Here is a 228,835-nt window from a genome sequence, read left to right as displayed (position 1 = left end):
GTGAACAACCTGCGGACGAAGACCTCCGCATCGGTGAGCGCTTCACGGGCCCAGGCGCCTGGCACGGGACCGTAGCCCTCGACCATGGCCGGCTGGTCGCTGTCGTTGGTGAGGGCGTCGGCGGTCATCACGATCTTGACCTCGATCCGAGGCTTCGCGTCGGCTGCGGTGCGGCCGGTGACGCGGTCGACGAGGGTGTCGGCCATGACCTGGCCGCGGGTCCGCTCGTCTCCGGCCGCCTGGGCGGCCTTGGCTGCCTGGTCCAGCGCAGCGAATACGGCGACGCCGTCCTTGACCGGCAACAAGGCACCGAGCCAGGTCATGGTGTCCGGTGCCGGCCGGACGCTGACCCGGCGGTCCTTCTCGGCGTTCGCGGCACGAGCGACGACGGATTCTTGGTCGAGGGTGATGGCAAGCTTCTTGGCGGCGTTCTCGAGCTGTCGCAGTCCCATGGTCACCACCGCAGGCGGCTCACCGTCCGAACCGGGCGAGCAGAGCTGATAGTCGATGACCCGGCGGTCCTCCATCGAGAGGCAGGCGGTCTCGCGGGCGAGGATGGTGGCCTGCCACTGCGAGAACAGGCCCGTTTTCATCAAGGCGAAGGTGTGTGGCATCTCGGTGATCAGGATCTTCGCCAGGCCCAGCAGTTTGGCGCCTTTGGCGGGTGAGACCCGCCGCGCGAGCGCCACCTGCGAGGCGACGCCCTCGCCCAGCTTCCGGGCAGGGACCCGAGCCTCGGCCTGGCGTGCGCGGGTGGCTTCCTCGAGGCGTACCGCTGCTTCTGCCTGAACGGCCTCAGCCACACATTTGATCTCTTCGAGACGAGAGATCCAGTCGACCAACTCGCCCTCGGCCGCGCCCAGGGGCGGCCCGGCGAGGAGCTCGTCGACGGTCTCGTTCATACGCCTCATTATATGTGAAAGAGTCGTCCGTGGCTACCTGTTTGTGCTGGTCAGCCCCGATTTACACAGTCCGTAAACAAGTAACCTGATCCCCGCGCCACACCCTCGCCGCCGCCCCGATAATGGCGAAATCTTTCTCGATCAGGTGCCGAGTCAAGGACCGCGAAGCGGCCGGCGAAGCCGGCGGGCGAAGCCCGTCCTTGACGCGGCGGCTGATCGAGAAACACTCGAGGAAAGGGTCGGCGGCGAACCTGGAGACGAAGAAACAGTCGCTCAGCGAGGTTTCCCCGACGCGAACCGTGTTGGTCTCGACACGCCTCCGCCTAGCGGCTCCGGCGGCTCGACCAGCGGAGGCGACGGGTCTCGACGGGCTCGACCAGCGGCAGACAGGCCTCGACAACCTCGACCACCGAGCCGCACCAGACAGATCTGGCCCCATACGGCGAGCCCGATGTCGCGTTCGCACAGGGATTCGAGACAATGCCCCTTATGGCACGCGGCAAGGCAAAGCAGGATGTCCCCGACGACTTCGAGGAGCACATCCTCGACACCGACATCGGTGACGAGATGCGGTCCTCATTCCTGGAGTACTCCTACTCCGTCATCTACTCCCGGGCACTGCCCGACGCCCGCGACGGCCTCAAGCCCGTGCAGCGCCGGATCCTCTACACGATGAACGACATGGGCGTACGTCCAGACCGCGGCCACGTGAAGTGTGCCCGCATCGTCGGTGAGGTGATGGGAAAGCTGCACCCGCACGGCGACGGCGCGATCTACGACGCCCTGGTCCGGATGGCGCAGCCGTGGGCGATGCGGCTGCCGATGATCGACGGGCACGGCAACTTCGGCTCCCCCGGCGGTGACGACCCGGCTGCGGCGATGCGTTACACCGAGGCTCGGATGGGTCTGGCCGCGCAGGCGATGACCGATGACATCAAGGAAGACACGGTCGACTTCCGGCCCAACTACGACTCGCGGGAGATGGAGCCGAGCGTGCTCCCCGCCGCGATCCCCAACCTGCTGGTCAACGGCGCCACCGGCATCGCGGTCGGCATGGCCACCAACATGGCGCCGCACAACCTGATCGAGGTCGTCTCCGCCGCGCGTCACCTGATCAAGCACCCCGGTGCCGAGCTCGACACGCTGATGAAGTTCATCCCCGGCCCCGACCTCCCCACCGGCGGCAGCATCGTCGGCCTCGACGGGATCCGGGACGCGTACGAGACCGGTCGGGGTTCATTCAAGATCCGCGCCACCACGCGGATCGAGACGTTCGGTCGCCGCAAGGGCATCGTGATCACCGAGCTGCCGTTCAACATCGGCACCGAGAAGATCATCGAGCGCGTCAAGACGCTGGTGCAGTCCAAGAAGATCCAGGGCATCGCCGACCTCAAGGACCTCACCGACCGCGAGCACGGCACCCGCCTGGTGATCGAGGTCAAGAACGGGTTCGTGCCCGAGGCCGTCCTGGAGCAGCTCTACAAGATGACGCCCTTGGAAGACTCCTTCGGGATCAACAACGTCGCGCTCGTCGACGGCCAGCCGCGCACCCTCGGCCTCAAGGAGCTCCTCGAGGTCTTCCTGGGACACCGCTACGACGTCGTCCGCCGCCGCAGCCAGTTCCGCCGCGACCGGGCCGCCGACCGGCTCCACCTGGTCGACGGTCTGCTGATCGCGATCCTCGACATCGACGAGGTCATCCAGCTGATCCGCTCCTCCGACAACGCCGGGGAGGCCAAGGGGCGGCTCATGTCGGTCTTCGACCTGAGCCAGGTGCAGGCGGAGTACATCCTCGACATGGCGCTGCGCCGGCTGACGAAGTTCTCCAAGATCGAGCTGGAGAAGGAGCGCGAGGATCTGCTCGCCACCATCGAGTACCTCGACTCGATCCTCGGCGACGACGACATGCTCCGCAAGGTCGTCTCCGACGAGCTGGGCGAGGTGGCCAAGACGTTCGGCACCCCGCGCCGCACCGTCCTGCTCGCCTCGGCCGGCACCCCGGCGCTCGAGGCGATGAGCCTCGAGGTCGCCGACGACCCGTGCTTCGCGCTGCTCTCCTCGACCGGGCTCCTGGCCCGCTCCTCGGACGCCGAGCCCTTCTCGACCGGCTCTGCTGGTTCTGGGGGGAGCCGCGCCAACCACGACGTGATCGTCTCGGTCGTCCCGGCGACCGTCCGCGGCCAGATCGGCGTGCTCACCTCCCGCGGACGCCTCGTACGCCTCGGGGTGCTCGACCTGCCGGCGATGCCGCCGACCCACGGCGACCCGAACCTCTCCGGCGGTCTGCCGCTGTCCGCGCTGCTCTCGCTGGAGTCCGACGAGCGCGCGCTGGCGCTCACCACGCTCGCCACCGAGGGGCCGGGCATCGCGCTCGGCACCAAGCTCGGTGTCGTCAAGCGGGTCAACCCCGAGGTGCTGCTCAACAAGGACGAGTGGGAGGTGATCAAGCTCGCCGACGGCGACGAGGTGGCCGGCGCCGCCGAGCTGCGCACCGGCACCGAGGCGCTGGTCTTCGTCACCTCCGACGCCCAGCTCCTCCACTTCCCCGCGGATGTCGTCCGTCCCCAGGGCCGCAGCGCCGGCGGTATGGCCGGCGTCCGGATGGCCCACGGGTCGAAGGTCGTCTTCTTCGGCGTCGTCTCCGCCGACGCGCCCGAGGGTGCGGCGGTGGTCACCGTCGCCGGTTCGTCGAGCGCTCTGCCCGGCACCGAGACGGGGTCGGTGAAGACCACGCCGTTCAGCGAGTACCCCGCCAAGGGGCGGGCCACCGGCGGCGTACGCGCCCACCGTTATCTCAAGGGCGAGGACTCGATCGTCTTCGCCTGGGTCGGCGCCGCTCCCCCGATGGCGGCCGCGGCCTCCGGCGCGCCGATCGAGCTGCCCGAGATCGACCCGCGCCGCGACGGCTCCGGGGTGCCGCTGGAGCAGCCCATCGACGCCGTCGCCGGCCCGGTCGCCAACGCGTTCCCGGTATCCGCCGGGTAGGTGCCGTCTGCTCACCGAGGTAACTCGGTCGACGCGCACTTCCCTCGCGGAGTTCCACGAGGGAAGTGCAGCCAAACCGAGGTACCTCGGTGAGCATCCGCACCCTCAGCGCTTACCGGACCAGCCGAACCGGCGCCGCCCGACACGACCGAACGGACCTGAACACCCCATGGAGTTGCGGGGCGTGGCATTCTGACCCGCATGCTCAGCTCGCATCTGGGGCGGAACCTGCCGCGCCTCGCCTTCGCCCTCATCGCCCTCCTGGCCGCGCTCCTCGTGCTGACCGCCTGCGGCGGCGAGGACCCGGCCAAGGGCCGTACGCCGCAGCAGGTGCTCGCAGCCGCGCAGAATCACCTCGACGAGACCAGCGGGATCAACTTCTCGCTCGCCTCCGACGACCTGCCCGAAGGCATCACGACGCTGAAGGCCGCGACCGGGACGCTGACCCGCCAGCCCGCCTTCGAAGGCAGGCTGACCGTGCCGGTGATGGGTGCGGAGGCGCAGGTCGAGGTGGTGTCGGTCGACGGCGTCGTCTACGCGAAGCTGCCGTTCACGACCTCGTTCCAGGAGCTCGACCCGGCCAAGTACGGCGTGCCGGACCCGGCCGCGCTGATCGCTCCGCAGACCGGCATCTCCTCGCTGCTCCCGGCGACCGAGGACGTGAAGATCGGCAAGTCGGTGCGTGGCGGCGCCGACAACGACGAGATCCTCTCGACCTACACCGGCACGCTGCCGGCCACGGCGGTCCAGAAGATCCTCGCCGGCGCAGAAGGCGAGTTCGACGTCACCTACATCATCAACGACGCCGACGAGCTCACCGAGGCCACCATCACGGGCCACTTCAGCGGTGAGGGCGAGGCGGCGTACTCCTACACGCTCGACGTGACCGAGTACGGCGTCGAGAAGGAGATCGCCAAGCCGTGAGGGCCGTCCTGTGGCTGGCGGCCGTCGCAGTGGCGTTCGCCGCTGCGGACACCTACGTCGTCGTGCTGGCGCTGCCGGACATGATGGCGGGCGTCGGGCTCTCGATCGAGGAGCTGCAGCGGGCCGCACCGTTGATCTCGGGCTTCCTGCTGGGCTACGTCGCGGTGCTGCCGCTGATCGGACGGCTCGCCGACCTCCTCGGCCACCTGCCGGTGCTCGTCGCCGGGCTGGTGGTCTTCGCCTTCGGCTCCTTCCTCACGGCGCTCTCGTGGGACCTGACCGCGATGGTGGTCGGCCGGTTCTTCCAGGGTCTGGGCGGTGGCGCGCTGGTGCCGGCGACCCTCGCTCTGGTCGCGGCGCTCTATCCGGTCGAGCGCCGCGGCGTGCCGCTCGGGCTCGTCTCGGCGGTCCAGGAGCTGGGCTCCGTGCTCGGCCCGCTGGTCGGGGCAGTGGTGCTCGCGGTCGCGGACTGGCGGGCCATCTTCCTGCTCAACCTCGTGGTCGGCGCCGTCTTGGCGATCGCCATCAGCAGACTGGGCCGAAGCACCGACCCGCAATCCTCGCTGGTCGAGCCCGAAGAGCGCAGCGAGCCGAAGTCGAGACCAACACGGTCGCCTTCGAGCTCTGTTGGTCGCGACACGCCTCCGCCTAGCGGCTCCGGCGGCTCGACCGACGTAGCGGCTCTGCTGATGTTGCTGGTCGCCGGCGCCGCGTTCGTGCTGCTGGCGGTCGAGCCCACCGCGCTCGTACAGGACCTGACCTGGGGCGCGCTCTACGTGCCGGCCGCCGGGTCCTCGCGCTGGCTGACGCCACTGGGGCTGGTCACGATCGTCGCCACGCTCGGCCTCGTGGCCGCGTGGGTGGCCAAGCCGGGCGTACGCAGCGTGCTCCGCCGGATCACCGCCGAGGTGGATCTTCTCGGGGCGCTGCTGCTCTCGATCACCCTGGCGGGAGTGATCCTGGCCTTCGCGACCGCCGATCCCGAGGTGGCGGTCTTCTCCGACCAGGGCGCCTGGTATCTCGTCGCCGCCGGGCTGGCCCTGCTCGGCTTCGTCTTCCACCTGCGGCGGGCACAGGACCCGATCGTGCCGCGCGGTGCGTTCGCGCGGATGCCGGCATGGGGTTCGGTGCTCGTCTCGTTCTTCGTGGGCGCCGCGCTGGTGGCCGCGCTGATCGACGTCCCGCTCTTCGCCCGCACCACCATCTACGGCGACAGCCAGCTGAGCGCCGCCCTGGTGCTGCTGGAGTTCCTGATCGCGCTGCCGGTCGGTGCCGTCGTGGGCGGGTTCCTGACCCGGCGGCTGCCCGCGGGCGTGATCGCGGGCGGCGGGATGCTGCTCGCGGCGGTGGCTTTCGTGTTCATGGCCCGCTGGGACGCCGAGGCTCTCCGCTCGCTGTCGTCGACCGTCGTGCTCGTCGCCGGCGGCCTCGGCTTCGGTCTCGCGCTGGCGCCGGTCAACGCCGCGGTCCTGGCCACCACCGAGCAGTCGGTGCACGGGCTGACCACGTCCTTCACCGTCGTCGCCCGCATGGTCGGCATGCTCGTGGGCATCTCGGCGCTGACCACGATCGGCCTGCGCAGCTACTACGCTGCCCAGGCCGACCTGCCGTCGCTCTCCTCGGTCTGCACCGGCGACGGCATGTGCGAGGAGTATCAGGACCTGCTCATCGGCGCCGCCATCGCCCAGGAGCACACCGTCTTCGCCGGTGCCGCGGTCTGTGCGGCGATCGCCGCACTGCTGTCGGTCGTGCTGCTGCGGGGCGCGCCGACCCGAGCGCTCTCCCCCAGCGAGACGGTCACCGCGCTCTGACAGGTGCCGGGCCGGACCGGGCCTACCCGATCCGCAACCGTTGCCGAGCCGGAATCCGGGGGTAGGTGCTCCCCCGCTCCAGCACGCTCCACGAGGACGCCGCGAAGACCTCCACGGTCGCGGAGACCATCTCGATCGTCGCGGGCTCACCGGGACACCGGTGACCCTCTGCCGGGTCTCCCCCGCCCTGCGGGACCAGCTCGAACGGGTCGACCTGCCGGCCGAGGAACCGCTCGGGGGAGAACTCGTTCGGCGCCGGCCACGAGCTCGGATCCAGGTCGGTTCCGGGGACGTCGAGGACGATCCGCTGTCCCGGGGAGACGATATGACCGTCCCAGTCGACCTGCTGGCGAGAGATACCGGCGAGCGCGGGCACGAACGGAGCGGTGCGGCGAACCTCCTGGGAGAAGGCCTGCCGCCAAGAGGCGTGCTCGGCGAGGGTCGGCCAGAGCTGTCGATGATCGTCGAGGGCCTGGACGGCGAAGGCGCCGAGGTAGGCGACGGCGACGGCCGGGCGAAGGACGTTGAGCAGCTCGAGCGCGGCCACCGGGACGGGCAGCAGGACCCCGTGCCGGTCCCGCCAGCCCGCAACGGTCTCCACGGGCGTCGGGGCACCGGACGCCGGCGTCGCCGAGCGAGCCTCCCGAATCAACCCCCGCGCCCAGTGGTTGGCCCAGAGCCGAGCCGCCCACGCCGTCCCGGCGGACGGCCCGGACATCCCGAACCCGTCGACGATGGCCGCCAGCCGGCGCCCGACCCTGCCCGGGTCACGCACCGAGATGCCGGCCCAGTCGAGGACCGAACGGCCGTAGACCTCGGACAGGAGCGTGAACACGCTCACCGCCTCCCCATGGTTCTCGTGCAGGGACGAGAGCAGGTGGCAACGTACGTTGTCCTGAAGGTCCGCGGCGGCGGCGTCGTCGAGGAGCTCGAGGAAGAGCGCCTTGCGGTGCAGGTGCTCGGCGCCGTCGAGGCCGTGGATGGCGCCCCGGCCGAAGAGAAGCGCGGCCAGCGGCGCAGGCACCGCACCGGAACGCTGGATGAGCGAGGAGTCGTAGAAAAGACGTACGGAGCCCGGACCGCTCACGACCAGAGCGTCGTCTCCGAGGAGCTTGACGGGGCAGACCGGCGCATCGCCCGCCTCGCGGCGGGCATCGGGGATCGCGTGGTAGCCGTGCCGGAACAGATCCGTGGCGAGATCGCGGGTCATCCGGGTCAGCTGTCCGTCAGGAACCGCTGGTGACCCGGTCGCTCACACCGGTCACGCCCACCTCGGTGGCGCAGTGAGCGCAGCAGAACATGTGCTGCTCGTTCTGCACCCCGTGTCCGAGGATGCGGGTGCCACAGTTGACGCACGTCGGCGCGATCACCGGCGCCGCGCACTCGATCGAGTCGAAGACATGGTGTTCGCCCGATGCCGTCGTCACCTCGAAGGTCCCGTCGTAGTCGTTGCCACACGTGACGCACTTACCCATGATCGGTCCTTTCGCTCGCTGCACACCGGCTCTCACACCGGCCTTTCACACGGACGCCACGCGGCCCGGGGCCCGCTGGGGGCGCCGGGCCGCATGGTGTCTATGTGAAGATGCTTACCCCACCGGGGCCGACCAACAGGCCGACCACGATGAGGACTGCGCCCCACAGGATTTGGCCACGGATCAGCGACACGATGCCGCCGATCACCAGAGCTGCCGCGATCAGCCAGAGAATTAGTGCCATTCGGATCTCACCTCGGTGTGTAGTTGTTGCGGGGGATGCTCGGACCTTGTCGTCCGAGCGGCTACGGGCTACCGGTACCCACCCCGGCGTCCGGCAAACCCTTTCTGCCGGCAAACCCTCAGAAAGGCGCCAGCCTCTCCCACGAACGGTGCGCAGTGAGCAGATCGGGAAGCTCGGCGGCGACCTCGCCTGCCGACCCGTCGGTCTTGACCCCCGGTGCGGGCACCGAGATCCCCGCCGTCATCACGGCCTCGGCACCGTCGCCCCAGGCGAGCAACGCCTTGCCGTGCCGGAACACCTCCTGGACCAGGAGGAGCAGCTGCGGGTCCGAGGCCACAGCACCCGCGCCGTCGGCGAGCACCAGCGCGTCGTACTCGACCGATCGAGCGGTGGCGAACGTACGCTGCACAGCCAGCTCTCCGCCTACCGGCGCTCCCGTGGGCGCGATGAGCAGCGGCGTGATCCCCGAGTCGGAGAGCGCTTCGCGCACCCCGTCGATCTGTCCGGATGCACTGTCCGGGCCGACCACGATGCCGACCACCCGCCCGTCCGGCGGATAGGAGCCGTCGAGCATCGACAGCGCCGGGCTCGGCTCGGGGTCGGCGAGCTCGACGGTCGGGGACGGCGCCGGCAGCCCGAGAGCGATTGCGACGCCTTCGCACAGGTCGGCGTCGATGTTGGCCAGGCTCTGCAGCTGCCGCTCGCGGATCGCGGGCTCGTAGACCTTGGCCAGCTCGAAGCCGTACGCCGCGATGATGTGCTGCTTCTCGACCGGTGTCATCGAGAGCCAGAAGAGTCGCGCCTGACTGAAGTGGTCGTCGAAGGAGGCCGGCTGAGCGCGCTGCTTCACCGTCTCGGGCACCTTCACCGGGTTGTCCACGAAGGCTCCCTGCGGGTCGCCCGCCATGAACGGGCAGCCGGCGTCGAGCGAGTTGGGATGGTAGGGCGCCACCCCACGGTGCACCGCGTCCTGGTGGAACCCGTCGCGCAGCATGTCGTTGACCGGGGCGTGCGGGCGGTTGACCGGGATCTGGTTGAAGTTCGGTCCGCCGAGCCGGGTCAGCTGGGTGTCGACGTACGAGAACAGCCGCGCCTGCATCAGGGCGTCGTCGGTGACGTCGATGCCGGGCACGAGGTTGCCGACATGGAACGCGATCTGCTCGGTCTCGGCGAAGTAGTTGGACGGGTTGCGGTCGAGGACCAACCGGCCGACCTTCTGGACCGGCGCGATCTCCTCCGGAACGAGCTTGGTCGGATCGAGCAGGTCGATGCCCGCGTACGTCTGCTCGGGGGTGTCGGGGAAGACCTGGATGCCCAGCTCCCACTCGGGGTACGCACCGGTCTCGATCGCGTCGGCGAGATCGCGACGGTGGAAGTCGGGGTCGAAGCCGCCGAGCATCTGGGACTCCTCCCAGAGCAGGCCGTGCACACCGAGCTTCGGCTTCCAGTGGAACTTGGCGAGGCTCGTCTCGCCGGCGGCGTTGACGAGCCGGAAGGTGTGGACGCCGAAGCCCTCCATCATCCGGTAGGAACGCGGCAGTCCACGATCGGACATGTTCCACAGCGCGTGGTGCTGCGCCTCGGTGTGCAGGGAGACGAAGTCCCAGAAGGTGTCGTGCGCGGACTGGGCCTGCGGGATCTCGCGGTCGGGGTGCGGCTTGCCGGCGTGGATGACGTCGGGGAACTTGATGCCGTCCTGGATGAAGAAGACCGGCATGTTGTTGCCGACGAGGTCGAAGTTGCCCTCCTCGGTGTAGAACTTCGTCGCGAACCCTCGGGTGTCGCGCACCGTGTCGGCGCTGCCGCGCGAGCCGAGGACCGTCGAGAACCGCACGAAGACCGGTGTCTCCCTGCCTTCGGCAAGGAAGCCGGCGCTGGTGACGGACTCGGCGGCGCCGTAGGCCGTGAAGGTGCCGTGCGCACCGGCACCACGGGCATGGACCACTCGCTCCGGGATCCGCTCGTGGTCGAAGTGGGTGATCTTCTCGCGCAGGTGGTGGTCTTGGAGCAGGGTCGGGCCGCGCTCTCCCGCCTTGAGCGACTTGTCGGTCTCGCGCAGTCGCACGCCACCGGACGTGGTCAGCCACTCGCCCTGCTGGGCGTTGACCTCCTGGTCCTCGTGGGCTCGCACACCGGTCGGCGTCCGCATCTGCGGTCCGCTCTGGTCAGGTTTGGGGCCTGGCGTGGGTACCGGTTCGGTGGGCTCCTCCACCGGTGGCGACTGCGAGGAGGGGGCACCGGGGATCGGTATGTCGGACATGACGCTCCTTCGGTCGGGGACAGGCTCGTGCCTCCCGTACCCCTGGCCGGCGCAGGGCATGCCCGGCGCGACCCCGGCCCTGTTTCTCACCCGAAGGGGTGGTCGCGACAGTGAGGAGGCACACCCGCCCGGGTGAACTTCTCTTCGCAGCCGTTGGATGGCGGTCGATCGGGGCACTATCTGGACATGACGACGACGACTTTCGAGACAGACCTTCCCAGGGCCGAGCGACAGCGTCTGACCTCAGAGCTGTTGGCGAAGGCGCACAACGCCGATGGAGAAGAGCAGGAGCGACTCCTCGAGGAGGTCATCCTGCTCAATGCAGCGGTCGCGCGCTCGATCGCTCACCGCTACACCGGGCGCGGAATCCCCCGCGCCGATCTCGAACAGGTGGCGTACACCGCGTTGGTGCGAGCCGCGAAGAGCTTCCACCCGGACCGCGCCGACGATTTCCTCACCTACGCCGTGCCCACCATCCGTGGTGAGGTGAAGCGCTGGTTCCGCGACCACGGCTGGACCGTACGGCCGCCGCGGCCGATCCAGGAGCTGCAGAGCACGTTGCTGCGAATCGGCTCCGAGCGAGGCAACCTGCCCACCTCCGAGCTGGCCGAGATCGCCGACGTCCCGGAGCAGAAGGTGCGCGAGGCGCTCGACGCGCGTGGCTGCTTCACCCCCACCTCGCTGGATGCCCCGCTGCGGGCCGGCGACGGGCAGTCCTCGGGCGAGGCCACCATCGGTGACATGCTGCCCGGCATCGACGGAGGCTTGGCCGACTGTGAGACCCGACTCGCGCTGGAGCAGGCGATCAAGACGCTGAACAAGCGCGACCAGCTGGTGGTGCGGCTCCGCTACCTCGAGGACCGCAGTCAGGCCGAGATCGGCAAGACCATCGGCGTCACCCAGACGCAGGTCTCCCGGATCCTGACCCGGATCATCGACGAGCTGCGCGGCCAGCTCGAGGACGTAGGCATCGCCGCATGACCCACACCCACGACGGGTACGGGACGAAAGCCGACCCGACAACCAAGGAGACTGGCATGACGTACTCAACGATCACCGGCGAGCGCGACGACACCGCCCAGCGCTCATTGTGGAACGGCACCCCCAAGACCAAGTGGCAGGAGTCCTCTTGGGGCAAGCGGATCTCGGCCGTGGCCGCGTTCGCAGTGCCGATCGCGATAACTGTTGTCACCACCATGGTCCGCAAGAAGGGGACCGACGCCGTGCTGCGAAAGTTCAAGGGCGGAACGAAGAAGAAGTAAGGACGAAGCCCATGTGCCGGGCCATATGCGAATCGCATATAGCCCGGCACATGGGTTCGATCCAGGTCGTTGGTCCCGGTGAGCAGGCCGGCTGGTGCTGGTCTGCGAAGCAGTCAGCGGCCGACGGCCTCCTCGAGCTCAGCCTTGTTCATCTTCGAACGTCCCTCGATGTTCTTCTTCTTGGCCTCTTCGTACAACTGGGCCTTGGTGCGCCCGCCCGAGCCGCGGTGGCTGCGTAAGCCACCGCGGCGACTCGAGGAGATGTCCTTGGTCGAGGTGCGGCTGCTCTCGCGGGACTCGCCCTTGCGGGCGCGCTCCTTGTTCACCGTCCGAGCAGCGATCTCTTCGGCGGTGTCCTCGCTCTTGCCACTGTCGAGCGCACCTTCCTTGATGTGCTCGTACTGTCGCTCTCGCTTCTTGCTCCAGGCACGTTGCGGCATCTCAGCTCCTCCGTCTCGGCTGTTCGACGCGCTCCTCGTCGTCGGCGACATGCTTGTTCCGCTTGGCGTCGTAGAGCCAAGCGGCGACGCCCACCAGGACGACCATCACGCCTATCAGTATGAAGATGATTACTGGGGTGCTCATAGGTGTCCGGTACCCTTTTCCTGCCCCGGCTACGCGGCGAGGCCGACGCGCATCCGTCGAATGATCCGCGCCAGGGCGCGGGAGATCTGTGCTTGGGTGGCGCCGACCCGTTCGCCGATCTCGGCCTGGCTCAGGCCGTCCACAAACCGCAGCTGAAGGATCAACCGGTCGGTCTCATCCAGATCGCCGATCGCCTGCTCGACGACGACTCGTGCCTCCGCACGCTCGAAACCGGGGTCGGGATCCCCCATCTGCTCGAGCAGCTCGTCGTCGTCACCTCGAGGACGTGCGCAGCGGGCCTGCTCGCGGAAGCAATGACGGATCTCGCCGGTGGCCATCGGCACGGCATAGCTCAAGAACGCCCCCTGCTCGGGGTCATAGCGGCGAGCGGCCTTCACCAGCCCGACTCTTGCGGCCTGGCGAAGGTCCTCGACCTCGACGCCGCGGCCCGCGTAGCGGGCGGCGAGGGAACGGGCCACCGGGAGGTGACGTACGACCAGATCCTCCTGCGGCAGCGGAGCGTCTTGCTGAGCCGGAGCCGGAAGCGGCGAAGCCTGCGTCGTGTCCATGGTCCGAGTCTGCGCCGTAAACCCCTCGGATCCCCAGATCCACGTGGGATTTGGCCCTCAGGGGTGGGGTTGCCCCCACGGCCACCCACCCCTGAGGGTTAGTACCGCGACCCCGAGTCCGTGCCGGGGCCGCGGCCATCGGCGGCGAGACGTGGTGTCATCACTCCGGCGCTCGGGCACGGAGAGAGTCACCCAGACTGCTCCACCGATAGGTCTCCGGTAACCATCTGTGCCCCCACGGATGCGCCCGACTCCAACGAATCCGCATCGGGCGGCGCGAACCCGTGGGTGATCGCCCAGCTGACCGCCTGGCTGCGGGTCGCCACCTCGATCTTGCGGTAGGCCTGTCGGATGTGGCTCTTGAGCGTGTTGACGCTCACGACGAGCTTGTCGGCGATGTCCTTGTTGGACAGTCCTTGGGTGATCAGGGCGAGCACCTCGACCTCGCGGGTGGTGAGCCCGGCGACCGAGCCGAGCCGGTCCTCGTGCTCACCGATCGGCTCGCCGGCCGCGGTGGATTCGATGCTGCGTACGAGCTCACCGGCGTGCACGCTCATCGAGACCCACGCATGCGCGCCCAGCGAGTAGGCCCTGGCGCGCAGGTCCGGGCGCATGTCACGGCTGAAGATCAGCACCTTGGCGTCGGTCTCGCTCAGCAGATACCTGAGGTCGGTGCCATCGGTCAGGTGCAGCCCGAGGGTGTCGTAGAGGATCACATCGACGCCCGGCGCCTTGCTGCGTATGGCCGGAAGCGCTGTCACGACCAGTCGGTCCGGATAGTCCGCAAGCATCGTGGTGAGGCCGCGCATGACGACCTCCTGCGGGCTGACCACCGCGACCCGCAAAACCCCCGACCTCATCACTCCAGAACCCTCTCAGATCGGCGGTCGGCTGGACGGGTGTATGGAGAGAACACGCCGTGGGTACCAAGCCGACGTGCAAACATTACCCGAGTCAGGAGAAAATCTGTGTCCCACGTGACCGAAGCCCTCAAGAAGGCCTCGGAGCTTCCCGAGGGGGACGTGGTCCGGATCCTCCTGCAGCAGCACGCCGGCATTCGGCAGCTCTGCGCCACGGTGGGGAACTCGACCGGTCGGGCCAGACGCCAGGCGTTCGACGACCTCCGCGTCCTGCTCGCAGTGCACGAGACCGCCGAGGAGCTCGTCGTCCATCCGGTCGCCTCGGTCCATGGCGGCGAGACGCTCACCAAGGCGCTCGTCGCCGACGAGAAGGAGGCCACCGAGATGCTGGCCCAGCTCGAGGAGGTCGGCGTCGACAGCCCCGAGTTCGACGCGACCTTCCCGATCTTCCAGATCACCGTCGAGCAGCACGCCGAGGAGGAGGAGCGGGTCGAGTTCCCGCTGCTTCTCGCCGAGCTCGACGAGACCGCCCGCCAGGCGATGGGCAAGCGGCTGTCGGCGGCCGAACGGGTCGCACCGACCCGTCCCCACCCCGGCACTGCTGGCTCCGTGCCCAAGCAGCTGGCCACGATGCCGTTCCACTCCGTCGTGGACCGCGTCAGGGACGCGCTGAGCCGTTCCTGAGTGGCACAGTGGGTGCTGAGCGGCACCGACTACATCATCGAAGTCTTCAGATGGGAGCAGAACCATGGTCGAGAAGGAAAGCAAGGACCCCGTGACCGGCGCTGACGAGAGCACCGAGGCCCCGATCCCCTTCCCTACCCCGGAGCGGGTCGAGGAGGAGGGCGAGGAGCGCGATCCCCAGGACGAGGCCGCGGAGGAAACGTTCCCCGCCAGCGACCCGCAGTCCAGCTGGGCGGGCCCTGAGGACCCGCGCGACCGCTGAGCCCAGCGACAGCTGACCCTCAGGCCAGGCCCCGGCGCTCCAGCAGCGGAGCGATCGGGGCCGGCCTCCCCCGCCACTCCGCGTAGGACTCCAGCGGGTCCCGGGTGCCACCGATGCCGATCACGTAGCGGACGTACGCCTCGCCGTTCTCCCTAGTCAGGCCGCCGTTCTCCTTGAACCACGCCACCGTGTCGGCGTCGAGGAGCTCGGACCAGATGTAGGAGTAGTAGGCCGAAGCGTAGCCGCCGAAGATGTGCTTGAAGTACGCCGTGTAGTACCGCGCACGCACCGCCGGGTTGTCCAGGCCGACCGCCGAGAGCGTGGCCGCCTCGAACTCACCGACCGCCTCCGGCGAGGTCGGCACCTCGTCCGGAGCCAGCTCGTGCCAGGCCAGGTCGATGAGCGTGGCGGCGAGATACTCCGAGGTCGCGAACCCCTCGTTGAACGTGGCGGACGCCTCGAGCTTGCCGAGCACGTCGGCCGGGATCGGCTCCCCCGTCTCGTGATGCACCGCGTAGTTGGCCAGTACCTCGGGCCAGAGCATCCACATCTCGTTGACCTGGGACGGGTACTCGACGAAGTCGCGGTAGACCGACGTCGCCGCGAACCGCGGGTAGGTCGCCCGCGCCAGCAGCCCGTGGAGCGCATGCCCGAACTCGTGGAAGAGAGTGTTGACCTGGTCGAACGTCAGCAGCGTCGGCTCCCCCGGCGCCGGCTTGGGCACGTTGAGGTTGTTGGTCACGACCGCCGACGGCTCACTCAGCAGGGTGTTGGCGGTGACGTAGGAGTTCATCCAGGCACCGCCCTTCTTGGAGTCGCGCGTGTAGAGGTCGAGCAGGAAGAGCCCGATCGGCTCGCCGTCGCGGGAGACCTCGAAGACGCGCACCTCGGGGTGGTAGCCCTGCAGGTCGGGGCGCTCCTCGAAGCTCAGCCCGTAGAGCCGGGCGGCGGCGAAGAAGACGCCGTCGCGCAGCACCCGGTCCGCCTCGAACCACGGCCGCAGCACGGCCAGGTCGACGTCGTACTCCGAGGTCCTGACCTTCTCCGCGTAGTAGGGCCAGTCCCAGGCCGCGATCTTCCCACCTGCCGACGCCTCCAGGGCGGCCTGCTCGGCCCGGGCGTTGCGGGCCGCCGGGGCGGCGAGCCGCTCCAGCATGTCGCGGACAGCCTTCGGCGTACCGGCGGTGTTGTCGGCCGTCACCAGACCCGCGTAGCTGTCGAACCCGAGCAGCTGGGCTTTCTCGGCCCGCAGCCGCAGCGCGTCGAGCGCGATGGCGCGGGTGTCGTTTGCGTTGCCGCGCGAGCCGCGCGCGAGCTGCGCCTCGAACAGCCGCTGCCGCAGCTCCCGGTTCTCCAGCACGGACAGGTAGGGGTGGGCGGTGAACAGGGTCAGCGTGATCAGGAACTTGCCGGCGAGCCCGCGGCCTTCGGCGGCCGCCGCAGCCGCCGAGATCTCTCCCGGGGTCAGCCCGGCGAGCTCCTCGACGGTGTCGACGACCACGGCGAGGTCGTTGGAATCGGCCTGCGCGGCCTGCCCGAACGCCGCCTCCAGGCCCGAGATCTCCTGGTTGAGCTCGCGCAGCCGCGCCTTCTCCGTCGGGCCCAAGGCAGCGCCCGCGAGCACGAAGTCACGGTGATAGCGCTCGACCAGATAGCGGTGCTCACCTTCCAGCTCGGCCCGCTTCTCATAGACCGCGTTCACCCGGGCGAAGAGCGTGTCGTCGAGGAGCAGCGCGTCGTGGTGGGCCGCCAGCCGAGGAGCGTACGCAGCGTCGAGCTCGTCGAGGTCGTCGTCGGAGTCCGCGGAGAGCAGCGAGAAGAAGACCCGCAGGACCCGGTCCAGCCGCTCGCCGGACCGCTCCAGTGCGACGAGGGTGTTCTCGAAGGTCGGCTCCTCGGCGGACGAGGTGATCGCGGCCAGCGCCGCCAGCTGCTCGGCCATCCCCTGCTCGATCGCCGGGCCGTAGTCCTCGATCGAGATGTCCGCGAAGCGGGGCAGTCGGTGGGGCAGGTCGCTGGGCTCGAGTAGGGCGTCGATCACATCGCGCACGCTATCTGACACAGCGCGAGGTCGTCGCCGCGATATCGGCTACCTTGACACCATGTCTGACTTCGATGATCTGCTCGCCGCGAACCAGACCTACGCGGAGACTTTCGACGACGGTGGCTTCGACGGTGTCGCCCATGCCGGCGTCGCGATCGTGACCTGCATGGACTCTCGTATCGAGCCGCTCGCCATGCTGGGCCTGGGCCTGGGAGACGCCAAGATCTTCCGCAACCCCGGTGGCCGGGTCACCCCGCAGGCGATGGAGGCCCTGGTGCTCGGTGTGCACCTCCTCAACGTCAAGCGCATCCTGATCGTGCCCCACACCCGCTGCGCGGTCGCCTCCAACACCGAGGCCGCGCTGCGTGCCAAGATCGCCGAGTCCGCGGGCCAGGACGCGTCCTGGCTCGACCTGACCGTCGTCGTCGACGACCAGGCCCGCGCGCTCGCCGAGGACGTCGCCAAGGTCCGCTCGCACCCGTTCGTCCCCGAGGACGTCAAGGTCGGCGGGTTCATCTACGACGTCGACACCGGGCTGCTCAACCAGAAGGTCTGAGCCTACGACCCTGCGAGCGAAGCGAGCAGGGTCGTAACGCGAAGAGATCGAGCGTGACGACTGAGCGAGGTCGAACGGCGAGCTTGCTCGTCCGTTCGCGCCGAGCGAGGGAGTGAGGCGCCCGAAGGGCGCCAGCGCAGCGGGTGAGCCTGCGAACCCGCGAAGCGGGTCGAGATCTACGCCTCGAAATGACCTGCACCCCAACCATCGGTAGGTAAGAGTTGGGGCGTGAGCCTCACCGACCAGCCACCGCACGGCCCCGCACCGCGTGAGATCGCCGCGCAGGCGATCGACCTGCACAAGACCTACGGCAAGGATGCTGCGGAGGTGCGTGCGCTCGACGGCGTGAGCCTGGACCTCTACGCCGGCGAGTTCACCGCCATCATGGGGCCCTCAGGCTCGGGGAAGTCGACGCTGATGCACTGCCTGGCCGCGCTCGACAAGCCCACGACCGGCGAGGTGGTGGTCGGCGGTCGCAAGCTCGGCCGGCTGCGCGACCGCCGCCTCACCGAGCTGCGACGCGACAAGATCGGGTTCGTCTTCCAGGCGTTCAACCTGGTGCCGACGTTGACCGCGCAGGAGAACATCCTGCTGCCGCTCTCCCTGGCCCGGAAGAAGCCGGACCCGGGGTGGTTCGACCAGGTCATCGACACGGTCGGCCTGCGTCCGCGGCTCGACCACAAGCCGAGCGAGCTCTCCGGTGGGCAGCAGCAGCGGGTCGCCTGCGCCCGGGCGCTGGTCTCCAAGCCCGACATCGTCTTCGCCGACGAGCCCACCGGCAACCTCGACTCCACCTCGGCCGCCCAGGTGCTCGGCTTCCTGCGCCACAGCGTCGACGACCTCGGCCAGACCATCGTCATGGTCTCGCACGATCCGGTCGCGGCCTCCTACTGCGACCGGGTGATCTTCCTGGCCGACGGCCGCGTCGTCGACGAGCTGGCCAAGCCGAGCCGTGAGCAGATCCTGGCCCACATGGCCGACCTGCAGTCGCGGGCGATGGGACTGGCCCCGATCGGCGAGGGCGCCTGAGGGTGAACGAGCGTCAGCGAATGAACCAAACCATCGGCACCCCGCCACATCCGTACCCTGGCGCTTGCGCAACGGAGGCGGCGGCGTGAACGAGGGTGAGCGAGTGAACCAAACCATCGGCACGCCGCCACGTCCGTACCCTGGCGCTCGCGCAACGGAGGTGGCGGCGTGCTCCGGCTGACACTGCGCAACCTCGCCGCGCACAAGGTGCGCCTGCTCATGTCGACCCTCGCGATCGTGCTGGGCGTGGCGTTCCTGGCCGGCGTACTCACCTTCTCCCACGGGCTGGACCGCACCTTCTCCGGGATCATCAGCGGCTCCACGCCCGACGCTCAGGTACGCCCGGCCAACAGCGCCAGTGCCGCAGAGTCGGCCGCTCGTGCTGGCGGCGGCAGCGAGGCGATGCTGAAACCGGAGGCCATCGAGAGGCTCCGTACGCTGCCTGAAATCGCCCGCGCCGACGGCGTCGTCCAGGGCACCGGGCTCTATGTGCTCGACACCGAGGACAAGCTGGTCAGCAGCTCCGGTGCGCCGACGCTGGCCTTCAACCACACCGGCTCCCGCAACCTGCTCGGCGAGCCGATGCTCGAGCTCGAGGAAGGAAGCTGGCCGAAGACCGAGAAGGAGCTCGTCCTCGACGGAGCGACCGCGGAGAAGGCCGGCTACCGGGTGGGTGACGCGGTCACCCTCATCGCGCCCCAGGGCGAGACCCGTCGCAAGGTCACCCTTGCCGGCACCGCTGCCTTCAACGGCGGCGGCACCGCCGGCGCCCAGCTGCTCGTCTTCAGCACCGCGGGCGCGCAGAACCTGTTCACCGAGGGAAAGGACGTCTACGCCGCCGTCTCCCTGACCGCCGCCCCCGGCGTCAGCCAGAAGGAGCTCGTCGAGGCCGCGAGCACGGTCGTCCCGGACGGCTTCGAGGCCGTCACCGGCGACAAGGTGGTCGCGGAGTCCGAGGACGCCATCGGCGACTTCCTCGACGTGATCTCGGTCTTCCTGATCGTCTTCGCCGTGATCGCGGTCATCGTCGGTGCCTTCATCATCGTCAACACGTTCTCGATCCTGATCGCCCAGCGCTCGCGTCAGCTGGCGCTGCTGCGCGCCCTGGGTGCCTCGCGGCGCCAGGTCACCGCCTCGGTGCTCTTCGAGGCGCTGGTGATGTCGCTGATCGCAGCCACCATCGGCGTCCTCGCCGGCTGGGGGCTCGCCCACGGCCTGGCCGCCGCCTTCCGCCAGGCCGGGCTGGAGATCGCCTCCGACGTCCTCGTCCTCACCCCGCGCACCATCTGGATCTCCTACGCCGTGGGCGTCCTCGTCACGCTCTCCGCCGCCCTGCTCCCCTCCCGCCGGGCGGCGAAGGTCCCGCCGGTGGCGGCCATGCGCGAGGACACCCAGCCGCCGGCCAGATCCACCGTCCTGCGTACGTCGGCGGGGCTCGTCCTGCTGGCCGCCGGCCTCGGGCTCGCGGCGATGCCACGGATCGGGATCCCCGAGATCAGCCTGCCCGGCGGGTTCGAGGTGTCGACGAGCCCGGCACTGTGGGTCGGCGTCGGAGCCGGTGTCTCGATCCTCTCGGTCGCCTGGATCAGCGCGTTCTTGGGCCGTCCGGTGTTGGCTGCGCTTCGTACGCTGTCCGGTCTGGCCTTCGGGATGACCGGCAAGCTGGCCGGCCAGAACGCGATGCGCGACCCACGGCGCACCGGCGCCACCGCCTCCGCGCTGATGATCGGGCTCGCGCTGGTCTCCCTGATCGGGGTGCTCGCCGCCTCGATGAACGCCTCCGTCAGCGACGTCGTCGAGGAGGAGTTCAAGCCCGACCTGATCGTGCAGAGCCCGACCTACACCCCGTTCCCGGCCTCGATCGGCGACGAGATGGAGAAGGTGGAGGGCGTCGCCACCGTCTCCCGCGCCCAGGTGGCCCAGGCCGTCCTCGGCAAGGTGGATCTGCAGAACCCCAAGAAGAACGAGCCCGCGTTCCTCTTCGGCGTCGACGAGCACATGTCACGGATCTACGATCTGGACGCCCTCGAGGGCAGTGACGACGTCAAGCCCGGTCAGGTGCTGGTCACCGAGGAGACCGCGAAGGAGCACAAGTGGCAGCTCGGCGACCGTATCGACCTCACCTTCCGCAGCGGCCGCCAGCTGCAGCCGCAGATCAGCGGGATCATCGCCGAGACCCAGGTCACCGGAGACATCACCGTGCGCATCGAGGACCTCGTCGAGGCGAAGGTGCCGCGTGAGGACGCCTCGCTCAGCATCCTGCTCGCGCGCGGCGCCGACCCGGCCGTGGTCCACGAGCGTCTCGACAAGCTCGTCGCGGACCGTCCGGTGGTCGCGGTGCAGGACAAGGAGGAATTCGCCCAGTCGATCAAGGGGCAGGTCAACCAGCTGCTCTACATGATCTACGGCCTGCTCGCGCTGGCGATCGTGATCGCCGTGATCGGCATCGTCAACACCCTGGGCCTCAGCGTCATCGAGCGCACCCGGGAGATCGGGCTGCTGCGCGCCATCGGCCTCTCCCGCGGCCAGCTGCGCCGGATGATCACCCTGGAGTCGGTGACGATCGCGGTGCTCGGCGCGGTCCTCGGGCTCGCCCTCGGGGTGCTCTTCGGGGTGCTGCTGCGCGACGCTCTGCGTGACGACCTCACCAGCCTGTGGGTGCCGCTCGACCAGCTGGCCGTGTTCCTGGCGGTCGCCGTGGCCGTCGGCGTACTGGCCGCTCTCGTCCCGGCGATCCGGGCCGGGAGGCAAGACGTCCTCAAGGCCATCGCAACGGAGTAGCCTGCTGGGGTGAGCACCGAACGCCCCACCGACCTGCCCGAGCCCACCCTCCGCGTCAGCCCGCAGGAATCAGCCGCGGTCGGGATCTCGGGAGTGGTTCACTCGATGGAGTACGCCCTGCGCGAGATGGGCCCCAAGCGAAGCCTGCAGACGCTGCTGAAGGTCAACCAGGTCGGCGGCTTCGACTGTCCCTCGTGCGCCTGGCCGGACCCCGACCACCGCAAGGCGGCCGAGTTCTGCGAGAACGGCGCCAAGGCGGTGGCCTGGGAGGCCACCCGCAAGCGGGTCGACCGTTCCTTCTTCGCCGCCAACTCGGTCGCCTCGCTCACCGAGCGAGACGACCACTGGCTGGAGGCCCAGGGCCGGCTGACCGAGCCGATGTACATCGCCCCGGGCGGCACCCACTACTCCCCCATCACCTGGTCTGACGCGATCTCGCTGATCGCCGACCGGATGCACGCGACCGCCCCGGACCGCTCGGTCTTCTACACCTCCGGGCGGGCCTCCAACGAGGCCGCGTTCGCCTATCAGCTGCTCGCCCGCCAGCTCGGCACCAACAACCTGCCCGACTGCTCCAACATGTGCCACGAGTCCAGCGGCACCGCGCTCGGCGAGGTCATCGGCATCGGCAAGGGCACGGTCACCTACGACGACCTCGCAGAGCATTCCGACCTGATCTTCATCGTCGGCCAGAACCCCGGCACCAACCACCCGCGGATGCTGACCGCGCTCGAGTCCGCCAAGGAGAACGGCGCCAAGGTCGTCTCGGTCAATCCGCTTCGCGAGGCCGGTCTGGGGCGGTTCCGCAACCCACAGAACGTACGCGGCGTCACCGGTGTCGGCACCAAGCTCGCCGACGTCCACGTGCCCGTGCAGGTCAACGGCGATCTGGCGCTGTTCGCCGGGATCAACAAGCTGCTCGTCGAACGGGATGCCGTCGCCCACACGTTCCTGGAGGAGCACACCGACGGCTTCGAGGTCGCCGCGCAGGCGTGGGCGGCGATGGAGTGGGACGAGATCACCCGGCTCAGCGGCATCTCCCGCGAGGAGATCGAGTCGCTGACCGACCTGATCGAGAGCCGCGAGCGCATCATCGTCTGCTGGGCGATGGGCCTGACCCAGCACAAGAACTCGGTCGCCACGATCCGCGAGATCGCCTCGTTCCTGCTGCTGCGCGGCAACATCGGCAAGCCGGGTGCGGGCGCCTGCCCCGTCCGGGGGCACTCGAACGTGCAGGGCGACCGCACGATGGGGATCTGGGAGAAGCCGCCGGCGTGGTTCCTCGACGCCGTCCGCGACGAGTTCGGCATCACGCCGCCGCGGGAGGAGGGTTTCGACGTGGTCGCCGCGATCGAGGCGATGCGCGACGGCGCCGTCGACGTCTTCGTCGCCCTCGGCGGCAACTTCGCCGCGGCGACCCCCGACACCGCCGTCACCACCGCCGCGCTGGCCAACGTCGGGCTCACCGTGCAGATCTCGACCAAGCTCAACCGTAGCCATCTCCACCACGGCCGCGAGGCTCTGATCCTGCCCTGCCTGGGACGCACCGAGCGCGACGAGACCGGCGGCCGTGAGCAGTACGTCACCGTCGAGGACTCGATGGGCATGGTCCACGCCTCCTACGGCCGGCTGCTGCCCGGCTCGAAGGAGCTGCGCAGCGAGGTCGGCATCATCTGCGCCATCGGCGAGGCCGCGCTCGGCTCGTCCGAGGGCGTCGACTGGGCCGCGATGGGCAGCGACTACTCCAGGATCCGTCGGCACATCTCCGCGGTGATCCCCGGTTTCGAGGACTTCGAGACCCGGCTGAAGGCGCCCGGCGGCTTCGCCCTGCCCAACGGTCCGCGCGACTCCCGCACCTTCGACACCGCGACCGGGCGGGCCCGTGTCACCGCCAACCCGCTGACCGCGCTCACGGCTCCCCCCGGACACCTGCTGCTGCAGACGCTGCGCTCCCACGACCAGTTCAACACCACCGTCTACGGCTACGACGACCGCTACCGCGGCATCAAGGGCGGGCGCCACGTCGTCTTCGTGAACGCCGAGGATCTCCTCGAGCTCGGCATCGCCGACGGCGACACCGTCGACATCGTCTCGGTCTGGACCGACGGGGAGCGCCGCGCCGAGGGGTTCCGTGTCGTCGCCTACGCCACCCCTCGAGGCTCGGCCGCGGCGTACTTCCCGGAGACGAACGTCCTCATCCCGCTCGACTCCTACGCCGACGGCAGCCGCACCCCGACCTCGAAGTCGGTCGTGGTTCGCCTCGACCCTCGTCGAGTCGGCTCATCCTGACCTGAGATCCCGTCGAGTCGGCTCATCTGACCACAATCCCCGTCGAGTCGGCGCGTCATGACGCGCCGACTCGACGATGGGCCAGGTCAGCTTGCGCCGACTCGGCATGCGGCGGGGCACCCATCCCCGCGGTCCCGGGCTCTCGGGAATTACATTGCAGGGTCCGATGTTTGGACCTAACGTGATCAGCATGTTCCTCGTGGTTTCCGAGCACCACCTGTCAGGCAAGAGCCTGGCGGGCGCTCCCACGTGGGCACCGTCAGTCGATCGCACCGGCGCTCGAAGCTGACCCTCCTCCTGACCCGCAGGACCCGCGGAGGAGGGTGGCCCGCACCGGCCCCCTTCATCGCGGTGACAGCGCTGTGAGGGCTTGCCGGAGGGTCCTGGCTCACCCCGAAATCTTCTGACACACCTAGGATCTCTCATGGCCAAGAGCCAGTTCGTGCGGACCAAGCCGCACCTCAACATCGGGACGATGGGTCACGTCGACCACGGCAAGACGACGCTGACCGCCGCGATCACCAAGGTGCTCGCGGAGCGCGACCCGAGCGTGAACCGCTTCATCGCCTTCGACGGCATCGACCGTGCCCCGGAGGAGCTGCAGCGCGGGATCACGATCAACATCTCGCACGTCGAGTACGAGACCGCGACCCGCCACTACGCGCACGTCGACATGCCCGGGCACGCCGACTACGTGAAGAACATGATCACCGGCGCCGCCCAGGTGGACGCCGCGATCCTGGTCGTCTCCGCGCAGGACGGCGCCATGCCGCAGACGCGCGAGCACGTGCTGCTCGCGCGCCGGGTGGGGGTGCCGTACCTGGTCGTGGCCCTCAACAAGGCCGACATGGTCGACGACCCGGAGCTGCTCGACCTGGTCGAGCTGGAGGTCCGTGACCTCCTCTCCGAGTACGGGTTCCCGGGCGACGACGTACCTGTCGTGCGGGTCTCCGGGCTGAAGGCGCTGGAGGGCGACCCGGAGTGGACCGTCGCGATCGGCGACCTGCTGGACGCGGTCGACGCCTACGTGCCGGTGCCGGACCGCGCTCTCGGTGAGCCGTTCCTGATGCCGATCGAGAACGTCGTCACGATCACCGGCCGCGGCACCGTGGTCACCGGTGCTGTCGAGCGCGGGACGCTGAAGGTCGGCGACGCGGTCGAGATCGTGGGTCTCGGCCCGACGATCACCAGCACGGCGATCGGCATGGAGACGTTCGGCAAGTCGCTGGAGTCCGCTGACGCGGGCGACAACGCGGCCGTGCTGCTGCGTGGCATCAAGCGCGACGAGGTCCGCCGTGGCCAGGTCGTGGCTCTGCCGGGCAGCGTCCGTCCGCACCGGAGGTTCCGCGCGAACCTGCACGCGCTGTCCACCGCCGAGGGTGGTCGACACACTCCGTTCGCCGCCGACTACCGGCCGCAGTTCTTCTTCCGGACCACGGACGTGCCCGGCGGGATCGACCTGGGTGAGATCGCCCTGGTGATGCCCGGCGACACGATCGAGCTCGGGGTGGAGCTGGAGAAGCCGATCGCGATGGACGTCGGTCTCGGCTTCGCGGTCCGCGAGGGTGGTCACACCGTCGCCGCCGGCACCGTGACCGAGCTGCTCGACTAGAGAACGGGACGGCCCTCACCTGGTGGGGGCCGTTCCTCATCTCTCAGCTGCGGGGGCGCCACCGCTTCCACAGCGCCTCGCCCTCGGCGCGGACCTTCCCTTCCCACTCAAGCCTGACCAGCGCGGTGATCTGGTCCTCGCCGGCGTCCTTGGTGGAGGCGACCAGCGTGACCGGCTCCCGGAGCGGTGCCGGCCGCCGGTAGCGTACGTCGAGCCCGGCCGTGACATACGCCAGCGACTCCCCCTCGGCGGGCAGCCAGCCGTTGAGGAAGGCCTCCTGGTGCACCGCGGCGGCGCTGTGGCAGTCGAGCAACGTCGCGATGACCCCTCCGTTGAGGAATCCACCGCCGTTGTCGTGCTGCGGCCACGGCTGGAAGGTCGCCGTCACGCTCCCGTCCAGCTGCGGATAGCTCTTCAGCCGGAGCCCCTCGGCGTTGGCCGGCCCGCACCCGAAGCAGGTCATCGTCGGCCACCACTCGTCCTGCAACGCCATCATCTTCACCGCGCCACCATAACCATCTCCCCGGCCGGTCAGCCGATCCCGGTCTTGAAGCCCTCCCGCCAGCTGGCGTACGACGGCTTCCAGCCGAGCTCGCGCTTGGCCTTGGCGTTGGAGGAGCCGCGCACCGAGGTCATCAGCGCGACCCCGAACTCGCCGATCAGCGGCCGCGCGAGCCAGGCCGGGAGCCGCATCGGCTTCCGGCCACCGACCTGCTCGGCCAGGAACGGCATCCACTGGTTCACCGGAGCGGGCTCGTCGTCGACGATGTTGTAGATGCCCGGCGCCCCTCCCTCGACCGCCGCGACGGTCGCCGCACCGACGTCGTCGATGTGGACGAACGACCACACTCCGGTGCCACCGCCGACCACCGGCATCTTGCCCTTGCGCAGCATCTCCCCGATGGCGCCGTCGCGGGACGCCGCGTTGCCGGGACCGTAGAAGTTGCCGTAGCGAAGCACCAGCCCCTCGAGGTCGGATCCGCCGGGCGCCGGGCCTGTCGAGCGGCGTATCGAGCTTGTCGAGATGACCACGGCGTCCTCCAGGTGACGGATCGCCGCGAGGCTGCCGCGCGCCTCCTTGCCGGGGTCGCCGATGAACGGAGAGGTCTCGTCCTTGACCCAGCCGCCGGTGCGCTCATGGGTCCATCCGCCACCGAAGCTCTGCGCGACGAAGCGCCGCACCCCGGCTGCCCGGGCAGCCGCCAGCAGGTGGTCGGTGCCCTCGGTCCGCAGCCGGTTGGTCATCGCGAAGTCCTGGTCCCACCTCTTCAGGTTCCCGCCGATGCCGCTCAGGGCGGTGAGCTGGTGCACGACGACCTCGGGCTCGGCCTCGGCGACGGCGGCACGGACGCTCTGAGCGTCCAGCGGATCCATCAGGATCCCGGTCGCACCCATGTCCGCCAACGTGTCGCGGCCGGCGTCGTGGCGGGTCGAGCCGTAGACCTCGTGTCCGGCGGCCACCAGCAGCGGCACCATCCGGAGGCCGACCACGCCGGTTCCACCTGCGATGAAGATACGCATCTCGAGTTCCTCTCGTCGTTGTTGACCCCACCGACGAAACAACCTGCGCTCGCGTGACAGCTGGCGTAAGGTCCTGCACTCGTGGACCTCGCCAGCGCTCATGACGGGCTCCGCCCGCTGATGTTCTCGATCGCCTACCGGATGCTCGGCAGCGTCGCCGAGGCGGAGGACATCGTGCAGGAGGCGTTCCTGCGGATGCACCGCAGCACTCAGTACTCCGAGGGCGAGATCGACAACCTCGACGCGTACGCCACGACGGTCACCACCCGGATCGCCATCGACACCCTGCGCTCGGCCCGCCACCGCCGCGAGCAGTACGTCGGGCCGTGGCTGCCCGAGCCGATCCTGGTCTCCGACGAGGATCCGAGCCACCGGATCGAGCTTGACGAGACCGTCAGCACCGCGTTCCTGGTCCTGCTGGAGTCGCTCACGCCGGTCGAGCGCGCGGTGTTCGTGCTGCGCGAGGTGCTGGGCTACGACTACGAGGACATCGCCCCGGTCGTCGACAAGAGCGCCACCAACTGCCGCCAGATCTTCAACCGCGCCCGCAAGCGGATCGCCGACGGGACACCGCGGTTCGACCCTTCACGCGAGCGCCGCGACCAGCTCGCCTCTCAGTTCGTCGCCGCGCTGTCCGCGGGCGACGTCACCGGCCTGGAGCGACTGCTCGCCGAGGACGTCGTGTTCGTCGCCGACGGCGGCGGTCGTGCTCCCGCGATCCAGAGGCCGATGTCCGGCGCCGTCGCCGTCGCCCGCTTCCTGCTCGGGCTCATGCGTCAGGGCGATCGCCTGGGCGTACGTCTCGAGCTCTCGCACGCCAACGGGCAGCCGGCGATGCTCACGCGAGGAGCCGGCGGCGCCCTGCTGGGGGTCATCGCGCTCGATGTCGACGGCGGCCGGATCGTACGGATGCACAACGTGCTCAACCCCGACAAGCTCGGCCACCTGGGTGAGGTCGGCGACCTGTTCGCACTCCTGGCCGGGGACTAGCCGGTCGAGGCTCTACTCGTCCAAGGCTCTACTCGTCCAAGAGCGTACGCAGCGACTGATCGACCAACGGCCGCCCCAGCGCTCCCTCCGCCAGCGCTTCGCGCAGGGCGGCGACCGAGTCCAGATCGCCGACGAGACCGACGAGCTCGCCGACCTCCTCCCCCATCTCGGCCGGCGTGGTCGACGCGACCGGACGGTCGAGGAGCAGCGGGCAGTCGACCGGACCCCCCTCGGGCTCCGGGTGGTTCAGAGCGGCGACCCAGCACCCGATCTCGAAGCGCAGCGGCGCGCTCGGCCCGGCCGCCTGGGCGCGCAGGTCGATGTACCAGACGATGTCGTCGCGCTTGGGGTCACCGAGCCGGTGATGGCCCTTGCGCAGCGGCATGCCGCCGGCCTTGAACGCCTTCGTCGCCGCGGTCCGGGCTGCCTTCTGGTCCATCGGTGCTGTCCCGGTCCTAGAAGTCGAGGTCGGTCTCGGAGAGCTGACCGCCCCCGGCGACGATGAACTCCTTGCGCGGTGCCACCTCGGAGCCCATCAGCAGGTCGAAGACCGCCGCGGCCGCGTCGGCGTCGTCCAGCGTCAGCCGGCGAAGCGTACGGTGCCGTGGGTCCATCGTGGTCTCGGCCAGCTGGTCGGCATCCATCTCGCCCAGGCCCTTGTAGCGCTGCACCGGGTCCTTCCAGGAGACGTTCTTCTTCTTCAGCTCGGCGAGCTTCCGCTGCAGTTCCTGGTCGGAGTAGGTGTAGACGTACTTGTCCATCCCCTTCTTGGGGTTGGAGATCTCGATCCGGTGCAGCGGCGGCACCGCGGTGTAGACCTTGCCCGCCGCGATCAGCTCGGGCATGTACTTGAAGAACAGGGTCGCCAGCAGCGTACGGATGTGGGCGCCGTCGGAGTCGGCGTCGGCCATAAAGATGATCTTGCCGTAGCGCGCCGCGTCCAGGTCGAAGCCGCGGCCCGTGCCGGTCCCGACCACCTGGATGATCGAGGAGCACTCGGCGTTCTTCAGCATGTCGCCGACCGAGGCCTTCTGGACGTTGAGGATCTTGCCGCGGATCGGCAGAAGCGCCTGGAACTCGGAGTTGCGGGCCACCTTGGCGGTGCCGAGCGCGGAGTCACCCTCGACGATGAACAGCTCGGCGCGGTCGTCGGTGGTGCGGCAGTCGGCCAGCTTGGAGGGCAGCGCGGAGGACTCCAGCGCGTTCTTGCGCCGCTGGTTCTCCTTCTGCTGACGCAGCGAGAGGCGGGTCTTGGAGGCGGAGTACACCTTCTCCATCACCAGCTTGGCCTGCGCCTTCTGTGCGCCGCGCGACTCGGTGAGGAACTTCTTCATCTCCGCGGCCACGACCTTGCGCACCACGCTGCGAGCGGCCGGGGTGCCGAGGATCTCCTTGGTCTGCCCCTCGAACTGCGGCTCGGCCAGGCGCACCGTCACCACCGAGGTCAGCCCCTCGAGGACGTCCTCCTTGACGATGTCCTTGTCGTTGACCTTGAGCACCTTCGCGGCGCGCATGGCGTCGTTGAACGTCTTCGTCATCGCGTTCTCGAAGCCACTGACGTGGGTGCCGCCCTTCGGGGTGGCGATCACGTTGACGAAGGAGCGGACCTCGGTGTCGTAGCCGCTGCCCCACCGCACCGCGATGTCGACGCCGAGCTCGCGCTCGACGTCCTGCGGGGTCATGTGGCCGGCGTCGTCGAGCATCGGCACGGTCTCGGTGAAGGTGTCCGACCCCTGCAGCCGGAGTACGCCGCTGACCGGCTCGTCCTTGGCCAGGAAGTCGACGAACTCGGCGATGCCCCCGTCGTGACGGAACTTCTCCTCGAGCGGGCCCTCGTTGCCGGACCCGGACAGGTCGCGGATGACCAGCTCGAGGCCGGGAACGATGAAGCTGGTCTGCCGGGCGCGGCCGAGCAGCCCCTCGAGCTCGAAGCGCGCGTCCTTGGTGAAGATCTGCTTGTCCGGCCAGAACCGGATCCGGGTGCCGGTCCTGCCCTTCGCGACCCGCTTGCCCTTGCGAGTCAGACCGCTCTGCGGCGTGAAGCCGGCGGTCGGGCCGTCACCGTCGAACACGCCGGGCACGCCGCGGCGGAAGGACATCCCCTGCTGGGCCGGCGAGCGGTCCACGTCGATGTCCATCCGGCTGGAGAGCGCGTTGACGACCGAGAGACCGACGCCGTGCAGACCGCCGGTGGCGTTGTAGGAGCCGCCGCCGAACTTTCCGCCCGCGTGCAGCTTGGTCGCGACCACCTCGACGCCGGGGAGGCCGGTGCGGGGCTCCTTGTCGGTCGGGATGCCGCGGCCGTCGTCGAAGACCTCCACGGAGCCGTCGGGGTGCATCGTGACCTCGACGTGGTGGGCGAATCCGGCCAGCGCCTCGTCGACGCCGTTGTCGATGATCTCCCACAGGCAGTGCATGAGGCCCCGGGTGTCCGTCGAGCCGATGTACATACCGGGACGCTTGCGAACCGCCTCCAGGCCCTCGAGGACGAGGAGGTGCGCGGCGTTGTAGGTGTTGTCAGAGATGATCGGCTCCTGGCTGTACTGCATTACTGCGCTGTTTCTCGGTGCAGCTGCGTGGGGGTTGCTCAGATGAAATCTACCGTGCGACACGCCCGACTCTTACGCAGGCACGCGGCAACGGGCCGGTGCGCCGTCGAGCGGCACACCTGGGTCGTGATCGGTCCGTTACGCGGAACTTGCGGGTTTCGATGCACGAAATGGTCGGTCGACAGGTAAGAATGTCTCCACGGACAGCGATGTCCTGCGGGGTAGGTTCCGACCCGGATCCCCGACTTGGAGCGACAACTGCAAGGATTAGAGGTGCGACGGCGGTAAGAGTCCGCGAAGAGACGCTAGCGACCTAGGGAATCTTCCAAGGCTCACGTACGTTATCCCGGCGCAACCATGATTCAGAAATGAGGCCGATGTGACCACTGCCGTTGCCACCAGCTCGCCGCTCACGTCCGAGGACCGTTGCGACCGGTGCGGAGCGCAGGCCTACGTACGTGCGGAGCTCCACTCCGGCGGCGAACTCCTGTTCTGCGCTCATCACGCCCGCGAGCACGGTGAGAAGCTCAAGGAGATCGCGAGCTCCATCATCGACGAGACCCACAAGCTCACCGAGAAGAGCTGACCCGCCCACCTACTCCCCGAAGGCCCGGACCACTATGGTCCGGGCCTTCGGCGTACGTCCCGGATCACGGGGCTAGGGTTCGCTCCGTGAGTCTCGTCGAAGTCATCGTCGCGCTGGTCATCGCCTTCGGCATCGCCGGCATCATCGTCCCCGTCCTGCCAGGGGGTGCGCTGCTCGTCGCCGCCGCGATCCTCGGCTGGGCCATCTGGCTGGGAGAGTCCACCGGATGGGTGGTCTTCGGCATCTCCGCCGCCTTCATCGCCATCGGGCTGGTCACCAAGTACGCCATCCCCGGCAAGCACCTCAAGGACTCCGGGATGCCGCTGTCCACCCAGATCGTCGGCGCAGTCCTCGCCATCGTCGGCTTCTTCGTGATCCCGGTCGTCGGCGTCTTCGTGGGCTTCCCTGTCGGTGTCTTCCTGGCCGAGCTGCGCCGCCACGGCGGCAACGCGGGCGACGCCTGGGCCTCCACCTGGATCGCGCTGAAGGCCGTCGGCCTGTTCATCCTGATCGATGCCGTCGCCGCCACCCTGGCCACCATCACCTGGGTCGTGGGGTTGTTCCTCACCTAGGTTCGTCGGTCGAGCCGTGAGCGTCAGCGAGCGTGTCGAGACCAACACAGTAGGTGGCCGTGTTGGTCTCGACACGCCTCCGCCTAGCGGCTCCGGCGGCTCGACCAGCGGTGCTGGCGATCAGCCGTCGGTGACGGTCACATCGTCGGCCATGACGTATGCGATCCGGTGGTTGAACCAGATCTGGTAGTAGGTCGTGTCGCCGCTGATCACGATGCAGTCGGGGACACCGCCGACCGTGGCGCAGTTGAAGTTGTTCGCCTTGTAGTAGTCGGTCGGGACGTCGGCGTCGGCCAGGACGTACTTCTGACCAGCGGGGATGGTGTACTGCAGCGGCGCGATCGTCCGCGGCGTCACGCCTTCGGGGTAGTCACTGGCCTTCGTGGGGTAGGCGGTGCCGTAGATCTTGGCGGCGACGCCGGCCTTCGGGGTCACGACCTTGCCGTCGGAGGGCAGGAGTACGTCGTCGGGGTTCTGGATCCACCCCTGCTTGCCGCCGAACCAGATCCCCCACCAGTCCGAGCGGGTTCGGTCGTTGACGACGACCTTCTGACCGGCCGCGAGGCGAGGGCCCCAGTTGGACACCCTGGCGGAGCCGCCGACGACGGTGTCCGGCAGCAGCGGGGCCGCGGTGGACGGCGCGGAGTAGACGTTGACGAAGTTGGTGCCCCGGTCGCTCGGGCACGGGACGCCTGCCGCCGTGCAGCCGGTCATCACGTTGCCGGTGTTGGTGTCGAAGTCCTGGTTGACCGTCCAGATCTGGCTACGCGAGTGCCGGTCGGGCTTGATCGGCGAGCGGAGCAGGTCGAAGTAGTGGCTCCAGTCCCAGTAGGGGCCCGGGTCCCAGTGCATGCCGGCGACATTGGCCGGCGCGACGCCCTGGATCTGGTCGTGGCCGATGATGTGCGCCCGGTCCAGCGGGACGTCGTACTTGGCGGCCAGGTAGCCGACCAGAGAGGCCGAGGTCTGGTACATCGCCTCGGTGTACCACGCGCCGTTGGCCGCGTAGCCCTCGTGCTCGAGCCCGATCGAGTGGCTGTTGACGTACCAGTTTCCAGCATGCCAGCCGATGTTCTTGCCCGGGATGTGGTGGGCGACGTGGCCGTCGACCGAGCGCAGCGTGTAGTGCCAGCCGAGGTAGGTCGGGTCCTGGACCAGTCTCACGGTGCCGTTGTAGGAGGTCTCGGTGTCGTGGATGATGATGTAGTCGATCGAGCCTTCGTCGGGCCGGTTGGCGAGGTCGTGGTTGCCGTAGTCGCCGATCGTGTCGCCGGTCTGCGCGTACGGTGCCGGCAGCGACTCACAGCCGAGCGTCGTCGGACACTCCGGCTCCGCAGCGGTCGAGCCTGTCGAGGAGTCGGCGAGCTCGAGCCGTCCGATCGCCTCCTTGCTGACCGCGACCGGCTTGGCGGCCAAGGTGACCCGGTGGCCGTCGTTGGTCGTACGCGACTCCCCCGCGCTCAGGGTCGCGAAGACCTGGCGGGCGAACTGGAGCGCGGTCGCCTCGTCGGCGGCTCCGCTGTAGCGACCGACCGCAGCACTCCAGTCAGCCAGAGTCTCGGCCCCGCCCGCGGCCTCCTGGTAGTCGGCCAGCACCGCGGCGCCGCCGCAGATGTTGGCGACCGCGTCCTCGCGCAGGTCGGCGACCGGGATCCCGGTGATGTCGTTGGCCGTACGCAGCGTCTCGACCTCACCCAGCCTGATCGCCTCCTCACGCTGGTGCGGGGTGCGCTCCTGTTGGGAGCCGTCGCCCTTGCCGAGCGGGTCGGGATGGGCCTCGGTGTGCTCCGCCAGCGCAGGCAGGTCGGTCAGGTGCATCGGGCCGTAGCCACCAGATGTGCTCGGCGCCTCGCCATGGGCGTCCCAGCGCGACTCCATGTAGGAGACGGCCAGCAGCACCTCTGCGGGCACCCCGCTGGTCTCGGCTGCTCGGTCGAAGACGGCCTGCCGGTCGTCGGAGCCTTCCAGACAGGCCTTCCAGTCAGGCTCGGAGGCCGAGGCGACCGCGGTGATCGGCACCGCGGCGAGCAGGCCCGCGATCAGTGCTCCGGCCGCGGCCAGCGCGGGCCGGTGTGGACGTGAGAGACGCATAGGCACGAGAAACCTCCCAGGACAGGAAATCTGACGCGTGCAACCTAGCCGAGTCCGCAGTTGTTACGGGCGAGTCTGCGGAAATGGCGAACGCCCTCCCAGATATCCGGGAAGGCGTTCGGGGTGATCTTAGCCAGAATCAGTCGAGATAGTCGCGCAGAACCTGCGAACGCGACGGGTGTCGCAGCTTCGACATCGTCTTGGACTCGATCTGACGGATGCGCTCGCGGGTGACCCCGTAGACCTTGCCGATCTCGTCTAAAGTCTTCGGCTGGCCGTCGGTCAGGCCGAAGCGCATGCTCACGACGCCGGCCTCACGCTCGGAGAGCGTGTCGAGCACCGCGTGGAGCTGCTCCTGGAGCAGCGTGAACGAGACCGCGTCGGCCGGGACGATCGCCTCGGAGTCCTCGATCAGGTCACCGAACTCGGAGTCGCCGTCCTCACCCAGCGGGGTGTGCAGCGAGATCGGCTCGCGACCGTACTTCTGGACCTCGATGACCTTCTCCGGGGTCATGTCGAGCTCCTTGGCGAGCTCCTCCGGGGTGGGCTCGCGGCCCAGGTCCTGGAGCATCTGACGCTGGACGCGGGCCAGCTTGTTGATGACCTCGACCATGTGCACCGGGATACGGATGGTGCGGGCCTGGTCGGCCATCGCACGGGTGATGGCCTGACGGATCCACCACGTCGCGTAGGTCGAGAACTTGTAGCCCTTGGTGTAGTCGAACTTCTCGACCGCACGGATCAGACCGAGGTTGCCCTCCTGGATCAGGTCGAGGAAGAGCATGCCGCGGCCGGTGTAGCGCTTGGCCAGCGAGACGACCAGGCGCAGGTTGGCCTCGAGGAGGTGGTTCTTGGCGCGCTTGCCGTCCTCGGCGATCCACTCGAGCTCGTCGAGGATCTTCGGGGTGATCTTGCCGCCCTTGCCGAGCTTCTCCTCAGCGAAGAGGCCGGCCTCGATCCGCTTGGCGAGCTCGACCTCCATCTCCGCGTTGAGCAGCGGGACCTTACCGATCTGCTTGAGGTAGTCCTTGACCGGGTCGGCGGTCGCACCGGCGACCATGACGGTCTGCTCGGGCTCGTCGGTGTCGTCGGAGGTCGAGACGACGAAGCTCTGCTTCGAAGCCTCCTTCTCGTCCTCCTTGATCGTCGGATCGGCGACGACGTCCTTCTCGAACTGCTCGTCGGGGATGTCGGGCAGCACCTTCTTGCCGTCGGGGCCGACCGGGACGACGACCGGGGCGTCCGTCTCGGTCTCCGAGTCGTCGACCACGATGTCGTCGACGTCGACCTCGACGTCCTCGAGGATGATCTCCTCGCCGTCTTCGTCGATCTCGGTCGTCTTCTTGGGCTCAGGCGCGTCGGCCTTCTTCGCCACGGCCTTCTTGGCCGGCTTCTCGGCCTCGGCCTTCTTGGCGGCGGCCTTCTTCGCCGGCGCCTTGGCCGTGGTCGTCTTGCGGGTCGAGGTCGTCGCCGCCGCTGCACGGCTGGTCACTGCGGTGCCGAGGTCCACCGAGATACCGAGCGTGCTCAGGTGGCCGAGCAGCGCCTTGAGATGCCTGGGCTCGACCGCGGCGTCCTCGCTGGCCTGGCGGACCTGGTCTGGGCTCACCCGTCCAGTCGGCTTGGCCTGGTCGATCAGTGCCTTCACGGCAGGGTGGGCGAGTACCTCAGCGGGTATCTTGCGCGCGTTCGAGGACACGAACACCTCTCCGTCGAACTTGGTCGAGACTTATCAAAAACTCAGTTTGGGCGCGGCAGGGCCCGGGGTCGTCAAGAGCCGCAGATTCATTCTGCCACGGTGATGGTGAACAGTCCCCATCCGGGGCCCGTTTCCGTCACCGACTCATTCGGATGCTTTGGCTGCGGCCTTCTTCTGCTGTTTGTAGTCACGCACCTTCTGCAACGACTCGACGTCGATGACGTCAGCCACAGAACGGTAACCATCCAGCGAGTAGTCCCCGACGGCCTCTTCCCAGCCCTCGGGTCGCACTCCCAGCTGCTTGGCCAGCAGCGAGACGAAGATCTGCGCCTTCTGCTTCCCGAAACCCGGGAGCGCCTGGACCCGCTTGAGCAGATCCTTGCCACTGGTGGCCTCGGTCCACAGCCGGGTGACGTCGCCGCCGTACTCGTTGGTGACGATGGTCGCGATCCCCTGCACCTTCGCCGACATCGAGCCGGGGAACCGGTGGATCGCCGGCGGGGTCGAGGCGACCGTCTTGAACTCGTCGGGATCCATCTCGGCGATCTTGGCGGGATCCAGATGCCCCAAGCGGGTCACCAGCTTGTGACCTCCCTTGAACGCATCCTCCATCCGATACTGCTGATCGAGGGCCATGCCCAGCAGCAGCGCGAACGGATCCTCGGTGAGCAGCTTGTCAGCGGCCTCGTCGCCGGTGATTTGGAGCGAAGGCATGAGAGCCATCTTGCCTCATCCCGCAACTATCCATGAGGTCATGCCTGTGGATAGCGAGTCGCGCCGATCGGGCATCCGATGCACTCTGGGCCCATGGCCTCCACCTCTGTCATGTCCGCAGTGTCCGAGACGAGCGTCGAAGGGCTTCACGAGCCGCTCTCGCCGGTGCTCGAGAAACGACTGAGACGCGCGGTGCTCGACCACACCGCCAGCGAGCACCGACGCTCGTTCCTGGCGCTCGTGCATCTCGGCATCCCGGGCGGCAAGGAGGTCGTCCATGCCCATCGCGAGGACGAGCCCACGGATCAGTGGCTTCGTGCCGACATCATCCACAGCATGCGGCGCAGGGTCGGCGTACCCGACCCGATCGTATGGCTGACCCGCGCCGGCGACCTGGGCGTCGAGGACGTCGACCTCCGCTGGCTCGCCGCCGCCCGGCAGGCGTTCCGTGAGATCCAGGCACCCCTGACGTACGTCGTCGTGACCCGCAACGCGTGGGTCGATCCGCGCTCGGGGCTGGCCCGCCGGTGGAAGCGGCTGCGCTACCGCAACGACTAGGCGAGCTCTAGGCCGGGAGGTCCGAGGAACCCAGCGCCTCCTCCCAGGCGGCCGGCGCAACCGCCCCTTCGAGCATCTGCGCGACCAGCACCCCGAGACCGTGGTGACGCTCGCTCGCGAAGCAGCGGTCGAGAGCACACCAGGCGAGGGCGCCGTCGCCGCCCAGCCAGGCCGCGAAGGCCAGCACCGCTGCGGGATGGGCGACGTGGTCATCGGGACTGCGGCGTACGACATCGGTCCACAGGCGCACGTGGGCCTTGGCCTCCTCGCGGGTCATCCCACCCCAGGCGGCGTCGCGTCCCTGCGGGTCGCCCAGGGCAAGCAGCAGGGACGCGACCTGGCCGGCCGACAGCACCGTCCCGGCGACTGCGTCGTCGACCAGGCGGCCGACCTCGTAGAGCCTCATCGGCGGCGCCTCACCCAGCGCCGCTTCGGTCTCGGCGACGGCCGCGGGGACAGCGGCGATGGAGGCGGCCAGCTCGGTGCGGGAGCGGCGCACCAGGTGACCGTCGTAGACCGCCTGGGCGAGGATCGGATGCGCGTCGACATCGAAGGGCACGCCGTCGGCTGGGACGTCATGGAACCCGAGCGGGTCGAACCACCGCCCGCCCTGGACCCGCAGGCAGCCGATCAGGTCGATGTCACTCTCGGCGACCCTCTCGGCCAGACGGCGAGCGAGCTTCGCCCCGAAGCGCGGACCGCTGTCGTAGAGGACGAGCAGGACGCCGCGTACCCGATGGCGGACCGCGGGCAGGAGCAGACTGTCCAGACAGCTCTCGACCTCGTCGGGAGGCGGCAGGTCGATCCGGCCGTGGACCTGGTGGGCACCGCCGAACGTCAGCATGACGATCGACTTCTCGGGCTGGTAATACCCATTTAAAGAGCAGCCGTCCTAGTCACGTGACTAGGACGGCCACCGGCGTAAGTCAGTCGGATCTACGGGACTCGCGAATCTCGGCGCGAGCCATGGCCAGGACCTTGACGAGGACCGGGCCGAACGTCGGCAGTTCGCCGGTCGCAACCCAGCGCTCATATGCGTCAGGCGTGGCATCTTCGGCGCCGGGCAGGTGGACGACGTCACCCATGGGTCGGGCTCCCGTCGACGGTGTGGAGGAGTCCGCCCCGGCCGCCCCGAGTGCAGATCTGGTTACTGCCGAGGATGGCCGTATCGGACTCGCTGTCGACCCACCGACCATCCACGAGGAAGAGCGGACGACCGCACTTGTCACAGACCGGCTGAGCCGGGACCGGGATCAGGGCGATATCCCAGACCGTCGACGGGAACAGGCTCAGCGCCGTGTCGACATGGTCGGCACACGCATAGCGGATCCGGCGAGGGACGATCCCCCGGCGATGGGTGGCGACGACTCGCATAGTGGCCGGGCGACCACACCCATAGCGGCACTCTCGACCGACCACCTTCGGGCCGGTCACTTGCCCGGGCCCGTCTGGACCGGAGACTCTCGAATCTCGTCCCAACAGACCGTGGCGTCGTCGGCGCAGGTGGCGGGGATGGGCTTCTCGGGCTGGTCGTCGGACAGTTGGTCGCCGACGACGATTGCGACCCCGATGCAGAAGACGATGAAGAACGACATCGCGAAGGCGACGGCGCAGCGCTCCCAGAGCGGCACCCGGCGATGGCGGGCGATGATGATTGACATGGTGGTTCCCGTCCCCCTAGTCGCGTGACTAGGGCTTGTGTTCGGTGATGCCCACGACCGGCAAGTCGTGGTTGGTCAGAGAGACCGGGCGAAGTTGTGAGCGGCTACGGCGACGCGAGGGACCTCAGCGATTGCGTGAGCTCCGGCCTGTGAGGCGACGAACTTGTACTCGTCGGTGGGCCACCATCCGTCGATATCCAGGTCGCCGGTCGGGTCGAACGGCTCGGACTCGTAGACCATGACGGGCTCGACATCCTGGGGGGCCTCGCCGAACCACTGGGCGTGGTACATGGCGAAGAATCCGGTGAGACCGTAGTTGTCCCCGTTGGGGTCCGACTCGTGACGGTTGAAGTTGTCGTCCCCGCTGTTGCCGTAGACGCCGGTCACGACGATGGCGCCATCGTTGCCTGTCGGCCAGGCGACGACCATGCATCCGCCGCCGGTGTTGTCGAACGACGAACCGGGGAGCGCTGAGAGCAACTCGGCTACTGCCTTGCTCATGATGATGTCCTTTCAGACCTTGACACCGAGACGGCGTAGGGCCGCCCGGAGATTGCGAATGGATCGGTGGTCGGAGTACGTCCAGTGGGCGCCGACGGTCGACCGACCGTCCTTGCCGAGGATCCGCACGCCGCTATGGGTGGGTTGGCATCGGAAGCCTTGGTCGGTGGCGGCCTTGACGAGCGCTTCGACCTCTCGACGGCGGCTCACTTGACGACCTGGCCCCGATACCAAGCGGGGTTGATCCCGAACGACGATCGGGCCCGGCGTACGGCGGCCTCGAAACCGTCGGTGACTGGACAGTGACCGAGGTTGGACACGGCGGCCAGACGGCGAGTGATGTCGATCCAGCGGAGGGCCCATACATAGTGGTTGTTCTCGTCTTCCGAATCGAGCCGGAACGTTGCCCCGCATGAGCAGGTGACCTTTCGACCGTTCGGGATGGTCGGGCGCGGCGTGACTTCGATCGGTGGCAGGCTGAAGGGGTCAGACATGGTCGGTTCCTCTCCCCTAGTCACGTGACTAGGCGGTCTGTGTTCGGTGGGGATGCCCTCGGCAAAGGGCATTGACAGGACGACTCCCCCGGGCGGCCTAGTCACGTGACTAGGTCCCGGGATGGCGACAAATCACCCCTAGGCGACCCGGCCGGTTGGCCAGGTCGCCTCAGGTGGCGAGGGGTCGAGAGGTGAGGGTCAGGCGGCGAGCAACTCAGCGGCCTTGGACCGGAGACCGGCGACCATGGCGACAATCTCGCCGTTGGTCTTCCCGTCGGTCAGGTTGGCGGCCATCTCGTCACCGAACGTTCCGGCGAGCCACGCGGATGCATCCTTGGCAGCCTTGCCCGCCGCGCGGTCGGTGGCGTCGGCACGCGTGGTCTTGAAGATGGTTCCGGCGACGGCAGCGGCGGCCTTAGCACGCTCGACGATGGCGGGGTCGACACCCTCGGCGGCCAGGTCGGCGGCGAGAGTCTCAGCGGCCTTGGCGGCAGCCTCGGCACGCTCGACACCCTTTGCCGTGGCGGGGTAGGGCTTGCCGCTCTGGCGGTCGGCGTTGGTCTCCTCGACCTTGGTAACGGCAGCCTCGGCGTTGGCGGCAGCCTCGGCGCGTCGCTTGGTCTCGACCGTCTCACGGATGCCATCCACGCGGGCGGCCAGAGCCTCACCGGCGGCGATCAGGGCAGCGGACAGGGTCGCGACGTCGGCAGCCTCGACCGTGCCGTCGGCCAGAGCCTCGACCTTGGCCAGAGTCGACGCGAGAGACTTAGCCACGCTCGACCCCTTGGCCGCGCGGGTCGCGTTGTCGCCACGGCCGGACGTGGTCACGTACCCCGAGGAGGTAACGACCTGGTCGGCCTCGGCGGCAGCGGCCACGCGGGCAGACTCGGCGGCAGCCTCGGCAGCCTCGACCACCTCGGCGGCGTTGGTGTCGTGACCCTGGTCGGCAGCCTCGGCGATGACGGCAGCGGCGGCAGCCTCGGCGACCTGGTCGACGTGGTCAGACTTGGCCGCGCGGATGACTCGGTTAGCGGTCGACTGAGACAGGCTGAGAGCGTCGGCGACCATGACAGACGACAGGCGGCCACGCGTCCCGACCATGGCGGCGATTGCCTTACGGGTGTCCAGGTCGACCACCGACCAGTCACCGGCGGCCACGATGGCGTCATGGGCAGCGGTCGCGTAGTCCCGGAACGTGTGACCGTTGGACTCGGCGGCGGCGTGCATCTCGGCGAGGGCATCCCCGAGGTTGGCCGCCCGGGTCGCAAGGGTCTTTGCGGTCGAGAGGATCGACTTGGCCGCCTTGGTCACGGCGGCCGACTGGTCGGGGAGGATCGCGCCGAGGAGGGCAGTCGCGTTGTCGGTGGCGACCTGGTCGGCCTTGACGTCGGCGGCGTTGGTGTTCGTCATGATGTGTTCCTGTCGGTCGGCCTAGTCCGTTGACTAGGCGGTCTGTGTTCGGTGGTCGGCCATCGCCCGGCAAGGCGGTGGCACGGATCTAGAACAGCATGGGTGTCAAGTGGGGTACAGAACGCGCGCGCGTGAGAGCTTCTATGCGTTTCCCCAGGTCAGAGGCCTGTTTCATCCCATTCGCGTACTCTCAGTATGTCCTCTCATTCGTTACTGTTCTGTTGGTTTACTGTCACTATCTTGTGTCTCTCGGTCTCACTATCTAAGACTTTGTCACCATTCTGTGGTAGAGCTTGTTCTAGTCGACCTGGTCATTTGACATGCCATCTGGTCGACCTGGTCGGCGTCGATCACCTGGTCGACCTGGTCGTTTGCGCCTGCCGCGTCCCACTTACTTTCCTGCTCTCTTCATACCCCTACCCCAGGGGGGTACCCCTTGAAAGCCCAGGTCAGCCGGGACCGGTTGCATTAGCGCGGTCGATCCTGTCCACAAGCTAGGCCCATGGAACTTGCCTGTCCTGGATACACCAAAGCCCCGCCAGAGGGGGGGTCTGGCGGGGCTGATGGGTGCGTTTACACGCGGCGGACTGGGTATTCTAGTTGGTCTGTCAAGGGCGACTAGCGGATGCCCGTCCTCGCGACTCGGCGAAGCTTCTGGCGGACACTCCCGGCGAGTACCGGGAGGAGAGCCTCGACATGGGCGCACGAATCGACATCGCCGTGCATCTCGCACTGCCAGCCGGTGCGGGCCTCGTCGCGCGATGAGCGGAACCTGACTTGCACGCGCTCGACCGTCGCATTGACGTAGAAGTGTGGGCCCCGGGCATCGACGGCGAAGATGGCGACCTTCATGCCTGCCGCCCACTGGTCGACTTGAGGATCTTGGCCACGCGTTCACTCTCTCGCGGCGGGGTCTTGGACACGATGACAACGAGGTCATGGCCCGCCGGAATCGCCGAGGAGGTGAGCGGCCGAAGGTCTTCGGTGGCCGGGTCGAGCACAAAAGGAACGGGGCACTTGCTCCCGTCGATCTCGCCCCATGCGTGGATGCGGAACTGTTCCACCAGCTTGCCGGTCTGGTTGCGGACGACGGCCCAGGTGTTGGGGCCTGCGGGACCTGTAGGGATGGCTGACATGGCTTGCTCCTATTCGACTCCTCGACTCTGTGGGCGGCGCCGGGAGTCGAGGACCAGCGCCGCCATACGTAGGTGCTGATGCCGACCATCTGCTTCTGCCGGGCCGCGAGTTCAAACTCAGGGTGAGCCCGGCCGCGAGTCTGCACTCAGGCCCGGCCCGCACGACCATCTCGTGAAGGGCGAAGAGCGGCCCGCGAGTCTGAACTCAGCCCGGCCGCGAGTTCGAACTCAGGGTCGAGCCCGGCCTCTTCCGACCAACCATCCCGTGCAAGCGAAACCGGGTCCTGACCTGGGGAAAGGTCGCTAGGTGGTCCAGGTGGTCGAGGGTCCGGCAAACTTTCTCAACTCCTAGGCCGTTGATCCTTTCTCGCGCGCGCCTGCGTTAGGGATAGATAGGGCCCCTATATTGGGGGCCCTCCATAGAGTTGAAAAAGTTTCGCGGACCCTCGACCATCTGGACCACTTTGGCGCGTTTCCCCTGGTCAGACCGCGAATTCGCCTGCACGCACATGATGGTCGGATTCGGCCCCGCCGACCCCCCACTGGTCGGCCTCTGGCCGGATTCGTCCTGCTCGCAAATGTCGGTGGCCGATGTGAAATACTTGGTCCTGGAGGCAAGTTCTTCACTCCCCGGGCCTGGTTGTCTGGCTCCCGGCCCGGGGGCTCGCCTCTTCAAAGCCAGAGCGAGCAGCAGTGTTGAAGACCTGACAGCGACCCGGGAGGCGTCGCCGAGGGTGGAGAGCCGAACCTGAGAGAGCAGCCCCATGCTTGCCTCCTACCTCTGAGGAGAGGTCGCCGTAGCGATCGGACCTAGATCCGAACCCCGAGCCAGACACTCGTGGGAGCAAGCCGCACGGCACATCCAATGACCGTAGAGCACCCATGGGGCGAGGATGTCTCCCCCGTCGAGCACAAGACTGCCGAGGCTGCCTTCTTCGAGGGTACGAAGCCCCCGGAGACCCTCTCGGCCATCCCTCCCCGCGATCCCGAGATGCTCGCCGAACTCGAAGCCAAGTACGGCACCGGGGAGGCGGGCACCGGTTCAGGCCAGGCCGACGGCTATGTCACATCCAGCCTGGAGCACCTGATTGCCGACCTGGCCCACGACTTCTCGGGGAAGTGCCTCGGGATCGAGACGCTGTTCATCAACGGACTCGGCTGGCACAAGTGGGATGGTCGGCGCTATGCCGAGGTCCCGAAGCACGAGGTCGCCAAGATGCTCACCATCTGGGCGTCCGGGATCCTGAACGGGATCGACAAGGAGCTCGGCGCACTCCAGAAGTTGAAGCGGGAGATGGAGGAGCGGGACGAGAAGATCCCCGCACTGATGGAAGCCGCCGAGGCCAAGTTGAAGGCTCGCCAGGGTGCTTACCGTAGCGTCCTCAATACCTCCAGCGTGCAGAACAGTGCCCTCGACTTCGCTACCCAATGGGTGTCCTACCCGGCATCCAAGTTCGACGCCGAGCCGCACTTGCTCAACTGTCAGAATGGCGTGGTCGACCTTCGGACCGGCGCCCTGGAGAGCCATGGAGTCCCTCGCTTCATGACCAAGGTTGCGTCGGCCGACTACATCCCTGACGCCCGTCACGCGGACTGGGATAAGGCCCTGGAAGCGCTGCCTGACGAGGAGACTCGCGACTATCTTCAGGTCGCGCTCGGTCAGGCGATCACCGGCCATAAGCCCGACGACGACCGGGCCCGGTTCGCCACCGGTGGCGGCGCTAACGGTAAGTCGTCCATCTTCACGCCGGTGATGCGCACGGTGGGTGACTATGGGGTCCTGGCGACGGACAAGATCCTGCTGGGCACGGCGGCGGGCTCTACCGACATGGTCGACCTGCGGGCTGTCCGGGTCGCCCTCCTGGAGGAGCTCCCGGAGACCGGCGGCGGGAACCCGTTCCTGAATACGACGGCGCTGAAGAAGATGATCGGCACCGACCGGATCCGGGCCCGTCGCCTGTATCAGAACAATGTCGAGTTCGACGTCACGCATTCGATGTTCATCACGACCAACTTCGAGGACATCGCCGTCAAGGAGACCGACCACGGTTCGTGGCGTCGGCTTCTCCGGATCCCGTTCCCGTTGCAGTACGTCAACCGTGAGCCGAGCGAGGCCCACGAGAGGCGGGCGGACCCGGACCTCCGGGCGCGGCTGGAGCGCTCGCCGAGTGGCCAGCATGAGGCCGTCCTCGCCTGGCTGGTGGCTGGCGCCGTCCGCTGGTACGCCGGGCTGGGAGACGTCGACTACGGCAAGATGCCCGAGCCGCCTGCCCCGGTGCTGGAGTCCACGGAGGCCTGGCGGGCGAGCCAGGATGTCATCTTCCAGTTCCTCAAGCGTGGCGTGATCGAGTTCGTGAAGGACTCCTACGTCACTCAGGATGACCTGCACTGGAGCTTCACTCAGGCGCTCGATCGGACCGACATCGGGATCTCGGAGTTCCCGGAGAAGTTCGCTCGACACGGCATGATCCGGGACCAGCGCGCGGTGAAGTCCTCGAAGAAGCGGACCGGCAGCCTGAATATCTCGCGGCCGACTCGCGGCGACAGGCCCCTTCCGGAGCGCACGGTGGTCTGGTACGGAATCCGGTTCACTGACGAGTTCATCGCACGCGGCCAGGTCGACGGGTTCTTCGGAAACGTCTAGTGCCATAAGCGATCCCCGCCACTTCGATTGGTGGCGGGGATCGCTGTGTAAACCGTCGGACGCTCGCCGGCGATCGACCCACATTCCTAAGAATCCTGCGCATACAAAACTGTCGGTGAGATCCTGTATTATTTATGTCATGAAGAGGTGCTAGGTCACCTCGACAGTCCAATTGCTGCTAGGTCGGCGCGGATCTCATGTTCCCCGCAACCAACCGACCCAGGAGCATTCGTGTCAGCCACCATTTGGAATTCAGAAGCAGGCGGAACGTTCGCCGAGCTTCCCCCCGTCGTCCCCCTGGCCGTCGTCGCAAAGGGACTCGGCCGCTCGCTGCCCACCATCCACCGATGGGCGACCAACGGCACTATCCCCGCCGTGCATATCCCCGGCGAGAACAACCAGCGTGGCGTCCTCCTGGAGGACCTCATCGACTTCTGCACCCCGAAGCGGGTTCAGCCGATCAACCGGGGCGCCTGACATGGCACGCCTCACGTTCACTGATCCGGACGCCCTCGGCGCCCACCTCGGGGCACGCCTGGCCGCTCGGTACCTGCATGGCGAGATCACCCTGGAGGAGATCGAAGGCCAGATCCTGCTCGATATCCAGGACATCCACTCGTGTGAGTCCGGCAAGCCGATCGTGGTCGCCTCATGACCGCCGTCGTCGCCCTGGTCGCCCTCACGGCCTACTGCCGGGTCGTCCTTGGGTGGAGGTCGTCGTCGTGACGGGCGCTGACGCTATCCCGCCCCTCATGACCGCACCCGAGACCGCCGACGACTTCGCCGACATCAACCGGGCTCTGGCTGCCCTCAAGGGTGAGGAGGAGCCCGAGGCCATCACGCCGGACATCATCACCCCGTCCGGCCTGGGTCCGATGGGCGCCGCCTTCTATATCCAGGTGGCGCAGGCCTACACGCTCCGGCTGGATGACTTCCTGGTCCTGGAGGGCCTCTGCCGTCAGCTCGACCTCATCGAGGCTCTCCGCGCCGAATGGGAGAACCTCGGCAGCCCGCTCATGTCGACAGGGGTCGCCGGTCAGTTGGTCACCCATCCGCTGATCGACGCCCAGGATCGGGCACTCAAGACCGTGATGGCCGCCGCCCGTCAACTCAGGCTGCCGGACCTGGATACCGGCATCTCGCCGTTCTCGCACGCTGGTCGAGGCCAGGCCGGAGGCACCCAGCGAGCCATCAATGCCGGAGAGACCCTCTCGAACGGCGACAAGCGAACCAAGCATCGAGGGCGCCGAAAGCCCGCGACAGGAGGTAACTGAAATGGCATCTGTGCCCAGCATCCGCCGACCGAAGTCGGCCGCGCGCGTCGACGCCTACCCCTATGCGCTGCTCACTCTCCGGGGCTTCAACAGCCTCCAGGTGACGGCCGCCTACCGTGACGCCAAGCGCCAGGAGCCCCGTGCATCCAACACCGAGGTGGATGCGGCTCTGAAGGACTACATCTCGCAGGTGAAGCCCAAGCCCCGCGCCGCTGGCATGTCCCTGGAGATGCTCGTCGATCGCTTCGTCGTCAGGCGGCATCGGATCCCCTCCCTGGTCGACGCACGCGACATCGCCTGGATGGCTGAGGATGGCCGCACCACCGCCCCTGTCGTCCAGCGTGCCATCGAGGGTGGCCGCTGACATGGCGCGCGCAGCCACTACATGTCTCCCCGGCGACATCTACGGCGACTGGACCGTAGTCGGTGACTCCCCCGATCGAGGCAGCGACGGGAAGCGCCGAGTCCTCGTCCGCTGCGCCGCCGGGTGTGGAGAGACCGCCGTCGTACGCTCTGCTGAGCTCGGGCTTGGTCGTGCACGTCGCTGCGTCTGCCAGAGCGGGAAGCCGAAGCCGAAGCCCACGCCCAAGCCGAAGCAGGTCAAGCGGAATCCGGATGCATTCCACCCCACCCGGGATGCCCCGGTGGTCGAGGTCTTCCGTAGCGATTCCGTCCGAATGGTCCGCGTCGACTGTCCGTTCTGCCCGGGTGAGCACACCCACGCCGCGCCCGACGACTTGCTGCCGAGTGCGCCTATGGCGAGGTCATCGAAGTGCAAGGGCACCGGGACCGGCGGCATCTACCGAATCGTGGGCGTGCCCGGCGTCGGCGAGGAAGCCGCCTAGCCCGGAGGCGCAACAACAGCAGCGGCCAACAGCACCGACCTATAGCGAGAGGAGCAGTAATTGAGCGGGGCAATTCGCCCCGTGTCCAACTGAAGATTTTGTGAGGTACCAGCAGTGACGATCAACCATTCCGTGAACAACTCCGGCGACTACCAGGACGTCAACGACATCGACGTCACCGACTATGGAAAGACGGTCGAGGGCCTCGGCTCGACCATCGGCGATGTCAACGGCGGGGGCGCCGCCAATCCCAACGCGATGCGCTCGGAGTATGTCCCGCCGTCGGTCCGCCAGGCCCGCCGTCAGGCCCGCGCCCTCCCCTTCAAGGAGGAGAAGCTCCGCACCCTCTCCGAGCGGATCGGCAAGGCCCTTTCGTACGGCGGGATCCCGAAGCCGGTGCACGAGGCCGCCAACGAGGCCCGTGACGCCATCGCCGCCGCCCGGATGGCTCTGGAGCTCTGCCGCGATCCGGAGATGCCGTCGTACGCCAACGGCAACGCCGAGGACCGCTCCAACGCCCTGGCCGCCCTCGGCCGCACAGAGATGGCCGTGACGCGCGTGGAGCAGGTCGCCCGCGACAACTACGGGGAGATGAGGGATTCACTCGTGGCCGGTCTCGCCGAGCAGCAGGAGGCCGCCGCCGATGCGCTCAAGGCTGCGCTCGATGCCTACAGCGCGTGGCGCCGGAACATCGGCACTGCCGCCGCTCTCGGCGCCGAACTCGGCCTCCATGGTCCTGCTGGCTCGTGGGCGATCTCGAACGAGTCCAAGGAGACTGGCGACCCCATGCGGCTCATCAACGGCATTGCCGACGCGCTGAAGGTGGCGAAGTCGGACGACGAGGTGGTCAACGGCCAGTGGATGGTCGACGTCGCCGACTCCGAGGGCCTGCCCGAGTTCCTGATCGAGCACCTGCGGACTGTGGCCGATCGCGGCGACTCCGAGCGCTGGGATGTCCAGGTTGCTCGCCGCCTGCTCAGCCCTCACCGCGAGGACTACCCGGCCCGTGACTCGATCCGCGAGAAGGACCTCCGCATCGTCAACAGCCAGCCCGTCCCCGCTGGCATCTACGACATCAAGAAGGACCCCGCCGGGAACGTGGCCGGGATCCGCGATATGCGAGCCGAGACCGCACCGCGTACGCCGACGAAGACCCAGTACGAGTCGAGGCTCGTCGATGGCGTTTTCCAGTCCGTCAAGGTCGATCCGTCCGAGGCCTGATCTAGCGACAGAAGCCCGGCCATCTCTGAAGGCAGAGATGGCCGGGCTCGCATTTCGCCGGTGATCAGGACAACAGAAAACCCGGAGACCTGGCACGTAGGTCTCCGGGTTTCGCTGTCTAGACCCCGATTGGTCTATACCGCCTGGAGGAGCGGGCGCCTCGTCCTAGATAACGCTGGGAGGCTAAACCCATTCTAGCGCGATCGGCATTAGCGGACGGCAGAGATGAAATAATTGAAGCACCAACCCCGATCCCCAAGGAGCACCATGACCGTAACTATTCAGAGTCCAGTAATGGGCCTCGCTGTCGGCGATCCGTATACCGGCCCGGAAGAGGCTTGGCTCATCGTGAACGGATATGCGAAGGCCGCCGCCCCGTCCGCTTATGCCAACACCTTCACCGTCGCCCCTGGCAACGACAACCAGGTCGACTACACCGGCGACATCACGCCTGACGGCCTCCTCACCCTCGACGCTGGTGGTCAGGCTGCCGGTGTCCTCCCGGTCTCCGATCCGACGCTGGCGGCCAATCGTGAGGACGCTGGCGAGATCGACGGGCTTCCGTACGCCGCCCGGCTCGACGCCAACGCCGATGGCCTGGCTGTCTTCTCGGTCGAGCCCAACGAGGGCCCGGCTGCTGGTGGTACGCCCGTCACTGTCACCGGCTTCGGCTTCACCGGCGTGACCGGCGTGACCTTCGACGGCGCCGCCGGGACTGCCTTCTCTGTCGTGTCTGACACGGAGATCGCCGTCACGACTCCGGCTGGCATCGCTGGCCCGGCCGACATCGCGGCTACCGAGGGCGCCAGCACCGACACGCTGGTCGGCGGGTTCACCTACACCGCCTGATCCGTTCACAGAAGAGCCCCCGAGACCTTGGCAGTCTCGGGGGCTCTCTCATTTCCGCTCGGGAAGGTCCGGTTTAGGTGGCCGATCGTAGAAGGCTCGAACGATCTCCTGCCGCTCTTCAGGTGGTAGTTCCAAACAGGGAGGATGACTCCCGATGCCGCCCCATCTGAGCCCGCATGTCTCGCAGTTGGCCGAGTCCATCCCTGTATCCCGTCGCGTCGTTGGTCTGGCTCCCAGAGCGCCGACGCATCCTCACCCCTGTGTCGGCGCTCTGGGGTGCTTCTGATACTCCGGGGCGCTGAGTAGGCTGGGCAACAGATCTGGCACGCGAGGGTGTTTAGGCTGTTTAAACCACCGAGGGGCGAGGGCATGTCGACGCGGAACGAGACACTGGCCGACCTGATCAAGGAGTCCGGTTACACCTACGACGCCCTCGCTCGTGCCGTCGCCCGGGTCGCCGTCGAGAACGGGGATGGCGGACTACGAACCAACCGCAGCGCCGTCGCTCATTGGGTCCGTGGGGTCACGCCATCGGGGGCGACGCCCGCATACCTCGCCGAGGCGCTCTCTCGCAGGCTTGGCCGCCCGCTGTCGGCCGCTGACATCGGCTTCGGTGATGCTGGACGAATCCCGGCCGCCTTCGATCCTGACCCGATGTCGCTTGCGAACCTTGGACGGCTCGAACTGTCGACGCCGGTCGTTCGCCGCTCGGTCATGTTCTCGGCGGCCCTCCTACCGCTGGCCGCCGGATGGCTCGGTGAGGCCGAGGAGCGAGGCCGCAAGGCTCAGGGATCCGGCGCTGTGATGGTCGGCAAGGCTGAGGTGGCCGCCGTACGCCAGATCACGCAGGCCTTCCACAAGACCGACGAGACCCTAGGTGGCGGCCACGGTCGGGATGCCGTCGTTCAGTATCTGATCTCCGACGTCGCGGCCTACCTGCGAGGGAAGTTCCGCGACGAGCACACCCGCGCGGACATGTTCGGCGCCGCTGCGGAACTGGCCTACCTGGCTGGGTGGAAGGGCCACGACATGCAGATGGAAGGCCTCGCCCAGCGCTACTACACCCACTCGCTCCAACTCGCTCACGAGTCCGGCCGGAGCGACCACAGCGCATGGGTCCTGCGGATCCTCGCTCATCAGGCGCTCGACCTCGGCCGACCTCAAGAGTGTGTCGAGTTGTCCCAGAAGGCTTGGGGCATCGCTCGCGGGCGGGTCTCGCCGGGTGAGGAGTCGCTCTATGCCATCACGGCCGCACGGGCTCATGGCGCCGTCGGTGACGCCCGGCGAGCCGCTCAGACAGTCCACACCGCCGACCAGTTGGTCGAGGCTGGCAGCAGCGAACCTCTGTCGTCGTGGGCGGGGATGACCGGCCCCGCACCGGCGACCGTTGCCGCGCACACCGCCAAGACCTGGACCTCGCTAGGACGGCATGGCGACGCGGCCAAGGTCTACGCGTACGCGGCGAACCTCCGGGATCCGTCGGGGCACCGCCGAGTGCGAGCGCTCGAACTCGCCCAGACCGCCGAAGCTCAGGCCGCCCAGGGGCACGCCGAAGAGGCCTGCCAATCCTGGTCGTCGGCCTTCGAGGGCATGAGCGGCGTCAACTCGGCTCGCCATCGCGCGGCGGTTGGCCGGGCCCAGGGCTACCTACGTCAGTACGCCCATCGTCAGATCCCCGGCGCTGCGGCAGTCGACGCCCAATGTCGGGACCTGCTCGCCGCACCGGCCTAGACAGCAAAGAACCCCCGCCGCTGAGATAGCGACGGGGGTTCTTCTACGTCTACGACCGGCGGGATCAAAGGGTTGCCGCCCTCCCCCGCCGGTCTGTGCACCGAACACGGAACACGTGGACGAGTCTACTCACTCGTCGTTCAGTGTCGGCGCTGGCATCTCGACCTGCCAAGCGATCTCGATCCGGGATGTGTCGATCTCACCCTTAGCGATGGCGCCGCCCTGGCTGATGGCTGGGTGGATGACGATGGGGTACGCGGTCGCCTGGTGGATGATGTGCCACCTGTCTTCTCGCCCCGCCCGCCCCCACTCCTCGCCGAGCGTGTAGCCCTTGAGCGAGAGGGTTACCGAGACTTTCGATCCCTTGACGATAGCGTCCCAGCGCTCAACCTCGGCTTGCGCCGCTGCCAGGTCGGTAGCGATGGCCACGATGTCGGCGCCCGGCTTCCTGGTGGCCGCTGTGAGCGCGTCTCGGGCTTCATCGCGTGCGACGGTGGCCGCGCGTAGTTCGGCCTGGCCCGGCCATGTCGGGATCATCTGCATTGCCGGGAGCTCACCGTGGACGGCGAGATACTCCGAGCCGATGAAGGCGTCTGTCGGCTCGGCGGCGATGGTGACTCCCCCGCAGATCCCCTTCACGACGCCGGTGCAGTTGTAGCGAGGGTGGCCACGGGTGTAGGTGATGCTCAGAGTCGAACCGCAGCGACCACAGACGCCGCTCCCCCGCGCCAGAACCCACACGGGCGGCCTCCCGGTCCAGGAGACTCGTTTGGGGCTCTCAGATCGCGTTTCCTGGGTTGAGTCGAGACGGGCCTGGAGAGCGAGCCAGGTCGCCGGGTCGAGGATGTGGTCCCGGATACTGGTTGAGCGAAGGGTGCTCCTCAGCGAGCGCGGCGACCACGGGGCACCTCGGTTCGTCCGGACTCCCTCTGCATCCAGCCATCGGAGCACCTGATTCATTGGCTGGTTGGCGACCAGGCGCCGGGCGATCTCCTCCACGATCGGGCCGTTGACCGGGTCGGCCTCCAGGAACTTCCCGACGCCGCCGCCGGGCAATTCGCGCTTGACCACGCGACAGCCGAAGATGGCCCGTCCGCCGAGATGGCGTCCGGCCTCCTTGAGACGCCGCTTGCTGTTCTTGTTGCGCTCGATGATCCTCTCTCGCTCGGCTCGGCCTACCTCCCCGGCGACGACGAACCGCCAGCGGAAACCAGTCGGGTCCTTCTGGCTGTCGAGGTTGTCGACCGAGATCATCCGGACCGGTTCATGGACTACCCGGCCGGTGGTGGAGTCCTTCCCCTCAAGTCGGTCGAGGATCATCCCGATGACGTTGACCCCCTCGCGGCTCAGGCGGTCGACCGAGTGGACGACGGCGACCGACACGTGGTCGAGCGCCAGATCGGCGAGCCATGCCTGAAACCCTGGCCGGTCTCGGTAGCCACCGGACTTCTCGTCGACGTGGACATTCAGCAGGTGGATGCCCTCTCGATCTGCGAGGGCTCGAACCTCGTCGACCATCCCGGCAAGGCTCAGGTTGTCATCGCCCGCTTGGGCCGATAGACGTACGTAACCGGATCCGATCTCGGGCATGTCGGCATCCTCTCATGTTCGTTAACTAGGAAATTCCTGGGCTGGAACCCGAGCAGGACAGGGACTGCCGCCAAGACATCCTCGGGGCGCGCGATGGAGAGTTTCGTGGTCATACCGACCACACTCCCCGCGACCCACCGACAGTTTCGTCGCCAATAGCCGGGCCTGTGGACAACCGCGTCCCGAATCGCACATGTGGACGGTCAGCGGCCCGATACGGACTGTCCCCGCTGCCAGATAGGTTGCCACCATGAGAGCGCACGCGTCGGTGATGCACCTCGACCTCGACGCGTTCTACGCCTCCGTCGAGCAGCGCGACAAGCCGTCCCTGCGCGGCAAACCGGTGGTCGTCGGCGGCATCAGCGGCCGCGGTGTGGTCAGCACGGCCTCCTACGAGGCCAGGGTCTTCGGTGTCCGCTCGGCGATGTCGACGCGGGAGGCCCGGGCCCTGTGCGGACACGCCGCCTTCCTCTACCCACGCTTCCATGCGTACAAGAAGGTCAGTGAGCAGGTCTTCGGGATCCTGCGCGAACTGTCGCCGCTGGTCGAGCCGCTCTCCCTCGACGAGGCCTTCGTCGATCTCGCCGCCGCCGACCTCCCTGACCTGGAGGTCGACACCGTGACCGAGATCGCTGCCCGGATCCGCGCCGAGGTCGCCGAGGTAACCGGCGGCCTGAGCGCGAGCGTCGGTCTGGCCAGCTCGAAGTTCATCGCCAAGATCGCCAGCGACCTCGACAAGCCCGACGGTCTGGTCGTGGTGTCGCCCGGCACCGAGCTCGACCTGCTCCGCCCGATGAACGTCAAGGTGATCCCCGGCGTCGGTCCCGCCACCACCGAGCGCCTGCGCCGCGCGGGCATCCACACGGTGGCCGATCTGGAGCAGGTCAGCGTCGAGGAGCTCGTACGCCTGGTGGGCAGGTCCCACGGCACCAACCTTCACCAACTGGCCAGGGCACAGGACGACCGGCGCGTCGAGCCCGAGCGTGAGACCAAGTCGGTCAGCGTGGAGAGCACCTACGACACCGACCTGACCGACCGTCCGCTGATGGAGCAGATCCTCACCCGGCAGGCCACCGAGGTCGCCGCACGGCTGAAGAAGAACGGGCTCTCGGGCCGCACGATCACGATCAAGGTCAGGCTCTACGACTTCACCACGATCAACCGCTCGGCGACCCTCGCCGGGCCGACCGACCAGGCCGGCGCCATCGCCCGCCTGGCCAGGGCCCTGCTCGGCGAGCTGTTCACCGCCGGCGAGACGGCCGGCGGCGTACGCCTTCTCGGGGTGGGTGTCTCCGGCCTCGCCGACTGGATCCAGGAGGACCTCTTCGGCGACGACACCGACGAGGACACCGAGCCGGACCTGCCGCTGCCCGAGCCGGCACGGCGGCCGACCTGGGCGGCCGGGATGGACGTCGTCCACGCCGAGATGGGCCGAGGCTGGGTGTGGGGCTCAGGGCGCGGCGTCGTGACCGTGCGCTTCGAGACCGCCGAGACCCCCGCCGGTCCGGTGAGGTCCTACGCCGTCGACGATCCCGACCTGCAGCCCTTCACCGAGTCCTGAGGCGCCGCTCCCCTGCTTCGTGCTTCGCCGTTCCGGCCGGCCCGTGCGGTATCGCGGCGGCCGACCAGCATGTGCGATAGCGCCGGTTGCTAGAACATCGAGCTTGTATCACCCGGTTGACACAATCGGATTTGTATCGAATGCTTGACACAAATTGCCTGAAGGAGGCCCTGTGTTCGGCGTCGGAATGATCGAGCTGGCTCTTGTCGTTGTCGTGCTGCTCCTGGTCGTGATGGGGTGCTTCGCCCTGGCCGCCAGGAGCCGCAGCAGCGAGATCACGCCCACGAAGGAATGGAGACGGGTGCGGCAGCTCCGGCTGCTCGGCATCGCGCTGGGTCTGCTCATCGCCGGGCTGCTGATGGACCACGACGCGTTCGGGCCGCTCGGCGACGTCGTGGCGCTGCTGGTCCCCGGCTACGGGGTCGGCACGATGATCGCCCCTGCCGGATTCGGCCTCGGCGTACTCCTCGGCGTGGCCGCAGGCGAGACCATCGCCCGCGCTCCGCGGCCGAGCGGCCCCCGAACGGCGTCGTTGCAACCGAGATCGCTGACCGGCTACCTCCCCAGAGGGTCGTCGTACGCGGTCGGGACCGGCGTCGCCCTGCTGGCCGCGACGCTCCTCCTGGGCACGCTCACCGCGCAGGAGGACGGCTCCCTGGGCGGCATGCGGGCGATCGGGTGCCAGACGGAGGCCTTCACCCAGGCGCGCGGCCCCTACCCCGGTTCGTACTATGCGGTCCCGCTGGCGATCATGCTCGGCATCGTCCTGCTGACCGCCCTGGCGGCAGCCGCCGCCGTCGTACGCCGCCCCCGCGGCCTGGCCGCGACCGACGCCGGCGACGACGAGCTGCGCAGGCGGTCGATGACCGTGATCCTCGCCGCGGTCGGGGTCGCCGTCGGCGCCAGCCTGACCGGCATCGCCGGGACCGCGGCGACCGGGCTCCTCGGCCTGAGCGAGGACTGCGCTCCCGCGTGGATGCCCGTCGTCGGCTGGCTGCTGGTGCCCCTGGTGTTCCTCGGCTTCGGGCTCGCGGCCTGGAGCCTGGCGCGCCTGTTCGTCAACGACAGCCTCACCGGCGCGGACGGCACGGGCGGTCCGTCCGACCGGAGCGTCCGGGAGCGGGCATGAGGATCACCGTCGACCTCGACGACGCGACGCCGCCGTATGAACAGATCCGGCAGCACATCGACGACCTGATCACCACCGGAGCGCTCGAGCCCGGCCACCGGCTCCCGCCCGTGCGGCAGCTCGCCGGCGATCTCGGCCTCGCGGCCGGCACTGTCGCCCGCGCCTACCGCGAGCTCGAACAGGCAGGTCTGGTCCAGACCCGGCGAGGGGCGGGCACCCGGGTCATCGGCAGCGCGCGGCCGGCGGCCGATCCGCTGCTCGCCAAGGCCCGGACGTACGTCGCCTCCGCTCGTGCGCTCGGATGCAGCGACTCGCAGGTGAGGGACGCGCTGGAGCGGGCTCTCACCGACTCCTCACCCCACCGAAGATAGGGTCACGTTCATGTCTGAAGCCCTCCCGTCGACGCCCTGGCCGATCGCACCCAAGAAGCCCTCGTCCAAGCAGTTCCACGGCCTGACCCGGGCCGATGACTACGAGTGGCTTCGCGAGAAGGAGAGCCCCGAGGTCATCGCCTACATCGAGGCAGAGAACGACTACACCGAGCAGCAGACCGACCATCTCGCCGACCTGCGCACGCAGATCTTCGAGGAGATCAAGGCGCGCACCCTCGAGACCGACCTGAGCGTGCCGACCCGGTCGCGCGGCTACTGGTACTACGGCCGCAGCTTCGAGGGGAAGCAGTACGGCGCGAGCTGCCGGGTGAAGGCCGCCGACCCCGACGACTGGACTCCGCCGACCCCGGCCGACGTCACCCACGACCAGCCCGCGCTCCCCGACGAGGAGGTGCTGCTCGACCTCGACGCGCTCGCCGAGGGCCACGAGTTCTTCAGCCTCGGCGGCTCCAGCGTGAGCCCGAGCACCACCCTGCTCGCCTACGCGATCGACGTGGCCGGCGACGAGCGCTACACCGTACGAGTCAAGGACCTGACCACCGGCGAGCTGCTCACCGACGAGCTCACCAACGTCCACGGCGGCGCCACCTGGGACCGCGAGTCCTCGGCGCTCTACTACACGACCGCCGACGAGTCCTGGCGAGCCGACAAGATCTGGTGCCACCGCCTCGGCACCACCCAGGACCAGGACGAGCTCGTCTACCACGAGGCCGACGACCGGTTCTGGGTCGGTGTGGGGCGGACCAAGTCCGACCGGTTCATGTTCATCGGCACGGCCGCGAAGATCACCGCCGAGTACCGCTTCCTCGACCTCGACGACCCCGACGCCGGCTGGCAGGTCTTCGCCGCCCGCGAGGAGGGCGTCGAGTACTCCCTGGAGCACGCCACCGTCGCCGGCGAGGACGTCTTCCTGGTCACCCACAACGCCTCGGGCCCGGACTTCGAGATCGCGACCGCGCCGGTCGCACCGACCCCGCGCGACCAGTGGCGGCCGCTGATCCCCCACACCCAGGGCGTACGTCTGGAGGACGTCGACGCCTTCGCCGGCCACCTGGTCGTGCACCAGCGCAGCGAGGGCCTGACCCAGCTCCGCATCCTGGAGCTCGGTGAGGCCGGCGTGGCCGACGACTACCTGGTGAAGTTCGACGACGAGCTCTACACCATCGGCTCCGGCTCCAACCCGGCCTTCGAGACCCCGGTCGTGCGGCTCGGCTACACCACGATGCGCACCCCGGCCTCCGTCTACGACTACGACGTACGCACCCGCGCGCTGACCCTGCGCAAGCAGGCCCCGGTGCTCGGCGGCTACGACCGCGACGACTACGAGGAGCACCGCCTCTGGGCCACGGCCGAGGACGGCGTCCGGGTGCCGATCTCCATCGTGGCGAAGAAGGGGCTCCACGAGACGGGGCCGATCCCGGTGCTGCTCTACGCCTACGGGTCCTACGAGGCCAGCATGGACCCCTACTTCTCGATCGCCCGGCTGAGCCTGCTGGACCGTGGGATCGGGTTCGCGATCGCCCACATCCGCGGCGGCGGGGAGATGGGCCGGGCCTGGTACGACGACGGGAAGATGCTCAAGAAGCAGAACACCTTCTCCGACTACATCGCCTGTGCCCGCCACCTGGCCGAGTCCGGCTGGTCGACGCCCAGCCAGATCATCGCCGAGGGCGGCAGCGCCGGCGGCCTGCTGATGGGCGCCGTCGCCAACCAGGCGCCCGACGCCGTGGGCGCGATCGTGGCCGCGGTGCCCTTCGTGGACGCGCTGACCACGATGCTCGACGCGACGCTGCCGCTGACCGTCACCGAGTACGACGAGTGGGGCAACCCGGAGGCCGACCGGGAGACCTACGACTACATGGCCTCCTACGACCCCTACACCAACGTCACCGCCCAGCACTATCCGCCGATCCTGGCCGAGACCAGCATCAACGACACCCGGGTGCTCTACGTCGAGCCCGCGAAATGGGTCGCGAAGCTGCGGGCCGTGGCGGAGAATCCCGGTGACGTGCTCCTGAAGACGGAGATGGCGGCCGGACACGGAGGGGTCTCGGGGCGATACAAGGCGTGGGAGGACCGGGCGTTCAGCCTTGCCTGGATGATCGATCAGGTGACCCCCTCGTAAGGCATATCCGCAGGGTTCTCGGGGTACTCCATGAGAAACCCCTGAGATTCACCTCGCGATGCAACTTATCGCCCCTGGCGTACGTCGAACCGGACAAGAGATCGAAGTCGGATCGATGACAAGGCGCTCTACCAGGGAACACCTGGGAGGGGCGAAGCGTTGAAACACCGTGAGGCCACAAACCTCACCGTGAGGAGGTTCCCATGGCGACACGCACCGCAACCGCCACCCGTGAGATCGAAGGCCGCGACAGCGTCGGGCTGTATCTCGACGAGATCGCGCGCAACGAACTCTTGGATGCTGCCAAAGAGGTTGAGCTCTCCAAGACCATCGAGGCCGGCCTGATGGCCGAGCACCTCTTGGCCGAGGGCCGCGTCGGCCGCAAGAAGGCACCCGGCGGAGCCACTCGAGCCGAGCTGGAGTGGCTGGCCGAGGAGGGCCAGCGCGCCACTCGCGAGTTCATCAACGCCAACCTGCGACTCGTGGTGTCCATCGCGCGGAAGTACGGCCGCGCGCAGATGCCGATGCTCGACCTGATCCAGGAAGGCAACACCGGCCTGATCAGGGCCGTGGAGAAGTTCGACTACACCAAGGGCTACAAGTTCTCGACGTATGCGACGTGGTGGGTGCGCCAGGCGATCACCCGCGGCATCGCCCAGCAGGCGCGTGTGGTCCGGCTCCCGGTCCACGTCGTCGAGGAGCTCAACCAGGTCGGCGGCGCCCGCCGCACCCTGGAGCGCCAGCTCGGCCGCGACCCGGAGCCGGAGGAGATCGCCACCGAGCTCGGCATGGACATCGACCGGGTTCTCGACCTGCTCTCCTGGGGTCGTGACCACGTCTCGCTCGACACGCCCATCGACGAGGACGGCGACACCTCGCTCGGCGACCTGATGGCTCAGGAGTCGGCCCCCGGCCCTGACATGGACGTGATCGACGTCGAGTCGCGCGAGCGGCTCAACTCGCTGGTCGGCCAGCTCGACGAGCGATCCGCGGACATCGTCCGATCCCGCTACGGGCTCACCGACGGGCGCCAGCACAAGCTCGCCGACATCGGCGTCAAGCACGGCATCTCCGCCGAGCGCGTACGCCAGCTCGAGCGGGAGGCGCTGCAGAAGCTGCGTCGCTTCGCCGACCCAGACCTGGCGGCCTGACTCACCGATCGACTCGGCGTCCCTTCGGGGGCGCCGAGTCTTTCTGTGTCGAGGCGTCACCCCGGTCGGCCGAGATGGCACTCCCGTGCCATCTCGGCCGACGGGAGTGACGTCTCGGCGGTCAGTAGCCTCCGGGCGGTGGGGCCATCTCCAGGCGTACGCCGATCAGGCGGATCGGACGGTCCTTCTCGACCCGCTCGAGAAGCGCCTCGGCCTCGTCGGCGAGCCGGCCACCGTCGAGGGTGGGCTCGGGGAGCTTGTGGCCGCGGGTGACGGTGAAGAACGGTTTGAACCGCACCTTGATCTCGACCCTGGTCACCGGTCGGTCCTCCTTGACCACGTCGGCCAGGCACTCGGCACAGAGCCGCCGGGTCGCGGCGACGATGTCGAGCCACTCGACGAGATCCTGCTGGAAGGTCTCCTCGTGACCGTGGCCGCGGGCGACCCAGGGCGAGGGGTCGACGGGGCTGGTGTCGGCGCCCCGGCCCAGGCGGCGTAGCCAGGGGCCGGTGGTGGGCCCGATCTCGGCGGCCAGCCGCTCCGCCGGGGCTGCTCCCAGCTCGGCGACCGTCTCGATCCCGAGCCCGGCGAGCCGCTTCGCGGTCTTCGCCCCGATCCCCCACAGCGCGTCGGTCGGACGATGACCCATCTCGGCGTCCCAGGTCTCGTGCGTGATCCGGTAGACGCCGCTCCCCCGCAGCTGCCCGCCCGGACCGGGCTCGTGGCCGCCGGCCCCGGCCTCGCGCGCGAGGGCTCCATCGACCCGCTGCTTGGCGAACCCGGTGGCGAGCTTCGCCTGCAGCTTGTTGTCGCCGACACCGACGCCGCTGCGGAGCCGGGTGCGGGCGAGCACCACGTCGCGTACGTCCTGGGCGAAGACCGCCGGGTCGCCGAGCTCGCCATGTCCTGGGCCCGGGCCCAGGAACGCCTCGTCCCAGCCGAGGACCTCGACCAGGACCGGTACGCCGCCCCACTCCAGCGACCGCAGCGTGTCCATGACGCCGCCGGAGGCCTCGTCGTAGGCGACGTGATCGACCGGCAGCAGCACCGCATCGGGACACTTCCGCACCGCGAGGCGCAGCGGCATCCCCGAACCGACGCCGTACGCCCGGGCCTCATAGGACGCCGTCGAGACGACCGCTCGCTCGGCCGGGTCGCCGCGCCCGCCCACGATCACCGGCCTGCCGGCGAGCTCGGGACGTCGCAGCACCTCGACCGCCGCGATGAACTGGTCCAGGTCGACGTGAAGCACGACGCTCATGCCAACGCCTCCGCGCAGGAAGGCCAAGAATACGGAGGCGTCGGCATGAGGCTTATGGTCGCTCGCTGGCGCTCGCTCATGCCAACGCCTCCGCGCAGGAAGGCCAAGAATACGGAGGCGTCGGCATGAGGCTTATGGTCGCTCGCTGGCGCTCGCTCATGCCAACGCCTCCGTGCAGGAAGGCCAAGAATACGGAGGCGTCGGCATGAGGCTTATGGTCGCTCGCTGGCGCTCGCTCATGCACCGATGGTGCCACGAACGAGCCCGGTGTGGGTCAGCCTTCGGAGCCGGCCTCGGAGAGGGCCTCGGAGGCCTTCTCCGCCTGCTTGCGTACGTCACCGGGCACCGCGACCGCCTCGGCGGTGCGCTGCTGCCACATCTGCATGGCGACGACCTTCGCCGCCGCCTGCTCGACCCGTGCACGGTCGAGTCGACCGGAGCGGAGGGCCTTGACGACGCTGCGGTGGGCGGCGCGGGAGTCGGCCGGCATCAGCAGAAGGTCGGCGCCGGCTTCGAGCGCGACCACCGAGGGCTTCTTGGTGGTGGTCGTGACCGCGCCCATCCCCAGCGAGTCGGTGATCGCGATGCCGTCGAAGCCGAGGTCGTCGCGGAGCAGGTCGTAGATCGGGGCCGCCATGCTGGCCGGCTCCCCGGGAGCCACCGCCTTCACGTCGACGTGGCTGATCATGACGGCCGGAGCGCCGGCATCCACGGCCGCATCGAAGGGCACCAGGTCACGACGCTTCAGCTTCTTCATCCCGAAGTCGAGCTCCTGGAGCCCGAGATGGGTGTCTCCGGTGACCGCGCCGTGGCCCGGGAAGTGCTTGGTGGTGGAGACCAGACCGGCGGCGTTGTAGCCCTGCACGGCCGCGGATACGGCCGCTGCGGCGATCTTCTTGTCCTCGCTCGGCGAGCGCGACCCGATCGTCGGGTCGGTCGCGCCGACGGTCACGTCGGCGACCGGCGCGAACGCCCAGGTGAAGCCCAGGTCTCGTAGCTCGAGCGCCGTCGTGCGCGCTGCCTCGGTCGTCACCGGGACGCCCTTGCGCGGCTTGGCCTCGATGGCGTCCCCGGTGCGCGCGAACTCCGGGAACTCGGTGGCCACGCCGCGCAGGTGGGAGACCACGCCACCCTCCTGGTCGACGCCGATCACCGCCGGGAACGTGCGGCCGTCGGCGGCGACCGCCTCGCTGACCGCAGCGGTCGTCTCACGCACCTGTGCCTCGTCGACCACGTTCTCGCCGGTGACGCTGACTCCGGCGAGGTGGAGCTTGCGCACCATCTTCGCGGCCTTGGCCGGATCGGTGCCGTGGTAGCGGCCGACGATCACCTGACCGGCGAGCTGCCTCTCGTCCCAGCCGGCCACCAGCTCACGGGCGGTCGCGAGCTCGCCGCGCGTCGGACCCCACGAAAGCGCCGTGGTGTCCTTCTTCGGGTCTTCCTTCGGGGTGGCAGCGACCGGCCCGCTCGGCTCGACATCGGTCCTCGTCGGCACGCCGACGGTCACCGCCGCGGCGCCCGCGCCGGCCGACAGGGCCAGCACGGCCCCGGCGATCACCGGTCGCATCCAACGCCTCGGACGACGCTGCTGATCCTCTGAATCGGTGTGCTTGCCCCCAGTCACCCGGCCGAGTATGGCAGCAACCCCCAGCTACCGACACGTTCAGGCGAGTGAGTCGTAGATCTCCCGCACCCGCTTGTGCAGGTCCTCGAGGGTGCCGGTGTTGTCGATGACGTACGTCGCCGCGGCGAGCCGCTCCTCGCGACTGGCCTGCGCGGAGATGCGGGCACGGACGTCGGCCTCGGTCATCCCGCGCGAGACCGCCCGCTCGACCTGGGTCTCGACCGGGACGTCGACGACGATCACCTCGTCGAAGAACGGCGCGTAGCCCACCTCGACCAGCAGCGGGATGTCGTTGACGACCAGCTTCCCCGCCTCTCGCCCGGCCTCCTCGAGCTCCGCGGAGCGGGCACCGACCAGCGGGTGGACGATCGCGTTGAGCCGCGCACGGGCGGACTCGTCGGCGAAGACGAGCTCCCCCACCTTGGCCCGGTCGAGCTCCCCGGCCTCGGTCAGCACCGAGGGACCGAACTCCGCCACGACCTGGGCGAGCCCCGGCGTACCCGGCTCGACGACCTCCCGGGCGATCATGTCCGAGTCGACGATCACCGCCCCGAGGTCGGACAGCAGCCTCGACACCGTGCTCTTCCCCGAGGCGATCCCGCCGGTAAGTCCTACGCGCATGGCGTCAACCTACTAGGGCGTGACCTAGGCAGTAGCGGCGTCCCCGCAGGCGAACCGGCGCCGGTAGGCCTGCGGGGACAGGCCGCGCACACGGGTGAAGTGGTGTCGCAGCGCGGCGGCGTTGCCGAACCCGACCTCGCTCGCGATCCACTCGATCGACCGCTCGGTGCGCTCGAGCAGCTCCTCTGCGCGACGGACCCGCTGGGCGGTGATCCAGGCGTAGGGGGTCACGCCGGTCTCGGCGCGGAACCTGCGGGCGAACGTACGCGGCGACATGAGCACCCGGCGGGCCAGCGAGTCCACGTCGAGCTCGTCGTGGAGGTTCTCCAGGATCCAGGCCAGGAGCGGGCCGAGCGTCTCGGCGTCGACCTCGGGCACGGGGCGGGAGATGAACTGCGCCTGGCCACCGTCACGCTGGGGCGGCACGACCATCCGGCGAGCCACCGCAGAGGCGACCGCCGCACCGTACTCCTGACGCCAGATGTGCAGGCATGCGTCCAGCCCGGCCGCCGTGCCGGCGCTGGTGATGATCTGCCCGGTGTCGACGTAGAGCACCTCGGGCACCACCTTCGCCTCTGGGAACCTGGCCGAGAGCTCGTCGGTGTAGTTCCAGTGGGTCGTGCACTCGCGCCCGTCGAGCAGACCGGCCGCACCCAGGGCGAACGCGCCGCCGCAGACGGTCAGGATCCGGGCACCACGGTGATAGGCGCGCAGCAGCGTCTCGACCACCCACGGCGGCACCGGGTCGCCCCTGCGCATGGCCGGGACACACAACAGATCCGCCTGGTCAGCTCGCTCCAGACCGCACGGAGCCTCGATCGCGAAACCCAGGTTGGAGCGCACCAGGCCAGGCTCTTGAGAGCAGACCCCGAACTCCAGCAACGGCACTCCGTCTTCGCGCCGGTCTAGCCCGAAGGCCTCGCACACGACCCCGAACTCGAAGGGAGCGACACCGTCCCAGATCACCGCGGCCACGTTCCTAAGCACCTCAGAAGGGTGCCACCTGGCAGAAAATCGCGCAACTTAGGCATTTCTGCCAATGTGGCAGGAATGCCTAAGAGCGCAGAATTACTGCCATGAACACAGCACTTCTCGTCCTCATCGTCCTGCTCACCGTCGCCGCGTACGCAACGTTCGCCGCCATCCGCGCCGACCGCCCCAGAGCCACCCCTCGTTCCCACGCCACCGACCCGGACTTCGAGCCCGTGGTGAGGTGGCCGTGACCGGACGGGGGCCGACTCCGATCGCCCTCCGTAGCAGCCCCTGACCTGCGGCGAAAGCCGACCGCTATTCGAGATCGCTATGTCAGGATCCGGAATCCGCCGCATGTGAGAGCGGAATGGAGCGATCACGAAAGCGCGATTGTCCCTCGGGCTCAGATCCACTTGTCTGCATCTATGAGCCTGTTCAGAAACCCCACTGCCACTGCCCTCAACCGACGCTCACTCCTCAGCGCCGCCGGGATCGCGACCGCGGGAGTGTCCGTCTCGCGGATCCTCGACCGGCCGATCGAAGACCAGATCTCCCACCTGACCCAGAACGTACGCCGTGCCTCCTCGCCGAGCGAGCTGAAGATCACCGACATGCGGATCGCGGTGGTGGCCGGCGTACCGTTCACCTCCCCCATCGTCCGCATCGACACCAACCAGGGCATCAGCGGCTACGGCGAGGTGCGCGACGACGCCGACAAGCGCTTCGCTCTCATGCTGAAGAGCCGCATCCTCGGCGAGAACCCCTGCAACGTCGAGAAGATCTTCAAGATCATCAAGCAGTTCGGCGGTCACGGCCGTCAGGGCGGCGGCGTCTCCGGGGTCGAGATGGCGATGTGGGACCTCACCGGCAAGGCGTACGAGGTCCCCGTCTACCAGCTGCTCGGCGGCAAGTACCGCGACAAGATCCGCCTCTACACCGACACCGCCGGTGCGGAGACTCCGGAGGGGTACGCCAAGCAGATGAAGGAGAAGATCGACGAGTTCGGCTACACCTTCGTCAAGATGGACGTCGGGATCGAGCTGATCAAGAAGATCCCGGGCACCCTGACCGGCGCCGGCCCCTGGGGCGATCTGGGACAGTACGACCTCGATCCGCCCAGCGACTCCTACGGCTCCACCGAGCACCCCTACACGGGGATCGAGATCACCGACAAGGGCATGGACGAGATCGCCAAGTTCCCCGCCGCGATGCGGGAGGCCATCGGCTGGGACATCCCGCTGGGGATCGACCACATCGGCCACTTCGGCGTCAACAGCGCCATCCGTCTCGCCCGGCGGCTGGAGGAGTACTCGCTGGCGTACCTCGAGGACATCCAGCCGTGGTTCCACCACGACGAGTTCAAGCAGATCACCGACTCCTCATCGACCCCGATCATGACGGGCGAGGACATCTACGGGCTCGACGGCTTCCGCCCGCTCCTCGAGCGCCGCACGTGCGACTACATCCACCCCGACATCGCAACGGCGGGCGGCATCCTGGAGACCAAGCGCATCGGCGACCTCGCCCAGGAGCACAACATCCCGATGTTCATCCACTACGCCGGCTCACCGATCGGCGCGATGGCGGCCGCTCACGTCGCAGCGGCGACGGAGAACTTCATGGCGCTCGAGCAGCACTCCTCCGAGGTGAAGTTCTGGGAGGACCTGGTCACCGGCCTGCCCAAGCCGCTCGTCGACAAGGGCTACTACCACGTCTCCGACGCCCCCGGGCTCGGCCTCGAGCTGGTCGAGGAGGTCGTCAGCGAGCACCTCGCCGAGGGCGAGAAGTACTTCGCCCCGACCGACGAATGGGACGACTGGAAGAACAGCCACGACCGCCAGTGGAGCTGAGCACCACCTACCCCGCAGCCCGATCAGTGACCATGACCATGGCCATGACCGTGGCCGTGGCCGTGGCCGCCCTGGTGAGCCCGGCGCTCCTCGTGCCGGGCCACCTCGGTGGCGTGGCAGTCTGACGCGGTGTCCAGGACCATCCCGCCGCTGCTGATCAGCAGGCCCGTCACCGAGCACGCAGCCCGCAGGCTCGCCTGGAACAGCGCGAGCGGGAGCACGGATCCCGACGGCGTGCGACCGGCCATCACCTCGAGCGCGCCCCGGACCGCGTACGCCGCGCCGTCGCGGCTCCCTGTCGGGTCGACCTCCGGCAACGAGCGCGCGGCCGCCTCCCAAGACGTCGCCGGCAGTACGCCACCGGCCACCGCCGCACAGGCGGTGGCGACAGCGCTCTGCACGGCCGGGAGCATCGACTGCCCGACGACGCCGTCAGCAGGGACGCGGAGACGTGCCCACCGATCACCGGCGCCGTCCGCGCCGGTCGCGTGCCCCTCGATCAGGCACCGGCGTCCGTCGACCTCCACGCGGTGGGCCGTACCGAGCAGGTCCGGTGTGACGGTCTGCAGCGGGACGCCGCGCTCGAGGCCGAGGACGCTCGCGCCGGTCAGCGCGGCCGCCTCCCCCAGCCGTGCACGCCGGTGGGCGCCCAGGTGCGGAGCAGCCACGGCGACCACCTGGAAGGGTCCTTGGAGATGGTTCACGACCAGCACCGCCAGCGCGTCCGAGGCGACTCGATCGGCCACCAGGAGCAGCGGTCGATGTCCGTCCGGCCCTTCGGCGAGCCGGCCGAGGAGCGGAAGGAGCTCGTCGGCCGAGCGCACGGGTCCGTCGTAGAGCAGCACCCTGGCGTCGTACAGCTCGGCCAGGTCCGCGCCTCGGTCGGTGACCATCGACGGGCTGAGCCGGCCGGTGTCCAGGGCCACTCCGGCGCCGACCTCGAGCGTCGGCTTCCCCACATACCTCAACGCCGGTACGACGCTGGGCGAGCGGTTCGGACCGCAGTGGTCGAGCGCCTCGATCACGAGCGATCCGAGCGCACCGGGCGGATCGCCGGCCGTCGAGACGGTGGCATGCGACCAGGGCCCGAGGGCCGTGTCCACCACTCGTCGCAGCTCGGAGGGCGACGCCCGGTGCGCCTGGTCGGCCATCGCTGCGAGCACGGCCTCGCACGCGAGCGTGAGCCCGTTGCGCAGCTGCACCGGGTCGGTCCCGGCCGCCACCTGGCGCGCAGCCGACTGCAGGAGAGCATCGGCGAGCAGCACCGTGTGGGCCGCACCGCCACCCGCGGCGCGGGCCACCTCAGCTGCGGCCTGCTGCAGAACCTGCAGCGCCAGCCGGGTTCCACCCGCGTCCGGCCGGAGCGACGCGAGCACGCGGTCTGCGTCCGCGGTCACCTCTGGTGGCCCGCTCCCGGCACCGAGCACGACCGTCCGTCCGGACCCGTCGATCAGCGGCGCCACCGCTCGGGCCGCGGCGCGGAAGCCGGCGCGGGCGCCGCCGAGCGCGCTCTCAGCGGAGAGGACGACCACGACCGCTCCTCCCGCTCAGCCCGGGCTGGCTCAACGGTGCTTCTCGGTGATCATCGCGGCTTGGAGCATCGCGCGGGCGTAGCCGGTGTCGTAGAGCTCGCCACCGTGACCACCGCCGCCCACATCGGCGTACTGGCCGCCGATCGAGCCGTTCTCCCGGTCGAAGTCGAGCGCCCTCGGGTGCTCGGCGAGCACGCCGAGGTGGTAGCCCGAGCGCACCAGCTCACGCATGAAGGCGAACATGTCGGTCTCCCCGTTGTCGGGGAAGACCTCGGCGTAGCGCACGAACGGCTCCTCGACCACGACATTGCGGTAGTGGATGTGGTTGACCCGGTCCTTGCGCGCCATCCAGCGCAGGAAGGACACCGAGTCGAAGCCCACCTCGGCGGTGACCCCGGAGTGGACGGTCATCCCGTTGGAAGGGCTGTCGACCGTCTCCACCATCCGTTGCCAGTCCGGGACGCTGCCCATGATCTGCGGGTTGCCGCGGCTGACCTGGTAGGGCGGGTCGTTCGGGTGGACGGCGAGCCGGACGCCGGCCTCCTCGGCCACGGGCACCACGCGCTCGAGGAAGTAGGCGTAGTTCTCCCAGAGCTGCTCGCGGGTGTAGACGGGCGTCCCGTCCCGCGGTGGCAGGTCCCTGACCTTGACGCCGTCCACCTCGCGGTCGGCGTCGAAGGCCGTGTAGCCGGCGCCGATCCGGTCGGTCTGGTCGACCTGCTCGTAGTAGCCCTCGGTGAGCCGGTGGATGTACCAGTTGTACTCGACCACGGGGATCCCGGCCTCGCCCGCAGCGCGCACCGAGGCGATGACCTTCTCCAGGTCCGCGTCGCGAGCCGCCGTGCCCTGGACGATCGACTGCGAGACCGCGATGAGGTACGCGGTGATGTGCAGGCCCTGCGACTCCAGGCGGTCGCGGTCGGCCCGCAGGGTCTCGGCGCTCCACGGCAGGGGCGGCGGATTCGTGACGAGCGCCCCGGTGACCCCGGCCTGTCGCCAGCGTCGTACCGTCGCCTCATCGGGGTTCCGGGAGAACCACTGGCACAGCTTCGGAGTGTCCGGCCCCTCGGCCACCTCCCCGGGCCAGGTCACGTCCGGGTACGGTCCGGGTCGCCGCTCGGCGGCGGACGCACTTCCCGGGACGTGAACGGCTGCTGCGGACGCAGCCGCGGCGGCCGCACTGAGCTTGAGGACGCTGCGGCGGGAATGATCTGTCATGAAACTGTCCCTTCGGTTCGAAACGCGTCGTAGGTCGTGATCAGTGAAGGGCGGACGACGTCTCCCTGACAACGGCGACTTCCGGATGCCTCGATCAGGAAAACTGATGGGCTGGGCAGATCGCCATTCCGCCCGGCGGCACAACAGTCCACGGCAGACCACGACCGGTTGCGCAATGCCCGGTATGTCGTACCGTTTACCTTCGGTATGACGCACGTCACAGCCACTCGGAGTCGTTTGACGGGCATGATCCGGCATCCTCACCGACCACGGCCGCGCGTGCACCCCCCACACCTGCCGACGAAGGAACGCGATGCTGAACACCGACGTACGACTCGAGTGGCTGGTCTCGTTCCTGGCGGTGGTGGAGACCGGTGGGTTCAGCTCGGCCGCGGAGGCCACCCACCGCTCCCAGCCGCGGGTCAGCATGCATGTCGCCTCCCTCGAGCGGGCCGTGGGCGTACCCGTCCTCGACCGCCGCAAACGACCCTCGGCGGTCACCCCGGCGGGCGCAGCCCTCCTTCGGCACGCCCGGGCGATCCTGCAGGAGGTCGAGCTGGCCGAGGCGGAGATGTCGAGCTTCCGTGGTGGCGCCCGCGGCGTCGTCAACTTCGGCGCCTACCCGAGCGCCAGCGCTGCCTTCATGCCGCAGGTCCTCCGCGATCTCGCCGAGTCCGAGCCCGACATCACGATCTCGCTGGTGGAGACCGACACCCTCGAGCTCGACAGCGCGCTGCTGCGTGGCGAGATCGACCTGTGCCTGCGACCGGTCACACCACGGCCGAAGCAAGGTGCGATCCGCACCCGTCCGCTGTGGCGCGAGCAGCTCGTCGCGGTCATCCCCGAGGGCGACCCGCTCGCCGAGGAGGACAAGCCTCTCGACGTCGCCGACATCGCCCACCGCGACCTCATCTCCATCGGCCGTCTGGAGTCCGACGTACCGCCCTCGTTCGAGGCCTATCAGCTCTTCCGTGACGAGGGCTACGAGCTGCACCCGGTGCAGGCCACCAACCAGCCACAGTCCCTGGTCTCGATGGTCCGGGCCGGTCTGGGCATCGGACTCACCAACGCGCTGGCTGCCCAGATCTCGGACCTCTCCGGGGTGAGGGTCAGAGCGTTGAACGGGCCGCACGAGCGGGTGGTCGCGGTCTGCTGGAACGCCGACGCCGTGCTCTCCCCCGCCGCTCGGACGGTGCTCACCGCGCTGGCACAGGCTCCGGCGCCTGCGGGGACCCGGCCCGTCGACCGATCGCGGCCCGTCGTACGCCAGGTGGTCGCGCCTCCTCGACAGATCCATCCGGCATCCGAATAGGGGCATACGAGAGACATTGTTCTCAGCGGTGACATGGCTCACTAGCGTCGGCTGAGCACGACGCCCCTCGTCACACCCTAGGAGTCCGCGTGACCGCCTCTTCCGATCCCCAGATCATCGACCGATACCGGAAAATCGCCTCGGCCTCGGTCGCCGACGCCGTCGAGAAGCACGGACACCGCGGTTACCTCGCGGGCCGAGTCGGCCAGATACGGCCGGGCAAGGTGGTGGGGCCGGCCGTCACCGTGCTGGAGGAGCCCAGCGACACCGCCGAGCCCCCGACCCACGCGCTGGACGCGATCGACGCATCTCCCGCCGGGAGCGTGCTCTGCATCGCCGCCGGCGGAGCCGACGTCGCCGTCTTCGGGGGCCTGATGGCTGCCGGAGCCGTGGTCAACGAGCTGGCCGGGGTCGTCCTCGACGCCGCCGTCCGTGACGTCGAGGAGATCACCCGCGACTACCCGGACTTTCCCGTCTACGCCGCCGGCACCGTCTCCGCCACCACCGTCGGGCGCTACCGCTCCGTCTCGAGCAACCAGCCGGTCCTCCTCGGCGACGTCGAGGTCCACCCGGGCGACCTGATCGTCGCCGACACCGACGGTGTCGTACGTGTCCCCGCGGACCTCGTCGAGCAGGTCCTGGAGACCGCCGAGGAGATCGAGCGGCGCGAGTCGGAGCAGACCAGGCTGATCCTGGAGGCACGGTCGCTCAAGACCGGGCTCGAGCTCTACAACCGGGTCTGACGTGGTGACGGACCTCATCTGCCTCGGCGAGCCGCTGGTCGAGTTCAACCCGGTGAACGGCGAGCCGCTCGACTCCGCCCGCACCTTCAGCGTCGGCTACGGCGGGGACACCTCCAACGTCGCCGTCGCCGCCCGTCGCTCTGGTGCCGACGTGGGCTACGCGACCCGCATCGGAGACGACGCCTTCGGAGACGCCCTGTTCCGACTCTGGACCGACGAGGGCATCGACACCGCTCTCGTCGAGCGCGAGCCGCACGGGACGACCGGGATCTACTTCATCTCCCGCGACCCCGAGCACAGCGCGTTCACCTACTACCGATCGAACTCACCGGCCACCCGGATGTCGCCCGCATGGGTTCCGGAGACGGCGATCCGCACGACCCGGGCTCTGCACATCTCCGGGATCAGCCAGGCGATCAGCACCTCGGCGTGCGACGCCGTCTTCCGCGCGATCGAGGTCGCCAAGGACGCCGGCACGCTGGTCTCCTACGACCCGAACCACCGCCCAGCGCTGTGGGAGACCGGCCGTGCCCGTGCCGTCATCCGGCAGACCGTCACCGAGGCCGACCTGGTGATGCCCAACCTGTCCGAGGGGCGCCTGCTCACCGGCCTCCTCGCTCCCGAGGACGTGCTGGCCAAGCTCGTCGACCTGGGCCCACGGATCATCGTGCTCAAGCTCGGCAGCGCCGGCGCCCTGCTCGCCCATGGCGGAGAGATCACCCGCTTCGCCGCGCCACGTGTCGACGCCATCGACAGCACAGGTGCGGGTGACGCCTTCGACGGCGCCTTCCTCGCCCAGCTCCTCGCCGGTGCCAGCCCACGTGACGCCGCCGAGTACGCCGTCCATGCAGCCGCCCTGACCACCCTCGGCCCCGGGGCGGTCGATCCCATCCCTCATCGCAGCGCCGTGCTCGAGACGCGCGGGTTGCGGTGACTCCTCGGATCACCCCCATCTCCCACGAAGGAAGACAGATGCTCACCACGACAAGGATGCGTCTCACCGCCACCGTCTCCGTCCTCGCGCTCGGCGTCCTCACCGGATGCGGTGGCGGCTCGACCGTCGAAGACCCCGGAGCGGCTGGTTCCGCCGCCTCTCTGCGGGCCGGCTACCTCTCCGCGATCGACCAGGTCGGGCTGCCGCTCGCCCTGGAGAACGGCTACTTCGAGGACCGCGGACTCAACGTCGAGGTCGCCGACCCGTTCCCGACCGGGGTCGACGCGCTCAACGCCCTCCAGGCCGGCGAGGTCGACCTGGTCCAGGTTGGAACTCCGCTGGTGCCGGCCGCGCAGAAGGGTGACGAGCTGGTGCTCGTCGGCACCTACACCGGGTCGGCCAGCCAGGCCAGCATCGACGACACCATGGCCGTCGTCGCCACCCCCGACGCTGGCATCTCCGCCGACGACCTCGGCAGCCTGCGCGGGAAGCGGATCGGCGTGTCGGTCGGCTCGATCAACCACCTCTACCTCCTGGGTCTGCTGGAGGAGGCGGGACTGAAGACCTCGCAGGTCACGGTCGTCAACACCGCGCCGCCCGACCTCGGCGTCGCGCTCGAGACCGGTGGCATCGACGCCGCGATCGCCTGGGACCCGTGGCCGATCACCATCACCGACCAGGTGGACGGTGCCGAGGAGGTCATGCGCGGCGGCGGCTACATCCCGTTCGTGGGCTACCAGGTGACCACTCGAGAGTTCCTCGACGAGCACCCGGACGAGGTCGCCGACTACCTCGCCGCCCGCGCCGAGGTGGACAAGTGGATCCGCGAGAACCCCGACGAGGCCGGTGAGGCGGCCACCCGCTGGCTGCCCGGCACCGAGAGCGCCGTCGCCCAGCAGGCGATGCAGCACAACGTCAAGCAGCTCGACCCCCGTTTCAGCGCGTGCAACTACCTCGCCCTGGACACCGTGGCGGACCTGATGGCCCAAGGTGACGCCGCCGAGCCGGACTTCGACCCCGCCCCCTACTTCGACCCGGCACCCATCCTCGAGGTGATGGCGGAGAACCCCGACCTCTTCGAGGGCCTGCCCGAGATCCCCGCGCAGGCCCAGGTCGAGGAGGGCTACACCTACGACCAGGCTGCGGCTGACAAGGCCTGCCAGTGACCACGATCGACCCGCCCGCCCGCTCCGTGGGGCGCGTACGTCCTCGGCCCGGGCCACGACGCGGCTCGGAGGCGGTCTGGTTCGCCGTCCCGTTCGTCCTGCTCGTCGCGATCTGGTGGCTCGTCGTCGAGGTGACGGGCACCACGGCGCGTACGTTCCCGCAGGTCACCGACGTGATCGCCGCGCTCGCGGAGATGGCTGCCAGTGGCGACCTGGCCCGTCACCTCGGCGCCAGCGTGCAGCGCATGCTGATCGGCGCCGTGCTTGCGGTCGTGACAGCGATCCCGTTCGGCATCGCCCTGGGGTCCAGCCCCCGGCTGTCAGCCTTCTTCTCCCCGCTGCTGCGGTTCTCCGTCGCCCTGGCCGGGATCGCGTGGATCCCGATCGCCACGCTCTGGCTGGGCTACGGGGACCGCGCGGTCATCTTCATCGTCTGGAACGCCATGTTCTTCGCTCTCACCTACAACACGGTCCTCGGGGTCCAGCAGATCCCGGTGCAGACCGTGCGCGCCGCCCGTTCGATGGGCACCCGCGGTCCACGGATCGTCTGGGAGGTGCTGCTCCCGGGCGCCCTGCCCAGCATCGTCACCGGCCTGCGGATCGGGCTCGGCTATGGATGGCGAGGACTGGTCGCGGCCGAGATCATCGCCACCAACGCCGGCCTGGGGTATGCCCTGTTCCTCGCTCAGAGCCAGTTCGACACCGGCGTCATCATCGCGTCGATGGTCATCATCGGCGTCCTGTGGCTGCTGATGGACCGGCTCATGCTGGCGCCGTTGGAGCGGCGTACGGTCGAGCGCTGGGGCATGAAGGCGGTCTCGTGATGACGACGATGACTCCCCCGGCACCGACCCGCACTCCCGTACGCGTGCCCCTGTGGCGCCGCGTCGGGACAGCGCTTCTGGCCCATCCCGCCGTCCGTACGCTCGGACCGTTCGTCCCGTTCCTCCTGATCTGGTGGGCGGTCGCGGCGGCGGGAACGGTCAACGCGGCCTTCTTCGCCGGCCCCGTCGAGGTGTGGCAGTCCTTCGCCGAACTGGTCCGCAAGGGCATGATGCCGAGCTACCTCGGCGACTCGCTCGAGCGGCTGGCGTACGGAGTGGGCTTCGGTCTCCTGATCGGCCTGCCGCTCGGCTTCGTGGTCGCCCTCTCGTCCTGGGCGCGCCGTCTCACCTGGCCGCTGCTGCTCTTCTTCCAGGCGATCGCGGACATCGCCTGGCTGCCGATCCTGATCGTATGGTTCGGCTTCAGCCTGACCTCGGTGACCTTCGTGATCGTCTACACCGTGGTCTTCCCGCTGATGCTCGGCATCGTCGCCGGCGTCGACCAGGTGCCACGCGAGCTCGTCAACGCTGCCCGTAGCCTCGGTGCCGGACGCCTACGGGTGTTCTTCGAGGTGATCGTCCCGGGCTCCCTGCCCGCCGTCGCCAGCGGTGTCCGCACCGGCCTCGGCTACGGCTGGCGGGCGCTGATCGCCGCCGAGATCATCGTCGGCACCAGCGGAATCGGCTTCATGATGTTCGACGCCCGCCGCGCGGGCGAAGTCAGTCAGGTCTTCCTCGGGATGATCGTGCTCGGCGTGCTCTGGTACGCCCTGGACGCACTCATCCTCGCCCCGTTCGAACGGGCGACCGTGGAACGGTGGGGACTCGTACGCCAGATGGAGGCAGCAAGATGAACACCCTCGAGATCAACGGTCTCCGCAAGGAGTACGTCGACCACTACACCGGAGAGACGATCCCGGCCATCGGCGAGGTGACCTTCTCCATCGGCGAGGGTGAGTTCGTATCGGTGCTCGGCCCGAGCGGATGCGGGAAGACGACCGTGCTCAACATCGTCGCCGGATTCATCGACCACACCGCCGGAGACGTGCTCGTCCACGGCAGATCCGTGCACGGCCCCGGTCCCGACCGTGGGGTGGTCTTCCAGAGTCACGCGCTCTTCCCGTGGAAGACCGTGCTGGGCAACGTCACCTTCGGGCTCCGGATGAAGGGCGTCTCCCGTGCCCAGCGGGAGGTGGCCGCGGCCGACATCCTCGAGCTCGTCGGCCTGAGCGGCTTCGAGCGGAAGTATCCGCACGAGCTCTCCGGCGGCATGCAGCAACGCCTCGGTCTCGCCCGCGTGCTCGTCAACGAGCCCGAGGTGATGCTGATGGACGAGCCGTTCGCCAGCATCGACGCCCAGACCCGGCGCAAGCTCCAGCAGGATCTGACCGAGATCTTCGAGAAGCGCCGGCCGACGGTCTTCTTCGTCACCCACGACATCGACGAAGCGGTCTTCCTCTCCGACCGGGTCGTGCTCCTCTCGCACCGTCCCAGCACCGTCGCGGAGATCATCGACATCGAGCTGCCGAGGCCGCGGATCTGGCGGGAGACGGTGGAGGACCCCCGCTTCCGCGAGTACACCCACCACATCGAGGAACGGCTGGGCGGAGGTGAGCCGGATGCACAGGCTGGCTGAGCGGGTCGGCGGCGTTTGGCGCAACAAGGTCCTGCGCCGCCTCCTGGTCCTGATCGCCATCGTCCTCGCCTACCAGCTGTGGCTGACGATCCAGTCCGTCGGCAAGGTGGATGACGGGGTCGGCCTACGCCCCGACGCGAACGGCCGTTTCGCGGTCGACGTGCGGCTCGGGTTCGCCCCGGAGCGTTTCCACATCCTCGAGCTGCAGCAGCACGGCCGGGTCTCGGGCTCCGACGGCGAGACCGTCCACCTGCGTGGGGTCTCCGACGCCGGCGTCGACGCGCTGGCCCACTTCTACTGGATCGAGCAGATCGCTCCGGGCGAGGGCAGAGCCTCCTGATCCGCACTCGGCTTCCCGAGACGCACGAGGGCCCGACCACCAGCTGGTGGTCGGGCCCTCGTGTTGTTGCCTAGAGCCTCAGCTCATGCGTTTCACTGACCGCCGGTCAGCTTCTCGCGCAGAGCCTGCAGAGCCTCGTCGGAGGCGAGCGAGCCGCCGCCCTCCTCCTCGGCGACGGTCTCGTCGACCGAGCCACCCGAGGAGTACGAGGTGGCCTCGCCGGCCTCGGCAGCCTTCTCGGCGGCCTCCTGCTGCTGCTTGATGTGGGCCTCCCAGCGCGCGTGGGCCTGAGCGTACTGCTGCTCCCACTTCTCACGCTGCTCGTCGTAGCCCTCGAGCCACTCGCCCGTCTCCGGGTCGAAGCCCTCGGGGTAGAGGTAGTTGCCCTGCTCGTCGTAGCTGGCCGGCATGCCGTAGAGCGTCGGGTCGAACTCCTCGACGTCGGTCGAGGTGACCGTCTCGTTGGCCTGCTTGAGCGAGAGCGAGATGCGGCGACGCTCGAGGTCGATGTCGATGATCTTGACCATGACGTCGTCGTTGACCTGGACGACCTGCTCGGGGATCTCCACGTGGCGCTCGGCCAGCTCGGAGATGTGCACCAGGCCCTCGATGCCCTCCTCGACACGGACGAACGAACCGAACGGCACCAGCTTGGTGACCTTACCCGGGACGATCTGGCCGATCTGGTGGGTGCGGGCGAAGTGCTGCCACGGGTCCTCCTGGGTCGCCTTCAGCGACAGGGAGACACGCTCGCGGTCCATGTCCACGTCGAGAACCTCGACGGTGACCTCGTCACCGACGGTGACGACCTCGGACGGGTGGTCGATGTGCTTCCAGGAGAGCTCGGAGACGTGGACGAGACCGTCGACGCCACCCAGGTCCACGAACGCACCGAAGTTGACGATCGAGGAGACGACACCCTTGCGGATCTGACCCTTCTGGAGCTGGGTCAGGAAGCCGTGGCGAACCTCGGACTGGGTCTGCTCGAGCCAGGCACGGCGCGACAGGACCACGTTGTTGCGGTTCTTGTCGAGCTCGATGATCTTGGCCTCGAGGGTCTGACCGACGTACGGCTGCAGGTCGCGGACGCGACGCATCTCGACGAGGGAGGCGGGGAGGAAGCCACGCAGGCCGATGTCCAGGATGAGACCACCCTTGACGACCTCGATGACCGCGCCCTCGACGACGCCGTCCTCCTCCTTGACCTTCTCGATCGTGCCCCAGGCGCGCTCGTACTGCGCGCGCTTCTTGGACAGGATCAGACGGCCTTCCTTGTCCTCCTTCTGGAGGACCAGGGCCTCGACCTTGTCGCCGACCTCGACGACCTCGGACGGGTCGACGTCGTGCTTGATCGAGAGCTCGCGCGACGGGATGACACCTTCGGTCTTGTAACCGATGTCGAGCAGGACCTCGTCCCGGTCGACCTTGACGATGACACCGTCCACGATGTCGCCGTCGTTGAAGTACTTGATGGTCTCGTCGATCGCGGCGAGGAAGTCCTCTTCCGACCCGATGTCGTTGATCGCGACCTGAGGCGCGTCATAGTCGGGGAGAGGAATGTTGAGCGTGCTCGTCATAAGGGAGGTGGTTTCCTTGGGTGGACAGATATCGTCGGGTCACACACGGCTGAAGTCTCAGGTCGGCAACCCCTCGCCGGCACCAGCACAACAGGCTTCGTCGCGCGGTGTTCGCCGGCGGCCGAGGTAGCAAGCCAAGGTCCACTAGGTCTGGGACCCGAGCAGACTTCAGACGCAGTTTCTTAGCCTACGCTTCGCGTACGGGCCTCGTCCAACTGTCGAGGCCCGTTGCCGCATTCCCGCCTTCAGGCCGGGAGGCATACGCTGTAGAGGTGAACCAAGCCCTCAGCCCGGTCGTCCGACCGGAGGCACCCATCGATCCCTTCGGCGCGATCGAGACCATCGATACCACCGGCCCCGTCGTCAGAGCGGAGCGGCGATCGGTCAGCGAGGCCGACTCCCGCCGCGCCAACGGCCCCGACTGGGACAGGTACGCCGACGAGTACCAGGCGACCCACGGTCCCTTCCTCGGCGAGGCCGGGTTCGTCTGGGGCCCCGAGGGCCTGACCGAGGCCGACCTCGGCATCCTCGGCGACGTCAGCGGCAAGGACGTGCTCGAGCTCGGCTCGGGCGCCTGCCAGTGCTCCCGCTGGGTGAACACCCGAGGCGGGCGCGCGATCGGCATGGACCTGTCCGGGCGTCAGCTCCAGCACTCCCGGCGCCTCGACGAGCAGACCGGCGTCGTCGTGCCCGCGGTGCAGGCCACGGCGACCGACCTCCCCTTCGCCGCCGACTCCTTCGACGTGGTCTTCTGCTCCTTCGGAGCGCTGCAGTTCGTCAGCGACATCGCCCACGCGGTCGCCGAGACCGCCCGCGTGCTCCGGCCCGGCGGCCGATTCGCGTTCTCGATCACCCACCCCACGCGGTGGATGTTCCCCGACGACCCCGGCCCCGAGGGCCTGATCGCCGCCCAGTCCTACTGGGATCGCACCCCCTACGTCGAGGTCGACGACGAGACCGGCGAGGTGTCGTACGTCGAGCACCACCGCACCCTCGGCGACTGGGTCGCGATCCTGGCCGGTGCCGGGTTCCGGATCACCGACCTGGTCGAGCCCGAGTGGCCCGAGGACCACGAGCGGATCTGGGGCGGCTGGTCGCGCACCCGGGGTCTGCTGACCCCGGGGACCGCGATCTTCGGCGCCGACCTGACGAACCGTTAGCCGGGTTCGGTCTCAGCCGCGACCGGGCAGCCACAGCGGCCACCATCCAGGTGCGTGCCCGTCACATCCTGGCTGGATCACCAACGGCTCCCAGTCGGGCGCACTCAGCACGAGTGCGACGAGGACGAAGCCCACGATCAGCATGATCACTAGCCATGCTTGCGTGCCTCGCCCCGGCGCGAGCCGCGCCAACAGGCAGAGCCCGACAAGCAGCATCGCACCGAGGACCATGCTGAACGTGACGCCCCAGGACCAGACGCCGAGGCTCGCATCCGGCTCCTGACATGCCGCGAGGGCGGCCATCCGGATCCGCCAGGTCGCCGCGGGCGCGGCGAGGGCGATGACGACGATTACAGCCCACGGAATACGTTTGCGGGCCCGGAGGCTGTCAGCCTCGAGGCCCGCAGACGGTGACGCAGGTGCGGGCTGAGCCTCAGGCATCAACCAGGGTGCGGTCGTCCGCGGCGGCGTGGGCGCCACCGTTGGGCTTGCGACCGCGCAGGACCAGCCACAGGCCGATCAGCAGGAACAGCAGGCCGGCCGCGACGCCGCCGACGGGGATCCAGGTGCCGATCAGACCGAGCTTGGCGATGTTGGCCTTGGCGTCCTCGGCGTTTTTGGCGACGGTCGGGTCGGTGTAGCTCATCTCGGCGTCGATCAACTCCAGGCCGGTGCTGGTGACCATCTTCTGGGTCGCGCTCTGGTCGACGTAGGAGCCGGTGGTCGGCTCGACGTAGATCGTCTGGGTGGCCTCGTAGGTACCGCGGATGTCGTCGTCGGTGTCCTTGACCCCGTCGTCTCCCGGCGAAAGCGACGCGTCGTCGTCGGAGGCAGAGACCTCGAACTGGTAGGTCTTCAGACCATCGATGTCGACGTCGTCGACGTAGGTGGCGATGACGGTCTTGCCGAGCGTGTCGTCCCAGTACTCGTAGTCGTGACGATCGGTGCCGAACGGGAACTTGCCGGCCAGGCCGGTCATGTTCGCGACGGCCTTGTCCTCACCGACGTACTTGGCCTGGTCCTCGACGACCTCGGAGGTCTTGCGGTCCATGGCGTAGGCACGCTCGGTGGTGGTCACCACGCGGTCGTCCTCCTCGGCGCGGGCGCAGTCGGGCGTGTCGCCCTCCTGGACCATGATGCAGCCGGCCTCGACGAAGACGACGACGTCGTCGGTCGAGTCCTTCGGTGCGGCCTCGGTCGTCCGGGTGTACTTCACCTTGACCGGCTGATCCGACTTGGCCAGCGCACCGCTCGCGGTGCCCTCCAGGACGGTCGTGGTGTTGACGTTGAACGGCACGGTCGCCGCGGCATCCCTGCCCCAGAAGCCGGCAACCCCAGCAGCGACCAGCGCAAACGCGCCGATCAGCAAGAAGACGTAACCAATCACTCTTCGCATGTTCTTTGCCCCTCCCAAGGCCTGAGTCCCCCTCGATCCGCCGAACCGTAGCAGCAATACCCGGAGAGGTGTGCAACTGGTCACAAACCGCTGTGCGACACTTCGTCTTCGTGTCCCTCCCCCACCCCGTACCCGCGCCCGACGCGGCGGCACCCGAGGGCCGGCTCTCGACCCATCCCCGCGAGCTGGTCATCGCGGCGGCGGCCATCCTGATCGGGATCCAGGCGGGCATCCGCGCGTGGGCCCTCTACCCGGGGTGGTTCCTGCTCGACGACTATCGCCTGATCGATGACGCGCGAGGCGGTCCGTTCACCCTGGAGCGGTTGCTGGCTCCGTACGACAGTCAGTTCATGCCGGTCGGCCGCGCGATCGCCTGGGTGGTGAGCCGCGAGGACGCCAATTGGGGGATGGCCGCCACATCCGTCTTCGTCATGCAGGTGCTCGCGGGCATCGCCTGTGCGTGGATGCTCTTCACCCTCTTCGGCGTACGTCCGTGGGCCCTGGCTCCGCTGGCCCTCTACCTCTTCACCGCACTCAACGTGCCCGCGATGATGTGGTGGGCTGCCGCGCTCAACCAAGTGCCCCTGCAGCTCGTCTTCTTCGTCTCCGTCGGGGCCTGGGTCAGGTATGCCCGCAGCAGACATCTGGGCTGGCTCGCAGTAACGATGCTCGCCCTGGGTTTCGGGCTGCTCTGCTACGTGAAGACCGCGCTGGTGTTCGTGGTGCTGGCCTACCTGCTGCTCGCCTACTTCAGCCATGGGTCGCCGCTGCAGCGGGTCTGGCATGCCGTACGCCGCGCCTGGCCCGCGCTCATTGCGGCCGTCGCCCTGGGCGGCATTTACGCCTACCACTACGTGACAGAGGTCCCTTCCATCTTCGTCGGTGAGAAGCGCCCACCCGCGGGCGATCTCGCCGAGGCGATGCTTGGCCGGTCCCTGGTCACCGGGCTTCTCGGTGGTCCCTGGCGCTGGAACGACATCACTCTGCCCACCGTTCAGATCGACCCTCCGCTGTGGGCAACGAGCGCGGCCTGGGTGGTGCTGATCGGCTTCGCGGTCGGGGCGGCCCTCTTCCGGCGGCGTACGGGGCGGGCATGGGGGCTGCTGAGCATCTACGCGATCCTGGCCTTCGGGCTCGTGGTGACCAGTCGCGCGCCCTTGGTCGGGGCCATCATTGGCCTCGAGCTGCGCTACCTGACCGACCTCGCGCCCCTCGCAGCGCTGTGCCTCGGGCTGGTGACGCTCCCTCTGCTGGGCGCCACCGAGTCGAGCGAACGACGAGCGACGCCATTGCTGACCGTCACCCCCGATCCGAGGATCCTCGTCGCGGCGGTGGCAGTTGTTGCGGCTTCGGGGATCTGGAGCGGGGTGACGTACGCCAGGGTCTGGCACAGCGACCACCCCAGCGCCGAGTACATGCACAACGCGATGACGGACCTGCGCAATCTCGGCGGCGTCGTCGATCTGCTCGACCAGACGGTGCCGCGCCACGTCGACCCGGGCTTCACACCACCCTCGAACACCACGCGCGTGCTGCTTCCGCTACTCGTGGACAACGCCCGGTTCCCCTTGGCGAGCGACAACCTGCATCTGCTCGATGAGCAGGGCAACGTACACCCTGCCAGGGTTGAAGGGGTGAGTTCCAAGCCCGGACCGGCCGCTGGCTGCGGCTGGCGGGTGTCGTCCTCGCAGACCACGATTCCGCTCGAGCGCGCCGCCTTCGACTACAGGTGGTGGATCTCGATCAGTTACCTTGCACCCCAGTCCGGAACGCTCGAGGTGCGCGCCGGCGGCAGCACGCGCGAGGTCCCGGTGCACCGGGGCCTGGGAACCGCCTTCGTCCGGGTCGACGGTGAGGTCGACGAGGTCGTGCTCCAGATGCAGGACGATGCGACGACCTTGTGTGTCGACATGGTCGCGGTCGGTGAGGTGAAGGCGAGGGGAACGTCATGACGCAGGTCGCGCAGACCCGGTTCGAGGGCATCGACTCGATCCGCGCGCTCGGGGCATTCGCCGTGCTCACCACCCACGTCGCCTTCTGGGCGGGTGCCTACACCAATGGCCTCCTCGGTGGGCTCCTGTCGCGACTCGACGTCGGCGTAGCGCTCTTCTTCGTCCTCTCCGGCTTCCTGCTGGGGCGTCCGTGGCTGGTGCGGGCGACGACGGACCGCCGTGCCCCCGCGTCCGGCCCCTACCTGTGGAAGCGGTTCCTGCGGATCGCCCCTCTCTACGTGGTCACCGTCGTGGTCGCTCTCGGGCTGCTCCGCTCCAACCAGGGCACGAGCCTTCGCACCTGGCTGGTCACCCTCGTGATGGGCAACACCTACGTCGACACCGCGCTGCCCCCCGGCCTGACCCACATGTGGAGCCTCGCCGTCGAGGTCGCGTTCTACCTGCTCCTGCCGGTGATCATGCTCGTGCTGGTCGGCACGCGCCGCCGGTTGGCACCCCGCCGGTTCGTCCTCGGCCTGGCCGCCATGGCGGCGCTCACTTTCATCTGGGTGCTGCTCGCCGTGCCGGTCCTGGAGGAGCGGATCAGTGCCATGCCGGCGCAGTGGCTGCCGGGGTTCCTCCTCTGGTTCGCGGCCGGGCTGTTCCTCGCTCTGATCCAGGTGCTCCGCGAGCAGGGACTCCGACCGGCGTACGCCGGGAGGCTGGTCACGCTCGCACGGCTCCCGGGCAGCGCCTGGCTGCTGGCCGGCGGCCTGATGCTCGTGGCGGCGACCCCGGTCGCCGGCCCGACGACGCTGACCTCGCCGGAACCGGCGGAGGTCGTCGTCAAGCACACGCTCTACGCCGTTGTCGCCTTCGTGGTGGTCGCCACCGCTGTGTTCGCGGATCCTGTGGGCCTGTACGGACGGCTGCTCGGCCACCGGTTCTCGCAGTGGCTCGGCCGGATCTCCTATGGCATCTTCTGCCTGCACATGCCGGTGCTGCACCTGGTGATGTGGGTGACCGGTTGGAAGATCTTCGACGGTCACGGCCTGCAGATCTGGGCGATGACGGTCGTGCTCTCGCTCGTGGTGGCCGAGGTCGCCTACCGGCTCGTCGAGCTTCCCTTCGCGCGGCTCAGGGACCGGCCGCCATTCTTCCTGCGCTCCCGGCGAGAGACTGCGGCCAGCAGCGTGAGCGTCACCGGTACGAGGACCGGGTAGATCAGCCAGCCGATCTCCCCCGCCCAGCCGTTCGGCCCAATCCAGGGTCGCAGTGAGTAGGCGAACGCGACCAGCAGGACCGGGGCAGCACCCAGCCAGCCGATCCAGGGGAAGAGCCTGACGCCACGGCGGCGGGCGATCGCGACCGCGGCGAGTGCCGCCGCGGCTGTCACCGCACAGACGACCGCCCCCGCGGTGCCGGCGATCAGGCCACCACCGGCCACTGCGAGGGGGGTCAGCAGGACGGGTCCCGCGCGCCACTCCCCCGCCGGGACATCGGAGCCGTCGTCGGCGCGGTCGGACGAGGACCTGCGGCGGCGCACCAGTCCGGCGAGGACCAGCAGCACCAGCAGGGCTACGCCTGCGGCGCCGGCGACCAGGCCGGTCCGATAGCGCTCGTCCGGGGTGAAGACAGCCTTCACCTCGGTCTCGTCACGGAGTTCCCAGCCCTGCTGCCATCCGTCGACGGTGACCGGTCTCAGCGTGCCGCTCCCCTGACGGGCCTGCCAGCCGGGGTTCATGTTCTGGCGCAGGACCACCACGCCGGACGACCGGCCAGGCTCGAGAATCCGGGTCTGCGCCGTATCGGCCACGGGGACCGGTCGCGCCGAGAAACCCCCGCGACCCGACGGTGCCCCGAACGAGCCGGGTTCGGTGTTGGTCATGGTGAGGCTGACCGGGGCCGCCGCCGGCGAGGCCTCGACATCGATCGTGTTCTCCCCGGCCCGGGTCTCCGTGACGATCCTCTGCTCGGCTCTCGGCTTGGCCTTCCGTGCCTGGGGGACCGGCTTGCTGCACAGGCGGGCGTCCACGGTCTCGCCACGAGCCAGCGCAGCCGGCGAGGCGTCCAGCGCACTGCTGAACCGCCTGCCGTTCCAGACCACGTCGGGGCCCGTGCCGCAGGCCATCAGGGTGAGGCCCTCCGAGAGCGCCACACCCGGGAATCCTTGCCGACCCAGCAAGATCTCGCTGATACCCGTGCCGATCTCGATCGCGCCGGTGTCGAATCCGGCCGCCGCGGTGGTGCCCACCCGGTCGATCTGGATCTTCAGCTGCTTGGTGCGGATCGGCTCGAAGGTGGCGACGCCGTCCTCGTCGAGCTCCACCTCGCGCCGGCCACCCGGCCAGGTCAGCGTCAGCCCGACCGGACGTTTGGCGGCCGTGTCCTGGTCGAGAGCGACGCGCAGATAGCCGAATCTGCGCGGTTTCAGCCAGCGCAGATCGAGGGTCGGACGCAGGTCGTCGGGATCGGCCAGCCAGGTCGTGCCCGGGTCACCGTCGAGCACTGCCAGGGCGGAGGCCCGAGGATCGGGGACTGCCTGCGACGAGGCCTCCACGCCACGAAGGTAGGGGTCGAGGATCAGGCGGCCGAGCGCCGGTCCGGCGACCGGTCGCACGCGCAGGCGCGCCGACCAGTTCGTCGCCTCGGGGAGCGTGACCACCCTCCGCATGTCGAAAGGCTCCTCGCCATTGCGCTCACGGCCCGGCACGCAACGGATGTCACCGCGGACCTCAGCACAGCCCAGACGCGCGTCCTGCTCGGCACTGAGCGCCACCACGTCGGGGTTGCCCCACTTCTCGGGCAGGGTGGGTGGCACTAGGCGGCGTACGACGTCGACACCCGGGATCGTGACCTCCGCTAGCGCGAGACCACCGCCGGCGGAACCCGCGTCCTCGACCCGTACCCAATCGGTGGCGCCCCGGGGCAGGGTCACCGAGTGACGGTCACCCGGCCCGAGGCGTACCTCCTCCGAGACGCCGTCCTCGGTGCGCACCCGGACGACCTGCCTGGGATGTGCCTCGGTGCCGCCGACCAGGTGCACCTCATCGACCCAGGTGGCCTCGGTCAGGTCGATCTGCCACCACGGGTCGCGGTTGACGTAAGGTCCTGCGACCCACTCGGTCTGCTCACGACCGTCGACGGCGGCATACGGGAGGTCGCTGGGCCTGGAGCCTCCGACCGAACCGGCGTCCGAACGTGACGAGGACGCGGAGATCGACGCAACTCCGTCGAGACGGCTGGTGGTCGACCAGCGGTCGCTCTCAGTGAGCCGGTAGTCGTTGGCCGGGTTGCCGGTGCGCTTGACGTCCCCGGCGGTCAGCGTCGCGGAACCGCCGTCGTGTATCCGGCTGAAGGCACGCTCCCGCTCACGCAGGCCGTCGGTGAGCACGACCGGCCCGGTGGGGATCTCCTGCTGGTCGACGCCGAGCACCGTGGGGGTGTCGCCGAGAACGCCCATGTCGGTGAGGTCGAGCAGGTCCTCAGGCCCGCCTGCCACGGTGGTTGTCCGCGGTGCCACCACCGCTTCGGCGGTGTCCGTGGAGACCTCGTAGACCTCGACCGCCGGGTACGTGTCCTGCCAACCCCCGTTGACCGAGAACCGTCCCTTCTCGCCTTCGAGCATCGCCTCGCCCCCGAGCTCCGGCCCGAAGGCAGCGACCTGGATGAGGCCCGGGGACTGCTCGAGCGCTTGGTGCACCAGAACCGGGTCGGGGATGTCGTCGCCGCGGACGACATCGTTGCGCACCACCAGATGACGTACGCCGGCGCGACGCAGGTAGGCGGTGAGCCCCGAAGAGCCCTTGCCCTGGGCGAACCGGGCCTCGATCTCGTCGAGCATCCGGATGTTGCCCTCGGGAGCGAGCGGGATGATGTTGCGTACGGCCCAACGGTTGTCGGCCAGATGCTGCAGCGGCTCGTCGCGCGGCGAGCCCCAGACGTACTCGCCGAAGGGTGAGCCCGGCACGAGCAGCGAGGTCGATCCCTCCCCGTTCGTACGCAGCCAGTCGGCCGCCTCCTGCCAGTAGCCGGGGATGCCGAGAGTCGCCCCGGCGGGGGTAAGTCGCCCGGTGGCCACCGGGGCCACCGAGCCGAGCAGCGCGACCAGGGTCATCGCCATGACGGCGTACCGACCCGCCGTGGCCGGGATGCGGGCCAGGGACGGTCGCCCGCCGGACACCCCGTCGGTCCTGGGCGCGAGGGAGCGGTCCAGTGCGATCGCGATGCCGATGACCAGCGGAAGCCTGATGATCGGGTCGAACTTGTGCACGTTGCGCAGCGGCGCCAGGGCGCCGTCGAGGAGACCGCGGATGTCGCCGGCGAACCAGCCTTCCACGGCTCCGGTGTGACCGGCCCCGACCATCAGCATCCCGACGAGGACGGACAGGCCGAGGAAGAGGCGGTGGGGCGAGCTCCTGCCGAGGATGCCCGCGAGGCCGACGAGCAGCAGTACGCCGCTGTCGAGGATGAGGTAGGGCGTCGTGATCAGGTCGTGGCCGGCGCGCGAGTCGCTGTCGAGGTAGGGCACCCAGTTGGAGGTGCCCCGCAGGACATTGAAGGCGTCGGTCGGCAGGGTTGTCACCGAGCTGGTCTCGATGTAGTCCAAGAACGCGGGGCTGTAGGCGCCCAGGAGGAACAGCGGCACCAGCCACCACAGCGTGCCGAGCAGCGTAAACAGCGGCCACCACAGCATCAGCGAGCGCCGTCGGCGCCCGGGCCTGCGGGTCAGCAGCCAGATCGCGCCGAGAGGGATCACCGCGAAGGTGGCGGCGGCGTTGACGCCACCGACCATCGCGATCGCCAGAGCCGAGAGGGCCGCGCCGAGCCGCGTGCTTCCTCTGCTCGAGGCGATGATCAGGGGCAGCAGGACCCACGGGGCGAGGGCGCTTGGCCAGGCCTCGATCGAGATCGGCCCCAGCGTCGTCAGCATGCGCGGCGAGAGCGCGAAGGCCAGCCCGGCGATCAGACAGGCGAGGTCGGAGCGTACGCCGATGGCCTTGGTCACGCGCGCGGCACCGGTGAACGCGACGATGAGCACCAGCGCGAGCCACAGCCGCTGCACGATCCAACCGGGGACGTCCAGCCCCCAGCCGCCCGCGAAGAAGGGGCCCATCGGCCACAGGTAGCCGTAGGCTTGGTTCTGCAGCTGCCCGAAGGCCGACTCGGCATCCCACAGGTGGAGAGCGCGGCCCAGGAAGTCGACGGGCGCGACGGCGAGGTCGAACTTCGTGTCGGGCACGAGCAGCCCGGGTGACTGGACGAAAGCGAGCCCGAGCAGCAGCACCGAGATCGCCAGCAGACGGATCCGGAAGATTCTGCTCAGGTCTTGCGGAGCACGAGCAGGAGGTTCCATGAGAACACCTCCCTCACCACCGGGACCCGCATCAGCCACGCCGCCCACCACGGGTGGTAGCGCGGAACGGCGGCCAGGATCTCGGCGTTGCCCGCCTTGCGCTGGGCGCGCGCCCAGCGCAGCCCGGCGGAGGCGGTCGCTGCGTACATCGACTCGCCGAACCTGTTCTTGGGCTCGTGACCGTGCTTGCGCTGGTAGCGGCGGCGGGCGAACCGGCCCCCGAGCAGATGCCACGGGCTGGTCTCGTGGCCGCCCCACGGACCCCACCACAGCGTGTAGGAGCAGAAGACGACACCACCGGGCTTGGTGACCCGGAGCATCTCGTCGAGCATGGCTGTCGGGGTCGGGACGTGCTCGAGCACGTTGGAGGAGTAGCAGGCGTCGACCGAGCCGGTGCGGACCGGGAGCCGCATCCCGTCGCCGAGCATGCTGCCCTCGGCCACGATCCCGGCGCCCTGCATCTCACCGGCGTCGGCGTCGAGCGCGAGATAGGTCGCTCCCGCCTTCATGAAAGCGTCACGGAAATAGCCCGGGCCGCCGCCGACGTCGAGCAGGACGGTGCCCTCGAGCGCTGCGCCATCGCCCTGGGGACCGGCGGTGTAGTGGGCCAGCTGGCCGACCGAGTCCGCGGCGAGCGCGGTGTAGAAGCGCGCGGGATCGGTCTGCTCCACGCGGAAGTCGTTGAAGAGGCGTACGGAGCGCCGCAGCGTCGCCCTCCAGCCGCTGCCGGCCGGGGCATCGGGCTGGGCCCCGCCCCGGGGGTCGCGAAGGTTCGACACGGCGGGAACCCTAACCGATTACCCCAGAGGGTGTGCATTCGGTCACGATCTGTCCTACTCTCCAGTAACGGTGTTGAGGGACACCGGTCGCGCAACCCCTGGGGAGGGAGCGCTCGGCAGCGGGGTAACTGCGAGATCCAGGGGAGCACTGTTTTGCGCGCCAACGACGGAGCGCAGCTGAACGCATGCCATGTGGCGGTCTTCAGCTGGCGCGACACCGATAACCCTGAGGCCGGCGGGGCAGAGCACTACCTCCACCAGATCACCGCAGGCCTGGTGAGTGGCGGGGCGCGGGTGACCGTGTTCACCGCCGCCTATCCGGGCGCGCGTGCCCGTGAGGAGCGAGACGGCATCCGCTACGTACGCCGCGGCGGCAAGCTCAGCATCTATCTGTGGGGTGTGCTCCTGCTGGCGCTGGGCCGGCTGGGTCCGATCGGTCGCGTCGACGCGGTCATCGACGTGCAGAACGGGCTCCCGTTCTTCACGCCTCTCGGCACGCGGGCGCCGGTCGCGGTGCTCGTCCACCACGTCCACCGCGAGCAGTGGCCGGTGGTCTACCCGGGGCTCTCCGGGCGGATCGGATGGTGGGTCGAGTCCTGGTTGGCGCCCCGGCTCTACCGTCGCAAGCAGTACGTCGCGGTCTCCCGCGCCACCCGCGCCGAGCTGGCGACGCTCGGCGTCGACCCTGCCCGGGTCGCGGTCGTGCACAACGGCGCCGCGGCCCCGTTGCGCGACCGGCCGGCGAAGACCGAGGACCCCTCCGTCTGCGTCGTCGGGCGGCTGGTGCCGCACAAGCGGGTCGAGCTCGCGGTCGACGCGGTGACGGCGCTACGTGCGACCTACCCGGACCTTCGGCTCACCGTCGTCGGGGACGGCTGGTGGGCCGACGAGCTGGCGGCGTACGTCTCCCGGGTGGGGGCCGGTGACTTCGTCGAGATGCTGGGGCATGTCGACGAGGAGACCAAGGAGGCGGTCTACGAGCGGTCCTGGCTGATGGCGCTGCCGTCGCTGAAGGAGGGCTGGGGCCTGGTCGTCACCGAGGCCGCCCAGCACGGCACCCCGACGGTCGCCTTCCGCGACGCGGGCGGCACGACGGAGTCGATCGACGACGGCGAGTCCGGGATCCTGGTCGACGACCAGGCCGGGTTCGTGGCCGCGCTCGGCGACCTCCTCGGTGACGAGATCCGCCGCAAGGAGCTGGCCGAAGGTGCCCGCTGGCACGCCCGCAAGCACACCTGGGAGCAGAGCCAGCTCAACTTCAACGCCGTGCTCGCCTCGGCGCTGCAGGGGCGCGTCGTCGGCGCGGACTGACCGCGGTCGACAGACGTAGAAGGGGCCCGGCGGATCACCGCCGGGCCCCTTCTCAGCTCTGACTTGCTCAGTCGCTGGTGCCGTACTGAATCGTCGACTCAGAGACGGTCGGAGGATTCTTGACGGTGTTGTCCGTGCTGCTGGTGACGACTCCGACGACAGTCGCTGCGGCGATCCCGCCGCCCACAAGAATGCTCGCGACGATGGCGATGATGTTGCCCATGATATGTGACCTCCCTCTCCTAGCCGCGAACCCTAGCAGTCCGCCGGCGAGCCATACTGATCAGTAGCAGAACTGTTGACGTTGTGGCGAAGAGCCATACCAGGACGTACGCCGCCCACGCCCCGGTCGCTGCCACCAGGGTCGCCGGGTGGCTTGCGTGCCCCGTCACCTCGTCGCTCTCCTCGGGCAGCCGCTGCAGGAGCAGCCCGCCGCCGTCGAAGACCACCTCACCGGCCACGCGGGGCGCCTCACCCGCGGTGCGGTCGGTGATGGCGTACCCGATCCCGAGGCGTCTCAGCGCCCTCGTCCGTGCCTGCGGGTCCGCTGCCGCGAGGGCCTCGGCGACCGAGCTCGCCCGCCGGTCCTCACCGGGGATCGTGGTGCCGCCGATGACGAGGTCGCCGTCGGTCACGCTAGGCCGGGGAAGCATCCTCGGCAGCGGGTCCAGGACAGGGCGATGTGCGTTCCACGTCGGGGCGCGGTAGGCGGACCAGGGCAGCACGAGCACGTCACCGGGCGCCGACTCCTGCGCCAGTGCCGCCCCGGCCTGCTCCCACTGGGCCGGATAGTCGGCTGCGCCGATCCCGCCCGCCAGGCCCCAGGCGGCGTCGGGGAGCACGGCGATCGGCGCGACGGTGACGACGACCGCGGCCGCCCATCGCGGCGCGGTTCCGCGCAGCCTCTCCCCCAGGGCGTCGACACCGGCCGCGACGGTCAGGATCAGCAGCGGCAGACAGAGCGGTAGCAGGCGGCTGCTGTCGCGGATCAGGGCCAGCCCGGGGACGTCCTGGGCAAGGGCGTCGAGTGCTTGCGGTGCGGCCCAGCCGGCGACCGCGACGCCGAGACCGGCGACCCACAGCGCGAGGATCGAGACCCGCTGCTCGTCGCTCGTCCACCATCCGCGGAACCCGGCGACGGCCAGCGTCACCAGGAACGCCAAGGCGGCCCAGGCCAGCCAGCCGTCGCGGCTCGCGGGGACGACCGAGGTGTTCCAGATCCCGGCGAGGGAGAGTGCGGCCAGCGGGGCGGGCAGGGCATCGCCCCGGAGCGCGAAGACCTCGAACCCCGTCGCCGCTGCCGCCTGGGAGCTGTGGGTGATCCCGGTGACGAGCCACGGCGCGTTGACGGCAGCCACCGCGGCCACCAGCAGGATCGGTCGCCGCCCGCGCCGCAGCCCGGTGGCGAGCAGCACGGCGCCCGCGACGAGGCCCGCGCTCGCGCTCAGGCTCCCGGCGATGAGGACCGGCAACATCCACACCGGGCTCCGCCCGTCCGTTGCTCGACGGCGGCCGGCGACCACGAGCCAGGGCACGGCGGCATAGGCCAGCAGCATCGGCCAGTGACCCATCCAGAGCCGCTCGGCGGCGTACGGGCTCCAGACCGTCAGGCTCACCACCGCCAACCGCGCGGCGAGCGAGCGATCACGCACCAGCTCCGCCGCCCCGGCCCCGGCGACCACCAGCGCACCCACCAGGACGAGCTTCTGCAGCGCGAGACCCGGCACGATCTCGTCCAGCACCGCGACCACCGCGTCCGACGGAACCGCCCGCGGCAGCCCGGACCCGAGCCCGAGCACGTCACGCGTCAGCGCGAGGTCGGGCACCCACACGATGTCGTAGGTCAGCACGAACCCCGGCCCCAGTGCCGGCCCCAGCATCAGCACCGCGAGCACGCCCGCCCACACCGTAGGCACCACCCGCTGAGTCACGCGGCCACATCCGTCGCGCAAGCGCCAGAGTACGGACGCGGCCGCGTGACCTCACGGTTCACTCGCTGGCGCTCGCTCACGCGGCCACCCTAAGCCCACGCCGAGACGTCGGTTACGTCGGACGAGACGTCGACTACGTCGCCCGAGACGTCAATTGTGGCGATCGAGTTCCGTTGCTGGGCGGATGCCGGTGCCGGCATGTGGGCGCGTTCGTCCTAGGCTTTCCAGGTGCCCACGATGACCGCCAGCCCGATCAGCGCCCGACGGCGCAGGCTGTCCGCGCTCATCCGCAGCAGCGGATTCCTCGCGGTCTGCATCATGGTCACCAACATCGCGACCTACGGCTTCCAGATCATCGCCGCCCGGATCCTCGGCCCCAGCCAGTACGGCGGCGTGGCTTCGATGATGTCGCTGCTCCTCGTCGTCGGCGTGGTCCAGCTCGGGATGCAGGCGACGGCGTCGCGCCGGGTGACCGGGACACCCGGCCAGGAGCGCGCCATCGAGCAGACGGTGCTGCGCGCGACCTACCGGGCCGCGATCGTCGTCGGTGTGGTCATGCTCGTCGCCTCGCCACTGGTCTGGCGGGTGCTGCGGCTGGACTCGATCTATCCGGCTCTGCTGGTCGCCGTCTGCGCCGTGCCGCTGACGATCATGGGTGGTCAGGCCGGGGTGCTGCAGGGTGAGCGACGTTGGCTCGGCCTGGCGATGGTCTATCTGGCTCTCGGTATCCCGCGGCTGGTGGTCACCACCGCGGCGATGTGGATCCGTCCCACCGAGGGTGCCGCCATGGCCGGGGTGGCGCTGGCGCAGTTCGCGCCGGCGATCGTCGGGTGGTGGGTGCTGCGGCGGCGTACGCCTCCTGTCGGGGCGGTCGGCCCGGTGAAGCCGGTCGTCGTCGAGATGCTGCAGGGCTCGATCGCGCTGCTGGGCTTCTTCGCGCTCTCCAACGTCGACATCCTGATCGCCCGAAACGTCCTCTCCGACCACGTCTCCGGCCTGTACGCAGGTGGCCTGATCCTCACCAAGGCGGTGCTGTTCCTCCCACAGTTCGTGGTGATCATCGCCTTCCCCTCGATGTCGGCCGAGTCCAGCCGCCGCTCCGCGCTGCTCAGGTCGCTGGCGCTGGTCGGCGGGCTCGGCGCGTGCGCGATCGCGGGCTCCTGGCTGTTGTCATGGCTCGCGATGATCTTCATCGGCGGCCCCGACTACGCCGAGATCCAAGACCTGCTCTGGGTCTTCGCGATCCTCGGCATGGTGCTGTCCGTGCTCCAGCTGCTCGTCTACTCGGTCCTGGCCCGGCGCAGCCGGCTCTCGGCGTACTTCCTCTGGATCGCCGTCGTCGCCGTCCTCGTCCTCGGCGCGACGCAGACCACCGTCGCGGGCCTGGTCTGGACGGTCCTCAGCATCGACGCCGCCCTCGCCGCCGTCCTCCTGTCCGTCACCTTCTGGCGCCTCAGCCAGACCTCTCAGCGCTCCTGACCAACGCCCTGCCGAGACGTCACTGGCGTCGGCCGAGTTGGCATCTGGATGCCAACTCGGCCGACGCCAGTGACGCTTCGGCCGACGCCAGTGACGCTTCGGCAGACGCCAGTGACGCTTCGGCAGACGCCAGTGACGCTTCGGCAGACGCCAGTGACGCTTCGGCAGACGCCAGTGACGCTTCGGCAGACGCCAGTGACGCTTCGGCAGACGCCGGTGACGTCTCGGCGCGCCATGACCCCCGATTCGGCAGGGTCAGTGGGCGGCTTCGTGCCAGGAGAGGCCGGTGCCCACTGAGACGTCGAGGGGGACGTTGAGGTCGGCGGCGGAGCCCATCTGCTGGCGCACCAGGGTCTCCAGGGCCTTCCGCTCCCCCGAGGCGACCTCGAAGACGAGCTCGTCGTGGACCTGGAGAAGCATCCGGGAGTTGAGGCCGGCCTCGTCGATGGCGGCCTGGACCCGCAGCATGGCGACCTTGATCAGGTCGGCGGCGGAGCCCTGGATCGGAGCGTTGAGCGCCATCCGCTCGGCGGTCTCACGGCGCTGGCGGTTGTCGGAGAGCAGGTCGGGCAGGTAGCGGCGGCGACCCATGATGGTCTCGGTGTAACCCGTGCGACGGGCCTCCTCGACCAGGCTGCGCAGGTAGTCGCGGATGCCGCCGAAGGTCTCGAAGTACTCCTCCATCAGCCCACGTGCCTCGCTCGGCTCGATCCCGAGCTGCTGGGAGAGGCCGAAGGCCGACAGGCCGTAGGCCAGGCCGTAGTTCATCGCCTTGATCTTGGCCCGCTGCTCCGAGGAGACCGCGTCCGGGTCGACACTGAAGACCCGCGCGGCGGTGATCGAGTGGAAGTCGCGCCCGGAGCGGAACGCCTCGATGAGCAGCTCGTCCTCGGACAGGTGGGCCATGATCCGCATCTCGATCTGGCTGTAGTCGGCCGTCATCAGCGACTCGTAGCCGTCTCCGACCACGAAGCCCTTCCGGATCCCGCGACCCTCCTCGGTGCGCACCGGGATGTTCTGCAGGTTGGGCTCGGTCGAGGAGAGCCGTCCGGTGGCCGCGATGGTCTGGTTGAAGGTGGTGTGGATGCGGCCGTCGTCCTGCACCGTCTTCAGCAGGCCCTCGATGGTGACCCGCAGCCGGGTGACGTCGCGGTGACGCAGCAAGGCGATCAGGAACGGGTGCTCGGTCTTCACATAGAGCTGCTGGAGCGCGTCGGCGTCCGTGGTCCAACCGGTCTTGGTGCGCTTCGTCTTCGGCATGTCGAGCTCGTCGAAGAGCACCACCTGCAGCTGCTTGGGCGAGCCGAGGTTGATCTCCTTGCCGATCACTCCGTAGGCCTCGTCGGCCGCCTGCTTCATCTGGCCGGCGAAGTGCCGCTCCAGGGCGTCGAGATGCTCGGTGTCGACCGCGATCCCGGTCTTCTCCATCCGCGCCAGCAGATGCAGCAGCGGAAGCTCCACCTCGGCCAGCAGCCGGTGTCCGCCGGCGGCCTCGACCGCCGAGTCGAGCTCGGCGGCGAGGTCGAGCACCGCCCGGGCGTAGAGCATCGAGGTCTTCGAGACGCCGTCGCCGCCGACCTCGTCGTCGCCGAAGAGTGACTCCTGGCCGCCGTCGTCCTCCTGCTTGAGCTCACGCTTGAGATAGCGCAGCGTCAGGTCGGCGAGGTCGTAGGAGCGCTGGTCGGGGGCAACGATGTAGGCCGACAGCGCGGTGTCGGTGGTCAGCCCGCGCAGCGACCAGCCGTGGGCGTCGATCGCCAGCTCGGCCCCCTTGGCGTCGTGCATGATCTTCGGCTTCGAGGCGTCCCCGAGCCAGTCGGCCAGCGCCTTCTCGTCCTCGGGCGTGAGCCCGTCGACCCCGAGGTACGCCGCCCGCTCCGGCGTCGCGAAGCCGAACCCGTCCACGCGGCCGGTGCCAGAACCCCAGGTCCCGCGCACATGCACGCCCACGGGCGTGGCCCCGAGCCCATCCAGGTAAGCCGGGACGGCGCCCGGAGCCAGGGACTCGCCCTCCAGCGCGAAGCCGCTCTCGTCGATCGGGACGTCGTCCTCCGGCGCGAGCACGTCGGTGATCCGGGTGCGGATCTCTCCGCGGAACTCGAGCTCGTCGAGGAGCTCCAGCGCGGCCGCACGATCCCACTCGACCCGCCCGAAGTCGGCCGGGCCGACCTCGAGGGACAGGTCTCGCACCAGGGCGTTGAGCCGCCGGTTGCGCATCACGTCACCGAGGTGGGCGCGCAGGTTGTCGCCGGCCTTGCCCTTGATCTGGTCGGCGTGGGTGATCACGTTGTCGAGGCCGTCGTAGGTGTTGATCCACTTCGCGGCGGTCTTCGGACCGACACCGGGGATGCCGGGCAGGTTGTCGGAGTCCTCCCCCACCAGCGCGGCGATCTCGGGATAGCGCTGCGGCGGCACGCCGTACTTCGCCTCCACGGACTCAGGCGTCATCCGCGCCAGGTCGGAGACGCCACGCATCGGATAGAGCACGGTCGAGGACTCCGTGACCAGCTGCAGCGAGTCGCGATCGCCGGTCAGGATCAGCACCTCCATCCCGGCCTCCAGCCCCTGGGTCACCAAGGTGGCGATGATGTCGTCGGCCTCGTAGCCGGCCAGCGACAGGTGGCGGATGTTGAGCACGTCGAGCAGCCGCTGGATCAGCGGCAGCTGGGACTTGAACTCGTCGGGCGTCTTGTTGCGCTTGGCCTTGTATTCGGAGTACTCCTCCAGCCGGAACGTCTGCCGCGACAGGTCGAAGGCGACCGCGACATGGGTCGGGGTCTCGTCGCGCAGCACGTTGACCAGCATCGAGGTGAAGCCGTAGACGGCATTGGTGTGCTGCCCCGTGACGGTCGAGAAGTTCTCCACCGGCAGAGCGAAGAAGGCCCGGTAGGCCAGCGAGTGCCCATCGAGAAGGAGCAGTCGGTCACGCGTCACATCAGCCACGGTCCGACTCTATCCACGACCACCGACATTCGAGCCTGCGGCCCGGCGACGAAGGAGCCGGGGCGCAACGCGAGAAGGTCGAGCGAGCGCAGCGGGTGAGCTTGCGAAACCGCGAAGCGGGTCGAGACCAAGTGGTGGACAGCCGCGTGCGAACATGCATCCATGACCGATGCACTCCACACCACCGACCCCACCAAGATCGCGAAGTTCGTGGGGTCGCTCCCCCAGGGAGCGGGCGCGCTGAACGAGAAGATGGGCGTCGAGATCCTCGAGATCTCGGCAGAGAAGGTCGTCGGCACCATGCCGGTCGAGGGCAACACCCAGCCGTACGGCCTGCTCCACGGCGGCGCCTCGGTCGTCCTCGCCGAGACCCTCGGGTCGATCGGCTCCGGGATCCACGGCCACTCGGTGGGCAAGGTCGCGGTCGGTGTCGACATCAACGCCACCCACCACCGCGCGGCGACCTCCGGCATCGTCACCGGCACCGCGACGGCCATCCACCTCGGGCGCAGCTCGGCGGCCTACGAGGTCGTGATCACCGACGAGCGCGGCAAGCGGGTCTGCACCTCGCGGATCACCTGCTCGCTCATCGACGCCGACCGGATCTCGATGTAGAAAACCACGTAGAAGGGCCCCGGAGCGGTTCGCTCCGGGGCCCTTCACTGTCGAACTTTGCTCAAAGATCGGATCTCGACCCGCTTCGCGGGTTCGCAAGCTCACCCGCTGCGCTCGCTCGATCTCTTCGCGTCGTGACCCTGCGACTTCGTCGCAGGGTCACAGGCTCAGACTTCCCCAGCGATGTACTTGACCGGGGCGTAGGTGCCCTTGTCGTTGTACTGGTAGATACCGATGGACGCGGCCGTCGGGCTACCGGTCTCGCCGAGCTCGATCGGACCGGACTTGCCGTCGTAGTCGATGTCCTTGCCGTCCTTGATCAGCGCGACGCAGTCGGCGTACGTCTCGCACTTCTCACCACCGGTGGTGATGTCGACGATCTCCGCGGCGATGGCCTCACCAGCGTCGCTCTCGGCCTGGGTCGCCGCCAGAGCGGAGACGACCGTGGCGTCGTAGGACTCGGCGGAGTAGGAGTAGTCCTTCAGCTTCGGGTCGACCTTCAGCAGCTGCGCCTTGAAGTCGCCGGCGGTCTCGGCGCCCGGGAGGGTGCCCTTGACGCCCTTGAGCTCGCCCTTGCTGAAGTCAGCGGAGTAGTCCGACAGGTTGCCGTCGACGAAGTACGTCGGCAGCTTCGCCGGGCCCACGCCCGCGGAGATGAGCTGAGGGACCAGCTTCTTGGTCTCCTCGAACGCGATCACGACGACCGCGTCGGCACCGGCGCCGGCGATCTCGTTGATCTGGGCGCTGTAGGAGGAGGCGTCCTCGGAGTAGTACGCCGTGGTCGCCACCTTGGAGCCGGCGCCCTCGAGGTTGGCCTTGATCTCCTCGGCGAGCGTCTCGCCGTAAGCGTCCTGGCGGGCCAGGATCGCCACGTTGGTGCGCTTGTCCTCGAGCAGCAGGTTGGCCATGACGGCACCCTGCAGGATGTCGGACGGAGCCGTACGGAAGTAGAGGTCCGGCTTGGCGTAGTCGCCCTCGTCGAACTCGGTCGAGGTGTTGGCCGGGGAGAACATGACCGTGCCGGCCGACATGATCTTGTCGATCACCGTCATCGACACGCCCGAGGAGGCGGTGCCGACGATGACGTCGGACTTGGCGGAGAGGAGCTTGTCCGCCTCGGCGGGGGCGATCGCGGCGGTGGTGTCACCCGAGTCGGCGACGGCCGTCGTGACGTCCTTGCCGAGCACACCGCCGGCGGCGTTGATGTCCTGGATCGCCAGGTCGGAGCCGGCGAACTCGGGCGGGCCGAGGAACGCGAGGCTGCCGGTCTGCGGGAGGAGCTGCCCGATGGTGAGAGTGCCGTCGCCCTTGGGGGCGGCCTTCTTCTCCGGCTCCTCGGAAGCGGTTTCGCCGCCGCAGGCGGCGAGGGTGAAGCTGAGCGCCAAGGCGCCGGCGCCTGCGGCCAGCTTCACCCAGGTAGAGGATGATGAGTTCACTGCTAAGTCCCTCTTTCGTATGGGCTGGCCCGGCTCACGTCGGACCTTGCGGAGAAACACTAGAGACGCACGGGGGGTGAAGCACCCGAGGGACGTGTCTTTTCACCAATCCGTTACATCTCCCCCATGGCATCATTGCCTGGGTTGCCGCGATGATCGGCTCCGTATGATCGGGGCCGTGGTGACCCATGATCACTCGGGAAACCGATTCCCGCCAGGAACAGGCTCGATCGTGGAGGAATTGTGATGATCCGTACGCATCCCACCGTTGGAGGAGCGACTCGATGAGCAGGGTTCCGGTGACGATGCGAGAGGCACGGGCCGATGATGCGCTCTTCCTTCTCGGCATCTGGCAGGACTCGTTGCGGATGGCCGATGCCCCCGAGCAGCTGAGCGACCTGGAGACGATCATCCTCGACGCCGAGGCCTCCCCCGACCAGCGTCTGCTGGTCGCCGAGTGCGGCAGCGATCCTGTCGGGGCGGTCTACCTGCGTGCGACGACCTTCGGGCCGCTCAACCTGGAGCCGACCGTGCAGATCTTCGCTCCCCACGTCGTTCCCAGCTTCCGCCGCCGTGGCGTGGGCCGGATGCTGATGGAGACGGCCGTCGTCTTCGCCGAGGAGCGCGGGGTCCGGACGATCGCGGCCGCGGGCTCCGCCGCCGGCCGTGACGGAAACCGGTTCCTGGCCCGGCTCGGCCTCAGCGCTCAGGCTGTCATGCGCGTCGCGCCGACCGCCGTCGTACGATCCCGGCTCAATGTCCTCGGCAGAGCCCTTCCTCACCACGCCAGGATGTCTCGCAGCCCGAAGCAGTCCAGCGCGGTCGGCGAGCTGCTCGCCGCGCGGCGCTCGCAGCGGCGTTCGCACACCGTCGCCTGAACATCGCCCAGGGCCCCGGAGCGTGCTGCTCCGGGGCCCTGGGCGTTCGGATGTGGGCGCTCAGTCTTCCTTGGCACCGAGGGTGCCGAGATAGAGCTCGATCACCTTCGGGTCGTCGGCGAGCTCGCGTCCAGGCCCGGTGTAGGCGTTGCGGCCCTGATCGAGCACGTAGCCGCGGTCGCAGATCTGCAGGCAGCGGCGGGCGTTCTGCTCGACCATCACGACCGAGACTCCGGCCTTGTTGATCTTGCGGGTCTGGACGAAGACCTCGTCCTGCATCACCGGCGAGAGCCCCGCGGAGGGCTCGTCCAGCAGCAGGACCGACGGGTCCATCATCAGCGCCCGTCCCATCGCGACCATCTGCCGCTCACCGCCGGAGAGACCGCCGGCCCGCTGCTTGCGACGCTCCCCCAGGGCCGGGAAGATCCCGGTCACGAAGTCGAAGCGCTCGGTGAACTTCTTCGGGGCCTGGTAGCAGCCCATCAGGAGGTTCTCCTCGATGGTCAGGCTCGGGAAGACGTTGTTGGACTGCGGGACGAACCCGATCCCGCGGCTGACCAGCTCATCTGCCCGCTTTCCGGTGATGTCCTCACCCTCGAGGCGTACCGAGCCCTCATGGATCTTCACCAGACCGAACAGCGCCTTGAGCAGCGTCGACTTGCCGGCGCCGTTGGGGCCGATGATGCCGACCAGCTCGCCGGGCTGGCAGTAGAGGTCGGTGTCGTTGAGGATGTTGACTCCGGGGAGGTAGCCGGCGATCAGGCCGTCGGCCCGGAGGACCGCACCCTCGGCCTCGCGCAGGTGCGTCTCGCGGAACTCGTCCGCATCGGTGGAAGTCACTTCGAGTCCTCCTGTTGGGCGATCTCGGCCTCGACCTCGGCCTCGAGCCGCTCCTCGTCGAGCTCGCTCAGATCGGTGTCGTGGTGAGCCCCGAGATAGGCGTCGATGACACGCTGGTCGGCCATGACCGACTCCGGAGTGCCCTCCGCGACGATCTTGCCCTGAGCCATCACGATGACCCAGTCGGAGATGTCGCGGACCATGTCCATGTCGTGCTCCACGAAGAGGACGGTGCGGCCCTCGTCGCGCAGCGACTTCACGTGGCCGAGCAGCGACTGCTTCAGGGCAGGGTTGACCCCCGCCATCGGCTCGTCGAGCATGACCACCTCGGGGTCGACCATGAGCGCGCGGGCCATCTCCAGCAGCTTTCGCTGGCCGCCCGAGAGGGATCCCGCGAAGTCCTCACGCTTCTTGTCGAGCAGGAACCGGGCGAGCAGCTCGTCGGCCTTCTCGGTGACCTGGTCCTCCTGCTTGCTCCACAGGAACTTGAACGGCGCGGCCCAGAACCGCTCACCCTTCTGGCCGGTGGCGCCCAGGCGCATGTTCTCGATGACGGTGAGCTTTGCCAGCACCTTGGTGAGCTGGAAGGTGCGCACCATCCCGAGGCGGGCGACCTTGTAGGGAGCCATGCCCTTGAGCGACCTGCCCTCCAGGCTCCATGAGCCGGAGTTGGGCTGATCGAAGCCGGTCAGCAGGTTGAAGAAGGTCGTCTTGCCGGCGCCGTTGGGACCGATCAGGGCGGTGATCGCACCCCGCTGGATCTCGACGTGCTCGACGTCGACGGCGGTCAGCCCGCCGAACATACGCGTGATGTTGTCGGCGACCAGGATCGGGTCGGGCTTCTTCGCCCCCGGCTCCGTGCTCACCCCGACGAGGCCCGCGGGCCCCGTCTCGGTCGTGCCGGCGTTCTTCTGGTCAGTCATGTCAGCGTCCATCGATCGCGATCTCCCTACGGTCGCCGAAGATCCCCTGCGGGCGGAAGATCATCAGCAGCATGATGGCCAGGCCGAGCACGATGTAGCGGATCAGGCTGGCCTGGGTGTCGGACATGATCACCGTCGGGATCCAGCCGCCGTCGCCGGCAGACTGGCTGAAGAACGAGCCCAGGCCCGCGATCAGGAACCAGAACAGGATCGCACCGATGACCGGGCCCATCACCCGAGCAGCGCCACCGAGGAGCAGCGCCGCGAAGGCGTAGAAGGTCATCAGCGTCGAGTAGTCGCTCGGGACGACGGACGCCTGCTTGAGCGCCAGGAACATGCCGCCCAGACCGCCGATGACGCCACCGAGCGCGAGCGCCTGCATCTTGTAGGCGAACACGTTCTTGCCCAGCGAGCGGACCGCGTCCTCGTCCTCACGGATCGAGCGGAGCACACGCCCCCACGGGCTGCGCATCAGTGCCCACACCAGCAGGCAGCACAGCCCGACCAGGATCCAGCCGACGGTCAGCGACCACAGGTCGTTGCGCCCGAACGCGACGATGCCCAGATCGATACCGCTGCTGTAGGGGTTGGCCTCCTGGAACGGCCGGGCATACCCGTTGAGCCCGTTGGAGCCACCGAAGATGTCCTTGGTCTCCACCGCTCCGAAGACGAACCGAAGCACCTCTGCGGCGGCGATGGTGACGATGGCCAGATAGTCGGCGCGCAGACGCAGGGTCGGCACACCGAGGATCACCGCCAGCACGAGCGGGGCGACCATCGCCATCACGACGCCGAGCCAGAACGGCGCGCCGAAGGTGACCACCGAGACGGCCAGACCGTACGCACCCACCGCGACGAACCCGGCCTGGCCGAAGTTGAGCAGTCCGGTGTAGCCGAAGTGGATGTTGAGGCCGATGGCGGCCAGGGCGAAGACGATCGCCTGCGGGCCCAGCGCCTGCTGCAGCGCTGCCCGGAGAATGTCGAGAATATCCATTGTCTCTCCTACCCGAGCCGCTCTTTACGACCCAGGATGCCCTGGGGACGCACCAGCAAGATCACGATCATGATCAGCAGCGGGCCGACCTCCTTGATCGACGTGGGTACGCCGAACAGCGGCCCGAGCTCGTAGACGAGCCCGATCACCAGCGAGCCGACCAGCGATCCCCAGATCGTCCCGAGGCCACCGAGGGTGACCGCGGCGAAGATGACCAGGAGGATGCGCATGCCCATGAAGGCGTTGACCTGCAGCGTGAGGGCGTAGAGCACACCGGACATCGCGGTCAGGGCGCCACCGATCACCCACGCGTTGGTGATGACGCCGTCGACCCGCATCCCGGAGGAGGCGGCCAGCGCCGGGTTGTCGGAGACCGCCCGCATCGCCTTGCCCATCCGGCTCTTGGCCAGCCACAGGCAGACCGCGGTGATCGTGACGACCGAGATGAGGATGATGACCGCCTCACGGTCGGCGAGCGAGAGGCCGAGGTAGTACCAGTGCTGCTCGCGCTGCTGACCGGAGTACTGGGACACCGACCTGGTCGAGGAGGTGTAGAAGTACTGGTAGATGTAGCGCAGGAAGATCGCCAGACCGATCGAGACGATCATCATCGCGATCAGGCCGGTGCCGCGGCGCCGCAACGGACCCCACAGCACCTTGTCCTGGACGTAGCCGCCGAAGCCGCCGAGCAACACCGCGATGATGCCCGCCAAGATCACCGAGTACGTCGCCAAGGCTCCGGTCTTGAAGATCTGGTCGAAGGTCCAGGCCATCACCGCACCGAAGGTGAGCAGCTCACCGTGGGCGAAGTTGGACAGACCGGTCGTGCCGAAGACCAGCGAGAACCCGAGAGCGGCCAGGCACAGGACCAGCGCGAACACGATGCCTGCACGCAGGTTCTGCGCGAGGTCCTTGCCGAAGCTCGACTGCTCACCGGCCGTCACCCCGATCGGGAAGATCGCCCGGTTGTTGGGGCCCTGGAAACGAACCTGGACGGTGGCCTCGTTCTTGGTGTTCTCGTCGAGGACGGTCCCCGACGGAAGCGTCTTCTCATCGAGACTGACGACGTACTCCCCGAGCTCGTCGACTTCGATGATCGCCACACCTTCGGCGTCGGTGACGCCTTCGCCGGCCTTCTCGCCGTCCTTGGTGACCTCGAGGGTCACTCCTTCGATCGGCTTCGGATTGCCTTCGGCATCCTTGTTGGCCTCGTCCTGAAGCGTCACCTGGATCGCGGTGGCGTCTGGCGGTGGGGTCTCGGTCGCCTGTGCGGCTCCCAAGGTTCCTACCATCAGCACCATCAGCGCACCGATGAGCGCGACCAGGACTCTGTAGAGCCGCTTGCGCACGTGGGTACTCCTACCTGTGTGTCCTAGGACGGACCCTGACACCAGCTGGGGGTTACTGGTCAGCCGGATCCGCCGGGGCAGTCTAGGCAGACTTTGTGCAGGAAGGACACGGGTGCGGCGCCACGGTGAAGACCGCAACCGATCTGTGATGTGACGTTTACCTGCCGCGGTGTGAGCGGGGCGGAACGGGTCAGGCCTGAGGCCCGCTGACCCCGTGCTCGATGACGCCCTCGGCGACCTGGCGCATCGACAGCCGCAGGTCCATCGCGGTCTTCTGGATCCATCGGAACGCCTCGGGCTCGCTGAGCGTGAGCCCCTCCTGCAGGATCCCCTTGGCCCGGTCCACAGCCTTGCGGGTCTCGAGCCGGTCGGTAAGACCGGCGACCTCCTTCTCGAGCTGGGCGAGCTCTTGGAAGCGGCTCACCGCAAGCTCGATCGCGGGCACCAGGTCGGTGATGTTGAACGGCTTGACGAGGTAGGCCATCGCACCCGCGTCGCGGGCACGCTCCACCAGCTCACGCTGGGAGAAGGCGGTCAGCATCACGACCGGCGCGATCCGGTCGCGGGCGATCGCCTCCGCCGCCGCGATCCCGTCGAGCACCGGCATCTTCACGTCGAGGATCACCAGGTCGGGTCGGTGCTCGGTGGTGAGCTCGATCGCGGCCTTGCCGTCCCCGGCCTCGCCGACGACGTCGTACCCCTCCTCGGTGAGCATCTCCTTGAGGTCCATCCGGATCAGGACCTCGTCCTCCGCGATGACGACCGTTCGCCGCGTATGGGTCTCGGGGGTGCTGCTGGGGTTGCTCTGCGTCACGAGCACAGACTAGGCCATCGCATGCCCGCACCGGCTACGTGTTCTCAGACACGGTCCGGTAGGTTTTCTCTCGATCCGGCCGGATTGGCGGAACGGCATACGCTGCGGTCTCAAACACCGTTGCCCGAAAGGGCTTGTGGGTTCGAATCCCACATCCGGCACCACGAAACTGTCGGTGGCCACGCTCATGATGGTCACATTGTTCATGTCCGCCCTCAGTCGGTCGTCGACAGCGCGTTGCGAATGTCCGACGCTGGCTTCAGCGATGCTGTGAACGCGAAACAGCACAGGGGTGGCCATCAAGACGATCCGTCGATGGCGACGTCTCTATCAACGGCGCGGGGTGGCGCGTGGCCAGACCCACCTCGCTCCGCCATGCCCGCGCTGCGACGGTGCAGACCTCGACGAGGCGGCGTACGCAGAGCTTCTGGGGTGGTATCTCGGCGACGGTCACATCAGCGAAGGACACCGTGACGTGTTCAACCTGCACATCATCAACGACAGGAAATATCCCGAGGACAACCGGCGCCTCAAAGAACTGATGATGCGGGTCAAGCCCGGTGGGCTACCCCACATTCGCCTCGTCCCCGGAGCAGTCATCACGACGATCTCGTGGAAACACATGCTCTGTCTCTTCCCGCAGCATGGTCGCGGTCGCAAGCACGAACGCGCGATCGTCCTCGAGGACTGGCAACATCACGTCGTCTCGGCCCACCCCGGCCCGTTTTTCCGAGGCTTGTTCCACTCCGACGGATGCCGCGTGAACAACTGGGCCACACGCGTCGTTGCTGGACAGAAGAAGCGCTATGAATACGGCCGCTGGCAGTTCGTCAACGTCTCCGAAGACATCCGCGGCCTGTGCACCTGGGCCCTAGACATCGTCGAGATCCCATGGCGTCAGTCCAGCTGGAAGACGATCAGCGTCTCGCGCCGCGAAGCGGTCGCAGCGCTCGACGCCCTGATCGGCCCGAAAAGCTAGCTCTTGCGCTCGTAAGCAGGCGCGACCGCGTTGATCGCGTCGCCGATGCGGTGGATGCGCAGGGCGTTGGTGGAGCCGGGGATCCCGGGGGGCGAGCCGGCGATGATCACCACGAACTCACCCTCCTCCACGCGGCCGAGCTTGAGCAGGTTCTCGTCGACCTGGCGGACCATCTCGTCGGTGTGCTCGACCTCGTCGGTGCGGAAGGTCTCGGTGCCCCAGCTGAGCGCGAGCTGGCTGCGTACGGCGTCGGAGGGGGTGAAGGCGAGCAGCGGGATCACACCGCGCAGCCGGGAGAGGCGGCGGGCGGAGTCGCCGGAGGTGGTGAAGGCGACCAGGTATTTCGCGCCGACCCGGTCGGCGACCTCGGCGGCGGCCTTGGCGATGACTCCGGAGCGGGTGTGCGGGTCCCAGTCGATGGGGCTCAGCTCGGCGGCGCGGCTGCCCTCCGAGGAGAACGCGTGGCGCTCGGTGGCGGCGATGATGCGCGCCATCGTCTCGACCGTGTGGATCGGATAGTCACCCACGCTCGTCTCCGCGGAGAGCATCACCGCGTCGGCGCCGTCGAGGACGGCGTTGGCGACGTCGTTGGCCTCGGCGCGGGTGGGCGCCGGGCTGGAGATCATCGAGTCGAGCATCTGGGTGGCGACGATGACCGGCTTGGCGTTGAGCCGAGCCAGCTCGATGATCCGCTTCTGCAGGAACGGCACCTCCTCGAGCGGGCACTCCACGCCGAGGTCACCACGGGCGACCATGAACATGTCGAAGGCGGCGATGACCTCGTCGAGGTTGTCGATCGCCTGCGGCTTCTCGATCTTGGCGATGACCGGGACGACGCGCCCCTCCTCGTCCATGATCTTGCGGACGTCCGCGTAGTCCTTCGCGTTGCGCACGAAGCTGAGCGCGATCATGTCGACGCCGAGCCTGAGCGCGAACCGGAGGTCTTCCTCGTCCTTCTCGGAGAGGGCAGGCACGGAGACGGCGACGCCGGGCAGGTTGATGCCCTTGTTGTTGGACACCTTCCCGCCGACCAGCACCTCGGTGTGGACTTCGGTGTCGTCGACCGCGGTGACCCGAAGCCGCAGCTTGCCGTCGTCGATCAGGATCGGGTCGCCGACCTTCACGTCGCCGGGAAGGCCCTTGTAGGTCGTCCCGCAGATCTTGTCCGTGCCGGGCACGTCCCGGGTGGTGATCGTCCAGGCCTGACCGCGGTGCAGGGTGGTCGACCCCTCCTCGAAGCGCTCGAGGCGGATCTTGGGACCCTGCAGGTCGGCGAAGATGCCGACGCTGTGCCCGCTCGCCGCAGCGGCCTCCCGCACCAGCGCGTAGTTGCTGGAGTGGTCGTCATGGGACCCGTGGCTCATGTTCATCCGGGCGACGTCCATGCCTGCGTAGACGAGCTCGCGGATGCGACGCTCCGTCCCGACGGCGGGTCCCAGGGTGCAGACGATCTTGGCTCTTCTCACGGGAGCCCAGACTACCCCTCTGGAACGTTCAAACCAGCACCCGCGAGGCGGCCCGATCTGGTCATTCATCGAGCATTCACACCCGAGCCCCGAGCCAGACGTCGCCTGCCCGCGGCGCGCCCAGCGAGAGCTCGCCGGCGGCTAGCCCCTCCCCACAGGCGCGACAATGCACGTGAGCGACAAACTCCTCGCCACAAGTGTGTAGCAGCGGCGCCGGATCGACGCCGGGACGGGCATGATCGCTCCCCCACTTCTTGAGCGTGAGCAGCACCGGGGAGAGCGCGCGGCCGGCCGGCGTGAGCCGATACTCGTAGCGGACCGGACGCTCGCTGTACTGCTCCCGCGCGATCACGCCGTGCTCGACCAGCTTGCGCAACCGCACGGTGAGCACGTCCCGGGGCGCGCCGGTGTTGCGCGCGATCTGGGAGAACCGGAGCTGGTCGTAGAAGAGCTCTCGTACGACGAGCAGGCTCCAGCGGTCGCCGACGATCTCGAGCGCGTCGGCGATCGTGCACTCCCTGGGAATCGCGACGGCGGGTACGTGCGGCATGGCGCCAGTCTCCTGCCCGTTGGCCGCCCTCTCAAACCGAACGACGGAACCGACTGGCCCGGCACCCCCGATGTGGGGGTGCCGGGCCAGTCATCGGCACGCCGTTGTGCCTCGGTGTCAGCCTCGGTGCGTCAGCCTCAGACCATCAGCTGTCGGTCCGTCGGGCGGATCGGCGCCGGCAGGTTGGTCGAGCCGGTGAGGAAGGTGTCGACCGCGGCCGCGGCTGCGCGGCCCTCGGCGATCGCCCACACGATCAGCGACTGTCCGCGACCCGCGTCACCGGCGACGTACACGCCGGGGACGGAGGTGGCGTAGGAGTCGTCGCGAGCGACGTTGCCGCGAGCGTCGTACTCCACACCCAGCTGGGTGAGGAGGCCGTCCTTCTCCGGGCCGGTGAAGCCCATCGCCAGCAGGACGAGGTCGGCGGGGATCTCCTTCTCCGTCCCCTCCTTCTCGGTCAGCTTGCCGTCGATGAACTCGACCTCGACCAGCTTCAGGGCGCGTACGCGGCCGTCCTCGGTGCCGAGGAACTCCTTGGTGGAGACGGCGTAGACCCGCTCGCCACCCTCCTCGTGCGCAGAGGCGACCCGGTAGGTCATCGGGTACGTCGGCCACGGCTGAGCGTCGGGGCGCTCCTCCGGCGGGCGGGGCATGATCTCCAGCTGCGTGATCGACTCCGCGCCCTGGCGGATCGCGGTGCCGAGGCAGTCGGCGCCGGTGTCACCGCCGCCGATGATGACCACGTGCTTGCCCTCGGCCAGGATCTGGTCGGGGACGGCCTCGCCGAGCGAGGCGCGGTTGGACTGCGGCAGGTACTCCATCGCCTGGTGGATCCCGCTCAGCTCACGCCCGGGGACCGGCAGGTCGCGACCGACGGTCGAGCCGTTGGCCAGCACGATCGCGTCGTAGCGGTCCTGGAGCTGCGCACCGGTGATGTCGGCGCCGACGTCGACGCCCGGACGGAAGACCGTGCCCTCGCGGCGCATCTGCGCCAGGCGCTGGTCGACCTGGGACTTCTCCATCTTGAACTCGGGGATGCCGTAGCGCATCAGGCCGCCGATCTTGTCCGCCCGCTCGTAGACGGCCACGGTGTGGCCCGACCGGGTGAGCTGCTGGGCGGCGGCCAGGCCCGCGGGGCCCGAGCCGATGACGGCGACCGCCTTGCCGGAGAGCCACTCGGGCGGCTGCGGCTTGACGTAGCCCGCGTCCCAGGCCTTGTCGATGATCGAGACCTCGATGTTCTTGATCGTCACCGCGGGCTGGTTGATGCCCAGGACACAGGCGGACTCGCACGGAGCCGGGCAGAGGCGACCGGTGAACTCGGGGAAGTTGTTGGTCGCGTGCAGACGCTCCGAGGCGCCCTCCCAGTCGTTGCGCCAGACCAGGTCGTTCCACTCGGGGATGATGTTGCCGAGCGGGCAGCCCTGGTGGCAGAACGGGATGCCGCAGTCCATGCAGCGCGCGGCCTGGGTGTTGATGATCGGCAGCAGGGTCTTGCCGATCTTGCCCGGGTAGACCTCGTGCCAGTCCTTGACACGCTCGTCGACGGGACGCCGGGTCGCGACCTCGCGACCGTTCTTCAGAAAACCCTTGGGGTCAGCCACAGAAGGCCTCCTTCTTCGACTCAGCAGGGTCAGCCATGCTGTGTTGGATGTTCATGGACTTCGCAAGCTCATCCATGAAGTACCTCCATAATCCGCGCGGCAGCCTCGTCCTCGTCGAGACCCTCCTCGAGGGCCTCCTCCTGAGCTTCGAGCACGCGCTTGTAGTCACTGGGCATGACCTGCGTGAAGCGGGTCAGAGAATTGGGCCAGTCGGCCAGGAGCGCCTCGGCGACAGCCGAGCCGGTCTCCTCGAGGTGGTCGCGGACGAGCTGCTCGAGCTCGGCGGCGTACTTCTCCTCGACGCCGGTGGCGTCGACCAGCTCGCCGTTGAGCCGCTGCTGCGCGAAGTCGAGGACCCACGCGATGCCGCCGGACATGCCGGCCGCGAAGTTGCGCCCGGTCGGGCCGAGCACGACGACACGACCACCGGTCATGTACTCGCAGCCGTGGTCGCCGACACCCTCGGTGACGATGCTGGCACCCGAGTTGCGGACCGCGGCCCGCTCCCCCACGCCTCCGCGGATGTGGATCCGCCCGCTGGTGGCGCCATAGGCCAGCGTGTTGCCGGCGATGATGTGGTCCTCGGCCCTGAACCCGGCCGTACGCTCCGGACGGATGACCAACCGGCCACCGGAGATGCCCTTGCCGACGTAGTCGTTGGCGTCTCCTTCCAGCCGTAGCGTCAGCCCGCTGGGGATGAACGCGCCGAACGACTGGCCGGCGGAGCCGGTGAAGGTGATGTCGATCGTCCCCTCGGGCAGGCCGGCGCCGCGGTAGCGCTTGGTGATCTCGTGACCGAGAAGCGTGCCGACGGTGCGGTTGACGTTGCGGATCGGCAGCTGGGCGCGCACCGGCTCGCCACGCTCGAGCGCCGGCGCCGCGAGCGGCAGCAGCTCGTTGACGTCGAGGGACTTCTCCAGCCCGTGGTCCTGGGTCTTGGTGTTGTGGAGAGCCTGGTCGGAGAACTGCTGCGGCGACTCCACACGAGTGAAGATCGGCGCCAGGTCGAGCCCGGAGGCCTTCCAGTGGTCGATCGCGTCGCGTGCGTCGAGCGCCTCGGCGTGGCCGACGGCCTCGTCGATGGTGCGGAAGCCGAGCACGGCGAGGAGCTCGCGGACCTCCTCGGCGATGTAGCGCATGAAGTTGACGACGTGCTCGGCCTTCCCGGTGAACCGCTCACGCAGGACCGGGTTCTGGGTGGCGACGCCGACCGGGCAGGTGTCGAGGTGGCAGACCCGCATCATCACGCAGCCGGAGACGACCAGCGGCGCGGTGGCGAAGCCGAACTCCTCGGCGCCGAGCAGCGCGGCGATGACCACGTCTCGACCGGTCTTGAGCTGGCCGTCGGTCTGCACCACGATCCGGTCGCGCAGCCCGTTGAGGAGCAGCGTCTGCTGCGCCTCGGCGAGACCGAGCTCCCAGGGACCGCCGGCGTGCTTCAGCGACGTCAGCGGGGACGCGCCGGTGCCGCCGTCGTGGCCGGAGATCAGCACCACGTCGGCGTGCGCCTTGGAGACACCCGCGGCGACGGTGCCGACACCGACCTCGGCCACGAGCTTCACGTGGACGCGAGCGGCCGGGTTGGCGTTCTTGAGGTCGTGGATCAGCTGAGCCAGGTCCTCGATCGAGTAGATGTCGTGGTGCGGCGGCGGCGAGATGAGCCCGACGCCCGGCGTCGAGTGACGCGTCTTGGCCACCCACGGGTAGACCTTGTGGCCGGGCAGCTGGCCGCCTTCGCCGGGCTTGGCGCCCTGGGCCATCTTGATCTGGATGTCGTCGGCGTTGGTCAGGTACTCGCTGGTGACGCCGAAGCGGCCCGAGGCCACCTGCTTGATGGACGAGCGGCGCTTCGGGTCGTAGAGACGATCCGGGTCCTCGCCGCCCTCGCCGGTGTTGGACTTGCCGCCGAGGATGTTCATCGCGACGGCGAGCGTCTCGTGAGCCTCCTGGGAGATCGAGCCGTAGGACATCGCACCGGTCGAGAAGCGCTTGACGATCGCCTCGACGGGCTCGACCTCGTCGATCGAGATCGACTGACGACCCAGCTCCTCGGCGCTCTTGAGCTTGAAGAGCCCACGCAGCGTCATCAGTCGCTCGGACTGCTCGTTGACGCGGTCGGTGTACTGCTTGAAGACGTCGTAGCGGCCGGTGCGGGTGGCGTGCTGGAGCCGGAAGATCGTCTCCGGGTCGAACAGGTGCGGCTCGCCCTCGCGACGCCACTGGTACTCGCCGCCGATCGGCAGCGCGCGGTGGGCGTTGGCGACTCCGTCGCGCGGGTACGCGGTGGCGTGCCGCTTCGCGACCTCCTCGGCGATCACGTCGAGGCCGATGCCGCCCAGCTTGGACGTGGTCCCGGTGAAGTAGCGGTCCACGACATCCCTGGACAGACCGACGGCCTCGAAGATCTGAGCGCCGGTGTAGGAGGCGACCGTGGAGACGCCGATCTTCGACATCACCTTGAGGACACCCTTGCCGAGCGCCTTGATCGTGTTGGCCATCGCCGCCTCGGCGTCGGCCTTCACGAAGTAGCCCTCGAAGGCGAGGTCCTCGACGGACTCGATCGCGAGATAGGGGTTGACCGCGGCGGCGCCGTAGCCGATCAGCAGAGCGACGTGGTGGACCTCGCGTACGTCCCCGGCCTCGATCAGGAGGCCGACCTGCGAACGGGTGCGCTCGCGGACCAGGTGGTGGTGGACGGCGCCGGTGAGCAGCAGCGACGGGATCGGCGCCATCTCCTGGGTGGAGTGGCGGTCGGAGAGGACGATGATGCGGGCACCGTCCTCGATCGCCTGGGAGACCTCGGCGGCGATCTCGTCCAGGCGCCCCTGCAGGGCCTCGGCACCGCCGTCGACCTCGTAGAGGCCGCGGACGATGTGGACCTGGAAGCCCGGCATGTCGCCGTCACGGTTGATGTGACGGATCTTGGCCAGGTCGTCGTTGGAGATGACCGGGAACGGCAGCACGATCTGGCGGCACGAGGCCGGGCCGGGGCTCAGCAGGTTGGACTCGGCGCCGATGGTGCCGGCCAGGCTGGTGACGAGCTCCTCGCGGATCGCGTCCAGCGGCGGGTTGGTGACCTGCGCGAAGAGCTGGGCGAAGTAGTCGAACAGCATCCGGGGCTTGTCGCTCAGCGCCGCGATCGGGCTGTCGGTGCCCATCGAGCCGATCGGCTCGGCGCCGGTGTTGGCCATCGGCGCGAGCAGGACGCGCAGCTCCTCCTCGGTGTAGCCGAAGACCTGCTGGCGACGGGTCACGCTCGCGTGGGTGTGGACGATGTGCTCGCGCTCGGGGATGTCCTCGAGGCGTACGAGACCGGCGTGGAGCCACTCGTCGTAGGGGTGTTCGGTGGCGAGCTCGGACTTGATCTCGTCGTCCTCGATGATCCGGTGCTCCGCGGTGTCGACCAGGAACATCTTGCCCGGCTGGACCCGGCCCTTGCGGACCACGGTGGCGGGGTCGATGTCGGCCAGCACCCCGGCCTCGGAGCCGAGCACGACCAGGCCGTCCTCGGTGACCCAGTAGCGGGAGGGACGCAGGCCGTTGCGGTCGAGGACCGCGCCGATCTGGGTGCCGTCGGTGAACACGACCGACGCGGGACCGTCCCAGGGCTCCATCAGCGAGGAGTGGAACTCGTAGAACGCCTTGCGGGCGGAGTCCATCTCCTCGTGCTTCTCCCACGCCTCCGGGATCATCATCAGCATGGCGTGCGGCAGGCTGCGGCCGGCCAGGTGGAGCAGCTCGAGGACCTCGTCGAAGGAGGCGGAGTCGGAGACGCCCTCGGTGCAGATCGGGAAGAGCCGCTCCAGGTCGCCGGGGATCAGCTCGGACTCGAGCAGCGACTCGCGCGCCTTCATCCAGTTGCGGTTGCCCATCACGGTGTTGATCTCGCCGTTGTGGGCGATGAACCGGAACGGGTGGCTGAGCGGCCAGCTCGGGAAGGTGTTGGTCGAGAACCGGCTGTGCACGACGGCGATCGCGGAGGCGACCCGCTCGTCGACCAGGTCGGGGAACACCTCGGCCAGCTGGGGCGTGGTGAGCATGCCCTTGTAGACGATGGTGCGGCTGGAGAGCGAGGGGAAGTAGACGTCGGTCTCCCTCTCCGCGCGCTTGCGCAGGCAGAAGGCGAGCCGCTCCAGAGCCAGGCCCGTCACGCGCTGCTTGGCGCCGGCGACGAAGAGCTGCCGGAAGGTCGGCATGACCGCCTTGGCGGTGGCACCGAGGGAGTCCGGGTTGACCGGCACGTCGCGCCAGCCGAGGACCTCGAGGCCCTCCTCGGTCGCGATCTCCTCGACCAGCTTCACGGTGCGCTCGACCTGGTCGGCGTCGCCGGGGACGAAGGCGGTGCCGACGGCGTAGGCGCGCTCGGCCGGAAGGTCGAAGTCGACGACCTCACGCAGGAAGGCGTCGGGGACCTGAAGCAGGATCCCGGCGCCGTCGCCAGAGTTGGTCTCGGCGCCGGCGGCGCCGCGGTGGTCGAGATTCACCAGGGCACGGATGCCCTGCTTCACGATGTCGTGACTGGCCTCACCGGTCAGCGTCGCAACCATGGCGACGCCGCAGGCGTCCTTCTCGAACCGAGGGTCATAGAGGCCCTGGGGGGATGGATACGAGTGCTCGTACGGCACCGGGATCTCCCGTCTGTCCGGGCTCGGGCACGCACCGACCGACGCAGCCCAATAGCCCCGGATTTTCGGCTCTGCTTCGAGCCGGGTCCGGAGCGGGGGATGTCTGCGACAGGTGCGCGCGCCCTTGCGGGGATGAAACTGGCAATCTGCAGGGGACAGCGTTGGCCCGCGCGAGTGCGGCTAGGTTACCACTGTGTCACGCGTAGGTTGCGCACGAGGGTCGAACGGTGGACACCCTCGAGCGGGGCGCTTCCTTGCGCCCGATATCTGCGCCTGATCAGGCCTTTGTCGAGGATTCCTCGTCGTCGGTCCCGTTGTCGCTCACGTCGCCGGCGTTGTCTTCGTCGGCGTCGTTCTCGGTGTCGTCCGCAGGGTCGTTCGTCGTGTCGTTCGCCGGGGCCTTGGCAGGATCGCTGTAGACCTCCTCCTCGACCATACCCCGGCCGGTGACAGTGGCATATGTCCACCATGCTGCGGCGAGCACGAACAGGATGATCGACATCCACTCGCTCCAGCGCAGACCGAGCACGTCGACCAGCTGCACGTTGTCGATGCGCAGGGTCTCGATCATGCCCCGGCCCAGGCAGTAGGCCATCACGTAGAGAGCGACCACCCGGCCGCCGCCCAGACGCAGCTTCTTCTGCAGGTAGACGATCACGAAGAAGGCGAGGATGTCCCAGCAGAACTCGTAGAGGAACGTCGGGTGGAACGTGGTGCCGACCGGGAACTGGCCGGGGCCCTCGGGGTAGAACGACGGGTCGATCTCCAGGCCCCAGGGAAGGTCGGTGGGCCTGCCGTAGAGCTCTTGGTTGAACCAGTTGCCCCAGCGGCCGATGCCCATCGCGAGCAGACAGGTCGGGGCGACGGTGTCCAGCAGCGGGATGATCTTGATGCCCTTGGTCTTGGCCCCGATGATCGCGCCCACCGCGCCCAGCGCGATCGCACCCCACACGCCGAGCCCGCCGCGCCAGATGTAGAGCGCCTCGATCGGGTTGGCGCCGTCGCCGAAGTAGAGCTGCCAGTCGGTCATGACGTGGTAGATCCGCCCGCCGATCAGCCCGAACGGAACCGCCCACAGCGCGATGTCCTGGATGTCACCGGCCCGGCCGCCGCGAGCCTGCCAGCGCCGCTCGGAGACCCAGACCGCGACGATGATGCCGAGGATGATCGCGAAGGCGTAGCCGCGCAACGGGACCGGCCCGAGCCAGAGCACGCCTTCGGCCGGGCTGGGGATGGACATCGGGAGCATCATGCGGCGGGTACTTCCTCAAGGAGGTGGTGGATGTCGTCGGCGAACTGCTTGGGCGAGGTGTTCATCGACCACACCACGTTGGCCTGTCCCTGGGAGACGGCGGAGACGTGGGTGTCGTGGACCCCGAGATCGTAGCCCCCGCTCGGTAGCCGGTCCGCTTCCCCCACGTAGAGCCGCATCGACTCGGCCAGGGTGACGATGTCCTTCAGGTCGCCGGTGAGACCGATGAAGTCCTCGTCGTAGCGGTCGAGGTACTCCTCGAGCACCTCCGTCGTGTCGCGTGCCGGGTCGGTGGTCACGAAGACGACGTCGACCTGATTACGCTCGGCGGGGTCGAGGCGGGTCAGCGCCGCGGTCAGGCTCGACATCACCAGCGGGCACTCGTCAGGGCACTGGGTGTAGCCGTAGAACACCAGCGTCAGCGGTCTGTCCGCGTCGGTGGCGATCGAGTACGGCTCACCGGCGGTGTCGGTCAGCGCGGTGTCGGAGAGCTGGTAGGGCGTGTGCTCCTGACCGTTCATCTCCGAGGCAGGCTTCTGGCCGGTGCCGGGCGCGCCGCAGCCGGTGAGCACGCCGATGAGGACGAGCAGGACGGGAAGAGCCAGGAACCTCAACGCGCGCGGACTCCCGCTGCCAGGTCCTCGGTCAGGCTCGCCAGCGCCTTGAGCGCCGCCTGCTCGTCGGAGCGGTTGTCCAGCAGCGTACGCACGAAGGCGGAGCCGACGATGACGCCGTCCGCGTAGGCGGCCATCTCGGCCGCCTGGGCGCCGTTGCTGACCCCGAGCCCGACGCCGACGGGCAGGTCGGTCCCGGCAGGGCTGAGCTGCTTGGTGCGGGCGACCAAGGGCGCGGCCAGGTCGGAGGTCTTCGCGCGAGCGCCGGTGACACCCATGACCGCGGTGGCGTAGACGAAGCCGCGGCACTCGGCCGTGGTCATCGTGATCCGCTCGTCGGTGCTGCTGGGGGCGACCAGGAAGACCTTGTCGAGATCGCGGGCGTCGGCGGCCTCGATCCACTCCAGCGCGAAGTCGGGGGTGATGTCGGGCGTGATCAGGCCGGCACCACCGGCGTCCTGCAGCTGCTGGGCGAAGCGGTCCACGCCGCGGCGCTCGATCGGGTTCCAGCTGGTCATCACCAGGGTCGGCACCCCGGTCGCGGCCACGGCCTCGACGACGCGGAACACGTCGTCGACCCGTACGCCGCCGTCGAGCGCCTGCTGCACGGCATCCTGGATCGTGGGGCCGTCCATCACCGGGTCGGAGTAGGGCAGGCCGATCTCGATGATGTCGCAGCCGGCCTCGACCATCGTGGTCAGCGCCTCGATCGACCCCTCGACCGTCGGGAAGCCCGCCGGGAGGTAGCCGACCAGGGCGGCGCGGTTCTCGGCCTTCGCCTTCGCGTATGCAACCGACGACGTACTCACTTTGCTTCTCCAAGTCCGCTGTGCTTGTCGCTTCGGGCCCCGGCTCCTTCGTCGCCGAGCCCGAAGTACTCGATGGCCGTGCCCATGTCCTTGTCGCCACGACCGGACAGGTTGATCAGGATCGTGGCGCCCTCGCCGTGGCGCTCCTTGACCTCGGGCGCGATCTTGATGGCGCCGGCGATCGCGTGAGCGGACTCGATCGCGGGGATGATGCCCTCGCAGCGCGAGAGCAGCGCGAAGGCGTCCATCGCCTCCTTGTCGGTGATCGAGGTGTAGGAGACGCGGCCGGACTTGGCCAGCCAGGCGTGCTGCGGGCCGACACCGGGATAGTCGAGACCGGCGGAGATCGAGTGGGACTCGATGGTCTGGCCGTCCTCGTCCTGGAGCACGTAGGTGCGTGCGCCGTGCAGGACGCCGGGGTCGTTGGCCTGGATGGTGGCGGCGTGACGGCCGGTCTCGAAGCCGTCTCCCCCGGCCTCGAAGCCGTGGATCTCGACGTCCTCGTCGTCCAGGAACGCGGTGAAGAGCCCGATCGCGTTCGAGCCGCCGCCGACCGCGGCGACGACGGCGTTCGGGAGCCCGCCGAACTGCTCGACGGCCTGCACCCGGGCCTCGTCGCCGATGCCGCGCACGATGTCCCTGACCAGCGTCGGGAACGGGTGCGGGCCGGCGGCGGTGCCGAAGAGGTAGGCGGTGTGGTCGACGCTCGCGACCCAGTCGCGCAGCGCCTCGTTGATGGCGTCCTTGAGGGTGCCGCTGCCGGAGGGCACCGGGACGACCTCGGCACCGAGCAGCCTCATCCGGGCCACGTTGAGTGCCTGGCGGTCGGTGTCGACCTTGCCCATGTAGACGGTGCAGTCCAGACCGAAGTACGCAGCCGCGGTCGCGGAGGCGACGCCGTGCTGTCCGGCCCCGGTCTCGGCGATCACCCGGGTCTTGCCCATCCGCTTGGTGAGCAGGGCCTGACCGAGCACGTTGCGGATCTTGTGGGCACCGGTGTGGTTGAGGTCCTCGCGCTTGAGGAGGACCCGCACGCCGAGGCGGTCGGAGAGCAGGGTGGCGTGGTAGAGCGGGCTGGGCAGGTTGGCGTAGTCACGCAGGATCGCATCGAACTCGGCCACGAACGTCGGGTCTGCCTTGGCGTCCTGCCAGGCCTCGTCGAGCTCGATGAGCGCCTTCATCAGCGCCTCGGGCATGAAGCGGCCGCCGAAGCCCTCGGCCTCGCCACCGAACCAGCCGAACTCGTCGGCGTCGTAGCTCGTCGTTTCGTGGATATGAGTTGTCATGGCTGTATCTGCTCTCGGCCTAGCCTTGGATTCCGGTGAACTCGGCGACCGTGCCTTGCGGGTCGCCATGCTTGACCAGCGCCTCGCCGACCAGGACCGCACGGGCCCCTTCGGTGACGTGGCGCTTGACATCGGTGGCGGTGAAGATGCCCGACTCGGCGACCTTCACCCGGTCCTCGGGGATGAGCGGTGCCAGCCGGCCGAAGACGTCCTGGTCGATCTCGAGGGTCTTCAGGTTGCGGGCGTTGACACCGATCAGCTCGGCACCGAGGTCGACCGCCCGGGCGACCTCGGCCTCGTCGTGGGTCTCGACCAGCACGGTCAGCCCCAGCTCGCCGGCGTATTCGTAGAGGCTGCGCAACGTGTCGTCGTCCAGCGCCGCGACGATCAGCAGCGCCAGGTCCGCGCCCGCTGCCCTGGCCTCGAGCAGCTGGTACGGCTCGACGATGAAGTCCTTGCGCAGGATCGGCGTCTCGACGGCTGCCCGGACCGCGCGCAGATCGGCGAGGGAGCCGCCGAAACGGCGCTCCTCGGTGAGCACGGAGATCGCGGCGGCGCCACCGGCGGCGTACTTCGCGGCCAGCGCGGCCGGGTCGGGGATATCGGCGAGCGCCCCCTTGGAGGGGCTCTTCCGCTTCACCTCGGCGATCACGCTGCTGCCGGCCGCACGCAGGTGCGGCATCGGGTCGCGGGGCGCGTCGACGTCGGCCAGCCGGGCCCGCAGGTCCGCCTCCGACACCGCCGCCTGGCGCTGAGCCAGGTCCAGACGTACGCCGTCGATGATCTTTTCGAGCACCGACATGTTTAAACCTCTCGTTTCCGGGTATGACCCACGTGCAAAGCCTCTCACTCGAACCGTGACACGCCCGATTTGGCGCCACAGTGCGGGCGGGAAACGTTAAGTTCTTTCCATCTCAACCCATCTCGCCTGACTTTGGAGGTCAGACACACATGAGCTACGGAACTCCGCCGCCGCCGCCGCAGTACGGGTCGCCGGCACCCGGGCAGCCTGGGCAGCCTGCAGGCAACAACAAGAAGGCGATCTGGGCACTTGTCCTCGGCATCCTCAGCTGCGTCTGCTGTGGTTTCTTCGCCGGTATCCCGGCGATCATCCTCGGCAAGATGGCCCAGAACGAGATCGACGCCTCCGGTGGTACGCAGAGCGGGCGCGGCATGGCCACGGCCGGCTTCATCCTCGGCATCGTCGGCGTGGTCCTGGGCATCCTCGGGGTCATCCTGAACCTGTCCGGCGCACTCGACTTCAGCGGGAGCACCACCACCTACTGAGCTCGGCCCATTTGAGCTCGGCTCTTGAAATCAGCAAGGCCCCCGGCGGATCCGCCGGGGGCCTCGCTGTCTCACCGGTTCAGTGTGACTCGGTGTTGAAGCCGAGCTTGGCGAGCACGATGAAGAGCAGGCCACCGACGACGGTGACGGCCACACCCACCCAGAAGATGAACCAGCTGATCGGGTCGAGCATCATGGCGACGCTGCCGATCAGGAACCCGAGGAGGCCGACCGCGACTGCGATCCAGGCTGCCGGGGTGTTGCCGTGGCTGGCGGACATGCGATGACTCCTCTACGAGTTCTTTGCTGAAGCGAAGCCCGAAGCGATCCAGAGGGGCTTGGCTGCAGTGTATTCATTGATCCCCCGTCGTCGGGTCCCGACCCTCGTCCAACGACTTCCAGACATCGATCGTGGACTGCTCCTCCAACGGCTTCCGCTCGGCCTTCGCGGTCGCCGGGGCGTCGTATCGCCGGCCCATCTCGGGCCAAGAAGGGGCCAGACGTAGGGCCGCGACGGCCGCCGCCACGGTCAGGACCGCGCCGAGGAGCGCGAGATAGGGCCAGAGGGTGGTGGTGTGCTCGGTCTCGCCCCACACGACCTCGGAGTCGATCGCCCGGCCGAGCGCGTCGATCCCGGGATGGCCGAAGAAGGTGACGATCACCCCGACCCCGGCCAGGCCGGCGAGGCCGGCCACCAGGCGGCGTACGAGGCCACGGGTGACCAGGACCACACCCCAGGCCGCGAGGGCGACCAGGGCCAGACCGGTGGTGGCCGGAGAGTCGTTGAGGTCGGCGGGCATCTGGGCCGGCGCGGTCACCTTGACCCACTCGTTGGAGCCAGCCCACGCGGCCAGCGCCGCGCCGACGAGACCGGCGGTGAGGGTCGGCCCGAAAGACCTCACGAGACCGCACCCTGCGAGAGCAGGCCGGCGTCGAAGCAGGTGTGGTCGCCGGTGTGGCAGGCCGGGCCGACCTGGTCGACCTTGAGCAGGATCGTGTCGCCGTCGCAGTCCAGACGCACCTCCTTGACGTACTGGTGGTGGCCGGAGGTCTCTCCCTTGACCCAGTACTCCTGCCGGCTGCGGGACCAGTACGTCGCCCGGCCGGTCGCGAGCGTGCGCGCCAGCGCCTCGTCGTCCATGTACCCGAGCATCAGCACCTCGCCGGTGTCATGCTGCTGCGCCACCGCGGGCACCAGCCCGTCGGGGTCACGCTTGAGGCGGTCGGCGATGGCGGGGTCCAGTCCCTCGCTCGTGGGTCTAGTCACGGCTCCAGTATCCCGCCGGGCAACAGCACGGACACAACCGGCATGTCGTCGCGACAACCCGGCGACCCGAAAGCCGCGGCCTGCCACCGCGCTCGCCGCCCAGCCTCGCTGCTACCTGTCGGCGAAGTAGGCGGCGCTGGCGTCATCGGCCGGGTAGTACGACTCGATCGCCACCTCGTCGAGGGTGATGTCCATCGGGGTCCCGAAGGTGGTGATGGTCGAGAAGAGGTTCAGCTCGCGACCGTCGACTCGAAGCGTCATCGGGATCACGACATCGGCTTCGAGCGCGAGCGACCCCGCCTCCTCGTCCCGGCCGCCCGGGGCCAGGACCTCCTCGTAGAGCCGGGTCAGCTCAGGGTCCGCGACGACGGCGAGCTGCCGCCTGACCCGCGCCCGGAACACCGCCCGTACGTCGGCCAGGTTGACGACCAGAGGGGCCAGCCCCCGAGGGTGGAGACCGAGGCGGACGAGGTTGACGGGCGGCTCGAGCAGCTCGGGGTCGACGTCGGCGAAGAACTGGTCCACCGCGCGGTTGGTCATCAGGATGTTCCAGCGGCGGTCGACCACCAGAGCCGGGTACGGCTCGTGGGCGCGCAGAACCCGGCCGATCGCCTCGCGAGCGGCCGCGAGCGCATCGTCCTCGAGCGGCCGCTGGGTGTAGCGCGGCGCGAAGCCGGCGGCGAGCAGGAGCTGGTTGCGGTCCCGGAGCGGAATGTCGAGCTGGTCGGCGAGCCGAAGGATCATGTCAGTGCTCGGGCGGGACCTGCCGGTCTCGACCAGGCTGACGTGACGTGCCGAGACGTCCGCGGCGATCGCCAGGTCGAGCTGGCTGAGGCGACGACGATGCCGCCATTCCCGCAGCATCTCGCCAACCGTGTACATGGGCCTCAGGATCGCGCATCCGCCGCTCGTGCGCCATGAACTCCCATGTCATCGACAGCGGTCCGGGCCCGCAACACACTGGCGACATGACCACACAGAGCACATCCAGCACACCCACAGACGCCGTGACGACCTTCACCGCCGCCTTCGCAGGGCTCGTCGCGACCGGGGACACCGGTCCGGTCGAGCAGCTGCTCGCCCCGGGCTTCCGTCACCATCGACCGGACGCGACGTCGTCCACCAAGGATCAGTGGCTCAGCGCCGTCCGCGGCTCGCTCGAGCGGATCGCCGGTATGGAGGTCGAGGTGAAGCACGTGCTGGCCTCCGGCGACCACGTCGTGATGCACAGGCGTCGCCGGCTGCCGGGTGGGCCCGAGATCACCGTCGTCGACATCTGCCGGTTCGAGGACGAGCTGATCGCCGAGGTCTGGGAGATCATCGAGCCCGCTGCCGAAGCAGCCGCCCACCTGTCGTGGTGGGACGCCTGAGCTGTCGGTCTCAGCTGCCCTGCTGAGCGACCCAGGAGGAGTGCAGGCGTGCGTACGTCGAGCCCGCCTGCGCCACCAGGTCGGCGTGCGGGCCGCGCTGAGCGAGGTGACCGGCGTCGATGACGAGCACCTCGTCAGCAGCCTCGGCGGTGGACAGGCGATGGGCGATGGTGACCGAGGTGCGTCCGCTCATCAGCCGCTCCAGGGCGCGGTTGATCCGCATCTCCAGGCGTGGGTCGACGGCGGAGGTGGCCTCGTCGAGGACCAGCAGGTCGGGATCGGCGAGCTGGGCGCGCAGCAGGGCCACGAGCTGCCGCTCGCCGGCCGAGAGCGACTCACCCCGCTGGCCGACGTTGGTGCGAACGCCGTCGGGGAGGCCGGCCAGCCAGTCGCCGAGGCCGAGCACCCGAGCCGCTTCCACGATCTCCTCGTCGGTCGCGGACAGCCGGCCGTAGCGTACGTTCTCGGCGAGGGTGGAGTCGAAGAGGAAGCCCTCCTGCGGGACGAGCACGACGCTGGTGCGCAGCGAGGCGTTGCCGACCTCGCGTACGTCCACGCCGTCGAGGCGGACCTGCCCGTGGGTGACGTCCATGACCCTGGTGAGCAGCTTGGCGATGGTCGACTTCCCCGAGCCGGTCTCGCCGACCACGGCGACCCTGCGCCCGGGCGCGATCTCGAAGGAGATGTCGTGGAGGACCGGACGGCCGCCGGGGTAGGCGAAGGTGACCGCGTCGAACTCGATCGAGAGCGGGCCGCGCGGCAGGACCACACCGGACGGGCCGGGATCGACGAGGTCGGCGGGCGTGTCCAGGATGCCGATCGTGCGTCGCCAGGAGGCGATCGCGTTCTGCGCGTCGGTGAGGATCTGGGTGCCCATCTGGACGGGGCCGACGAACAGCGTCACCAGGAACGCGAACGCCAGGATCTCGCCGACGCTCAGCTCGCCGCCGGTGCCCCGGTAGGCCAGCGCCAGCAGGACGCCGCCGACGATCACGCCGGCGTTGGCGAGGCCTCCGGAGAGGCCACCGAGACTGAAGAAGACAGAGGTGTAGGCCTGCGCCTTGATCTGGGCGGCGCTGGTGGCATGGATCTCGCGGTCGATGCGCTCCTGGGTGCGGTCCTCGACGGCGTAGGCCTTCACCACGGCGGCGCCGACGACCGGCTCGGAGACCGCGGAGAGCATCTTCGCGACCTGGCGGCGGGAGAGCGTGTAGGCCGCGGACAGCTTGCGCTGGAAGAACCGCAGGCTCAGGAAGAGCGGGCCGAAGCAGAGCCACACCAGGATCGCGAGCTGCCAGGAGTAGACCACCATCACGATGGTGGCGATCAGCATCTGCCCGATGCTGATGATGAAGAGCAGACCACCGAAGACGATGAACTGGCTTACCTGGTCGACGTCGCTGGTCACCCGCGAGACCAGCGCACCGCGGTGCTCCGTCGACTGGGTGAGCATCGGCAGGTCGTGGACGTGCCGGAATGCCTTGGTACGCAGCGTGGCCAGGCCCCGCTCGGCGGCGGTGAAGAGCCGGCTGGTCATCATGAACGACGCCCAGCCCGTGACGGCGATGGCGACCAGCGCGATGAGGCCGGCGCGCAGGACGTAGCCGAGGTCGGGTCCGCCCGCGCCGCTCAGCCCGTTGTCGAGGGTCTGCTGGACCACGACGGGTACGACGACCTGGCCGACGCTCGCGAGCACGGCCAGGGCCATGGTCCCGCGGATGCCCTCGACCAGCTCCGGGGAGTGCTTGATGCCTCGGCGGATGGTCTCGATGGCACCGAGGTCCTCGCCGCTACCGACCCGGGTCTCGGGCTCGAGAGTCGCGGTCATAGGTCGTGTCCTTCAATCCGGCGTCGAGTCGAGCGTTGTCCAGCGCGTGGCCTGGCAAGGCGGAGGAGGGAGGCGGCCCGGTGTTGGCCGTCGACCGACGACAACGCCGCCAGGGCGCGTGATGGGCGGCGCTCGGCCGACGCTTCCGGGTTGATGGACACGGCCTAAACCACCTCCGGGGTCTCGTAGGCGTTGACCAGGCGGGCATAGGACTCGTCGCGGGCGAGCAGCTCGGTGTGGGTGCCGCGGTCGCGGACGCGGCCGCCCTCGAGATGCACGACCTCGTCGGCGAGCGCGATCGTGGCCTTGCGGTAGGCGACCACGATGAGGCTGGTGTCGTTGGCCCCGTCCCGCAGCGCGGCGAGGATGCGCTGCTCGACCTCGGGGTCGACCGCCGAGGTGGCATCGTCGAGGATCAGCAGTCTCGGGCGGCGTACCAGGGCTCGGGCCAGCGCCAGGCGCTGCCGTTGCCCTCCGGAGAGGCTCGCGCCGCGCTCGCCGAGGGTGGTGTCGAGGCCGTTCGGCAGCGCCGTGACGAAGCCGGCGGCCTCGGCAGCCTTGAGCGCGGACCAGACCTCGTCGTCGGTGACGTCGGCCCCGAGGGTGACGTTGCCGCGCACGGAGTCGTCGAAGACGAAGGCGGTCTGCGGCACCAGAGCCGCCACCCGCGCCCACTCCCCCGCGTCCAGGTCGCGCAGGTCGGTGCCGTCGAGGGTGATCCGGCCCGTCTCCGGGTCGACCAGACGGGCCAGCAGCATCGTCAGGGTGCTCTTGCCGGAGGCGGTCTCGCCGACGATCGCGACGGTGCGGCCGGGCTCGACCTCGAAGTCGACACCGTCGAGGAGGGTCGGGCCGTCGGCGTAGGCGTAGGAGATGCCGTCGACCCGCAGGCGCGCGCCGGTGGACTCGCGGCTCGTCCTCGCCTTGCCGTAGGTCAGGCGTCCGGTCGCGTCCAGCACCCGCTGCACCCGCCGGTAGCCGACCACGCTGCGCGGGAACTCTCCCAGCAGCCAGCCGAAGGAGCGGATCGGGAAGGCGACGATGGTGAGCAGGAAGCCGATCTGGACGACGTCGCCGGGGGCGGCGGCGCCGCTGGAGACCCGGCCGACCCCGACCACCAGGACGGCGAGCACCCCGATGTTGGGCAGGGAGGCCAGGATCGGGTCGAACGCGGCGCGGATCCGGCCTGCACGGGTGTTGACGTCCCGCAGCTCCTGGGCCTTGTCCCGGAAGCGGGTGGTCTCCTCCGCCTCGCGCCCAAGCGTCTTGACGACGAGGGCGCCGTCGAAGGACTCGTGGGCGATCCCGGAGAGCTCCGCGCGCAGCTGCTGGGCACGGGTCATCAGCGGGGAGGAGAAGCGCTGGAAGACCAGGTTAACGACCACGACCGCGGGGAAGACGAGGATCGCGACCGACGCCAGGACGACGTCGGTCCAGAACATCTGCCCGATCGCGATGATCATCATGGCGAGGGTCCCGACCGCCATCGGCAGGGGCGCGATCGGCGCCCAGGACGCCTCGACGTCGGAGTTGGCGTTGGAGAGCAGCTCACCGGTCGGATGCCGGTGGTGCCAGGCGAGCGGGAGGGCCAGATACTGCCGGGTGACCGCGCGGCGCGAGTGCGCCTGCATGCGGTACTGCATCACCCCGGCGCCCAGGCGTCGTGCCACCACCCCGACCGCTCGCAGGATCGCGACGCCGACGAAGAGCCCGACCACCGCCCACAGCCAGCCGGCGCCGATCTCGCCGTCGCGCAGTGCCGGGACCAGCACATGGTCGGTGGACCAGCCCAGCACCCAGGCATCGGCGACGGTCAGCGCGCCGAAGAGCGCGGATCCGAGGGTCGAGAGCGTGAAGACCGCCCATTCGCGCCTGATGGCTACCCCGAGGACCTTGAACCCGTCGGTCGTGGTGGCCCGCTGGGGTGTTGGATCCTCGTCGCTCATCTCGAGGTAAAGCCTAGGCCAGCACCGTCTATGCGACGAATCTTTTAGAGGCCGCCCATCACCGGACGGCTCGATAGGGTGCGGCCGTGGCTTCCTTCGCGCGCTCCGAGCGCCTCGCCCTGTGTGACACCGCCGTCTCTCTCGGGCCAGTGGCACCGACCCTCTGCGAGGGTTGGGACGTCAAGGACCTGATCGTGCACCTGCTGGTGCGTGAGCGGCGCCCGTGGGCCGCGCCGGGCATCTTCCTGCCTCCGCTCGAGCCCGCGCTGAGGAGGGCGGAAGCTGCCTACGCCGCACAGCCGCTCGAAGATCTCGCCGATCGTCTCCGCGACCCGAAGGGCACCCTCTACTCGATCGCGCCGATCGACAGGGTGGTCAACACGGTGGAGTTCTTCGTCCACCACGAGGATCTCCGCCGCGCCCAGAGCGGCTGGGAGCCGCGTACGCTCCCCTCCGCCGCCGAACGTGACCTCTGGCGCACCCTGAAGCTGCTCGGCAAGGGCCTGGTCCGACCCGCCAACACGCCGGTGGTGGTCAGCAACGGCACCGACACCGCCACCCTGCGAGCCGGCGACGAACCGGTCACCATCACCGGTCCGGTCGGTGAGCTCATCCTCTTCTGCTTCGGGCGGCACGCGGTGCGCGGGCTCTCGTTCGACGGGCCCGCGGAGAAGATCACCCAGCTGGAGAACGCCAGCCTCGGCTTCTGAGACCGCCGTCATCGGCGTTCCACTCAGCGGGTCGCTCCGGGCGTGACGCCCGTAACTTCCGTGCCGCCCGCGGGGTTGTCTTCGAGATAACCGAATCCCCCAGGAGGTCCCACGATGCGTCGTGCGGCAGCAGTCACCGTCGCCATGCTCTTCGTCTTCTCGCTCACCGCGGCCGCCCCTGCTCTGAGCGCGGCCCCGCCACAGGCGCTTCGGGACGTGATGATCGTGGGCAACAACTGGGACGGGACGGCCTCGATCGTCGACGCTCGCGGCCTCCAGGTGGTCCGCAAGGGCATCGACCTGGTGCCGGACAAGGACGAGGAGATCGCCGAGATCCACAAGGACCCCGAGCGGCTGGCGATGTACTACCTGGTCCGCTACGGCCCCGGTGAAGGCAACGACCAGCTCGTCGACGACATGTTCACCACGCGCGACGGCAAGCTGCTGGCGGTCTCGCGCCCCAGCCTCGCCGACGTGGTCTGGATCGACATCGAGAAGGCGCTCGCGGGCTCGCCCGACTCCGTCGTGGTCGAGCAGCAGATGGACGGCCACCGCACCGACCACATGGGCCTCTCCCCTGACGGCACCAAGCTGCTGGTCTCCGACTCGACCTCACGATCGGTGCACGAATACTGGATGGGCGGCGAAGGTGACCCGCGGACGGGTGAGCGGCTGCGTACGTTCGAGTCCGGCGAGACACCTCACGAGAACAACTACTCGAAGGACGGCTCGCGCATCTTCCATGCCTCCATCGGGCGCGTCTACCTCCCCGGCGACCAGAAGGAGCTCTCGCTGGACTCGCTGCCGCTGGTCAACCCTTCGACAAGCTCAGGACACCGCCTCGACCAGCTCGGCCTCGGCAACATCCCCGGCACCGACCTGATCCCGCCGATCAAGATCGGCCCGATCCACGATGCGATCAAGGGCGACCGCTGGTTCGAGATCGTCGACGAGTCCACCTTCGCGATCTCGCAGCGCTGGGAGATGGGCAAGGAGCTGGAGGAGGCCGGCTACGCCTCGATCTCCTCGGCCGTACGTCCCATGGCGGTCGCGCCCGGGGAGCGGTTCATCTACTTCCAGATGTCGTTCCTGCACGGCCTGGTCGAGTTCGACACCCAGGCGGCCGACATCGACGGCACGGTCGGCTACTCCACCGGTTCAATCGAGGAGCCCCGCACCGGCGCCGTCACGCGAGTCATCCCGCTCCCCAAGCGCACCAACCTGCCGCGCGAGCTCTACGTCAACGACTCCGCCCACCACGGGCTCTCTATCGACGCCAAGGGCAAGACGCTGTGCGCCGCCGGCACGATGGACGACTACGTCGCGATGGTCGACCGCACGACCGGCGAGTACAAGACGCTGGACGAGGAGACCACCGGCAACTACTACGGCAAGCCCTACTGGACCACCGAGGGCCTCGGCAACACCTGCTGGGCCTCGTTGTCGGACGCCGACGCGGTCGCGGTGATCGACTTCCGCACCGGTGAGGAGCTCGCCTACCTGGACGTCGGCAACCACCCCCAGCGGGTACGCCACGGGCAGATCCCGAGCTCGCTGCTGAGCTAGGCGGCTGGTCGCCGGCTTCGCGAGAACGAACCCCGCTCGGGCGGGGTCGTTGTCGGCGCTTGCACTTCACCGCCAGGGAAGCGTTGTGCGCGGTGGTCTGCGTCGACGCGCCCGCACTTCCCCACCAGGGCGCGATTCTGCGCCTGGTGATCCTGCGAGCTCGAGGGCCTCGTCCCCGTCCACCGCGGGGTGCAGACAGATTCCCGCCAGGTCAAGGTTCTGCGGCACTATCCGCCCACGCGAAGCCGAACATCGCTACCCAGGCGGGATTCTGCGCGGCTTCCGGTCCAGGCAGAGCAGCACTCCCCCACCAGCGAGGGAAAATGCCCGCCCCGTCAGCGAACCGGGGCGCCGGCGCCGGAGAGCGCCTGCTTGACCTCGCCGATCCGCACCTTGCCGAAGTGGAAGATGGTGGCTGCCAGGACGGCGTCCGCGCCGGCCTCCACCGCGGGCGGAAAGTGCTCAGCCTTCCCTGCTCCGCCGGAGGCGATGACCGGGACGGTCACCTCGCTGCGTACGGCCTTGATCAGGTCGATGTCGAAGCCGTCCTCGGTGCCGTCGGCGTCCATCGCGTTGAGCAGGATCTCGCCGGCGCCGAGCTCAGCCGCCTTCACCGCCCATTCGATGGCATCGATCCCGGCTGACTTGCGCCCGCCGTGGGTGGTGACCTCGAAGCCGGAGCTGGTCCCCTGCGCCCGGCGGGCGTCGACCGACAGCACGAGCACCTGGTTGCCGAACCGGTCGGCGATCTCGGCGATCAGCTCGGGACGGTCGATGGCCGCGGTGTTCACCGCGATCTTGTCCGCGCCGGCACGAAGCATCCGGTCCACGTCGTCGACGCTGCGGATCCCACCGCCGACGGTGAGCGGGATGAAGACCTGCTCAGCGGTGCGGGTGACGATCTCGAGCGTCGTCGCGCGCCCCTCGTGCGAGGCGGAGATGTCGAGGAAGGTGAGCTCGTCGGCGCCTTCCTTGTCGTACGTCGCGGCCAGCTCCACCGGGTCACCGGCGTCGCGCAGCTCCTTGAAGTTGATCCCCTTGACGACTCGACCGGCGTCGACGTCGAGACAGGGAATGACACGTACCGCCAAACTCATGACTGGTCCCCGCGCGGCCGCCCGAGAGTGAGGTCGAGCGCGTCGGCGAGGTCGAGGGAGCCGGTGTAGAGCGCAGTGCCGGCGATCGCGCCCTCCACGCCGACCTCGACGAGGCCCATCAGCGCCTCGATGTCGTCGATGGTGGTCACTCCCCCGCTCGCCACGATCGGCCGGTCGGTGGCTTCGCAGACCGCACGCAGCAGGTCGAGGTTGGGGCCCTGGAGCATGCCGTCCTTGTTGACGTCGGTGACGACATATCGCGCGCAGCCCTCCTCGTCCAGGCGAGCAAGCGTCTCGTAGAGGTCGCCGCCGTCCTTGGTCCAGCCGCGCGCAGCAAGGGTCCGGCCACGTACGTCCAGGCCCACTGCGACCCGGTCGCCGTAGGTCGCGATCGCCCGCCGGGTCCACTCGGGGTTCTCCAGCGCGGCGGTGCCGATGTTGACGCGTCGGCAGCCGGTCGCCATCGCGGCCTCGAGGGACTCGTCGTCGCGGATCCCGCCGCTCATCTCGACCTTGATGTCGAGCTTGCCGACGATCCCGGCGAGGATCTCGCGGTTGTTGCCGTGGCCGAACGCGGCGTCGAGGTCCACCAGATGGATCCACTCGGCCCCGGTCTCCTGCCACCGCAGCGCCGCTTCGTACGGATCGCCGAATCGCTTCTCCGACCCGTCCACGCCCTGAACGAGCTGGACAGCCTGCCCGCCCTTCACATCGACGGCCGGCAGGAGCTCGAGGTAGTCACCCATGGGCACGATCCTATGTTCCTTACGCCGCCACCCCTGCCTCGCCGTCCGGCTGCGAGACGGATCCTTGGTCAACGCGGCTCCACCAACGTGAACTCGTAGGCATCCGGGTCCCTCATCGTCGCCCACCGCCCACCTTCGTACGTCTCGGCGACCAGCGTGGCGCCCAGATCGACGAGGCGACGGATCTCGCCGACGGGACCGGTGTCGTCGGACGCGATCAGGTCGAAGCGGAACCTGTCATGTGCGCCGCGCGGCACCGGCGGCGGACCGCCCCAGGCCACCTTCGCACTTCCCGACGGGGTGGTGATCGCGGTCTCGCCGTCCTGGTCCCAGACCAGCGGCCAGCCGAGGGCGGCGCTCCAGAACGTCCCGGTCTCCCGCGACCCGTCCGCGGCGACCTCGCCCAGGAACCCGGTCCCTGCCAGCCAGCTGTTGCCGGCCGGAATCACGCACAGCTCATTGCCCTCCGGGTCGCCGAGCACGACATGGTCTTCGTCCGGCCGCTGGCCCACGTCGAGGTGGGTGGCGCCGAGTCCGAGCAGCCGGTCCACGGTCCGCTGCTGGTCCTCCGGCAGGCTGCTGGTGAGATGAAGGTGATGCGGGTTCTCCAGCGTCTTCGGCGTATCGGTGGGGACGAACCTGATCCGGAAGTCGTCGTCCGCCCGCGGCAGCAGCCTGATCTCCTCACCCTGCGTCTCGGCCTCCCGGCCGAGCACCGCCGCCCAGAATCGTGCGACCAGCTCCGGGTCGTTGGCGTCGATGCAGATCCCGAACCGCCGAGGTGTCATGTCCGGCAACGTAGGGCGCGGCGGCGGCGTACGCAATCGGATTCGGATTGACGTGGCCCCGGCGCTCGGGATACTTTTCTTTTTGGTGAAGTATTCGATCGATGAAGTCTCCCGCGCAGTCTCCTCCGCATCACGCCGGAGGCTGCTGGAGCACGTCGCCCGGGGTCCGGCGACCATGTCCGCCTTGGCCGACCACCTCGACCTCTCGCTCCCCGCCGTCGACAAGCATCTGAAGGTCCTCGGCTCAGCCGGCCTGGTGACCAAGACCAAGACAGGCCGCGTCACCCAGATCACGCTCGATCCACGTGGCCTGGACGCCATGGCGACCTGGGTCGAACGCACCCGAGCCCACTGGGCCGGCGCCATGCAGCGCTACACCGACCACTTGGAGGACCGATGAACGAAGTCGTGACCGAGACGATCGTGAAGACGTCTCCCGAGCGCGCCTGGCAGGCCTGGACCGACCCGATCGAGCTGGCCGGGTGGTGGTGGCCGATGTTCGACGACACCACGTATGACCTGGACGTACGCCCTGGCGGCAGCTACCGCTTCGAGAGCCGCTCCGCCGGGATCGGTGCCCGTGGCACCTTCACCGAGATCCTCGCCCCCGAGCACCTGGCCATGACCTGGGTGTGGCTCAGCGACGGCGCCGACGACGGTCCCGAGGACTCGGTCACCGTCACCTTCTCCGCGGTCGGTGACACCACCGTCGTACGCGTCGTCCACGCCACCGGCGCCGAGGACACCTCGGGTTACGCGCAGGGTTGGCGAGACTGTCTCGACCGACTCGCCCAGCCACGCGGCAGGACGACGGTCGTGGAGACCCCGTAGTCGGTCATGTCACGACGCTGGATCCGGCAGTGACGAGCTCGATGACGTCATCGGTGCTGCGTACGTCGCCGAAGGTGCGATAGATGGTCGACAGCGTCGCGTCGTGGGACTCGTCGTCGCGGCCAGCCGTGGCGTCGGCGACCAAGATCGTGCGATATCCCAGCGTCGCCGCGTCGCGGGCGGTGCCGGCAACACAGACCTCGGTGAGTGTGCCGGTGACGACAACGGTCTCGACACCACGCGACCGAAGCTGGTCGTGAAGCGTCGAGCTCCCCGGGAAGAGCGCACTGATAGCCGTCTTCTCGACGAGCAAGTCGCCCTCTCGTGCTTCCAGTCCCGGTCCGAGCCGGCCCGCGATCGGCCCGGCGCCACCGCTGCGTCGAAACATCTCCGCCGCCTCCTCCCCGAGAAACTCCCGCGCCCACTTCGTCGGTCCAGGGTCACCTGGCACGACCCACGCGACCACACCGCCGGCGGCGCGGAGAGCATCAGCGAGCCGACCCACGTTCGGGGTGATCGCGTAGCACGTCGGGTTCGACTCGTAGAAGAACGGGACGAGGTCGACGACGACCAGCGCAGTCCTGGCCGGCTCGAGGGTCTCGTACGCATATCGTCTGCCCCTCCGCGTCTCCTGCCGCGCGTACTCCCGCTCGGGGATCGCCCACCCGTGCACCCTCGACGCGCGAGGCTGAGTGTGAGCGGATGCCGAGCGAGCAACGTCGCGAGGTGGAGCGGTCTCACGGTCGACGCCGACGGACCCGTCGATCGTCTCGCGGAGGATGTCGGCGTGGCCGGCGTGACGGGTGGCGTCGCAGAGGCGGGCGGCCATGATGTTGAACAGCATGACCTTCTCGTCCCACCACGGCACGTACCCGGGCGCGTCGATCGGGAGCTCCTCGATCGTGGCGTCGACGTACTCCGAGACATCACGGTAGAGGTCGAGGACGTCGGATCGGCTCTCGTGCTCGGTCGCCCGGTGGGTGGCGGCCCACCACCCGGCGGTGTCCCACGGCGGAAGGTCGACCGGCGGCGTACGGTCGAAGACCTCGCCGAAGTAGCGGGCGTCCGAGAGTGCGTTGTGCTTGACCAGTCCGAGCAGATTGGTGCCGGTCGGGGTCATCGGGCGGCGGATGTCCTGCTCGGAGAGCCCCTCGAGCTTCCAGACGAGCGCCTCACGCACAGCGCGGAGCTTGTCGTGCAGGTGGGCCTTGGCGAAGTCGTCGTCCACGACGACCATCCTGCCGTGCCGAACAACCTCAGCGGCGGAAGAGCAGCGTGTAGACCACCGGCGCGACGAGGACCGACGCGATAGCGGCGAAGAGCACCGTGCCGACGTCCTCGGTGATGAGATAGATCAGCGCGTTGAGGAGGAGAAGGACGACGACCAGGGTCCGTACGTTGCGCCGCCGGCGCTCCGCGAGCGCGCTGTCCGGCCGGGACCGACGCGCGGGGATCCACCCCGTCAACCGCTCCTTCCGGACCCGACGCCGAGCGGACCTGGCCTGCTCGGCCGCCCGGCCCTCAGCAGCAGCCGCGGCCAACCGCTCCCGCTCGGCGCGAGCCTTCGCGCGGGCTCCTGTCTGGGCCACCTAGGCCGCCTTCAAGGAGAGCACCCAGTTGCGCAGGATCGCGGCGCCGGCGTCGCCGGACTTCTCCGGGTGGAACTGGGTGGCGGTCAGTGGCCCGTTCTCGACGGCCGCGACGAACCGGTCGCCTCCCCCAGAGTCCGGCCCGGTCTCGGCCCAGGTGACCAGCGGCGCGACGGTGCGGTCGTTGGTGACCAGGGTCCAGTCGCGCACGCCGTAGGAGTGCACGAAGTAGAACCGCTCCTTCTCGGCACCCGCGAACAGCGACGACCCAGCAGGCACCTCGAGCGTGTTCCAGCCCATGTGGGGAACGATCGGCGCCTGCAGGCGCTCGACGACGCCTGGCCACTCACCGCAGCCCTCGGTCTCGACGCCGTGCTCGATGCCGGTCTCGAAGAGGATCTGCATGCCGACGCAGATCCCCATCACGGGGCGCCCGCCAGCGAGCCGCCGGGCGATGATCCGCTCGCCGCGGATCGCCCGCAGACCCTTCATACAGGCCTCGAACGCCCCGACGCCGGGCACGAGCAGCCCGTCGGCCGCCATCGCGGCGTCGAGGTCACCGGTCAGCTCGACCGAGGCGCCGGCACGCTCGACGGCACGGACGGCGGAGCGTACGTTTCCGGAGCCGTAGTCGAGGACGACAACCGACGGAGCACTCACAGCACCACGTCCGTAACGCAAGCGCCAGAATACGAACGCGGCGCTGTATCGACACGATTGTTCACTCGCTGACGCTCGCTCACAGTGCGCCCTTCGTCGACGGGACCCCGGTCTCGCGCGGGTCGTACGCGATCGCGTCGCGGAACGCCCGCGCGAACGCCTTGAACTGCGTCTCCACGATGTGGTGCGGCTCGCGCCCGGCGAGCACGTTGACGTGCAGCGTCAGGTGGGCGTGGTGGGCGATGGAGTCGAAGACGTGCTGGGTCAGGGAGCCGAGGTAGGGCACCCCCGAGCCGCCGAGCAGCACGTACTGCTGCCCCTCCGGCTCGCCGGTGTGGACCGAGTAGGGCCGCCCGGAGACGTCCACGACGCAGCGTACGAGCGCCTCGTCGAGCGGCAGGGTCGCGTCGCCGAAGCGGCGGATGCCCTTCTTGTCTCCCAGGGCCTCGCGAAGACACTGACCGAGCACGATCGCGGTGTCCTCGACGGTGTGGTGGGCATCGATGTGCACGTCGCCCTCGGAGTGCACGGTGAGGTCGACCAGCGAGTGGCGCCCGAAGGCGGTCAGCATGTGGTCGTAGAAGCCGACACCGGTCGAGACGTCCACCCGCCCCGTGCCGTCGAGGTTCACCTCGACGACGACCTTCGACTCCGAGGTCTCCCGTTCGATTCGGGCGGTCCTGCTCATGCTCGTGCTCCGTTCACATCGGTCAAAGCCTGCTTGAAGGCGGTCATCTCGTCGGAGGTCCCGACCGAGACCCGCAGCCATCCCTCGGGTCCGGTCTCGCGGATCAGCACGCCGCGGTCGAGCAGACCCTGCCACACCGCGTGCCGGTCGGCGTAGCGCCCGAAGAGGACGAAGTTGGCGTCCGAGTCGGCGACCTCGAGCCCCTCCCCACGCAGCCACGAAACGAGCGCGTCCCGCTCCTCGCGGAGGGAGGCCACATAGCCCAGCAGCTCCGGAGCGTGCCGCAGCGCGGCGCTCGCTGCCGCCTGGGTCACCGCGGAGAGGTGGTAGGGCAGCCGTACGACCCTGATCGCGTCGCAGATCGCCGGGTCGGCCGCCAGGTAGCCGAGCCGCAGCCCCGCCCCGGCGAACGCCTTCGACATGGTGCGAGTGACCACCAGGTTGCGGTGGTCGGCGAGCAGCTCCAGCGCCGAGGGCACCCCGGTCCGGCGGAACTCGCCGTAGGCCTCGTCGACCACGACGATCCCAGTGTCACCGACGGCTTCACACAGGGCCGTGACTGCCTCCGGGGGCAGCGCGGTGCCGGTGGGGTTGTTGGGACTCGGCAGCAGGACGACGTGGGGCCGGGTCTCCTCGACCAGCGCCCGCGCCTTCTCCAGATCGATCGCGAAGTCGCTCTCCCGGTGGCCGACGACCCACTCGGTGTTGGTGTCGCGGGCGTACTCCGGATACATCGAGTACGTCGGCGCGAAGCTGATCGCGGTGCGTCCCGGTCCGCCGAAGGCCTGCAGCAGCTGCAGCATCACCTCGTTGGACCCGTTGGCCGCCCACACCTGCTCCGGCGAGATCTGCGCCTTCGGAACGTCGGAACGGAGGTACGCCGCCAGCCCCTCCCGCAGCGCGACGAACTCGCGATCCGGGTAGCGGTTGAGCGTGCGCGCCGCCTCGCCGACGCTCGCGGCGATGTCGGCGACGGTCTCCGCGGACGGCTGGTAGGGGTTCTCGTTGACGTTGAGCTGGACCGGGACGTCCAGCTGCGGAGCGCCGTAGGGCTCGATCCCGGCGAGCTCGGCACGGATCGGCGGCCAGTGGGTGCTCGTCACGACGAGAACCTCACCGACACCGCCGCGCCGTGACCCGGCAGGTCCTCGGCCTCGGCGAGGGTGACCACGTGGTCCTTGACCGCCGCCAGCCCCTCACGGGAGTAGTCGATGACGTGGATCGACTTGGTGAAGGCTCGCACCGAGAGACCCGAGGAGTGGCAGGCGCAGCCGCCGGTGGGCAGCACGTGGTTGGACCCGGCGCAGTAGTCGCCCAGCGACACCGGGGCGAACGATCCGACGAAGATGGCACCCGCGTTGCGGATCCGGCCGGCGACGCGCGCCGCGTCGGCGGTGTGGATCTCGAGGTGCTCGGCGGCGTACGCGTTCACGACCTCGATGCCCTGGTCGACGTCGTCGACGAGCACGATGCCCGACTGCGCGCCGGTCAGCGATGTGCGGATCCGCTCGACGTGCTTCGTGGCGGCGACCTGCTTGTCGAGCTCGGCCTCGACGTCGGCGGCCAGCGTCTCGGAGTCGGTGACCAGGACGGAGGCGGCCAGCGGGTCGTGCTCGGCCTGGGAGATCAGGTCGGCGGCGACATAGGCGGCCTCAGCCGTCTCGTCGGCGAGGATCGCGATCTCGGTCGGACCGGCCTCGGAGTCGATGCCGACCTGCCCCTTGAGCAGGCGCTTCGCGGTGACGACGTAGATGTTGCCGGGTCCGGTGACCATGTCGACGCGCTCGCACCCGCCGGAGGTCGAGCCTGCTGAGACCCCATAGGCGAACATCGCGATCGCCTGGGCACCGCCGACGGCGTAGACCTCGTCGACGCCCAGCAGCGCGCAGGCGGCCAGGATGGTCGGCTGCGGCAGCCCCCCACTGAACCCATCGGGATTGGCCTTCTGCGGCGGCGAGGCCAAGGCGATCGAGGGAACCCCGGCGACCTGCGCCGGAACGACGTTCATCAGCACCGAGGAGACCAGCGGAGCCAGACCACCAGGCACATAGAGCCCCACGCGCCCCACCGGCACCTTGCGGTGCGTCACCCGGGCACCGGGCGCCAGGTCGGTGACCGCGTCCTTCTCGAGCTCGGCGGCACAGGTCGTACGCAGCCGCGCGATCGACTCCTCGAGCCCGGCGCGAATCGCCGGGTCCAACTCGTCGAGGGCCTTGGTCAGCGCCGCGGCCGGAACCCTGATGTCGTCGACGCGTACGCCGTCGAACTTCTCGGAGAACTCCGCGATCGCCTCGTACCCGCGGTCGCGGACCGCGTCGATGATCGGCTGCACCGCATGGGTCGCCGCCTCGATGTCGAACTCGGCGCGCGGCACGGCGGCGCGGTAGTCGATGGTCGAAGCGGAGCCTCTGTCGGCACCCCTCAGGTCGATGCGGCGGATCATGCCTCAAGTCTACGAGTGAGCCACCCGGGAGCCGATCTGCCGACGCCACGTGGACGTCGCGCCCGCGCACCGCGGAGCGGCCGGCCAGGGGCATACGGCGCCCAGAACCGGGTACCCGGAGGGCTGACCCACTACAGGAGGGATCGTCATGGCACTGAGCGGACTTTTCCACAGAGATCACAAGCATGCCGACGAGAGCCACCGGGGGACTCACGAGAACCACGCGGAGACCCGCGACTCCGGCGGCCCTGCGGTCGTCGGCCACGACAACAGCGTCGACCCCCGGCACAGCACCGCCGGCTCGGTCGGCCCGGTCGGCCACCCCCGTGAGGGAGAGGCCGTCGAGCACCACCGTCACGCGCAGGAGGGCCGACGAGCTGCTCTCCACGACACCTACGGGGGCTTCAACTGGGGCGCCTGCTTCTTCGGCTGGCTCGTCGCGGTCGGCCTGACCGTCCTGCTCGGAGGGATCATCTCCGCGATCGCCTCCGCGGTCGGCTCCGAGCAGAACTGGACCCGGACCGATCTGCAGTCGATGGCGGACTCGGCCGGGATCGCGGCAGCGATCACGTTCGCCGTGGTCCTCTTCATCGGCTATTACGCCGGAGGGTACGTCGCGGCGCGGATGTCCCGCTTCGACGCCCGCCGACAGGGCCTGGGCGTGTGGATCGTGGCCATCGCGGTGATGATCATCGCGGCCGTCGCGGGCGCGCTGTTCGGTTCGAGCTACAACATCATGCAGCAGGTCGACCTGCCGAGCGTGGGCCTGAGCACCGACCAGCTCGGTTGGGGTGCGTTGATCGCCGGCCTCGTCCTGCTGGCCGTGATGCTCGTCGGGGCGCTCCTCGGTTCTGCCACCGGCCAGCGCTACCACACCAAGATCGACCGGGCGACCTACGACGCCTGACCGATCGGACAGTGCTGAGACAGACACCGGCGGGGTCGCGGGCGCACATGCCCGCGGCCCCCATAGGTTGGTGCCCGTGAACGAGCGCCAGCGAACGAACAACGCAGACATCACGCCGCCCCCTCCGTTTCCTGGCGCTCGCGCGACGGAGGTGGTGGCGTGAACGAGCGGCTACCGATGTTCCCGATCGGCGCGGTCCTGTTCCCCGGCGTGACGCTGCCGCTGCGGGTCTTCGAGGACCGCTACCGCGCGATGGTTCACCACCTGCTCCGCCAGGACGAGGAGGAGCGCCACTTCGGCACGGTTGCGATCCGCGAGGGCTACGAGGTCGGCGATACCGGCGCCCAGTCGCTCTACCGGGTAGGAGTGAAGCTGCTGATCACCGAGGTCGAGCAGCACGACGACGACTCCTTCGATCTCGAGGTGCTCGCTGTCGACCGGATCCGGATGGACAGCCTGATCAGCAGCGGTGACTTCCCCGTCGCCGACGTGGAGGAGATCCCCGAGGAGCACGTCGCCGTCCCGCGCGCCATCGTCGACACCGCCCGGGCCACCTTCACCGCCTACCGCGCCGCGCTGCTGGAGTTCCGCGAGGACCCGTTCACCGGCTCGCTCCCCAAGGACCCGGAGTTCCTCTCCTGGACCATCTCGGCCACCACTCCCCTGCCGATGCCCGACCGCCAGGCTCTCCTGGAGGCACCCGACGCCGGGATCCGTCTCGGCATGGTCACCGACCTGCTCCGAGCCGAGCTCAAGGCGATGAACGTCATCCCCTCGCTCCCCGCCACCGAGGTCGCCCGCACGAAGTGGTCACCCAACTGATGGCGAAGAAGCAGACCGGGAAACAGGCCGGAAAGGGATCCGGCGGGACTCCGGCGACCGTCGCCCTCACCCGGGCCGGCATCGACTACACGCTCCACCCCTACGAGCACGACCCGCGTGCCGAGTCCTACGGCCTGGAGGCCGCCGAGGCCCTCGGCGTCGAGCCGAAGCGGGTCTTCAAGACCCTGATGGCCTCGGTCGACGGCAAGCTCGCGGTCGGCATCGTCCCGGTCACCGGCCAGCTGGACCTCAAGGCGCTCGCTCGCGCCCTCGGAGGCACGAAGGCACACATGGCCGAGGTCGCCGCCGCCGAACGAGCCACCGGGTACGTCGCGGGCGGCATCTCCCCCGTCGGCCAGAAGCGCTCCCACCCCACCGTCCTCGACGAGTCGGCGACGGCGTACGAGACCGTCTACGTCTCCGGCGGCCGCCGGGGTCTCGACCTCGAGCTCGCCCCGGCGGACCTGGTCGAGATCACGGACGCCACCACCGCACCGATCGCCAGGTAGAGCCTGGCACGGCGCGGCTGCCCGGGCGCGAGCACGCCGACCTCAGGAGTCAGGCTGATCCGCCGGGTCGGCCTCCTGGTGCGGCGCCCACATCAGGAAGATGACCATCAGCGCCAGCATCGCCGATCCCGGAACCAGCAGGACCAGCCACGGCGAGGCGAGCTGGAAGCTGTCCTCGAGCACGGTGCCGTCAGCGGCACCCTTGGCGAGACTGTTCGGGTCCTCGGGCGAGAGCAGCGAGGTGACCAGCAGCATCAGGGCGCCACCGATCGCTCCCCCGATCGTCACCGCGGCGAGGGTGACGAGCTCGGAGCGGTTGAGCCAGACCGCGGCCGCGATGCCGACCAGCAGGCCGAGCACGATCGCGCAGACGGAGAACCATGCGGTCGCCGCGAAGACGCCCTGGTCGATGTTCTGTCCGATCGCGGGCGGGTCGATCGAGATGAGGCCCCGATACCACTTGTCCTCGAGCACCATCCCGGTCGGCGGGGTCCACAGGGTGGCCGCGGCGAGACCCGCCGCGAGACCGCCCACCACGAACGCGGCCACGATGATGGTCACCTGGACCCGCACCGGGCGGGACAGGTCGGGGCGCGCGGAGCGGCGAACGGTCGTGTGAAGACTGGGCGGCGGCGGCACGATCAGATTGTCAGGCATCCTGGTCCGAGGAGGTGTTTGAGGTCGGCGAACAGCTCGGGAGTCGGTGCCACCCTCAGCCGGTCATCGAGCTTCATGACCCGGGTCGCGTCCCGTGTCATCAACCGTAGCCTGACCTCGGCTACTCCGGGATAGGTGGTCAGTACGTCACGCAGCGATGCGATCACCTGCGGCGTGCACCGCGTCGACGGCAGCGAGATAACCACCGGCCCGCCCGCGGCTCCCGGACCGCCGGTCAGGTCCGGGACGGTGACCTCCTGGCCGCGCAGCTCGGGCTGGTCCTTGTCACGGGAGAGCTGGCCCTTGACCCGGATGATCGAGTCCTCGACCAGGTGCGGCGCGGCCAGCTGGTAGGACGAGGGGAAGAGCAGCACCTCCACCGAACCCTCCAGGTCCTCCAAGGTCACCGTCGCCCAGGCGTCACCCTTCTTGGTGATCCGCCGGTTGACGTTGGTGACCAGCCCGGAGACCGTGACGGTGGAGTTGTGCGGCCGGGACTCGTCGGTCATCAGCTGGCCGATGGTGCAGTCGGTGCCGTTGGCGAGGACGTGCTCGAGACCCATCAGCGGGTGGTCGGAGACATAGAGGCCGAGCATCTCCCGCTCGTGGCCGAGCAGGGTCATCTTGTCCCACTCGTCCATGTCGGGGATGGCGACCGAGACGCCGAAGCCGTCGCCGCCGTCCTCGTCGAGGCCGCCGAAGAGCGAGTCCTGGCCGATCGCCTCGTTGCGCTTAATGTCGATGTACTGGTCCACCGCGGTCTCGTGGATCGCGACCAGCGCGCGGCGGCGGTGCTTCATGTCGTCGAAGGCACCGGCCTTGATCATCGACTCGATCACGCGCTTGTTGCAGGCTCGCTCGGGCACCTTGGAGAGATAGTCGTTGAAGTCGGCGAAGCGGCCCTTCGAGGTGCGCGCCTCGACGATCCCGTCGACGACCTGGGCGCCGACGTTTCGGACCGCGGTCAGGCCGAAGCGGATGTCGCTGCCGACCGCGGTGAAGTCGTGGGAGGACTCGTTGACGTCGGGCGGCAGCACCGCGATCTTCATCCGGCGACACTCGTTGAGGTAGATCGCCATCTTGTCCTTGTCGTTCTTGACCGAGGTCAAGAGCGCGGCCATGTACTCCGTCGGGTAGTTGGCCTTCAGGTAGGCGGTCCAGTAGGTGACCACGCCGTAGGCCGCCGAGTGCGACTTGTTGAAGGCGTAGTCGGAGAACGGCAGCAGGATCTCCCAGATCGTGTCGATCGCCTTCTGGGAGTACCCGCGCTCGAGCATGCCGGCCTGGAACCCGGCGTACTGCTTGTCGAGCTCGGCCTTCTTCTTCTTGCCCATCGCGCGGCGCAGGTTGTCGGCCTGTCCGAGCGAGAACCCCGCCAGGACCTGGGCGATCGACATCACCTGCTCCTGATAGACGATCAGGCCGTACGTCTCCCCCAGCACCTCCGCGAGCGGCTTCTCGAGCTCGGGGTGGATCGGCACGATCGGCTCACGGCCGTTCTTGCGGTGGGCGTACTTGTTGTGGGAGTCGGCACCCATCGGGCCCGGACGGTAGAGCGCGGAGACCGCGGTGATGTCGGCGAACCGGTCCGGGAGCATCGAGCGCAGCAGCGCGCGCATGCCGCCACCATCGAGCTGGAAGACGCCGAGCGTGTCGCCGCGCTGCATCAGCTCGTAGGTCGCCGTGTCGTCGAAGGGGACCTCCTCGAGCACCAGGTCGATGTCGCGGTTGGCGCGGATGTTGTCCAGCGCGTCCTCGAGGGTGTGGAGGTTGGAGAGACCCAGGAAGTCCATCTTGACCAGGCCGAGCGCCTCACAGGTCGGATACTCGAACTGGGTGACGACCTGGCCGTCCTGCTTCGGCTCCATCAGCGGGACGATGTCGATGATCGGCTCGGAGGCCATGATCACGCCCGCGGCGTGGATGCCGGTCTGCCGGATCTGACCCTCGAGACCGATCGCGGTCTCGTAGATCTTCTTCACGTCCGGGTCGGTGTCGTGCAGAGCGCGGAAGTCGCCGCCCTCGCCGTAGCGCTTGTGGTCGGGGTTGAACAGCTCCTTGAGCGGCACCCCCTTGCCCATCACGTCGGGCGGCAGCGCCTTGGTGATCCGGTCGCCGATCGCGAAGCCGTGGTCGAGGATGCGGGCGGCGTCCTTGATCGCCTGCTTGGCCTTGATCCGCCCGAAGGTGGCGATCTGGGCGACCTTCTCCGCGCCGTACTTGTCCATGACGTACTTGATCGTCTCGCCACGGCGGTGGTCGTCGAAGTCGATGTCGAAGTCGGGCATCGAGGGACGCTCGGGGTTGAGGAACCGCTCGAAGAAGAGTCCGTGCTCGAGCGGGTCGAGGTCGGTGATCCGCAGCGCGTAGGCCACGATCGAGCCCGCACCCGAGCCACGCCCCGGACCGATCCGGATCCCGTTGTCCTTCGACCACTGGATGAAGTCGGCGACCACCAGGAAGTAGCCCGGATAGCCCTTCTGCAGGATCACGTCGATCTCGAACTCGACGCGGTCTCGGACCTCCTGGGTCGTCTTCCCACCCGGGTAGCGCAGCTCGATGCCGCGCCAGGTCTCCTTGCGCAGCCACGACTCCTCGGTCTCGCCCTCGGGGATGTCGGCGAGCGCCATGTAGCCACCGGTCGACTCGGTGAACTCGACGTCGCAGCGCTCGGCGATCAGCAGCGTGTTGTCGCAGGCCTCGATCAGGTCCTGCCGGCCCCACAGCTCACGCATCTCGGCGGCTGTCTTGATGTAGTAGCCGCTGCCCTCGAAGGCGAACCGCTTGCCGCCCTTGGAGTAGGGCGGCTCGGTCATCCGGCTGCCCGACTGGACGCACAGCAGCGCCTCGTGGGCGCCGGCGTCCTCGGGGTTGTTGTAGTGGGAGTCGTTGGTGGCGACCGGACGGATGCCCATGGTCTTGCCGAGCTTGAGCAGGTCGTCACGGACGCGCTTCTCGATGGAGATGCCGTGGTCCATCAGCTCCAGGAAGACGTTGTCCTTGCCGAAGATGTCCTGCAGCTCACCGGCTTCCTTGAGCGCCTCGTCCCACTGCCCCAGCCGCAGCCGGGTCTGGATGGCGCCGGAGGGACAGCCGGTGGAGACGATGATCCCCTTGGAGTGCTCGGCGAGGATCTCCTTGTCCATCCGCGGCTTGAAGTAGTAGCCCTCCAGGCTGGAGCGCGAGGAGAGCCGGAAGAGGTTGTGCATCCCCTCGGTGCTCTCGGCCCACATCGTCATGTGGGTGTAGGCACCACCGCCGGAGACGTCGTCGCCGCCCTCCTGGGCCCGGTCACCCTTGCCCCACCGCACCCGCTTGCGCTCCGAGCGCGGGGTGTTGGGGGTGATGTAGGCCTCGATGCCGATGATCGGCTTGACGTCGTGAGCCTTCGCCTTCTTCCAGAAGTCGTAGGCCCCGTGCATGTTGCCGTGGTCGGTCATCGCGATCGCCGGCATCTCCAGCTCGCTGGTCCGCTTGAAGAGACCGTCGAGGAGCGAGGCACCATCCAGCATCGAGTATTCGGTGTGGACGTGCAGGTGGACGAAAGAGTCCTTGGAGCCGGCCGCCATTGGCGTAGAGCCCTCCTCGAGGTCGAACGGATGGAGCGGGCGCAGGAGCCCGTGCACAAACGGACGACCTGGGGGAAGGACTACAGACTATCTGGCGGCGCCGACAGTTTCGTAGACGCCCCAGGGCGTTTCTCGGGCGCCGCGACGTACAGTCTCCAGTTGTGGTGACGATCCTCGACGGCGGCCTGTCCAACGCGCTCGAAGCACGCGGTCATGACGTGTCCGGTGCCCTGTGGACGGCCCGGCTGCTGGATGAGTCGCCCGAGGAGATCGCGGCGGTCCACCGCGCCTACTTCTCCGCCGGCGCCGACGTCGCCACGACCGCCAGCTACCAGGCGAGCGTGCCCGGATTCGTGGAGGCCGGGATGACCCAGACGTACGCCACCGAGCTGCTGCGCCGCAGCGTCCGCGTCGCGCGCGAGGTGGCCGAGGAGGCTCCCGGGCGCCTGGTCGCCGCCTCGATCGGACCCTACGGCGCCTACCTCGCCGACGGCTCGGAGTACCGCGGCCGCTACGGGGTCACCGCGGCCACGCTGCGCGACTTCCACGCGCCCCGGCTGGCGCTGCTCGAGACCGAGGACCCGGACCTGATCGCGGTCGAGACCATCCCCGACACCGAGGAGGCCGAGGTGCTCGTCGACCTTCTCGACGACATCGGGCTCCCGGTCTGGTTCTCCTACTCCTGCGCCGGCACCCGCACCCGCGCCGGCCAGCCCCTGGCCGACGCCCTGGCGCTGGCTGCCGGCATCCGCTCGGTGGTCGCCGTCGGCGTCAACTGCTGCGACCCGGCCGATGTCCCCGCCGCCGTCCAGCTCGCCGCCGCCACCGGCAAGCCCGCCGTCGTCTACCCCAACTCCGGTGAGACGTACCGAGCGAGGTCGAGCGGCGAGCTTGCTCGTCCGCTCGCGCCGAGCGAGGGAGTGACCGCGCGCAGCGCGGAGACGTATGACGACGGCGCCTGGTCCGGGGATCCCCACTTCCGTCCCGGCGAGGCCCTCTCCTGGGTGCGCTCCGGGGCCGGGTACGTCGGCGGCTGCTGCCGCGTCGGCCCCGCCGAGATCGCCCTCATCGCTGCCGAGATGTCACATCTGCAGGCCGAGGCGTCAGGTACGTCGGCCGAGTAGGCATCGAGGTGCCATCTCGGCCGACGCGAGTGACGCCTCAGCGGGTCAGGGCCAGGCCATCCGTACGTCGGGGGTCTTCTCCTGGTTGGCGGAGCCGTCGGTGCGCTCGACCTCGCGCAGGCCGTGGCGGGCATAGAAGGCTCGCGCGGGCGTGTTCATCTCGAAGACCCACAGGCCGAAGCCGTCGGGGGCCAGCGACTTCACCAGATCGAGCAGCATCGCGCCCAGACCAGTGCCCTGCGCGCCCGGATGCACGAAGAGGTCGTCGAGCCAGGTCGGGGTGAAGGCGACGAATGCCGAGACCACGCCGGCGACCTCCGCGACCCAGACCTGCGCACCCTTCTGGGGCGCCAGGACCTTGACCGCCAGCCACTCCCGGATGTCCGACTCCGGGTAGATCGGAGCCGGCATCGGCGCGGCGGCGCGGGCCTCGATGTAGGTGCTGACGATCTCGGCGATGTCCTCCTGCTCCGCAGGGCGGAGCACCGCCTCAGTCGGAGTCGCGGATGACATCGAGCGCGTGCTGGAGATCGTCGGGGTAGGTCGACTCGAAGGCGACGTTCTCACCGGTCTCCGGGTGCTCGAAGCCGAGCCGCATCGCGTGCAGCCACTGCCGCTCGACCCCCACCCGCCGGGCGAGAGCGGGGTCGGCGCCGTAGGTGAGATCGCCGACGCACGGGTGCTTCAGCGCCGACATGTGGACGCGGATCTGGTGGGTGCGCCCGGTCTCGAGGTGGATCTTCAGCAGGGAGGCGAACCGATGCGCCTCCAGCGTCTCGTAGTGGGTCACCGAGTGGCGTCCGTCGGCCCGCACCGCGAACTTGTAGTCGAACTTCGGGTTGCGGCCGATCGGTGCGTCGATCGTCCCCTCGAGCGGATCGGGGTGGCCCTGGACCAGCGCGTGGTAGGTCTTGTCGACCGTCCGGTTGCGGAACGCGTTCTTGAGGACGGAGTAGGCATGCTCGGACTTGGCGATCACCATCACGCCCGAGGTGCCGACGTCGAGACGCTGGACGATGCCCTCACGCTCTTTGGCACCCGACGTGGAGATCCGGAAGCCGGCGGCCACGAGGTGACCGACGACCGTCTTGCCCTGCCAGCCCGGCGAAGGGTGCACGGCCACCCCGACGGGCTTGTCGATCACCACGAAGGCATCGTCGTCGTAGATGATCTTGATGCCCTCGACGATCTCGGGCTTGATCTCCAAGGGGTCGGCCAACGACGGGATCGTGGCGTCGAGCACCGACCCGGCGCCGACCCGGTCGCTCTTGGCCACCGGAGAACCGTCCACGGTCACCAGCCCCTCGGCGATCAGCTCCGCCGCTCGGGTGCGGGAGAGGCCGAACAGCCGCGCCATGGCGGCGTCGACTCGTTCTCCCTCCAGGCCGTCGGGGACCGTCAGCGTGCGCTGGTCGGCGTGACCGAAGCTCACTTCGCCTCGCCCTCGGAGCTGGTCCCCGAGCTGGTCTCGGCGTCGTCGGAGGCGCCGTCGATCGACCCGTCGAGCCCGATCCCCTTGAACGAGAGGATCACGATCATCACCGCGGCGACGTTGATGCACATGTCGGCGACGTTGAAGATCGGCCAGTTGGGCAGCTGCAGGAAGTCCACCACGTGCCCGAGGTAGAACCCGGGCTCACGCGCCAGCCGGTCGATCAGGTTGCCGCTGATGCCGGCGATCAGGATGCCGAGCGCGAAGGCCCAGCCGCGGTGACGCACCCGACGGGCGAACCAGAGCACACCGATCGTGGCCACGATCGAGAGCGTGGTGAAGATCCAGGTGTAGCCGGTCCCCGCCGAGAAGGCCGCTCCCGGGTTGCGGATGATGTTGAGCTGCAGCACCGAGCCGACCAGCTCCTGCGGCTGCCCGGGAACGAGTGTCGCGACCGCCCAGAGCTTCGTGAGCTGGTCGATGACCAGCAGAGGCACTGCGACGGCCGCGAACTCCGTCCATCGAACAGGACGCACGTCGGACTCAGGACCGGTATGCGCGTCGCTCAGCGACGCTCCTCGCGCTGCTTGCATGTCATGCACAGTGTGGCACGCGGGAACGCCATGAGCCGCATCTTGCCGATCGGCTCCCCGCAGGACTCACAGATGCCGTACGTCCCGTCCTCGAGGTGTCCCAGGACACGCTCGATCTGGGCCAGCTTGTCCTTCTCGCTGTTGACCACTGTCAGCTCGTGGTCACGCTCGAAGCTCGTCGCTCCCATGTCGGCCTGGTCCTGGCCGGCACCGTCGCCGGAGTCCTTCATCAGACCGGAGAGCTCGGTCTCGAGGGCGACGAGCACCTCGTGGCTGTGAGCCTTCATCTCATGAAGCTCGTCGATGACCTCGTTGAGCTCATCCTTGGTCCACGGGTCGTCGCCGTCCTTGACCTTCAGCTGGTCAGGAGAGACGACGGTCTTGGTTGCTTTCTTAGGCACGGCACTCGCTTTCTGGTGTGAGACACGGCCCCCGGGCCGCACAAGTGGTCAGGTTGGCTACGCGCTCGCCGTGGCCACCGACGTGGAAGCCATGATCGAGGGGCTGGTATTCCCAGAAAGCTCGGACGGCACCACCCAGATGCGTTCAACGGTCGCGACGACGCGACCGTTCATAGATACGGACATGGAGTCCCCTTTCTCCTGCCATCACTTCGCGCCGCCGAGTCGGTGCGGAGTGCGTGCCCGGAATGTAGCCCGGGATCGGGCGCTACTCAACAAACACACCGAAACTGCACGGATATTGGTCCGCAGCGCGGAAAAATCACCGATTACCCATACAGAACCGGCCTCACCTGCTAGAACTCGCCCAGCCTGGATGACCGAGACGGCAGCGGACGTACGCGTCGGCCGGCCCCGCGTTGCGGGACCGGCCGACGAAGTCTGACTACGAAGGCCTCAGCCTTCGTCCTCCCCCAGGATGGAGCGCAGACGCTTGGGCGCCGGGCCCGACTCGTTGACGGCGGCCGCCATGACGGGCGCCTGTGACTCAGCCGAGTTGTTGAGCGCGTCGAGCTGCTGCGTGAAGTAGCTCTTGAGACGCGAACGGTACTCACGCTCGAAGTTGCGCAGCGTGTCGACCTCGGTGGTCAGGTTGTCCTTCTCCCGCTCCAGCTCGCCGAAGAGCTGCTGGCGACGCTCGGCCGTCTCGCTGTCGAGCATCTGCGCACGGGTGCGCGCGTCGGCCTCCATGCGGTCGGCCTTAGCCTTCGACTCGCCCTCGAGACGCTCGGCCTTCGTGCGGGCCTCGCCGACGATCTTGTCGGCGTCGTTCTTCGCGGTGTCGATGAGCGCGTCGTGGTTGCGCGTGGCCAGCTCGAGCAGGCGCGCGGCGGCGTTGGACGCCTCCGGCACGGTCTCGACCCGGATCGTCTCGATCCCGCCGGTCTGCGGTGCCTCCTGATACATCGGCATCTGGTGCGAGACCGGCTCAGGAGCCGGCATGGGCTCCGGAGCAGGCGGCTCGGGAGCCATCGGGAAGGACGGACCCCCACCCGACTGCGCAGATGCCAACTTCCCGCGAAGGTCGTCGTTCTCCCGGGTGAGACGTGCCAGTTCGGCCTCGACCTCGTCGAGGAACTGGTCCACCTCGCCCATGTCGTAGCCCTCGCGGAGCCGGACGGGAGTAAAGCGCTTGTTGCTCACGTCCTCTGGCGTCAGCGGCATGACCTCACCCATTCATTACTCGTTTTGACTCAGACGTACGGACTGCACCGCCGGGGGGCGGCATCAGGTAATGCTGTCGAAACTCTAGCGCCTGTCCATAGACACGCCAGACGCGGACCGCATCCAGGTGCCCACAGGCAGGTGACGAAGGTCTCAGCTCTGGTTGAAGAAGCCGCCCTCGACGATCCTCTGCTTGGCCTCAGCCGTGACCGAGACGTTCGCAGGCGAGATGAGAAACACCTTGTTGGTGACCCTCTCGATGTTCCCATAGGTAGCAAAGATCAGGCCGGCCGCAAAGTCGACGAGCCGTTTCGCGTCGGGATCGTTCATCTCGGTGAGGTTCATGATCACCGGCGTGCCGTCGCGATAGTTCTCGCCGATCTGACGCGCTTCGTTGTAGGACGTCGGGGTCAGCGTGATGATCTTGGAAAGCTCTGCCACTGCAGGCACCACCGTTGCTCGTCGCCGCTCGGAAAGGTCAGCCACCGGAGCCGGGCGAGACTGCTTCGACCGCACCGGCGCCTTGACGGCCTGGTGGGAGCGGGTCTCGTCGTCGTCACCCTCGTAGACATCGTCGTCGTACCCGGTGTCCTCGAGCAGGCCGAGGTATTCACCGAACCTGCGCATCGCGCCGCTCATGCCGCCGCCTCCGTTGCGCAAGCGCAAGAATACGGACGCGGCAGCCTGAGGCCTGTTGCCGTTCGCTGACGCTCACTCATGCCGTCGCCACCTTCCCCAAAGTATTGCTGACCGAGACATTACTTGACAGTTGGCCTCTCTCCGAGGACCGCGGACCCGACACGTACGTGTGTCGCGCCATGGGTAATCGCCTGCTCCAGGTCTCCGCTCATCCCCGCCGACAGCACCGTCGCCTCGGGATGCTCGACCAGAAAGTCCTCCCGGATCCGCGCCAGCCTGACGAAGGCCGGCTCCGGTTCCTCACCGAGAGGAGCGACCGCCATCAGACCCCGGAGCCGGAGACCGTCGGTCGCCACGACCTCGGCGGCGAGATCGCGTACGTCACCGGGCTCTGCCCCGGCGCGCCCCGCACGCCCGGGCGGGTCGAGGGACACCTGAAGGAGCACGTCGATGATCTGACCGCGCTCGCCTGCGCCGCGGCTGAGCCGAGGCAGCAGCGAGGAGCGGTCGACGGACTCGACCACGTCGGCGTAGCCGGCCACGGCCGCCGCCTTGTTGGACTGGAGCCCACCGATGTAGTGCCAGCGCAGGCCGAGATCGGCGCACTCGGCCGCCTTGGCCGCGGCTTCCTGGTGACGATTCTCACCTACGTCGGTGACTCCGAGACCGGCCAGGATGCGTACGTCGGAGGCCGGGAAGAACTTGGTGACCACGATCAGGTGGACGTCCTCGGCGAGGCGTCCGGCGGCCGAGGCAGCCGTAGCGATCCGCTCGCGGGTCTCTGCGAGCCCGGCGGCGATCTCCTCGGTGCGACCGGTCGTCATCAGGCACCACGCAACCGGATCAGGGCGCCCAGCGACATGCCGGCGCCGTCGCGGCGGTAGGAGTAGAGGTCCTCGGACTCGCGGGTGCAGCGGCTGGCGTCGACCGTCTCGACGCCCTCGCGGGCGAGCTGGGCGAGCACTCCGGCGCCCACGTCGAGACTGGGGGTGCCCCAGCTCGTGGTCGCGCGCGCGGCCGGCTCGGCCGCGGCGATCTCCTCCTGCATCTCGGCAGGCACCTCGTAGCACTTGCCGCACACGTGCGGTCCCACCCAGGCCTTGATCCGGGTCGCGCCGAGCGCGCGCATCCGGGCGATGGTCGCGGGCACGACCCCGACCGCCATCCCCTTGCGCCCGGCATGGGCCGCGCCGATCACACCGGCCGTCTCGTCCGCGAGCAGCACGGGTACGCAGTCGGCGGTCCGGACCAGCAGCACCAGGTCACGCTCGGTGGTGACGATCCCGTCCGCCTCCGGGCGGGTGCCGCACTCAGCGTCGACGACCACGTCACCGTGGACCTGGTAGAGGTCGGCGAAGGGGCCCCCGTCGGCGAAGTCGGCCAGCAGCAGGCGGTGGTTCTCGGCCTTCGCCTCCGGCGAGTCCGAGCCGTTGACCGCCAGGTTGAGCTCGGCGTACGGAGCACGGCTGACCCCGCCGTACCTGTCGGTGAACGCCAGGTCGACGAGGCCTACTGAGGCTCGGAAGGAATACACGCCTTTGGGACCTACTTCAGACTGGGTCTACTCGAGACTTGAACTGCTTGAGACTGGATTATTTCAGGAAGTCGGGAACGTCGAGCTCGTCGTCGCTGTATTGGACGCTGGGCGCCGGCTTCTTGGCGACAGGAGCAGGCTCGGCGGGCGGAGCTGCAGGCGGAGGCGTCGCCGGGGCCGCAGGCGTGGCCGGCGGCGCTGCCGGGGTCTCCTCGGGCTCCTCGGTACGCCGGGTCGCGACCGCGGTGGCCGCGGCTGCGGTCTCACCGTTGCTGGCGGGCACAGGGGTGCTGGCGCGGCCGTGCACGGTGCCGAGAGCAGACTGGCCCTCGCGGCGCTTGGGCATGCCGCCGTCGAACCCAGCCGCGATCACGGTGACCCGGACCTCGTCGCCGAGCGCGTCGTCGATGGTCGCACCGAAGATGATGTTGGCCTCTTGGTGGACCGCGTCAGCGACCAGCGCGGCGGCCTCGTTGATCTCGAAGAGACCGAGGTCGGAGCCGCCCGCGATCGAGAGCAGGACGCCGTGGGCGCCGTCGATCGACGCCTCCAGCAGCGGCGAGGAGACGGCCATCTCGGCGGCTTCGACGCTGCGGTTGTCACCGCGGGCCGAGCCGATGCCCATCAGCGCCGAACCGGCGTTGGACATGACCGACTTCACGTCGGCGAAGTCGAGGTTGATCAGGCCGGGCGTGGTGATCAGGTCGGTGATGCCGGAGACACCCTGGAGCAGCACCTGGTCGGCCTGGCGGAACGCGTCCATCACCGACACGTTCCGGTCCGAGATCGACAGCAGCCGGTCGTTGGGGATGACGATGAGCGTGTCGACCTCCTCGCGGAGCTTGGCGATCCCCTCCTCGGCGGAGTTGGCGCGACGGCGGCCCTCGAAGGCGAACGGGCGGGTCACCACACCGATGGTCAGAGCACCGAGGCTCCGAGCGATCCGAGCCACGACCGGAGCGCCGCCCGTGCCGGTGCCGCCACCCTCGCCGGCGGTCACGAAGACCATGTCGGCGCCTCGCATGACCTCTTCGATCTCGTCGGCGTGGTCCTCGGCGGCGCTCTCCCCCACGCTCGGGTTGGCGCCGGCACCGAGACCGCGGGTGAGCTCACGGCCGATGTCGAGCTTGACGTCGGCGTCGCTCATCAGCAGGGCCTGCGCGTCGGTGTTGATGGCGATGAACTCGACCCCCTTGAGGCCGACCTCGATCATCCGGTTGACAGCATTGACGCCGCCGCCACCGATGCCGACGACCTTGATGATCGCCAGATAGTTCTGTGCAGCTCCCACGGTGGTCGCCCCTTCGATCGCTAGTTGGTTCTTACGGCCGGTTCAACCCTTACCCTCAGCCTGAGGGTTATAGTTATGTCAACCTCGCCGTTCTCAGAACAGTAGGCAGACGTACGTCCTCAAACTGGCACGACACGCGGATGCGGATCAGTTGTGCCGATCCGTTGCTGTCCGGTAGGGAAGACCCCGCTCCGGGTCAGCCGACGCTCTTGCTGGTGACGGGCTGACCCGGCACGGTCACGTCGTAGCGGGCCACATCCGGCTCCGCCTTCATCAGCGCGACCAGCACGTCGGCCTTGGTGTCGGACTGGGCACTGCTCCCCCAGACCACACGCTTGTCGTTGCGCAGCTCGAGCGAGATCGAGTCGACGGTGGTCACCTCGACGTGGTCGACCTTCTTGGCGAGGTCGGCCGGAAGGGCCGAGGCCACGGCGGCCGCCTCGCGGAGCGCGTCGGAGTTGGTGCCGGTCACGGTGTTCACCATCGGCAGGCCGGCCGGCGCCTTCTTGTAGCTCCAGAAGACGGTGCCGGTCTCGTCGAGCGCGCGCAGCCGCCCGCCGATGGAGACGACCGCCACCGGCGTACGTTCGGTGACGTCGACCCGGATCCTGTCGGGCCACTCCCGCGAGACGTTGACCGAGCGCACCATCGGCAGTCCGTTGAGCACCCGCACCTGCACGGCCTCCAGGTCGGCGGTGGCCAGCGGCTCCCCGATCGGGGCCGCGGCGAACTCGACGACCTCCTTGGCGTTGGTCATCTTCATCGTGCCGTGCGCCGAGGTGCCTTTGACCTGCAGCCAGGTGGAGAAGTAGACCGCCCAGATCCCGCCGAGCAGGAGGGCGATGACCAAGGTGCCGACGATGAGATAGCGCCACGCCAGCCAGCGCCGCCTCCACTGGCGGCGGGCGAACGCCTTGCGGCTCTTGAGGGTCGCCGCGTCGACCACCGGCCCGTCCGGCTCCGGGGTCGACTCGTTGCGCGGCTCGGAGCCGGACTTCGCCTCATCCGAGTCCGCGCTTCGCGCGGTCACTCCGGTCGTCTCGAGGTCGATCTCGCGCTCCCCGGAAGCCGACTGGGCGATCTCCAGGGCCTCGGCGATCTCGGCGTCCGTGCTTTGCGTGGCCGCTGCCTCGCTCGTCTCGACGCCCGACCCCTTCTCCCCCATGCTCGCCTCCCCCAGCGTTACTGCTCGGCCTTACGTAGCGTGTCGAGCACCATCGGGCCCACCTCGGTCACGGTACCTGCCCCGAGCGTCAGAACCAGGTCACCCGGACGCGCGCGGCGGGCCAGCTCGGCAGCGGCCTCCTCGAGCCCGGCGACGCTCGCGACCCGGTCGGGCGGCAGCGGCACCGCGTCGGCGACGAGCTTGCCGGTGACCTCGGGGTCGTAGTCCTCGCGGGCCAGGTAGACGTCGAGGACGACGACCTCGTCGGCGGCGCCGAGCACGCGGCCCATCTCCTCGCCGAAGATCCGGGTGCGGGAGACCATGTGCGGCTGGAAGGCGACGACAAGCCGCCCCTCCCCTGCCACGGACCGGCCGGAGACGAGGTCGCCGGCGATCTCGGAGGGGTGGTGGGCGTAGGAGTCGTAGACGCGTACGCCTGCGGCCTCTCCCTTGCGCTCCATCCGGCGCCGGGTGCCGGTGAAGGACTCCAGCCCCGCCTTGAGCAGGTCGAAGGAGTGACCCAGGCGCAGGCCCACGGTGAGGGCTGCCAGCGCGTCGGCGACGTAGTGGCGCCCGGGGATCTGCAGCGTGATCCGGCCGAGCTCGTCGAGCCCGTCGACGACGGTGAACGAGGAGGTGGTGCCCTCCAGGACGATGTCGACGGCGCGTACGTCGGCCAGCTCCGACTCACCGACGCCGACGAAGCGGCGGCCGAGCGAGTGGGCGACGTGGCGCAGGTCGGCGGCACCGGGGTCGTCGATGATCGCGACCAGGAACCCGTCGGGAGCCAGCCGCCCCACGAACTGGGCGAAACCGTCGCGGTAGGCCTCCTCGGTGCCCCACTGGTCGAGGTGGTCGGCCTCGACGTTGGTGACGACCGCGGCGTACGGCTTGTAGACCAGGAAGGCGCCGTCGGACTCGTCGGCCTCGGCGACGAACAGGTCGCTCGAGCCCTCGGCGGCGTTGGTGCCCGAGGCGGCCAGCTCGCCGCCGACCGTGTAGGTCGGCGCGGCGCCCGCAGCCTGCAGGGCGACGGTGAGCAGCGAGGTGGTCGTGGTCTTGCCGTGGGTGCCGGCGACGGCGAGGACGCGACGGCCCTCCATGACCGAGGCCAGACCGGCCGAGCGCGGGTAGATCCGCAGACCCTTGTCGCGCGCGGCGACGTACTCGGGGTTGTCCTCGCGGATCGCGGTGGAGACGATCAGGGTGTCGACGCCCTCCACCTGGGAGGCGTCGTGACCGACGAAGACGGTCGCGCCCTCCTCGCGCAGCGCCGCGACCATCGAGGAGTCGGCACCGTCGCTGCCCGAGACCTCGATCCCGCGCGCCAGCATGACCCGGGCGATCGCCGAGAGGCCCGCACCACCGATGCCGATGAAGTGGACCCTGCCCAGCTGCTCGGCCGGGAGGATGTGCTCAGGAACCGGAACTCTCACGATCTTCCTCCGTTCGCTGCCGTCTCCAGCACGATCCGCGCGAGCCGCTCGTCGGCGTCGCGCGGAACCAGGTCGCTGGCGGCCTTCGACATCGCCTCGAGTCGGGCGCGGTCGGTGACGATCGGCGGCACGTTAGCGGAGACCCAGCCGGCGTTCATGTCGGCGTCGGCGACCAGCATCGCGCCACCGGCCTCGACGACCGCCCTCGCGTTGAGAGACTGCTCGCCGTTTCCGATCGGGAGAGGTACGTAGACGGCCGGCACTCCCACCGCGCTCGCCTCGATCACCGAGTTGGCACCGGACCGGCAGATCATCAGGTCCGCCGCCGCCAGGGCGAGGTCCATCCGGTCGACGTAGTTGAGCACGTGGTAGCCGGGGCCGGGCGAGACCAGCTCATTCTTGGGGCCGATCACGTGGAGCACCTGGATCCCGTTGTTGGCCAGGGTCCGGTAGGCGCCGGAGACCGAGTCGTTGATCGTCCGGGCGCCCTGAGAGCCGCCGGTGACCACGATCGTGGGGCGGTGCTGGTCGAGCCCGAAGAAGCTGCGCGCCTCGGCGCGCAGCGCCCAGCGGTCCATCGTCGAGATCATCCGGCGGATCGGCAGCCCGATGTACTCGGCCTTGGGCAGCTTGGTGTCCGGGAAGCTCACCGCGACCCGGTCGGCGACCCGGGCGCCCGCCTTGTTGGCGAGCCCGGGCATCGCGTTGCCCTCGTGCACCACGATCGGGATGCGACGTCGCTTCGCGGCGAGGTAGGCGGGCATCGAGACGTACCCGCCGTAGCCGACGACGACGTCCGGCCGGATCCGGTCGAGCACCTCGTAGGTGGCCTCGACCGCGCCCTTCAGGTTGACCGGCACCTTCAGCAGATCGCTGCTGAGCTGTCGCGGCATCGGGACCGGGGGGATGAGCTCGAGCGGGTAGCCCGCAGCCGGCACCACCTGGTTCTCCAAGCCGCGAGGAGTGCCGAGGCAGGTCACCTCCACGCTCGGATCCAGACGGCGCAGGGCATCAGCCGTGGCGAGCAGGGGGGATGTGTGTCCGGCGGTGCCACCGCCGGCGAGGAGGGCCTTCATGATGCGTCAGAACTTATCGGTTGCGTTGCGCGGACCGGTAGGCGGCTGCCTGGCGCGCCCGATCCTTTGCCAAGGCTTTACGGTGCTTCAGCGCCGCGGCAGCCGCGGGTTCGCGCCGGGCGAAGCCGATGACGACGCCCAGGGCGACCATCGACGGGATCAGCGCCGAGCCGCCGTAGGAGACCAGCGGCAGCGGGATGCCGATCACGGGCAGCAGCGCGAGCACCATCCCGACGTTGATGATCATCTGCCCGAGCAGCCAGACCAGCACGCCGAAGCTGAAGTAGCGGACGAACGGCCGGTCGGTCTGGCGGGCGACCTTGATCAGCGCGAAGGCGAGCGTCAGGAAGAGGCCGACGACGAGCAGGGTGCCGACCAGGCCGAGCTCCTCGCCCAGCACCGCGAAGATGTAGTCGGTGTGGGCCTCGGGCAGGTCGCCCCACTTCTGCTGCGACGCACCGATCCCCTGCCCCAGGACGCCCCCCGAGCTGAGCGCGTAGAGACCGTGGGAGGGCTGCCAGCCCTGTCCGTGGTAGTCCTTGAACGGGTCCGCGAAGCTGGTCAGCCGGGCCAGCCGCTCGGTGTCGGTGCTGATCAGGAACAGCACCGAGACGCCGATGATCGAGATCGCGATCCCGAACAGCCGCCCGGGCGCGCCGACCACCCAGAGCATGCCGAGAACGATCGCGAAGAAGACCAGGGCGGTGCCGAGGTCCCTGCCGGCGAGGACCAGCCCGGTGGCCAGCGCGATGCCGGGCAGGACCGGCATCAGCACCTCGTGGAGGCTGTCGAGGCGACGCTCCTTGAGCGCGTAGACGTGGGCCGCCCACAGCACGATCGCCAGCTTGGCGATCTCGCTCGGCTGGATCTTGACCGGGCCGACCCCGATCCAGTTCTGCTGACCGTTGACGTCGTGGCCCAGGAAGATCGTCAGGAAGAGCAGCACACAGGCGATGACGTATCCCGGCCAGGCCAGCCGACGCAGGTGCTTCGGCCTGATCCTGGAGGCGATGAACGCGCACGGGACGCCGATGATCACCCAGAGCACCTGCCGCCCGACGATCGCGTAGGAGTTGTCCAGGTTCTGGTAGGACCACACGCTCGAGGCGCTCAGCACCATGATCAGCCCGATGGTCAGCAGCAGGGCCGTGCTGGTGAGCAGCAGGTAGTAGGCGGCCAGCGGCCGGTTCAGCGCGACCCGCAGCGCGTGGAACCAGGCCTTGAGGTAGCCGAGAACCGTCTTCGGGTACGCCCTGGCCTGCTCGGCCGAGCCGGAACCGGTCTGGTCGGGGCTGGTGGTCGTCACGGCCTACCTCCCAGTTGCGGTGCGACGTACGTCGATTACATTCTCGCGGCCGTCTTCGCCTTCCCGGCGGATCTCGCGCGCGTGTCGCCGCCCGACCAGCAGGTCAGAGCTGGCGGCGTACGGCCTCGGCGAAGGCGTCGCCGCGGACCTTGTAGTCGCGGAACTGGTCCTGGCTGGCACAGCCGGGAGCGAGGAGCACGGTGTCGCCCGGCTTCGCGAGGGCGGCGGCGATCTCGACGGCCTCGGCGATGGCCGCTGGGCCGTCGGCGGTCACGATGTCGGCGATCTCGACCTGGGGTGCGTGAGCGGCGAGGGCGGCGGCGATGACGTCGCGGTCCTGACCGATCAGGACGACGGCCCGCAGCCGGTCGTGGACAGAGGCGACCAGATCCTCGAAACGGGCACCCTTGGCCAGGCCACCGGCGATCCAGACCACCGGGTCGTAGGCCTGCAGGGAGGCCTGGGCGGCGTGCGGGTTGGTCGCCTTGGAGTCGTCGACCCAGGTGACGCCGCCGGCCTCGGCGACGACCTCGATGCGGTGGCCGTCGGGGCGGAACGACTTCAGCCCGTCGCGTACCGCGGCCTGGGAGACCCCGTGCGCCCGCGCGAGCGCGGCGGCGGCCAGGGCGTTCTGGACGTAGTGGGGCGCGGCCGAGGCGAGGTCGGAGATCTGGCACAGCTCCGCGGCGGAGGTCTGGCGCTCCTCGATGAAGGCCCGGTCCACCAGGATGTCCTCGACGATCCCCACCTGGCCGACGGCCGGGGTGCCGAGGGTGAAGCCGATGGCACGGGCGCCCTCGGCGACGTCGGCCTCCTCGACCAGGTGCATCGTGGCCTCGTCGGCGACGTTGTAGACGCAGGCCAGCTCGACGCCCTCGTAGACGCGGCCCTTGTCGGCGGCGTACTCCTTCATCGAGGGGTACCAGTCGAGGTGGTCCTCGGCGATGTTGAGCACGACGGCGGCCTCGGCGGCCATCGAGGAGGTGTAGTGGAGCTGGAAGGAGGAGAGCTCGACGGCGAAGACGTCGTAGGGCTCGGGGTCCATCACGGCCTCGACGATCGGCAGGCCGACGTTGCCGACGGCGACCGACCGCAGCCCGGCCGTCCGCAGGATGTTGTCGAGCATCTGCACGGTCGTCGTCTTGCCGTTGGTGCCGGTGACCGCCAGCCACGCGGCGGCGTTGTCGGGGTCGCGCAGCCGCCAGGCGAGCTCGACCTCGCCCCAGATCGGGATCCCGCGCTCGCGCGCCTGCGCGAGCAGCGGCGCGGTGGGCCGCCAGCCGGGAGAGGTGACCACGACGTCGACGTCGTCGGGCAGCACGTGGGTGGCGCCCCCGCCGAGGCGTACGTCGGCGCCCAGGATGCCGAGGAGCTTGGCCTTCTCCTGGCGCTCCTCGTCGCCCGGGGACTCGTCCAGCGCGATCACGCTCGCACCGAGGTGCGTCAGGTTGTCGGCGGCGGCGAAGCCGGAGACGCCGAAGCCAGCCACGACCGCCTTGACGCCCTCCCAGGAGTCGTTGCGGCCGAGCTCGTCGAGGCGCTTGTCGTCAGGCTCGGTCATCAGATCGTCGCCACCCATTCGGCGTAGAAGATTCCCAGCCCGGCCGCGACGCAGAGACCGGTGATGATCCAGAACCGGATCACCACGGTGACCTGCTCCCAGCCGAGCATCTCGAAGTGGTGGTGGATCGGCGTCATCCGGAAGATCCGCTTCGGGGTGCCGGTCAGCTTGCGGGTGAGCTTGAACCAGCCGGTCTGCAGGATCACCGAGAGCGTCTCGGTGACGAAGAGTCCGCCGAGGATGATCAGCAGGAACTCGGTGTGCGACAGGATCGCGAACCCGGCCAGCACGGAGCCGAGCGCGAGCGAGCCGGTGTCGCCCATGAAGATCCTCGCGGGGCTGGCGTTCCACCACAGGAAGCCGATGCAAGCGCCGCTGATCGCGGCGCCGAGGATCGCCATGTCGAGCGGGTCGCGCACCTCGTAGCAGGTGCCGATCTCCACGCTCGGACGGCCGCAGCGCTGGTTGTTCTGCCAGATCGAGATGATCGTGTAGGCGGCGAAGACGATCGCCGAGGAGGCTGCCAGCAGCCCGTCGAGGCCATCGGTGAGGTTGGTGGCGTTCGACGTTCCGGTGACCATGATCCAGAAGATGACCAGCAGCAGCGCGCCACCGAGCCAGTAGAAGATCCCGTCACCGCCGAGGAAGTGCGGGCCGAAGTCGCGGATGAAGGAGAGCTGGTCGGCTGCCGGCGTGATCCCGTCTGCGTTGGCCAGTCCGGGATGGATCGCCACCGCACCGAAGCCCACCGCGACCAGCGTCTGACCGACCATCTTAGACCAGGCGCGCAGACCGAGGTTGCGCTGCATGAAGACCTTGATGAAGTCGTCGACGAAGCCGACCGCGGCCATGCCCACGAGGAGGAACAACAGCAGGTACGCCGTCGCGCTCGGTGCGTCGCCGGTCAGGAGCTTGGCCGCGAAGTAGCCCACGACGACCGAGATCACGATCGCCACGCCACCCATGGTCGGGGTGCCGCGCTTGGTGCGGTGCGTCGTCGGCCCGTCCTCGCGGATCTCCTGGCCGTAGCCCAACTTCGTGAACTGTACGATCGCAAATCGGGTGCCGAGCAGCGAGAACAGAAGCGCAATCGCTCCGCTCAGCAGGATCGCTCTCATGTCAGCCGGGTGCCTTCCTTGCCATGCCGTTCCGGTCCTTGCCCCCGGGCCGGTGTGCATAGCGAAGACACCGGCCCCGGGCATTCTTCCCTACGGGTTCGCCAGCTCTGCGGCACCCCGCCGTATCAGCGCATCGGTCGGTGTGCGGCCAACGCATCTCGGACGACCTCGCGGTCGTCGAACGGGTGGGTGACACCGTTGATCTCCTGACCCGTCTCATGCCCCTTACCTGCGACGACGACGATATCGCCGGGCTCGGCGAGGCTGATCGCACGGCCGATGGCGGCGCGCCTGTCGCCGATCTCCTCGACGCTCGCGGTCCCACCGGTCGCGCCCGCCAGGACCTGTCGCCGGATGCTCGCCGGATCCTCGGTGCGGGGGTTGTCGTCGGTGACGATGACGTGGTCGGCCAGGCGCGCGCTGATCTCCCCCATGATCGGCCGCTTGCCGGTGTCGCGGTCACCTCCGGCCCCGATCACGACGATCAGCCGGGAGCGGGTCAGTGGCCGGAGCGTGCCGAGCGCCGCCTCGACGGCGTCGGGCTTGTGCGCGTAGTCGACCACGACGGTGAACGGCTGGCCCTCGTCGACCCGTTCGAGGCGGCCCGGGACGCCGGAGCCCTTGGCGAGGACGGTGGCGACGCTGCGTACGACGTTCTCGCTCGCGTAGGCGTGGTGGATGCTGGCCAGGGCAGCGAGGGTGTTGCTGACGTTGTAGTCACCGGCGAGCGGGCTGGAGGCCGGGAACGAGAGGCCGTCGGGGCCGAGGACGGTGAAGCTGGAGCCGTCGGGGCGCAGCTCGACGTCGGTGGCACGCCAGTCGGCGGTGTCGTCGTGCAGGGCGTAGGTGAGGATCGGGATGGTCGACTCGGCCGTGAGGCGGCGGCCGTGCTCGTCGTCGATGTTGACGATGCCCAGCCTCGCCCGCTCGGGGGTGAACAGGTCGGCCTTCGCCGCGTAGTAGTCCTCGACCGTCTCGTGGAAGTCGAGGTGGTCGCGGCCGAGGTTGAGGAAGACGGCGACGTCGAAGACGACCCCGTCGACGCGTCCCATCACCAGGGCGTGGGAGGAGACCTCCATCGCACACGCCTCGATCCCCTCCTCCACCATCCGGCCGAACAGACCGTGCAGGTCGGGCGCCTCCGGCGTGGTCAGCGGGGTCTTCACGTCGTGACCGCCGATCCGGGTGCCGACCGTGCCGATGACGCCGGCACGGTGACCCGCGTCGAGCAGCGCGCTCTCGGCCAGGCGAGTGGTCGTCGTCTTGCCCTGGGTGCCGGTCACGCCGATCAGTCGCAGCTTGCCCGACGGTCTGCCGTAGATGTGCGCCGAGAGCGCACCGAGCACCTTGCGGGGCTGTTCCACGAGCAGCGTGGGCACCTCCCCGAGGCCCTGGGCCGCCAGGAGCGCGGCGCCCGCGGCGTCGGTGAGCACCGCCACCGCACCGGCCTCGACCGCCGCGGCGGCGTAGCCGGCGCCGTGCGCCCGGCTGCCGGGGAGGGCGGCGTAGAGGTCACCCGGCAACACCCGTTGGGAGCTCAGCGTGACCCCGGTGACACGGGCCTCGCCGCGCACGTCCAGGCCGAGCTCGCCGGCCAGATCGGCCAGGGTCACCGGCTCGGTCACTCGTGGGCGGGTCGGGCTCTTGGGGTCCGCCGTCTCGTACGCACTGCTCACCAGGCGAAGGCTATCCGCCCGGCGGGTCCCGACATACTTACCAACCGGTCGGCATCTTCGACGGCTCGGTGCCGGTCGGCGCGACGCCGTATCGGCGCAGGGCGAAGGACATGATCTGGGAGAAGACCGGGCCGGCGACCGAGCCGCCGCCACCGCCGTTGCCGGGGTTGTGGATCGCCACGTAGACCGTGAACCGCGGGTCGTCGGTGGGGGCGAAGCCGCCGAAGGAGACGGTGTTGGTGCCGTCGTAGCACTTGCACTCGGAGTTGACCCGCTGGGCGGTGCCGGTCTTGCCGGAGACGCGGTAGCCGGGGACGGCGGCCTGCTTGGCGGTGCCGTTGACGGGGTCGTTGATGACCCGCTCCATCATCTCCGCGGTCTGGGAGGCGGCCTCCTGGGAGACCACCCGGGTGCGCTCGGCGGTGTCGGTGCCGACCTCGACGCCGGAGTTGTTGGTGGCGCTCCCGGCGATGAGGCTGGGGTCGATGCGCACGCCGCCGTTGGCGATCGCGTTGAGCGCGGCGGTCATCTGCACGGCGTTGACCGAGACCGACTGACCGAAGTCGATACGGTCCTCGTCGGCAGCGTTCCACGCCTCCGGTGACGCCAGCAGGCCCGCCGACTCCGTGTCGAGGCCCAGGCCGGTGCGCCGCCCCAGGCCGAACGCGGACAGATACTCGCGCAGCTGGCCCTCGGCGTACTTGTCCGCGGCCATCACGGTGCCGATGTTGGAGGACTTCGCGATCACGCCGGCGAGGGTGAGCTTCTCGACGCCGTGCGGATACCAGTCTCGGATCGGGCGCCCCCCGGACATGTAGGACTCCGGCACCTTGATCCGGGTCGAGGGCGAGACGAGGCCCTGGTCCAGCAGGCCGGCGACGGTCAGCGCCTTCTGCACCGAGCCCGGCTCATAGACGTTGGAGAGCGCGTTGCTCCCGCGCAGCGTCTTCGGCGAGGCCGCCGGATCGCGGGCATCGAAGGTCGGGTAGTCGGCCAGGCTGAGGATCTCGCCGGTCTGGGTGTCGATGACCACCGCCATCCCCGACTCGGCGCGAGACTTCTGCACGGCGTCCATCAGGGTCTGCTGCACGTAGTATTGCAGGTCGCGGTCGATGGTGAGCTTCAGGTCGTCGCCGTCGACCGGAGCGACCCGGTTATTGGTGCCCAGCGGCATCCGGGTGCCGCTGACCGGGCTGGTCGCGTCGTACTCGGCGTGGCCGTCCTTGCCGGCCAGGTGGTTGTCGAAGGCGGCCTCGAGGCCGGCCAGCGGACCGTCGTTGCCGAGGAAGCCGACCAGGTTGGCCGCGACGTCGCCGTTGGGGTAGTTGCGCAGCGGGTCGCGGCTCGTCCACAGTCCCTGGTAGCCCTCTTTGGCTGCCTTCTCGACCGCGGCGGTCGCCTGGGTCGCGGGCACCTGGCGCTTGATGTACTGGAACCGGCTCCCGTCCTTGCGCAGCTTGCTGAGCGCCGTCGCGTAGTCGACCCCGAGCTCCTTGGCCAGGAAAGCGGCGATCGCCGGAGCGTCCTTCTTCGTCTGCTTCGGGTCGGCCAGCACCATCGCCCCGTCGGCGGAGTCGGCCAGCGCCTCGCCGTCACGGTCGAGGATCTCGCCCCGCTCGGCCGGCAGCACGACATCGACCACGTTCTCCGCGGCCGCCATCGCGGCGTACGAGTGCGGGTCGATGCCCTGCAGCTGCACCAGCCGGCCACCGAAGACCGAGAGCACCATAGCCACCAGGATGAAGCCGACACGAAGCCGGATGTGCACCGGTCCGCGTCGCTGCGTCGCCTTCGGTGTGGAGCGTGGGGCGGGGCGTCGCGCGGGTCGGCGGACCTTCCGCTTCACCTGTCGCTGGGCCATCGCTCTCCTCCCCTACCGATCGATACAGACTTCGACCGCATCCGTGACTGATGTTGTCAGTGTGTCCCAAGTGATCCGTGGGACCACCCAGCGACTCGCCTTCAGCGCGCCTCGCCCGTCTCCGTACGCTGCTGCTCCTCGGTCTGCTGCTGCGACGTCGTCTCCTGAGCGCGCTTCTTCTTGGCCTCCTCGGCCGCCCGCTCCTTCGCGGCGGCCGCCTCGGCCGCCTTCCTCTCGGCGACCAGCACGCTGTAGGGCTTGGCCACCTTCGGGTGCAGCGGGGGCGTCGCGGAGCGGTCGGCCGGGGCCGCCTCGCCCACGACCTTCGCATCGGGGACCTGCAGCATGGCCGCATTCTGCGGGACGACCATGCCGAGCTTCTTCGCCTCGGCGGCGATCTTGTGCGGGTCCTCCATCTTCTTCAGCTCACCGTCGAGCGCCTGCTCCCGGGCGGCCAGGGTGGTCGCCTGCTCCTGGAGGCGCTGCTCCTGGAAGGCCGACTGCTGCATGGAGGTGTTGAAGACGAGCAGACCCACGACGCCACCGATGAGCAGCATCGAGACGAGCACGACAAACGGCAGCCGCGGCGCCATCGGCGCAGACAGCGGCGCCGGGACGGCGGTGAGCCGCGTCTGGGTCGTCTCGGGTGCCCGGTCCGGGCTGCGCACGGGCGCCTGTGGCGCGGCGGCAATGCTCATCTGGTCGCTCCAGGGGTTGACTTGGGAAGGTTGGTCCGGCGCTTCGTGCGCTCCACCGCGCGCAGTCGCACCGAGGCGGCACGCGGGTTCTCCTCGATCTCTGCTTCGTTGGCCTGCTCGGCACCACGGGTGAGCAGGCGGAACGACGGTTCCGCCTCGGGCGGAACGATCGGCATGTCGTGAGGTACGTCCAGCTTCGTCGCCTCGGTGAAGGCCCGTTTGGTGATCCGGTCCTCGAGCGAGTGGTAGGACTCGACCACCACCCGGCCACCGATCCCGACGGCCTCGAGCGAGTCCGGCAGCGCCGTACGCAGCGCCCCGAGCTCGTCGTTGACCTCCATCCGCAACGCCTGGAAGGTGCGCTTGGCCGGATGCCCGCCGGTGCGACGGGCCGGAGCCGGGATCTCCGCGTACAGGAGCTCCACCAGGGGCCCGCTCGTCGTGAACGGCACCTTCGCGCGGCGGTTGACGACGGCGTAGGCGATCTTCTTGGCGAACTTCTCCTCGCCGTAGTCGCGCAGGATCCTGGTCAGGTCGGCCGCGGAGTACGTGTTGAGCACGTCCGCCGCGGTCTGCCCGCGGGTGGCGTCCATCCGCATGTCGAGCGGCGCGTCCTCCGCGTAGGCGAAGCCGCGCTCGCGCTGGTCGAGCTGCATCGAGGAGACGCCGAGGTCGAAGAGCACCGCCTGGACCTCGTCCAGGCCCTGCCCCTCGACCACGTCGAGGATCTCGTCGTAGACCGCGTGGACGCCTGTCCACCGGTCGCCGAACCGGGTCAGCCGCTCCCCCGCGATGCCGAGGGCGTAGGTGTCCCGGTCGATGCCGATCACCCGGGATCCGGGGATTCGCTCCAGGACCGCCTCGGTGTGGCCACCGTGGCCGGTCGTGCAGTCGACAAGGACGCCGCCATCGGCGAGCGCCGGCGCGAGCAGGTCGACGATGCGGTCGAGCATCACCGGCACGTGCTTCTGGTTCGTCACCGCCTCGACCCCCATCGCACGGCTTCGTCTGGTGTGTTCTCCCCGGTTCTCTGGCAGAGCCACGGGCTGACAACGCCGCGGATCCGCAGAGCCAGGTCTCATGCCCGCTCCGTCACATCGAGTGCCGTCCGGAGCCGGGGAAGGTGCCCCGGATGGCCGGATGAGTGGAGCGGGACTGAGACCTCGTCCTGCGGATCCGCTGTTGACTTGTTTGTTTCTCAATCAGCTCAGCTTGTCGCTTTGTCGATCTGTCCCTTTATCTGTCCGCTGACTCGTCGAGGTCTGCGAACTTGGCCTGTGCACCCGCGGAGTACTCCGCCCACTTGGCCGGGTCCCAGATCTCGATCCGGTCCATCACACCGATCACGACCACGTCCTTGACGATCCCGGCGTAGTCACGCAGGAGCGGCGGGATGCCGATCCGGCCTTGCTTGTCGGGTGTCGTCTGCTCGGCCCCCGCGAAGAGGACACGGGCGTAGTCACGTGCGTCCCGAGAGGTGAGTGGCGTCTGCTGGGCCCGCTGCGCCTCCTGCATGAAGACATCCTCGGGCCAGACCACGAGGCAGTTCTCCTGACCTTGCGTCACGACAACCCCCTCCGCCAGTCGATCTCGAAACTTTGCCGGGAGGAAGACCCTGCCTTTCTCATCGAGCTTCGGCGTGTACGTGCCCATGAAGAACATGTGCTCGCCCCCGCGGTCAGCTCAACGTGGATCGTTCCTCCACTTTGCCCCACCGTACCCCACTATTCCCCACTTTCAAACCACCTTCCTCCCCCACCAGGTGATTTCCCGCCACCTGCCGCTCCTCGCGGACGTGCTCCAGGACGGCCGGCGAGGGCGGCCCGCAGGTCACAGTCGGGTGAATGCCGCAGACGGCGTAGGCGCTACCCCGTACGGTGTTCCTCATAAGCAGGTGTGAGTCGGAAGGACGCGACGTGACAACGCCGTTTGAGGCCTCATCTCATGAGGCAGAGATCGAGACATTGGTGCGGGTCGCGGGCCGCATTCGCGACAGCATCGAGAAGGTGATCGAAGGAAAGACCGACGTCGTCGACTCCACGCTCACCGTGCTGCTCGCCGAGGGCCACCTCCTGATCGAGGACGTGCCCGGGGTCGGCAAGACTCAGCTCGCGAAGGCGCTGGCGCGCTCGATCGACTGCTCGGTGCGTCGCATCCAGTTCACTCCCGACCTGCTCCCGAGCGACGTCACCGGGGTGTCGATCTTCAACCAGAACTCCCGGGAGTTCGAGTTCCGCCCGGGCGGCATCTTCGCCAACATCGTCGTCGGCGACGAGATCAACCGCGCCTCCCCCAAGACTCAGTCGGCGCTGCTGGAGTGCATGGAGGAGCATCAGGTCACGGTCGACAACGCGACCTACCATCTGGAGTCGCCGTTCATGGTGATCGCGACCCAGAACCCGATCGAGATGGAGGGGACGTACGCCCTGCCCGAGGCGCAGCGCGATCGCTTCATGGCACGGGTCTCGGTGGGATATCCCCCGGTCGCCTCCGAGATCGCGATGCTGGCCAACCACAGCGCCTCCAACCCACTCGACGACCTCGACCCGGTGACCGACGCCGCCGAGATCCGCAAGCTCGTCGGGGTCGTCAACCAGGTCTACGTCGCGGACGCGGTTCGCCGCTACACGGTGGCTCTGACGGCGGCGACCCGCGTCAACAACGAGCTGGTGCTCGGCGCTTCACCACGGGCCAGCCTGCACCTGCTGCGGGCCGCGAAGGCTCATGCTGCTCTGCACGGACGCGAGTTCGTCCTTCCCGACGACGTACGCAGGCTGACCGGTCCGGTCCTCGCCCATCGTCTCCTCCCCAGCGCCTCCGCGGCGATGCACGGCCGCTCGGTCAACGACATCCTGGAGACCGTCGTGTCCGCCGTGCCGGTGCCGCAGACCTGACCTGCCGGACCGACCTCCAAGGGGTAAACGATGCGCGAGGCGCTGTCCGGGCTCACCGTCCGGGGCCGGGCTTTCCTGGCCGCCGGGATCACCGCCGTCGTCTGCGGGATCCTGCTGGACCAGTCCACGCTGTCTCGGATCGGGATGCTGCTGGTCGCGCTGCCGCTGGTCACCGCGGTGGTCGCCGCCTTGGGCCGCTACCGACTCGCGCTCGTACGTCACATCGAGCCGCACCTGACCGAGGCCGGTCAGCCCGCCAGGGTCGAGCTCACCATCGCCAACGAGGGCCGTATCCCCACCGGCACCCTGCTGCTGGAGGAGACGGTGCCCTACGCACTGGGCGGGCGGCCACGCTTCGTGGTCGACAGGATCGGCTTCGGGTGGCGTCACAAGCTCGGCTACCAGATCCGCTCAGAGATCCGGGGGCGGTTCGACATCGGCCCGATGCGCGTGACGGTGGCCGACCCGTTCGGCCTGGTCGAGCTCAACCGTGCCTTCCAGTCCACGGTCCCGTTCACGGTCACGCCGCGGGTGGTCACGTTGCCGCCGACTCCGCTGACCGGCAACGCGACCTCTTCGGGCGACTCTCGGCCCCGGGCGTTCCTCGGCGGCAGCGCCGAGGACATCACCGTGCGTGAATACCGTCGCGGCGACGAGCTCCGCCGGGTGCACTGGCCCAGCTCGGCCCACCTCGGCGAGCTGATGGTCCGCCGCGAGGAGCAGCCCTGGCAGGCCCGCGCCACCGTCTTCCTCGACAACCGACGCTCGGTCCACCGCGGCCAGGGCGCGAGCTCGTCGTTCGAGCAGGCCGTCGTCGTCGCCGCCTCCGTCTCGGTGCACCTGGTCGAGGCCGGCTACTCCGTGCGTCTGGTGACCTCCGCCGGCGCCGCGGCAGGTTCCGGCCCGGCACACAACCAGCTCGGCGCCGGCTGGCACGACCGTGACGGCCAGGCCGACGCGGCCGCCCTGCTGGAGGCGCTCGCCGTGGTCGAGACCGTCCATCACCACCGCATCGACGCGTCCTGGATCGGCGAGGCCGGACAGGGTGGGGTCACCGTGGCGGTGCTCGGCTCCCTCGAGGAGGAGGACGCCGGAGTCCTTCGCCGGGTCCGGCACCACACCGGGGCCGCGCTCGCCTTCGCGCTCGCCGTCGACGGCTGGAGCGCGGTCCACCTCGCGCCCGAGCAACGTCGGCCCAGCGGCGTACCTCTGCTCGTCCAGCACGGCTGGAAGGCCGTCGACCTCGGCCCCGGCGACTCGCTGGCCACCCGCTGGCGCGAGCTCGGCACCCGAGGCGCGGCGGCGGGAGCGGGGGCAGCGCGATGATGACCTCCTCCGACGTACGCGGCGTCGCCCCCGCGATGGCCGTGCCGCTGACGTGCTTCGTGACCGTCCTGTTCGCACTGGCTTCGTGGGGATCGTTCACGAGCGCCCGGTTCCCCTACCTCGGCCCGATCCTGGTCGTCGGCCTGCTCATCGTCGGCACCGGCATCTCCGCGCGGCTGCTGCGCGTGCACGGCTCGGTCGTGGTGCTGCTGCAGGTGCTCCTCGGCACGATCGCGACCGGCCTTCTGGTCGTCCAGCACCCCTTCCCGGTCACCGGCGGCGGCCGGGCGCGGGTCGTGGCCGAGATGACGGAGGCCTACGCCGCGTTCGACCCGTTCGACCTGCCGATGTCGGCATCGGGGGTGGCTCCCTATCTCGTCCCGGCCGGGGCGGCGGCGGTGCTGCTCGCCGACATCCTGGCGGTCACGCTGCGGCGACCGCCGATGATGGGCCTCGTGGTGCTGGGCGTCTTCACAGTGCCGTTCTCCATCATCGGCGCCGGCGGCTGGGGCGGGGTCTCCTGGGTCGTCTTCGCGTTCACCGCGACCTCGTTCCTGGTGATGCTGCGACTCGACCGTGCCCAGCAGCTCGGTCGCTGGGGGCGACGCCTCGACGAGGACCTGCCGGTGGTGCCCGCCACCGGCCCCGCGCTCATCGGCGTCTCCGCGGTCGCGATCGCCCTGCTCGCCCCGGCCTGGCTGCCCAGCGCGAACGTCGCCCTGCCAGGTCTGGGGGCGGGCGACGGTGACGGCCCCTTGCGGGTGATCAACCCGACCGTCGGGCTCTACGACGACCTGCGCCGGCAGAGCGACCAGGTGATGGTGACCGTGACCCCGGTCTACGGCGACACCGAGGCTCCCCCGTCCTACCTGCGGGTGGGTGCGCTCACCAAGTTCACCGGAACCGAGTGGACCTCGGGCAACCGCGACGTGCCCTCCGACCAGACCGGCGTGGCCACCTTCGAGCCGCCGATGTCGGACGAGACCCTGCTGGGTGAGCCGACGACCTATCAGATCCGGGCCAGCGACAAGTTCGAGTCGACCTGGCTCCCGGTCTTTACCCATCCCCTCGAGATCACTGCCAAGGGGCCCTGGCGCTACGACGAGGACACCCTCGACTTCATGTCCACCGAGGGCAGGGACGAGACCGTCGCCGGGCAGAGCTGGCGGATGACCGCCGCCCCTGTCGAGCCCACCCAGGAGCGTCTGCTCGCCGCCGGCGAGCCCGGGGTCGGCGCCCCACCGGGCATGACCGACCTGCCGCTGCTCCCGGACGAGATCGCGGAGATCGCCCTGGAGCGGACCGCCGGCCAGGACCGGCCGTTCACCCAGGCCGTCGCCCTGCAGAACTGGTTTCGGCACAGCGGCGAGTTCACCTACAGCCTGGAACGTGATGTCGGCACCGACGGTGCCGCCCTGGTGGACTTCCTGACCGACAACAAGGTCGGCTACTGCCAGCAGTACGCCACGGCGATGGCCGTGCTGGCCCGCCAGCTCGGCATCCCGGCCCGGGTCGCCTTCGGCTTCCTCAACGGCGACCAGGACGAGGACGGCGCCTGGACGTTCCGCGGCCGCGACCTGCATGCCTGGCCCGAGCTGTGGTTCGAGGACATCGGCTGGGTCCGCTTCGAGCCGACCCCGGCGGCCGCCGACACCAGCGAGCCCGGCTACACCGCCGGCGCACTGGGCAACGTACGCAACGAGCCGCAGGCGCCGGTTCCCAGCACCGACGCGAGCGCCGCTCCGGCGCCCAACCGGCCGCAGCGCGAGGCGCCGGAGACTCCGGAGGCCACCCAGAGCGACACCGAGGAGTCCAGCTCCGGTGCCATCTGGACCGGCCTGGGGATCGCGGCGTTGATCGGCGCGATCGCGCTCGCGGCGCCGGCCGTGATCCGGCGCCGGCGGCGTACGGCTCGGCTCGCCGGTGACGCGGAGGCCTGCTGGGCCGAGCTGGGTGACACCGCGATCGACCTGGGTCTGCCCTGGTCCGGGACCCGATCACCGCGGGAGGAGGCCACCGGGCTCGCCCCGCACCTGCGAGATCGCGAGCCGATGACCGCGCTGCAGCGGATCGTCACCGCCGTCGAGCGCAATCGCTACGCCGAGCGTCGCGACATCGCGACGGTCGGGGACGACGTACGCCTGGTCTCGGCCACGCTCAGGGAGCACGCCGACCGCCGTGCGCGGCGTCGGGCAAGCCTGTGGCCGGCGTCGGTCTTCCGCCGCCCGACGTCACCGGCTGCCGCCGGACCGGCGGCGCGGTCCGAGCGGGAGCTGATCTCGTCTTAAGGCTTGCTGACGTCTAGTGGCGCGTCCTGGAAGTTCCTGGATGCTTGGCGTCGCCAGGGTGCGTGCATCGCAAGGCCGGCGACGCGAAGTCATACCGGGCGTCTTCCGAGCGGCGCCAACGCCGCGAGGTGCGTGCCATGGCGGCGCGAAGCGCCTAGGAACTTCTGGGACGCGCCACTAGAGATCGTTGTCGCGGCGACGCTGTTTCCAGCGTTCGCTGGCCCGGTCCAGGAACGAGCTGCGGGGCTCATGATCCCCGTCGTCCTCCTCGACCGTGGCGGCGCCGCGCAGAGCGGTGAGCAGCACGGAGGTCGAGGCCAGCATCACCAAGAAGCCGACCACCCCGATGACCCACATCCGCGAGATCACACCGGCCATCAGCAGCGCGACTCCACCGGCGAGCACGACGCCCGCGATGACCGCATGCCGACGTTGGGCACGGCGCAAGGCCGTGCCTCGGAGAGCGGAGGCGAACTTCGGGTCCTCCGCCGAGAGCGCGCGCTCCATCTGCTCGAGCAGGCGAAGCTCCTCTTCCGAGAGTGGCACCGTACCTCCCATGTCCTGTTGGGGCATCTCCAAGTCTAGGCTCGCCACCCTGAAGGCGGTAGGGAGCCCCGAAAATTCTTGCCCCTCGACGTTCTGCCACATGGCACAACCTGTGCTGATTGTGTCAAGCAAACCGGCTGTCGCGTCAACCCTGGCCGTCGCGGAGAAGACTCGCCCGACGTACGAGGCTGGATCCGAAGCGCTCAGCGACCCGGTCTGCGGCGCGGTCGGCCTCGGACCAGCCTCGTTCCCGCGCGCCGAGCTCGAGCTGTCGGTCGGTCCCTTCGCGCGCGACGAGGTGCTCGACCCGGACCCCGACCAGGCGTAGCGCCCGGCCGCGGAGGTTCAGCTCGTCGTAGAGGCGGACGACCGTGGCGTGCACCTCCTGGGTGACGTCGGTGGGGTCGGGCAGGGTGCGAGAGCGGGAGATCGTCTTGAAGTCGGTGAACCGCACCGTCAACGCGACGGTGCGGCCGACCGTGCCGGCCCGCCGCATCCGCCGGGTGACCCGAGCCGAGAGGCGCAGCAGTTCGCGGACGATGTCCTCACGGTCGCTCAGGTCGTGGCCGAAGGTCTCCTGGGCGCCGGTGGATCGATCCGCGCTTCGCGCGGTCACTCCCTCGCTCGGCGCGAGCGGACGAGCAAGCTCGCCGCTCGACCTCGCTCCGGTCGTCTCCGGCACGCCCAGCCCCAGCCGTCCGGTCAGCTCCCGCCGGTCGGCGCCGGTGGCGAGCCGGTGCAGGTGGCCACCCAGGCGCGGGCCGAGGATCTGGTGGAGCGTCGGGACCGGGGTGCGGGCGATGTCGCCCACCGTCTCGAACCCGAGCCGCCGGAGCCGGTTGCGGGTGCTCGGACCGACGCCGTAGAGCTCACCGACATCGAGGGGGTGGAGGAACCCGGGGATGTCCTCAGGCCGGACGATCACGACGCCGTCGGGCTTGGCCTTGCGGCTGCCGACCTTGGCCACGCTCGGCGTCGGCGCGACGCCGACCGAGCAGGTGATGCTCAGCTCTTCGGCGATCTGGCGCCGGATCCGCTCCGCGATCCGTTCGGGGCTCCCGAAGAGCCTGATCGCACCGCGCACGTCGAGGAACGCCTCGTCGACGCTGACCACCTCCACCAGCGGGGTGGCGCGGCGGAAGATCTCGCGGACCTGACGAGAGACCTCGGCGACCTCACCGAAGTCGAGACGGACCGAGACCAGCTGAGGACACAGCCGTCTCGCCATCGCGCCGGGCATCGCGGCCCGCACGCCGAAGGCCCGGGCCGGATAGTTGGCGCAGGTCACCACACCACGGGCGTGTCCCCCGACCACCACCGGCTGGTCCCAGAGCTCGGGCTGGTGCCGGATCGCCACCGACACGAAGAACGCGTCCATGTCGACATGGAGGAACGGGGTGGCCTCCGGAGCGCCGGCGGAGGAGGTCAACCCGATCCTCCGAGGACGCAGACCAGCGCCGACTCGGCGTAGCGAAGCGAGCCGCTAGCGAAGCGAAGCGAGCAGATGCACCTGAGTGGCCATCGGCAGGTAGTCCGCCCGGGTAGAGGCCCGCTGCTCCAGGTCCACGAGCGCCGCGGACGCCGCAGGATCGGCGTCGAGCAGCGACCCGGGGACGTGATCGATGAACACACGTACGCCGCGGACGTCCGAGACCTCGAAACCTGCCGCGTCCAGCAGCCCGGTGACCTCGCCGAGCGAGAACCGGCGGCCCGAGCGCCCCTGCGGGGTGGTGTCGTCGAGGAGCTCGGCGGCCTGCGCGAAGTGACCGGCCAGGGCTCGGGAGAGGACGGCGGCGGTGCGCTGGGCGACCAGCAGGCTGAGGGTGCCGCCGGGACGGAGCACCTCGCGGATCCCCGCCAGTGCCGCCTCCGGGTCGGGGACGACCTCGAGAACGCCGTGGCAGAGCACCACGTCGGCGCCGCTGGGGTCGGCGACGTCGGAGAGGGCGGCAAGATCACCTTGGCGCGCGTCGACCGAGACACCGGCCTCGCGGGCGCGTCGGTCGAGCGCGGCCAGGGCATCGGGGCTCGGGTCGACCACGGTGACCGTGTGACCGAGCCCGGCGACGCGTACGGCGGAGGTGCCGGTGCCACCGCCGATGTCGAGGACGTCGAGCGAGCCGGAGGCCAGGACCGGGTCGAGCGCGTCCCAGACGGCGACGGTCCGGGCGCCTGCCCGACGACTGGTTGATGCGGAGCCAGCTGCCATGGGGCCAAGCGTAGGCCCTGTGCCCACCTCACCTGAATCAGCCCACGAGGCGGTCGTGCCGAGGCCGGCTGACCACCGAGGCGTGGGCCATCAGCCCGAGGGACTCCTCGACGACGGCGAGGAAACGGTCGGCGTCACGCACCTGGTCGTCGGCCTCCTCCGCGGTGACCGCCCGGATCGAGCCGGCCTCCGCAGCGGCACGCTTGGCTGCGCCGGCAGCGAAGTAGTCGGCCCACTCGGAGAGCTCGGGCGCCAGCTTCTTGAGGCGGACCCAGGCGTTCCACGGGCGGCGGCGACCGGCGGGGCTCGCGGCCGCGACGGGGTCGGTGCGGGCCGCGATCAGCGCGGCGGCGGCCTGGAGCGCGGCGACGTGCGCCATCGCGTACCTGCTCGGCACGTCGTCGCCCACGATGGCCTCCGCGAGCGACTCGGTCGCGCGGAAGAGGTAGCTGTGTGTCGTCGCCGGCAGCAGATGCATCGGGGTCGTCCTTCTCGCTCACGGTCGACCCCGCAGTGGACGGCTCCGGCGGGCGCCGGGGGTCGAGGACGACGCCCGCCAGAGCCTGTTGTTCGAACATCTGTTCGAACACAAGATCAAACTACACCCCGCCACCGACAGTCACAAGACGTTTCGGAGACGGGGTGTGTCGACGAGCGCTGCGGGTCGCTCAGTCGTCGGCGACCATGCCGCGGATCTGGTGCGGCGGGTGGATGTAGCGCGTGTTCGCCGGCAGCCACATGACCACCAGCAGGGCCGCGGCGATGACGATCGCGATCGCGGTTAGCACGGTGATGATCACCGGCGGGCCGGTCAGGATGCCACCGACGCTGGCCACGGCGGAGATGAACACCAGGAAGGTGATCGTGATGCGAGACCACTCGAAGCCGTTGCGGAGGAAGACCGCGAGCACGCCGAGCATGCAGGCCATCACCCCGAACAGCGTGATCGCGGGGGCGATGAACGCCGGCGCGCTGATCCGGTTGTCGGTGGGCGGGTTGATCAGGGCTTCGAGCCCCTCGGTCTCCAAGATGCGCTTGGCCGAGGGGTTGCCCTCTGCCCAGGCGCGCACCAGGTCATCGGAACGCAGCACCATCACCACGACCACGACGGCGCTGAACGCGACCAGCCCGATGATCAAGCGAACCGCCCACGTCATCTCCCGCGGCACGGGTTCAGCCGCGAGGGCGGCCACCTCTACGGCGGCCTCGGGGTCCTCGTTCACGACCACACCTTCGTTCTCGTCGGGTGTCGTCATGGTCATCCGGTCTCCTTGCCACGTGGGGGTTTCCTCGGTATCGATCAATCCATTCTGCCGTACGGGTGACAACGGAGGTAAATACGGAGCGTGGCGATCGATCTTCGGCGTAGGCCAAGATGTCCCCATGGAATCTCTAGCGCTGACCTTCTCCAGCGGGTGGGCCAGTGGCATCAACGCCTACCTCGTCGTGCTGGTGCTCGGCGTCGTGCAGCGTGCGACGGGGGCCGAGGAGATCCCCGACGTGCTCGGCACCTGGCCCGTGCTGACCGCCGCGGGGGTGATGTTCGCGATCGAGTTCGTCGCCGACAAGGTGCCCTACATCGACTCGACGTGGGACTCGATCTCCACGGTGATCCGGCCTACGATCGGCGCCGTGATCGGCGTCCTGCTCGCCGGTGAGGCCGATTCGCTCGGTGCGGCGGTCGGCGGCGTCGTAGGCGGCACGTCGGCGCTGATGTCGCACCTGATCAAGGCCAGCGAGCGGCTGGCGGTCAACTCCTCCCCCGAGCCGGTCTCCAACTCGGTGGTCAGCGTGGCCGAGGACGGCCTCGTCCTCGGCGTGGTCTGGCTCGCCACCCAGCACCCGCTGGCCGCGGCCGGCATCGCCGCCGTGATGCTGGTGGCCGGGCTGGTGCTGATGTACTTCGTCGTCCGAGCCGTTCGCGGCGGCTGGCGCAGGCTGACCCGGCGCGGAAGACGCGGGTCCGAGCCGCCCGGCGGACCGTCCGACGGCGCGACCAAGCCCTACCCCGTCCAGTGACGCGCGTAATCGTCCTCGGGGGCGGCTACGCAGGGATGGCCAGCGCCGCGAGGCTGGCCAAGCTCGGCCACTCGGTGACCCTCCTGGAGGCCTCCGGTCAGCTCGGTGGCGCCCTGGTGCCGGTGCGCGAGGAAGGGTTCACCTGGGACGCCTCGGCGACCTCGACCCTGCTGCCCGCGGTGATGCGCGACCTGTTCCGAAAGTCCGGACGGCCTGCGGAGCGTGAGCTGGAGCTGGTGCCGATGGACGTCATCCGTGAGCACCGGTTCGCCGACAAGACCTCGGTCGCGGTGCCCGGCGGCACCCGCGGAGCCCAGCTGGCGGCCTTCGACGGGCTCGGACCGGGAATCGGCCAGCAGTGGACCGACTACGTCGCCCGGTTCAGCGAGGACTGGGAGGTCCTGCGCAAGCACTACTTCGAGGTGCCGTGGGAGCCCTCCGCGCTGCCGTCGGCCGTCGCAGAGCGGTTCCGGTCTCGCGAGACCCTCCACAAGCGGCTGCGCAAGACGTTCAAGGACGAGCGGCTTCGGCTGGTCGCGGGGCATCCGTTCGTCGCCGCGGGGCAGGAGCTGCGCGACGTACCTGCCTGGGCGGGGCTCACCGCCTACCTCGAGCAGCGCTTCGGCGGCTGGCGCGTCGAAGGCGGGATGGGGGTCGTCGCCGAGGTGCTCGCGGCCCGGATGACCACCCGCCGGGTCTCGGTGCAGACCGCGACCCGGGTGGAGGACATCATCCTCCGCGGCGGGAGGGCGGTCGCGGTCAGCACCACCGACGGCGAGATCGATCTCGGCGTCGACGGAGCGGTCGTGGTCGCCCTCGACCCGCGCTCGCTGCCGGCCCTGCGGCCCCTGGTGGAACGCACGCTGCCGGCGATCCCGCCGATGACGTTCCACCTCGGGCTCGCCTCGCTGCCCGACCATCTGCTCGACCTGCCCGACGAGCTGGTCCTGCACGGCGAGCCGACCCTCGTCGTACGCACCCGAGGGATCGCTCCCGAGGGACAGCACGCCTGGACGGTCCACTCCTACGGCAAGCTGATGGAGGACGTCCTGCTGGCGCTGGCCCGCCACAAGGTCGACCTCCGCGAGCATGTCGTGCACCGTGTCGACCTGGGCGCCGCCGAGCTCGTACGCCGCTGGCGCGGGTCACCTCTGGGCGTGAAGTGGGAGGGGCGGAGCACGGTGTTCCAGCGTCTCGGACCGCGCACACCCATCCCGAACGTCTACGCCGCCGGCGCCCACGCCACACCCGGCTCCGGGCTGCCGTTCACGGGGCTGTCGTCCGCGCTCGTCGCGCAGTCGATCGGTCCCAGCCAGAGGTGAGCGCCAGCGGTTTCTAGGGAGTGACGTTGAGCTTGGCGAAGATCTCCAGCGTCGCCCTGGAGCGGTTGAGCGTGTAGAAGTGGAGCCCCGGCGCGCCGCCATCGAGGAGCTCCTGACACAGCTCGGCGGCCACCGCGATGCCCTCGGCACGGATGTCGGCCGGCTCCGGACCGGCGGCGGTCAGGCGCTCGACGATCTCCTCAGGGACCTCGGCGCCGATGAGCTCGCTCTGGCGACGGATGGCGGCGAGGTTCAGGATCGGCATGATCCCCGGCAGGATCGGGATGTCGACGTCGCGGGCGCGGACCCGGTCGACGAGGCCGAAGTAGTCGGCCGCACGGAAGAACATCTGGGTGACCGCGAACTCGGCACCGGCCTCGGCCTTGGCGACCAGCACGTCGGCGTCGGCCTCGATCGACTCGGCGCTCGGATGGCCTTCGGGGAAGGCGGCGACGCCGATGCGGAAGTCGCCGCGCTCCCTGGCCAGCCTCACCACGTCGATCGCGTAGTCGAGGCCACCGGCGGTCGGCGTCCACTCGGCACGCGGGCCGTCGGCGGGGTCGCCGCGCAGCGCCATCACGTGCGTGACGCCCTGCGCGGCGTAGGAGTCGAGGATCGCGGCGACCTCGTCACGGGTGTGGCCGACGCAGGTCAGATGGGCGACGGGCAGCAGCTCGGTCTCGGCGGCGATCCGGCCGGTGATGGCGACGGTCTTGTCACGGGTCGAGCCGCCGGCGCCGTAGGTGACGCTCACGAACGTCGGACGGTAGGGCTCCAGCGCACGGATCGCGTTCCACAGCTGCTCCTCGCCTGCCTCGTCCTTCGGCGGGAAGAACTCGAAGGAGAACGAGCGGTCGCCCTCGTTGATCAGCTCCGCGAGGGAGCGTCCACGTCCGGTCACCATCGGACCATCGTAGGCAGTGGCCTAGGCTCGGAGGGTGAATGAAACGTGGGACGCCGATGAATTCCGCCGTCGCGTCCAGGGCGCTCTGGACACCTTCCTCGTGACGCAGACCGAGCGGCTGGCCCCGCTCGGGGACGAGGTCGAACCGCTGCTGCGCCGGGCCCGGGAGTCGATGTCCGGCGGCAAGCGCCTGCGGGCCGCGTTCTGCTACTGGGGCTTCCGCGCGGTCCACCCCGCTCCCTCCCCGGCCGAGGAGGAGTCGCTCGTGCGGGCCGCCGCCGCGCTCGAGCTGCTCCAGGCGTCGGCGCTCGTCCACGACGACGTCATCGACGACTCCGACACCCGGCGCGGCGCCCCGTCCGCGCACCGCGCGTTCGAGGCCGACCATTCCGCCGCGGGGTGGCCCGGGCGGTCCCGTGCCTACGGTGATGCCGCAGCTGTGCTCCTCGGGGACCTCCTGCTGACCTGGTCCGACGAGCTGCTGCGTACCGCTGGGTTCGCGGCGCCCGAGACCGCCGACGCGCTCTCGGTGTTCGACCAGACCCGCAGCGAGGTCATCGCCGGTCAGTTCCTCGACATCACCGTCCAGGCGCGCGGTGTCGCGGACGTCGAGGCCGCGATGAAGGTGGTGCGCTACAAGGCCGCCAAATACTCGGTCGAGCGCCCCCTCCACGTCGGCGCCGCCCTGGCCGCGGCTTCGACCGAGCAGATCGAGGCGCTGTCGGCCTACGGCCTGCCCGTCGGCGAGGCCTTCCAGCTCCGCGACGACCTCCTCGGCGTCTTCGGCGACCCGTCGGTCACCGGGAAGCCCGCCGGCGACGACCTCGTCGAGGGCAAGCGCACCGTCCTGGTCGCGCTGGCCCTGACCGGCTCACCGCCCGCCGAGGCAGACCTCCTCGACCGCTCGCTCGGCCAGCCGCTCACCGAGGACCAGGTCTCCGCGCTGCGTACGATCATCGCCTCCTCCGGCGCGGAGCAGCAGGTCGAGAAGACCATCACCGAGCTCGCCGACCAGGGCCTCACCGCCCTCGACGACGCCCGGTCCTCAGGACTCCTCGACGAGCACGCCGCCACCACCCTCCGCGCCCTGGCCACCGCCGCGACCCAGCGCGCCCTCTGACGCCGAAGCGTCACTACGGTCGGCCGAAGCGTCACTGCCGTCGGCCGAAGCGTCACCCCGGTCGGACGAAACGTCACGGGCGTGCCACCTCGGCCGACGTACGTGACGTCTCGGCCGACCGGGGTGACGTCTCGGCCGACGTACGTGACGTCTCGGCTAGAGCGAGGTGGCGGGCATCTCGAAGAGGACCTTGTCGGACGGCTGGTCGGAGCCGCCCTTGGGTTCCATGGTGACCATCAGGTCGCCGTCCTCGACGGGCACGGCCAAGGACATCTCTCCGTCCATGACGCCGGCGGACTCCATCCCGGCGTCGGTGTGCCACCAGACCTGGTAGGTCATGCCGGTGGGGCCGTCGAGGTGGGCGGCGTCGACGGCGACCATGTGCATCTCGGGCGACATCGCGACCATCAGCTCGCCGTCGGAGGTGTTCTTCTTGTGCATCTTCGCGTCCGGGGCCGACATCACCTGGGCGGCGGTCATGGTCGGCGGTTCGTCGTCGCTCAGGACCGTTCCCAGGCCGACACCGACGCCGACGACCAGCGCGGCCGCCGCAGCCACCGCGGCCGCGAGCCAGCGACGGCGTGGCCGGGCCGCGGCCACCAACGGCGGGAGCTGCGGCGTCTGCGAGGCCGTACGCAGCACCCGGCCGCGCAGCGGAGCCGGCGGCGTCGCGGCGACCCCGCCGGCGAGCGAGGTGGTCGCCGGCCGCAGCGAGTCGACCTCCTCGCGACACTCGGCGCAGACCGCCAGGTGGGCCTCGAACTCGGCGCGCTCCCGCGGCACCAGCGCGTCGAGAAGGTAGGCCCCGAGCAGGCCGTGTACGTCAGGCGCCACTGCGAGCCCCTCCACCCTTTGCCTCTGGCTCCGCTTCGGCCAGACAGTCCCTGAGACGGATCAGCCCGTCCCTCATCCGCGTCTTCACCGTCGACAGCGGCCGGCCGAGCATCTCCGCGACCTCGGGATAGGTGAACCCCTGGTAGTAGGCGAGCCGCACGGCCTGCGACTGCAGCGGCGTGAGCGACTCCAGGCAGCGGCGTACGCCATCGTGCTCCGACGCCGTGACCACCGCCTCCTCCGGGCCGGCGACCTCCACCGGCTCGCGCCGGGCGACGTGCTCCTCTCGCGCACGCGACGCCTCCGAGGAGCGCACCGCGTCGACCGCCCGCCGGTGCGCGATCGTCAGCACCCAGGTCCGGAACGAGCCACGCGAGGCGTCGAACCGAGCGGCCTGGCGCCAGACCTCGGTGAACACCTCCTGGGTCACCTCCTCCGCACGCGAGGGGTCACGCACCACCCGCCGCGCCACCCCGAAGACGAGCGGAGCCAGGTCGTCGTAGATCCGCCCGAAGGCATGCAGGTCGCCACCGGCGACCGCGGCGAGCACCCCCGCCACGTCCAGGTCGTCGTCGGGATCGCGTGACGACTCCTCGCCCACGACCCGCAAGGCTCGCCGCACGCGCACTCCTTCCGACAGACCGACAGCTCTCACCACGGATTCGCAGCCGAAGAGTGGGAGGATTGGTCCCATCCGCGCATCGAGCAGCAACGAACCCACAGCATGACATCCCGCACGCTCCCGAGCGGCCCAGTCGCCGGCATCGCCGCCGGCGTACTCGGCCTCGGCATCGCCGAGCTCATCGCCGCCCTCGCCGGCGGCGCCTCTCCCCTGCTCGCGCTCGGCGACCGAGTCATCGACCTCACCCCACGCTGGCTCAAGGAGGCGGCGGTCGCCACGTTCGGCACCGCCGACAAGCCGATCCTGCTGGCCTGTGTCGCGCTGGTGACGCTGGCCCTCCTCGGCGTGGCCGGAGCCCTGGCCGTACGCCGCCTCGCGCTGGGCGTGGGCATGCTGTTGGTCCTCGGGGCGGTCGACATCGCCGCCCTGCTCGCCGAGCGGTCCGGGAACGGGACCGCGAGCCCGACGACAGGCACTGTCGCGCTGGTGGTCGGCCTGGCGATCGGCATCACGTCGCTGGTCATCCTGACCCGGCGCCTGAGGAAGCAGGACGCCCCGACCGTCGCGACCACCGAAGCGGAGGCCCCAGACGGCTTCGACCGCCGCAGGTTCCTGGTGGCGGCATCGGCCGTGACCGCGGCAGGCGTGGCGAGCGGGGTCGGCGCGAAGGTGGTCACCGCCCGCCGCCATCCGGCGACGAAGGTGGCGATCCCCGCGACCGTCTCCCCCGCCGCGCCCCTCCCGGCGGGCGCGGAGCTTCGCATCGACGGCCTCACGCCCCACCTGACCCCGGTCGACGACTTCTACCGCATCGACATCGCACTGCTCACCCCACGCCTCGACGTCGCCGACTACCGGCTCAAGATCCACGGTCTGGTCGAGAATCCGGTTGAGCTGACCTACCAGGATCTGCTCGCGATGCCGCTCTACGAGCGGCGGGTGACCATCTGCTGCGTCTCCAACGAGGTCGGTGGCGACCTGATCGGCAACGCGACCTGGACCGGCGTACGCATCCGCGACGTCTTGAAACGAGCAGGCCTCGACCCCGACGCCGACGCGGTGAAGTCGACCGGTGCCGACGGCATCACCATCGGCACACCCCTCGAGGCGCTCACCGACGGCCGCGACTCGCTGCTCGCGATCGCTCAGAACGGCGAGCCGCTGACCCGGGAGCACGGCTTCCCCGTGCGCATGGTCGTCCCCGGCCTCTACGGCTACGTCTCGGCGACCAAGTGGCTCACCGAGCTCGAGGTCACCCGCTTCGCCGACTTCCGCGCCTACTGGACCGACCGCGGTTGGTCCGCCGAGGGTCCGATCAAGACCGCGTGCCGCATCGACATCCCCGGCCAGGAGACCATGCCCGGCACCGTCACCGTGGCCGGGGTCGCCTGGGCCCAGCACCGCGGCGTGAGCAAGGTCGAGGTACGCATCGACGACGGCCCCTGGCAGCCCGCCGACCTCGCCGCCGAGGACAGCATCGACACCTGGCGGCAGTGGACCTACCGCTGGGACGCGACCGAGGGCGAGCACCAGGTCCAGGCGCGCGCCTTCGACCGGTCGGGGCAACCCCAGACCGACGACGAGGCGCCCCCGGCTCCCGACGGCGCCACCGGCTACCCCACCCGCACCGTCACGGTCGGGTGAGGCCAGGGCTCAGCCCAGGCCGGCTCAGCCCAGGTCGGCGAGGTCGGTCTCGGGACCGTCACCGCGCAGCAGCACGGTGAACGCCGGCCGGTCCTCGGCGATCTCCGCGGTGCGGTCCCGGAGAACACCGACGATCCTGTCGAAACCGGCACGATCGGCGTACGCAGCACACCCCCAGGTCTCCCACAGCAGCACCGTGGGCGCGGAGACGTCGCGCAGCGAGTCCCACAGCGCGTCGAGGTTGCGGCCGAAGTGGGCCGGGAACCCGAGCGCGGTGCCGATGGCGCCGAGCACCTCGTCCTTGGTCTCGGCCACCTCGGCGATCTGCGCCAGCGACCAGCCGGCACCGGTCACCGAATCGGCCAGATCTCTCGCCGCCAGCTCGGTGTGCCAGCGGTATACGCCGGGATCGATCTTCCCGGCCAGAAGTCCTGCCAGTCCGCTCATTCTGGATCACTCACCCCCGGTCGATCCGCGAGAACGACTCGTAGTGGTCCTCGGTGTAGTAGAACTCTCCACCCTCACCAGTGACGATACGCCGCGCACCCCGGTCGTCGGAGCCAGGCGTCGGCACCGTGTACTCCGCGTAGTAGCCCGAGGCCTCCTGCGGCAGGATCCCCTCGCGGTTGCCGAAGGTGCTGCCGTCCTTGCCCGGGTAGGGGAAGGGGCCACCCGCGTCGATCAGCTCGAGCGTCTCGACCCCTTCGGGCGGCAGGTCCGACTCCGCGATCCAGGCGAGCCCGCTCTCGGGGTCGGTGCCGCTCTTCGCGCCCCCGTCCGAGCTGGAGCCGGAGCCGTCGTCGGCGCCGCCTCCGCATCCGGCGACCAGCGCCATCAAGACTGCGAGCAGCAGGCCAACCAGGACGGACTTCGATCTCACGAGGTTCCTCCGAGACGTACGGACTGGGTCCCCTACAGTGCCATGGCCTGAGCCCGGCGCTTGACCTCCGACCCGCGGTTCTCTCGAAGCGCGTCGATCGGGCGGCCGGGCAGGTTGTCGTCGAGGAAGAGCCAGGCGATGATCTCGCGGTCGTCGTAGCGCCCGTCGTGGAGCACGTGCAACAGCCCACTCAGACCCTTGACCGGCAGACCGTCCTGGATGAACAGGGCCGGGATGTGCTGACCCTTCATCCCTGGAGGAACCGCCGCGGCGAGCTCGTGGTCACGGATCATCGTGCGCACCTTCCCCACGGTCACCCCGAGCAGCGACGCGGCCGTGGCCCAGTCGATCCACTCGTCCACCAGGACACCCAGGTCCTGCTCCGCCAACCGCAACTCGCTCATAACAATCACATTACCGGCCCGGGTGGCCACGGCGGAAAGTCGTGAGTCGGACCCCCTGGTCCGTACCATTGCCCGGTCCGGAATACTTCTCCAACCGGAGACAGGAGGATCGCGTGGCTAGTGAGGCGGACCCCCGTGACAGCGTCGTCGGACGCCACGGCGGCAGCTCGGCTACCGCATCCGACCCCCTTCTGGGCAAGGTCCTGGGGATGCGTTACCGGATCGTCGAGAAGGTCGCCAAGGGCGGGATGGCGACGGTCTACGTCGCCCACGACACCCGGCTGGACCGCATCGTCGCCGTCAAGGTCATGCACCAGGATCTCGACGAGGAGGGCAACTTCGCCGACCGGTTCATCCGCGAGGGCCGCTCTGCCGCGAAGCTGTCGCACCCCAACGTGGTCGCGGTCTACGACCAGGACGACGACGACGGCGTCGCCTTCCTCGCGATGGAGTACATCGAGGGCCACACGCTGCGCGACACGATCGCGTCGCAGGCGCCGCTGGGCGCCGCGAAGGCGCTGGCCTACATCGAGCCGATCCTGAGCGCGATGACCGCGGCGCACGCCGTCGGGATCGTGCACCGCGACATCAAGCCCGAGAACGTCCTCATCACCACCGGCCCCGGCTCGATCTCGCAGCGAGTCAAGGTCGCCGACTTCGGCCTGGCCCGGGTGATGAGCAACAACTCCAACGACGCCACCACCGGCAACCTGGTCGGCACCGTCTCCTATCTGGCCCCCGAGCTGGTCACCGAGTCCAGGTCCGGGCCGCGCAGCGATGTCTACGCCGCCGGCGTCGTGCTCTACGAGCTGCTCACCGGGCGCAAGCCCCACAGCGGCCCTTCCCCGGTCGACATCGCCTACAAGCACGTCCACGAGGACATCCCGCCGCCCTCCAAGGCGGCGCCCGGGATCCCGCGATACGTCGACGCCCTGGTCGCCCGTGCGACCGCCCGCGACCCCGAGCTGCGTCCCGCCGACGCCGGGGTGCTGCTGCGCATGGTCACCCGGGTGATGGCCACCCTGTCCGCCGGCATCTTCGACGACCCCGACCTCACCGCCGATCTGGCGCTCCCCTCCCCCGGCGCCCCCGACACAGCGAACCGGGCAGCTGACTCCCCGACACGCGCCCACGACGAGTCCAGTGCCGAGTCGACGGCGGTGCTGCCCGCGCTTGGTCTGGGACCCTCCGGTCCCCCGCCGGGCCGGCCCCCGGGTCCGCCTGGCCCGCCTCCTGGCGTCGGCCTCCCCGCAGGCGCGCGGCTCTCGCTGAGCGAGCCCGAGGAGAACGTACGCATCGCGCCGACCCCGGTGCAGCCGAAGCAGCGCCGGAGCATGCCGGCGGGCTGGAAGGGCCCGATCGCGATCACCGCCGCCGTGGTGGCCGTCGCGCTGGTGGCGGCCGGGATGTGGTGGTTCATCGACGGCCGCTACGAGCGGGTCCCTTCGGTGGCCGGCCTGAGCAAGGCGGCGGCGACCACACAGCTTCAGGAGTCCGGCTTCGAGGTCTCGGCCAACACCGAGTTCTCCGAGACCGTCGAGAAGGGCCTGGTCATCGACTCCGACCCGGGCCGCGGCCACAAGGCGCTGCCCGGCGCGACCGTGGAGATCAGCGTGAGCAAGGGCGTGGAGGAGTACTCCGTGCCCAAGGTCAAGGGCATGCTCGCCGACGACGCCCAAGACGTGATCCAGGAGCTCGGGCTCAGCGTCGGCGACCCCATCGAGAGGTTCAACGACAACGTCCCCGAGGGCCACGTCATCAACTCCCAGCCCCGCCCCGGCACGCTGGTGCGCCCCGGCAAGGCCGTGGTGCTCGTGATCAGCAAGGGCCCCGCGCCTGTCGACATCGTCGACTGGACCGGCCGCAGCGCCGAGCGCGCCAAGAAGTCGCTGGAGGCCGACGGCCTGAAGGTCGAGATCCAGGAGGAGGAGAACCAGGAGATCCAGCCCGGCACCGTGCTCAGCCAGAGCCCCAGCTCCGGCACCCTCCCCAAGGGCGAGACCGTGACGCTGGTCGTGGCCAAGGGCCCGGCCGCCGTGGCGGTCCCCAACGTGGTCGGCACCGACAAGGGCACCGCCAGGCAGACCCTCGAGGCCGCCGGGTTCAAGGTCAAGGAGGAGCAGGAGGGCGGCATCAACCTCGGCCTCGGCTACGTGACCCGTCAGGAGCCCGCGGGCGGCGAGATGCCGTACGGCTCCGAGATCACGATCTGGTTGAACTGACCTTGCCCCAGCAACTCCTCTCGACGCCGCAGGGCCGCAACCCGATCGGCACCCACGTACAGGTCGGCAAGGGCCTCGTCGCCGGCGCCCTCGCCAACACCGACGCGGTCGGCGGCGAGACCCTGCAGATCTTCGTCGGCAACCCGCGGGGGTGGGCGCTCTCGGCCGGGAAGCCGGCCGAGGACAAAGCCTTCCGGGCCGAGATCGAGCGGCGCGGGATGCGTGCCTTCATCCACGCTCCCTACCTGGTCAACCTCGGCTCACCCACCCCGGCGACGTACGAGAGGTCGGCCGCCCTGATCGCGCACAACCTGCGCCGTGCGGCCGACATCGGTGCCGAGGGCGTCGTCGTCCACACCGGCTCGTTCGTCTCTCCCGAGGGGGATGCGGTCGAGAAGCACGCCGCCGCAATGAGGCAGGTGCGCGAGGCGCTGCTCCCCGTGCTCGACGACATCTCTGCCGAGGACGCCCCCTGGCTGCTCCTGGAGCCGACCGCCGGCCAGGGCCGCTCGCTGTGCGCGGGCGTGGAGGATCTGCCCACCTACCTCGGAGCCATCGACTTCCACCCCAAGGCCGGGATCTGCCTGGACACCTGCCATGTCTTCGCCGCCGGCGCCCCGCTCGACGAGCCGGGTGGGGCCACCGCATGCGTCGACCGGATCGTCGAGATCGGCGGCCCCGAGCGACTCCGGCTGATCCATGCCAACGACTCCAAGGACGTACGCGGCAAGCATCTCGACCGCCACGAGCAGATCGGTCGCGGCCACATCGGCACGCCCGCTTTCGAGGAGCTCTTCGCGCACCCGGCGACCGCCGGGGTGCCCTTCATCCTGGAGACTCCGGGCTCTCGCGACGCGGACAACCCCGATATGGCGCTGCTCCGCGATCTGCGGGCATCGGCGCACCGTCAAGGTACGTCACCTAGGCTGGGGACTGCACGGGAGTGAATCTTCGACGCCATTGGGGGTGGCATGACCAACTGCGCACAGTGTGGACACCGGCTCGCTGACAAGCCGGCATGTCCGATGTGCGGCCTCGAGGTCGCCACGGAGCCCGACCGAGCGGCCGAGGCCGACTCCATCGATGTAGAGGAAAGGACGCCACCCGTGTCCAGTGCTGAAGCGAAGCCCGAAGGCATGCACTCTGCTGCGAACGACGACGTCGCACCCGAACCCGATGAGCTCGATGAGCCCAACGAGTCCACCGTGATCCGGAAGCCGGTCGCATCCGTCGCCCCGGAGGCCGTCGACGACGCGCCCGAGGCCGAGCAGACCTCGCTGAGCCTGCCCAGGATCAGCGCCTACGGCGACGACGACCTGCCGGGTCCGGCCTCGTCGGTCTCGGCCAAGACCCCAGAGGACGAGCCCACCGAGCGCACCTCGAGGCGCACGTCCCCCGACGTCGAGGAGCGGCTCGACACCGACGAGCCGACCGAGGCCACCGCGATCCGTACGGCGTACGCACCACCGACCGCCCCACCGCCTGCGCAGGCGCCTGTCGCGGCGGACGCGGTGATCCCGGCCCCGGAGCCGTCGCCCTTCCCGGAGCCGAAGCCGGTCCCGGAGCCCGAGCCGACGCCCGACCCCGTCCCCGAGCCGGGTCCGCTCCCCGGGCCCGTTCCCGTTCCCGACCCCGAGCCGGGTCCGCTCCCCGGGCCCGAGCCCGTCCCGGACCCCGCGCCCGAGCCGATCTCCGAGGCCACCGCCGAAGCGGCGTACCGGCCCTTCGTCGAGCCCTCAGGGGTCCTTGTTCAGGAGTCGCGGAACGGGAAGGTACGTCACTGGGCCCCGCCGTCGGAGGCGATCCCGTCCGGGCAGGTCCACGACGCCGAGCCCGCCTATGCGACCGGCTACGCCGAGGAGGCCTTCGCCACCGAAGGCTCTGACGACTGGCAGGCCGGCCACGGGTACGCCGCCGAGCCGGAGCCGCTCGAGCAGGACTTCGGTGACTACGGAGCGCAGCAGGAGTACGTCTCCTCGCTGATGGCCGGCGAGGCCGAGGACAACCCCTCGACCTGGATCGTGCTGCTGTGGGTGGGTGCGATCTTCATGATCGTCATGCTCGTGCTCGGCGTCTGGCTGATGACGCTGTAGGTCCTGGCCACCTGTATATGCCGAGAATCATCGTCGCCGAGATCGACAGCGCCGAGCAGCGCGCCGTCGCCGTCGACGTCTGGCGGGCAGCCAACGCCGCTCGCCGTCGCACCGCCACCGAGGCCCGGATCCGCAGGATCCAGGAGAAGCTGGACACCGCCGAGCTCGCGCTGCTCGCCCACTACGGCCCCCGCCCCGCGGGGATGCTGGTGGCCGAGACCTACCACGTCGACGGCGTGCCGCTACCCGGCTACGGCCACCTCTCGATGGTCTTCGTCGACCCCGCCGTCTGGGGCTCCCACGTCGGCACCGAGATGATCCGCGACCTCCAGTCACGCGGCTGGGAGGGCCTCAGCGTGTGGACCCGCACCGACAACCGGCGCGCCCAGCGTCTCTACGAGCGCACCGGCTTCACCGACACCAGCAACCGCAGCACCCTCCGCGACGGCGAGGAGATCATGCAGCTCGCCTGGTCTCTCAGCGAGACCTGAGCATCTCCGCGACCTGGAAGGCCATCTCGAGCGACTGGACGCGGTTGAGGCGCGGGTCGACGACGGACTCGTAGCGGTGCACGAGGCCGGCCTCGTCGAGCTCCTCGCCGCCGCCGATGATCTCGGTGACGTCGTCGCCGGTGTTCTCGACCAGGATGCCGCCGGGGACGGTGCCGAGGGCGTGGTGGACGTCGAAGAAGCCCTGGACCTCGTCGAGGACGTCCTCGAAGCGGCGGGTCTTGTAGCCGTTGGAGGTGGAGAAGGTGTTGCCGTGCATCGGGTCGGAGATCCAGGTGACGTTGACGCCCTCGGCGGTGATCTTCTCAACCAGCCCGGGCAGCCCGTCACGCACCTTCCCCGCACCGAAGCGGGTGATGAAGGTCAGCCGGCCCTCCTCGTTCTTGGGGTTGAGCTTGGCGGCCAGCGCGAGCGCGTCGTCGGGTGTCGCGGTGGGGCCGAGCTTGCAGCCGATCGGGTTGTTGAGGTGGCGGAAGTACTCCACGTGCGCGCCGTCTAGCTGCCGGGTGCGCTCACCGATCCAGACGAAGTGGCCGGAGACGTTGTACGGCGTCTCGGTGCGCGAGTCGATGCGGGTCATGGCGTGCTCGTACTCGAGGAGCAGCGCCTCGTGCGAGGAGTAGAAGTCGACCCGGTGGAACTCCTCCGGGTCGGCGCCGATGGCCTCCATGAACGCGATCGCGCGCTCGATCTCGGAGCCCATCGCCTCGTACTTCGCGCCGACGGGCGAGTTGCGCACGAACTCGGAGTTCCAGGTGTGCACCTGGCGCAGGTCGGCGTAGCCACCGGTGGTGAACGCGCGCACGAGGTTCAGCGTCGAGGAGGACGCGTGGTAGACGTCCAGCAGCCGCTGCGGGTCGGGGATCCGGGACTTCTCGGTGAACTCGAAGCCGTTGACCGCGTCGCCGCGGTAGGCCGGCAGGGTCACGCCGTCGCGGGTCTCGGTGTCGGAGGAGCGCGGCTTGGCGTACTGCCCCGCGAGCCGGCCGATCTTCACGACCGGGACGGAGGCGGCGTACGTCAGGACCACTGCCATCTGGAGCAGCACCCGCAGCTTGTTGCGGGTGTTGTCTGCGGTCGCCTCCGCGAAGACCTCGGCGCAGTCACCGCCCTGCAGGATGAACGCCTCGCCGCGGCCGGCGGCGGCGATCGAGCTCTTGAGCTGGTCACACTCCCCCGCGAAGACGAGCGGCGGCTGGTTCCTCAGCTTCTCGACCGCTGCGGTCAGCGCGACCGGGTCCGAATAGGTCGGCTGCTGAAGGGCTCCGATGGCGTGCAGCTGCTCGAGGGAGGGGAAGGCGTCGTTCACGAGCCTCAGGGTACGCGGCTCATCCGGTTGTCACGAAGTCATCTCAGACACGGCAGGTCCGGCGCACGCTCTCCGAGGGAGAACGTACGCCGGCCCGACCGAGGTCGCCCCCGTTACTTGTCGTCGGTGGGGTCGACGTCCATGTGCTCGATGTCCTGGAAGTGCGGCGGCTCGTCCTCCTTGTTGGCGAACTTGTTGATCAGCCAGGTGATCGCCCACAGGATCACGCCGATGACCATCAGGCCGCCGGCGATCTCGTAGACGATGCCGTCGCGGTCGACCCACGGCCCGGCCAGGTAGACGCACAGCAGGGCAGCGATCGGCGGCAGCCACCTCGGCGCGGTGAAGAACGTCTTCCCGGAGTCGGAGCGGCGGTTGCGGAGCACCGTGCAGGCGATGTTGACGATCGCGAACACGCACAGCAGGAGCAGTGCGGTGGTGGAGCCGAGGTTGGAGACGATGTTGCTGTCGGGGTCGCTGGAGACGTACCAGATCAGCCCCAGCGCCATCACCGTGGTGAAGATGATCGCGATGTACGGCGTGCGGCGGCCGGGCAGGACCGCACCCAGCTGCTTGGGGAGCACCCGCTGCTTGGCCATGCCGTAGACCAGCCGGCTGGCCATCAGCATGTTGATCAGTGCGGTGTTGGCGACCGCGAAGACCGCCAGGAACGGGAACACCTTGTCGATCGGGAAGTCCGGAGCGCCCTTGCCGACCACCTCGAGCAGGGCTCGGCCCTCGGACTCGCGGATCACCTCGAGCTCACCCGGGCTCAGCACGCTGACCACCGAGACGGCGACCAGGATGTAGAGGAGCGCGGCAGCGCCCAAGCCCATGAACATGGTGCGCGGGAAGATCCGCTCCGGCTCCTTGGTCTCCTCGACCATGTTGACCGCGTCCTCGAACCCGACCATCGCGAAGAACGCCACCGAGGTGGCCGCGGTGACCGCGAAGACGACGCCCATGTTGTTGTAGTCGTCGAAGGAGATCAGCTCGGACATGTCGGCCTTGCCCTGGGCGATCACGAAGAAGCCGACGCCGATCACGATGCTCAGCGCGACCATCTCGACGATGGTCAGGATGATGTTGAACTTGACGCTCTCGCCCACGCCACGCAGGTTGATCAGCGCGAGCAGGACCATGAACCCCAACGCCAAGGTCGTGACGGCACCCTCGCTGGGCGCGTCCATCCAGCCGTTGATCTCCAGGCCGCCGAAGAAGTTCTGCGCCAGCGTGTTGGCCGAGGTCGACGCGCTGGTGATGCCCGAGCAGGCGACCGCGAAGGTCACCATGAAGGTGAGGAAGTGGATGCCGAACGCCTTGTGCGTGTAGAGCGCGGCACCGGCGGCGCTGGGATACTTCGTCACCAGCTCGAGGTAGGAGAACGCGGTCATCGTGGCCACCACGAAGGCGAGCAGGAACGGCAACCACAAGATGCCGCCCACGTATCCGGCCATGGTCCCGGTCACGGCGTAGACGCCGGCCCCCAGGATGTCACCGACGATGAAGAGCAGCAGGAGCCAAGGCCCCATCACTCTCTTCAGCTCGGGTGTTTCTTCTTTCGCCAGGGTCGTCATGACGTCCTTCCTGGTCACGATCGAAACTCAGTTCCGAAATTGGGATGAAGGGATCCCTCAATCAAAGCCCAACCTTGCCGTCAGGTGTACGACAATTCGTCAACACGCCGTAACCGGTCGAAATTTCACGGATAGGGTCGCGCCATGACCTTCTCCATCGTCGCCAGAGCAGTCGACCCAGGCACCGGCCAGCCCACCTGGGGTGTGGCTGTCGCTTCGAAGTTCCTGGCCGTCGGATCGGCGGTCCCGGCCGCCGTCGCGGGCGTCGGTGCCATCGCCACCCAGGCGGAGGCAAACGTCGCCTACAAGGGCCTCGCACTCGCCCATCTCGACGAGGGCGCGACCGCTTCGGTCGCCCTCGAGAGGCTCCTGGAGGAGGACGAGCGCCGCGACCACCGCCAGGTCGGCATCGTCGACGTGGACGGCAACGCCGCCTCCCACACCGGGCCGTCCTGCTATGACTGGGCGGGCGGCCGGACCGGCTCCACCGAGGACGGGGCGTACGCGATCCAGGGCAACATCCTCACCGGCCCCGAGGTGGTCGAGGCGATGGAGGCATCCTGGCTCGCCTCCTCGCCCGAGGAGCCTCTGCAGCGCCGGCTCCTGGCGGCCCTGGCCGCAGGCGACGAGGCCGGCGGCGACAGCCGCGGACGGCAGAGCGCGGCCCTCCTGGTCGTGCGCGAGGAGGCCGGCTACGGCGGCAACGACGACATCGCGGCCGACCTGCGAGTCGACGACCACGCCGCCCCGATCACCGAGCTCAAGCGGCTCCTCGACCTCAGCGACCTCTACCTGACCGCCTCGACCGAGGCCGAGAAGGTGCCCGTCACCCCGCAGATCGAGGCCGAGCTGGAGACGTACGCCGCGGCGCAGGGCGCCTCGGGCTTCCTCGCCTGGGTCGCCACCGAGAACTACGAGATGCGGGTGGCCGAGGACCTGTCCTGGATCGACCGGCGCATCCTCGACATCATCAGGACCCCGAAATGAGCGCGATCCTCGCCATCGACGCCGGCACCACCGGTGTCACCGCGCTGATCGTCACCGAGAAGGGCGAGGTGGCGGCCAGGGGCTATGAGGAGTTCGACCAGCACTTTCCCAGCCCGGGCTGGGTCGAGCACGTGCCGGAGGGGGTCTGGCAGGCCACCCTGGAGGCGTGCCGTACGGTGCTGGCCGCCCACGGCAAGGACGACCTCGTCGGCATCGGGATCACCAACCAGCGCGAGACGGTCGTGCTGTGGGACCGGGAGACTCTGGGCTCGCCGCGGCGGGCGATCGTGTGGCAGGACCGTCGCACGACGGCGATGTGCTCCTCGATGGCGGAGCACGACGCCCGCGTCCGCGAGCTGACCGGGCTCCGCCTGGACCCGTACTTCAGCGCGACCAAGCTGGCCTGGATCCGCGAGAACGAGCCGCACACCTGGGCCCATGTGGAGTCGGGGCGCTACGCCATCGGCACCGTCGACTCGTACCTGATCGCCCGGATGACCCGCGGGCTGCACCACGTCTCCGACGTCTCGAACGCCTCGCGGACGCTGCTGTTCGACATCAACACCAACGACTGGTCCGACGAGCTGTGCTCGCTCTTCGGCGTGCCCCGCGACGCGCTGCCGGAGATCGGCCCCAACTGGAGCGAAGGGGTCGCCACCGACCCGCGCTCCTTTCTGGATCTCTCGCTGCCGATCGCCGGTGTGGCAGGCGACCAGCAGGCCGCGCTGTTCGGGCAGGCCGCATTCGAGGTCGGTGACTCCAAGTGCACCTACGGCACCGGATCCTTCGTGCTGACCAACACCGGCACCACACCGCAGCGGTCGGACTCCGGACTGCTCACCTCGCCGGGCTGGATGTCCCCCTCCGGAGAGGTCACCTACGTCCTGGAGGGCTCGATCTTCGTGACCGGCGCCGCGGTGCAGTGGCTGCGTGACGGGCTGCAGATCATCGGCTCGGCCGCGGAGACCGAGGCCCTCGCTCGCACGGTCGCCTCCTCCGAGGGGGTCGTCTTCGTGCCCGCGCTGACCGGTCTCGGTGCGCCCCACTGGGATCCCGATGCCCGCGGCACCATCATCGGCATCACCCGAGGCACGACCCGTGCCCACATCGTCCGGGCGACCCTGGAGGCGATCACCTTCGAGGTGCGCGACGTGATGGCGACCATGCCCACTCCGGTCGCTTCGCTCAACGTCGACGGCGGTGCGGCGGCCAACAACATGCTGTGCCAGCTCCAGGCAGACCAGCTCGGGGTCGACGTCTCCCGCCCCCGCTACGTCGAGACGACGGGTCTGGGTGCGGCGTTCCTGGCCGGGCTCGGGGTCGGCGTGTGGTCCTCGTTCGACGAGATCCGCGAGACCTGGGCGCTGGACCGCACCTTCTCCCCCGACGCGTCGCGTCGCGATGCGGCCGACGAGGCGTACGCCTCCTGGACCAGGGCCGTCGAGCGCTCCCGACAGTGGGCATGAGCGCACCGCGACGGTTGCCCTGGTGGGGCTGGGCGCTCGTCGCGGGTGCCGTGTTCGTGGTCCTCGTGCTGGCCGGTCTCGCCGGGCTGGTCGCCTGGGTGGGCGCTGACCTCGGTGAGTCCGCGGAGCCCGAGCCGATCGACTGCCTCGAGCTCGCCCAGTCGGTCGGCGTGCCGGACCTGCCGGCCGGGACCTCGGCTGCGAGCTGCACCTATGTCGGGTTCCAGGACTGGCAGATCGAGGGCACCCTGACGGTCCCGCGCTCCGATCTCGACAGCTGGCTCTCGCAGCTTCCCGGCTCCCCCGCGCTGGGCGAGGCCGGCTGCACGGACGCGATCGCCTGCGTCCAGGTCGACCTCACCCAGGTCGGGGAGGAGGTCGACGCCCACTACCTCGACGTCGCCGTCCTGAGCGAGAGCGACGGCGTGGCCGAGGTTCGCATGTCAGCCTTCACCACCTGACCCACTTCGACTCGGACAGGAAGCACACGTTGACCAGGATCCTGCATCTCTCCGACACCCATGTGTCCGCGACCGGCGCCGACATGGACGGTGTCGACGCCGTCGCCGCTCTCGAGGGCATCCTGCACGACGCCCGCCACCTGCCCGGCCTGGACGCCGTCGTGGTCAGCGGAGACATCGCCGATGACGGCTCGGCCGCCGGATGCGGCGCGGTCCTGGAGCGGGTGGGCGCGTTCGCCGCCGAACGCGGCATCCCCCACATCTACTCGACCGGCAACCACGACGCCCGTGGCCCGTTCCGCGAGGTGCTCGGCAGCGGGCATCGGGATGCGGACGGCAGCGACCGCGGTCGCCTGCTGGATCCGGAGTCCGACCTGTGCGCGTCGGTCAGCTTCCTGGCCGACCTCCGGATCGTCACCGTTGACAGCCTCGTCCCGGGCGAGACCCACGGCTTCCTGGACGAGCACCAGCTCGCCTGCCTCGGTGCCGAGCTGGCCACCCCGACGCGCGACGGCACCGTCCTCGTCCTCCACCATCCGCCCCTCCATCTCGCCTCTCTCCCCTGGGTCGCCGACGTCGTGCTCCACAACATCTCCGCCCTCGGCCGAGTGGTGCGCGGAAGCGACGTGCGCGCGATCCTCGCCGGACACCTCCACTTCCAGGCCACCGGTTACCTCGCCGGCGTACCCGTCTGGGTGACCCCCGGCGTAGTCACCCGCATCGACACCACCGCACCCCCACACCTCGTACGCGGCGTCCTCGGCGCCGGCGCCTCCGTCGTCGACCTCTCCGACCCGGCCTCCCCCTCCTCCCACGTGATCGCCGCCCGCGACCCCCGTGCGGGCGAACAGGTCTACCTCTACGACGCCGCGTCCGGAGAGGACACCCCCGAGGAGCTCTGAGCGCCGCCACTCAGGCCGCGAGGCGATGATCAAGGAGTACGTCGCGCAGCACGAACTCGGCCCGGGACAGTGGTGGTGGGTCTGGTCGCCAGGTGTCGGGTGGCGGGCTGACGTAGATATGGCCGGTCGGCGTGATGGTGATGATGCTGCCGTCGGGTCCTGGTCTGGCCTGCCAGCCGAGTGCTTCTTTCGCCTGATTGCAGCGCTCGCAGAGGCCTTGGAGATTCTCGGCGCTCGTGGCGCCTCCATCTGCGTGGCGTTCGACGTGGTCAACGTTGCGGATCGGGGCGTCGCAACCGTTGGTGCGACAGACCCCGCCATCACGGGTCGCGATGAACTCCGCCAGGCCGTCGGGTGCTCTACGTGAGTGGGACTCCATCGCGACCAGCTGCCCGGCCGGGTCGGTGAACAGCCTGCGGACGAAGACCTCGGCGTCGTTGAGTGCTTCACGGGCCCAGATGGCGGGGACCGGGCCGTAGCCCTCGATCATCGCGGGCTGGTCGCTGTCGTTGGTGAGAGCGTCGGCGGTCATGACGATCTTGACCTCGATCCGCGGCTTGGTGCTTCCGTCGGCGGTGCGGCCGGTGACGCGGTCGACGAGGGTGTCGGCCATGACCTGGCCACGGGTCCGTTCATCCCCAGCCGCCTGGGCAGCCTTCGCGGCCTGGTCAAGTGCCGCGTAGACCGCGACGCCGTCCTTGACCGGGAGCAGGGCGCCGAGCCAGGTCATGGTGTCCGGTGCCGGCCGGACGCTGACGCGGCGGTCCTTCTCGGCGTTCGCTGCCCGGTTGACGACAGATTCCTGGTCGAGGGTGATGGCGAGCTTCTTGGCCGCGTTCTCGAGCTGCCGTAGTCCCATGGTCGCCGCCCGTGCAGGTTGGCCGTCTGGTTCGGGCGCGCAGAGCTGGTAGTCGATGACTCGGCGGTCCTCTATCGAGAGGCAGGCGGTTTCGCGGGCGAGGATGGTGGCCTGCCACTGCGAGAACAGGCCCGCTTTCATCAACCCGAACGTGTGTGGCATCTCCGCGACAAGGTTCTTCGCCAGCCCGAGCAGTTTGGCGCCCTTGGCCGGTGAGACCCGTCGTGCGAGCGCGATCTGGGAGGCGACGCCTTCGCCGAGTTTGCGGGCAGGGACTCCGGCGTCGGCCTGGCGTGCGCGGGTGGCTTCCTCGAGGCGTACGGCTGCTTCTGCCTGCACGGCCTCTGCGGTGCACTTCACTTCTTCGAGCCGGCTGATCCAGTCGACGAGCTCACCCTCGGACGCACCCAGGGGCGGCCCGGCAAGGAGCTGGTCAACGGCCTCGTTCATACGCCCCATTATATGTGAAGGAGTCGTCTGTGGCTACCTGTTTTGGCTGGTCAAACCCGATTTGCGCAGTCCGTGAACAAGCAACCTGAACCCCGCGCCACACCCTCGCCGCCGCCCCGATAATGGCGAAATCTTTCTCGATCAGGTGCCGAGTCAAGGACCGCGAAGCGGCCGGCGAAGCCGGCGGGCCGAAGGCCCGTCCTTGACGCGGCGCATGATCGAGAAACACTCGAGGAAGGGTCGGCGGCGAACACCAGGAACGAGGAACAGTCGCCAAGCGAGGTTTCCCCGACCAGAACCGTGTTGGTCTCGACACGCCTCCGCCTAGCGGCTCCAGCGGCTCGACCAGCGGGGCGGGAGGAGGAGACATGGCAGGCTCACCCCGTGCCCTTCACCCACCGCATAGCAACCCCCAAGGACATCCCAGCCCTGACAGCGATCATGAACAGCTCGATCGCAGAGCTCCAGAAAGGGTTCCTGACAAAAGACCAGATCACCTCGAGCAAGACAGTGATGGGCATCGACACCCAGCTGATCGAAGATGGCACCTACTTCGTAGTAGAAGAGGACCACGAGATCGCCGGCTGCGGCGGCTGGAGCAGAAGAGCAACGCTCTACGGCGGCGACCACACCCCCGGCCGCGAGCCGACCCTCCTGGACCCAGCTCGCGATCCGGCCAGAGTACGAGCGATGTACACCAACCCTGCCTTCACCCGGCGCGGCGTAGGCAGGCTGATCCTGGACCTCTGCGAGCAAGCAGCCGCAGCGGAGGGTTTCACCACCCTCGAGCTGATGGGCACCCTGTCCGGCGAGCCGCTCTACTCCGCGTACGGCTTCGAGCCGGTCGAGAGGATCACCGACGACCGCGGCGGCGCACCGGTCCCCCTGGTCCGGATGCGGAAGAGCATCTGAGCCGGCGGCTGCGCCTACCCATCGAGCCGCTCGACCTCAGCAGCGGCAGCGTCACGGGCAGCGGCAGCCTCCGACACGGCCGCCTCGGCGGAGTCGCGCGTCTCCTCCGCCTCGGTGAGCTCGTCCTCGACCTCGAGCGCGGCGTCCTCCAGGTCGGCCAGGCGGCGGCGTAGGTCCTCGATCTCCGACTTCACCTGGAGCGAGCGGGCCTCGACGTCCTTGAAGGCCGACGCAGCCTTGTCACGCTTCTCCTCCGCACCGGACAGCGCGGACTCCGCCTCCTCGAGCGCCTCACGGGCCTCGTCGAGCGCGGCCGTGTCCGGCAGGTCCGGGACCGCCCGCAACGGCTCACGGGGCGGCGGGACGACCTCGGGGACCTCGAAGCCGAGTGCGTCCGGGAGCGCGACGGCGGCCGCGGCGTCGACGGCGTCGATCCCGGTGGCGGACAACGGAGCGACGAGCAGGCCGCTGCGTACGGCCTGGGCGGCGGAGGCGTCGATCATCGCGGCGGTGAGCGTGGCCTCGACCTGAGTGGCCACCGCCTCGGTGACCCGCAGGCCGTGCTCGCGCGCAAGACCGCGCGCACGGGTCGTCACGGCCGCGGTCAGCTGTCGCCGCTGCTTGGTGAGCTCTCGCAGCTGGGCGGCATCCATCCCCGTCTGCGCCTCCCGCAGCAGGGCTCCGACGGAGATCACCTGCTCGACCTGCTCGGTCTCGTAGCGGACCAGCAGGTTCACCACCCAAGCGGCGGTCGAGGGCTTCTTCAGCGCCTTGACGGAACCGGCGAGAGGCGTCCCCTTCAGGCTCTTGGCCCGCGCGTCACGCTCGGGGGTGAACTCGGCCAGCGGCAGCCCGTAGAGCTCGGCCGCGACATCGAGCAGCTCGGGGGCAGGTTCGTCGTCGCTCATGTCCGCCATCTCAGCACGTCGCCGACTACCGCGTCAGCAGCCACTCGTCATACTCGGCAGCCTGTCGCTTGTGGAGCTCGCGCAACGCGTCCTCCTCGATCCCCCGGAAAGACAGTCCGATGTGGCCGAGCGCGTCGCGCCACTCCTCGAATTCGCGCAGCTCACGCGTCGATCGCCCGGATCCGGTCCGGATGTGCCGGATCGATCGAACGGTGTCGGCGCCTGTCGCGGCGCGTCGCTGAACGACGAGCTTGCGGGTGAAGTCGCCCTCCGGCGGAGTGGAGAGCCGCAGGTGGGAGGCCTCGATGTCTTCCGAGGTCACGCTCCCACGCGCGAACGATCCGTTGAACGACCCGTGCGGGTCGTGGTGGAACGTCCACCCCGACTCCCCCACCCGCGCCAGCCGATAGACGAAGCCGGACTGCCTGAAGTGCCCTTCGACCAGCGGCAACGGGTCACGGAAGCCGTCTCCGTAACCGACGTCGGCCACCCATCGGCCACCCGGGTTGGCCGTGGTCGGCAGACCCCGGACCTCCAGCGCCAGATGGTCCAGGGTGCCCGACGGACCGGTCGCCTCCAGCATCTGCCCGGAGCGGCGTACGACTTCGAAGCCCAGCTCCTCCAGCACCAGCGAGAAGACCCCGTTGTTGTGGAAGCAGTAGCCGGCGTTGCCGCCGGTCGCGATCCGCTCGAGCGTCTCCACCGGATCCACAGGATCCGGCGAACCCACCGCACCGATCGCCGCGAGCATGATCGAAAGATTCTCGTAGGGGAGCGTGTCGAGATGACGATGGTGAAGATCGACGAGCGTCTCGTACGTCGCCTCCGGCCGTCCCTCGACGCCGAGCCGTCGCAGATAGCCATCGATCATCGTTCGTACCTCCCGTGCCGGTGGACCAGCGGGTCGGTGTCGTCACCGACCTCGAGCGACACGATCTCGCACGTCGCCAGGGCCGACCAGCCGATTTCGGTCAGCGACGTCAGCCGAACACCTGCCCAGGTCGGGGCGTCGGCGAGACGCCGACCGAACTCGGTCTCGATCCAGCTCCCCGACCGGAACGCACCGCCGGGAGCGGGAGCGGTGCCCCCAAACGCCTCGGCGAGGTCCCGATGGCGCCAGTGGAGTAGCGACACCACTGCGACGCCGGTCTCCTCGAGCTCGTCGCGCAGGTCCGAGTCCGGGTCGAGCAGCCCGAGCACCGCCCCCGGTGACCCGTTGGCGACCATCAGCGACGAGACCGTGAGCCCTGCCGAGGAACCGGCAGAGCCGGACGTCCACAGCGACACCCGGCCGCCCAGACGACCTCGCCACCGGCGCACGGGATCCTCCGGCGTCGGGAACGGGTGGGACGAGTGGATCGTCAGGCTACGTCCTTGGTAGGTCCGGCCTTGCTCGATCCGGAGGACTTCTTCGAGCGCTTCTCACCGTCGGCGAGCTTCTTCGCCTCGGTCGCGTACATGTCGACGTACTCCTGGCCGGAGAGCTTCAGGATCTCGTAGACGATCTCGTCGGTGATCGCGCGCAGGATGTAGCGGTCGTTGGCCATGCCCTCGTAGCGCGAGAAGTCCAGCGGCTCACCGAAGACGACCCGCGGGTGCACGAGCTTGCCGAACTTCTTGCCCGGAGGCGCGATCACATCGGTGCCGATGACGGCGACCGGGATCACCGGCGCACCGGTGTCCAGGGTCAGTCTGGCGATGCCAGTACGTCCCCGGTAGAGCTTGCCGTCGTGGGAGCGGGTGCCCTCGGGGTAGATCCCGAACAGCTCACCCTCCGCCAGGACCCGCTTGGCGGCGATCAGGGCGCCCTCGGCGGCGGTGGCGCCACCGCGGTCGATCGGCACATTGCCGGTGCCCGAGAAGAACGCCTTCTGCAGGAAACCCTTGGCGCCCGTGCCGGTGAAGTACTCCGCCTTCGCCACGAACCGCACCATCCGCTTCATCCCGAGCGGCATGAAGAGCCAGTCGGCGTAGGAGAGGTGGTTGCTGGCGATGATCGCCGCGCCCTTTCGCGGAATGTTGTCCGTGCCCTCATAGGTCGGGCGGAACACCGCTCGCAGGATCGGCCCGAGCGCGACCCACTTCAAGAACGAGTAGAAGAGCTTCGTCGTCACCCCATCGCCTTCCCATATTGCCTTCGACCGGTCAGCCTATAACGAGATAGGTACTTCTACTCGCGCGCCCTGTCATGAGGTCGGGCTAGGCTTGGAACGTGAGCGACGGAGACGACCGGCCCGAGGACGCGACCGGGGCCCCAGATGACGCCTCCGTGCCTTCCGACGGCCAGCCGTCGGAGGACGAGGCCTGGCGCCAGATCGTCGAGAACTACGGCGACCGCCCGGCTATCGAGGAGCCCGTCCCGAGCGGCCTCTTCGAGAAGAAGATCGACATCGTCGAGCAGGTCGACGAACCAGATTCCCACGACGACATGTGGCGCGACGACGACGAGGGGTACGTCCCGCCGCCCCCGCCACCGCTGCCGAAGCCGACCCCGGCACGCCTGCTCGCCTGGATCGGCGTGCTCGGCGCGCCGGTCGCCGTACTGGTCCTGATCGTGGTCATCCAGATCACCGACCGACACTTCAGCAGCTGGGTCATCGGCGGCCTGGTCGCCGCCTTCCTGGCCGGGTTCGTCTACCTGCTGGCGACGATGCCGTCCGAACCCCGCGATCCCTGGGACGACGGCGCCCGCGTCTAGGTCTGATCCCGGCCCGGGCTCGAGGTGAGCCGGCGAGCCAGGATGCTCGCGCCCACGACCCCCGCCTCCGCACCGAAGGCAGTCGTCACGATCCGCGGCACGTCGCGATGGTGGCGCCCGACGAGCGAGGCCTCCAGCGCCGTCCGGGCAGGTCCCAGCAGCAGGTCGCCGGCAGTCGAGACTCCGCCGCCGACGACCAACAGCTCCGGGTCGAAGGCAGCGACGAGGCCGGCCATCCCGACCCCCAGCCACGACCCCACCGATTCGTACGCCGCCAGCGCGAGCGCATCGCCGCGGGCCGCGGCGGCGGTGACCGCCGGGCCGGTGATCTTGAGCGGGTCTCCGGCGGCCAGCTCGTCGAGCGCGCAACCGGCGTACTCCTCGGTCTCGACGCGGGCGCGCACGAAGGCGACCAGCGCGTTGCCGGAGGAGTACTGCTCCCAGCAGCCGGTGAGACCGCACTCGCACGGCAGCCCGCCGGGCACGACCTGCATGTGGCCGAACTCGCCGGCCATGCCGTTGCGACCCCGGACGACCCGGCCGTCGAGGACGACGGCGCCGCCGATCCCGGTGCCGAGGGTGATGAGCAGGGCCGAGTCGACCCCGCGGGCAGCACCGAGCTCCAGCTCGGCCAGGGCCGCGCAGTTGGCGTCGTTGTCGAGCGCCACCCGAGTGCCCCAGCGCTCGGAGAGCCGAGACAGGGTCGGCTCGCCCCGCCAAGGCAGGTGGGGCGCGAACATGACCCGTTCACCGGCGGCGTCGACGAACCCCGCCGCCGCCAGCCCGACTCCGGCGACGGGCCGGCCCGCGGCCACCTCGGTGACCGCCTCGGTCAGCGCGTCCTCCACGAGCTCGAGCTCGACCCGGCGGCCCGGCGTGCTGCGGTGAGCGGTGCGGAGCACCTCACCGGCCGGCGAGACCTCCGCTGCGAGCACCTTCGTGCCGCCGATGTCGACACCGACGTGGACGGACCCGCTCTCGCTCACGCGGCCACCTCCGTAGCGCAAGCGCAATCATACGGACGTCGCCGCGTGAACCTCACCGTCGCTCGCTGGCGCTCGCTCACTTGCGAGCCAGGTCCGCGGCACCGATCAGCCCGGCGTCGTTGCCCAGCGTCGCCTTGCGGATATCGAGCATCGGCCGGTGTCCGCGGCCGGTCAGCTGCGCCTCGAAGGCGCGCCGGGCCGGTCCGAGCAGCAGGTCGTCGGCGTCAGCCACTCCCCCGCCGATGGCCACCACGGCCGGGTCCAGCACCGCGGCGATCGAGGCGATCCCCTCGCCGAGCCAGATGCCGAGGTCGGTCAGCGCCTCGATCGCGAAGGCGTCCCCGTCGCGGGCGGCCTCGGTGACCAGCGGACCCTTGATCTTGTCGAGGTCGCCCTCGGCGCGGTCCAGGACGTCGCGAGCCAGCAGCGAGCCGGCTCGCGCCGCGGAACGTACGTTGCGCACCAGCGCCGACCCGGAGGCGTACTGCTCCCAGCAGCCGCGGTTGCCGCAGCCGCACAGGTGGCCGTTGGGCACGACCCGCATGTGGCCGATCTCGGCACCGACGCCGAAGGCGCCGCGGTAGAGCTCGCCCTCGAGGACCAGGCCGCCGCCGACGCCGGTGCCGACGGTCACCAGCATCATGTTGTCGACCTCGGCGCCCGCGCCGTACTCGAACTCGCCCCACGCAGCCGCGTTGGCGTCGTTCTCGATGACGACCGGAAGCTCGAGGACCTTCTCCAGCCGCTCCTTGAGCGGCACGTCGCGCCAGGCGATGTTGGGGGCGAACATGACCGTCGAACGGTCCTTGTCGATGTAACCGGCCGCACCGATGCCGACGCACTCGATCGGGTGGCGGGACTTGAGCTCCTGGACCACCTCGATGATCGCGGCCTCGACGGCCTCCGGGCTCTTGGCCGGCGACTCGACGCGGTGGTCCTCGATGATGTTGCCGTGGTGGTCGACGACACCGCCGAGGATCTTGGTGCCCCCGACGTCGACGCCGCAGGCGAGCTTCTTCACCGTCATGACTCAGCTCCAGCCGTCGAGATCGATCCGGTCGACCCTCGTAGAGCGCTGCGCCCGTTCCCGGGTCGCACCTTCCTCAGCCCGCACGCCATCACCGTGAGCATCCTCGTCTTCACTAGGGCCAGCACCCGGACTCGCGGCCGCCGCGTTGAGCACCGTGGCCGCAGCCTGCATCAGCGATGCGGCAGCGCTGGCCAGGTGCACCTTGACCTCCGGGCTCGACTCCCGGAGGACATGAACGGTACGGCACAGCGGGCAGTAGGCGCACTCCGGCGTTCCCGTATCGAGATGCTCCCCGAACGACTCGGCGAGATGGGCGAACCGGGAGTCCTTGGCCCACTCCCCGATCGCCTCCATCAGCCGGCCGAGCTCCTCGGCGGTCGACCCCAACGGCTCGTCGGCCCACTCGTGGCGCTGTTCCTCGCTCACGCGACCACGTCCGTAGCGCAAGCGCCAGAATACGGACGCGGTCCCGTGTTGACCTGATGGCTCGCTCGCTGACGCTCGCTCACGACTACTCGCTCTCGGTCTTCGTCGGCTGGCGTGAGAACGCTACCCGCAGCTCCCCACCTTCGACCCGCGCCCCGCTGACACTCATCCGGGCAAGTGCGGCAGGCAGGGTCAGCAGTCGCCGGTACGCACCCACGGTGATCGCCAGCTCGTCGCCGTTGCGGCCCAGCTGGACCTGGTCGCGCCCGACCCACTGGGCCAGGCCGGGCAGCGCCAGATGGACGATCGTGGTGTCCTCGGTGGTCTCGGTGCGGAACGGAGCCGCGGTCTCGGGGACGGCGAGCGGGTCGATACGACCGGACCAGGCGTACGCCGCCTCGGCGACCTCCCGCAGATCGTCGACCCCGACCGGCTCGGTGGGCCGGTAGAACGAGCGCCAGACCGGCAGCCCCTCGAAGGAGGCCTCGACATCGCTGAGCACGTCGTCCTGGGCCTTGACCCAGCCGGCGCGCCAGTCATCGGAGCCACCGGCCGGGAAGATCCGGTTGGCGACGACACCGTCCACGCGGTAGCCGTAGAGAGAGAGCGTCGTCCAGGACCGGCGTGCCTCGGCGAGCACGACCCGCTCCGGGGTCAGCACGATGCGTACGGACGCCTCAGGTCCCGACAGCAGGGCACGGACCTCCGCGAGCTCGCCGTGGAGCCGGACCAGGGCGTCGAAGACGGAGTCGCCGGGCATCGGCACCCCCGCGGCCTTGGTGAGCACGGGCTTGAGCGCCTTCACCATCTTGCGCTGCACCGGGAGGATCCGCTCGAGATACCAGCCCAGGGCCTCCGGGAGGGCGAGCAGCCGCAGCGTCTCGGCGGTCGGGGCGCAGTCGACCACGATCGTGTCCCACTCCCCCGAGACCGCCATCCGGCGCAGCTCCAGGAGCGCGAAGACCTCTTCGGCACCGGGGATGACGGTCAGCTCCTCGGCCGCGATCCGGTCGACCCCGATGGTGTCCAGGACGCTCAGCAGATAGCCCTGCACCTCCGCCCAGGACTGCTCGAAGCGGCGCTGGGCGTCGACATGCTGGACGTAGAGGTGCTCGGTGACCTGGACGGGCTCCGAGCCCAGCGCACCATCGCGGTGCCCGTCCGAGAGGCCGAAGGCGTCAGCCAGGGAGTGGGCGGCGTCGGTCGAGAGGACCAGGGTGCGCAGGCCGCGGGCCGCGGACATCGCCGCGGTGCCGGCCGAGACGGTCGACTTGCCGACGCCGCCCTTGCCGGTGAAGAGGAGGATCCTCAAGGCATTACCTCAGTTCTCGACCCTCTGCTTGAGCCCTCGCAGGGCGGTGTCGATCAGGACCTTCTCGCCCTTGCGCTTGAGCATGCCGATCAGCGGGATGCTCAGGTCGAGCGCGAGCCGGTAGGTGACCTCGGTGCGGCCGCCGAGGTCGCGCAGCACATAGGCGCCGTCCATCGACCGCAGCAGGTTGCCCTTGACCAGCGACCAGGTCACCTGGCGGTCACCGTCCCAGTCGTACGCCAGGGTGTACTCGTCCTTGATCGGCGCGACGTCCAGCACGAACCGGACCTGCTCGGCCCGCCCGTCGACGCCGGTCTCCACGACGCTGACCTCCTGCATCCCCTTGGCCCAGGCCGGGTAGGACTTGAAGTCCGCGATCACCGCCATCACTGCCGGGGGCGCAGCCTCGATCACGATCGTCGAGGTGGTCTGATCGGCCATCGATGGTGTCCTCACTCCCTGACTTGCTAGGTGCCATGGAGCGTACCGGATAGCATCCCGGTGAAATGGTCGGGCTGTGACGGGGGTAACCTCCGGTTCGTACCCACCTACCATCAGTATGCGGAGGCCCTAGTGCGCGAGTTCTCCACGCCCGCGACGTACGTTGTTCCCCCCACCGGCAACCTGACCGACGACGTCGTGCGCAACGCCGCCGAGGCACCCGATGTCGCGGTCCTGAGCCGTCCAGGCGCGGACGGCACCTGGGTCGACGTCACCTCCGCCGAGTTCCTCGGTGAGGTCGCCTCGGTCGCGAAGGGCCTGATCGCGGCGGGTGTCGGAGCTGGAGACCGGGTCGCGCTGCTCTCGAAGACGCGCTACGAATGGACGCTGCTCGACTACGCGATCTGGTTCGCCGGCGCGACGACGGTGCCGATCTACGAGACCTCCTCGGCCGAGCAGATCGAGTGGATCCTCCAGGACTCCGCGACCGTGGCGGTCATCGCCGAGGACTCCGGCCACATGAGCCGGATCAGCGAGGTCCGCGCCGGGTGCCCCGCGCTCAACAACGTCTGGTCGATCAGCGACAACGCCGTCGAGCTGCTGGGCAAGCTCGGCACCGACATCACCGACGAGCAGCTCGAGGCCCGCCGCAGCGCGGTCACCCCCGAGGACACCGCGACGCTGATCTACACCTCCGGCACCACCGGGCGCCCGAAGGGCTGTGTGCTCACCCACGGCAACTTCATGTTCGAGCTCGGCGTCGTCGTCGACTCGCTCGACGACCTGTTCACCTTCGAGGGCCGCAGCACCCTGCTCTTCCTCCCGCTGGCGCACGTCTTCGCGCGGATCATCCAGATCGGCTGCATCAAGTCGCGCACCCGCCTGGGCCACACCCCCGACATCAAGAACCTCGTCGCCGACCTCGGCACCTTCCAGCCGACCTTCGTGCTGGCGGTGCCGCGAGTCTTCGAGAAGGTCTACAACACCGCCTCGCAGAAGGCGGTCGCCGACGGCAAGGGCAAGATCTTCGACCTGGCCACCGAGGTCGCGATCGAGTACTCCCGCGCCACCGAGACCGGCCGGGCGCCGTTCCTGCTCGCGGCCAAGCACAAGCTGTTCTCCAAGCTCGTCTACGGCAAGCTGCTGGCCGCGCTCGGCGGCAACTGCTCCTACGCCGTCTCCGGCGGCGCCCCGCTTGGCGACCGTCTCGGCCACTTCTACCGTGGCATCGGCGTGACCGTCCTGGAGGGCTACGGCCTGACCGAGACGACCGCCGCGCTCACGGTCAACCTGCCCGAGGCCTTCAAGATCGGCACCGTCGGACGGCCGCTGCCCGGCACCGCGGTGCGCGTCGCCGACGACGGCGAGCTGCTCTTCAAGGGCGGTCAGGTGCTGAAGGAGTACTGGCAGAACCCCGAGGCGACCGCCGAGGCCAAGACCGCGGAGGGCTGGTTCCACTCCGGCGACCTCGGTGAGGTCGACGACGAGGGCTTCGTGAAGATCACCGGCCGCAAGAAGGAGATCATCGTCACCGCCGGCGGCAAGAACGTCGCCCCGGCCGTCCTCGAGGACCGCCTTCGTGCCCACGTGCTCGTCGACCAGTGCATCGTCGTCGGCGACGGTCAGCCGTTCATCGGCGCGGTCGTCACCATCGATCCCGAGGCCCTGCCCACCTGGGCGGAGGCCAACGGCAAGACCGGCGACATCGACGCCCTCGTCGAGGACGAGGACCTGCGCGCCGCGGTCCAGAGCGCGGTCGACGACGCCAACAAGGCGGTCTCGAAGGCCGAGTCGATCCGCAAGTTCGTGATCATCTCCGACTCCTGGACCGAGGAGGGTGGCCAGCTCACCCCCAGCCTCAAGCTCAAGCGCAACGTGGTCATGCGCGAGTTCAGCCACGAGGTTGACGCGCTCTACAGCAAGTAAGTTCTGGTCGCGCCGACTCGGCCTATTTCTCAGTCCAGGATGCGATGGGCGATCGCGATGCGCTGCAGCGTCGTCGGGTGCGAGCCGAACCACCACTGCGACCAGGCCTGCGGCGACGGGTCGGAGAGCGAGCGTACGCCGAGGTCGTGCTGCAGCCTCGTGAACGACTCCAGGTCACCGGTGGCACGGAGCGCGTCCACGTCCGCGCGGGCTTCGACGTGCCGGCTGAGCCCGTGCTCGACGGGCATCGCCAGCACGCTCGCCAGCGCGAAGACCGCCATCAGCATCGGGACGGCTTCGGGGGTGGCGTACTCCTCCCGGCGCCGGTAGGACAGCAGCAGGCCCAGCAGGCCGACGCCGGCGACCGCGCCGGCGGCACCGATGACCGTCCCGACCAGGACGTCGTCGTGCTTGGCGTGGGCGAGCTCGTGGGCGACCACGGACAGGACCGCTCCGCGCGCGGCGGCGCCTCGCTGCGAGTCGACGAGGTTGTCGTAGAGGACCACCCGGCGGGTGGAGCCGAAGCCGGTGACGTACGCGTTGAGCGAGGTCGTGCGCCGGGAGGCGTCGACCACCAGGACATCGTCGAGCTCGACGCCCTCCCGCTCGGCGATCGCCATCACCTCGGTGCGGAGCTGGCCACGCGGCAGCGGCTCGAAGTCGTTGAACAGCGGCTCGATGACGACCGGGTAGACGAACGAGCCGAGCACCACCAAACCGGCGACCAGACCGGCGGCGAGCGCCGGCCACCAGCGCCGGCCCAGGCGGATGCACGCGAAGAGGGCGAGCAGCGCCAGGGACGTGGTCACGATGCCGACGACCTGGTTCAGCAGCGAGTCACCCAGCCAAGAGCCCCACTCCTGCCTGGAGAGCCCGTAGCGCACCTGCAGACGCTGGATCGCCACCCCGAACGGGAGCGTCGCGATCCAGCCGACGAGCGTGACCACGACGACCGCCAGCACCACCCGGAGCAGCCACGGGCCCCGCAGCCTCGCCACCAGACGCCGTCCGATCGGGGTGAACCCGAGCACACAGGCGACCACCAGCGAGACGACGAGGCCGGCCCGGCTGATCCAGCGAACGGCGCCGGAGTAGGCCAGCATCCGCTCCAGCTCCTCGACCGTGAACACGTCCCGCTCGTCGGGCAGCTCGAGCGCGCCACCGGGATAGGGCTGCCACGGGATCAGCAGCCAGGCGAGCACCACGAACGCGACCGCCCCGACGACGAGAACCACCCAGGACGTACGTCTCGTTGCATTCACGCCGCCACCCCCGTAGCGCAAGCGCCAGGATACGGACGCGGCGGCGTGTTGCACGCAAGGCTCACTCGCTGACGCTCGCTCACGCCGCAGATTCTGACAGATGGGCCCGCCAGCGGGCGGTCAGCTCGTCCTCTCCGAAGCCGAAGCTCGTCCGCAGGGCCTTCTCCAGAGCCGTGCCGCGTCCGGTCTCCTCGTAGAGGTCGACCAGGGCCTGCTCCCCGCCTGCCTCCGCGAGCACCTCGCAGGCGAGCCAGGCGGCTTCGTACTCGGCGCCGAAGTGCTCCGAGCGGGTGTTGAACTCGGCCTTGCCCGGCAGATGATCGGGCGGGCCGTTCTCGCGGACCTGGGCGAGGATCTGGCCGGCGGTCTTGCTCAGCGGGAGCGTGGTGTCGCGGAGTGCGACGTAGTCGGCGAAGCCCTCGACCAGCCACATCGGCCGGTTGGTGCCCGTCGGGGCGTCGGTGGCCGCGTGGGTCGCCTCGTGGGTGATGACCACCTGGGCGCCGGGGGCGTCCAGGTCGCCGATGACGCCCTGGTTGACCCACACGTGCAGCGGTGTTCCGGCCTTCGTGGACCCGTCGACCGTCGCGGTCACCGCGGCGACCGCGGAGTAGGCCCCGGGCTGCGCGCCGAGCGCCGACTCGAGTCCGGTCGCGGGCACCTCGAGGACCAGGCGGGGATCGTCCCAGGAGATCACCTTGCGGACCTCGTCGACAGCGGTCGTGGCCAGCTCGGCGTAGCGGTCGGCGACGTCAGCGGATGCCTGGACCACCACGAGGGTGGAGTCGGTGCGCCGCACCTCGACCGGGCCGCTGAGCCACAGCGGCAGCCGGGTGCCCTGGGCCGCCGAGAACCCGGTGATCGCGCCGTCGGCGTCGAAGCCGACCTTCAGCTCCTCGGTCAGCACCGGGTCACCGGGCGTGCGCCACGACATCTCGACGTCGGCGGTCCAGGAGCCGTCCGCTGCCACGTTGCCCGACTCGGCGACATACCTCGCGGTGACGTCCTCGACGCCGATGGCGTGTGCGTTGCGCACCGCCACCGAGGCGGCGTCCTCCCCGTCGGGCTCCGCCCCATCACGTACGCCGGTGACCAGCTGCTCCAGCGAGGCACGGGCGCCTTCGGTGTCGGCGCGCACGACCGGGGCGGCGGTCGGGGTCGGCGCGACGTACTCGCCGCCGCCGGTCAGCCGCCAGCCGACGAAGCCTGCCAGGAGCATCACCAGCACCAGACCGGCGCCGATCAGGGCCGGGCTGGCCCTGACACGGGATACAAGAGAGCCGACCGTTCGCACCTGCGAACGATCGGCCTCTTCGGGGTCCTGGGTCAAGTGGTCCTGAGCCTGTCGAAGGCTCAGCCCGGACGGACAGCGCCCGTGTAGGGCATCTCGTCCATCGGCGAGACCTTCACACCGGTGCTCGGGTTGGACGCGTGCACGATCATGCCGTTGCCGATGTAGATGCCGACATGGCTGATCGGGCTGTAGTAGAAGACCAGGTCGCCGGGGGCGAGCTGGTCACGCGACACCTGGGGTCCGCTGCTGTACTGCGCCGAGGAGGAGTGCGGGAGCCCGACACCGGCCGCACCCCAAGCACCCATGGTGAGACCGGAGCAGTCCCACGACTCGGTGCCGGTCGCGCCGTAGACATAGGCGTCGCCGACCTGGGCGAGGGCGTAGTCGACAGCCTTCTTGGCACGGCCCGAGGGCGGCGGCAGGTTGGCGGGGATGCCCGCTCCGGCACCGGCGGCCTGGAACTCCTCGAGCTCGTCGGCCTCGAGCTCGTCGAGCTCGGCCTGAGCGGCTTCGAACTTCTTGTCGATCTCGCTCTTCTTCTTCTGCATGGTCGTCTTGACCTTGGCCATCTGGGACTTGGCGTCCTCGGTGGCCTCGCGGCGCACCTGGAGGGCCTCTGCCTCGGTGTTGTACCGAGCCAGCAGGTCGGCCTGCAGCGCGTTGTAGGACGAGACGGTGGAGAGCCCGGCGAGGAACTCCTGCGGGTCCTCGGAGGTGATCACCTGGCCGACGGCGGAGACGTCGGAGCCCTCGAACTGCCGCAGCACGGAGTCACGGAGCTCGGCGCGGATCTCGTCGAGCTCCTTGCTCTGCCGCTTCTCGTCAGCGTTGAGGTCCTTGAGCTGGTCCTTGATGTCCTGCAGCCGCAGCTTGGCGTTGCTGTAGTCCTCGTTGGCGGCCTCGGCCTGGGTGTAGAGCTTGTCGACCTTCTCACGAACGTCGTCGATGTCTGGGTCGGCCTGGGCGGGGGTCGCTGCGGGAATGATCCCGGCGACACCGATGGCGGCGATGCCGGCTGCTCCGGCAATGAGTCGCTTCCGGTCGCGTGTCACGAGCGGACGGTCTCCTTGTGTAGTCGTTGACGCCTACCGGGTGAGCTGACGGGTTCAGGCACGACCTGCCCTACCACCGCTCCTCGACCGGGTCTCCCCGATCGTCCTCGCGGCGGATACACCCCAGGTGGTCGCACTCCATGTTGCGGCGTACGACCGGTGTGGTTCCCCGGCTCCTGGCCCGCCCCGAAGCGGACCTGGATTGAGCGCGGCACTCGCGTGGGCCGGTTGACCCACTTCCACGAGCGCCAATTCCCTGCGCACACTAGCCGACGCCATCCCCCACCTGCCAACCACCCACGCCCAAAAGTTCGGCTACATACCCTCCACCAACGGCAGAGCCACCATCCGCAGCGGCGGGACCAGGCCGCCATCGGCGAGCACGTCGAGCGCCCGGCGCTCCTCGTCCTCGATGGTGAGTTCCGGGGGCGGCCCCAGCAGGACCGTGACCACGCAGTCGTGGCACGCCAGTCCCCGCACCAGGCAGGTGTCACAGTCGATTCTCGTCGTCATGTGAGTGACGGTCTCACCGAGCACCGACATTTTTGCTTTCGTACGGTTGCGTGCGGCGTGTCATCACCATCGCAGCGCAGTATTCGACGCGGTGATCGCGGACGGGGTCCCTACACTTGACCCATGGAGGTCTCCGCGTTTGCGACGCTCCCCGACACGGTCCGGGGGCGCATCGTCGCGCTCACGGCCGGGGTGCTTCCCGACGTGGCGCGGCTCCCACCCGCGCTCAAGCGGATCGCCGACTTCGCACCCGCCCGGCGCGCCAAGGCCGGCGGCGCGATGATCGCCTCGGCGCTGGACGCCGACGACGAGGTGCGGGAGAAGATCGGGAGCCAGCTGCGCCCGGCGTACGTCACCGAGGGCTCCCCCGACGACCTCGTCCTTCCCGAGGACCCGGCCGAGGCGGCCGCCGTCGTCTGGCTCGTGCGTCCCGACGGCTGGGAGGTCTCGCTCAAGGAGGCCCTGGATCGGCTCGAGGCCGCCGCAGTGCCGGCGGTCGACGCCGAGGTCGCCCGCCTGCGGGGCAAGCTCACCGCGGCCGAGGACGAGATCCGTGAGGTGCGTGCCGACCGCAAGGCCCGCATCGACGACCTCAAGGCCGACAACACCGCTCTGCGACGCAAGCTCGGGGAGGCCCGGGCCGCCGCTCGTGAGGTCGGCACGGGACTGGACGAGGCGCTGACCGACGCCCGCGCGGCGCTCTCCCGCGCCGAGGACGAGATCGCCGCGCGCGACCGCCAGCTGCGCCAGCTCCGCAGCCAGATCGACAAGCTGGAGCGCGAGGCGGCCGCCGAGCGGCGTACGTCCAAGGCGGATCGCGAGGGCGCCTCGCTGCGGGCCCGGTTCCTGCTCGACACGCTCCTCGACGCCGCGGGCGGGCTCCGACGCGAGCTCGCGCTGCCTCCCGTCACCGGCACCCCGGGCGAGCGGGTGGAGTCCGAGCTGGCCTCCGCGGACGCCGTCGCCGGTGTCGGCGTGACCAGCAGCGCTCACCTCGAGCAGTTCCTGGCCATGCCGCGGGTCCGGCTGATCGTGGACGGCTACAACGTCTCCAAGGCCCTGTGGCCCGACTCGGCGCTCGACGCCCAGCGGCTGCGGCTGCTGCGGGGGATCGCGCCGATCGCCGCCCGCACCGGCGCGGAGACGACCGTCGTCTTCGACGCCCACTCGGCGTCCGTACGCCCCACCGCCGTGCCGCCTCGCGGCGTCAAGGTCCTCTTCTCCCCCGAGGGCGTCATCGCCGACGACGTCATCCGCGACCTCGTCGACGCCGAGCCCTCCGGCCGCATCGTCCTGGTCGCGACCGACGACGCCGAGGTCGTCAAGGACGTACGCCGCGCCGGCGCCCGCACCGTCCCGCTCTCCTCGCTCTCGCCCCTGCTGGCCTGATCCAGCCGGCTTCCTGCGCCGCACCGACCTGATTCGATAGGTTCTGCGCACGTTCGAATCACCGGGAGTGGGAGACCAGCGCGTGCGGCACGCCCTCAACGCGATCGCCAGGGTGCTCCTGTGCGCCGCGGGATTCGTGATCGCCATCTACGGCACCCTGCAGCTCGACGGGCTCAAGTCGCTGAGCTTTCGTGAGGTGCTGCACGAGCCGATCTTCTGGCTGACCGTCTTCGGAAGTGTGCTGACGGGCATCGCGTTCGCGGTCCTGCAACGGCCCCAGGCCCCTTCGGGTCGTGTCCCCCAGCCAGCGGAGACCGTCGAGGCCCGCACCGCCCGCACCGAGCCCCAGAAGCACGAGACGAGCGAGAGCGCCGCCGAGGACGGCGACAAGCTGAGCCTCGTCGAGGTCGTCGGTCTCGCCGCGGGCGGCGTCATCGGGTCCGGCTGGCTCCTGGCCGTCCCCGGCCTCCACGAGAGCCTGGGCGAGGCCGCGCTCCTCGGCTGGGCCGCGGGCGGCGTGCTCATGCTCACCATCGCTGTCGTGATGGTCGAGTTCGGGCTCATCTCCCAGCGCACCGGCGGGCTCCTGTTCCACCCGCACGACGCCTTCGGGCCGTTGGTGGTGATCGTCCTGGCGGCGTCGCTGTGGATCTCGTACGCGATCAACCCGGCCGCTCAGGCAGCGGCCGCGGTCGACGGGCTGGCCGAGGTCGTCCCCGCGCTGGCCGGCCCGGACGGGCTCACCGGGACCGGCTCCGTCCTGGCGGTGCTGGTGACCGCCGCGATCATCGGCTTCGTCCTGCTGCCCAGACGGCTCGTGCTGCGTACGAACGCGGTCCTGACCCTGGTCAAGATCGCTCTCCCGGTGGTCCTCGTCGTGTTCCTGGTGCTCGCCGTCCCCGGACGTCCCGCCGGCACGGACTCGGTGCCCGGGCCCACCACGACCGGTGTGCTGAGCGCACTGATCACCAGCGGCGTGATCTACGCCTACATCGGCTTCCAGGCGCCCCTGGACGTGACCGGTGAGGTCCGTGGCGGCCCGCGCGCGGTCGCCAGGCGGGTGCGCTGGGCGGTGTACGGCACGGTCGTCGGGTCGTTCCTGCTCTACTCCGCCCTCCAGCTCGTCTACGCGGAGCACATGGCGACCTCCGGGGCCGAGCACGGCACCTCGTACGCGCGGCTGACCGACTCGGCCACGCTGGTCGGAGCGCAGATGGACTGGCTGGTCGTGCTGGTCCGCCTCGCCGCGATCATCGCCCCGATCGGCTCGGGCATCGTGTTCACCTACGCCCTCAGCCGCGAGGTCTACACGCTCAGCGCGGAGAGGTACGTCCCCAGCGGCCTGCACGAGCCGCGGGCATCGCGGCTCCCGGGCCGCAGAGGCGACTCCTTCTGGCTGATCCTGCTCGTCAACCTGGTGCTCGCCCTGGTCGTCCTGGTGGCGGTGGGCGGCGACTGGCACACCCTGGCCGTGCTCAACACGATCCCGATCCTGATCCTCTACGCGGTCACCTGCGTCGTCCTGGCGGTGCGCTCCGAGCTGCTCCGCACCGGGCTCCAGCAGCTCCTGCCCGTGGCGGCGTACGCGGCCTTCGTCGCCATCGCGCTGGTCGTCAACGAGTCTGCCTGGGACCGGGTGTGGAAGGGCGTGGCGGTCATCGCCTGGGGATCCCTCGTCCTCCTCGTGCTCCCGTGGCTCCATCATCTCCGGTTCCCCGGCCTGGGCTGGTACGACGCCAAGAACCACGGCGCGCGGCTGTTCTCCCGCGATCCGGCGAACCGTCCGTTCGTCGTGCTCGCGGTCTACCTGGCCGCGCTGACGCTGCTGAGCGCCGTCCGTCACCGGCTCGGCGACGACTCCGTCTGGAGCGTGTGGAGCCTGCGTGGCCTGGTGATGATCGTCACCTCGGGTGCCTTCGTCCTCCTCGTCGGCGCCGGCCGCCGCTACCTCAGGCAGACCCGGCTCACGACGACCCGGACCTGACCCACTCGGCCTCCTCCTCCTGGCCGGCGGCTACGAGGGTCTCCACGACGGCGTCGACCCGGGCACGGTCCTGCCATCGCCCCACCGAGCGCCGCAGCACCCCGGCGCGGCTCGCCGTCGGGTAGCGGTGCAGGCGCAGCCGCGTCGTGATGCCGACGATGTCGGTGGGCGTGACGCTCTGCGCCTGGTCGAGGTAGCGGATCAGCAGCCGGTCGGCCGTGCCGACCAGCTCCCTGCGGCGCTCCTCGCTCGCCGAGGACGCAGCCAGGCGTAGCCGATGGGCGGCCTCGGCGATCGTCGGCCCGGCGCCTCGCCGGCCGATCGCCTCGTCGGCGAGATGGTGCCAGGACGTACGCACCGCGTCGGCGAAGCCGGCCGCCGCCAGGGCGGCGAGGCACTCGGCGTACCAGGTGACGTACCTCTCCTCGGTCGGCGCCGGGTAGACGAGCAGATCCTCGGCCAGCCTCCAGCCGACGTCGGCGGCCACGGCCGACCGGCCCCGCCTGCCGACCCGGGAAGGCACGTGGCCGAGCAGGCCCACGATCTCCTCGGGCGGGCGGAGCCTGACCAGGGTGGCGGCCTGACGTCGAAGGTCCTCACCAAGCGTCTTGCCGTGGGCGTCGGCGAGATAGGTCGCGATGCCCTCGACGACGGCGGATCCCATCGGCTCGCGGTCCGGGCCCTCCGGGGTGAGGACCCAGTGGAGCAGGTTCCGTGTCGTCTCGGCGGAGGGCTGCGCCCACGACCACCGGTCGAGGAAGTCGCCCAGCCGCTCGATGTGGCCGCTGCGGGCGAGCGCGCGGACGAGCAACGCCGCCTCGACCTCGCTCCCCTCGTCCATGAGGGTCTCGCAGATGCGTTTCAGGTTCGTCGGAGTCGCGTCGGCGGCCAGGGCCGCCACGAGGCGGTCACGGCCGGCTCCCCGGCTCCCACGCAGCAGCAGGACCACCTGCTCGCGCGCCTCCTCGGCGTTCTCCCTGCCGTCGAGGCGCAGCTTGAACCAGTCCTCGAGCACGCGGCCGCCCGGACACAGCGCCCAGAACGCAGCCACGAGGTCGTGCTGCTGGCCGGGACCCGGCGTCCGACCGAGGTCTCCGATCGCGCCGAGGGTGCGCCAGAGCAGGTCCAGCGATATCTCACGGAGCCTCGGGGTGGCGTCCAGCGCGACGTACAACAGCGCCTTGTCGAGGTTCGAGCGGCCGCTGGAGGGGGCCGCGAACTGCTTCACGGTGTCGTTGACCAGCGCCGTCGCGCCGAGCAGGTGCAGGGCCCGGAGGAACCGGGCGATGTCGGGGACGGTGCGTTGCCGGAGCACGTCGTGGATGACGGCGTAGGCGATCGAGGCATCGTGCTCGGTCTCGATCGCCAGCCGGGCCGCGTCCTCGGGCGGGCGATGCAGCGCAGCCGCCGCGATCAGGATCACCCGGTCGGCGGCGGAGCCGAGGGAGGTCGCCGCGGCGGCCGGGTCGCTGTCCGCGATCCGACCGTACGCGTGCAGGGCCTGGACCGCGATCGCCGGATGACCCTGCGTACGCAGCTCCGCGAGCCAGGCCACGAACCGGTCGGCACCTTGGGCGGCGACCCGGGCGAAGGCGTAGTCGATCAGCTTCTGGGTGTTGAGGACCTCATCGGTCTGAGCGCCGTCGAGCACGGTGACGTACTCGACCAGGCCCGCCAGGTCGCCGGTCAGCGTGTCGAGCACTCGTTCGTTGAACCGCAGCGCCGCAGTCAGCCCGTCCGCGTCCAGCAGCGTCCTGGCCTGCTCACCGGCCTCGGCCGGCTCGACCTGCAACGAGCCCGATCGAGCGAACCAGCGCGCCCACGGGCGCTCCTCGTTCCCGCCCGTGGAGCCCTCGTTGCCGCCGTTTCTCGCAGCGATCGCCCACACCTCCCCTGTCAGGTGGCCCACACCCTAGTGGCGAAGGAGTGTCGGCGGCACTCGCTAATGTGTTCGCATGCGAAGTAGTCCGGCGGTGCGCGAGGCACGCCTGGAGATGCGCGCCCGCGCGGTCGCTCGCCGCCAGCGCGAGGGAGTGAGCGCGCGCAGCGCGCAGGTCGCCGGAGCCTGGGAGGCGCAGCGAGGCTTCGACGAGCTCGGCAGACCGCTGCGCGACCTCACCTTCTGCGTGGTCGACCTCGAGACCACCGGCAACAGCCCCGACAACGGCGGGATGATCACCGAGATCGGCGCGGTGAAGGTGCGCGGCGGCGAGGTGCTGGGCGAGTTCCAGACCCTCGTCAACCCACACACCGGGATTCCGCCCTCCATCGCCGTGCTGACCGGGATCACCAACTCGATGGTCGCCTCCTCCCCCACCATCGAGTCGGTGCTGCCGGCGTTCCTCGAGTTCGCCGAGGGCTGTGTCCTGGTCGCCCACAACGCCCCCTACGACGTCGGCTTCCTCAAGCACTTCGCGGCGAAGCAGGAGCGGCCGTGGCCGCGGTTCGAGGTGCTCGACACGGTGAAGATCGCCCGTCGGGTGGTCACCCGCGACGAGTCGCCCAACCACAAGCTCGGCTCGCTCGCCCGGGTCTTCGGCTCCCCCACGACACCCAACCACCGTGCCCTCTCCGACGCCCGCGCGACCGTCGACGTCCTCCACGGGATGATGGAGCGCCTCGGCAACATCGGGGTGCAGACCCTCGAGGACCTCAGCGTCTTCTCGGCCAAGGTCACCACCGCCCAGCGCAAGAAGCGTCACCTGGCCGAGGACCTGCCGCACGCCCCCGGCGTCTACCTGTTCAAGGACGAGAAGGGCCGGGTGCTCTACATCGGCACCTCGAAGGACCTGCGGAGCCGCGTACGCACCTACTTCACCGCCTCCGAGACGCGGTCGCGCATGGGCGAGATGGTCGGCCTGGCCACGACCGTGCAGGCCATCGAGTGCGCGACGGCGCTGGAGGCGGGCGTGCGCGAGCTGCGCCTCATCGCCGAGCACAAGCCGCCCTACAACCGCCGCTCGCGACGCCCGGAGAAGATGCACTTCGTCAAGCTCACCCGGGAGCCGTGGCCCAGGCTGTCGCTCGTCAAGCAGGTGCTCGACGACGACGCCGACTACCTCGGCCCGTTCGGCTCCAGGAAGGTCGCCGAGAAGGCGCTCCAGGCGCTGCACGACACGTTCCCGATCCGGCAGTGCTCCGACCGGTTCCCCGTGCTCCCGAAGCGGACCCCGTGCGTCCTCGCCGAGCTCCACCGCTGTTTGAGCCCGTGCGACCAGAGCGTCTCCGCGGAGACGTACGCGGCCCTGGTCTCACGGGTCCGCGAGTCCCTCCTCCACCGGCCCGACGAGGTCGTCGAGACGGTCACCGAGCGGCTCACCGGCCTGGCCGAGCAGGAGCGGTTCGAGGAGGCTGCCGTCCATCGCGACCGGCTGACGTCCTACCTGCGCGCCGCCGCCCGCACCCAGCGGCTCAGCGCGCTGACCCGGCTCCCCGACCTCACCGCGATCCGGCGGGAGGACGACGGCCGCTGGGCGGTCCACGTGGTCCGTCACGGCCGGCTCGCGGCGGCCGGGGTGATCCCACGCGAGACCAACGCGCACTCCTACGTCGCCGACCTCCAGCTCAGCGCGGAGACGGTCCTGGCCGCGCCCGGCCCGGTGCCGGCCGCGAGCGCCGAGGAGACCGAGCTGGTGCTTCGCTGGCTGGAGTCCCCCGGTGTGCGCCTCGCCCACATCGAGGGCGACTGGACTTGCCCGGTCGGGGGCGCGGGCCGCCGGGCAGCAGCCCTCTAGTGTGATCGGCTAACGTGACCTGCGTGATCACAGCGATCGTCTTCATCAATGCCGAGGTCTCCCAGATCCCCGAGGTGGCCGAGGCCGTGGCCGCCATCGACGGGGTCAGCGAGGTCTACTCCGTCACCGGTCAGATCGACCTCATCGCCCTGGTGCGCGTCCGCGCTCACGAGGACGTGGCCGTGGTCGTGGCCGACAAGGTCAACAAGGTCCCCGGCGTCCTCGAGACCGAGACCCACATCGCCTTCCGCACCTACTCCCAGGTCGACCTGGAAGCCGCCTTCTCCATCGGCCTGGACTAACGGGCGCAAGCCCGTCTCGTGTAGCCGACTCGGCGCGTAATCATCTACAGCCGAAACGAAGCGAGCATGACGCAAAGATGCGCCGGCTCAGCGAGCGGTAGCGGCCACCCACCGGTCGAGCACACCCTGAGCGGCCCCGGAGTCGATCGACTCCGCGGCGCGCGAGATGCCCCCGGCGAGACGCTCGTCGACGGTGCCGGAACCGGCGTCGTGGACCGCGAGGGCGGCGCCGGCGTTGAGCAGCACGGCGTCGCGTACGGCACCCTTCTCGCCTGAGAGCAGACGGCGGACGACCGCGGCGTTGTAGGCGGCGTCGCCACCACGCAGGTCCTCGACGGTGGACCGGGCGATGCCGTGGTCGAGGGGATCGACCGTCGCCTCGGTCACGATCCCCTGCGAGACCGTCCAGACGTGGGAGGTCGTCGTCGTGGTGAGCTCGTCGAGGCCGTCGTCGCCACGGAAGACCCAGGCGTCGGCGCCACGACGGGCGAAGACACCGGCCATGACCGGAGCGGCGGCAGGGTCGGCGCAGCCGATCGCGGAGGAGGCGGGGCGGGCCGGGTTGGTCAGCGGGCCCAGCAGGTTGAAGACGGTGGCGATGCCGACCTCCCGCCGCGCGGCGGCGGCGTGGCGCATCGCCGGGTGGAAGGCCGCGGCGAACAGGAAGGTGATCCCGGCCTCCTCGGCCACCTCGCCGACCCGTGCGACATCGAGGTCGAGCCGGATGCCGAGCGCCTCGAGCACGTCGGCCGACCCGGACTTGGACGAGGCGGACCGGTTGCCGTGCTTGACGATCTTGGCCCCGGCGCCGGCCGCGACGATCGCCGACATCGTGGAGATGTTGACCGAGAAGGACCGGTCACCACCGGTGCCGACGATGTCCAGGACGCGCCCGGGCACGAAGATCGGGTTGGCCTTGGCCAGCATCCCGTCGGCGACGCCCGCGAGCTCGTCGACGGTCTCGCCCTTGGCACGCAGCGCCACCGCGAAAGCGGCGATCTGGGCCGACGTCGCTTCGCCCGAGAGGATCTCCCCCATCGCCCACGCCGCCTGGTGCGCGGACAGGGATTGTCCCGCGACCAGCGTGGTGAGGACCTCGGGCCAGGAGTCGGCGACGGACGTCATGCGCCAACGTTAACTGGCCGCAGCAGTCCCACGACCGTCCGGGCCAGCTCGAACGGGTCGAGCGGATGCGCGACGGTGGCTTCCGCACGCGACCAGGTGGCGAGCCAGGCATCCTGCGGACGACCGATGAGTGCGACGATCGGCGGAGCGTCTCGCACCTCGTCCTTGACCGCCTTCGCGATCCCCAGCCCGCCGGCCGGAGCGGCCTCACCGTCGAGCACGGCCAGCGCCAGCCCGCCCCCGTCGAGCTGGGCACGCACGGCCGGCTCGGTGGCCACCTCGACGTACTCCACCTCCGGGAGAGAGGGGTGCGGGCGGCGCCCCAGCGCGAGGATCACCTGCTTGCGGACGTCGCTGTCGTCGCTGTAGACGAGGATCTTCAGTGAGTTCGAGGTGGTATCGGTCACACCCCGATGCTAGCGCCAACACCATGGTCTGCGGCCAGATGTCACAGCCTGAACCTGAGCGGTGTCTCAAGGGTGTAGCACGGTCTGAAACACGACACACAGGGTCCCGTGGAGACTCTGGGAAAGGGGCAGGACATAATGGCGGGCGTGGCGACAGTATCGACTCTTCCAACAGCCCGCCTGCACGGGCACCACGACCGTCCGAGCATGGTCAGCGTGGGGACGATCATCTGGCTCGCAAGCGAGCTGATGTTCTTCGCGGCGTTGTTCGCGGCCTACTTCACGATCCGCGCGGTCAGCCCTGAGGTGTGGGAAGCCAACACCGCTGGGCTCAACATCCCGTTCGCGGCGGTCAACACGACCATCCTCGTGCTGTCGTCGTTCACCTGCCAGTTCGGCGTCTTCGCGGCCGAGCGCGGCCAGGTCGGGCGCAAGGGCTCGCTGTTCGCGGTCCGCCTGTGGGGCCTGCGTGAGTGGTTCATCCTCACCTACCTCATGGGCGCGGTCTTCATCGCCGGTCAGGCGACGGAGTACGCAGTCCTCGTGCAGGAGGGCATCGCCCTCAACCGCGGCATCACCGGTCCCGACGACCCCTACGGCTCGGTCTTCTACCTGACGACGGGCTTCCACGGCCTCCACGTCACCGGCGGCCTGATCGCCTTCCTGTTCGTGCTCGGCCGGACGTACGTCGCCAAGCGCTTCACCCACGAGCAGGCCGTCTCCGCGATCGTCGTGTCCTACTACTGGCACTTCGTCGACGTGGTGTGGATCGGCCTGTTCGCGACCATCTACCTCCTCAAGTGACCAAGGACTGAATGTGCGTCTACTGAACCGCTCCGTCGGTCGACTGTCGCGGCACCGTCGCCGCCCGTTGGCCGGTGCCGCCGTGCTCCTGGTCGCCCTGTTGAGCACCGGCGGCGCGTACGCCGCCCTCGCCCCGGCCTCGCAGGCCGAGGTCGAGAAGGACAACGCCGCTCTCGTCGCCGAGGGCAAAGAGCTCTTCATGATCAACTGCTCCACCTGCCACGGCTCCAACGGTGAGGGCATCACGACCCAGAACGGGAAGCTCTACGGCCCGTCCCTGATCGGCGTGGGTGCCGCCTCCGTCGACTTCCAGGTCGGCACCGGCCGGATGCCGATGGCCCAGCCCGGCGCCCAGGTCGAGGTCAAGGACCCCAGCTTCAACCAGGACGAGATCGACGCGATGGCCGCCTACGTTGCCAGCCTCGGTCCCGGCCCGGCGGTCCCGGACAGGGAGCAGTACGACCCGGAGACCTTCGAGTCCGAGAAGGAGAAGGAGGAGGCGGTCGCTCTCGGCGGCCAGATCTTCCTGACCAACTGCACCGCCTGCCACAACTTCACCGGTGCCGGCGGCGCAATGCCGCGCGGCGGCGAGGCTCCGAGCATCTTGGAGACCGACCCGAAGCACATCTACCAGGCGATGCTGACCGGTCCGCAGTCCATGGACACCTTCTCCGACGGCAACATCAGCCCTGAGGAGAAGAAGGCGGTCATCGCCTACGTCGAGTCGATGAGGGAGCAGCCCGACTACGGCGGCTTCCACAACGGCCGGCTCGGTCCGGTGACCGAGGGAATCGTCGCCTGGGTCGTCGGTCTCGGCGTCCTGGTGGCCTTCACCGTGTGGATCGCCGCGCACACCACGCGCACCAACCAGACCAAGAAGGGATCTGCCCAGTGAGCAGCGACCTCAGCGAGATCGAGAAGCACGACGACTCGCATCCGGAGCTCAACGCGCACACCGACGCGCTGCTGCCCGACCCGGGCATGCACGAGCATCACTGGCGTCCCACCGACGTCGACCCCAAGGCAGAGAAGCGCGCCGAGCGCCAGGTGAGCCTCTTCTTCGCTCTCTCCGCGATCTGCTCGGTGCTGTTCGTGGTGGCGTACTTCGCGATCGAGCCCGGCTACGACGGTGACGTCTGGGCCGGCTACGGCGCCTCCAACCTGGCGCTGGGATCGACCCTGGGCTTCGCCCTCCTCTTCCTCGGCATCGGCGTCATCCAGTGGGCCCGCAAGCTCGTGGTCGACATCGAGCACTCCGAGGAGCGCCACCCGGCGGCCTCCTCCCCCGCCACCCGCGAGGCGGCCATCGCCGAGCTGAAGGCCGCACTCAACGAGTCGGGCATGGCTCGCCGCCCCTTCATCCGCAACGCGATGATCGGCTCGGCTGCCCTGCTCGGTCTGCCCGCGGTGGTCATCCTCAGGGACCTGGGTCAGACCAACGCTCAGATCACCGAGGAGCAGCCCTACCCGGGTGCTGGCCTCGAGCACACCGTCTGGGATGCCGGCGTGCGAGTCGTCCGCGACGTGGTCGGCACCCCGATCCGTCCGGGCGACCTGGAGGTCGGTGACCTGGTCAACGCCGAGCCCTCGACGATCTTCGACGGCAGCCTGCACGGCGCGCCGCTGCAGATCGCCAAGTCGAAGGCGGCCACCATCCTGCTGCGCATGAACCCCGCCGACATCACCCACGACGTGACCCGCAACTGGTCCGTCGACGGCATCGTGGCCTACTCCAAGATCTGCACCCACGTCGGCTGCCCGATCTCACTGAACGAGCGGACCACGCACCACCTGCTGTGCCCCTGCCACCAGTCGACCTTCGACCTCGCCGACCACGGCAAGGTCATCTTCGGTCCGGCCGGCCGGCACCTGCCGCAGCTGCCTCTGGGCGTCGACGCGGACGGCTTCCTGGTTGCTCTCTCCGACTACCCGGAGCCCGTTGGCGTCAGCTACTGGGAGCGCAACACCTACGACATCGACGAGATCTTCGACGACTGGTCAAAGGACCACGCCGCCGATGCTGAGCAGTACGGCTACAAGGAGGGCGGCCAGTGAGCACCGACACGTCCAAGGTTGCCGCCAGCAACGGCACCGACGCCGCTGCCCCGGCGGGCAAACCGACCAAGGCAGGAGCGGCCGCCAACTGGGCCGACGAGCGCCTCGGCGTCGGTGGCCTGAGCAAGTTCCTCTCCCGCAAGATCTTCCCCGACCACTGGTCGTTCATGCTGGGTGAGATCGCGCTGTGGAGCTTCGTGGTCCTGCTGGTCACCGGCACCTTCCTGACCCTGTGGTTCAAGCCGTCCATGGCCGAGGTCGTCTACCAGGGCTCCTACGCCCCGCTGCGCGGTATCCCGATGTCCGAGGCGATGATCTCGACCCTGGACATCTCCTTCGACGTACGCGGCGGACTGCTGCTGCGCCAGGTCCACCACTGGTCCGCGATGCTGTTCATCGCCTCGATGATGATCCACATGATGCGCGTGTTCTTCACCGGCGCGCACCGCAAGCCGCGTGAGATCAACTGGGTCATCGGCGCGACGCTGCTGCTGCTCGGCACGCTCGAGGGCTTCACCGGCTACTCGCTCCCCGACGACCTGCTCTCCGGCACGGGCGTCAGGGCCGCGGACGGGTTCATGATGGCGATCCCGATCGTGGGGACGTACCTCTCGTTCTTCCTGTTCGGAGGCGAGTTCCCAGGCGACGACATCATTCCACGCCTGTTCACCATCCACGTGCTGCTCATCCCAGCGATCCTGCTGGCACTCATCGGTGCCCACCTGATCCTGCTGATCTACCACAAGCACACCCAGTGGCCTGGACCCGGCCGCACCGAGAAGAACGTCGTCGGCTACCCGATGGTGCCGAACTACATCTCCAAGATGACCGGCTTCTTCTTCATCACCTTCGGTGTGACCGCCCTGCTCGGCGCGTTCTTCTCGCTCAACCCGGTGTGGAAGTTCGGGCCGTACGACCCGACCAAGGTCACCGCGGGCTCGCAGCCTGACTGGTACATGGGCTGGCCCGACGGCGCGCTGCGCATCATGCCTGGCTGGGAGTCGCACTTCTGGGGCTCGACCTGGTCGTGGAACATCTTCTTCCCGGTCATCGTGCTGCCGATGCTGGCCTGGATGGTCGTGCTGATGCTCCCGTTCATCGAGGCCTGGATCACCGGCGACAAGCGCGAGCACCACCTGCTCCAGCGCCCGCGCAACGCTCCGACCCGCACCGCCACGTTCGTCGCCCTGATGACGTTCTACGCGGGCTTCTGGATCGCGGGTGGTAACGACATCATCGCGATCAAGTTCGACCTCTCGATCAACCAGATCACCTACTTCCTGCGGGCGTTCGTGTTCCTGGGTCCGATCGTGGCGTTCATGATCACGCGTCGCTGGTGCATCTCGCTGCAGCGCAAGGACAACGAGAAGCTGCTGCACGGCTACGAGACCGGCACGGTCATCCGTACGCCGGAGGGTGCCTACCACGAGAAGCACCTGCCGGTCCACGAGGACGAGGCCTACGCCATGGGCGTCCGCGACCGCGGCCGGGCTGGCGAGGAGCCGGAGCTGAAGAACGGCAAGCTGACCTTCCGGGCGAAGCTCCGTGCCTTCTACTACGACCACGACGTGGACAAGCCGACCACCGAGGAGCTCAGCGAGGCCCACCGCCACGCCGAGCACGAGGCCCACGAGCTGGCCGTCCACGAGGGTCACGTCGTCGACGGTCACGACTTCGACGACCACCGTCACTCTGCGGTCGAGGAGCCCCTCAACCGCTGAGATCCGACGCATCGGTGGGCGAGCTTGCTCGCCCACCGATGACCGGAGGAGATCGAGCGAGCCCCGCCCGCGAGCTTGCGAGCGGGCGACGGGCGGGTCGAGATCCACATCAAGAGCACACGTGGCGCCGTTCCTTCGGGGACGGCGCCGCGTGCATTTCGCGGTATCGAAACCCGGTTGCCCTTCGGCCATCCCGGAACCTAGTGTCCAGCACATGACCGACCTCCAGGCTCGTCTCCGAGCCGACCTCATCACCGCTCGCAAGGCTCGGGACACGGCCGCCACAGCGGTGCTGCGCTCGACCCTGTCCGCGATCTCCAACGCGGAGGCGCTGCCGGTCGAAGAGGCCTCACCCACGAGCGACGGTCCGATCGCCGGCGCCGCCACGGGCGTCGGGACGACCGAGGCCGTCCGCCGGGCTCTCACCGACGACGACATCCGCGCCATCATCTCCGGTGAGCAGGCCGAGCGGACGAGCGCCGCGACGGACCTGGAGTCCCACGGCGCAGAGGAGAAGGCCGAGCAGCTCCGCGCCGAGGCGGAGCTGCTCGCGGCCTACCTCTAGGGCAGGGGCTCAGCCCAGCGGGTCGAGCTCGCCGCCGACGACCTCGAGCACCCGGGCGCGTACGTTGGCGGCGGCCTCGGGGTCACGAGCCGCCACGGCGGCGACGAGGGCGTTGCCGAGGATGAGCTGCGGGATCCGGATGATCGAGTCGAGCTCCTGGCGGAAGCCGGCCCGTCCACCCTGCGGGGTGACCAGCTCGACCTCGGCGAGCTTGGTCAGCTGCGTGCCGGTGAAGGAGGTCAGCGCGACGACGGCCGCTCCCCCGGCAACGGCCGCCTGGGCGACCTGGATCGTCGGTGCGGTGGCGCCGGTGCCGCTGACGACCACGCAGACGTCGCCCGGCTGGAGCAGCCGAGCCCGGATGAGCTGGTCCAGGTGGTCGCCGGGCGCCACCGTGCTCAGCCCCTGGGAGGCCAGCCTCATCGCAATGTCGCTGGCCACCGGCGAGGAGACCCCCGTGCCGGCGACCAGGATCGTGCGCGCCTCGGCGATCAGATCCACGGCCCGGCTGACCTGCTCCTCGGAGAGGAGCCCGACCATGTCGGAGGCGGAGTCGGCGATGTCGGCGAAGAAGGCGCGCACCACCGTCAGCGGGCTGCCTCCCTCGCTCGTCTCGGTCTTGGCCGAACCCAGGTCGCGCGCCAACAGCACCTTGAGGTGCGGGAAGCCGCGGAACCCGAGTCTCTGCGCGGCTCTGACCACGGTCGCGGTCGAGACGGAGGCCTCGGCGGCGATCTCAGCGGTAGTCGCCTCGATGGCCCACTCCGAGCGGGTCAGCACGACCTCGGCGACCGCACGCTCGGAAGGGTTGAGCCGCGGCATCGCGGCCCGGATGGCTGGGAGAACCGGCGCGCTCGTCATGCCCACACCTCCGTCGTGGAAGGCGCAGAGTACGGAGGTGTGGGCCTGACCCTTATGGTCGCTCGCTGGCGCTCGCTCATGCCCACACCTCCGTCGTGGAAGGCGCAGAGTACGGACGTGTGGGCCTGACCTTGATGGTCGCTCGCTGGCGCTCGCTCATGCCGCCACCGCGGTGGCATCGGCGCCGTGCAGGATCCGGTGACGCAGCGCAGCAGAGATCTGGTCGACCAGGATCGTCACGAAGATGATCACAACAAGCATGATCCCACCCCACTCCCACTCTCGGCCCCGAAGGACACGGCTTAGGAGGGCGCCAATTCCACCGGCGCTCACGACGCCGAGGATCGCGCTTGCTCTGATGTTCACCTCGAAGCGGTAGAGCCAGAAGCCCACGGTCTCCGGCAGCAGCTGCGGGATCACGGCCGTGCGGATGCGCTGCCACCACGTCGCGCCGGACGCCACGACCGCCTCGACCGGACCAGGATCGATCGCCTCGATGCTCTCCAGGGTCAGCTTGCCGAGCGAGCCGATCGAGTGGATGCCGATCGCCATCGCTCCGGCCATCGGGTTGAGACCGAACAGCGGAAGCATGACGATCACCGCGAGCAGGATCTCCGGGACAGCGCGGATGGCGTTGAAGAACGTACGCACCGGCATGCGTACGAACCATGGCGCGGTGTTGGAGGCGGCCAGGAACGCCAGCGGGAACGAGACCAGCGCCCCGACGCAGGTGCCGATCCAGGCGAGCGCCACCGACTCCCCCATCAGCTTCAGTGCCTGCAGCCACCAGTCTCCGTAGGTCAGGTCGGGGTCGGCCTGACCGTCAGGATGCGCTCCCGGCCAGGTGAGCACGCCGTCGACCATCTGAGCCGCGTACTGCCAGATCGCTCCTGGGAACTGCGGCAACCGCTCCCAGCGGGCGTCCTCCAGGGACCATCCGGCCGCCAGCACGACGCCTACGAGCGCGAGGCCGGCCACGGTGTAGGGCCACTTCGGCGGCGGCTTCGGCCGCGTCGCGGTCGCGGGGGTCACACCAGTCTCCGGCGCAGGGCCTGGGAGAGCAGATCGATCGCGATGACGGCAGCGAAGATGACGATCACGACGGCCGCCAGCCGAGGGTAGTCGGCCCGGTTGAAGTAGAGCATGATCAGCTGTCCGACCCCGCCGGCTCCGACCGCACCCAGCACCACCGAGGCGCGGATGTTGAGCTCGAAGACATAGAGGACGTACGAGGCGTAGCTGGGCAGCACCTGGGGGACGATCGCCACCCGGGCCCGCTGCCAGCGGGTGGCCCCAGCCGCGTCGAGCGCCTCCAGCGGCCCGTGATCGACGGCGTCGATGCTCTCCGCGGTCAGTTTGGCGACGATGCCGACGTTGAAGATCGTCAGGGCCAGGATGCCCGGCAGCGGGCCGGTGACGACGGCGACGAAGACCAGGGCGTAGGCCATGTCGGGCAGCGACCGGATCACCGACATCAATGACTTGGTGACCCGATAGACCCCGGGCGGCGCGCTGACCTTGGAGCCGAGCAGAGCCACCCCCAGGGCGATCAGGGAGCCGACGAAGGTCGCGATCACCGCGATGGCGGCAGTCTCCATCAGCGCGGTCCACAGCCGCGAGGCCGGGTCGGTGATCTCCGCCCACTCGGGGTGGACCACCTCCTCGAGGATCATCGTCAGCGTCGACCACTGCTCGATGACCGGGGTGAGCGTGAAGTCGATCGCCCAGCCCGCCACCCCGGTGACGGCGACGGCGCCGAGGACACCGCCGATCAGCAGCGGGCTCGGCGGTGGTTTCGCCGGTCGCGCCGGGCTCTGCGGGCCGTCGGGGCGCTCGAGGGCGGCCTCCGTCATGACGAGACGTCCTCGCCGGTCAGCGAACGTCCGTAGATCCTCTCGAAGACCGCGTCGTCGGCATCGGTCGCGGCGCCGTCGAAGACCACCTCGCCGGCGCGCATGCCGATGATCCGGTCCGCGTAGCGTCGGGCGAGGTCGAGGAAGTGCAGGTTGACCACGGTGGTGATGCCCAGGTCCCGGTTGATCTGCCGTAGGTCGCGCATCACCCGGTCGGCCGTCGGCGGGTCCAGCGATGCGACCGGCTCGTCGGCGAGCATCACCGACGGCTGCTGCGCCAGAGCACGGGCGATCGCGACCCGCTGCTGCTGCCCGCCGGAGAGCTCGGAGGCGCGTACCCATGCCTTCTCGACGATCCCGACGCGCTCCAGGGCCTCGAAGGCGATCTCCTGGTCGGCCTTGGTGTGCAGCCCGAGAAGGGACCGCGCCCACGACTGAGCGTGCAGCCGGCCGGTGAGCACGTTGCTCATCACGGAGCGGCGGGTCACCAGGTTGAACCCTTGGAAGATCATCCCGATCTCGGCACGCAGCCGCCGCAGCCGGCGGCCGCGTACCGCCGTCACCTCGGTCCCGCCCACCGACAGCTTCCCCGCGGTGACCGGCACCAGGCCGTTGATCGTGCGGACGAGCGTGGACTTCCCGGCGCCGGAGAGGCCGACGACCACGATGAACTCCCCCGGCGAGATGGTCAGACTGACCTTGTCGAGGCCTCTGCTGCCGTTGGGATAGACCACCGAGACCTCGTCGAAGACGATGCTGTGCCCATCGTCGGACCCACCATCGGACCCATCACCGGCCCGATGCCCGAGACCCGAGGCGCTCATTCGCCGAAGTTCTCCTCCACGGACTTCGCCTTCTTCAGCGCGGCCTTGTCGACCTTCACCAGGCCCTCGATGTCGTAGACGGCCTCCAGGGTCTTGAGCCCCTTGGGGTCCTTGGCCATCGTGGTGAACGCGTCGGTCACCTTCGTACGCAGCTCCTTGGAGAGCCCGCCGGCGACGACGATGCCATCGTTGGGGATCTCCGCGGAGTAGGCGAACACCACGACGTCGGAGGCGACCTTCGGCTCGTCGGCCGCGACGTCCTCCCGGGCGTCGTCGAAGCTCACCCCGACCGGGTAGTCGCCACGGGCCACGGCCAGGACCGCGGCGTCGTGGTCGCCGGCGAACTGCGCGTCGAGGTCGACCAGCGCGTCGCCGCCGGTGACCATCCCCCACTGGGTGGCCGGGTAGTAGTAGCCGGCCGCCGAGCCCTGGTCGACGAAGGCGATCGGGGTGCCGGGCTTGACCTTTGACAGGGCGACCTCGCCGGTGGGGCCGGTCTTGGCGGCGTCGGTGCCGTTGCAGTACTTCAAGCCGTCGACCACCGTGACCTCGTCGGCACAGTACGTCTCGGGGTCGTTGGTGAACCACTGTGTGTGGTAGCTCGCCGAGCCGTAGCGCACCGACTGCAGGATCGGCACCGCACCGGCCTGGTCCTCGGCCTGCACCACGCCGATCGGGCCGAGCATCGCGACCTGGGCCTGGTCCGACTTCATCGCCACGATCGCGGCCGCATAGCTCTCGGTCACCTCAGCGCGTACGGGGATCCCGATCCGGTCGCTGAGGAACGACTCCAGGCCCTTCGCGCTCTCGGTGATCGAGTCGATGTCCCCGGAGGGCACCAGCGACAGCACGAGCTCCTTGGGATCCTCCGCGGGCGCGGTGCTGTCCTCGCTGCCGCCGCAGGCGGCGAGCGAGAGGGCGAGCGATGCGGCGGCACCGATCGCCAGCAACCGGGTCGTGGGGGTTCTCAACATTGGACAGACTCCTTGAGGGGGTGAGCTGCGATGAAGGCTGACGGGTCATTCGACCAGTCCGAGACTGCGGAGTACAGGCCCACCAGAGTTCCTGCACGAACATGTGCCGGTCCCTGGCGACGGTCGAAGGCGTCAACGTACGCAGCAACACAACCACGCTCGACAGCGGGAGCAAGGTCATTGCGCCAGATGTCGCCGACCGACATGAGCCACTCCGGTCTGTCGGCCAGACCGGAGACATCGAGGAAGTGGTCCAGGTGGCCGCGCATCCGGGTCGGCTTGAGGGCGTCGGTGCGCACCTCGTCGACCACGTCGCGGAGACCGAGGTGCTCCAGGATCGCGTCCAGGCCGCTGCCCGGGGAGTTGGTCATGATCACTCGATGAGCATCGATGCCGCTGAGCAGGTCGACAAGCCCGTCGGGCGTGCGGATGTCACCGGGCTGCTCGCTCATCGCAGCCCTGCTCCAGACGTACGCCGCGCTCAGCTCCTCCTCGGAGACCCCGGCGGCCAGGCCCAGGATCTTCACCGCCTCATAGCCGTCCTGAGCGCCGATGAGCGTCTTCGGAGCGGTCTCGGGGAGCCGGTGACCCAGAAAGGCCTCCGTGGTCTCCAGGAGCGCCTCAGGGGCGCCAGTGAGGGCCGCCACCCGGGCGGCGTAGAGAAGGACCGGCGTGTCTCCGAGACACACCGTTCCGTCCAGGTCGAGCACCAGCACGGGCCGAGACAACGAGTCCACCTTCCAGGCGCGGGCCGTCGGGGTCGACCCTGCGCATCGCGATCACGTCTTGAACGGAAGGTAGGTAAAGGCTCTTCCGGACGCAAGCAGCAACGACGTGGTGTCGCGCGTTGTCTGCCGCAGCCCACGATATCTGCCCGAGCCGGTTGTCCCGGTCAGGCGGCGCCCGGCGTGCCGCCGGGTCAGGCGAGCGCGGAACCGGCGCGGTATTCCTCGTAGGGGGTGTTCCAGTCGCCCCAACCGTTGCTGAAGGTCATCCCGCGGTTGGTGCCGACCGTCTCGACCACGTCACCGCGACGGGTCATGTCGTAGAGGAACTTGGCGTTGGCGTCGCTCATCCCGGTGCAGCCGTGGGAGACGTTGGCGTTGCCCTGCTGGGCCACCGACCACGGGGCGCCGTGGATGAACTCACCGGAGAACGTCAGGCGCATGGCCCACTTCACGCCCTCCATGTTGTAGTACTCCTGGTCGCCCTGGTTGATCCCGATGGTCTCGGAGTTCATGGTCTTGCGCTCGAACTTCTCGATGATCACCTTCACGCCGCTGCGGGTGATGAACCCTTCCTTGCCGGTCGTGATCGGGATGGTCTTGACCTTCTGCCCGTTCTTGAAGACCTCCATCTGGTGGGTCTTCGCGTTGGCCCGGTAGATGTGCGCGTCACCGGTCTTGAAGGTGATCTCGCGGTTCTTCTGGCCGAAGACGCCTCCGCCGGCGGGGACCGAGTTGATGTTGAGCTTCACCTTGACCGTGGAGTTGGCCTGCCAGTAGGTGCGCGGACGGTAGTGAACCTCCTTGTCGCTCACCCAGTACCACGACCCCTCCTGCTTCGGGGTCGACTCGACGATCATCTTCTTCTCGAAGGCGGCCTTGTTCTTCACCGGCAGGTCGTACGTCACGATGATCGGCATCCCGACGCCGACCGTCTCGCCGTCGAGCGGCGCGATGGACGGGTACGTCTGGCGGTCCAGGCCGAGGTCCTCGGTGGCGAAGGTGATCTGGCTCTTCTTCTCGAGACCGTCGTCGCCGGTGGCGGTGACCGCGAGGGTGTAGGACGCGGTCGGCTCGAGCACGTCGCCCGCACTCCAGCTGAGGCCGTCCTCGGTGATGGTGCCGCGCACCTTGGTGCCCTTGGCGCCCGTCAGCATCACCTCGTCGAGACGGCCCTTGGCCACACCGACCTTGACCACCTTGTCGACCGCCACGCCCGTCGCGTTGTCCTCGATGTTGGGCGTGATCTGCACCTTGGGCTCGGCGGGCTTCTTGGGCTCCTTCGAGGCCGGATCCGCACCGCACGCGACGAGCACTGGGGTGAGCGCCGCAGCCGCTGTGGTCCACAGCACCCGTCGACGGGCGAACAGGGACGGACGGTGAAACGGTGACTGCGATGACACGGTGAGACTGCTCCAGACGTGTGTATTTACCCCAACGCTCTGTACCCGGGCGCAGGCCCGATAACCCTACCGGGCATCACCAAGAGTTGCCCAAGAAATACAACGGGGCCCGATCCATCTGGATCGGGCCCCGAGTAGGTTCGACGCTCAGTGTTTGAACTCGCCTCGGTAGTACTCGAAGTTCCAGCCGGCGGTGGCCAGCATGCCGAGCACTGCGGCGATGATGACCAGCCACCAGGCGGCCATCGCGACCGCGAGGACCACCAGGCCGAAGGTGAGCGCAGCCCACAGCGGCCACCAGGAGAACGGCGGGAAGAAGCCGTACTCCCCGGCGCCCTCGGCGATGTCCCCGTCCAGACGGTCCTCAGGACGCGGGTCCATCTTGATCGCGTGGAATCCGAGGTAGATCCAGATCATCGTGAACAGAAGCGTGCACATCACCAGCGCCGAGGTGCCGGTCCAGTCACCGCCCTCCTCGGAGGCCGCGGTGATGAGCCAGTAGGCCGGGGTGACCAGCACCATGAAGACGGTGCAGATCCCGAAGATCCAGGCTTCAGACTTCATCGGGCTCAGCCTTCCTTGTTGGAGCTGGTGGAGACGAGATCGTCCTCATCGTGCTCCAGCGCGGCGATCTCCGGGTGGTGGAGGTCGAAGGCCGGGGACTCCGAGCGGATCTTCGGGATCGAGACGAAGTTGTGGCGCGGCGCCGGGCAGGCAGTGGCCCACTCCAGCGAGCGGCCCCAACCCCACGGGTCGTCCACGGTCACCAGCGGTGCCTTGCGGGAGACGTAGAGGTTGTAGAAGAAGGGCAGCATCGACAGGCTCAGCAGGAACGCACCCACGGTCGAGAACTGGTTCAGGAAGGTGAACCCGTCGCTCGGCAGGTAGTCGGCGATGCGTCGCTGCATGCCCTCGACACCGAGCCAGTGCTGGACCAGGAAGGTCGCGTGGAAGCCGACGAACAGCAGCCAGAAGTGGACCTTGCCGAGGCGCTCGTCGAGCATCCGGCCGGTCATCTTCGGCCACCAG

The 228,835-nt window shown here is 69.2% G+C and carries 217 protein-coding genes, 1 tRNA gene, 1 pseudogene and 1 riboswitch (2 of these 220 running past the window's edge); of the genes and pseudogenes, 86 read left to right on the top strand and 133 right to left on the bottom strand.

Annotated features, from left to right (window positions below):
* Window positions 1-902, bottom strand: partial view of an HNH endonuclease gene (locus BJ988_RS06620; RefSeq protein ID WP_179657296.1) — the 5' portion only. It extends 394 nt beyond the left edge of the window; the window shows 902 of its 1,296 coding nt (coding positions 1-902); it begins with the start codon at window positions 900-902; its stop codon lies beyond the left edge, outside the window.
* A gap of 489 nt (window positions 903-1,391) precedes the next feature.
* On the opposite strand from BJ988_RS06620, the gene BJ988_RS06615 reads away from it, so the two are divergent.
* The 3 genes from BJ988_RS06615 to BJ988_RS06605 all read left to right on the top strand — a co-directional run bounded on the left by BJ988_RS06615 (window position 1,392) and on the right by BJ988_RS06605 (window position 6,622).
* Window positions 1,392-3,887: a DNA gyrase/topoisomerase IV subunit A gene (locus tag BJ988_RS06615; protein WP_179657295.1), complete on the top strand. Its 2,496-nt coding sequence runs from the start codon at window positions 1,392-1,394 to the stop codon at window positions 3,885-3,887.
* Window positions 3,888-4,088: 201 nt separating this feature from the next.
* Window positions 4,089-4,811 (top strand): LppX_LprAFG lipoprotein, encoded by a 723-nt coding sequence (locus BJ988_RS06610; RefSeq protein ID WP_179657294.1) that lies wholly within the window; start codon window positions 4,089-4,091, stop codon window positions 4,809-4,811.
* Window positions 4,808-6,622, top strand: a complete 1,815-nt coding sequence (locus tag BJ988_RS06605; RefSeq protein WP_179657293.1) for an MFS transporter — start codon at window positions 4,808-4,810, stop codon at window positions 6,620-6,622. The genes BJ988_RS06610 and BJ988_RS06605 overlap by 4 nt, the downstream gene beginning before the upstream one ends.
* Window positions 6,623-6,644: 22 nt before the next feature.
* Here BJ988_RS06605 and BJ988_RS06600 read toward each other — a convergent pair whose 3' ends face one another.
* From BJ988_RS06600 to BJ988_RS06585, 4 genes are all read right to left on the bottom strand, one after another.
* The gene (locus tag BJ988_RS06600) at window positions 6,645-7,832 is read right to left on the bottom strand and encodes a cytochrome P450 (RefSeq protein WP_179657292.1); all 1,188 of its coding nucleotides are present in this window, start codon (window positions 7,830-7,832) and stop codon (window positions 6,645-6,647) included.
* A 16-nt stretch (window positions 7,833-7,848) separates the two neighbouring features.
* Window positions 7,849-8,097, bottom strand: a complete 249-nt coding sequence (locus tag BJ988_RS06595; protein ID WP_179657291.1) for a hypothetical protein — start codon at window positions 8,095-8,097, stop codon at window positions 7,849-7,851.
* Window positions 8,098-8,197: 100 nt separating this feature from the next.
* Window positions 8,198-8,341 (bottom strand): GPGG-motif small membrane protein, encoded by a 144-nt coding sequence (locus BJ988_RS06590; protein ID WP_179657290.1) that lies wholly within the window; start codon window positions 8,339-8,341, stop codon window positions 8,198-8,200.
* A gap of 118 nt (window positions 8,342-8,459) precedes the next feature.
* On the bottom strand, window positions 8,460-10,601 hold the full coding sequence (locus tag BJ988_RS06585; RefSeq protein WP_218860624.1) for a catalase: 2,142 nt from the start codon (window positions 10,599-10,601) through the stop codon (window positions 8,460-8,462).
* Between the two features lie 186 nt (window positions 10,602-10,787).
* Between BJ988_RS06585 and BJ988_RS06580 the strand changes: the two genes are divergently transcribed.
* Together BJ988_RS06580 and BJ988_RS06575 are read left to right on the top strand one after the other, a co-directional pair.
* A complete protein-coding gene (locus BJ988_RS06580) occupies window positions 10,788-11,582 on the top strand; it encodes a sigma-70 family RNA polymerase sigma factor (RefSeq protein WP_179657289.1) in 795 nt (264 codons plus the stop codon).
* A 56-nt stretch (window positions 11,583-11,638) separates the two neighbouring features.
* A complete protein-coding gene (locus BJ988_RS06575) occupies window positions 11,639-11,863 on the top strand; it encodes a hypothetical protein (protein ID WP_179657288.1) in 225 nt (74 codons plus the stop codon).
* A 113-nt stretch (window positions 11,864-11,976) separates the two neighbouring features.
* Here the strand turns inward: BJ988_RS06575 and BJ988_RS06570 are convergent, their stop codons facing one another.
* From BJ988_RS06570 to BJ988_RS06555, 4 genes are all read right to left on the bottom strand, one after another.
* Window positions 11,977-12,303 (bottom strand): plasmid stabilization protein, encoded by a 327-nt coding sequence (locus tag BJ988_RS06570; RefSeq protein WP_179657287.1) that lies wholly within the window; start codon window positions 12,301-12,303, stop codon window positions 11,977-11,979.
* A 1-nt stretch (window position 12,304) separates the two neighbouring features.
* Complete coding sequence (locus BJ988_RS06565; RefSeq protein WP_179657286.1) at window positions 12,305-12,448, bottom strand: hypothetical protein; 144 nt, start codon at window positions 12,446-12,448, stop codon at window positions 12,305-12,307.
* Window positions 12,449-12,477: 29 nt separating this feature from the next.
* Window positions 12,478-13,017 (bottom strand): sigma-70 family RNA polymerase sigma factor, encoded by a 540-nt coding sequence (locus tag BJ988_RS06560; protein WP_179657285.1) that lies wholly within the window; start codon window positions 13,015-13,017, stop codon window positions 12,478-12,480.
* Between the two features lie 188 nt (window positions 13,018-13,205).
* The gene (locus BJ988_RS06555; protein WP_179657284.1) at window positions 13,206-13,877 is read right to left on the bottom strand and encodes a helix-turn-helix transcriptional regulator; all 672 of its coding nucleotides are present in this window, start codon (window positions 13,875-13,877) and stop codon (window positions 13,206-13,208) included.
* 108 nt (window positions 13,878-13,985) lie between these two features.
* Here BJ988_RS06555 and BJ988_RS06550 point away from each other — a divergent pair, with 108 nt between their 5' ends.
* Together BJ988_RS06550 and BJ988_RS06545 are read left to right on the top strand one after the other, a co-directional pair.
* Entirely contained in the window at window positions 13,986-14,561 is a 576-nt protein-coding gene (locus BJ988_RS06550; RefSeq protein WP_179657283.1) for a hemerythrin domain-containing protein, read from the top strand.
* Window positions 14,562-14,625: 64 nt separating this feature from the next.
* Window positions 14,626-14,823: a hypothetical protein gene (locus tag BJ988_RS06545; RefSeq protein ID WP_179657282.1), complete on the top strand. Its 198-nt coding sequence runs from the start codon at window positions 14,626-14,628 to the stop codon at window positions 14,821-14,823.
* Window positions 14,824-14,842: 19 nt separating this feature from the next.
* Here the strand turns inward: BJ988_RS06545 and BJ988_RS06540 are convergent, their stop codons facing one another.
* Window positions 14,843-16,864, bottom strand: coding sequence for a M3 family metallopeptidase (locus BJ988_RS06540; protein ID WP_179657281.1), 2,022 nt, complete (start codon window positions 16,862-16,864; stop codon window positions 14,843-14,845).
* Window positions 16,865-16,925: 61 nt separating this feature from the next.
* Between BJ988_RS06540 and BJ988_RS06535 the strand changes: the two genes are divergently transcribed.
* The 5 genes from BJ988_RS06535 (at window position 16,926) to tuf (ending at window position 25,134) form a co-directional block, all read left to right on the top strand.
* Window positions 16,926-17,423: a beta-class carbonic anhydrase gene (locus BJ988_RS06535; protein WP_179657280.1), complete on the top strand. Its 498-nt coding sequence runs from the start codon at window positions 16,926-16,928 to the stop codon at window positions 17,421-17,423.
* Window positions 17,424-17,651: 228 nt separating this feature from the next.
* Window positions 17,652-18,452, top strand: coding sequence for an ATP-binding cassette domain-containing protein (locus tag BJ988_RS06530; RefSeq protein ID WP_179657279.1), 801 nt, complete (start codon window positions 17,652-17,654; stop codon window positions 18,450-18,452).
* A 168-nt stretch (window positions 18,453-18,620) separates the two neighbouring features.
* A complete protein-coding gene (locus tag BJ988_RS06525; RefSeq protein ID WP_179657278.1) occupies window positions 18,621-21,233 on the top strand; it encodes an FtsX-like permease family protein in 2,613 nt (870 codons plus the stop codon).
* A gap of 9 nt (window positions 21,234-21,242) precedes the next feature.
* On the top strand, window positions 21,243-23,522 hold the full coding sequence (locus BJ988_RS06520) for an FdhF/YdeP family oxidoreductase (protein WP_179657277.1): 2,280 nt from the start codon (window positions 21,243-21,245) through the stop codon (window positions 23,520-23,522).
* A gap of 424 nt (window positions 23,523-23,946) precedes the next feature.
* Window positions 23,947-25,134 carry an elongation factor Tu gene (gene tuf, locus BJ988_RS06515; RefSeq protein WP_179657276.1) on the top strand — a complete coding sequence of 396 codons (1,188 nt, stop codon included), beginning with the start codon at window positions 23,947-23,949 and terminating at the stop codon, window positions 25,132-25,134.
* A gap of 43 nt (window positions 25,135-25,177) precedes the next feature.
* On the opposite strand, the gene BJ988_RS06510 is transcribed toward tuf, so the two are convergent.
* The gene (locus BJ988_RS06510) at window positions 25,178-25,630 is read right to left on the bottom strand and encodes a PaaI family thioesterase (RefSeq protein ID WP_218861345.1); all 453 of its coding nucleotides are present in this window, start codon (window positions 25,628-25,630) and stop codon (window positions 25,178-25,180) included.
* Window positions 25,631-25,665: 35 nt separating this feature from the next.
* Window positions 25,666-26,655, bottom strand: coding sequence for an NAD-dependent epimerase/dehydratase family protein (locus tag BJ988_RS06505; protein ID WP_179657274.1), 990 nt, complete (start codon window positions 26,653-26,655; stop codon window positions 25,666-25,668).
* Between the two features lie 81 nt (window positions 26,656-26,736).
* Here BJ988_RS06505 and BJ988_RS06500 point away from each other — a divergent pair, with 81 nt between their 5' ends.
* Window positions 26,737-27,645, top strand: coding sequence for an RNA polymerase sigma-70 factor (locus tag BJ988_RS06500; protein WP_179657273.1), 909 nt, complete (start codon window positions 26,737-26,739; stop codon window positions 27,643-27,645).
* 28 nt (window positions 27,646-27,673) lie between these two features.
* Here BJ988_RS06500 and BJ988_RS06495 read toward each other — a convergent pair whose 3' ends face one another.
* A complete protein-coding gene (locus tag BJ988_RS06495) occupies window positions 27,674-28,084 on the bottom strand; it encodes a hypothetical protein (RefSeq protein WP_179657272.1) in 411 nt (136 codons plus the stop codon).
* Between the two features lie 16 nt (window positions 28,085-28,100).
* Entirely contained in the window at window positions 28,101-30,194 is a 2,094-nt protein-coding gene (locus tag BJ988_RS06490) for a DNA gyrase/topoisomerase IV subunit B (protein ID WP_179657271.1), read from the bottom strand.
* 379 nt (window positions 30,195-30,573) lie between these two features.
* Between BJ988_RS06490 and BJ988_RS06485 the strand changes: the two genes are divergently transcribed.
* Entirely contained in the window at window positions 30,574-30,780 is a 207-nt protein-coding gene (locus tag BJ988_RS06485; RefSeq protein ID WP_179657270.1) for a DUF7455 domain-containing protein, read from the top strand.
* Between the two features lie 86 nt (window positions 30,781-30,866).
* Window positions 30,867-31,352 (top strand): DUF456 family protein, encoded by a 486-nt coding sequence (locus BJ988_RS06480; protein ID WP_179657269.1) that lies wholly within the window; start codon window positions 30,867-30,869, stop codon window positions 31,350-31,352.
* Between the two features lie 120 nt (window positions 31,353-31,472).
* On the opposite strand, the gene BJ988_RS06475 is transcribed toward BJ988_RS06480, so the two are convergent.
* From BJ988_RS06475 to BJ988_RS06465, 3 genes are all read right to left on the bottom strand, one after another.
* Entirely contained in the window at window positions 31,473-33,443 is a 1,971-nt protein-coding gene (locus BJ988_RS06475; RefSeq protein WP_179657268.1) for an N-acetylmuramoyl-L-alanine amidase, read from the bottom strand.
* 139 nt (window positions 33,444-33,582) lie between these two features.
* Window positions 33,583-34,953 carry an RNA polymerase sigma factor gene (locus tag BJ988_RS06470; protein ID WP_343051835.1) on the bottom strand — a complete coding sequence of 457 codons (1,371 nt, stop codon included), beginning with the start codon at window positions 34,951-34,953 and terminating at the stop codon, window positions 33,583-33,585.
* A 333-nt stretch (window positions 34,954-35,286) separates the two neighbouring features.
* Complete coding sequence (locus tag BJ988_RS06465) at window positions 35,287-35,865, bottom strand: HhH-GPD-type base excision DNA repair protein (RefSeq protein ID WP_179657266.1); 579 nt, start codon at window positions 35,863-35,865, stop codon at window positions 35,287-35,289.
* An 84-nt stretch (window positions 35,866-35,949) separates the two neighbouring features.
* On the opposite strand from BJ988_RS06465, the gene BJ988_RS06460 reads away from it, so the two are divergent.
* The gene (locus BJ988_RS06460) at window positions 35,950-36,414 is read left to right on the top strand and encodes a hypothetical protein (protein ID WP_246321418.1); all 465 of its coding nucleotides are present in this window, start codon (window positions 35,950-35,952) and stop codon (window positions 36,412-36,414) included.
* 7 nt (window positions 36,415-36,421) lie between these two features.
* On the opposite strand, the pseudogene BJ988_RS06455 reads toward BJ988_RS06460, so the two are convergent.
* The 10 genes and pseudogenes from BJ988_RS06455 to BJ988_RS06410 all read right to left on the bottom strand — a co-directional run.
* A pseudogene (locus tag BJ988_RS06455) lies at window positions 36,422-37,270 on the bottom strand (DUF4192 domain-containing protein); the annotation flags it as partial.
* Window positions 37,271-37,340: 70 nt separating this feature from the next.
* Window positions 37,341-37,499 carry a hypothetical protein gene (locus BJ988_RS06450; RefSeq protein ID WP_179657264.1) on the bottom strand — a complete coding sequence of 53 codons (159 nt, stop codon included), beginning with the start codon at window positions 37,497-37,499 and terminating at the stop codon, window positions 37,341-37,343.
* Window positions 37,492-37,788 carry a hypothetical protein gene (locus BJ988_RS06445; RefSeq protein ID WP_179657263.1) on the bottom strand — a complete coding sequence of 99 codons (297 nt, stop codon included), beginning with the start codon at window positions 37,786-37,788 and terminating at the stop codon, window positions 37,492-37,494. The genes BJ988_RS06450 and BJ988_RS06445 overlap by 8 nt, the downstream gene beginning before the upstream one ends.
* A 56-nt stretch (window positions 37,789-37,844) precedes the next feature.
* Window positions 37,845-38,075, bottom strand: a complete 231-nt coding sequence (locus BJ988_RS06440) for a hypothetical protein (protein ID WP_179657262.1) — start codon at window positions 38,073-38,075, stop codon at window positions 37,845-37,847.
* 75 nt (window positions 38,076-38,150) lie between these two features.
* Window positions 38,151-38,576 (bottom strand): hypothetical protein, encoded by a 426-nt coding sequence (locus BJ988_RS06435; protein WP_179657261.1) that lies wholly within the window; start codon window positions 38,574-38,576, stop codon window positions 38,151-38,153.
* A gap of 12 nt (window positions 38,577-38,588) precedes the next feature.
* Window positions 38,589-38,786: a hypothetical protein gene (locus BJ988_RS06430; RefSeq protein WP_179657260.1), complete on the bottom strand. Its 198-nt coding sequence runs from the start codon at window positions 38,784-38,786 to the stop codon at window positions 38,589-38,591.
* Complete coding sequence (locus tag BJ988_RS06425) at window positions 38,783-39,070, bottom strand: hypothetical protein (protein ID WP_179657259.1); 288 nt, start codon at window positions 39,068-39,070, stop codon at window positions 38,783-38,785. Before BJ988_RS06425 ends, BJ988_RS06430 begins: the two co-directional genes overlap by 4 nt.
* A 198-nt stretch (window positions 39,071-39,268) precedes the next feature.
* Window positions 39,269-40,480, bottom strand: a complete 1,212-nt coding sequence (locus BJ988_RS06420) for a hypothetical protein (protein ID WP_179657258.1) — start codon at window positions 40,478-40,480, stop codon at window positions 39,269-39,271.
* Window positions 40,481-41,098: 618 nt separating this feature from the next.
* Window positions 41,099-41,332 carry a hypothetical protein gene (locus BJ988_RS06415; protein WP_179657257.1) on the bottom strand — a complete coding sequence of 78 codons (234 nt, stop codon included), beginning with the start codon at window positions 41,330-41,332 and terminating at the stop codon, window positions 41,099-41,101.
* On the bottom strand, window positions 41,329-41,616 hold the full coding sequence (locus BJ988_RS06410) for a hypothetical protein (RefSeq protein WP_179657256.1): 288 nt from the start codon (window positions 41,614-41,616) through the stop codon (window positions 41,329-41,331). Before BJ988_RS06410 ends, BJ988_RS06415 begins: the two co-directional genes overlap by 4 nt.
* Before the next feature lie 865 nt (window positions 41,617-42,481).
* Here BJ988_RS06410 and BJ988_RS06405 point away from each other — a divergent pair.
* The 9 genes from BJ988_RS06405 (at window position 42,482) to BJ988_RS06365 (ending at window position 50,180) form a co-directional block, all read left to right on the top strand.
* A complete protein-coding gene (locus BJ988_RS06405) occupies window positions 42,482-44,260 on the top strand; it encodes a DNA primase family protein (protein WP_179657255.1) in 1,779 nt (592 codons plus the stop codon).
* Window positions 44,261-44,491: 231 nt separating this feature from the next.
* A complete protein-coding gene (locus tag BJ988_RS06400) occupies window positions 44,492-44,737 on the top strand; it encodes a MerR family transcriptional regulator (RefSeq protein WP_179657254.1) in 246 nt (81 codons plus the stop codon).
* Between the two features lies 1 nt (window position 44,738).
* Complete coding sequence (locus tag BJ988_RS06395) at window positions 44,739-44,915, top strand: hypothetical protein (protein ID WP_179657253.1); 177 nt, start codon at window positions 44,739-44,741, stop codon at window positions 44,913-44,915.
* A 97-nt stretch (window positions 44,916-45,012) separates the two neighbouring features.
* A complete protein-coding gene (locus BJ988_RS06390; RefSeq protein WP_179657252.1) occupies window positions 45,013-45,534 on the top strand; it encodes a hypothetical protein in 522 nt (173 codons plus the stop codon).
* A 1-nt stretch (window position 45,535) separates the two neighbouring features.
* Window positions 45,536-45,898, top strand: a complete 363-nt coding sequence (locus tag BJ988_RS06385) for a hypothetical protein (RefSeq protein WP_179657251.1) — start codon at window positions 45,536-45,538, stop codon at window positions 45,896-45,898.
* Between the two features lies 1 nt (window position 45,899).
* Window positions 45,900-46,379 (top strand): hypothetical protein, encoded by a 480-nt coding sequence (locus BJ988_RS06380; RefSeq protein ID WP_179657250.1) that lies wholly within the window; start codon window positions 45,900-45,902, stop codon window positions 46,377-46,379.
* Between the two features lie 114 nt (window positions 46,380-46,493).
* Window positions 46,494-47,600: a hypothetical protein gene (locus tag BJ988_RS06375; RefSeq protein WP_179657249.1), complete on the top strand. Its 1,107-nt coding sequence runs from the start codon at window positions 46,494-46,496 to the stop codon at window positions 47,598-47,600.
* A 294-nt stretch (window positions 47,601-47,894) separates the two neighbouring features.
* Complete coding sequence (locus BJ988_RS06370) at window positions 47,895-48,449, top strand: IPT/TIG domain-containing protein (protein WP_179657248.1); 555 nt, start codon at window positions 47,895-47,897, stop codon at window positions 48,447-48,449.
* A gap of 369 nt (window positions 48,450-48,818) precedes the next feature.
* Window positions 48,819-50,180: an NsdA family TPR-like regulatory protein gene (locus tag BJ988_RS06365; protein WP_179657247.1), complete on the top strand. Its 1,362-nt coding sequence runs from the start codon at window positions 48,819-48,821 to the stop codon at window positions 50,178-50,180.
* Between the two features lie 129 nt (window positions 50,181-50,309).
* Here the strand turns inward: BJ988_RS06365 and BJ988_RS06360 are convergent, their stop codons facing one another.
* Complete coding sequence (locus tag BJ988_RS06360; protein ID WP_179657246.1) at window positions 50,310-51,770, bottom strand: recombinase family protein; 1,461 nt, start codon at window positions 51,768-51,770, stop codon at window positions 50,310-50,312.
* Window positions 51,771-52,020: 250 nt separating this feature from the next.
* Between BJ988_RS06360 and BJ988_RS06355 the strand changes: the two genes are divergently transcribed.
* The 5 genes from BJ988_RS06355 to BJ988_RS06335 all read left to right on the top strand — a co-directional run bounded on the left by BJ988_RS06355 (window position 52,021) and on the right by BJ988_RS06335 (window position 58,128).
* Window positions 52,021-53,331, top strand: a complete 1,311-nt coding sequence (locus tag BJ988_RS06355) for a DNA polymerase IV (RefSeq protein WP_179657245.1) — start codon at window positions 52,021-52,023, stop codon at window positions 53,329-53,331.
* Between the two features lie 172 nt (window positions 53,332-53,503).
* A complete protein-coding gene (locus BJ988_RS06350) occupies window positions 53,504-54,460 on the top strand; it encodes a hypothetical protein (protein WP_179657244.1) in 957 nt (318 codons plus the stop codon).
* Window positions 54,457-54,831, top strand: coding sequence for a GntR family transcriptional regulator (locus BJ988_RS06345; RefSeq protein WP_179657243.1), 375 nt, complete (start codon window positions 54,457-54,459; stop codon window positions 54,829-54,831). The genes BJ988_RS06350 and BJ988_RS06345 overlap by 4 nt, the downstream gene beginning before the upstream one ends.
* Before the next feature lie 10 nt (window positions 54,832-54,841).
* The gene (locus BJ988_RS06340; RefSeq protein WP_179657242.1) at window positions 54,842-56,977 is read left to right on the top strand and encodes a S9 family peptidase; all 2,136 of its coding nucleotides are present in this window, start codon (window positions 54,842-54,844) and stop codon (window positions 56,975-56,977) included.
* A gap of 203 nt (window positions 56,978-57,180) precedes the next feature.
* Entirely contained in the window at window positions 57,181-58,128 is a 948-nt protein-coding gene (locus BJ988_RS06335) for a sigma-70 family RNA polymerase sigma factor (RefSeq protein WP_179657241.1), read from the top strand.
* Window positions 58,129-58,249: 121 nt separating this feature from the next.
* Here BJ988_RS06335 and BJ988_RS06330 read toward each other — a convergent pair whose 3' ends face one another.
* The 4 genes from BJ988_RS06330 to BJ988_RS06315 form a co-directional block, all read right to left on the bottom strand.
* Window positions 58,250-59,389 (bottom strand): DNA polymerase IV, encoded by a 1,140-nt coding sequence (locus tag BJ988_RS06330; RefSeq protein ID WP_179657240.1) that lies wholly within the window; start codon window positions 59,387-59,389, stop codon window positions 58,250-58,252.
* 274 nt (window positions 59,390-59,663) lie between these two features.
* Complete coding sequence (locus BJ988_RS06325) at window positions 59,664-60,956, bottom strand: glycoside hydrolase family 3 N-terminal domain-containing protein (protein ID WP_218860622.1); 1,293 nt, start codon at window positions 60,954-60,956, stop codon at window positions 59,664-59,666.
* Window positions 60,957-61,052: 96 nt separating this feature from the next.
* Window positions 61,053-61,634: a dephospho-CoA kinase gene (gene coaE / locus BJ988_RS06320; protein WP_179657238.1), complete on the bottom strand. Its 582-nt coding sequence runs from the start codon at window positions 61,632-61,634 to the stop codon at window positions 61,053-61,055.
* A 24-nt stretch (window positions 61,635-61,658) separates the two neighbouring features.
* Complete coding sequence (locus BJ988_RS06315; RefSeq protein WP_179657237.1) at window positions 61,659-62,621, bottom strand: helix-turn-helix domain-containing protein; 963 nt, start codon at window positions 62,619-62,621, stop codon at window positions 61,659-61,661.
* A gap of 89 nt (window positions 62,622-62,710) precedes the next feature.
* Here BJ988_RS06315 and BJ988_RS06310 point away from each other — a divergent pair, with 89 nt between their 5' ends.
* Window positions 62,711-62,857, top strand: a complete 147-nt coding sequence (locus BJ988_RS06310) for a hypothetical protein (protein WP_179657236.1) — start codon at window positions 62,711-62,713, stop codon at window positions 62,855-62,857.
* A 174-nt stretch (window positions 62,858-63,031) separates the two neighbouring features.
* On the top strand, window positions 63,032-64,456 hold the full coding sequence (locus tag BJ988_RS06305; protein WP_179657235.1) for a mandelate racemase/muconate lactonizing enzyme family protein: 1,425 nt from the start codon (window positions 63,032-63,034) through the stop codon (window positions 64,454-64,456).
* A gap of 23 nt (window positions 64,457-64,479) precedes the next feature.
* Here BJ988_RS06305 and BJ988_RS06300 read toward each other — a convergent pair whose 3' ends face one another.
* Both BJ988_RS06300 and BJ988_RS06295 read right to left on the bottom strand, forming a co-directional pair.
* Window positions 64,480-65,988, bottom strand: a complete 1,509-nt coding sequence (locus BJ988_RS06300; RefSeq protein WP_179657234.1) for a TCP-1/cpn60 chaperonin family protein — start codon at window positions 65,986-65,988, stop codon at window positions 64,480-64,482.
* Between the two features lie 30 nt (window positions 65,989-66,018).
* The gene (locus BJ988_RS06295; RefSeq protein ID WP_179657233.1) at window positions 66,019-67,206 is read right to left on the bottom strand and encodes a mannonate dehydratase; all 1,188 of its coding nucleotides are present in this window, start codon (window positions 67,204-67,206) and stop codon (window positions 66,019-66,021) included.
* A 313-nt stretch (window positions 67,207-67,519) separates the two neighbouring features.
* Between BJ988_RS06295 and BJ988_RS06290 the strand changes: the two genes are divergently transcribed.
* The 8 genes from BJ988_RS06290 (at window position 67,520) to BJ988_RS06255 (ending at window position 74,161) form a co-directional block, all read left to right on the top strand.
* Window positions 67,520-68,518 (top strand): LysR family transcriptional regulator, encoded by a 999-nt coding sequence (locus BJ988_RS06290; protein WP_179657232.1) that lies wholly within the window; start codon window positions 67,520-67,522, stop codon window positions 68,516-68,518.
* A gap of 89 nt (window positions 68,519-68,607) precedes the next feature.
* Complete coding sequence (locus tag BJ988_RS06285; RefSeq protein ID WP_179657231.1) at window positions 68,608-69,261, top strand: RraA family protein; 654 nt, start codon at window positions 68,608-68,610, stop codon at window positions 69,259-69,261.
* 4 nt (window positions 69,262-69,265) lie between these two features.
* A complete protein-coding gene (locus BJ988_RS06280) occupies window positions 69,266-70,195 on the top strand; it encodes a sugar kinase (RefSeq protein WP_218860620.1) in 930 nt (309 codons plus the stop codon).
* A gap of 38 nt (window positions 70,196-70,233) precedes the next feature.
* Entirely contained in the window at window positions 70,234-71,361 is a 1,128-nt protein-coding gene (locus tag BJ988_RS06275; protein ID WP_218860618.1) for an ABC transporter substrate-binding protein, read from the top strand.
* Window positions 71,358-72,185, top strand: coding sequence for an ABC transporter permease subunit (locus BJ988_RS06270; RefSeq protein WP_218860617.1), 828 nt, complete (start codon window positions 71,358-71,360; stop codon window positions 72,183-72,185). The genes BJ988_RS06275 and BJ988_RS06270 overlap by 4 nt, the downstream gene beginning before the upstream one ends.
* Window positions 72,185-73,039 carry an ABC transporter permease gene (locus tag BJ988_RS06265; protein WP_218860615.1) on the top strand — a complete coding sequence of 285 codons (855 nt, stop codon included), beginning with the start codon at window positions 72,185-72,187 and terminating at the stop codon, window positions 73,037-73,039. The genes BJ988_RS06270 and BJ988_RS06265 overlap by 1 nt, the downstream gene beginning before the upstream one ends.
* Window positions 73,036-73,821, top strand: coding sequence for an ABC transporter ATP-binding protein (locus BJ988_RS06260; protein ID WP_179657229.1), 786 nt, complete (start codon window positions 73,036-73,038; stop codon window positions 73,819-73,821). The genes BJ988_RS06265 and BJ988_RS06260 overlap by 4 nt, the downstream gene beginning before the upstream one ends.
* Entirely contained in the window at window positions 73,805-74,161 is a 357-nt protein-coding gene (locus BJ988_RS06255) for a hypothetical protein (protein ID WP_179657228.1), read from the top strand. Before BJ988_RS06260 ends, BJ988_RS06255 begins: the two co-directional genes overlap by 17 nt.
* A gap of 92 nt (window positions 74,162-74,253) precedes the next feature.
* Here BJ988_RS06255 and rpsA read toward each other — a convergent pair whose 3' ends face one another.
* Window positions 74,254-75,738 carry a 30S ribosomal protein S1 gene (gene rpsA, locus BJ988_RS06250; protein ID WP_179657227.1) on the bottom strand — a complete coding sequence of 495 codons (1,485 nt, stop codon included), beginning with the start codon at window positions 75,736-75,738 and terminating at the stop codon, window positions 74,254-74,256.
* A 272-nt stretch (window positions 75,739-76,010) separates the two neighbouring features.
* On the opposite strand from rpsA, the gene BJ988_RS06245 reads away from it, so the two are divergent.
* Complete coding sequence (locus BJ988_RS06245) at window positions 76,011-76,898, top strand: class I SAM-dependent methyltransferase (protein WP_343051498.1); 888 nt, start codon at window positions 76,011-76,013, stop codon at window positions 76,896-76,898.
* Window positions 76,899-76,910: 12 nt separating this feature from the next.
* Here the strand turns inward: BJ988_RS06245 and BJ988_RS06240 are convergent, their stop codons facing one another.
* On the bottom strand, window positions 76,911-77,339 hold the full coding sequence (locus tag BJ988_RS06240) for a hypothetical protein (RefSeq protein ID WP_179657226.1): 429 nt from the start codon (window positions 77,337-77,339) through the stop codon (window positions 76,911-76,913).
* The gene (gene pgfA / locus BJ988_RS06235) at window positions 77,332-78,294 is read right to left on the bottom strand and encodes a cell envelope lipid trafficking protein PgfA (protein WP_179657225.1); all 963 of its coding nucleotides are present in this window, start codon (window positions 78,292-78,294) and stop codon (window positions 77,332-77,334) included. Before pgfA ends, BJ988_RS06240 begins: the two co-directional genes overlap by 8 nt.
* Window positions 78,295-78,404: 110 nt before the next feature.
* On the opposite strand from pgfA, the gene BJ988_RS06230 reads away from it, so the two are divergent.
* Window positions 78,405-80,246, top strand: coding sequence for a hypothetical protein (locus BJ988_RS06230; protein WP_179657224.1), 1,842 nt, complete (start codon window positions 78,405-78,407; stop codon window positions 80,244-80,246).
* Window positions 80,243-81,448: an acyltransferase family protein gene (locus BJ988_RS06225; RefSeq protein WP_179657223.1), complete on the top strand. Its 1,206-nt coding sequence runs from the start codon at window positions 80,243-80,245 to the stop codon at window positions 81,446-81,448. The genes BJ988_RS06230 and BJ988_RS06225 overlap by 4 nt, the downstream gene beginning before the upstream one ends.
* On the opposite strand, the gene BJ988_RS06220 is transcribed toward BJ988_RS06225, so the two are convergent.
* Window positions 81,331-85,581, bottom strand: a complete 4,251-nt coding sequence (locus BJ988_RS06220) for a DUF3367 domain-containing protein (protein ID WP_179657222.1) — start codon at window positions 85,579-85,581, stop codon at window positions 81,331-81,333. The genes BJ988_RS06225 and BJ988_RS06220 overlap by 118 nt on opposite strands.
* Entirely contained in the window at window positions 85,548-86,360 is an 813-nt protein-coding gene (locus BJ988_RS06215) for a methyltransferase domain-containing protein (protein ID WP_179657221.1), read from the bottom strand. The genes BJ988_RS06220 and BJ988_RS06215 overlap by 34 nt, the downstream gene beginning before the upstream one ends.
* 153 nt (window positions 86,361-86,513) lie before the next feature.
* Between BJ988_RS06215 and BJ988_RS06210 the strand changes: the two genes are divergently transcribed.
* Complete coding sequence (locus tag BJ988_RS06210; RefSeq protein WP_246321417.1) at window positions 86,514-87,671, top strand: glycosyltransferase family 4 protein; 1,158 nt, start codon at window positions 86,514-86,516, stop codon at window positions 87,669-87,671.
* Between the two features lie 67 nt (window positions 87,672-87,738).
* Here BJ988_RS06210 and BJ988_RS06205 read toward each other — a convergent pair whose 3' ends face one another.
* On the bottom strand, window positions 87,739-87,894 hold the full coding sequence (locus tag BJ988_RS06205; RefSeq protein WP_179657220.1) for a hypothetical protein: 156 nt from the start codon (window positions 87,892-87,894) through the stop codon (window positions 87,739-87,741).
* Between the two features lie 19 nt (window positions 87,895-87,913).
* Complete coding sequence (locus tag BJ988_RS06200; protein WP_179657219.1) at window positions 87,914-89,602, bottom strand: MmpA family trehalose lipid delivery protein; 1,689 nt, start codon at window positions 89,600-89,602, stop codon at window positions 87,914-87,916.
* A 237-nt stretch (window positions 89,603-89,839) separates the two neighbouring features.
* Here BJ988_RS06200 and BJ988_RS06195 point away from each other — a divergent pair, with 237 nt between their 5' ends.
* On the top strand, window positions 89,840-91,081 hold the full coding sequence (locus BJ988_RS06195; RefSeq protein ID WP_179661351.1) for a lipopolysaccharide biosynthesis protein: 1,242 nt from the start codon (window positions 89,840-89,842) through the stop codon (window positions 91,079-91,081).
* Window positions 91,082-91,336: 255 nt separating this feature from the next.
* Here the strand turns inward: BJ988_RS06195 and polA are convergent, their stop codons facing one another.
* Entirely contained in the window at window positions 91,337-94,024 is a 2,688-nt protein-coding gene (gene polA / locus BJ988_RS06190; protein WP_179657218.1) for a DNA polymerase I, read from the bottom strand.
* Window positions 94,025-94,186: 162 nt separating this feature from the next.
* Here polA and BJ988_RS06185 point away from each other — a divergent pair, with 162 nt between their 5' ends.
* Window positions 94,187-94,639, top strand: coding sequence for a hotdog fold thioesterase (locus BJ988_RS06185; protein ID WP_179657217.1), 453 nt, complete (start codon window positions 94,187-94,189; stop codon window positions 94,637-94,639).
* Window positions 94,640-94,806: 167 nt separating this feature from the next.
* Here the strand turns inward: BJ988_RS06185 and BJ988_RS06180 are convergent, their stop codons facing one another.
* Complete coding sequence (locus BJ988_RS06180; protein WP_343051496.1) at window positions 94,807-96,051, bottom strand: ABC transporter substrate-binding protein; 1,245 nt, start codon at window positions 96,049-96,051, stop codon at window positions 94,807-94,809.
* A gap of 308 nt (window positions 96,052-96,359) precedes the next feature.
* Here BJ988_RS06180 and BJ988_RS06175 point away from each other — a divergent pair, with 308 nt between their 5' ends.
* Window positions 96,360-96,953, top strand: coding sequence for a GNAT family N-acetyltransferase (locus tag BJ988_RS06175; RefSeq protein ID WP_179657215.1), 594 nt, complete (start codon window positions 96,360-96,362; stop codon window positions 96,951-96,953).
* Window positions 96,954-97,013: 60 nt separating this feature from the next.
* On the opposite strand, the gene BJ988_RS06170 is transcribed toward BJ988_RS06175, so the two are convergent.
* From BJ988_RS06170 to BJ988_RS06150, 5 genes are all read right to left on the bottom strand, one after another.
* Complete coding sequence (locus tag BJ988_RS06170; RefSeq protein WP_179657214.1) at window positions 97,014-97,793, bottom strand: ATP-binding cassette domain-containing protein; 780 nt, start codon at window positions 97,791-97,793, stop codon at window positions 97,014-97,016.
* Window positions 97,790-98,716 (bottom strand): ABC transporter ATP-binding protein, encoded by a 927-nt coding sequence (locus tag BJ988_RS06165; protein WP_246321416.1) that lies wholly within the window; start codon window positions 98,714-98,716, stop codon window positions 97,790-97,792. Before BJ988_RS06165 ends, BJ988_RS06170 begins: the two co-directional genes overlap by 4 nt.
* A 1-nt stretch (window position 98,717) precedes the next feature.
* Window positions 98,718-99,710: a branched-chain amino acid ABC transporter permease gene (locus tag BJ988_RS06160; protein ID WP_179657212.1), complete on the bottom strand. Its 993-nt coding sequence runs from the start codon at window positions 99,708-99,710 to the stop codon at window positions 98,718-98,720.
* Between the two features lie 8 nt (window positions 99,711-99,718).
* Entirely contained in the window at window positions 99,719-101,059 is a 1,341-nt protein-coding gene (locus BJ988_RS06155; protein ID WP_179657211.1) for an ABC transporter permease subunit, read from the bottom strand.
* A gap of 190 nt (window positions 101,060-101,249) precedes the next feature.
* A complete protein-coding gene (locus BJ988_RS06150) occupies window positions 101,250-101,879 on the bottom strand; it encodes a response regulator (RefSeq protein WP_179657210.1) in 630 nt (209 codons plus the stop codon).
* Window positions 101,880-101,951: 72 nt separating this feature from the next.
* Between BJ988_RS06150 and BJ988_RS06145 the strand changes: the two genes are divergently transcribed.
* Window positions 101,952-102,037 (top strand) — tRNA-Leu (locus tag BJ988_RS06145).
* Window positions 102,038-102,165: 128 nt separating this feature from the next.
* On the top strand, window positions 102,166-102,852 hold the full coding sequence (locus tag BJ988_RS06140) for a transcriptional regulator (RefSeq protein WP_246321415.1): 687 nt from the start codon (window positions 102,166-102,168) through the stop codon (window positions 102,850-102,852).
* Here BJ988_RS06140 and pyk read toward each other — a convergent pair.
* From pyk to trpC, 9 genes are all read right to left on the bottom strand, one after another.
* Window positions 102,849-104,318, bottom strand: coding sequence for a pyruvate kinase (pyk, locus tag BJ988_RS06135; protein WP_179657209.1), 1,470 nt, complete (start codon window positions 104,316-104,318; stop codon window positions 102,849-102,851). The genes BJ988_RS06140 and pyk overlap by 4 nt on opposite strands.
* A gap of 76 nt (window positions 104,319-104,394) precedes the next feature.
* Window positions 104,395-104,868, bottom strand: a complete 474-nt coding sequence (locus BJ988_RS06130; RefSeq protein WP_179657208.1) for a winged helix-turn-helix transcriptional regulator — start codon at window positions 104,866-104,868, stop codon at window positions 104,395-104,397.
* 137 nt (window positions 104,869-105,005) lie between these two features.
* Window positions 105,006-106,472, bottom strand: coding sequence for a glutamate synthase small subunit (locus BJ988_RS06125; protein WP_179657207.1), 1,467 nt, complete (start codon window positions 106,470-106,472; stop codon window positions 105,006-105,008).
* A gap of 68 nt (window positions 106,473-106,540) precedes the next feature.
* Window positions 106,541-111,019, bottom strand: coding sequence for a glutamate synthase large subunit (gene gltB, locus BJ988_RS06120; RefSeq protein WP_246321768.1), 4,479 nt, complete (start codon window positions 111,017-111,019; stop codon window positions 106,541-106,543).
* A gap of 355 nt (window positions 111,020-111,374) precedes the next feature.
* On the bottom strand, window positions 111,375-112,337 hold the full coding sequence (gene lgt, locus BJ988_RS06115) for a prolipoprotein diacylglyceryl transferase (RefSeq protein WP_246321414.1): 963 nt from the start codon (window positions 112,335-112,337) through the stop codon (window positions 111,375-111,377).
* A gap of 8 nt (window positions 112,338-112,345) precedes the next feature.
* Window positions 112,346-112,963 carry an SCO family protein gene (locus BJ988_RS06110; protein ID WP_179657204.1) on the bottom strand — a complete coding sequence of 206 codons (618 nt, stop codon included), beginning with the start codon at window positions 112,961-112,963 and terminating at the stop codon, window positions 112,346-112,348.
* On the bottom strand, window positions 112,960-113,772 hold the full coding sequence (trpA, locus tag BJ988_RS06105; RefSeq protein ID WP_179657203.1) for a tryptophan synthase subunit alpha: 813 nt from the start codon (window positions 113,770-113,772) through the stop codon (window positions 112,960-112,962). Before trpA ends, BJ988_RS06110 begins: the two co-directional genes overlap by 4 nt.
* Complete coding sequence (gene trpB, locus BJ988_RS06100) at window positions 113,769-115,058, bottom strand: tryptophan synthase subunit beta (RefSeq protein ID WP_179657202.1); 1,290 nt, start codon at window positions 115,056-115,058, stop codon at window positions 113,769-113,771. Before trpB ends, trpA begins: the two co-directional genes overlap by 4 nt.
* A 19-nt stretch (window positions 115,059-115,077) precedes the next feature.
* Window positions 115,078-115,860 (bottom strand): indole-3-glycerol phosphate synthase TrpC, encoded by a 783-nt coding sequence (gene trpC, locus BJ988_RS06095; RefSeq protein WP_179657201.1) that lies wholly within the window; start codon window positions 115,858-115,860, stop codon window positions 115,078-115,080.
* Window positions 115,861-116,009: 149 nt separating this feature from the next.
* On the opposite strand from trpC, the gene BJ988_RS06090 reads away from it, so the two are divergent.
* Entirely contained in the window at window positions 116,010-116,345 is a 336-nt protein-coding gene (locus BJ988_RS06090; protein WP_179657200.1) for a DUF4190 domain-containing protein, read from the top strand.
* A gap of 79 nt (window positions 116,346-116,424) precedes the next feature.
* Here BJ988_RS06090 and BJ988_RS06085 read toward each other — a convergent pair whose 3' ends face one another.
* From BJ988_RS06085 to BJ988_RS06070, 4 genes are all read right to left on the bottom strand, one after another.
* The gene (locus tag BJ988_RS06085; RefSeq protein ID WP_179657199.1) at window positions 116,425-116,625 is read right to left on the bottom strand and encodes an HGxxPAAW family protein; all 201 of its coding nucleotides are present in this window, start codon (window positions 116,623-116,625) and stop codon (window positions 116,425-116,427) included.
* 73 nt (window positions 116,626-116,698) lie between these two features.
* The gene (locus BJ988_RS06080; RefSeq protein WP_179657198.1) at window positions 116,699-117,247 is read right to left on the bottom strand and encodes a Trp biosynthesis-associated membrane protein; all 549 of its coding nucleotides are present in this window, start codon (window positions 117,245-117,247) and stop codon (window positions 116,699-116,701) included.
* Window positions 117,244-117,612, bottom strand: coding sequence for a phosphoribosyl-AMP cyclohydrolase (gene hisI / locus BJ988_RS06075; RefSeq protein ID WP_179657197.1), 369 nt, complete (start codon window positions 117,610-117,612; stop codon window positions 117,244-117,246). The genes BJ988_RS06080 and hisI overlap by 4 nt, the downstream gene beginning before the upstream one ends.
* 111 nt (window positions 117,613-117,723) lie before the next feature.
* On the bottom strand, window positions 117,724-118,494 hold the full coding sequence (locus BJ988_RS06070; protein ID WP_179657196.1) for a helix-turn-helix domain-containing protein: 771 nt from the start codon (window positions 118,492-118,494) through the stop codon (window positions 117,724-117,726).
* Between the two features lie 86 nt (window positions 118,495-118,580).
* Between BJ988_RS06070 and BJ988_RS06065 the strand changes: the two genes are divergently transcribed.
* A complete protein-coding gene (locus tag BJ988_RS06065) occupies window positions 118,581-118,982 on the top strand; it encodes a nuclear transport factor 2 family protein (protein ID WP_179657195.1) in 402 nt (133 codons plus the stop codon).
* A gap of 10 nt (window positions 118,983-118,992) precedes the next feature.
* On the opposite strand, the gene BJ988_RS06060 is transcribed toward BJ988_RS06065, so the two are convergent.
* Together BJ988_RS06060 and BJ988_RS06055 are read right to left on the bottom strand one after the other, a co-directional pair.
* Entirely contained in the window at window positions 118,993-120,810 is a 1,818-nt protein-coding gene (locus BJ988_RS06060; RefSeq protein WP_179657194.1) for an ABC transporter ATP-binding protein, read from the bottom strand.
* A gap of 164 nt (window positions 120,811-120,974) precedes the next feature.
* Window positions 120,975-122,756, bottom strand: coding sequence for an ABC transporter ATP-binding protein (locus BJ988_RS06055; RefSeq protein WP_179657193.1), 1,782 nt, complete (start codon window positions 122,754-122,756; stop codon window positions 120,975-120,977).
* 86 nt (window positions 122,757-122,842) lie between these two features.
* On the opposite strand from BJ988_RS06055, the gene BJ988_RS06050 reads away from it, so the two are divergent.
* Window positions 122,843-123,466: a TIGR03085 family metal-binding protein gene (locus BJ988_RS06050; protein ID WP_179657192.1), complete on the top strand. Its 624-nt coding sequence runs from the start codon at window positions 122,843-122,845 to the stop codon at window positions 123,464-123,466.
* A gap of 114 nt (window positions 123,467-123,580) precedes the next feature.
* Entirely contained in the window at window positions 123,581-125,032 is a 1,452-nt protein-coding gene (locus BJ988_RS06045; RefSeq protein ID WP_179657191.1) for a YncE family protein, read from the top strand.
* A 335-nt stretch (window positions 125,033-125,367) separates the two neighbouring features.
* On the opposite strand, the gene hisF is transcribed toward BJ988_RS06045, so the two are convergent.
* The 3 genes from hisF to BJ988_RS06030 form a co-directional block, all read right to left on the bottom strand.
* Window positions 125,368-126,129: an imidazole glycerol phosphate synthase subunit HisF gene (gene hisF, locus BJ988_RS06040; RefSeq protein ID WP_179657190.1), complete on the bottom strand. Its 762-nt coding sequence runs from the start codon at window positions 126,127-126,129 to the stop codon at window positions 125,368-125,370.
* On the bottom strand, window positions 126,126-126,875 hold the full coding sequence (gene priA, locus BJ988_RS06035) for a bifunctional 1-(5-phosphoribosyl)-5-((5-phosphoribosylamino)methylideneamino)imidazole-4-carboxamide isomerase/phosphoribosylanthranilate isomerase PriA (RefSeq protein WP_179657189.1): 750 nt from the start codon (window positions 126,873-126,875) through the stop codon (window positions 126,126-126,128). The genes hisF and priA overlap by 4 nt, the downstream gene beginning before the upstream one ends.
* A 68-nt stretch (window positions 126,876-126,943) precedes the next feature.
* The gene (locus tag BJ988_RS06030) at window positions 126,944-127,663 is read right to left on the bottom strand and encodes a VOC family protein (protein ID WP_179657188.1); all 720 of its coding nucleotides are present in this window, start codon (window positions 127,661-127,663) and stop codon (window positions 126,944-126,946) included.
* An 85-nt stretch (window positions 127,664-127,748) separates the two neighbouring features.
* Here BJ988_RS06030 and BJ988_RS06025 point away from each other — a divergent pair, with 85 nt between their 5' ends.
* Together BJ988_RS06025 and BJ988_RS06020 are read left to right on the top strand one after the other, a co-directional pair.
* Window positions 127,749-128,063 carry a helix-turn-helix domain-containing protein gene (locus BJ988_RS06025; RefSeq protein ID WP_179657187.1) on the top strand — a complete coding sequence of 105 codons (315 nt, stop codon included), beginning with the start codon at window positions 127,749-127,751 and terminating at the stop codon, window positions 128,061-128,063.
* Window positions 128,060-128,494 (top strand): SRPBCC family protein, encoded by a 435-nt coding sequence (locus BJ988_RS06020; protein ID WP_179657186.1) that lies wholly within the window; start codon window positions 128,060-128,062, stop codon window positions 128,492-128,494. Before BJ988_RS06025 ends, BJ988_RS06020 begins: the two co-directional genes overlap by 4 nt.
* Before the next feature lie 4 nt (window positions 128,495-128,498).
* Here the strand turns inward: BJ988_RS06020 and BJ988_RS30100 are convergent, their stop codons facing one another.
* From BJ988_RS30100 to hisD, 6 genes are all read right to left on the bottom strand, one after another.
* Window positions 128,499-129,722, bottom strand: a complete 1,224-nt coding sequence (locus BJ988_RS30100) for an isochorismatase family protein (protein ID WP_343051495.1) — start codon at window positions 129,720-129,722, stop codon at window positions 128,499-128,501.
* Between the two features lie 28 nt (window positions 129,723-129,750).
* A complete protein-coding gene (locus BJ988_RS06010; protein ID WP_179657185.1) occupies window positions 129,751-130,083 on the bottom strand; it encodes a hypothetical protein in 333 nt (110 codons plus the stop codon).
* Entirely contained in the window at window positions 130,084-130,743 is a 660-nt protein-coding gene (gene hisH / locus BJ988_RS06005; protein WP_179657184.1) for an imidazole glycerol phosphate synthase subunit HisH, read from the bottom strand.
* 79 nt (window positions 130,744-130,822) lie between these two features.
* Window positions 130,823-131,431 (bottom strand): imidazoleglycerol-phosphate dehydratase HisB, encoded by a 609-nt coding sequence (hisB, locus tag BJ988_RS06000; RefSeq protein WP_179657183.1) that lies wholly within the window; start codon window positions 131,429-131,431, stop codon window positions 130,823-130,825.
* Window positions 131,428-132,534: a histidinol-phosphate transaminase gene (locus BJ988_RS05995; RefSeq protein WP_179657182.1), complete on the bottom strand. Its 1,107-nt coding sequence runs from the start codon at window positions 132,532-132,534 to the stop codon at window positions 131,428-131,430. Before BJ988_RS05995 ends, hisB begins: the two co-directional genes overlap by 4 nt.
* The gene (gene hisD, locus BJ988_RS05990; protein ID WP_179657181.1) at window positions 132,531-133,874 is read right to left on the bottom strand and encodes a histidinol dehydrogenase; all 1,344 of its coding nucleotides are present in this window, start codon (window positions 133,872-133,874) and stop codon (window positions 132,531-132,533) included. The genes BJ988_RS05995 and hisD overlap by 4 nt, the downstream gene beginning before the upstream one ends.
* A 148-nt stretch (window positions 133,875-134,022) precedes the next feature.
* Here hisD and BJ988_RS05985 point away from each other — a divergent pair, with 148 nt between their 5' ends.
* The 3 genes from BJ988_RS05985 (at window position 134,023) to ybaK (ending at window position 136,112) form a co-directional block, all read left to right on the top strand.
* Entirely contained in the window at window positions 134,023-134,781 is a 759-nt protein-coding gene (locus tag BJ988_RS05985; RefSeq protein ID WP_179657180.1) for a hypothetical protein, read from the top strand.
* Between the two features lie 159 nt (window positions 134,782-134,940).
* The gene (locus tag BJ988_RS05980; protein WP_179657179.1) at window positions 134,941-135,603 is read left to right on the top strand and encodes an LON peptidase substrate-binding domain-containing protein; all 663 of its coding nucleotides are present in this window, start codon (window positions 134,941-134,943) and stop codon (window positions 135,601-135,603) included.
* Window positions 135,603-136,112 carry a Cys-tRNA(Pro) deacylase gene (gene ybaK, locus BJ988_RS05975; protein WP_179657178.1) on the top strand — a complete coding sequence of 170 codons (510 nt, stop codon included), beginning with the start codon at window positions 135,603-135,605 and terminating at the stop codon, window positions 136,110-136,112. The genes BJ988_RS05980 and ybaK overlap by 1 nt, the downstream gene beginning before the upstream one ends.
* Window positions 136,113-136,154: 42 nt before the next feature.
* On the opposite strand, the gene BJ988_RS05970 is transcribed toward ybaK, so the two are convergent.
* Complete coding sequence (locus BJ988_RS05970) at window positions 136,155-136,769, bottom strand: hypothetical protein (RefSeq protein WP_179657177.1); 615 nt, start codon at window positions 136,767-136,769, stop codon at window positions 136,155-136,157.
* Window positions 136,754-140,338: a DNA polymerase III subunit alpha gene (gene dnaE, locus BJ988_RS05965; protein WP_179657176.1), complete on the bottom strand. Its 3,585-nt coding sequence runs from the start codon at window positions 140,336-140,338 to the stop codon at window positions 136,754-136,756. The genes BJ988_RS05970 and dnaE overlap by 16 nt, the downstream gene beginning before the upstream one ends.
* 161 nt (window positions 140,339-140,499) lie before the next feature.
* Between dnaE and mmuM the strand changes: the two genes are divergently transcribed.
* Complete coding sequence (gene mmuM, locus BJ988_RS05960; RefSeq protein ID WP_179657175.1) at window positions 140,500-141,462, top strand: homocysteine S-methyltransferase; 963 nt, start codon at window positions 140,500-140,502, stop codon at window positions 141,460-141,462.
* A 45-nt stretch (window positions 141,463-141,507) separates the two neighbouring features.
* Here the strand turns inward: mmuM and BJ988_RS05955 are convergent, their stop codons facing one another.
* The 20 genes from BJ988_RS05955 to mraZ form a co-directional block, all read right to left on the bottom strand.
* Window positions 141,508-141,948: a GNAT family N-acetyltransferase gene (locus BJ988_RS05955; protein WP_179657174.1), complete on the bottom strand. Its 441-nt coding sequence runs from the start codon at window positions 141,946-141,948 to the stop codon at window positions 141,508-141,510.
* 4 nt (window positions 141,949-141,952) lie between these two features.
* Complete coding sequence (locus BJ988_RS05950) at window positions 141,953-142,819, bottom strand: RluA family pseudouridine synthase (protein WP_246321763.1); 867 nt, start codon at window positions 142,817-142,819, stop codon at window positions 141,953-141,955.
* Between the two features lie 71 nt (window positions 142,820-142,890).
* On the bottom strand, window positions 142,891-143,487 hold the full coding sequence (gene lspA / locus BJ988_RS05945; protein WP_218860611.1) for a signal peptidase II: 597 nt from the start codon (window positions 143,485-143,487) through the stop codon (window positions 142,891-142,893).
* Window positions 143,460-143,888, bottom strand: a complete 429-nt coding sequence (locus tag BJ988_RS05940) for a TraR/DksA C4-type zinc finger protein (RefSeq protein ID WP_179657171.1) — start codon at window positions 143,886-143,888, stop codon at window positions 143,460-143,462. The genes lspA and BJ988_RS05940 overlap by 28 nt, the downstream gene beginning before the upstream one ends.
* Window positions 143,889-144,344: 456 nt before the next feature.
* The gene (locus BJ988_RS05935; RefSeq protein WP_179657170.1) at window positions 144,345-145,124 is read right to left on the bottom strand and encodes a DivIVA domain-containing protein; all 780 of its coding nucleotides are present in this window, start codon (window positions 145,122-145,124) and stop codon (window positions 144,345-144,347) included.
* A 141-nt stretch (window positions 145,125-145,265) separates the two neighbouring features.
* Window positions 145,266-145,751, bottom strand: coding sequence for a cell division protein SepF (locus BJ988_RS05930; RefSeq protein WP_141803932.1), 486 nt, complete (start codon window positions 145,749-145,751; stop codon window positions 145,266-145,268).
* Between the two features lie 119 nt (window positions 145,752-145,870).
* Window positions 145,871-146,575, bottom strand: coding sequence for a YggS family pyridoxal phosphate-dependent enzyme (locus tag BJ988_RS05925; protein ID WP_179657169.1), 705 nt, complete (start codon window positions 146,573-146,575; stop codon window positions 145,871-145,873).
* Window positions 146,575-147,285, bottom strand: a complete 711-nt coding sequence (gene pgeF, locus BJ988_RS05920) for a peptidoglycan editing factor PgeF (protein WP_179657168.1) — start codon at window positions 147,283-147,285, stop codon at window positions 146,575-146,577. The genes BJ988_RS05925 and pgeF overlap by 1 nt, the downstream gene beginning before the upstream one ends.
* Before the next feature lie 58 nt (window positions 147,286-147,343).
* Complete coding sequence (gene ftsZ / locus BJ988_RS05915; protein ID WP_179657167.1) at window positions 147,344-148,576, bottom strand: cell division protein FtsZ; 1,233 nt, start codon at window positions 148,574-148,576, stop codon at window positions 147,344-147,346.
* Window positions 148,577-148,772: 196 nt separating this feature from the next.
* A complete protein-coding gene (locus BJ988_RS05910; protein ID WP_179657166.1) occupies window positions 148,773-149,741 on the bottom strand; it encodes a cell division protein FtsQ/DivIB in 969 nt (322 codons plus the stop codon).
* Window positions 149,742-149,758: 17 nt separating this feature from the next.
* Window positions 149,759-151,177 carry a UDP-N-acetylmuramate--L-alanine ligase gene (murC, locus tag BJ988_RS05905; RefSeq protein WP_179657165.1) on the bottom strand — a complete coding sequence of 473 codons (1,419 nt, stop codon included), beginning with the start codon at window positions 151,175-151,177 and terminating at the stop codon, window positions 149,759-149,761.
* Window positions 151,174-152,253 carry an undecaprenyldiphospho-muramoylpentapeptide beta-N-acetylglucosaminyltransferase gene (murG, locus tag BJ988_RS05900; protein WP_179657164.1) on the bottom strand — a complete coding sequence of 360 codons (1,080 nt, stop codon included), beginning with the start codon at window positions 152,251-152,253 and terminating at the stop codon, window positions 151,174-151,176. The genes murC and murG overlap by 4 nt, the downstream gene beginning before the upstream one ends.
* Before the next feature lie 13 nt (window positions 152,254-152,266).
* Window positions 152,267-153,559, bottom strand: a complete 1,293-nt coding sequence (ftsW, locus tag BJ988_RS05895) for a putative lipid II flippase FtsW (protein ID WP_179657163.1) — start codon at window positions 153,557-153,559, stop codon at window positions 152,267-152,269.
* Window positions 153,560-153,662: 103 nt separating this feature from the next.
* Window positions 153,663-155,120: a UDP-N-acetylmuramoyl-L-alanine--D-glutamate ligase gene (murD, locus tag BJ988_RS05890; protein ID WP_179657162.1), complete on the bottom strand. Its 1,458-nt coding sequence runs from the start codon at window positions 155,118-155,120 to the stop codon at window positions 153,663-153,665.
* Window positions 155,120-156,238, bottom strand: a complete 1,119-nt coding sequence (mraY, locus tag BJ988_RS05885) for a phospho-N-acetylmuramoyl-pentapeptide-transferase (protein WP_179657161.1) — start codon at window positions 156,236-156,238, stop codon at window positions 155,120-155,122. The genes murD and mraY overlap by 1 nt, the downstream gene beginning before the upstream one ends.
* Before the next feature lie 125 nt (window positions 156,239-156,363).
* Entirely contained in the window at window positions 156,364-157,914 is a 1,551-nt protein-coding gene (locus BJ988_RS05880; RefSeq protein WP_179657160.1) for a UDP-N-acetylmuramoyl-L-alanyl-D-glutamate--2,6-diaminopimelate ligase, read from the bottom strand.
* Between the two features lie 37 nt (window positions 157,915-157,951).
* On the bottom strand, window positions 157,952-159,775 hold the full coding sequence (locus BJ988_RS05875; RefSeq protein WP_179657159.1) for a peptidoglycan D,D-transpeptidase FtsI family protein: 1,824 nt from the start codon (window positions 159,773-159,775) through the stop codon (window positions 157,952-157,954).
* Window positions 159,776-159,876: 101 nt separating this feature from the next.
* Complete coding sequence (gene ftsL / locus BJ988_RS05870; RefSeq protein ID WP_179657158.1) at window positions 159,877-160,473, bottom strand: cell division protein FtsL; 597 nt, start codon at window positions 160,471-160,473, stop codon at window positions 159,877-159,879.
* Window positions 160,470-161,468 carry a 16S rRNA (cytosine(1402)-N(4))-methyltransferase RsmH gene (gene rsmH / locus BJ988_RS05865; protein ID WP_179657157.1) on the bottom strand — a complete coding sequence of 333 codons (999 nt, stop codon included), beginning with the start codon at window positions 161,466-161,468 and terminating at the stop codon, window positions 160,470-160,472. The genes ftsL and rsmH overlap by 4 nt, the downstream gene beginning before the upstream one ends.
* Before the next feature lie 241 nt (window positions 161,469-161,709).
* Window positions 161,710-162,126, bottom strand: coding sequence for a division/cell wall cluster transcriptional repressor MraZ (mraZ, locus tag BJ988_RS05860; protein ID WP_246321411.1), 417 nt, complete (start codon window positions 162,124-162,126; stop codon window positions 161,710-161,712).
* Between the two features lie 263 nt (window positions 162,127-162,389).
* Here mraZ and BJ988_RS05855 point away from each other — a divergent pair, with 263 nt between their 5' ends.
* Genes BJ988_RS05855 through BJ988_RS05845 form a run of 3 tightly spaced genes read left to right on the top strand, consistent with a single transcriptional unit; the run spans window position 162,390 to window position 166,981 of the window.
* Window positions 162,390-163,367 carry an AAA family ATPase gene (locus tag BJ988_RS05855; RefSeq protein ID WP_179657155.1) on the top strand — a complete coding sequence of 326 codons (978 nt, stop codon included), beginning with the start codon at window positions 162,390-162,392 and terminating at the stop codon, window positions 163,365-163,367.
* Between the two features lie 30 nt (window positions 163,368-163,397).
* Window positions 163,398-164,693 carry a DUF58 domain-containing protein gene (locus BJ988_RS05850; RefSeq protein ID WP_179657154.1) on the top strand — a complete coding sequence of 432 codons (1,296 nt, stop codon included), beginning with the start codon at window positions 163,398-163,400 and terminating at the stop codon, window positions 164,691-164,693.
* Window positions 164,690-166,981, top strand: coding sequence for a transglutaminase TgpA family protein (locus BJ988_RS05845; RefSeq protein ID WP_179657153.1), 2,292 nt, complete (start codon window positions 164,690-164,692; stop codon window positions 166,979-166,981). The genes BJ988_RS05850 and BJ988_RS05845 overlap by 4 nt, the downstream gene beginning before the upstream one ends.
* 177 nt (window positions 166,982-167,158) lie before the next feature.
* Here the strand turns inward: BJ988_RS05845 and BJ988_RS05840 are convergent, their stop codons facing one another.
* The 5 genes from BJ988_RS05840 to BJ988_RS05820 all read right to left on the bottom strand — a co-directional run bounded on the left by BJ988_RS05840 (window position 167,159) and on the right by BJ988_RS05820 (window position 170,998).
* Window positions 167,159-167,527 (bottom strand): DUF3040 domain-containing protein, encoded by a 369-nt coding sequence (locus BJ988_RS05840; protein WP_179657152.1) that lies wholly within the window; start codon window positions 167,525-167,527, stop codon window positions 167,159-167,161.
* A 145-nt stretch (window positions 167,528-167,672) separates the two neighbouring features.
* Window positions 167,673-168,956 (bottom strand): Y-family DNA polymerase, encoded by a 1,284-nt coding sequence (locus BJ988_RS05835; protein ID WP_179657151.1) that lies wholly within the window; start codon window positions 168,954-168,956, stop codon window positions 167,673-167,675.
* A gap of 54 nt (window positions 168,957-169,010) precedes the next feature.
* Entirely contained in the window at window positions 169,011-169,736 is a 726-nt protein-coding gene (locus tag BJ988_RS05830) for a methyltransferase domain-containing protein (RefSeq protein WP_179657150.1), read from the bottom strand.
* A gap of 37 nt (window positions 169,737-169,773) precedes the next feature.
* Window positions 169,774-170,214, bottom strand: a complete 441-nt coding sequence (locus BJ988_RS05825; protein WP_179657149.1) for an SAV_6107 family HEPN domain-containing protein — start codon at window positions 170,212-170,214, stop codon at window positions 169,774-169,776.
* 190 nt (window positions 170,215-170,404) lie between these two features.
* Complete coding sequence (locus BJ988_RS05820; RefSeq protein WP_179657148.1) at window positions 170,405-170,998, bottom strand: hypothetical protein; 594 nt, start codon at window positions 170,996-170,998, stop codon at window positions 170,405-170,407.
* A 121-nt stretch (window positions 170,999-171,119) separates the two neighbouring features.
* On the opposite strand from BJ988_RS05820, the gene BJ988_RS05815 reads away from it, so the two are divergent.
* Together BJ988_RS05815 and BJ988_RS05810 are read left to right on the top strand one after the other, a co-directional pair.
* Window positions 171,120-171,755, top strand: a complete 636-nt coding sequence (locus BJ988_RS05815) for a DUF4126 domain-containing protein (protein WP_179657147.1) — start codon at window positions 171,120-171,122, stop codon at window positions 171,753-171,755.
* Window positions 171,752-173,077 carry an FAD-dependent oxidoreductase gene (locus tag BJ988_RS05810; protein WP_179657146.1) on the top strand — a complete coding sequence of 442 codons (1,326 nt, stop codon included), beginning with the start codon at window positions 171,752-171,754 and terminating at the stop codon, window positions 173,075-173,077. Before BJ988_RS05815 ends, BJ988_RS05810 begins: the two co-directional genes overlap by 4 nt.
* A 13-nt stretch (window positions 173,078-173,090) precedes the next feature.
* Here BJ988_RS05810 and metF read toward each other — a convergent pair whose 3' ends face one another.
* A complete protein-coding gene (gene metF, locus BJ988_RS05805) occupies window positions 173,091-173,981 on the bottom strand; it encodes a methylenetetrahydrofolate reductase [NAD(P)H] (protein WP_179657145.1) in 891 nt (296 codons plus the stop codon).
* Window positions 173,982-174,015: 34 nt separating this feature from the next.
* Here metF and BJ988_RS05800 point away from each other — a divergent pair, with 34 nt between their 5' ends.
* Window positions 174,016-175,101: a polyprenyl synthetase family protein gene (locus tag BJ988_RS05800; RefSeq protein ID WP_179657144.1), complete on the top strand. Its 1,086-nt coding sequence runs from the start codon at window positions 174,016-174,018 to the stop codon at window positions 175,099-175,101.
* A 156-nt stretch (window positions 175,102-175,257) separates the two neighbouring features.
* On the opposite strand, the gene BJ988_RS05795 is transcribed toward BJ988_RS05800, so the two are convergent.
* Window positions 175,258-175,935 (bottom strand): anti-sigma factor, encoded by a 678-nt coding sequence (locus tag BJ988_RS05795; protein WP_179657143.1) that lies wholly within the window; start codon window positions 175,933-175,935, stop codon window positions 175,258-175,260.
* On the bottom strand, window positions 175,925-176,557 hold the full coding sequence (gene sigK, locus BJ988_RS05790) for an ECF RNA polymerase sigma factor SigK (protein WP_343051493.1): 633 nt from the start codon (window positions 176,555-176,557) through the stop codon (window positions 175,925-175,927). Before sigK ends, BJ988_RS05795 begins: the two co-directional genes overlap by 11 nt.
* 102 nt (window positions 176,558-176,659) lie before the next feature.
* Here sigK and BJ988_RS05785 point away from each other — a divergent pair, with 102 nt between their 5' ends.
* Window positions 176,660-178,201: a molybdopterin-dependent oxidoreductase gene (locus BJ988_RS05785; RefSeq protein ID WP_179657141.1), complete on the top strand. Its 1,542-nt coding sequence runs from the start codon at window positions 176,660-176,662 to the stop codon at window positions 178,199-178,201.
* Between the two features lie 24 nt (window positions 178,202-178,225).
* Here BJ988_RS05785 and BJ988_RS05780 read toward each other — a convergent pair whose 3' ends face one another.
* From BJ988_RS05780 to BJ988_RS05770, 3 genes are read right to left on the bottom strand one after another with little or no spacing between them, the layout of a single operon-like run.
* Window positions 178,226-178,648 carry a barstar family protein gene (locus tag BJ988_RS05780; protein ID WP_179657140.1) on the bottom strand — a complete coding sequence of 141 codons (423 nt, stop codon included), beginning with the start codon at window positions 178,646-178,648 and terminating at the stop codon, window positions 178,226-178,228.
* Between the two features lie 10 nt (window positions 178,649-178,658).
* Window positions 178,659-179,081, bottom strand: coding sequence for a guanyl-specific ribonuclease (locus BJ988_RS05775; protein WP_343051490.1), 423 nt, complete (start codon window positions 179,079-179,081; stop codon window positions 178,659-178,661).
* Between the two features lie 32 nt (window positions 179,082-179,113).
* Window positions 179,114-179,485, bottom strand: a complete 372-nt coding sequence (locus tag BJ988_RS05770; RefSeq protein WP_179657139.1) for an Rv2175c family DNA-binding protein — start codon at window positions 179,483-179,485, stop codon at window positions 179,114-179,116.
* A 113-nt stretch (window positions 179,486-179,598) separates the two neighbouring features.
* On the opposite strand from BJ988_RS05770, the gene pknB reads away from it, so the two are divergent.
* The 4 genes from pknB (at window position 179,599) to BJ988_RS05750 (ending at window position 184,291) form a co-directional block, all read left to right on the top strand.
* Window positions 179,599-181,707 carry a Stk1 family PASTA domain-containing Ser/Thr kinase gene (pknB, locus tag BJ988_RS05765; RefSeq protein WP_343051489.1) on the top strand — a complete coding sequence of 703 codons (2,109 nt, stop codon included), beginning with the start codon at window positions 179,599-179,601 and terminating at the stop codon, window positions 181,705-181,707.
* A 2-nt stretch (window positions 181,708-181,709) separates the two neighbouring features.
* Complete coding sequence (locus tag BJ988_RS05760; RefSeq protein WP_179657138.1) at window positions 181,710-182,654, top strand: deoxyribonuclease IV; 945 nt, start codon at window positions 181,710-181,712, stop codon at window positions 182,652-182,654.
* Between the two features lie 159 nt (window positions 182,655-182,813).
* On the top strand, window positions 182,814-183,800 hold the full coding sequence (locus BJ988_RS05755; protein WP_179657137.1) for a hypothetical protein: 987 nt from the start codon (window positions 182,814-182,816) through the stop codon (window positions 183,798-183,800).
* A gap of 17 nt (window positions 183,801-183,817) precedes the next feature.
* Window positions 183,818-184,291 carry a GNAT family N-acetyltransferase gene (locus tag BJ988_RS05750; RefSeq protein WP_179657136.1) on the top strand — a complete coding sequence of 158 codons (474 nt, stop codon included), beginning with the start codon at window positions 183,818-183,820 and terminating at the stop codon, window positions 184,289-184,291.
* On the opposite strand, the gene BJ988_RS05745 is transcribed toward BJ988_RS05750, so the two are convergent.
* Window positions 184,278-185,618: a class II 3-deoxy-7-phosphoheptulonate synthase gene (locus BJ988_RS05745; RefSeq protein ID WP_141803899.1), complete on the bottom strand. Its 1,341-nt coding sequence runs from the start codon at window positions 185,616-185,618 to the stop codon at window positions 184,278-184,280. The genes BJ988_RS05750 and BJ988_RS05745 overlap by 14 nt on opposite strands.
* Window positions 185,619-185,731: 113 nt before the next feature.
* Entirely contained in the window at window positions 185,732-187,195 is a 1,464-nt protein-coding gene (locus tag BJ988_RS05740; protein ID WP_179657135.1) for an APC family permease, read from the bottom strand.
* Window positions 187,196-187,339: 144 nt separating this feature from the next.
* On the opposite strand from BJ988_RS05740, the gene BJ988_RS05735 reads away from it, so the two are divergent.
* The 4 genes from BJ988_RS05735 to BJ988_RS05720 are packed head-to-tail and all read left to right on the top strand — an operon-like array spanning window position 187,340 to window position 191,011.
* A complete protein-coding gene (locus BJ988_RS05735; RefSeq protein WP_179657134.1) occupies window positions 187,340-188,182 on the top strand; it encodes a DUF1028 domain-containing protein in 843 nt (280 codons plus the stop codon).
* A complete protein-coding gene (locus BJ988_RS05730; RefSeq protein WP_179657133.1) occupies window positions 188,179-189,648 on the top strand; it encodes an FGGY family carbohydrate kinase in 1,470 nt (489 codons plus the stop codon). Before BJ988_RS05735 ends, BJ988_RS05730 begins: the two co-directional genes overlap by 4 nt.
* On the top strand, window positions 189,645-190,109 hold the full coding sequence (locus tag BJ988_RS05725; protein WP_179657132.1) for a hypothetical protein: 465 nt from the start codon (window positions 189,645-189,647) through the stop codon (window positions 190,107-190,109). Before BJ988_RS05730 ends, BJ988_RS05725 begins: the two co-directional genes overlap by 4 nt.
* A gap of 29 nt (window positions 190,110-190,138) precedes the next feature.
* Window positions 190,139-191,011: a metallophosphoesterase gene (locus tag BJ988_RS05720; RefSeq protein WP_179657131.1), complete on the top strand. Its 873-nt coding sequence runs from the start codon at window positions 190,139-190,141 to the stop codon at window positions 191,009-191,011.
* Between the two features lie 10 nt (window positions 191,012-191,021).
* On the opposite strand, the gene BJ988_RS05715 is transcribed toward BJ988_RS05720, so the two are convergent.
* Window positions 191,022-192,320 carry an HNH endonuclease gene (locus tag BJ988_RS05715; protein WP_179657130.1) on the bottom strand — a complete coding sequence of 433 codons (1,299 nt, stop codon included), beginning with the start codon at window positions 192,318-192,320 and terminating at the stop codon, window positions 191,022-191,024.
* 384 nt (window positions 192,321-192,704) lie between these two features.
* Here BJ988_RS05715 and BJ988_RS05710 point away from each other — a divergent pair, with 384 nt between their 5' ends.
* On the top strand, window positions 192,705-193,232 hold the full coding sequence (locus tag BJ988_RS05710) for a GNAT family N-acetyltransferase (protein WP_343051486.1): 528 nt from the start codon (window positions 192,705-192,707) through the stop codon (window positions 193,230-193,232).
* A 14-nt stretch (window positions 193,233-193,246) separates the two neighbouring features.
* Here the strand turns inward: BJ988_RS05710 and BJ988_RS05705 are convergent, their stop codons facing one another.
* The 4 genes from BJ988_RS05705 to BJ988_RS05690 are packed head-to-tail and all read right to left on the bottom strand — an operon-like array spanning window position 193,247 to window position 196,254.
* Complete coding sequence (locus BJ988_RS05705; RefSeq protein ID WP_246321410.1) at window positions 193,247-194,140, bottom strand: hypothetical protein; 894 nt, start codon at window positions 194,138-194,140, stop codon at window positions 193,247-193,249.
* Window positions 194,141-194,165: 25 nt separating this feature from the next.
* Entirely contained in the window at window positions 194,166-195,011 is an 846-nt protein-coding gene (locus tag BJ988_RS05700; RefSeq protein WP_179657128.1) for an arylamine N-acetyltransferase family protein, read from the bottom strand.
* Window positions 195,008-195,460 (bottom strand): flavin reductase family protein, encoded by a 453-nt coding sequence (locus BJ988_RS05695; RefSeq protein ID WP_343051485.1) that lies wholly within the window; start codon window positions 195,458-195,460, stop codon window positions 195,008-195,010. Before BJ988_RS05695 ends, BJ988_RS05700 begins: the two co-directional genes overlap by 4 nt.
* A gap of 41 nt (window positions 195,461-195,501) precedes the next feature.
* A complete protein-coding gene (locus BJ988_RS05690; RefSeq protein ID WP_179657127.1) occupies window positions 195,502-196,254 on the bottom strand; it encodes a 1-acyl-sn-glycerol-3-phosphate acyltransferase in 753 nt (250 codons plus the stop codon).
* A gap of 98 nt (window positions 196,255-196,352) precedes the next feature.
* On the opposite strand from BJ988_RS05690, the gene BJ988_RS05685 reads away from it, so the two are divergent.
* On the top strand, window positions 196,353-196,838 hold the full coding sequence (locus BJ988_RS05685; RefSeq protein WP_179657126.1) for a hypothetical protein: 486 nt from the start codon (window positions 196,353-196,355) through the stop codon (window positions 196,836-196,838).
* Here the strand turns inward: BJ988_RS05685 and BJ988_RS05680 are convergent.
* From BJ988_RS05680 to BJ988_RS05660, 5 genes are all read right to left on the bottom strand, one after another.
* Window positions 196,835-197,824 carry an ROK family protein gene (locus BJ988_RS05680; protein WP_179657125.1) on the bottom strand — a complete coding sequence of 330 codons (990 nt, stop codon included), beginning with the start codon at window positions 197,822-197,824 and terminating at the stop codon, window positions 196,835-196,837. The two genes, BJ988_RS05685 and BJ988_RS05680, sit on opposite strands and share 4 nt — an antisense overlap.
* A 76-nt stretch (window positions 197,825-197,900) precedes the next feature.
* Entirely contained in the window at window positions 197,901-198,851 is a 951-nt protein-coding gene (locus BJ988_RS05675) for an ROK family glucokinase (protein WP_179657124.1), read from the bottom strand.
* Window positions 198,852-198,854: 3 nt separating this feature from the next.
* Complete coding sequence (locus tag BJ988_RS05670) at window positions 198,855-199,280, bottom strand: hypothetical protein (RefSeq protein WP_179657123.1); 426 nt, start codon at window positions 199,278-199,280, stop codon at window positions 198,855-198,857.
* A gap of 85 nt (window positions 199,281-199,365) precedes the next feature.
* Entirely contained in the window at window positions 199,366-200,592 is a 1,227-nt protein-coding gene (locus BJ988_RS05665) for an ArsA family ATPase (protein WP_179657122.1), read from the bottom strand.
* 9 nt (window positions 200,593-200,601) lie between these two features.
* Complete coding sequence (locus tag BJ988_RS05660; protein WP_179657121.1) at window positions 200,602-201,033, bottom strand: SRPBCC family protein; 432 nt, start codon at window positions 201,031-201,033, stop codon at window positions 200,602-200,604.
* 132 nt (window positions 201,034-201,165) lie between these two features.
* Here BJ988_RS05660 and BJ988_RS05655 point away from each other — a divergent pair, with 132 nt between their 5' ends.
* Window positions 201,166-202,959, top strand: coding sequence for an AMP-binding protein (locus BJ988_RS05655; protein ID WP_179657120.1), 1,794 nt, complete (start codon window positions 201,166-201,168; stop codon window positions 202,957-202,959).
* Window positions 202,960-202,988: 29 nt separating this feature from the next.
* On the opposite strand, the gene BJ988_RS05650 is transcribed toward BJ988_RS05655, so the two are convergent.
* The 4 genes from BJ988_RS05650 to BJ988_RS05635 all read right to left on the bottom strand — a co-directional run bounded on the left by BJ988_RS05650 (window position 202,989) and on the right by BJ988_RS05635 (window position 207,080).
* Window positions 202,989-204,221 (bottom strand): M48 family metalloprotease, encoded by a 1,233-nt coding sequence (locus BJ988_RS05650; RefSeq protein ID WP_179657119.1) that lies wholly within the window; start codon window positions 204,219-204,221, stop codon window positions 202,989-202,991.
* A gap of 79 nt (window positions 204,222-204,300) precedes the next feature.
* Window positions 204,301-205,551 (bottom strand): hypothetical protein, encoded by a 1,251-nt coding sequence (locus BJ988_RS05645; RefSeq protein WP_179657118.1) that lies wholly within the window; start codon window positions 205,549-205,551, stop codon window positions 204,301-204,303.
* A 23-nt stretch (window positions 205,552-205,574) separates the two neighbouring features.
* Window positions 205,575-206,567 carry an NlpC/P60 family protein gene (locus BJ988_RS31270; protein ID WP_179657117.1) on the bottom strand — a complete coding sequence of 331 codons (993 nt, stop codon included), beginning with the start codon at window positions 206,565-206,567 and terminating at the stop codon, window positions 205,575-205,577.
* Between the two features lie 15 nt (window positions 206,568-206,582).
* Window positions 206,583-206,786: riboswitch (cyclic di-AMP (ydaO/yuaA leader) on the bottom strand.
* Between the two features lie 96 nt (window positions 206,787-206,882).
* Window positions 206,883-207,080, bottom strand: a complete 198-nt coding sequence (locus BJ988_RS05635; RefSeq protein WP_008363129.1) for a hypothetical protein — start codon at window positions 207,078-207,080, stop codon at window positions 206,883-206,885.
* 123 nt (window positions 207,081-207,203) lie between these two features.
* Between BJ988_RS05635 and BJ988_RS05630 the strand changes: the two genes are divergently transcribed.
* On the top strand, window positions 207,204-208,469 hold the full coding sequence (locus BJ988_RS05630) for an NYN domain-containing protein (RefSeq protein WP_179657115.1): 1,266 nt from the start codon (window positions 207,204-207,206) through the stop codon (window positions 208,467-208,469).
* Between the two features lie 82 nt (window positions 208,470-208,551).
* Window positions 208,552-210,453 (top strand): amino acid permease, encoded by a 1,902-nt coding sequence (locus BJ988_RS05625; protein ID WP_179657114.1) that lies wholly within the window; start codon window positions 208,552-208,554, stop codon window positions 210,451-210,453.
* On the opposite strand, the gene BJ988_RS05620 is transcribed toward BJ988_RS05625, so the two are convergent.
* Complete coding sequence (locus BJ988_RS05620; RefSeq protein ID WP_179657113.1) at window positions 210,434-212,362, bottom strand: hypothetical protein; 1,929 nt, start codon at window positions 212,360-212,362, stop codon at window positions 210,434-210,436. The two genes, BJ988_RS05625 and BJ988_RS05620, sit on opposite strands and share 20 nt — an antisense overlap.
* Window positions 212,363-212,408: 46 nt before the next feature.
* On the opposite strand from BJ988_RS05620, the gene BJ988_RS05615 reads away from it, so the two are divergent.
* On the top strand, window positions 212,409-214,187 hold the full coding sequence (locus tag BJ988_RS05615) for a DEDD exonuclease domain-containing protein (RefSeq protein WP_218860606.1): 1,779 nt from the start codon (window positions 212,409-212,411) through the stop codon (window positions 214,185-214,187).
* A 23-nt stretch (window positions 214,188-214,210) separates the two neighbouring features.
* The gene (locus BJ988_RS05610) at window positions 214,211-214,489 is read left to right on the top strand and encodes an Lrp/AsnC family transcriptional regulator (protein WP_179657112.1); all 279 of its coding nucleotides are present in this window, start codon (window positions 214,211-214,213) and stop codon (window positions 214,487-214,489) included.
* Between the two features lie 87 nt (window positions 214,490-214,576).
* Here BJ988_RS05610 and trpD read toward each other — a convergent pair whose 3' ends face one another.
* Complete coding sequence (gene trpD, locus BJ988_RS05605) at window positions 214,577-215,614, bottom strand: anthranilate phosphoribosyltransferase (RefSeq protein WP_179657111.1); 1,038 nt, start codon at window positions 215,612-215,614, stop codon at window positions 214,577-214,579.
* Window positions 215,611-216,021, bottom strand: coding sequence for an Rv3143 family two-component system response regulator (locus tag BJ988_RS05600; protein WP_179657110.1), 411 nt, complete (start codon window positions 216,019-216,021; stop codon window positions 215,611-215,613). The genes trpD and BJ988_RS05600 overlap by 4 nt, the downstream gene beginning before the upstream one ends.
* A 138-nt stretch (window positions 216,022-216,159) precedes the next feature.
* Between BJ988_RS05600 and ctaE the strand changes: the two genes are divergently transcribed.
* From ctaE to BJ988_RS05575, 5 genes are all read left to right on the top strand, one after another.
* Entirely contained in the window at window positions 216,160-216,825 is a 666-nt protein-coding gene (gene ctaE, locus BJ988_RS05595; protein WP_179661345.1) for an aa3-type cytochrome oxidase subunit III, read from the top strand.
* Window positions 216,826-216,838: 13 nt separating this feature from the next.
* A complete protein-coding gene (gene qcrC, locus BJ988_RS05590; protein ID WP_343051484.1) occupies window positions 216,839-217,720 on the top strand; it encodes a cytochrome bc1 complex diheme cytochrome c subunit in 882 nt (293 codons plus the stop codon).
* On the top strand, window positions 217,717-218,880 hold the full coding sequence (gene qcrA / locus BJ988_RS05585) for a cytochrome bc1 complex Rieske iron-sulfur subunit (protein WP_179657109.1): 1,164 nt from the start codon (window positions 217,717-217,719) through the stop codon (window positions 218,878-218,880). Before qcrC ends, qcrA begins: the two co-directional genes overlap by 4 nt.
* Window positions 218,877-220,601 (top strand): cytochrome bc1 complex cytochrome b subunit, encoded by a 1,725-nt coding sequence (qcrB, locus tag BJ988_RS05580; RefSeq protein WP_179657108.1) that lies wholly within the window; start codon window positions 218,877-218,879, stop codon window positions 220,599-220,601. The genes qcrA and qcrB overlap by 4 nt, the downstream gene beginning before the upstream one ends.
* 214 nt (window positions 220,602-220,815) lie before the next feature.
* Window positions 220,816-221,166, top strand: coding sequence for a GatB/YqeY domain-containing protein (locus tag BJ988_RS05575; protein WP_179657107.1), 351 nt, complete (start codon window positions 220,816-220,818; stop codon window positions 221,164-221,166).
* A gap of 9 nt (window positions 221,167-221,175) precedes the next feature.
* Here BJ988_RS05575 and BJ988_RS05570 read toward each other — a convergent pair whose 3' ends face one another.
* From BJ988_RS05570 to ctaD, 9 genes are all read right to left on the bottom strand, one after another.
* Window positions 221,176-222,027: a MurR/RpiR family transcriptional regulator gene (locus BJ988_RS05570; RefSeq protein ID WP_179657106.1), complete on the bottom strand. Its 852-nt coding sequence runs from the start codon at window positions 222,025-222,027 to the stop codon at window positions 221,176-221,178.
* A 156-nt stretch (window positions 222,028-222,183) separates the two neighbouring features.
* Window positions 222,184-223,059: a phosphonate ABC transporter, permease protein PhnE gene (phnE, locus tag BJ988_RS05565; RefSeq protein ID WP_179657105.1), complete on the bottom strand. Its 876-nt coding sequence runs from the start codon at window positions 223,057-223,059 to the stop codon at window positions 222,184-222,186.
* Window positions 223,056-223,880, bottom strand: coding sequence for a phosphonate ABC transporter, permease protein PhnE (gene phnE, locus BJ988_RS05560; protein ID WP_179657104.1), 825 nt, complete (start codon window positions 223,878-223,880; stop codon window positions 223,056-223,058). Before phnE (BJ988_RS05560) ends, phnE (BJ988_RS05565) begins: the two co-directional genes overlap by 4 nt.
* Entirely contained in the window at window positions 223,877-224,704 is an 828-nt protein-coding gene (gene phnC / locus BJ988_RS05555) for a phosphonate ABC transporter ATP-binding protein (RefSeq protein WP_179657103.1), read from the bottom strand. Before phnC ends, phnE (BJ988_RS05560) begins: the two co-directional genes overlap by 4 nt.
* Window positions 224,701-225,678, bottom strand: a complete 978-nt coding sequence (gene phnD, locus BJ988_RS05550; RefSeq protein ID WP_246321408.1) for a phosphate/phosphite/phosphonate ABC transporter substrate-binding protein — start codon at window positions 225,676-225,678, stop codon at window positions 224,701-224,703. Before phnD ends, phnC begins: the two co-directional genes overlap by 4 nt.
* The gene (locus tag BJ988_RS05545) at window positions 225,672-226,406 is read right to left on the bottom strand and encodes an HAD family hydrolase (protein WP_179657102.1); all 735 of its coding nucleotides are present in this window, start codon (window positions 226,404-226,406) and stop codon (window positions 225,672-225,674) included. Before BJ988_RS05545 ends, phnD begins: the two co-directional genes overlap by 7 nt.
* 191 nt (window positions 226,407-226,597) lie before the next feature.
* Window positions 226,598-227,755 (bottom strand): Ig-like domain-containing protein, encoded by a 1,158-nt coding sequence (locus BJ988_RS05540; RefSeq protein WP_179657101.1) that lies wholly within the window; start codon window positions 227,753-227,755, stop codon window positions 226,598-226,600.
* A 198-nt stretch (window positions 227,756-227,953) separates the two neighbouring features.
* Entirely contained in the window at window positions 227,954-228,370 is a 417-nt protein-coding gene (locus BJ988_RS05535) for a cytochrome c oxidase subunit 4 (protein ID WP_179657100.1), read from the bottom strand.
* 5 nt (window positions 228,371-228,375) lie between these two features.
* On the bottom strand, window positions 228,376-228,835 hold the end of the coding sequence (gene ctaD, locus BJ988_RS05530) for an aa3-type cytochrome oxidase subunit I (RefSeq protein WP_179657099.1). It continues 1,223 nt past the right edge of the window; the window shows 460 of its 1,683 coding nt (coding positions 1,224-1,683); its start codon lies beyond the right edge, outside the window; its stop codon occupies window positions 228,376-228,378.

The sequence above is a fragment of the Nocardioides panzhihuensis genome (genome assembly GCF_013408335.1).
Taxonomy (GTDB): domain Bacteria; phylum Actinomycetota; class Actinomycetes; order Propionibacteriales; family Nocardioidaceae; genus Nocardioides; species Nocardioides panzhihuensis.
The sequence above is the reverse complement of the archived record's forward strand: the minus strand, read 5'-3'. Positions and strand labels throughout refer to the sequence as shown.

Excerpts from the sequence above, each read along its gene's own strand:
- BJ988_RS06165 (WP_246321416.1), bottom strand. The coding sequence starts at position 98,716 with ATGACTGACCAGAAGAACGCCGGCACGACCGAGACGGGGCCCGCGGGC.
- priA (WP_179657189.1), bottom strand. The coding sequence starts at position 126,875 with ATGGGTGACTACCTCGAGCTCCTGCCGGCCGTCGATGTGAAGGGCGGG.
- BJ988_RS05715 (WP_179657130.1), bottom strand. The coding sequence starts at position 192,320 with ATGAACGAGGCCGTTGACCAGCTCCTTGCCGGGCCGCCCCTGGGTGCG.
- BJ988_RS06255 (WP_179657228.1), top strand. The coding sequence starts at position 73,805 with ATGCACAGGCTGGCTGAGCGGGTCGGCGGCGTTTGGCGCAACAAGGTC.
- BJ988_RS06305 (WP_179657235.1), top strand. The coding sequence starts at position 63,032 with ATGAGCCTGTTCAGAAACCCCACTGCCACTGCCCTCAACCGACGCTCA.
- BJ988_RS05935 (WP_179657170.1), bottom strand. The coding sequence starts at position 145,124 with ATGGGTGAGGTCATGCCGCTGACGCCAGAGGACGTGAGCAACAAGCGC.
- murG (WP_179657164.1), bottom strand. The coding sequence starts at position 152,253 with ATGAAGGCCCTCCTCGCCGGCGGTGGCACCGCCGGACACACATCCCCC.
- coaE (WP_179657238.1), bottom strand. The coding sequence starts at position 61,634 with ATGCGCGTAGGACTTACCGGCGGGATCGCCTCGGGGAAGAGCACGGTG.
- BJ988_RS06290 (WP_179657232.1), top strand. The coding sequence starts at position 67,520 with ATGCTGAACACCGACGTACGACTCGAGTGGCTGGTCTCGTTCCTGGCG.
- BJ988_RS06420 (WP_179657258.1), bottom strand. The coding sequence starts at position 40,480 with ATGACGAACACCAACGCCGCCGACGTCAAGGCCGACCAGGTCGCCACC.
- BJ988_RS06425 (WP_179657259.1), bottom strand. The coding sequence starts at position 39,070 with ATGTCTGACCCCTTCAGCCTGCCACCGATCGAAGTCACGCCGCGCCCG.
- BJ988_RS06535 (WP_179657280.1), top strand. The coding sequence starts at position 16,926 with ATGTCTGACTTCGATGATCTGCTCGCCGCGAACCAGACCTACGCGGAG.
- BJ988_RS05615 (WP_218860606.1), top strand. The coding sequence starts at position 212,409 with ATGCGAAGTAGTCCGGCGGTGCGCGAGGCACGCCTGGAGATGCGCGCC.
- BJ988_RS06610 (WP_179657294.1), top strand. The coding sequence starts at position 4,089 with ATGCTCAGCTCGCATCTGGGGCGGAACCTGCCGCGCCTCGCCTTCGCC.
- BJ988_RS06445 (WP_179657263.1), bottom strand. The coding sequence starts at position 37,788 with ATGCGAGTCGTCGCCACCCATCGCCGGGGGATCGTCCCTCGCCGGATC.
- BJ988_RS06615 (WP_179657295.1), top strand. The coding sequence starts at position 1,392 with ATGGCACGCGGCAAGGCAAAGCAGGATGTCCCCGACGACTTCGAGGAG.
- dnaE (WP_179657176.1), bottom strand. The coding sequence starts at position 140,338 with ATGGCGGCCGGCTCCAAGGACTCTTTCGTCCACCTGCACGTCCACACC.
- rsmH (WP_179657157.1), bottom strand. The coding sequence starts at position 161,468 with ATGGGGGTCGAGGCGGTGACGAACCAGAAGCACGTGCCGGTGATGCTC.
- BJ988_RS06475 (WP_179657268.1), bottom strand. The coding sequence starts at position 33,443 with ATGCGTCTCTCACGTCCACACCGGCCCGCGCTGGCCGCGGCCGGAGCA.
- BJ988_RS06585 (WP_218860624.1), bottom strand. The coding sequence starts at position 10,601 with ATGTCCGACATACCGATCCCCGGTGCCCCCTCCTCGCAGTCGCCACCG.
- BJ988_RS06590 (WP_179657290.1), bottom strand. The coding sequence starts at position 8,341 with ATGGCACTAATTCTCTGGCTGATCGCGGCAGCTCTGGTGATCGGCGGC.
- BJ988_RS05910 (WP_179657166.1), bottom strand. The coding sequence starts at position 149,741 with ATGGGGGAGAAGGGGTCGGGCGTCGAGACGAGCGAGGCAGCGGCCACG.
- BJ988_RS06365 (WP_179657247.1), top strand. The coding sequence starts at position 48,819 with ATGTCGACGCGGAACGAGACACTGGCCGACCTGATCAAGGAGTCCGGT.
- BJ988_RS05875 (WP_179657159.1), bottom strand. The coding sequence starts at position 159,775 with ATGGCCCAGCGACAGGTGAAGCGGAAGGTCCGCCGACCCGCGCGACGC.
- BJ988_RS05535 (WP_179657100.1), bottom strand. The coding sequence starts at position 228,370 with ATGAAGTCTGAAGCCTGGATCTTCGGGATCTGCACCGTCTTCATGGTG.
- BJ988_RS06295 (WP_179657233.1), bottom strand. The coding sequence starts at position 67,206 with ATGACAGATCATTCCCGCCGCAGCGTCCTCAAGCTCAGTGCGGCCGCC.
- BJ988_RS05785 (WP_179657141.1), top strand. The coding sequence starts at position 176,660 with ATGACATCCCGCACGCTCCCGAGCGGCCCAGTCGCCGGCATCGCCGCC.
- BJ988_RS06060 (WP_179657194.1), bottom strand. The coding sequence starts at position 120,810 with ATGACCGCGACTCTCGAGCCCGAGACCCGGGTCGGTAGCGGCGAGGAC.
- BJ988_RS05930 (WP_141803932.1), bottom strand. The coding sequence starts at position 145,751 with ATGAGCGGCGCGATGCGCAGGTTCGGTGAATACCTCGGCCTGCTCGAG.
- BJ988_RS06335 (WP_179657241.1), top strand. The coding sequence starts at position 57,181 with ATGGCGACACGCACCGCAACCGCCACCCGTGAGATCGAAGGCCGCGAC.
- BJ988_RS06450 (WP_179657264.1), bottom strand. The coding sequence starts at position 37,499 with ATGGGTGACGTCGTCCACCTGCCCGGCGCCGAAGATGCCACGCCTGAC.
- phnE (WP_179657104.1), bottom strand. The coding sequence starts at position 223,880 with ATGACGGAGGCCGCCCTCGAGCGCCCCGACGGCCCGCAGAGCCCGGCG.
- BJ988_RS05570 (WP_179657106.1), bottom strand. The coding sequence starts at position 222,027 with ATGACGAGCGCGCCGGTTCTCCCAGCCATCCGGGCCGCGATGCCGCGG.
- BJ988_RS06395 (WP_179657253.1), top strand. The coding sequence starts at position 44,739 with ATGGCACGCCTCACGTTCACTGATCCGGACGCCCTCGGCGCCCACCTC.
- BJ988_RS05970 (WP_179657177.1), bottom strand. The coding sequence starts at position 136,769 with ATGCCTGACAATCTGATCGTGCCGCCGCCGCCCAGTCTTCACACGACC.
- BJ988_RS06410 (WP_179657256.1), bottom strand. The coding sequence starts at position 41,616 with ATGTCAGCCATCCCTACAGGTCCCGCAGGCCCCAACACCTGGGCCGTC.
- BJ988_RS05750 (WP_179657136.1), top strand. The coding sequence starts at position 183,818 with ATGCCGAGAATCATCGTCGCCGAGATCGACAGCGCCGAGCAGCGCGCC.
- BJ988_RS05815 (WP_179657147.1), top strand. The coding sequence starts at position 171,120 with ATGGAATCTCTAGCGCTGACCTTCTCCAGCGGGTGGGCCAGTGGCATC.
- BJ988_RS06415 (WP_179657257.1), bottom strand. The coding sequence starts at position 41,332 with ATGAAGGTCGCCATCTTCGCCGTCGATGCCCGGGGCCCACACTTCTAC.
- trpB (WP_179657202.1), bottom strand. The coding sequence starts at position 115,058 with ATGACAACTCATATCCACGAAACGACGAGCTACGACGCCGACGAGTTC.
- BJ988_RS06325 (WP_218860622.1), bottom strand. The coding sequence starts at position 60,956 with ATGCGACCGGTGATCGCCGGGGCCGTGCTGGCCCTGTCGGCCGGCGCG.
- phnC (WP_179657103.1), bottom strand. The coding sequence starts at position 224,704 with ATGAGCGCCTCGGGTCTCGGGCATCGGGCCGGTGATGGGTCCGATGGT.
- BJ988_RS06565 (WP_179657286.1), bottom strand. The coding sequence starts at position 12,448 with ATGAGCACCCCAGTAATCATCTTCATACTGATAGGCGTGATGGTCGTC.
- BJ988_RS06345 (WP_179657243.1), top strand. The coding sequence starts at position 54,457 with ATGAGGATCACCGTCGACCTCGACGACGCGACGCCGCCGTATGAACAG.
- mraZ (WP_246321411.1), bottom strand. The coding sequence starts at position 162,126 with ATGGGCACGTACACGCCGAAGCTCGATGAGAAAGGCAGGGTCTTCCTC.
- BJ988_RS05770 (WP_179657139.1), bottom strand. The coding sequence starts at position 179,485 with ATGAGCGAGTTGCGGTTGGCGGAGCAGGACCTGGGTGTCCTGGTGGAC.
- trpC (WP_179657201.1), bottom strand. The coding sequence starts at position 115,860 with ATGTCGGTGCTCGAAAAGATCATCGACGGCGTACGTCTGGACCTGGCT.
- BJ988_RS06380 (WP_179657250.1), top strand. The coding sequence starts at position 45,900 with ATGGCGCGCGCAGCCACTACATGTCTCCCCGGCGACATCTACGGCGAC.
- gltB (WP_246321768.1), bottom strand. The coding sequence starts at position 111,019 with ATGGTTGCGACGCTGACCGGTGAGGCCAGTCACGACATCGTGAAGCAG.
- lspA (WP_218860611.1), bottom strand. The coding sequence starts at position 143,487 with ATGCAAGCAGCGCGAGGAGCGTCGCTGAGCGACGCGCATACCGGTCCT.
- BJ988_RS06440 (WP_179657262.1), bottom strand. The coding sequence starts at position 38,075 with ATGTCAATCATCATCGCCCGCCATCGCCGGGTGCCGCTCTGGGAGCGC.
- BJ988_RS05830 (WP_179657150.1), bottom strand. The coding sequence starts at position 169,736 with ATGGCAGCTGGCTCCGCATCAACCAGTCGTCGGGCAGGCGCCCGGACC.
- BJ988_RS05850 (WP_179657154.1), top strand. The coding sequence starts at position 163,398 with ATGCGCGAGGCGCTGTCCGGGCTCACCGTCCGGGGCCGGGCTTTCCTG.
- BJ988_RS05925 (WP_179657169.1), bottom strand. The coding sequence starts at position 146,575 with ATGACGACCGGTCGCACCGAGGAGATCGCCGCCGGGCTCGCAGAGACC.
- murD (WP_179657162.1), bottom strand. The coding sequence starts at position 155,120 with ATGACCGAGCCTGACGACAAGCGCCTCGACGAGCTCGGCCGCAACGAC.
- hisF (WP_179657190.1), bottom strand. The coding sequence starts at position 126,129 with ATGAGTTTGGCGGTACGTGTCATTCCCTGTCTCGACGTCGACGCCGGT.
- BJ988_RS06560 (WP_179657285.1), bottom strand. The coding sequence starts at position 13,017 with ATGGACACGACGCAGGCTTCGCCGCTTCCGGCTCCGGCTCAGCAAGAC.
- BJ988_RS06020 (WP_179657186.1), top strand. The coding sequence starts at position 128,060 with ATGAACGAAGTCGTGACCGAGACGATCGTGAAGACGTCTCCCGAGCGC.
- BJ988_RS06600 (WP_179657292.1), bottom strand. The coding sequence starts at position 7,832 with ATGACCCGCGATCTCGCCACGGATCTGTTCCGGCACGGCTACCACGCG.
- BJ988_RS06195 (WP_179661351.1), top strand. The coding sequence starts at position 89,840 with ATGACCGCCAGCCCGATCAGCGCCCGACGGCGCAGGCTGTCCGCGCTC.
- BJ988_RS06045 (WP_179657191.1), top strand. The coding sequence starts at position 123,581 with ATGCGTCGTGCGGCAGCAGTCACCGTCGCCATGCTCTTCGTCTTCTCG.
- BJ988_RS06340 (WP_179657242.1), top strand. The coding sequence starts at position 54,842 with ATGTCTGAAGCCCTCCCGTCGACGCCCTGGCCGATCGCACCCAAGAAG.
- mraY (WP_179657161.1), bottom strand. The coding sequence starts at position 156,238 with ATGAGAGCGATCCTGCTGAGCGGAGCGATTGCGCTTCTGTTCTCGCTG.
- BJ988_RS06030 (WP_179657188.1), bottom strand. The coding sequence starts at position 127,663 with ATGACACCTCGGCGGTTCGGGATCTGCATCGACGCCAACGACCCGGAG.
- BJ988_RS06085 (WP_179657199.1), bottom strand. The coding sequence starts at position 116,625 with ATGTCCGCCAGCCACGGCAACACCCCGGCAGCCTGGATCGCAGTCGCG.
- BJ988_RS06220 (WP_179657222.1), bottom strand. The coding sequence starts at position 85,581 with ATGGAACCTCCTGCTCGTGCTCCGCAAGACCTGAGCAGAATCTTCCGG.
- BJ988_RS06065 (WP_179657195.1), top strand. The coding sequence starts at position 118,581 with ATGACCACACAGAGCACATCCAGCACACCCACAGACGCCGTGACGACC.
- BJ988_RS05730 (WP_179657133.1), top strand. The coding sequence starts at position 188,179 with ATGAGCGCGATCCTCGCCATCGACGCCGGCACCACCGGTGTCACCGCG.
- pgfA (WP_179657225.1), bottom strand. The coding sequence starts at position 78,294 with ATGCGAAGAGTGATTGGTTACGTCTTCTTGCTGATCGGCGCGTTTGCG.
- BJ988_RS06435 (WP_179657261.1), bottom strand. The coding sequence starts at position 38,576 with ATGAGCAAGGCAGTAGCCGAGTTGCTCTCAGCGCTCCCCGGTTCGTCG.
- BJ988_RS05705 (WP_246321410.1), bottom strand. The coding sequence starts at position 194,140 with ATGAGCGACGACGAACCTGCCCCCGAGCTGCTCGATGTCGCGGCCGAG.
- BJ988_RS06175 (WP_179657215.1), top strand. The coding sequence starts at position 96,360 with ATGAGCAGGGTTCCGGTGACGATGCGAGAGGCACGGGCCGATGATGCG.
- BJ988_RS06405 (WP_179657255.1), top strand. The coding sequence starts at position 42,482 with ATGACCGTAGAGCACCCATGGGGCGAGGATGTCTCCCCCGTCGAGCAC.
- BJ988_RS05675 (WP_179657124.1), bottom strand. The coding sequence starts at position 198,851 with ATGACGGTGAAGAAGCTCGCCTGCGGCGTCGACGTCGGGGGCACCAAG.
- BJ988_RS06265 (WP_218860615.1), top strand. The coding sequence starts at position 72,185 with ATGACGACGATGACTCCCCCGGCACCGACCCGCACTCCCGTACGCGTG.
- BJ988_RS06490 (WP_179657271.1), bottom strand. The coding sequence starts at position 30,194 with ATGCAGTACAGCCAGGAGCCGATCATCTCTGACAACACCTACAACGCC.
- BJ988_RS05660 (WP_179657121.1), bottom strand. The coding sequence starts at position 201,033 with ATGGCCGATCAGACCACCTCGACGATCGTGATCGAGGCTGCGCCCCCG.
- BJ988_RS06055 (WP_179657193.1), bottom strand. The coding sequence starts at position 122,756 with ATGAGCGACGAGGATCCAACACCCCAGCGGGCCACCACGACCGACGGG.
- BJ988_RS06360 (WP_179657246.1), bottom strand. The coding sequence starts at position 51,770 with ATGCCCGAGATCGGATCCGGTTACGTACGTCTATCGGCCCAAGCGGGC.
- BJ988_RS06160 (WP_179657212.1), bottom strand. The coding sequence starts at position 99,710 with ATGGATATTCTCGACATTCTCCGGGCAGCGCTGCAGCAGGCGCTGGGC.
- BJ988_RS06575 (WP_179657288.1), top strand. The coding sequence starts at position 11,639 with ATGACGTACTCAACGATCACCGGCGAGCGCGACGACACCGCCCAGCGC.
- ftsL (WP_179657158.1), bottom strand. The coding sequence starts at position 160,473 with ATGAGCATTGCCGCCGCGCCACAGGCGCCCGTGCGCAGCCCGGACCGG.
- BJ988_RS06240 (WP_179657226.1), bottom strand. The coding sequence starts at position 77,339 with ATGCCTGAGGCTCAGCCCGCACCTGCGTCACCGTCTGCGGGCCTCGAG.
- BJ988_RS05630 (WP_179657115.1), top strand. The coding sequence starts at position 207,204 with ATGGAGGTCTCCGCGTTTGCGACGCTCCCCGACACGGTCCGGGGGCGC.
- BJ988_RS06330 (WP_179657240.1), bottom strand. The coding sequence starts at position 59,389 with ATGAGCGTCGTGCTTCACGTCGACCTGGACCAGTTCATCGCGGCGGTC.
- hisB (WP_179657183.1), bottom strand. The coding sequence starts at position 131,431 with ATGAGCAGGACCGCCCGAATCGAACGGGAGACCTCGGAGTCGAAGGTC.
- BJ988_RS05700 (WP_179657128.1), bottom strand. The coding sequence starts at position 195,011 with ATGATCGATGGCTATCTGCGACGGCTCGGCGTCGAGGGACGGCCGGAG.
- BJ988_RS05780 (WP_179657140.1), bottom strand. The coding sequence starts at position 178,648 with ATGAGCGGACTGGCAGGACTTCTGGCCGGGAAGATCGATCCCGGCGTA.
- BJ988_RS05740 (WP_179657135.1), bottom strand. The coding sequence starts at position 187,195 with ATGACGACCCTGGCGAAAGAAGAAACACCCGAGCTGAAGAGAGTGATG.
- BJ988_RS05985 (WP_179657180.1), top strand. The coding sequence starts at position 134,023 with ATGGCACTGAGCGGACTTTTCCACAGAGATCACAAGCATGCCGACGAG.
- BJ988_RS06275 (WP_218860618.1), top strand. The coding sequence starts at position 70,234 with ATGCTCACCACGACAAGGATGCGTCTCACCGCCACCGTCTCCGTCCTC.
- BJ988_RS06570 (WP_179657287.1), bottom strand. The coding sequence starts at position 12,303 with ATGCCGCAACGTGCCTGGAGCAAGAAGCGAGAGCGACAGTACGAGCAC.
- phnD (WP_246321408.1), bottom strand. The coding sequence starts at position 225,678 with ATGTTGAGAACCCCCACGACCCGGTTGCTGGCGATCGGTGCCGCCGCA.
- tuf (WP_179657276.1), top strand. The coding sequence starts at position 23,947 with ATGGCCAAGAGCCAGTTCGTGCGGACCAAGCCGCACCTCAACATCGGG.
- BJ988_RS06460 (WP_246321418.1), top strand. The coding sequence starts at position 35,950 with ATGGCCTCCACCTCTGTCATGTCCGCAGTGTCCGAGACGAGCGTCGAA.
- BJ988_RS06130 (WP_179657208.1), bottom strand. The coding sequence starts at position 104,868 with ATGCCGCACGTACCCGCCGTCGCGATTCCCAGGGAGTGCACGATCGCC.
- BJ988_RS06385 (WP_179657251.1), top strand. The coding sequence starts at position 45,536 with ATGGCATCTGTGCCCAGCATCCGCCGACCGAAGTCGGCCGCGCGCGTC.
- BJ988_RS06495 (WP_179657272.1), bottom strand. The coding sequence starts at position 28,084 with ATGGACCAGAAGGCAGCCCGGACCGCGGCGACGAAGGCGTTCAAGGCC.
- rpsA (WP_179657227.1), bottom strand. The coding sequence starts at position 75,738 with ATGACGAGCACGCTCAACATTCCTCTCCCCGACTATGACGCGCCTCAG.
- BJ988_RS06310 (WP_179657236.1), top strand. The coding sequence starts at position 62,711 with ATGAACACAGCACTTCTCGTCCTCATCGTCCTGCTCACCGTCGCCGCG.
- BJ988_RS06555 (WP_179657284.1), bottom strand. The coding sequence starts at position 13,877 with ATGAGGTCGGGGGTTTTGCGGGTCGCGGTGGTCAGCCCGCAGGAGGTC.
- BJ988_RS06580 (WP_179657289.1), top strand. The coding sequence starts at position 10,788 with ATGACGACGACGACTTTCGAGACAGACCTTCCCAGGGCCGAGCGACAG.
- BJ988_RS06260 (WP_179657229.1), top strand. The coding sequence starts at position 73,036 with ATGAACACCCTCGAGATCAACGGTCTCCGCAAGGAGTACGTCGACCAC.
- BJ988_RS05735 (WP_179657134.1), top strand. The coding sequence starts at position 187,340 with ATGACCTTCTCCATCGTCGCCAGAGCAGTCGACCCAGGCACCGGCCAG.
- BJ988_RS06390 (WP_179657252.1), top strand. The coding sequence starts at position 45,013 with ATGACCGCACCCGAGACCGCCGACGACTTCGCCGACATCAACCGGGCT.
- BJ988_RS06070 (WP_179657196.1), bottom strand. The coding sequence starts at position 118,494 with ATGTACACGGTTGGCGAGATGCTGCGGGAATGGCGGCATCGTCGTCGC.
- BJ988_RS05635 (WP_008363129.1), bottom strand. The coding sequence starts at position 207,080 with ATGACGACGAGAATCGACTGTGACACCTGCCTGGTGCGGGGACTGGCG.
- BJ988_RS06370 (WP_179657248.1), top strand. The coding sequence starts at position 47,895 with ATGGGCCTCGCTGTCGGCGATCCGTATACCGGCCCGGAAGAGGCTTGG.
- hisD (WP_179657181.1), bottom strand. The coding sequence starts at position 133,874 with ATGATCCGCCGCATCGACCTGAGGGGTGCCGACAGAGGCTCCGCTTCG.
- ctaE (WP_179661345.1), top strand. The coding sequence starts at position 216,160 with ATGGCGGGCGTGGCGACAGTATCGACTCTTCCAACAGCCCGCCTGCAC.
- BJ988_RS05950 (WP_246321763.1), bottom strand. The coding sequence starts at position 142,819 with ATGGCGCGGCTGTTCGGCCTCTCCCGCACCCGAGCGGCGGAGCTGATC.
- BJ988_RS05575 (WP_179657107.1), top strand. The coding sequence starts at position 220,816 with ATGACCGACCTCCAGGCTCGTCTCCGAGCCGACCTCATCACCGCTCGC.
- trpD (WP_179657111.1), bottom strand. The coding sequence starts at position 215,614 with ATGACGTCCGTCGCCGACTCCTGGCCCGAGGTCCTCACCACGCTGGTC.
- BJ988_RS05825 (WP_179657149.1), bottom strand. The coding sequence starts at position 170,214 with ATGCATCTGCTGCCGGCGACGACACACAGCTACCTCTTCCGCGCGACC.
- BJ988_RS06185 (WP_179657217.1), top strand. The coding sequence starts at position 94,187 with ATGACCGATGCACTCCACACCACCGACCCCACCAAGATCGCGAAGTTC.
- BJ988_RS05725 (WP_179657132.1), top strand. The coding sequence starts at position 189,645 with ATGAGCGCACCGCGACGGTTGCCCTGGTGGGGCTGGGCGCTCGTCGCG.
- BJ988_RS06090 (WP_179657200.1), top strand. The coding sequence starts at position 116,010 with ATGAGCTACGGAACTCCGCCGCCGCCGCCGCAGTACGGGTCGCCGGCA.
- BJ988_RS06355 (WP_179657245.1), top strand. The coding sequence starts at position 52,021 with ATGAGAGCGCACGCGTCGGTGATGCACCTCGACCTCGACGCGTTCTAC.
- BJ988_RS06510 (WP_218861345.1), bottom strand. The coding sequence starts at position 25,630 with ATGATGGCGTTGCAGGACGAGTGGTGGCCGACGATGACCTGCTTCGGG.
- lgt (WP_246321414.1), bottom strand. The coding sequence starts at position 112,337 with ATGTCCATCCCCAGCCCGGCCGAAGGCGTGCTCTGGCTCGGGCCGGTC.
- BJ988_RS06205 (WP_179657220.1), bottom strand. The coding sequence starts at position 87,894 with ATGGGCAACATCATCGCCATCGTCGCGAGCATTCTTGTGGGCGGCGGG.
- BJ988_RS06505 (WP_179657274.1), bottom strand. The coding sequence starts at position 26,655 with ATGCGTATCTTCATCGCAGGTGGAACCGGCGTGGTCGGCCTCCGGATG.
- BJ988_RS06595 (WP_179657291.1), bottom strand. The coding sequence starts at position 8,097 with ATGGGTAAGTGCGTCACGTGTGGCAACGACTACGACGGGACCTTCGAG.
- BJ988_RS05820 (WP_179657148.1), bottom strand. The coding sequence starts at position 170,998 with ATGACCATGACGACACCCGACGAGAACGAAGGTGTGGTCGTGAACGAG.
- BJ988_RS05845 (WP_179657153.1), top strand. The coding sequence starts at position 164,690 with ATGATGACCTCCTCCGACGTACGCGGCGTCGCCCCCGCGATGGCCGTG.
- BJ988_RS06465 (WP_179657266.1), bottom strand. The coding sequence starts at position 35,865 with ATGGCTCTCATGCCTTCGCTCCAAATCACCGGCGACGAGGCCGCTGAC.
- BJ988_RS06225 (WP_179657223.1), top strand. The coding sequence starts at position 80,243 with ATGACGCAGGTCGCGCAGACCCGGTTCGAGGGCATCGACTCGATCCGC.
- BJ988_RS06545 (WP_179657282.1), top strand. The coding sequence starts at position 14,626 with ATGGTCGAGAAGGAAAGCAAGGACCCCGTGACCGGCGCTGACGAGAGC.
- ybaK (WP_179657178.1), top strand. The coding sequence starts at position 135,603 with ATGGCGAAGAAGCAGACCGGGAAACAGGCCGGAAAGGGATCCGGCGGG.
- metF (WP_179657145.1), bottom strand. The coding sequence starts at position 173,981 with ATGGTGACCGGACGTGGACGCTCCCTCGCGGAGCTGATCAACGAGGGC.